157 protein-coding genes, 3 pseudogenes and 1 riboswitch (1 of these 161 running past the window's edge) are annotated in these 164,874 nt (G+C 71.1%); of the genes and pseudogenes, 95 read left to right on the plus strand and 65 right to left on the minus strand.

The window, feature by feature from the left end; all coding sequences use genetic code 11:
- Together ALI22I_RS16490 and ALI22I_RS16495 are read right to left on the minus strand one after the other, a co-directional pair.
- Nucleotides 1–88 carry the 5' portion of a carboxylesterase/lipase family protein gene (locus ALI22I_RS16490; protein WP_077006383.1) on the minus strand. 1,082 nt of this gene lie to the left of the window's left edge, so the window shows 88 of its 1,170 coding nt (coding positions 1–88); the start codon lies at nucleotides 86–88; its stop codon lies off the left edge, out of view.
- Nucleotides 85–294: a hypothetical protein gene (locus ALI22I_RS16495; protein WP_077006384.1), complete on the minus strand. Its 210-nt coding sequence runs from the start codon at nucleotides 292–294 to the stop codon at nucleotides 85–87. Before ALI22I_RS16495 ends, ALI22I_RS16490 begins: the two co-directional genes overlap by 4 nt.
- A gap of 90 nt (nucleotides 295–384) precedes the next feature.
- Between ALI22I_RS16495 and ALI22I_RS16500 the strand changes: the two genes are divergently transcribed.
- Nucleotides 385–996: a TetR/AcrR family transcriptional regulator gene (locus ALI22I_RS16500; protein WP_077006385.1), complete on the plus strand. Its 612-nt coding sequence runs from the start codon at nucleotides 385–387 to the stop codon at nucleotides 994–996.
- 74 nt (nucleotides 997–1,070) lie between these two features.
- Nucleotides 1,071–2,279 (plus strand): hypothetical protein, encoded by a 1,209-nt coding sequence (locus ALI22I_RS16505; protein WP_077006386.1) that lies wholly within the window; start codon nucleotides 1,071–1,073, stop codon nucleotides 2,277–2,279.
- 109 nt (nucleotides 2,280–2,388) lie between these two features.
- Here the strand turns inward: ALI22I_RS16505 and ALI22I_RS16510 are convergent, their stop codons facing one another.
- Nucleotides 2,389–2,745, minus strand: a complete 357-nt coding sequence (locus ALI22I_RS16510; RefSeq protein ID WP_077006387.1) for a hypothetical protein — start codon at nucleotides 2,743–2,745, stop codon at nucleotides 2,389–2,391.
- Nucleotides 2,712–3,161 (minus strand): hypothetical protein, encoded by a 450-nt coding sequence (locus tag ALI22I_RS16515; protein WP_077006388.1) that lies wholly within the window; start codon nucleotides 3,159–3,161, stop codon nucleotides 2,712–2,714. The genes ALI22I_RS16510 and ALI22I_RS16515 overlap by 34 nt, the downstream gene beginning before the upstream one ends.
- 155 nt (nucleotides 3,162–3,316) lie before the next feature.
- Here ALI22I_RS16515 and ALI22I_RS16520 point away from each other — a divergent pair, with 155 nt between their 5' ends.
- The 3 genes from ALI22I_RS16520 (at nucleotide 3,317) to ALI22I_RS16530 (ending at nucleotide 6,759) form a co-directional block, all read left to right on the plus strand.
- On the plus strand, nucleotides 3,317–3,925 hold the full coding sequence (locus tag ALI22I_RS16520; protein ID WP_077006389.1) for a DUF4255 domain-containing protein: 609 nt from the start codon (nucleotides 3,317–3,319) through the stop codon (nucleotides 3,923–3,925).
- The gene (locus ALI22I_RS16525) at nucleotides 3,922–5,922 is read left to right on the plus strand and encodes an ATP-binding protein (protein WP_077006390.1); all 2,001 of its coding nucleotides are present in this window, start codon (nucleotides 3,922–3,924) and stop codon (nucleotides 5,920–5,922) included. Before ALI22I_RS16520 ends, ALI22I_RS16525 begins: the two co-directional genes overlap by 4 nt.
- Before the next feature lie 114 nt (nucleotides 5,923–6,036).
- Entirely contained in the window at nucleotides 6,037–6,759 is a 723-nt protein-coding gene (locus ALI22I_RS16530) for an eCIS core domain-containing protein (protein ID WP_077006391.1), read from the plus strand.
- 14 nt (nucleotides 6,760–6,773) lie between these two features.
- Here ALI22I_RS16530 and ALI22I_RS16535 read toward each other — a convergent pair whose 3' ends face one another.
- Complete coding sequence (locus ALI22I_RS16535) at nucleotides 6,774–7,466, minus strand: hypothetical protein (protein WP_077006392.1); 693 nt, start codon at nucleotides 7,464–7,466, stop codon at nucleotides 6,774–6,776.
- Nucleotides 7,463–10,726 carry a phage tail protein gene (locus tag ALI22I_RS16540; protein WP_238598402.1) on the minus strand — a complete coding sequence of 1,088 codons (3,264 nt, stop codon included), beginning with the start codon at nucleotides 10,724–10,726 and terminating at the stop codon, nucleotides 7,463–7,465. The genes ALI22I_RS16535 and ALI22I_RS16540 overlap by 4 nt, the downstream gene beginning before the upstream one ends.
- A 206-nt stretch (nucleotides 10,727–10,932) precedes the next feature.
- Here ALI22I_RS16540 and ALI22I_RS16545 point away from each other — a divergent pair, with 206 nt between their 5' ends.
- The 14 genes from ALI22I_RS16545 to ALI22I_RS16610 all read left to right on the plus strand — a co-directional run bounded on the left by ALI22I_RS16545 (nucleotide 10,933) and on the right by ALI22I_RS16610 (nucleotide 28,482).
- Nucleotides 10,933–12,459 (plus strand): phage tail sheath family protein, encoded by a 1,527-nt coding sequence (locus tag ALI22I_RS16545; RefSeq protein WP_077006393.1) that lies wholly within the window; start codon nucleotides 10,933–10,935, stop codon nucleotides 12,457–12,459.
- A gap of 51 nt (nucleotides 12,460–12,510) precedes the next feature.
- Nucleotides 12,511–12,954, plus strand: a complete 444-nt coding sequence (locus ALI22I_RS16550; RefSeq protein WP_077006394.1) for a phage tail protein — start codon at nucleotides 12,511–12,513, stop codon at nucleotides 12,952–12,954.
- Between the two features lie 4 nt (nucleotides 12,955–12,958).
- Complete coding sequence (locus tag ALI22I_RS16555; RefSeq protein WP_077006395.1) at nucleotides 12,959–13,405, plus strand: hypothetical protein; 447 nt, start codon at nucleotides 12,959–12,961, stop codon at nucleotides 13,403–13,405.
- Nucleotides 13,402–13,560, plus strand: a complete 159-nt coding sequence (locus tag ALI22I_RS49245) for a DUF6760 family protein (protein WP_106618461.1) — start codon at nucleotides 13,402–13,404, stop codon at nucleotides 13,558–13,560. The genes ALI22I_RS16555 and ALI22I_RS49245 overlap by 4 nt, the downstream gene beginning before the upstream one ends.
- 2,699 nt (nucleotides 13,561–16,259) lie before the next feature.
- Nucleotides 16,260–16,691, plus strand: coding sequence for a phage tail protein (locus tag ALI22I_RS16565; protein WP_077006397.1), 432 nt, complete (start codon nucleotides 16,260–16,262; stop codon nucleotides 16,689–16,691).
- Between the two features lie 7 nt (nucleotides 16,692–16,698).
- Nucleotides 16,699–17,460, plus strand: a complete 762-nt coding sequence (locus ALI22I_RS16570; protein WP_077006398.1) for a CIS tube protein — start codon at nucleotides 16,699–16,701, stop codon at nucleotides 17,458–17,460.
- Nucleotides 17,450–19,264 carry a VgrG-related protein gene (locus ALI22I_RS16575; RefSeq protein WP_077006399.1) on the plus strand — a complete coding sequence of 605 codons (1,815 nt, stop codon included), beginning with the start codon at nucleotides 17,450–17,452 and terminating at the stop codon, nucleotides 19,262–19,264. Before ALI22I_RS16570 ends, ALI22I_RS16575 begins: the two co-directional genes overlap by 11 nt.
- A gap of 22 nt (nucleotides 19,265–19,286) precedes the next feature.
- Complete coding sequence (locus tag ALI22I_RS16580; protein ID WP_077006400.1) at nucleotides 19,287–19,568, plus strand: PAAR domain-containing protein; 282 nt, start codon at nucleotides 19,287–19,289, stop codon at nucleotides 19,566–19,568.
- 1 nt (nucleotide 19,569) lies between these two features.
- The gene (locus ALI22I_RS16585) at nucleotides 19,570–19,980 is read left to right on the plus strand and encodes a GPW/gp25 family protein (protein WP_077006401.1); all 411 of its coding nucleotides are present in this window, start codon (nucleotides 19,570–19,572) and stop codon (nucleotides 19,978–19,980) included.
- Nucleotides 19,980–21,926, plus strand: coding sequence for a putative baseplate assembly protein (locus ALI22I_RS16590; protein WP_077006402.1), 1,947 nt, complete (start codon nucleotides 19,980–19,982; stop codon nucleotides 21,924–21,926). Before ALI22I_RS16585 ends, ALI22I_RS16590 begins: the two co-directional genes overlap by 1 nt.
- Complete coding sequence (locus tag ALI22I_RS16595) at nucleotides 21,923–22,438, plus strand: phage tail protein (RefSeq protein WP_077006403.1); 516 nt, start codon at nucleotides 21,923–21,925, stop codon at nucleotides 22,436–22,438. Before ALI22I_RS16590 ends, ALI22I_RS16595 begins: the two co-directional genes overlap by 4 nt.
- A gap of 623 nt (nucleotides 22,439–23,061) precedes the next feature.
- A complete protein-coding gene (locus ALI22I_RS49255; RefSeq protein ID WP_077006404.1) occupies nucleotides 23,062–23,880 on the plus strand; it encodes an NADase-type glycan-binding domain-containing protein in 819 nt (272 codons plus the stop codon).
- 2 nt (nucleotides 23,881–23,882) lie between these two features.
- Nucleotides 23,883–27,083 carry a DUF11 domain-containing protein gene (locus ALI22I_RS16605; RefSeq protein ID WP_143532242.1) on the plus strand — a complete coding sequence of 1,067 codons (3,201 nt, stop codon included), beginning with the start codon at nucleotides 23,883–23,885 and terminating at the stop codon, nucleotides 27,081–27,083.
- Between the two features lie 94 nt (nucleotides 27,084–27,177).
- On the plus strand, nucleotides 27,178–28,482 hold the full coding sequence (locus ALI22I_RS16610) for a COG1470 family protein (protein WP_077006406.1): 1,305 nt from the start codon (nucleotides 27,178–27,180) through the stop codon (nucleotides 28,480–28,482).
- A gap of 23 nt (nucleotides 28,483–28,505) precedes the next feature.
- Here ALI22I_RS16610 and ALI22I_RS16615 read toward each other — a convergent pair whose 3' ends face one another.
- The 3 genes from ALI22I_RS16615 to ALI22I_RS16625 form a co-directional block, all read right to left on the minus strand.
- The gene (locus tag ALI22I_RS16615; protein ID WP_077006531.1) at nucleotides 28,506–29,129 is read right to left on the minus strand and encodes a helix-turn-helix transcriptional regulator; all 624 of its coding nucleotides are present in this window, start codon (nucleotides 29,127–29,129) and stop codon (nucleotides 28,506–28,508) included.
- An 81-nt stretch (nucleotides 29,130–29,210) separates the two neighbouring features.
- The gene (locus tag ALI22I_RS16620; RefSeq protein WP_077006407.1) at nucleotides 29,211–29,900 is read right to left on the minus strand and encodes a response regulator; all 690 of its coding nucleotides are present in this window, start codon (nucleotides 29,898–29,900) and stop codon (nucleotides 29,211–29,213) included.
- A complete protein-coding gene (locus ALI22I_RS16625) occupies nucleotides 29,897–30,541 on the minus strand; it encodes a sensor histidine kinase (RefSeq protein ID WP_077006408.1) in 645 nt (214 codons plus the stop codon). Before ALI22I_RS16625 ends, ALI22I_RS16620 begins: the two co-directional genes overlap by 4 nt.
- 217 nt (nucleotides 30,542–30,758) lie before the next feature.
- Here ALI22I_RS16625 and ALI22I_RS54695 point away from each other — a divergent pair, with 217 nt between their 5' ends.
- Complete coding sequence (locus ALI22I_RS54695; RefSeq protein WP_077006409.1) at nucleotides 30,759–31,763, plus strand: radical SAM protein; 1,005 nt, start codon at nucleotides 30,759–30,761, stop codon at nucleotides 31,761–31,763.
- 98 nt (nucleotides 31,764–31,861) lie between these two features.
- Here ALI22I_RS54695 and ALI22I_RS16635 read toward each other — a convergent pair whose 3' ends face one another.
- Both ALI22I_RS16635 and ALI22I_RS16640 read right to left on the minus strand, forming a co-directional pair.
- The gene (locus ALI22I_RS16635) at nucleotides 31,862–32,845 is read right to left on the minus strand and encodes a PHP domain-containing protein (RefSeq protein ID WP_077006410.1); all 984 of its coding nucleotides are present in this window, start codon (nucleotides 32,843–32,845) and stop codon (nucleotides 31,862–31,864) included.
- 10 nt (nucleotides 32,846–32,855) lie between these two features.
- The gene (locus ALI22I_RS16640) at nucleotides 32,856–33,305 is read right to left on the minus strand and encodes an allophanate hydrolase-related protein (RefSeq protein ID WP_238598403.1); all 450 of its coding nucleotides are present in this window, start codon (nucleotides 33,303–33,305) and stop codon (nucleotides 32,856–32,858) included.
- 77 nt (nucleotides 33,306–33,382) lie between these two features.
- Here ALI22I_RS16640 and ALI22I_RS16645 point away from each other — a divergent pair, with 77 nt between their 5' ends.
- Together ALI22I_RS16645 and ALI22I_RS16650 are read left to right on the plus strand one after the other, a co-directional pair.
- Nucleotides 33,383–33,574 carry a hypothetical protein gene (locus tag ALI22I_RS16645; RefSeq protein ID WP_077006412.1) on the plus strand — a complete coding sequence of 64 codons (192 nt, stop codon included), beginning with the start codon at nucleotides 33,383–33,385 and terminating at the stop codon, nucleotides 33,572–33,574.
- Between the two features lie 16 nt (nucleotides 33,575–33,590).
- Entirely contained in the window at nucleotides 33,591–34,223 is a 633-nt protein-coding gene (locus ALI22I_RS16650; RefSeq protein WP_077006413.1) for a TetR/AcrR family transcriptional regulator, read from the plus strand.
- A gap of 1 nt (nucleotide 34,224) precedes the next feature.
- On the opposite strand, the gene ALI22I_RS16655 is transcribed toward ALI22I_RS16650, so the two are convergent.
- Complete coding sequence (locus tag ALI22I_RS16655) at nucleotides 34,225–34,911, minus strand: serine hydrolase domain-containing protein (protein WP_077006414.1); 687 nt, start codon at nucleotides 34,909–34,911, stop codon at nucleotides 34,225–34,227.
- A 115-nt stretch (nucleotides 34,912–35,026) separates the two neighbouring features.
- On the opposite strand from ALI22I_RS16655, the gene ALI22I_RS16660 reads away from it, so the two are divergent.
- Genes ALI22I_RS16660 through ALI22I_RS16675 form a run of 4 tightly spaced genes read left to right on the plus strand, consistent with a single transcriptional unit; the run spans nucleotide 35,027 to nucleotide 42,044 of the window.
- Nucleotides 35,027–37,783 (plus strand): helix-turn-helix transcriptional regulator, encoded by a 2,757-nt coding sequence (locus ALI22I_RS16660; RefSeq protein ID WP_077006415.1) that lies wholly within the window; start codon nucleotides 35,027–35,029, stop codon nucleotides 37,781–37,783.
- A 55-nt stretch (nucleotides 37,784–37,838) separates the two neighbouring features.
- A complete protein-coding gene (locus ALI22I_RS16665) occupies nucleotides 37,839–38,102 on the plus strand; it encodes a hypothetical protein (protein WP_077006416.1) in 264 nt (87 codons plus the stop codon).
- Between the two features lie 11 nt (nucleotides 38,103–38,113).
- On the plus strand, nucleotides 38,114–40,267 hold the full coding sequence (locus ALI22I_RS16670) for a molybdopterin oxidoreductase family protein (RefSeq protein WP_077006417.1): 2,154 nt from the start codon (nucleotides 38,114–38,116) through the stop codon (nucleotides 40,265–40,267).
- A 31-nt stretch (nucleotides 40,268–40,298) separates the two neighbouring features.
- A complete protein-coding gene (locus ALI22I_RS16675) occupies nucleotides 40,299–42,044 on the plus strand; it encodes an AMP-dependent synthetase/ligase (protein WP_077006418.1) in 1,746 nt (581 codons plus the stop codon).
- Here ALI22I_RS16675 and ALI22I_RS16680 read toward each other — a convergent pair.
- Together ALI22I_RS16680 and ALI22I_RS16685 are read right to left on the minus strand one after the other, a co-directional pair.
- The gene (locus ALI22I_RS16680) at nucleotides 42,035–42,343 is read right to left on the minus strand and encodes a hypothetical protein (RefSeq protein WP_202970994.1); all 309 of its coding nucleotides are present in this window, start codon (nucleotides 42,341–42,343) and stop codon (nucleotides 42,035–42,037) included. The genes ALI22I_RS16675 and ALI22I_RS16680 overlap by 10 nt on opposite strands.
- 158 nt (nucleotides 42,344–42,501) lie before the next feature.
- Nucleotides 42,502–43,338, minus strand: a complete 837-nt coding sequence (locus ALI22I_RS16685) for an NAD(P)H-binding protein (protein WP_077006532.1) — start codon at nucleotides 43,336–43,338, stop codon at nucleotides 42,502–42,504.
- 94 nt (nucleotides 43,339–43,432) lie between these two features.
- Between ALI22I_RS16685 and ALI22I_RS16690 the strand changes: the two genes are divergently transcribed.
- The 6 genes from ALI22I_RS16690 to ALI22I_RS16715 all read left to right on the plus strand — a co-directional run bounded on the left by ALI22I_RS16690 (nucleotide 43,433) and on the right by ALI22I_RS16715 (nucleotide 48,581).
- A complete protein-coding gene (locus ALI22I_RS16690) occupies nucleotides 43,433–43,834 on the plus strand; it encodes a winged helix-turn-helix transcriptional regulator (protein WP_077006419.1) in 402 nt (133 codons plus the stop codon).
- Between the two features lie 498 nt (nucleotides 43,835–44,332).
- Nucleotides 44,333–45,448 (plus strand): PQQ-dependent sugar dehydrogenase, encoded by a 1,116-nt coding sequence (locus ALI22I_RS16695; RefSeq protein ID WP_238598404.1) that lies wholly within the window; start codon nucleotides 44,333–44,335, stop codon nucleotides 45,446–45,448.
- Nucleotides 45,449–45,691: 243 nt separating this feature from the next.
- Nucleotides 45,692–46,168 (plus strand): hypothetical protein, encoded by a 477-nt coding sequence (locus ALI22I_RS16700; RefSeq protein WP_077006421.1) that lies wholly within the window; start codon nucleotides 45,692–45,694, stop codon nucleotides 46,166–46,168.
- A gap of 102 nt (nucleotides 46,169–46,270) precedes the next feature.
- Nucleotides 46,271–47,179 (plus strand): DUF1996 domain-containing protein, encoded by a 909-nt coding sequence (locus tag ALI22I_RS16705; protein WP_077006422.1) that lies wholly within the window; start codon nucleotides 46,271–46,273, stop codon nucleotides 47,177–47,179.
- Nucleotides 47,180–47,259: 80 nt separating this feature from the next.
- Nucleotides 47,260–47,811: a sigma-70 family RNA polymerase sigma factor gene (locus ALI22I_RS16710; protein WP_077006423.1), complete on the plus strand. Its 552-nt coding sequence runs from the start codon at nucleotides 47,260–47,262 to the stop codon at nucleotides 47,809–47,811.
- Between the two features lie 95 nt (nucleotides 47,812–47,906).
- Complete coding sequence (locus ALI22I_RS16715; protein WP_077006424.1) at nucleotides 47,907–48,581, plus strand: anti-sigma factor family protein; 675 nt, start codon at nucleotides 47,907–47,909, stop codon at nucleotides 48,579–48,581.
- Between the two features lie 102 nt (nucleotides 48,582–48,683).
- On the opposite strand, the gene ALI22I_RS16720 is transcribed toward ALI22I_RS16715, so the two are convergent.
- Nucleotides 48,684–49,640 carry a zinc-binding dehydrogenase gene (locus ALI22I_RS16720; protein ID WP_077006533.1) on the minus strand — a complete coding sequence of 319 codons (957 nt, stop codon included), beginning with the start codon at nucleotides 49,638–49,640 and terminating at the stop codon, nucleotides 48,684–48,686.
- A gap of 821 nt (nucleotides 49,641–50,461) precedes the next feature.
- Between ALI22I_RS16720 and ALI22I_RS16725 the strand changes: the two genes are divergently transcribed.
- On the plus strand, nucleotides 50,462–51,232 hold the full coding sequence (locus ALI22I_RS16725) for a DUF4383 domain-containing protein (protein WP_238598405.1): 771 nt from the start codon (nucleotides 50,462–50,464) through the stop codon (nucleotides 51,230–51,232).
- A 67-nt stretch (nucleotides 51,233–51,299) separates the two neighbouring features.
- Here ALI22I_RS16725 and ALI22I_RS16730 read toward each other — a convergent pair whose 3' ends face one another.
- Entirely contained in the window at nucleotides 51,300–52,244 is a 945-nt protein-coding gene (locus ALI22I_RS16730; protein ID WP_077006425.1) for an aldo/keto reductase, read from the minus strand.
- A gap of 72 nt (nucleotides 52,245–52,316) precedes the next feature.
- Between ALI22I_RS16730 and ALI22I_RS16735 the strand changes: the two genes are divergently transcribed.
- The 5 genes and pseudogenes from ALI22I_RS16735 (at nucleotide 52,317) to ALI22I_RS16755 (ending at nucleotide 56,419) form a co-directional block, all read left to right on the plus strand.
- Nucleotides 52,317–52,973, plus strand: coding sequence for a M50 family metallopeptidase (locus tag ALI22I_RS16735; protein ID WP_077006426.1), 657 nt, complete (start codon nucleotides 52,317–52,319; stop codon nucleotides 52,971–52,973).
- A 45-nt stretch (nucleotides 52,974–53,018) separates the two neighbouring features.
- Nucleotides 53,019–54,803, plus strand: coding sequence for a thiamine pyrophosphate-requiring protein (locus ALI22I_RS16740; protein WP_077006427.1), 1,785 nt, complete (start codon nucleotides 53,019–53,021; stop codon nucleotides 54,801–54,803).
- A 9-nt stretch (nucleotides 54,804–54,812) separates the two neighbouring features.
- Complete coding sequence (locus ALI22I_RS16745; protein WP_077006428.1) at nucleotides 54,813–55,802, plus strand: TIGR03557 family F420-dependent LLM class oxidoreductase; 990 nt, start codon at nucleotides 54,813–54,815, stop codon at nucleotides 55,800–55,802.
- Nucleotides 55,799–55,990 (plus strand): annotated as a pseudogene (locus ALI22I_RS16750) (hypothetical protein); the annotation flags it as partial. The gene ALI22I_RS16745 and the pseudogene ALI22I_RS16750, both read left to right, overlap by 4 nt.
- 138 nt (nucleotides 55,991–56,128) lie before the next feature.
- Nucleotides 56,129–56,419, plus strand: a complete 291-nt coding sequence (locus tag ALI22I_RS16755) for a WhiB family transcriptional regulator (protein WP_077006430.1) — start codon at nucleotides 56,129–56,131, stop codon at nucleotides 56,417–56,419.
- Between the two features lie 163 nt (nucleotides 56,420–56,582).
- Here ALI22I_RS16755 and ALI22I_RS16760 read toward each other — a convergent pair whose 3' ends face one another.
- Together ALI22I_RS16760 and ALI22I_RS16765 are read right to left on the minus strand one after the other, a co-directional pair.
- Nucleotides 56,583–57,374, minus strand: coding sequence for a SigB/SigF/SigG family RNA polymerase sigma factor (locus ALI22I_RS16760; RefSeq protein ID WP_077006431.1), 792 nt, complete (start codon nucleotides 57,372–57,374; stop codon nucleotides 56,583–56,585).
- Complete coding sequence (locus ALI22I_RS16765; protein WP_077006432.1) at nucleotides 57,371–57,802, minus strand: ATP-binding protein; 432 nt, start codon at nucleotides 57,800–57,802, stop codon at nucleotides 57,371–57,373. The genes ALI22I_RS16760 and ALI22I_RS16765 overlap by 4 nt, the downstream gene beginning before the upstream one ends.
- A 125-nt stretch (nucleotides 57,803–57,927) precedes the next feature.
- On the opposite strand from ALI22I_RS16765, the gene ALI22I_RS16770 reads away from it, so the two are divergent.
- Nucleotides 57,928–58,683 (plus strand): ATP-binding protein, encoded by a 756-nt coding sequence (locus ALI22I_RS16770; RefSeq protein WP_077006433.1) that lies wholly within the window; start codon nucleotides 57,928–57,930, stop codon nucleotides 58,681–58,683.
- A gap of 20 nt (nucleotides 58,684–58,703) precedes the next feature.
- On the opposite strand, the gene ALI22I_RS16775 is transcribed toward ALI22I_RS16770, so the two are convergent.
- The gene (locus tag ALI22I_RS16775; protein ID WP_077006434.1) at nucleotides 58,704–59,123 is read right to left on the minus strand and encodes an STAS domain-containing protein; all 420 of its coding nucleotides are present in this window, start codon (nucleotides 59,121–59,123) and stop codon (nucleotides 58,704–58,706) included.
- Nucleotides 59,124–59,564: 441 nt separating this feature from the next.
- Here ALI22I_RS16775 and ALI22I_RS16780 point away from each other — a divergent pair, with 441 nt between their 5' ends.
- The 8 genes from ALI22I_RS16780 to gcvP all read left to right on the plus strand — a co-directional run bounded on the left by ALI22I_RS16780 (nucleotide 59,565) and on the right by gcvP (nucleotide 67,469).
- Complete coding sequence (locus ALI22I_RS16780) at nucleotides 59,565–59,804, plus strand: hypothetical protein (RefSeq protein WP_077006435.1); 240 nt, start codon at nucleotides 59,565–59,567, stop codon at nucleotides 59,802–59,804.
- A gap of 207 nt (nucleotides 59,805–60,011) precedes the next feature.
- Entirely contained in the window at nucleotides 60,012–60,599 is a 588-nt protein-coding gene (locus tag ALI22I_RS16785) for a CDP-alcohol phosphatidyltransferase family protein (RefSeq protein WP_077006436.1), read from the plus strand.
- A gap of 59 nt (nucleotides 60,600–60,658) precedes the next feature.
- Nucleotides 60,659–61,042, plus strand: a complete 384-nt coding sequence (gene gcvH / locus ALI22I_RS16790) for a glycine cleavage system protein GcvH (RefSeq protein ID WP_077006535.1) — start codon at nucleotides 60,659–60,661, stop codon at nucleotides 61,040–61,042.
- A gap of 113 nt (nucleotides 61,043–61,155) precedes the next feature.
- On the plus strand, nucleotides 61,156–61,617 hold the full coding sequence (gene garA / locus ALI22I_RS16795; RefSeq protein WP_033427969.1) for a glycogen accumulation regulator GarA: 462 nt from the start codon (nucleotides 61,156–61,158) through the stop codon (nucleotides 61,615–61,617).
- 14 nt (nucleotides 61,618–61,631) lie between these two features.
- Nucleotides 61,632–62,315 carry a transcriptional regulator FtsR gene (ftsR, locus tag ALI22I_RS16800; RefSeq protein WP_077006437.1) on the plus strand — a complete coding sequence of 228 codons (684 nt, stop codon included), beginning with the start codon at nucleotides 61,632–61,634 and terminating at the stop codon, nucleotides 62,313–62,315.
- Nucleotides 62,316–62,458: 143 nt separating this feature from the next.
- Nucleotides 62,459–62,932 (plus strand): bifunctional nuclease family protein, encoded by a 474-nt coding sequence (locus ALI22I_RS16805; RefSeq protein WP_077006438.1) that lies wholly within the window; start codon nucleotides 62,459–62,461, stop codon nucleotides 62,930–62,932.
- 685 nt (nucleotides 62,933–63,617) lie between these two features.
- Nucleotides 63,618–64,184, plus strand: coding sequence for a MerR family transcriptional regulator (locus ALI22I_RS16810; protein ID WP_077006439.1), 567 nt, complete (start codon nucleotides 63,618–63,620; stop codon nucleotides 64,182–64,184).
- A gap of 143 nt (nucleotides 64,185–64,327) precedes the next feature.
- A riboswitch (glycine riboswitch) is annotated at nucleotides 64,328–64,422 on the plus strand.
- A gap of 158 nt (nucleotides 64,423–64,580) precedes the next feature.
- On the plus strand, nucleotides 64,581–67,469 hold the full coding sequence (gene gcvP / locus ALI22I_RS16815) for an aminomethyl-transferring glycine dehydrogenase (RefSeq protein WP_077006440.1): 2,889 nt from the start codon (nucleotides 64,581–64,583) through the stop codon (nucleotides 67,467–67,469).
- A 73-nt stretch (nucleotides 67,470–67,542) separates the two neighbouring features.
- On the opposite strand, the gene ALI22I_RS16820 is transcribed toward gcvP, so the two are convergent.
- A complete protein-coding gene (locus ALI22I_RS16820; protein WP_077006441.1) occupies nucleotides 67,543–67,950 on the minus strand; it encodes a DUF3224 domain-containing protein in 408 nt (135 codons plus the stop codon).
- Nucleotides 67,951–67,999: 49 nt separating this feature from the next.
- Between ALI22I_RS16820 and ALI22I_RS16825 the strand changes: the two genes are divergently transcribed.
- The 4 genes from ALI22I_RS16825 to ALI22I_RS16840 are packed head-to-tail and all read left to right on the plus strand — an operon-like array spanning nucleotide 68,000 to nucleotide 70,606.
- Entirely contained in the window at nucleotides 68,000–68,959 is a 960-nt protein-coding gene (locus ALI22I_RS16825; protein WP_077006442.1) for a helix-turn-helix transcriptional regulator, read from the plus strand.
- A 50-nt stretch (nucleotides 68,960–69,009) separates the two neighbouring features.
- On the plus strand, nucleotides 69,010–69,360 hold the full coding sequence (locus tag ALI22I_RS16830) for an ArsR/SmtB family transcription factor (protein WP_077006443.1): 351 nt from the start codon (nucleotides 69,010–69,012) through the stop codon (nucleotides 69,358–69,360).
- Nucleotides 69,360–69,635 carry a hypothetical protein gene (locus ALI22I_RS16835; RefSeq protein ID WP_077006444.1) on the plus strand — a complete coding sequence of 92 codons (276 nt, stop codon included), beginning with the start codon at nucleotides 69,360–69,362 and terminating at the stop codon, nucleotides 69,633–69,635. The genes ALI22I_RS16830 and ALI22I_RS16835 overlap by 1 nt, the downstream gene beginning before the upstream one ends.
- A gap of 2 nt (nucleotides 69,636–69,637) precedes the next feature.
- Nucleotides 69,638–70,606 (plus strand): NAD(P)-dependent alcohol dehydrogenase, encoded by a 969-nt coding sequence (locus ALI22I_RS16840; RefSeq protein WP_077006445.1) that lies wholly within the window; start codon nucleotides 69,638–69,640, stop codon nucleotides 70,604–70,606.
- 38 nt (nucleotides 70,607–70,644) lie between these two features.
- Here ALI22I_RS16840 and ALI22I_RS16845 read toward each other — a convergent pair whose 3' ends face one another.
- Nucleotides 70,645–72,426 carry a substrate-binding domain-containing protein gene (locus tag ALI22I_RS16845; RefSeq protein WP_077006446.1) on the minus strand — a complete coding sequence of 594 codons (1,782 nt, stop codon included), beginning with the start codon at nucleotides 72,424–72,426 and terminating at the stop codon, nucleotides 70,645–70,647.
- Nucleotides 72,427–72,523: 97 nt separating this feature from the next.
- On the minus strand, nucleotides 72,524–73,411 hold the full coding sequence (locus tag ALI22I_RS16850; protein ID WP_077006447.1) for a 3-methyladenine DNA glycosylase: 888 nt from the start codon (nucleotides 73,409–73,411) through the stop codon (nucleotides 72,524–72,526).
- A gap of 164 nt (nucleotides 73,412–73,575) precedes the next feature.
- Here ALI22I_RS16850 and ALI22I_RS16855 point away from each other — a divergent pair, with 164 nt between their 5' ends.
- The gene (locus ALI22I_RS16855; protein WP_077006536.1) at nucleotides 73,576–74,781 is read left to right on the plus strand and encodes an MFS transporter; all 1,206 of its coding nucleotides are present in this window, start codon (nucleotides 73,576–73,578) and stop codon (nucleotides 74,779–74,781) included.
- A 23-nt stretch (nucleotides 74,782–74,804) separates the two neighbouring features.
- On the opposite strand, the gene ALI22I_RS50895 is transcribed toward ALI22I_RS16855, so the two are convergent.
- The 3 genes from ALI22I_RS50895 to ALI22I_RS16870 all read right to left on the minus strand — a co-directional run bounded on the left by ALI22I_RS50895 (nucleotide 74,805) and on the right by ALI22I_RS16870 (nucleotide 76,657).
- On the minus strand, nucleotides 74,805–75,077 hold the full coding sequence (locus ALI22I_RS50895) for a hypothetical protein (protein ID WP_077006448.1): 273 nt from the start codon (nucleotides 75,075–75,077) through the stop codon (nucleotides 74,805–74,807).
- A 61-nt stretch (nucleotides 75,078–75,138) separates the two neighbouring features.
- Nucleotides 75,139–76,083, minus strand: coding sequence for a CU044_5270 family protein (locus ALI22I_RS16865; RefSeq protein ID WP_077006449.1), 945 nt, complete (start codon nucleotides 76,081–76,083; stop codon nucleotides 75,139–75,141).
- On the minus strand, nucleotides 76,076–76,657 hold the full coding sequence (locus ALI22I_RS16870; protein WP_077006537.1) for an RNA polymerase sigma factor: 582 nt from the start codon (nucleotides 76,655–76,657) through the stop codon (nucleotides 76,076–76,078). The genes ALI22I_RS16865 and ALI22I_RS16870 overlap by 8 nt, the downstream gene beginning before the upstream one ends.
- 149 nt (nucleotides 76,658–76,806) lie before the next feature.
- On the opposite strand from ALI22I_RS16870, the gene ALI22I_RS16875 reads away from it, so the two are divergent.
- Nucleotides 76,807–77,502: an LmbU family transcriptional regulator gene (locus ALI22I_RS16875; protein WP_077006450.1), complete on the plus strand. Its 696-nt coding sequence runs from the start codon at nucleotides 76,807–76,809 to the stop codon at nucleotides 77,500–77,502.
- Nucleotides 77,503–77,559: 57 nt separating this feature from the next.
- Here the strand turns inward: ALI22I_RS16875 and ALI22I_RS16880 are convergent, their stop codons facing one another.
- The 3 genes from ALI22I_RS16880 to ALI22I_RS16890 all read right to left on the minus strand — a co-directional run bounded on the left by ALI22I_RS16880 (nucleotide 77,560) and on the right by ALI22I_RS16890 (nucleotide 81,120).
- Nucleotides 77,560–78,594 carry a hemolysin family protein gene (locus ALI22I_RS16880; RefSeq protein WP_077006451.1) on the minus strand — a complete coding sequence of 345 codons (1,035 nt, stop codon included), beginning with the start codon at nucleotides 78,592–78,594 and terminating at the stop codon, nucleotides 77,560–77,562.
- Complete coding sequence (locus tag ALI22I_RS16885) at nucleotides 78,591–79,928, minus strand: hemolysin family protein (protein WP_077006452.1); 1,338 nt, start codon at nucleotides 79,926–79,928, stop codon at nucleotides 78,591–78,593. Before ALI22I_RS16885 ends, ALI22I_RS16880 begins: the two co-directional genes overlap by 4 nt.
- 151 nt (nucleotides 79,929–80,079) lie before the next feature.
- Nucleotides 80,080–81,120: a LacI family DNA-binding transcriptional regulator gene (locus ALI22I_RS16890; RefSeq protein WP_077006453.1), complete on the minus strand. Its 1,041-nt coding sequence runs from the start codon at nucleotides 81,118–81,120 to the stop codon at nucleotides 80,080–80,082.
- Between the two features lie 135 nt (nucleotides 81,121–81,255).
- Here ALI22I_RS16890 and ALI22I_RS16895 point away from each other — a divergent pair, with 135 nt between their 5' ends.
- From ALI22I_RS16895 to ALI22I_RS16905, 3 genes are read left to right on the plus strand one after another with little or no spacing between them, the layout of a single operon-like run.
- On the plus strand, nucleotides 81,256–82,395 hold the full coding sequence (locus tag ALI22I_RS16895; protein ID WP_077006454.1) for a Gfo/Idh/MocA family protein: 1,140 nt from the start codon (nucleotides 81,256–81,258) through the stop codon (nucleotides 82,393–82,395).
- The gene (locus ALI22I_RS16900) at nucleotides 82,392–83,510 is read left to right on the plus strand and encodes a dihydrodipicolinate synthase family protein (protein ID WP_077006455.1); all 1,119 of its coding nucleotides are present in this window, start codon (nucleotides 82,392–82,394) and stop codon (nucleotides 83,508–83,510) included. Before ALI22I_RS16895 ends, ALI22I_RS16900 begins: the two co-directional genes overlap by 4 nt.
- Nucleotides 83,507–84,340: a sugar phosphate isomerase/epimerase family protein gene (locus ALI22I_RS16905; protein ID WP_077006456.1), complete on the plus strand. Its 834-nt coding sequence runs from the start codon at nucleotides 83,507–83,509 to the stop codon at nucleotides 84,338–84,340. Before ALI22I_RS16900 ends, ALI22I_RS16905 begins: the two co-directional genes overlap by 4 nt.
- Here ALI22I_RS16905 and ALI22I_RS16910 read toward each other — a convergent pair.
- Together ALI22I_RS16910 and ALI22I_RS16915 are read right to left on the minus strand one after the other, a co-directional pair.
- The gene (locus ALI22I_RS16910) at nucleotides 84,337–85,719 is read right to left on the minus strand and encodes a Dyp-type peroxidase (RefSeq protein WP_077006457.1); all 1,383 of its coding nucleotides are present in this window, start codon (nucleotides 85,717–85,719) and stop codon (nucleotides 84,337–84,339) included. The genes ALI22I_RS16905 and ALI22I_RS16910 overlap by 4 nt on opposite strands.
- A gap of 260 nt (nucleotides 85,720–85,979) precedes the next feature.
- Entirely contained in the window at nucleotides 85,980–87,020 is a 1,041-nt protein-coding gene (locus ALI22I_RS16915; RefSeq protein ID WP_143532243.1) for a serine hydrolase, read from the minus strand.
- A 98-nt stretch (nucleotides 87,021–87,118) separates the two neighbouring features.
- Here ALI22I_RS16915 and ALI22I_RS16920 point away from each other — a divergent pair, with 98 nt between their 5' ends.
- Nucleotides 87,119–87,826: an SDR family oxidoreductase gene (locus ALI22I_RS16920; RefSeq protein ID WP_077006458.1), complete on the plus strand. Its 708-nt coding sequence runs from the start codon at nucleotides 87,119–87,121 to the stop codon at nucleotides 87,824–87,826.
- Between the two features lie 126 nt (nucleotides 87,827–87,952).
- On the opposite strand, the gene ALI22I_RS16925 is transcribed toward ALI22I_RS16920, so the two are convergent.
- Both ALI22I_RS16925 and ALI22I_RS16930 read right to left on the minus strand, forming a co-directional pair.
- Nucleotides 87,953–88,561 carry a GNAT family N-acetyltransferase gene (locus ALI22I_RS16925; RefSeq protein WP_077006459.1) on the minus strand — a complete coding sequence of 203 codons (609 nt, stop codon included), beginning with the start codon at nucleotides 88,559–88,561 and terminating at the stop codon, nucleotides 87,953–87,955.
- A gap of 101 nt (nucleotides 88,562–88,662) precedes the next feature.
- Nucleotides 88,663–91,245 carry a glycoside hydrolase family 9 protein gene (locus ALI22I_RS16930; protein ID WP_077006460.1) on the minus strand — a complete coding sequence of 861 codons (2,583 nt, stop codon included), beginning with the start codon at nucleotides 91,243–91,245 and terminating at the stop codon, nucleotides 88,663–88,665.
- Between the two features lie 176 nt (nucleotides 91,246–91,421).
- Here ALI22I_RS16930 and ALI22I_RS16935 point away from each other — a divergent pair, with 176 nt between their 5' ends.
- The 3 genes from ALI22I_RS16935 (at nucleotide 91,422) to ALI22I_RS53725 (ending at nucleotide 94,480) form a co-directional block, all read left to right on the plus strand.
- On the plus strand, nucleotides 91,422–91,748 hold the full coding sequence (locus ALI22I_RS16935) for a zinc-binding dehydrogenase (RefSeq protein WP_077006461.1): 327 nt from the start codon (nucleotides 91,422–91,424) through the stop codon (nucleotides 91,746–91,748).
- Complete coding sequence (locus ALI22I_RS16940) at nucleotides 91,748–92,614, plus strand: LLM class flavin-dependent oxidoreductase (protein WP_077006462.1); 867 nt, start codon at nucleotides 91,748–91,750, stop codon at nucleotides 92,612–92,614. Before ALI22I_RS16935 ends, ALI22I_RS16940 begins: the two co-directional genes overlap by 1 nt.
- 375 nt (nucleotides 92,615–92,989) lie before the next feature.
- Nucleotides 92,990–94,480: an alpha/beta fold hydrolase gene (locus ALI22I_RS53725; RefSeq protein ID WP_077006463.1), complete on the plus strand. Its 1,491-nt coding sequence runs from the start codon at nucleotides 92,990–92,992 to the stop codon at nucleotides 94,478–94,480.
- A 39-nt stretch (nucleotides 94,481–94,519) separates the two neighbouring features.
- On the opposite strand, the gene ALI22I_RS16950 is transcribed toward ALI22I_RS53725, so the two are convergent.
- Nucleotides 94,520–95,020, minus strand: coding sequence for a carboxymuconolactone decarboxylase family protein (locus ALI22I_RS16950; protein ID WP_077006464.1), 501 nt, complete (start codon nucleotides 95,018–95,020; stop codon nucleotides 94,520–94,522).
- Between the two features lie 117 nt (nucleotides 95,021–95,137).
- On the opposite strand from ALI22I_RS16950, the gene ALI22I_RS16955 reads away from it, so the two are divergent.
- A complete protein-coding gene (locus ALI22I_RS16955) occupies nucleotides 95,138–95,794 on the plus strand; it encodes a maleylpyruvate isomerase N-terminal domain-containing protein (protein WP_077006465.1) in 657 nt (218 codons plus the stop codon).
- Between the two features lie 142 nt (nucleotides 95,795–95,936).
- Complete coding sequence (locus ALI22I_RS16960; protein ID WP_077006466.1) at nucleotides 95,937–97,004, plus strand: glycoside hydrolase family 19 protein; 1,068 nt, start codon at nucleotides 95,937–95,939, stop codon at nucleotides 97,002–97,004.
- 51 nt (nucleotides 97,005–97,055) lie between these two features.
- On the opposite strand, the gene ALI22I_RS50900 is transcribed toward ALI22I_RS16960, so the two are convergent.
- Entirely contained in the window at nucleotides 97,056–97,217 is a 162-nt protein-coding gene (locus ALI22I_RS50900; protein WP_179118256.1) for a hypothetical protein, read from the minus strand.
- 10 nt (nucleotides 97,218–97,227) lie between these two features.
- Nucleotides 97,228–98,244: a C40 family peptidase gene (locus ALI22I_RS16965; protein ID WP_143532244.1), complete on the minus strand. Its 1,017-nt coding sequence runs from the start codon at nucleotides 98,242–98,244 to the stop codon at nucleotides 97,228–97,230.
- 197 nt (nucleotides 98,245–98,441) lie between these two features.
- On the opposite strand from ALI22I_RS16965, the gene ALI22I_RS16970 reads away from it, so the two are divergent.
- Together ALI22I_RS16970 and ALI22I_RS16975 are read left to right on the plus strand one after the other, a co-directional pair.
- Complete coding sequence (locus ALI22I_RS16970; RefSeq protein WP_077006468.1) at nucleotides 98,442–99,185, plus strand: lytic polysaccharide monooxygenase; 744 nt, start codon at nucleotides 98,442–98,444, stop codon at nucleotides 99,183–99,185.
- 94 nt (nucleotides 99,186–99,279) lie between these two features.
- Nucleotides 99,280–99,855, plus strand: a complete 576-nt coding sequence (locus ALI22I_RS16975) for a DUF305 domain-containing protein (RefSeq protein WP_238598406.1) — start codon at nucleotides 99,280–99,282, stop codon at nucleotides 99,853–99,855.
- Here the strand turns inward: ALI22I_RS16975 and ALI22I_RS16980 are convergent.
- Both ALI22I_RS16980 and ALI22I_RS16985 read right to left on the minus strand, forming a co-directional pair.
- A complete protein-coding gene (locus ALI22I_RS16980) occupies nucleotides 99,852–100,754 on the minus strand; it encodes an RluA family pseudouridine synthase (protein WP_077006470.1) in 903 nt (300 codons plus the stop codon). The two genes, ALI22I_RS16975 and ALI22I_RS16980, sit on opposite strands and share 4 nt — an antisense overlap.
- A gap of 112 nt (nucleotides 100,755–100,866) precedes the next feature.
- Nucleotides 100,867–101,445, minus strand: a complete 579-nt coding sequence (locus tag ALI22I_RS16985; RefSeq protein ID WP_077006471.1) for a DUF4386 domain-containing protein — start codon at nucleotides 101,443–101,445, stop codon at nucleotides 100,867–100,869.
- 96 nt (nucleotides 101,446–101,541) lie between these two features.
- Between ALI22I_RS16985 and ALI22I_RS16990 the strand changes: the two genes are divergently transcribed.
- Nucleotides 101,542–102,246, plus strand: a complete 705-nt coding sequence (locus tag ALI22I_RS16990; RefSeq protein ID WP_077006472.1) for a TetR/AcrR family transcriptional regulator — start codon at nucleotides 101,542–101,544, stop codon at nucleotides 102,244–102,246.
- Here ALI22I_RS16990 and ALI22I_RS16995 read toward each other — a convergent pair.
- The 3 genes and pseudogenes from ALI22I_RS16995 to ALI22I_RS49265 form a co-directional block, all read right to left on the minus strand.
- Complete coding sequence (locus tag ALI22I_RS16995) at nucleotides 102,230–102,856, minus strand: DUF4230 domain-containing protein (RefSeq protein WP_077006473.1); 627 nt, start codon at nucleotides 102,854–102,856, stop codon at nucleotides 102,230–102,232. The genes ALI22I_RS16990 and ALI22I_RS16995 overlap by 17 nt on opposite strands.
- A gap of 22 nt (nucleotides 102,857–102,878) precedes the next feature.
- Nucleotides 102,879–103,559, minus strand: a complete 681-nt coding sequence (locus ALI22I_RS17000; RefSeq protein ID WP_077006474.1) for an SDR family oxidoreductase — start codon at nucleotides 103,557–103,559, stop codon at nucleotides 102,879–102,881.
- A gap of 114 nt (nucleotides 103,560–103,673) precedes the next feature.
- A pseudogene (locus ALI22I_RS49265) lies at nucleotides 103,674–103,829 on the minus strand (1-deoxy-D-xylulose-5-phosphate synthase N-terminal domain-containing protein); the annotation flags it as partial.
- A gap of 486 nt (nucleotides 103,830–104,315) precedes the next feature.
- Here ALI22I_RS49265 and ALI22I_RS17010 point away from each other — a divergent pair.
- Nucleotides 104,316–105,398: a polyprenyl synthetase family protein gene (locus tag ALI22I_RS17010; RefSeq protein WP_077006475.1), complete on the plus strand. Its 1,083-nt coding sequence runs from the start codon at nucleotides 104,316–104,318 to the stop codon at nucleotides 105,396–105,398.
- Nucleotides 105,399–105,687: 289 nt separating this feature from the next.
- On the opposite strand, the gene ALI22I_RS17015 is transcribed toward ALI22I_RS17010, so the two are convergent.
- Complete coding sequence (locus tag ALI22I_RS17015) at nucleotides 105,688–106,428, minus strand: GntR family transcriptional regulator (RefSeq protein ID WP_077006476.1); 741 nt, start codon at nucleotides 106,426–106,428, stop codon at nucleotides 105,688–105,690.
- A gap of 31 nt (nucleotides 106,429–106,459) precedes the next feature.
- On the opposite strand from ALI22I_RS17015, the gene ALI22I_RS50905 reads away from it, so the two are divergent.
- From ALI22I_RS50905 to ALI22I_RS17025, 3 genes are all read left to right on the plus strand, one after another.
- Nucleotides 106,460–106,597 (plus strand): hypothetical protein, encoded by a 138-nt coding sequence (locus ALI22I_RS50905; protein ID WP_179118257.1) that lies wholly within the window; start codon nucleotides 106,460–106,462, stop codon nucleotides 106,595–106,597.
- A 159-nt stretch (nucleotides 106,598–106,756) separates the two neighbouring features.
- Entirely contained in the window at nucleotides 106,757–107,491 is a 735-nt protein-coding gene (locus ALI22I_RS17020; RefSeq protein WP_077006477.1) for a sugar phosphate isomerase/epimerase family protein, read from the plus strand.
- Nucleotides 107,488–108,591: a Gfo/Idh/MocA family protein gene (locus ALI22I_RS17025; RefSeq protein ID WP_077006478.1), complete on the plus strand. Its 1,104-nt coding sequence runs from the start codon at nucleotides 107,488–107,490 to the stop codon at nucleotides 108,589–108,591. Before ALI22I_RS17020 ends, ALI22I_RS17025 begins: the two co-directional genes overlap by 4 nt.
- Here ALI22I_RS17025 and ALI22I_RS17030 read toward each other — a convergent pair.
- The 3 genes from ALI22I_RS17030 to ALI22I_RS17040 form a co-directional block, all read right to left on the minus strand.
- Nucleotides 108,572–109,183 (minus strand): TetR/AcrR family transcriptional regulator, encoded by a 612-nt coding sequence (locus ALI22I_RS17030; RefSeq protein ID WP_238598407.1) that lies wholly within the window; start codon nucleotides 109,181–109,183, stop codon nucleotides 108,572–108,574. The genes ALI22I_RS17025 and ALI22I_RS17030 overlap by 20 nt on opposite strands.
- Before the next feature lie 42 nt (nucleotides 109,184–109,225).
- Nucleotides 109,226–110,227 carry a hypothetical protein gene (locus ALI22I_RS17035; RefSeq protein WP_238598408.1) on the minus strand — a complete coding sequence of 334 codons (1,002 nt, stop codon included), beginning with the start codon at nucleotides 110,225–110,227 and terminating at the stop codon, nucleotides 109,226–109,228.
- Between the two features lie 69 nt (nucleotides 110,228–110,296).
- Complete coding sequence (locus tag ALI22I_RS17040; RefSeq protein WP_143532245.1) at nucleotides 110,297–111,553, minus strand: YncE family protein; 1,257 nt, start codon at nucleotides 111,551–111,553, stop codon at nucleotides 110,297–110,299.
- Between the two features lie 233 nt (nucleotides 111,554–111,786).
- Between ALI22I_RS17040 and ALI22I_RS17045 the strand changes: the two genes are divergently transcribed.
- The gene (locus ALI22I_RS17045; protein ID WP_077006481.1) at nucleotides 111,787–112,605 is read left to right on the plus strand and encodes a sugar phosphate isomerase/epimerase family protein; all 819 of its coding nucleotides are present in this window, start codon (nucleotides 111,787–111,789) and stop codon (nucleotides 112,603–112,605) included.
- Nucleotides 112,606–112,682: 77 nt separating this feature from the next.
- Here ALI22I_RS17045 and ALI22I_RS17050 read toward each other — a convergent pair whose 3' ends face one another.
- Entirely contained in the window at nucleotides 112,683–113,225 is a 543-nt protein-coding gene (locus ALI22I_RS17050; RefSeq protein ID WP_077006540.1) for a hypothetical protein, read from the minus strand.
- 147 nt (nucleotides 113,226–113,372) lie between these two features.
- Here ALI22I_RS17050 and ALI22I_RS17055 point away from each other — a divergent pair, with 147 nt between their 5' ends.
- Nucleotides 113,373–113,585: a hypothetical protein gene (locus tag ALI22I_RS17055; protein ID WP_077006482.1), complete on the plus strand. Its 213-nt coding sequence runs from the start codon at nucleotides 113,373–113,375 to the stop codon at nucleotides 113,583–113,585.
- Complete coding sequence (locus tag ALI22I_RS17060; protein WP_077006483.1) at nucleotides 113,582–113,905, plus strand: fibronectin type III domain-containing protein; 324 nt, start codon at nucleotides 113,582–113,584, stop codon at nucleotides 113,903–113,905. Before ALI22I_RS17055 ends, ALI22I_RS17060 begins: the two co-directional genes overlap by 4 nt.
- Here the strand turns inward: ALI22I_RS17060 and ALI22I_RS17065 are convergent.
- Genes ALI22I_RS17065 through ALI22I_RS17075 form a run of 3 tightly spaced genes read right to left on the minus strand, consistent with a single transcriptional unit; the run spans nucleotide 113,902 to nucleotide 116,835 of the window.
- The gene (locus tag ALI22I_RS17065) at nucleotides 113,902–114,585 is read right to left on the minus strand and encodes an aspartate/glutamate racemase family protein (protein WP_077006541.1); all 684 of its coding nucleotides are present in this window, start codon (nucleotides 114,583–114,585) and stop codon (nucleotides 113,902–113,904) included. The two genes, ALI22I_RS17060 and ALI22I_RS17065, sit on opposite strands and share 4 nt — an antisense overlap.
- 32 nt (nucleotides 114,586–114,617) lie before the next feature.
- Nucleotides 114,618–116,492, minus strand: a complete 1,875-nt coding sequence (locus ALI22I_RS17070; RefSeq protein ID WP_077006484.1) for an ABC transporter ATP-binding protein — start codon at nucleotides 116,490–116,492, stop codon at nucleotides 114,618–114,620.
- 49 nt (nucleotides 116,493–116,541) lie between these two features.
- Nucleotides 116,542–116,835, minus strand: a complete 294-nt coding sequence (locus tag ALI22I_RS17075; RefSeq protein ID WP_143532246.1) for a hypothetical protein — start codon at nucleotides 116,833–116,835, stop codon at nucleotides 116,542–116,544.
- 26 nt (nucleotides 116,836–116,861) lie between these two features.
- Between ALI22I_RS17075 and ALI22I_RS17080 the strand changes: the two genes are divergently transcribed.
- The 3 genes from ALI22I_RS17080 to ALI22I_RS17090 are packed head-to-tail and all read left to right on the plus strand — an operon-like array spanning nucleotide 116,862 to nucleotide 118,587.
- On the plus strand, nucleotides 116,862–117,272 hold the full coding sequence (locus tag ALI22I_RS17080; RefSeq protein WP_274522975.1) for a TetR/AcrR family transcriptional regulator C-terminal domain-containing protein: 411 nt from the start codon (nucleotides 116,862–116,864) through the stop codon (nucleotides 117,270–117,272).
- 19 nt (nucleotides 117,273–117,291) lie between these two features.
- Nucleotides 117,292–118,191 (plus strand): proteasome assembly chaperone family protein, encoded by a 900-nt coding sequence (locus ALI22I_RS17085; RefSeq protein WP_077006487.1) that lies wholly within the window; start codon nucleotides 117,292–117,294, stop codon nucleotides 118,189–118,191.
- A gap of 33 nt (nucleotides 118,192–118,224) precedes the next feature.
- Nucleotides 118,225–118,587, plus strand: coding sequence for a chorismate mutase (locus ALI22I_RS17090; RefSeq protein WP_077006488.1), 363 nt, complete (start codon nucleotides 118,225–118,227; stop codon nucleotides 118,585–118,587).
- Here ALI22I_RS17090 and ALI22I_RS17095 read toward each other — a convergent pair.
- Nucleotides 118,564–119,532: an LLM class flavin-dependent oxidoreductase gene (locus tag ALI22I_RS17095; RefSeq protein ID WP_077006489.1), complete on the minus strand. Its 969-nt coding sequence runs from the start codon at nucleotides 119,530–119,532 to the stop codon at nucleotides 118,564–118,566. The two genes, ALI22I_RS17090 and ALI22I_RS17095, sit on opposite strands and share 24 nt — an antisense overlap.
- Before the next feature lie 238 nt (nucleotides 119,533–119,770).
- Here ALI22I_RS17095 and paaZ point away from each other — a divergent pair, with 238 nt between their 5' ends.
- Both paaZ and ALI22I_RS17105 read left to right on the plus strand, forming a co-directional pair.
- Entirely contained in the window at nucleotides 119,771–121,795 is a 2,025-nt protein-coding gene (gene paaZ, locus ALI22I_RS17100) for a phenylacetic acid degradation bifunctional protein PaaZ (protein ID WP_077006490.1), read from the plus strand.
- A 138-nt stretch (nucleotides 121,796–121,933) separates the two neighbouring features.
- Complete coding sequence (locus ALI22I_RS17105; protein WP_077006491.1) at nucleotides 121,934–122,773, plus strand: aldo/keto reductase; 840 nt, start codon at nucleotides 121,934–121,936, stop codon at nucleotides 122,771–122,773.
- Nucleotides 122,774–122,780: 7 nt separating this feature from the next.
- Here ALI22I_RS17105 and ALI22I_RS17110 read toward each other — a convergent pair whose 3' ends face one another.
- A complete protein-coding gene (locus ALI22I_RS17110) occupies nucleotides 122,781–123,440 on the minus strand; it encodes an MOSC domain-containing protein (protein WP_077006492.1) in 660 nt (219 codons plus the stop codon).
- Nucleotides 123,441–123,534: 94 nt separating this feature from the next.
- Here ALI22I_RS17110 and ALI22I_RS17115 point away from each other — a divergent pair, with 94 nt between their 5' ends.
- Nucleotides 123,535–124,260, plus strand: coding sequence for a hypothetical protein (locus ALI22I_RS17115; protein WP_077006493.1), 726 nt, complete (start codon nucleotides 123,535–123,537; stop codon nucleotides 124,258–124,260).
- A gap of 22 nt (nucleotides 124,261–124,282) precedes the next feature.
- Here ALI22I_RS17115 and ALI22I_RS17120 read toward each other — a convergent pair whose 3' ends face one another.
- The 5 genes from ALI22I_RS17120 to ALI22I_RS17140 form a co-directional block, all read right to left on the minus strand.
- Nucleotides 124,283–124,948, minus strand: coding sequence for a peptidylprolyl isomerase (locus ALI22I_RS17120; RefSeq protein ID WP_077006542.1), 666 nt, complete (start codon nucleotides 124,946–124,948; stop codon nucleotides 124,283–124,285).
- A 60-nt stretch (nucleotides 124,949–125,008) separates the two neighbouring features.
- A complete protein-coding gene (locus ALI22I_RS17125) occupies nucleotides 125,009–127,942 on the minus strand; it encodes a helix-turn-helix transcriptional regulator (RefSeq protein ID WP_077006494.1) in 2,934 nt (977 codons plus the stop codon).
- Between the two features lie 88 nt (nucleotides 127,943–128,030).
- Nucleotides 128,031–128,240, minus strand: a complete 210-nt coding sequence (locus ALI22I_RS17130) for a hypothetical protein (protein ID WP_077006495.1) — start codon at nucleotides 128,238–128,240, stop codon at nucleotides 128,031–128,033.
- Nucleotides 128,237–131,140: a type 2 lanthipeptide synthetase LanM family protein gene (locus ALI22I_RS17135; protein WP_077006496.1), complete on the minus strand. Its 2,904-nt coding sequence runs from the start codon at nucleotides 131,138–131,140 to the stop codon at nucleotides 128,237–128,239. The genes ALI22I_RS17130 and ALI22I_RS17135 overlap by 4 nt, the downstream gene beginning before the upstream one ends.
- 199 nt (nucleotides 131,141–131,339) lie before the next feature.
- Nucleotides 131,340–133,178 carry a S8 family peptidase gene (locus tag ALI22I_RS17140; RefSeq protein ID WP_202970995.1) on the minus strand — a complete coding sequence of 613 codons (1,839 nt, stop codon included), beginning with the start codon at nucleotides 133,176–133,178 and terminating at the stop codon, nucleotides 131,340–131,342.
- Between the two features lie 219 nt (nucleotides 133,179–133,397).
- On the opposite strand from ALI22I_RS17140, the gene ALI22I_RS17145 reads away from it, so the two are divergent.
- On the plus strand, nucleotides 133,398–134,345 hold the full coding sequence (locus ALI22I_RS17145) for a helix-turn-helix domain-containing protein (RefSeq protein WP_077006497.1): 948 nt from the start codon (nucleotides 133,398–133,400) through the stop codon (nucleotides 134,343–134,345).
- A 46-nt stretch (nucleotides 134,346–134,391) separates the two neighbouring features.
- Here ALI22I_RS17145 and ALI22I_RS17150 read toward each other — a convergent pair whose 3' ends face one another.
- On the minus strand, nucleotides 134,392–134,943 hold the full coding sequence (locus tag ALI22I_RS17150; protein ID WP_077006498.1) for a hypothetical protein: 552 nt from the start codon (nucleotides 134,941–134,943) through the stop codon (nucleotides 134,392–134,394).
- Between the two features lie 81 nt (nucleotides 134,944–135,024).
- Here ALI22I_RS17150 and ALI22I_RS17155 point away from each other — a divergent pair, with 81 nt between their 5' ends.
- Nucleotides 135,025–135,552 carry an enoyl-CoA hydratase/isomerase family protein gene (locus ALI22I_RS17155; protein WP_077006499.1) on the plus strand — a complete coding sequence of 176 codons (528 nt, stop codon included), beginning with the start codon at nucleotides 135,025–135,027 and terminating at the stop codon, nucleotides 135,550–135,552.
- Between the two features lie 24 nt (nucleotides 135,553–135,576).
- Here ALI22I_RS17155 and ALI22I_RS17160 read toward each other — a convergent pair whose 3' ends face one another.
- Nucleotides 135,577–136,062 (minus strand): MarR family winged helix-turn-helix transcriptional regulator, encoded by a 486-nt coding sequence (locus tag ALI22I_RS17160; protein WP_077006500.1) that lies wholly within the window; start codon nucleotides 136,060–136,062, stop codon nucleotides 135,577–135,579.
- A gap of 115 nt (nucleotides 136,063–136,177) precedes the next feature.
- Here ALI22I_RS17160 and ALI22I_RS17165 point away from each other — a divergent pair, with 115 nt between their 5' ends.
- The 8 genes from ALI22I_RS17165 (at nucleotide 136,178) to ALI22I_RS17200 (ending at nucleotide 143,980) form a co-directional block, all read left to right on the plus strand.
- Nucleotides 136,178–137,251: an alkene reductase gene (locus ALI22I_RS17165; RefSeq protein WP_077006501.1), complete on the plus strand. Its 1,074-nt coding sequence runs from the start codon at nucleotides 136,178–136,180 to the stop codon at nucleotides 137,249–137,251.
- Nucleotides 137,252–137,332: 81 nt separating this feature from the next.
- A complete protein-coding gene (locus ALI22I_RS17170) occupies nucleotides 137,333–138,046 on the plus strand; it encodes a hypothetical protein (RefSeq protein ID WP_077006502.1) in 714 nt (237 codons plus the stop codon).
- A 70-nt stretch (nucleotides 138,047–138,116) separates the two neighbouring features.
- Nucleotides 138,117–138,656, plus strand: a complete 540-nt coding sequence (locus ALI22I_RS17175) for a hypothetical protein (RefSeq protein WP_077006503.1) — start codon at nucleotides 138,117–138,119, stop codon at nucleotides 138,654–138,656.
- A gap of 226 nt (nucleotides 138,657–138,882) precedes the next feature.
- Nucleotides 138,883–139,644, plus strand: coding sequence for a DeoR/GlpR family DNA-binding transcription regulator (locus ALI22I_RS17180; protein ID WP_077006504.1), 762 nt, complete (start codon nucleotides 138,883–138,885; stop codon nucleotides 139,642–139,644).
- Nucleotides 139,645–139,720: 76 nt separating this feature from the next.
- A complete protein-coding gene (locus ALI22I_RS17185; RefSeq protein ID WP_077006505.1) occupies nucleotides 139,721–141,064 on the plus strand; it encodes an ABC transporter substrate-binding protein in 1,344 nt (447 codons plus the stop codon).
- A gap of 40 nt (nucleotides 141,065–141,104) precedes the next feature.
- Entirely contained in the window at nucleotides 141,105–142,043 is a 939-nt protein-coding gene (locus ALI22I_RS17190; RefSeq protein ID WP_443216945.1) for a carbohydrate ABC transporter permease, read from the plus strand.
- Nucleotides 142,044–142,193: 150 nt separating this feature from the next.
- Nucleotides 142,194–142,994, plus strand: a complete 801-nt coding sequence (locus tag ALI22I_RS17195) for a carbohydrate ABC transporter permease (protein ID WP_077006506.1) — start codon at nucleotides 142,194–142,196, stop codon at nucleotides 142,992–142,994.
- Nucleotides 142,991–143,980, plus strand: a complete 990-nt coding sequence (locus ALI22I_RS17200) for a zinc-dependent alcohol dehydrogenase family protein (protein WP_077006507.1) — start codon at nucleotides 142,991–142,993, stop codon at nucleotides 143,978–143,980. Before ALI22I_RS17195 ends, ALI22I_RS17200 begins: the two co-directional genes overlap by 4 nt.
- Nucleotides 143,981–144,058: 78 nt before the next feature.
- Here the strand turns inward: ALI22I_RS17200 and ALI22I_RS50910 are convergent, their stop codons facing one another.
- Both ALI22I_RS50910 and ALI22I_RS17210 read right to left on the minus strand, forming a co-directional pair.
- The gene (locus ALI22I_RS50910) at nucleotides 144,059–144,718 is read right to left on the minus strand and encodes a hypothetical protein (RefSeq protein ID WP_077006508.1); all 660 of its coding nucleotides are present in this window, start codon (nucleotides 144,716–144,718) and stop codon (nucleotides 144,059–144,061) included.
- A 120-nt stretch (nucleotides 144,719–144,838) separates the two neighbouring features.
- Nucleotides 144,839–145,663 (minus strand): LPXTG cell wall anchor domain-containing protein, encoded by an 825-nt coding sequence (locus ALI22I_RS17210; RefSeq protein ID WP_077006509.1) that lies wholly within the window; start codon nucleotides 145,661–145,663, stop codon nucleotides 144,839–144,841.
- A gap of 225 nt (nucleotides 145,664–145,888) precedes the next feature.
- Here ALI22I_RS17210 and ALI22I_RS17215 point away from each other — a divergent pair, with 225 nt between their 5' ends.
- Both ALI22I_RS17215 and ALI22I_RS17220 read left to right on the plus strand, forming a co-directional pair.
- Nucleotides 145,889–146,194 (plus strand): hypothetical protein, encoded by a 306-nt coding sequence (locus ALI22I_RS17215; protein ID WP_202970996.1) that lies wholly within the window; start codon nucleotides 145,889–145,891, stop codon nucleotides 146,192–146,194.
- Between the two features lie 44 nt (nucleotides 146,195–146,238).
- Entirely contained in the window at nucleotides 146,239–146,676 is a 438-nt protein-coding gene (locus tag ALI22I_RS17220) for a VOC family protein (protein WP_077006510.1), read from the plus strand.
- On the opposite strand, the gene ALI22I_RS17225 is transcribed toward ALI22I_RS17220, so the two are convergent.
- From ALI22I_RS17225 to ALI22I_RS17235, 3 genes are all read right to left on the minus strand, one after another.
- Nucleotides 146,673–150,098 (minus strand): TM0106 family RecB-like putative nuclease, encoded by a 3,426-nt coding sequence (locus tag ALI22I_RS17225; RefSeq protein WP_143532248.1) that lies wholly within the window; start codon nucleotides 150,096–150,098, stop codon nucleotides 146,673–146,675. The two genes, ALI22I_RS17220 and ALI22I_RS17225, sit on opposite strands and share 4 nt — an antisense overlap.
- Nucleotides 150,099–150,358: 260 nt before the next feature.
- Nucleotides 150,359–151,495 carry an aKG-HExxH-type peptide beta-hydroxylase gene (locus tag ALI22I_RS17230; RefSeq protein WP_077006511.1) on the minus strand — a complete coding sequence of 379 codons (1,137 nt, stop codon included), beginning with the start codon at nucleotides 151,493–151,495 and terminating at the stop codon, nucleotides 150,359–150,361.
- Nucleotides 151,492–152,613, minus strand: coding sequence for an FxsB family cyclophane-forming radical SAM/SPASM peptide maturase (locus tag ALI22I_RS17235; protein ID WP_077006512.1), 1,122 nt, complete (start codon nucleotides 152,611–152,613; stop codon nucleotides 151,492–151,494). The genes ALI22I_RS17230 and ALI22I_RS17235 overlap by 4 nt, the downstream gene beginning before the upstream one ends.
- Nucleotides 152,614–152,818: 205 nt before the next feature.
- On the opposite strand from ALI22I_RS17235, the gene fxsA reads away from it, so the two are divergent.
- From fxsA to ALI22I_RS17255, 4 genes are all read left to right on the plus strand, one after another.
- A complete protein-coding gene (gene fxsA, locus ALI22I_RS17240) occupies nucleotides 152,819–152,986 on the plus strand; it encodes an FxSxx-COOH cyclophane-containing RiPP peptide (protein ID WP_077006513.1) in 168 nt (55 codons plus the stop codon).
- Nucleotides 152,987–153,111: 125 nt separating this feature from the next.
- Complete coding sequence (gene fxsT, locus ALI22I_RS17245) at nucleotides 153,112–156,840, plus strand: FxSxx-COOH system tetratricopeptide repeat protein (RefSeq protein WP_077006514.1); 3,729 nt, start codon at nucleotides 153,112–153,114, stop codon at nucleotides 156,838–156,840.
- Between the two features lie 19 nt (nucleotides 156,841–156,859).
- Nucleotides 156,860–157,834 (plus strand): hypothetical protein, encoded by a 975-nt coding sequence (locus ALI22I_RS17250; protein WP_077006515.1) that lies wholly within the window; start codon nucleotides 156,860–156,862, stop codon nucleotides 157,832–157,834.
- Nucleotides 157,835–157,874: 40 nt separating this feature from the next.
- Complete coding sequence (locus tag ALI22I_RS17255; protein ID WP_143532249.1) at nucleotides 157,875–159,029, plus strand: hypothetical protein; 1,155 nt, start codon at nucleotides 157,875–157,877, stop codon at nucleotides 159,027–159,029.
- A 21-nt stretch (nucleotides 159,030–159,050) separates the two neighbouring features.
- Here ALI22I_RS17255 and ALI22I_RS17260 read toward each other — a convergent pair whose 3' ends face one another.
- The 3 genes from ALI22I_RS17260 to ALI22I_RS17270 all read right to left on the minus strand — a co-directional run bounded on the left by ALI22I_RS17260 (nucleotide 159,051) and on the right by ALI22I_RS17270 (nucleotide 163,843).
- Entirely contained in the window at nucleotides 159,051–161,327 is a 2,277-nt protein-coding gene (locus ALI22I_RS17260; RefSeq protein ID WP_077006517.1) for a hypothetical protein, read from the minus strand.
- Nucleotides 161,324–162,277, minus strand: a complete 954-nt coding sequence (locus ALI22I_RS17265) for an ATP-binding protein (protein WP_143532250.1) — start codon at nucleotides 162,275–162,277, stop codon at nucleotides 161,324–161,326. Before ALI22I_RS17265 ends, ALI22I_RS17260 begins: the two co-directional genes overlap by 4 nt.
- Before the next feature lie 180 nt (nucleotides 162,278–162,457).
- Complete coding sequence (locus ALI22I_RS17270) at nucleotides 162,458–163,843, minus strand: SDR family NAD(P)-dependent oxidoreductase (RefSeq protein ID WP_077006519.1); 1,386 nt, start codon at nucleotides 163,841–163,843, stop codon at nucleotides 162,458–162,460.
- Between the two features lie 75 nt (nucleotides 163,844–163,918).
- Between ALI22I_RS17270 and ALI22I_RS53730 the strand changes: the two are divergent.
- A pseudogene (locus ALI22I_RS53730) lies at nucleotides 163,919–164,874 on the plus strand (hypothetical protein); the annotation flags it as partial.

Below are 164,874 nucleotides of genomic sequence, written 5' to 3' on the forward strand. Positions count from 1 at the left end.
CGGAGCGGTCAGTGCCGGCGTCGACTGCGCCGCACGCCGTCAGTGCCGAGACACCGAGCAGCAGGGCGAGAACCCGTCGACCGATCATGCGCCCTTGGTCTTCCTGCTGCCCCAGCTCGCCAGGAGTGCCCCGGCGAGGGCGATCACCGCGTAGCAGGACAGCCGCGCCGCGAATCCGCCCGGCAACCACCCCAGCAGGCCCGCGTTGTCGTGGTCGACCAGCAGTCGGATACCGCCCTGCGCGCCCAGCGCGAGCAGGACCATGCCCGCGATCAGTCCGGCGGTGTTCTTCATCGGTAACCCCCATCGTTTGTGGTTCGATCGAACCATAACAGGTCTTGGTACGATCGCACCACAACGCTGACGGCGGGGAGGACGTACGGGATGCCCCGACAGGTGGACCACGACCTGCGTCGCCGGCAGATCGCGGAGGCCGTGTGGCGGCTGGCGACCAGGGGTGGGCTCGAAGACGTGACGCTGCGGCAGGTCGCGGCCGAGGCCGGGGTGTCCGCGCGGCTGCTCCAGTACTACTTCGGCACCCGTGATCAGCTCCTGCTCGGCGCGCTGGAGATCCTGAACGCCGACGCCGAGCAACGTGCCCGGGAACGCCTGGCGGCGTTCGGGGAGACGCCCGGCATGCACGCGATCGTCCGCGGCGTGCTGCTGGAAATGCTCCCGTTGGACGAGGAGCGGCGGAACCGGCATCTCGTGTACGTGGCGTACTTCGTCCGCTTCCTCGTCGAACCCGCCCTCGCCGAGGTGGCGCTCGCCGCGCCGCTCGCGATCGAGAACCTGATCGCCGACCTGCTCACCCAAGGGCGGGAACTCGGCGAGGTGTCACCGGACATCGACATCGCGGCCGAGGCGGCGTTCCTGGTGGCGGGTGCGGAGGGTTTCCAGTCGAGCGTGCTGCTCGGGCAGCGGACCCCCGAGGACGCCGTGGCGCTGATGGACCACCAGCTCGCCCGCGTCTTCACCGGCACGACTCCCGGCTGACCCGGCTGTTGTCACATTCCTCGCTCCAGGGGCGAAGAAGGGGTGGGGGCACCCGGACAGAAAGGTCGGCGTCCATGAGTCAGTCCGAGGGGGACGTGTACCAGCTCGGCGGTGGCGTCGAGCCGGCCGTTGCCGATGTCGACCGGATCGCCGCGCACGCTGAGCCGGTCGTCCGCAACCTGCAGATCACCCACTGCTACCACGAACTGTCGCGGGCACTGGCCGCCCTCACCGGCGGCGGGTCCGCGAACTGGTGCACGTTCGCGGTGTGGGCGTCCAAGCAGATCGGGCAGACCATCCGGCAGGAGGATCTGGCGGTCACGTTGGAGCGGCTGCTGCGGTCGTCGCCAGAGGTGGGTGCCGGGATCGAGTTGGTTGTACGTGCTTTGCGGCGGGTTGTTCCGCGTGATGCCGTCGAGGGTGCCGAGCGGTTGGTGCGGCAGGCGGTGGTGGTGACGGCTCGGCTGGACGCGGCCAGTGATGCGGGGGCGCGGGGGAATCTGAAGGTCTTCGAGGAGATCGCTCGGGAATTCGCGCGTTTTGTGGCGGCGTTCGGCGACGAGACGGTGGCGGACGAGCGGCGGATCGCGGAGTTCTGTGACGGGCTGCGGTCGGGTGAGCCGCCCGAGGGGCAGCGGTACCTGCGGCAGGCGTTCACGCGGTACTACCGGGCGATGTTCGCCGACGATCCGAAACGGCGGGCCGAGCTCCTGCTCGCGGCCAACATCGAGATCGGCCTGCACGAGCAGACGCGGCTGCAACCGGAGATCGCCGCCGCGATGGAGGCGCCGGTCGTCGATCCCCGTGAGCTCGAACGCCGTCTGTTCGACCTGCTCCTGCCGGGTAATCGCGTGGTCAAGTGGCTGCGGCTGGCGTTCTGGACCGTGGTCGGCCGGCGCAAGCCGGTGCGCCTGGCCACCGAGCAGTTGGCCGACCACGCCCGCGGGTTGGCCCGTCGAGCGGTCACCGAGCACCTGATGACGCTGGCGTTGCCCGGTGGTGAGCTGCTCGATCTGGGCGATGACCTCCCGGGCAGGTTCCCGCCGCTGCTCGTGGAGCTGTCCGACCCCGAACTGCTGGCGCTGCTCCAACTCGTCGACCCGACGCCCGACAGCATGGCCGACACCGCCTCGCGGGACTGGGCGGACCTCGCCGACCGCCTGCACTACATCGCCGACATGTTCCGCTGTCACGCCCAACGCGGCAACCTGCTCGAACCGCCGTTCACCACCGAGCAGGTCGAAGTCATCAAGGCCGGGGGCCGCCCGCCCGGCCGACTCTGATCCGGCACCGCCGAGCTGACGACCGGACCGGTGCCGGACGTCGGCTCGGCGCGGATGGCAGCCGGGAGGCGGCAGCCGGGGAGGCCGGGATTCAGCGGGAGGCGGGGATTCAGCGGGAGTTGTTGCGGGACTTGCGGCGACGATCGATGGGGGCGGCCTCCTGGTGCGGGCCGACGTGCCGGTTCATGGCCGAGGCCCGGAGGTGCTGCGGCGCGAAACCGGGCCAGGACTTGTCGCGCTTGAGGATCAGGCGGTCCAGCTTGTCGCCCATGTGCTCCACCGGGCAGCCGCCCATGTACTTGAGGAACTCGGAGTAGGGCAGCGGCACGGGTTTCAGGGACAGCCGGCCGTTCTTGGTCAGCACCGGTTGCCACTGGGACAGCGGGAGCGGCAGGTAGCGGTTGTCGCCGTTCTTGGGCTGGGTGGTGATCGTCAGGACCTCGACGTGCGTCGGCGTGGCGTCCACGACCAGGACGCGCCGTTCCTTGTGGGTTTCCGCTCGTCGTCGTGGGTGACGATCGCCAGCCACACCTCGCCCTCCTCCGGCGGCCACTGGGTGACCCCGGGCGGTGCGGGGTCGGCGGGCGGGCCGGAGCGCAACCACCGACTCCGCCGCCGGTAACCGACCACGATGGCGGTGCAGCCGACCACGAGCACCGCCAGTTCCAACAGCGCCACGAACCGGGTGAGGCCACCTGAGGCGGTCGGGTCGGGGATCGCCTGGCCCCCGGTCAGGACGGTCAACGCGATGATCACGCCCACGGTCAGCACGAACTCCCGCCCCGGCTTGACCAGCAGGCGCGGGCGGTCCTGGTAGAGCAGCGCGAACACCAGGCAGAGCCCCAGCATGGGCACCGCCAACAGGTTGATCAGCGTGCTCATGCCGCTCCCAGGTCCTCGCCGCCACGTGATCCGCCCGTCGTCGGTCCGCCGTCCGGCGTTACACACCAGCGTTGCCCATGTGGGCAACCGCCGCTGCCCCAAGGATCGTCGGGTCGCCGCTGTTCGCGGAGAAACCGCCGGCTCATCGTGGGAACGTGATCCACGAGGTTGACGAGGCGCTGAGGCGGTTGGTCCGGGACGACGCGTTGCGCGGCACGGACGTCGAGGTCGCGTTCGAAGCACCCACGAAGGACTGGGCCGCGCGCCGCAACGCGCCGACCGTCAACGTCTACCTCTACGACATCCGCGAGGACCTCCGCCGCCGGCAGCGGGGCCTGCTCAACGAGTACGAGAACGGCCAGGTCACCGCCCGCCGCCTGCCGCCGCGCCACATCAAGCTGTCCTACCTGATGACGGCCTGGACCCAGCGGTCGGAGGACGAGCACCGGTTGCTGTCCGAGCTGCTGATCGGCTTCCTGCGGCACGAGTCCGTGCCGGTCGAACTGCTGACCGGGTCGCTGGTCGAGCTGGGCCTCCCGGTGCCGATGACCGTCGCCCTGCCGCCACCGGAGGACCGCGCGTTCGCGGACGTGTGGACGGCGCTCGGCGGCGAGCTGAAACCGTCGCTGGACGTGGTGGTGTCCGCGCCGATCGACTCCGGCCGGGTGTTCCCGGCCGGGCCACCGGTGGAGGACGGCATGCGGCTGGCCATGGGCGACGACTCGGTCGCGCACCGCGTGGCGATGAGCCGCAGGCACCCGTGAACACCGGCAGCCTGCCCCACGTGTTCGCCCGGCTGGCCGCGCTGGAGCGGCGGATCCGGGCGGCGGTGGCGGCACGGCGCAGCGCCGACCCCAACCCGGATGACCCGTTCCGCGGCCTCTACCTGTCCGACGAGGCGATCGACGCCCTGCTGACGTCCCGGCGGGAGCCGTTCGTGCCGTTCCAGGCCTCGGCGGCGTCCGGCCGGCTGGGGCGGCTGGCGGAGACCGCCGGGCTGTCCGGGCTGGACGTCGAGCTGCTGCTGGTGGCCCTCGCGCCGGACGTGGACAGCCGGTTCGAGCAGTTCTACGGCTACCTGAACGACGACGTCACGAGGAGACGCGCGACCGCGGGCCTGGCGCTGCGGCTGTGCGGGCTGCCGGAGGCGTCGGCGGCGGGCCGGGCGCGGATCGACCCGTCGGCACCGCTGCGGTCGGCCGGGCTGCTCGTGGTGGACGACCGGGAGCGGCCGTTCCTGTCCCGCTCGCTGCGCGTGCCGGACCGGGTGGTCAACCACCTGCTGGGCGACGACCTGCCGGACGCGGCGCTGGCCGGTGTCGCCCGCGTGGTGGACGAGGTCACCGCGGCCGACGTCGGCAAGCTCGTGCGCGCGCTGCTGGCCCAAGTGCGCCTCGGTTACCTGCGCGAACGACCGGGCGGCGGTGCCCGGGAGGTGGCCGCCGCCGCGCTGCGGGAGGCCGGTTTCGCGGTGCTGGAGGTGGACGCGGCGCGCCTGCGCGCGGAACCGGACCAGCACGCGTTGACCGCCGCTTTGCTGCGCGAGGCCGTGTTGCGCGGCGCCGGGGTGGTGCTCGGCCCGGTCGAGGAGGAACCGCCGCTGGCCGCGCTGACCCATCCCGCGGTCCCGCTGGTGGTGTTCGGCCCGAACGTGTGGGACCCGAGGTGGAGCGCCGACCCGCCGTTGCTGCACGACGCGGCGCCGCTGCCCGTCGCCGACCGCGCCGCCCTGTGGCGGACCCGGCTGGACGGCAGCCTCGCGCCCGGCGTCGACCCGGCCGCCGCCACCGCCCACTTCGTGCTGGGCCCCGGCCAGATCACCCGCGCGGCACGAGCCGCGTCGGTGTCCGCGCTGGTGGACGGCGGCGTCGTGACCACGGAACACCTGCGTGCGGGCGCACGCAGCCAGAACGCGGCCGGCCTGCAACGCCTGGCCCGCCGCATCGAACCCGCCGTCGACTGGGACGACCTGGTGCTGCCGAACCCGGTGGTCGGCTTGCTGCACGAGCTGGCCGCCCGCGCCCGGCACCGCGACCAGGTGATCGACGAGTGGCGGATGCGGCCGGGCGGCGGCCGGGGGCGCGGCGTCACCGGGTTGTTCGCGGGCGACTCCGGCACCGGCAAGACGATGTCCGCCGAGGTCATCGCCGCGTCGCTGGGCCTGGACCTGTACACGGTGAACCTGGCGACCGTGGTGGACAAGTACGTCGGCGAGACCGAGAAGAACCTGGAGCGGATCTTCACCGAGGCGTCCGGCGTGAACGGCGTGCTGCTGTTCGACGAGGCCGACGCGATCTTCGGCAAGCGGTCCGAGGTGCGCGACGCGCACGACCGGTACGCCAACATCGAGAGCGCGTACCTGTTGCAGCGCATGGAGACCTTCGACGGCATCGCGGTGCTGGCCACGAACCTGCGCGCGAACCTGGACGAGGCGTTCACCCGCAGGTTGGACGTGGTGGTCGACTTCCCGATGCCGGACGAGCCGCTGCGCCGCCTGCTGTGGGACCGGTGCCTGGGCGTGACGGCGCCGCGCACCGAGGTGGACCTGGACTTCCTCGCGGGGGCGTTCGAGCTGGCGGGCGGGCACATCCGGTCGGCCGCGGTGACCGCCGCGTACCTGGCGGCCGAGTCCGGCGGGCCGGTGGGGATGGCGGAGGTGGTCGGCGCGGTGGCGCGCGAGTACCGGAAGTTGGGGCGGCTGGTGGGGGAGCGGGAGTTCGGGCGCTACCTCGGTCTGGCGGCGGCGGAAGTGGCCCGGTGAGCGTCGTTGTCGTGGCTGCCCTTTCGGGCAGCGACCGCCGCCCTCATGGTCCTGGTTCGGCGGTGGGCGAGGTTGGAGGATGGACGCAGACTCCGCCAGTTCTAGGGGGCGACCATGCGTGGGCACGAGCACGATCACGACGGTGACGTCGGTTTCCGGCCGAAAGGCGATCGCGCCGAGCGCGAGGACCACGACCTGATGGGACGCGCGGCGGCGGCCGGGCGCCCGGACGTCCTGGGTGCTGCCGGGATGCTCGACCTGCAACGCGCGGTCGGCAACGCGGGCGCGAGCACGTTGGTCGAGGACCAGGCCGCGGAGTCGCCCGTGCACGACGTGGTGCGCTCCGGCGGTTCGCCGCTGGACACCGGCGTGCGCGAGGACATGGAGACCCGCTTCGGGCAGGACTTCGGCGACGTGCGCGTGCACACCGACGGCGCGGCGCACGAGTCGGCGAAGTCGGTCAACGCGCAGGCCTACACCGTCGGCTCGAACATCGTGTTCCAGCGCGACAAGTACGACCCGTCGTCCGACTCCGGCAGGCACATGCTGGCGCACGAGCTGACCCACGTCGTGCAGCAGCGCAACGGCCCCGTGGAAGGCACGGACACCGGCGGCGGCGTCAAGGTCAGCGACCCGTCCGACCGCTTCGAGCGTGAGGCCAGCACCAACGCCGACCACATCATGTCCACGCCTGCGGCCCCGGCCGTCCAGCGCGTCACCGACCCCGTGGTCCAACGCGAAGAAGCCCCGCCCGCCGAAGAGGGCGAGGAGGAGAAGATGGCGCAGACCTACGTCGAGCCGTCCGTGCAGCGGGAAGAGGACGAAGAGACGGAGTAGCCGCGCCGGGGTGGCTACTCGACGACCCCGGCCTTGCGCAGTGCCTTGATCCCCTCCACGAATGCCGACGCACGTCGATGGCGCAGCGGCGTCACCAGTACCGCGTGTTCGTGCCTCTGAGTGATCATCGTTTCGAGCACCGTCGGCCACCAGGTGTCCGCCAGGTCGAGGTCGCGCCAACGAGCCTCGTCGGCCACCACGTCCAGCCTGGCGATCGCCTGCGTCTCCGGGTCGTGCCGGACCAACTCGCCGGGTACGCCGTACACCTCCAGGTTCTGGGCCTCGACGCGGCGGATGTCCAGCGCCCACTCCACCTCGCCGTAGAACGACCGGCCGGCCGCGTCGAAGGCTGCCGCGTCCGCGTCGGGGAACGTCGGTGGATCGGCGCGCGGCGACAGCACGATGTTGTCCACCGCGCCGGCCAACGTCACCCGGTCGAACAGAGCGCCCCAGGTGAACAGCGGCGACGCGCCCGACTTCAGGCCGTCGACCTCGACCTCCCGGAGCACGGGGTTCATCACGAAGCACCCGGTCGCGACGCACCGCCGCAGCCTCACCCGGCGCAGCGTGCTCCGGGTTTCCGGCGTCCGGGCCATCGACAGCGAACTGCCGCGGAAGGTGCAGCGGACGAACTCCGCGTCCTCGATCGTCACACCGGAGTCGCGGTCGTGCAGATCGGTGAAGGTCTCCTTGGTGACCGTCTTCATTTCTTCTCCGGCGGTGCTTTGTAGGAAATCAGGATGTCGACCTTCTTGTCCCACCACCACCGGCCTTCGTGCTTCTTGATGGTGGCCTCGTTGTCCGTGGTCACGTCGTATTTTGCGCCCTCGATCACGTCCTTGCCGACCCAGTCGGGCGTGCCCGACGTGCCGATGTGCGAAAGGTACTGGCTGAGCTTGGGCGAGGCCGCGATGCGCGCCGCCATCACCCGCTCCATCGCCTTGCCGAAGTTGGCCCGCCAGAGGAACGGCTTGGTCTTCAGGATGTCCTTCTCCGGCGCGGACAGCACGGCGTCGACGTCGACGGGGTTGGCCACCAGCCCGTCGCGCACCGTGCCGGCGAGTGCCTGGAGGTCGACCCGGACCTCCTCGGCGAGCTTCTTCTGATCGGGTTTGAGCGCGTCGGCGGTGATGTCCTTCGCCTTGTACTTCGCCGAGTACGCCACCACGAGCGCTTTGAGCGCGCGGAACGCGTCGGTGAATCCGGGGTACTCCAGCAACGACTGGGCCTTGCCGTCCTTGGCGGCCTTGGCGACGACCCGCTCGACGCCTTCCGCGCTGTCGGCGATCTCGTTGAGCGCGGCGACCTGGCCCGGCTGGGGTGTGATGTTCTTCTCCGCGAAGGCCTTGGCGGCGTTCCTCGCCTTGGTGGACACCTTGCCGCGCCTGCTGGCCATCTCCACGACACCGCCGCCGTCGGGTGTCGGTGTCGCGGTGAGGGTGTGGCCCTCGCCGGCCATGGTGAGGGTGTCCTGCTCGGGCCTGAGCAGTTTGACGATCTTGTCCTTGACGTTCTTGCCGACCTTGAGCAGCTTCTTGCCCGCCTTGACCACCGTGCCGACGACGGTGTCCACGACTCGGCCGACCGGGGCTTGGATCTTCTCCAGGATGGACTTGATCTTCTCCGAGATGCCGCCCAGGCCGAGCAGGCTGGCCAGGAAGCCCAGGACCATCGGCAGGGCCTTGGCCAGGGTGTTCTCGATCAGGCCGGCCACCGCGCCGACGCCGCCGCGGGCGATCGACTCGATCGAGTCGAGCACCGAGTCGACGAACTCCTTGATCTGCGCGGCCTTGTCGACGAAGAACATGACCACGTCGTAGATCGCCTTGCACGCCTTGATGAACGCCGCCGCCGGGTTGAGCATCGAGATGATCCAGGTGATGCCGGCCTTGACGATCTTCTCGATGACGAACTCCTTGATCTGGCCCATGACCAGCTCTTTGAGGTCGCCGAGCTTCTCCACCACCCACTTCCACAGCCCCGGCAGGCCCTCGGACACCAGGATCTTCACCACGTCCAGCGTCTGCTCCAGCTTGGCCATCACCGGCTCGGGGATGAACCGGGTGATCCGCGCCCGCACGCTCGCCCACGTCAGGCCGAGGATGGACATCACCATCCGGAGGATGCCCTTGACGTCGAACGTCTCCGGGATCTCGATGCCGGCACTCGCCAGGTTGCCCAGCAGCCACGCCTTGAGGCCCTGCTTGAGGTGCTCGGCGATGCGCGAGCCGAAGTTCATCACGCCGGTCTTCACCGCGTTGACCAGGTTGCCGAGGAACCCGATCGGGTCCTTGATGATCAGCTCGACCGCGTTCGCCGCCCGCGCCAGCACGCCGAGCAGCATGTCCTTCAGCTTGGAGATCGTCTCGATGGCGCCGCCGACGGCCTCCTTCGCCTTGTCCCACCAGCCCTTGTTCTCCTCCTGGAGCTTCTTGATCTCCTCGTCGACGGCGTTGCGCGCCTCGACGTACTTCTGCGCCAGGTCGTCCACCAGGGACTGCTGCTTGTCGTCGACCGACTTCTCCAGGTCGTCGAACTGCCCCTCGAAGTCCTTCGCCGCCTCGGCGGCCAGCTTGCGCAACGCGGGCGACTGGGACTCGACCTTCGCCTTCACCCGGTCGCGGCCCTCGGCGATCAGCCGCTTGGCCTCGGCCAGGCGCGCGCCGATGTGGTCGGCGACCTCGCCGATCACCACCTGCATCTGCGTCTCGTAGACCTTCTTCGCCTGCACGAACAGGTCGTTGGCCTCGGCGGGCAGACCGGCGAACAGGTCGTACGCCCACGCGGCGGCACCGCTGATCCCGCTGTACCGCTCGTCCTTGTACTTGCGCATCCGCGCCTGGTGGTCGGCGGTGAACGCGGCCTTCGCCCTGGCCTCACCGGCCTCGAACCGCTTGGCCACCTCGTCGTCCAGGCCGTCGAGCACGCCCTCGACCTTGGTCTTCGTCTCGTCGAAGATCGCCTTGATCTCGCCGGTGATCCGAATCCGGTCCTGCTCGTCCTTCGACTTGGTCGCGTTCTTCGCCGCGCCGGCCTTCTGCGCCTGGGCGCCCTTCGCGCCGGTCAAGCCCGCCACGGCCGCCTGCCCGGTGGCCTGCGCGTCGCCGGTGGCGGCGGCGAGGGTCTGCGCCTCCGAGGCGCGCACGGCCGCCGGCGCGGTGTCGCTGTGCTGCTCGCCCTGCTTCTTCGCGGCCAGGGCGTCGGTGAACTCCGGCTCGTTCGACTGGGCCAGCTGCTCCTCGGTGACGCCCGCCGACGCCATCTTGTCGTTCGTCTCGTGCTTGTCCGCGCTCAGATCGGTCTGCGCGGCGGGCGCCTTGTCCGGCACGGCCTTGCGCGCGTCCGGCGGCGCGATGGCCGGCGGAGGCGGGGCGTCCGGCAGCGGCGTGACCGGCTTCTCCACGGTCCGGCTCGGGTCCGGCGCCTCCTTGGTGCGCTCGGAGACGTCCTTGGCCGACTGCTCCTTGCCTGCGGTGACCTGGCCCATCACATCGGACTTGATCTGGTCGGCCTTGCCGGACGTGGCGAACTTGTCGGCCTCGTCGAGGTTCTTCGGCGCCTGCTTGGCGATCGCCGCGTTGACCGCCGCGACGAACGCGGCCTTGTCGAACCCGCCCGGCTTCGCCCCGGCCATCTTGTCCGCCTGCGCGGCCTTGGCCTGGGCCTCCTTGTCGTCGGCGGGCGCGACGGCGGCGTCCTGCGCCTTCTTCACCTCCGCCGACGCGGGCGGGTGCGCCTTGGCGGTCTTCGACTTGGCCGCGATGTCCTTGGTGAGCTCGCGGAACTTCGGGTCCTGAGCCGGTGCGAGCCCGGCCGGTGCGGGCACGCGTTGCGCGACCAGTCCCGCGACCGCCGCGTTGCCCGCCTGCGCCTGCAACGCCAGCAGCGGCGGCACGGGAGGCCGGCGCGCGCGGGCGGCCGGCCGCTTCGCGCGCGGAACCGGGGCCTCGTCCCGCGACTGCGCCATCCGCCCACTGTCCGGTGCGGCCGACCGTGCGGCAATGACCGGAAGGGCAGTCAACCGCGCCCGATCGGGAAGCTGCACCTTTGGGCAGCCAACGGCGTACCCCGGCACAGCCTCGCGGGCGTTTCGCACGTTGTCGAAGCGCAGCAGCATCGACGGCACAACCGAGCACAACAGTCAGCACAGCCGCACGACTTGGGAGGCAACCGATGCCCACCTATCTCTCGCCGGGGGTGTACGTCGAGGAGGTGGAGGCTGGTGCGCGGCCCATCGAGGGCGTGGGCACCGCCGTCGCCGCCTTCGTCGGCTTCGCGGCCCGAGGACCGTTCAACACGCCGACGCTGGTGTCCAACTGGGCGCAGTACACGCAGGTCTTCGGGGACTTCGTGGCCGACTGCTACCTGGCCCAGTCGGTGTACGGGTACTTCCTCAACGGCGGCACGAACTGCTACGTCGTGCGCATCGGCGGCGAGCGGGCCAAGACCAACGGCCAACTCCCGGCGGGCGCCGGCGCGCACGCCGCGCTGGGCGGCTACAAGATCACCGCACGTGAGCTGGGCGCGGCCGAGATCACCGTGGAGGTCGCCGACGCGACCGGGGAGAACCCGCCGGACGACCGGTTCACGTTGCTGGTCAAGCAGAACGGCAAGGTGGTCGAGACGCACAACGTGACCACCAAGCGCACCAAGGAGAACGTCGTCACGGTCGTGCAGGAGAAGTCCAGCCTGATCACGATCGAGGAGACGACGAACGCGGGCGTGGCCAAGCTGGAGAAGGGCAGCGTCACGCTGAAGGAGGCCGTCGACCCGTCGCCGGTGCCGCGCAAGATCGCGGCCGACGACTACGTCGGCGACGTCTCCGACCGCACCGGGTTCGGCGGCCTGGAGGCGGTCGAGGAGATCACCATGGTCTCGGTGCCCGACCTGATGAGCAGCTACCAGCGCGGCGCGATCTCGCTGGAGTCGGTCAAGGCCGTGCAGCTGGCGATGATCGCCCACTGCGAGCTGATGGGCAATCGGATCGCCGTGCTCGACCCGCCACCCGACCTGAACCCGCAGCAGGTCAAGGACTGGCGGATGAACGGCGCGGGCTACGACTCGAAGTACGCCGCGCTCTACTACCCGTGGATCAAGATCTTCGACCCGGCGAGCAACGACCACACGTTCATCCCGCCCAGCGGTCACATGGCCGGGGTGTGGGCGCGCACCGACGCCACGCGCGGCGTGCACAAGGCGCCCGCGAACGAGGTCGTGCGCGGCGCGGTCGCGCTGGAGACCCAGCTGACCAAGGCCGAGCAGGAACTGCTCAACCCGATCGGCGTCAACTGCGTCCGGTCGTTCCCCGGTCGCGGCATCCGGGTGTGGGGCGCGCGCACGCTGTCGTCCGACCCGGCGTGGCGGTACCTGAACGTGCGGCGGCTGTTCAACTACCTGGAGGAGTCGATCCTCAACGGCACCCAGTGGGTCGTGTTCGAGCCGAACGACGACGCGCTGTGGGCCAGGATTCGGCGCACCATCAGCGCTTTCCTGGTCACGGAGTGGCGCAAGGGCGCGCTGTTCGGGCTCACGCCCGACGAGGCGTTCTACGTCAAGTGCGACCGGGAGACCAACGCGGCCGAGACCATCGACCTCGGCCAGGTCATCTGCGAGGTCGGCATCGCGCCGGTCAAGCCCGCCGAGTTCGTGGTGTTCCGGCTGGCGCAGATCTCCGGCGGCACCAGTCTCGTCAACGAGTAGTCCGTCATCAGCGTCAGCGTCGTCAGCGAGTCCTAGTTAAGGCGGTTGGTCATGGCTCTTCCCGACCTCGACACCTCGGTCGGCCACTCGTTCGGCCTCGAAGTCGACGGCGTCGCGATCAAGCAGATCTCCGAGGTCTCCGGGCTGAAGATGGAGCAGGACGTCATCGAGCTCAAGCAGAACACCCCGGACGGCAAGTACGTGATCAAGAAGCTGCCCGGCAGGCCGAAGGCGGGCGAGGTCACCCTCACCCGCGGCCTGACCGGCGACAACAGCTTCGAGAAGTGGGTCAAGGACGCGCACTTCGGCAAGATGGCCACCGCGCGCAAGGGCGGCGCGATCATCGTCTACGACTACGAGGGCCAGCCGATCAAGCGGTACAAGCTGACCAACGCGTGGCCGAAGTCGCTGGAGATCGGGTCTTTGAAGGCCGGTGACACCAGCGTGCTCACCGAGAAGCTGGTCGTCACCTACGAGATGATGGAAATCGAGTGACGCCATGCGCAGGGTGATGACGACGATCGCCCCCGACGTCCCGGTCGCGTCCGCTCCTCCGGCCTCCACGCCGGTCGAGCAGATGCGCACCGAGTTCGCCTTCGAGCTGCCACGCGGGTACGTCGACGACAGCGGTGTGGTGCACCGCTCCGGCGTGATGCGCCTGGCCACCGCGCGGGACGAACTGGTGCCGTTGCGGGACGACCGGGTGCGGGAGAACGCGGCGTACCTGACCGTGGTGCTGCTGGCCAGGGTGATCGTGCGGATCGGGTCGGTGACCGACGTGCACGCGGGCGTCGTGGAGAACCTGTTCGCGTCGGACCTGGCTTTCCTCCAGGACATGTACCGGCGGATCAACAGCGAGGGGCACACCCGCGCGGCGGTGGCCTGTCCCGAGTGCGGGCACGGGTTCAGCGTGGACGTCGCGGGTGGGCGCCTGGGGGAATCGTGACGTACGCGGCCGACCGGCTGCACGAGGAGGTCGCGTACGTGGCGTACCACTTCCACTGGTCGTGGGACTCCATCCTCGACCTGGAGCACCCGGACCGGCTGCGGTACGTGGCCGAGATCGCCCGGATCAACACGCGGATCAGCCAGGGACGGTGAGGGGCGATGTGGCCGTGGCGACGTGACGCGGCTCGGCCCGAGCCACCGGTGTCGCCGGCGCTGCCCGTGCGGCGCGGCGAGTGGCGTGGGCTGCCGCCGATCCAACGGGTGGTGGCGGCGCACCCGCTGGTGAACCCGGTGGAGCGGTTCTCGGGGTCTTTGGCGTCGTGGCAGTCACCTGCCTACCTGGCGCCGTTGGCACACCGGGTCGGGGTGGACGAGCCGTCGGGCGTGATCGACGGTGTCGCGCAACGGGTGGTGGAACAGCCGGTGGAGCAGCCGGCCGTGGACATGCCCGTCGCCCAGCCGCCTGCCGCAAAGCCCCGGAACTTGTGGTCACGACTCTGGGGTTCGCCCTCGGCAGCCGAGTCCGGGAGCCAGGCCCAGAGCGGCGCCCAGAGCGAGGCCGGGGGCGGTGCCCGGAGCGAGACCCGGAGTGACGCCCAAAGTGCGGCCCCGAGCGCGACTCCGAGCGGGGCCCGGAACGCTGTGGCGCAACGCGAAGTGGCCCAACCGGTGCAGCGGTTGGACACGGACCGCGAGCCTGAACCCAAGATCGAAGCTGAGCCGGGAGTCGAAGCTGTGGCCGCAGTCGAGCCTGTCGCCAGGGTTGAGCCTGCGGCTCAGATTGACCACGAGGTCCGGGTTCAGCGTGCGACCGAGCCTGAGTTCGGGATTGAGCCTGCGGCCGAGGAGCCTGAGGTCGGGGTAGTGCACGGGATTGAGGCCGGGGTCGGTGGCGACGCGGATGTGCAGGTCTTCGTCCCCGAACCTGAAGCCGCGCCATTGTCCGAACCTTCGCCAAGCCTTGAAAACAGGCCAAACCTCGAAGTTGTGCCGGAGCCGGCAACCCGACCGAAGCCTGACGTCGGACCGGTGCTGGCGATCCCCTCCAAGCCGACCGTGGGGGTCGGGCCCAAGCCGGGGCGAGAGGTCGTGTCCAGGCTGGAGGTCGGTGAGACCCTGGCGGTCGAGCCGAAGCGGGAGATCGCACCGACCCCACAGGTCTGGCCAAAGCTTGAGGTCAGCCCCACGCCGGAGATCGCACCCACCCCGCAGGTCTGGCCGCAGCCGGAGATCGGACACACGCCGGAGATCGGACACACGCCTGAGGTCGGACACACATCGGAGGTCGGCCCCATATCGGAGGTCGCACTGACGCCGCAGGTCCGGCCAAGCGATGCGCCGGTGGTGAGCCGAAGTGTCGACGTTGCCGGTGGCGGCACACCGGTGCGGCGTGAGTTTCCGGTCGTGCAGCGGACGGCGGCGGAGGTTGGGCCGTCGGTTCAAGCACGGCCTTCTCTTGGTGCATGGGCGGATTCGGCTGTCCCCACACCAGAGTCGCTGCACGCACCGCAGACACTGCACATGCCGCTGGAGCCGGCCCCGATATCGCCCGAGCCATCGCGTCCGTCACCGGAGCCTCCGCAGGCAGACCCGGAATCGTCGCACTCAGCGCCTGAACCGGCCCTCCCGGCGCTGGAGGCGTCGCATGATGCCCCCGAGCCATCGCGCCCAACGCTGGAGGTGTCTCGCCTAGCAGGCGAGCCATCGCCTACGACGGCTGGGATTTCGCACACGGCATCTGAGTCGTCCGACAAAGCGCCGGTTCTTTCCTACGCGTCAACGGAGACAGTGTCGCGGGGCAGGACTGAGGTGAGTGCTCCTGTTGGGGTGCAGCGAACGGCTGTGCCGGAAGTCGCGACTGAGCCGGTGGTGCTGCCTGGTCAGACTCCGGTGCGGTGGAGTGAAGGTGGTCTGGTCGGCGAGTCGCCGGCGGTGCGCGTGGAGAATTCTCCGCCGCTGCTCGGTGTGCCCAGTGCGAGTGCTGGTGCTGGTGCGGGGACATTGGGTCAGCCGGTGCAGCGGACCCGTCTACCGGAATCCGGTGGGCTCGGCGCGCCGGTTGTCGGGCGTCCGGTCGGGATTCAGCGGCTCGTCACGTCCGAGACCGCCCGGACGGTGAAGACGGTGAGTGAGCCGAGGGTGGAGGTTCCGGCGTCCGGTGTCGGGTTGGGGATGCCGATCGGTGTGCAGCGGACCGTGGAGCCGGAGCCGGATGGTTACCTCGCAGCGCCTGATTTCGCGGGGTCCGAGGTGACGGGGCCGCTTCTCGGTGCTCAGTCCCAGTTGGCGTTGCCGACGTTCGAACCTCACAGCCCCACACCTCACAGCCCCACACCTCACAGCCCAACACCGCATGGTTCGACACCGGTGGCGCAGGCGGGGGTGGGGCAAGCGGCGCCGGTGGTGCAGCGGACCGTGGCTGGGCCGACTGGCGCACGTGCGGGTCGGCCGGTGTTGGGGCTGGGGCGGCCCGTGGTGGGGGAGGGCTTTGCCCCTGCGGTCAGGCGGCCAGTGGCGTCCGAGTTCGAGTTCGTGCAGCGGGAGGTCGAGGTATCGCCTCCTCCGCCGTCCGCATCGTCTGGGCCGGGCGAGTCCGCGATCACGACGGCGGCTCCTGAGCCGATCCCGGCAGTCACGGCAGTCACGGCGATGCCGGAGGCCGGTGCGGCAGCGGGTCAGGCCGGCGTGGCGGCGGGGCAAGCAGGTGTGGCTGGTCAAGCGGCGGCAGGTGCGCAGGAGCCTGAGGAGCTGCTCAAGAAGCTTTACGACCCCCTGGTTCGCCGGCTCAAGGCCGAGCTGTGGCTCGACCGTGAACGGCGCGGAGCGTTGACCGATCGGTGGAGGTGAGCGGAATGGCCGAGGTGGAAGAAGCGGTGGCCGTGTGCTTCGTCGTGCGCATCGACGACGAGAGCCTCGGCTCCTTCAACAGCTGTGACGGGCTCGGCATCGAGTTCACCATGGAGCAGCGCGAGGAGGGTGGCAACAACGGGATGGTCTGGCAGTTGCCCACCCGCATCAAGTACTCCAACGTCAAGCTGTCCCGTCCGGTCACCAAGGACAGCGCGAAGATCATCAAGTGGATCGCGGGCATGGCCGCCGGCGTCACCCGCAAGACGGCGATCATCGAGGCGCGAACGCTTGCGGGCACGGTGATCGCCAGTTGGGCGCTCTCCGGCGTGGTCCCGGTGCGGTGGAGCGGACCCCAGCTGTCCGCCGACTCGCCCAAGGTCGCTACCGAAACCCTCGAACTCGCCCACCACGGCTTCCTCAGCACGGCGAAGTGAGCCCGACATGGCCTCCCCGATCACCTTCACCTCGGCCGGCACGAGCGCCAAGGCCAACAGCTACGCCGCGCCGACGAACCTGCAGAAAGCCCTGATCAGCGTGCACCGCCCACCGAAGGCCGGCGGCGCGGCCAAGCCGGGCGACCTCATGCACGAGATCACCTTCCAGTTCAACCCCAAGGAACTCTCGCTGTCCAAGAACGCCAAGTGGGAGCGCAGCCGCCAGCCGAACGTGCCCAAGAGCGGCACCCCGGAGTTCAAGGGCTCCGACCCGGTCAAGCTGGCCCTGGAAGTCTTCCTCGACGCCACCGACCACATGGACGACAGCGTGGTGAAGATGGTCGAGCAGCTGTTCGCCTGCTGCGTGCCCACGGAGGACAGCCGCCAGCACGGCAAGGGCTCACCGCCGTGGGTGATCTTCAAGTGGGGTGGCATGACCGGCTTCCCGGCGTTCGTCGCCAGCGTCAGCGCCAAGTACACGCTGTTCACGCCCGCCGGCGTCCCGGTCCGGGCGACGTGCACGGTCAACCTGGAGGAGATCGCGGGCGAGCAGGGCGGCCAGAACCCCACCTCCGGCGCTCTCGCGGCCCGCGACTCGCACGTCCTGGTCGCGGGCGACACGCTGCAATCCCTCGCCTACAAGGCCTACGGCAACGCCGAGCTGTGGCGGGAGATCGCGGAGGCCAACGACATCGACGACCCGATGCGGCTGCGGCCGGGCTCGCGGCTGCTGGTGCCCGCGTTGGAGGAGATCCGCGATGCCCAATGAGACCTTCGCGAACTCCCTGGTGGTCGAGGTGGAGGGCGGCCCGCTGCCCGCCGACGTCAAGTCCCTGCTCACGCACGCGTTCGTGGACGACAGCCGCAACCTGCCGGACGTGTTCGTGCTCCGCTTCCGCGATCCCGGCCACGTGGTGCTCGGCAAGGGCGGGTTCAAGATCGGCGCGAAGATCGCGTTGAAGGTGCAGACGTCCGATCCGGGTGGCCCGCAGCCGTTGATGAGCGGCGAGGTCACCGCGGTCGGCATCGACCTGGACACCAGCGGCACGTTCACCGAGGTCCGCGGCTACGACCTGGGACACCGGCTGTTCCGGGGCAGCCGGGTCGTCTCCTACCCGAACATGACCGTCGCCGACGTGGTGCGCAAGGTGGCGCAGCGGGCGAAGATCCCGGTCGGGCAGATCGACGACGTGAAGGGCTTCGGCCGCCCGCATACCCAGCTCAGCCAGGACGGCGTCAGCGACTGGGAGTTCCTGTCCCGGATCGCCGCGCTGGTCGGCGCGCAGATCTCGGTGGTGGAGGGCAAGCTGGACTTCCAGCTCCCCGAGGAACCCAAGTCCGCGCCCGCCACCAACGCCAAGGCCAAGGCGAACCCGCTGGTGCTGGAGATGCACCGGACCCTGTTGTCGCTGCGCGCCGCGATCACCGCCGCCGAGCAGGTGCCCGAGGTCCAGGTCCGGGGCTGGGACCACGAGAACAAGCAGGAAGTCGTGGCCACCAAGCCGCCGAGCGCGCTGGGCACCGAGGCCACCGGCGTCGACCCGGTCGCGTTGGGCGGCAAGTTCGGCAGCCCGCCGTTCCTGGCCGGCGGCCCGCACCGCAGCCAGGCCGAGGCGGACGCGGTCGCCGCCGCTCTGGGCACCCAGTTGGGCGGCGCGTGCGCGGAGCTGGCTGGTGTGGCGCGCGGCAACCCCAAGCTGCGCGCGGGCACGGCGGTGGCGCTGACCAACATCGGCGAGCCGTTCGCGGGCAAGTACACGCTCACCAGCACCCGCCACCTGTTCACCGAACAGGTCGGATACACGACCGAGTTCACCGTCTCCGGCCGGCAGGAACGCTCCCTCTACGGGCTGGCCAACGGCGGCCCCGCCGGTCAGAACGGACGCGGTCTGGTCCCGGCCGTGGTCAGCGATGTCAAAGACCCGGCGAAAACGGGCCGGGTCAAGGTCACCTACCCGTGGCTGTCACCGGACTTCTCCAGCGGCTGGGCGCGCACCGTGCACAGCAGCGCGGGCAACACCTACGGCGAACTCGTGCTGCCCGAGGTCGGTGACGAGGTGCTGGTCGGCTTCGAGCACGGCGACTTCGACGCGCCGTACGTGCTCGGCGGCCTCTACAACGGCAAGGACAAGCCGCCGACGCTCAGCAAAGACCCGGTGGACGGCAACAGCGGCGAGATCGCGGCCCGCGGGTTCGTCTCCCGCAAGCACCACAAGGTCGAGTTCGTCGAGGACGAGGGCATCGTCATCTCCAGCGGCGACGGCAAGTTCGTGGTCAAGCTCGACCAGAAGAACCAGGCCATCGAGGTGACCAGCGGCAAGGCCGTGACGATCAAGGCGCAGAACGGCGTCACCATCGACTCCGGCACCGGCCCGCTGGAGCTCAAGGGCCAGAAGATCACCGCCAAGGCGCAGACCGACGTGACCATCGAGGCGGGCGCCCAGCTCAAGGCGTCCGGCACGGCCGGGGTCAAGGTCGAGGGCGCCACGGTGGCGGTCACCGGTCAGGGCCAGGCCGAACTCACCGCGAGTGGGCCGGTGACCGTGCGCGGCGCGCTCGTCCGGATCAACTGACGTTGTCGAAGGGGAGGGGCAGATGCCACCAGCGGCGAGGGTCGGCGACCCCACCGGGCACCCCGGCGTGCTGGCGCCACCGGGCGTGCCGACCGTGCTCATCGGCGGCATGCCCGCCGCCACCGTCAGCGGCCTGCACACGTGCGCCTTCCCCGGCCTGCCACCGCACCCGCCGACACCTGTCCTGCCGCCCGGCTGCCCGACCGTGCTGATCGGCGGTCTGCCGGCGGCCCGGATGGGTGACATGGCGGCTTGTGGAGCGCCGATCATCGTCGGCTGCCCGACCGTCCTGATCGGAGGGTGACGTGGACTTCATCGGCCGCGGCCTGGCTTTTCCCGTGCACACCGACGCCACCGGCTCCGTCGCGCTGGTCGGCGGCGAACGCGAGATCGTGGAGAGCATCCGGCTGATCCTGGCCACCGCGCCGGGCGAGCGGCCGATGCGGCCCGAGTTCGGCTGCGCGATCCACGACCTGGTGTTCGCGCCCGCCGACGCGGCCACCGCCGGCCGCATCGCCTACGAGGTGCGGCTGTCGCTGGAACGCTGGGAACCGCGCATCACGCTCGACGACGTGTCCGTCGGCTTCGACGAGGTCGACCGCGGCACCCTGCTCATCGACATCCGGTACTCGCTGCGCGGCACGAACGACCCGCGCAACCTGGTGTTCCCCTTCTACGTCATCCCGCCGCACGAGGCCGACGAGGAGGGCGCCTGATGTCGTCGTCCCTGCCCACACCCAACCTGGACGACCGGCGCTTCCAGGACCTGGTCGACGAGGCCAAGCGCCGCGTGCAGCAGCACTGTCCCGAGTGGACGGACCACAACGTGTCCGACCCCGGCGTGACGCTGATCGAGGCGTTCGCGCACATGGTCGACGAGCTGCTGTACCGGCTCAACCGGGTGCCCGACCTGCACTACCTGCGGTTCCTCGACCTGATCGGGGTGAAGCTGTTCCCGCCGACCGCGGCGCGCGGCGAGGTCACGTTCTGGCTGGCCGCGCCGCGCGAGGTGCCGGTGGTGGTGCCCTCGGGCGCGCAGGTGGCCACCGAGCGCAGCGAGGTCGAGGACCCGGTGGTGTTCACCGTGGACCAGGAGCTGAGCATCGTGCCGTGCTCGTTGACGCACCTCGTGACCACGGTGGCGGACGTCGGCATCCCGCCCACCGACCGGACCGACGAGCTGCGCGACGGCAAGGAACCCGAGGTCTTCGCCGAACCGCCCGCGCCCGGCGACGCGGTCCTGTTCGGGCTGTCGGACGCCGTGCCCGGCTGCGCGGTGCTGCTGCGGATCGAGGCGCGTGCGGAAGGCCGCGGGGTGGACCCGCGTGACCCGCCGTGGGCGTGGGACGCGTGGAACGGCACCGGCTGGAGCCCGTGCGAGGTGGACCGCGACACCACCGGCGGCTTCAACCAGCCCGGTGACGTGGTGCTGCACGTGCCGCGTACGCACGCCGTGTCCGTCATCGCCCGGCAGCGCGCTGGGTGGCTGCGGTGCCGGGCCGTCGCGGCGGCGCCGGACCGGCCGTTCTACCAGAAGCCGCCTCGGTTGGCGTCCGTCACCGCCGCCACCATCGGCGGCACGACCAGCGCCACGCACGCGGACATCGTGCGCGGCGAGACCATCGGCGTGTCCGAGGGCGTGCCGGGGCAACGGTTCCCGCTCGCCCGCACCCCGGTCGTGGTGGACGACGGGGCTTTGACGGTCGAGGTCGCCACGCCGGACGGCTGGGAGCAGTGGCAGGAGGTGCGGTCCTTCGCCGAGTCCGGGCCTCAGGACCGGCACGTGGTGCTGGACCGGGTCGGCGGTGAGGTGATCTTCGGGCCGGCCGTGCGGCAACCCGGCGGCGGTGTGCGCCTGTACGGGGCGGTGCCCGCGAAGTCGGCCGCGATCCGGGTGCCCGAGTACCGGACCGGTGGCGGGCTGCGCGGCAACGTGGCGCGCGGGTTGTTGCAGGTGCAACGCGACCCGGTGCCCTTCGTCAGCACGGTGACCAACCGCCAGCCCGCGTCCGGGGGCGTGGCGGGGGAGTCGGTGCGCGACGCGGCGCTGCGCGGCCCGTTGCTGCTCAGGACACGCGACCGTGCCGTGACGGCCGAGGACTACGAGGTGCTGACGCGGGAGGCCGCACCGGAGATCGCGCGGGTGCGGTGTGTGCCGGCAGGGGAGGGGTCGGCGGCGGTGCGAGTGCTGGTCGTGCCGTCGGTCGGCACGCACGAGGAGTCGGACTTCACCGCGTTGCAGCCGAGCGCGGACGTGCGCGGGCGGATCGAGCGGTTCCTGGAGGAACGCCGGTGCGTCGGCGCACGGGTGTCCGTGGAACCGCCTTACTACCAGGGGGTCACGGTCGTGGCGCAGCTCAAGGCGAAGGCCGGCACACCCGAGGACGTGCTGCGGACCAGGTCGGTGCAGGCGTTGTACGACTACTTCAACCCGGTCAGCGGCGGCCCGGACGGCGAGGGCTGGCCGTTCGGACGGCCCGTGCAGTCCGGTGAGGTGTTCGCCGTGCTGCAACGGCTCGCCGGGGTCGAGTTGGTCGAGGAGATCAAGCTGTTCGGCGCGAACCCGGTCACCGGCGAGCGCGGCAACGCCGTGGCCCGGCTGGACCTGCCGCCCAACGGCCTCGCCTTCTCCTACGGCCACCAGGTGCGGGTGGCGCGATGACGACCCCGCACCCGTTGGCCGACCGGCTGCCGGCCGTGTACCTGGAGGACCTGTTCACGCAGCGGTTCCTGGCCGCGTTGGACGAGGTGCTGGCGCCGGTGTTCACCACGCTGGACGGGTTCGCGGGGTACCTCGACCCGCGGATCGCGCCGGAGGACTTCCTGGAGTGGCTGGCGCACTGGGTGGCGCTGGACGTCGGCGAGGGCTGGTCGGTGCCGCAACGGCGGGCGCTGGTGGCCCGCGCGGTCGAGTTGCACCGGTGGCGTGGCACGCGGCGCGGGTTGGCCGAGCACGTGGCGCTGCTGACCGGTGGGCAAGTGGAGGTGCGGGACAGCGGTGGCTGCACGTCCACCGACCGGCCCGGCCTGCCGGTGGCCGAGAACCCGCCGCGCGTGCACGTCCGGGTGCGGGTGCGGCGGCCGGGTGACGTGGATCGGACCCGGCTGGTCGCGGCGATCGCCGGTGCTGTGCCCGCGCACGTCGCGGTGGAGCTGGAGGTGGTGGGGGCATGATCGTGTGCGCGCAGTGCGGTGAGAGCAACGCGGCGGGCTCGGAGTTCTGCGGCGCCTGCGGTACGTACCTGGAGTGGGAACCCAAACCCGCACCCCAGCCCGTACCCGGACAGGCCGGCCCAGGACAGACCGGGCAAGCGAACAACCAACCGATGCCGTGGCCGCTGCCGACCCGAAGGGGACCGCAGCCGGGTCCCCCGTACCAGCCCGGACCGCCGCCAGGCGGTGGCACCTTGCCGCCTCAGCCCGGACCGCCCACCCCGGGACAAGGCGGACTGGGTTATCCACCACCGGGACAGTCCGGGGCGGGTTATCCACCACCTGGTCAATCAGGCGCGGGTTATCCATCGCCAGGGCAGTCAGGGGCCGGATATCCGGCCGCAGGGCAGTCGGGCGCGGTCTATCCGGCAGGTGCCGCTTATCCAGGCTCGACGCAGTCGGGGGCCGGTTATCCCTCGGTCGGGCAGCCCGGAGCGGGGTTCCCGGCCGCTGGGCCGTTCGCGCCGGGGCAGTCGGCAGGGCCGCCCGGCGCTCAACAGCCCGGCATTCAACAGCCCGGCACCCAACAGCCCGGCGTGATGCAGCCAGGCCCTCAGCAGCCGGGCCCCCAACAACCCGGCGCGATGCAGCCCACCGACCAGAAGCCCGCCACCGGCGCGCACCGCCCCCGCCTCACCGAACGCCGCGCACCCCAACCGGGCGACCTGATCTGCGGCCAATGCGGTGAAGCGAACCCGTCCACCCGCAAGTTCTGCGCCCGCTGCGGCTCCGCGCTCGTCGAGGCGGCGGTGGTCGCGGAGAAGTGGTGGCGACGTCTGCTGCCCAAGCGCAAGCCACCGGAGGCGGGCACCCGTCGTCACCGTCGCAGCGGCGCTGCCCGTCGTGGCATCGGCAAGGCGGTCCGCTGGTCCTTCCTGATCGCCCTGCTCGGCGCGGTCGGTGCGTACGGGCTCATCCCGTCGTTCCGCAGCGTCGTCAACACGCAGGCCACCTCGGTCGTCAAAGACGTGAAGGGCATCTTCGTCACCGAGCTGGTCCCGGTGCGCCCCACCGGCATCACCGCCACCGCCGAGTCGCCCGACCACCCGCCGCTGATGGCCGCCGACAACGCGAAGAACACCTTCTGGCTCGCGCCGGTCGAACCCAAGCCGCCCGCACTCGTGCTCGACTTCGGCCGCGAGGTCGATCTGCGCGAGGCCATCATCCGGGTCGGCAACCCGGACGACCTCCAGACCGCGCACCGGCCCAAGAAGCTGCACCTCGTCTACTCGACCGGCAAGACGTTCGACCTGGACATCGCCGACACACCCGACGAGCAGAAGGTCAAGATCGAGAACAGCGCGGGCGCGACCAAGGTCGAGGTGCACGTGGTCGAGGTGCACAGGTCGTTGCAGGGCAACGAGGTCGCCCTCGCCGAGATCGAATTCTTCGCGGTGAGGTGAACGTGAAACACCTGGCGCTCGTGGTGATCCTGCTGGCCGGCCTGCTGCTCGCCGGTCCGCTGCTCGCCGACCGGCCGACCACGGCCACCGCGCAGCCGGAAGTCCTGGCGCCCTACCGGATCGCGGTCAGCAGGGGCAGTCCCGGAGACATCTGGAGCACGGACGCCAACGGCGGCGATCCGCGGCAGATCACCAACACCCCGGACGAGTCCGAAACCGACCCCGCCTACTCGCCGGACGGCACGCGGATCGCCTTCAACCGGTCCTTCGGGGACGGGTCCGACGTGATCGTGGCCAACGCCGACGGCAGCGACGAGCGGTTCCTCCGCTTCGGCCGGCACCCGTCCTGGTCGCCGGACGGCTCCATGATCGCGTTGATCGCCGGTGGCGTGATCCGCGTGATCCGGGTCTCCGACGGCGTCGAGCTGACCACCATCCCCAGGCCCCGGCACCTCATCGGCCAGGACGAACAGCCCACCTGGTCACCGACCGGCGACGTCATCGCGTTCGGCCGCCGCACGGGCATCCTCAGCCCGCCCCACGTCCAGCCGTACGTCGTGGGCGCGTCCACCTCCGGCACCGGCACGTTCACCACCACCGCGACCGTCCGCACCCCGTTCGTGCCCGCCCGTCCGGAGATCATGTTCCTGCTGGACACCACGTTTTCCATGGACGGCCCGGTGGGCAGCGTCCGGACCAACATCGGCAAGGTGATGGAGCGGATCGCCACCGCCGAGCCGGAGGCGCTCTTCGGCATCGCCACCTACCAGGACGCCAGTGACGGCGAGGACCCCGTCGACGGCGCGCCCCGCTACAAGCTGGTGCAGAACCTGACCACCCGCGACGTGCTCCAGACCGTGCTCGACAATCCCGAGAACCTCCCGATCGGCGACGGCGGCGACCTGCCCGAGGACTGGTTCAACGCGCTGCACCGACTCGCCCGCGACCGCGACCCCCTGACCGGCGGCTACGTCACGTTCAGCGAGGACGAGGGCGTCACCCGGATCATCGTGCTCGCCGGCGACGCGGCCAGCCACAACAGCCCGGACACCTGCAACACCACGTGGTACCCGAAATGTCCCAGCGCCACGCCCTACTGGACCGAGAAGGAGATCACCTCGGACCTGACCGATCGCGGCATCCACCTCGTCGGTGTGCCCGTCGCGCGGGATCCCTCGTACGAGGAGAAGCTGGACAGCCGGCTCCAGGTCACCCGCCTCGCCGCCGCCACCGACGGGGTGCTGGTCGACGGCTACGAGCCCGACCAGATCGTCGCCGGCATCGAGCAGGGCATCACCAGGCTGCCGGTGACGGTGACGCCGGAGGCCACTTGCCCGCCAGGGGTGTCCGTCCAGTTCACCCCGCCCACGGCCCGCGCCGCGGGCGACACGGACGTCACCTTCACCGAGACCGTGACGCTGGGCGAAGCGCCCACGTCACGGGCGGCGGTGGACCTGGAGTGCCAGGTTCGGTTCAGGTTCGACGGCAAGGAGCCCGCCGAGCGGTACGAGCAGTTCATCGACATCAGCCTGGCCGGCGCCGCCCTGCCGACCGTGGTGGTGAACGCGAACGCCGCGCCCAGCCCCGACCGGGCGCCCGTTCCGGTCACCTTCACGGCCACCGCCACCGACGCCACCGACGCCACCGGCGCCCCGCTCACCCCGAGCTGCGACGCCACGTCCGGCGCGCTGTTCCCGGTCGGCCTGACCACCGTCACCTGCACCGTCACCGACAGCGCCGGCCGAACCGGCCGGGCGAGCAGCGTGATCACGGTCTACGTGCCGGAGCGGGGGGAGACCGACGACATCTGGCTGGCCCGGCTCGACGGCACCGACGTCGCGCAGCAGATCAACCTGTCGTACTCGTTCGCCACGCCGTGCGCCCGTCGGGACACCTCGCCCGCGTGGTCACCGGACGGCAACCGGCTCGTGTACCGGCACGGCGACGTCCTGTGCGTGGCCGACGCCACGGGCGCGAACGCCACCCCGATCACCCCGGGCGGTGAGCCGCCCGACGAACCCGCGTGGTCCCCGGACGGTGCGCTGATCGCGTTCTCCATGAGCGATGCCGACGAGTTCCGCCGCGTGTGGACGGTCCCACCGGGAGGCGGCACGCCCGCCAGGCTGATCTCCTTCACGGAGGAGGACGTCGACCGGCCCGCGTTCCAACGCCTGCCCGACCTGGTGCTGACCGGTTCCGTCTCGCCCGCCGCGGTGCCCTTCGGCGGCACCACGTCCGTGCGGCTGCGGGTGACCAACCGCGGCCTGGCCCCGGCGCAGACCACCGACCTGGCGCTGACCGTGCCCGCCGGGCTCCGGGTGGACGCGGTCACCACCACCGCCGGCACCTGCACCACGACGGGCTGCGCGCTGGGCCGGCTCGCCCCGAACCAGACCGCCGAAATCCGCGTGGCCGTCACGGGCATCGCGGCGGGGCAACAGGTCTTCCGGGCGGCACTGCCACCGGACGTCAACCCGGCCGACAACCGGGTCGACGTGCCGGTGACCGTCGCCGAGGAGATCAGGCCGCCGGCCAACCCCGGCTCGCTGTCGATGGCCGTGGCCCTGCTGCCGCAGGAGGGTTACGTCGGCGGTGACGACCTGGTGCTGTCCTTCCGGGTCCGCAACGGCGCGCCGGTGCCGATGACCGACGTCCGCGTGGTCACCTCCCTGCCGCCGCAACTGCTGCCGGTGACGTCCGTCGCGGGCTGCGCGGTCGACGGCGCGACCTGCCCGATCGGCACTCTCGCGCCCGGCCAGGAAGCCGAAGTGCGGGTGACGTTGCCCGCCAAGGCCGCCGTGGACAGCACGGCCGGCGGCTCGGTGCTCGGCACCGGACCGGACAGCAACGCGGCCGACAACACCGCCGCGACCCCCGTCCTGGTGCGGCAGCCGGAGATCACCGTGGACCCCGGCATCGGCCCGACCGGGTTCGTGCCGCGCGCCACCGGCAAGTCGTTCCCGCCCGGCGCGACGGTGAAGCTGGCCTGGACGCTCGGCATCTCCTCGACACCCGGCGAGGTCGTCGTGCGCGCCGACGGCACGTTCGACACCCAGTTCCTGGTGTTCCACAACGACCGCATCGGGCCCAGGCAGCTCGAAGCCACACCGGTCGCCGGACCGCTGTTCGGCGCGGTGCGGTCCGAGGACTTCCTGGTCGTGCCCAGAACCCTGCAACCGCCCGACTTCGCCACCCGCGAATGACACCGAAGGCTGCCCGTTGGGGCAGCGCCGGACGCACCACGTCCCACCCTTCCGCCAGTCCCACGACCGACCCGACCACCGGAGGATTCACGCCATGGGCGCAACCGCGACGCTGTCCGCCACCGGCTTGGCCGTGGCGCCGGGCGAAGACGTCACGTGCACGGTCGTCGTGCGCAACACCGGAGACCTGGTGGACGAGTTCACCGTGGACGTGGTCGGCGACGCGGCCGGCTGGGCCACCGCCGAACCGGCCTCGGTGAACCTCGTGCCCCAGGCGTCCGCCGAGGTGGTCGTCCGGTTCGCGCCGCCGCGCGCCGCCGGGGTGGCCGCCGGCTCCGTGCCGTTCGGCGTCCGCGTCTCCTCGCGCGAGGACCCGTACGGGTCGGTGGTTGAGGAGGGCGTGGTCGAGGTCGGCGGGTTCACCGACATGTCCGCGGAACTCGTGCCCACCAAGGTGGAGGCCGGGTCGAAGGGCAAGTTCGAGGTGGCCATCGACAACGTCGGCAACCACCCGGTCGCGGTGCGGCTGCACCCGGCGGACCCGGACGGCGAGCTGGAGTTCAAGCTCGACCGGTCCGACGTCGTGCTCGCGCCGGGCACGGCCGCGTTCGTGAAGCTGGTCGCCAAGCCGCGCAACACGTTCCTGCGCGGACCGTCGCAGCCGCGGCCGTTCCGGGTGGACATCGTGCCCAGCGTCGGTTCGCCGCTGTCCGCGACCGGCACGCTCGTGCAGCGGCAGCTGCTGCCCAGGTGGCTGCTGCCCGCGTTGATCGCGCTGCTGGCGTTGGCGGCGGTGCTGGCCGCGCTGTGGTTCACCGTGCTGCAACCGGCGGTGAAGTCCGCCGCGAGGGAAGCCGCCACCCAGCAGGTCGACGACGTCAAGACGGCCGTCGACCAGGCCCAGGCGGGCGCCGGGCAGGCGCAGGAGCAGGCCAAGGAGGCCGAGGCCAAGTCCGAGGAGGCGATGAAGGCCGCCGGCCTCGACCCGGACGCGGCCCCCGGCTCACCGCCCACCACGAAGCCGAACGAACCGGCCCAGCCGGCGGGCGAGCCGACCGACTTCCGGGTGGCCGCCGACGCGGCGATCGTGACGAACCAGGACCTGTTCACCGACTTCACCTTCACCCCGCCGCCGGACAAGGCGCTGCTGATCACCGACATCGTGCTGCAGAACCCGCGCGGTGACACCGGGACGGTGCGGGTCCTGCGCGATGTCGACGGCACCCGCAGCGTGCTGCTGGAGTTCGGCCTGGCCAACTTCCGCGACCTGGACCGGCACTACGTGGAACCGTTGCGGTTCAAGAAGGGCGAGAAGATCGTGGTGCAGGTGAGCTGCCAGAACCCGACCGAGAAGGGCAACTGCAAGCCGTCGGTGTCCTTCTCCGGCCGAGCCGTGTGAACCGGTGTACCGGTGTACCGCTGTCAGATCAGGCCTTCACGCAGGGCGAAGGCCACCGCGTGCGCCCGGTTGCGCAGCTGGAACCGGTTGGTGATGTCGTGCAGGATGCTCTTGACCGTGCGCTGCGAGTAGCACAGCTTCTCGGCGATCTCGCGGGTCTCGAAACCGTCCGCGATCAGCCGCAGCACCTCGGTCTCCCGGTCCGACATGCCGGCCATGGTCCAGCCGTTGGGGTTGAGCACGTTGCGCTGCAACCGGGACACCCGGTCCAGCAGCCGGCCCAGCAGGTCCGGCGGGAGCGCGCCCTGGCCCGCCGCGGTCGCCTTGACCAGGCGCACCAACGTGTCGGGCGTCGCGTCGGAGCGGCGGATCACCGCGGACACGCCGCTGCTGACCACGTTGAGCAGCTCGGGGTCGGCGATGTCGCCCGCCACCAGCACGATGCCCGCGCTGCCCGGCGCCTGGAGTCTGCGCAGCAGTTGTTGCGCCTCACCGTCCAGCCGCTCCAGCACCACCAGCGCCACCGGGGCCGGCTCGTCCGGCTCGACCAGCCGGATCTCCGGCCGCGACCGCAGCGCCGCGGTGACCCCGGCCCTGGTGATGGAGTCCGTCGCGTGCAGGACCACCGCGATCTGCTCTGCGTTCATCTCGTGCTCCCCGCCCTCGTGGCCCGCTGTGGCCCACCCATTGGCCACAGCGCAATCGTCACGTCCCGGCGCGTCCCGGCACTATGGGTCGGGCGTCCCGATGTGTCCCGATCCGATGTGTCCCGGCGGCTCGCCCAGACCGGCCTGCTTGGCCCGGGACACGGCCTGCGCGCGGTCGGCCACGTGCAGCTTGCGCAGGATGTTCGACACGTGGTTGCGCACCGTCTTCGGGCTGAGCACCAGGGACCGGGCGATCGCGGTGTTGCCCCGACCGTCGGCCATCAGCCGCAGCACGTCCCGTTCCCGCGAGGTCAGCTCCGGGAACGCCTCCACCCGTTCCCGCGGCGCGTTGCCGAAGAACGCCAGCAGCCGCACCGCGATCGCCGGGCTGAAGATCGCCTCACCCTCGCCGACGGACCGCACCGCGCGCACGATCTGCTGCGGCCGGGCCGCCTTGAGCAGGTAGCCCAGCGCGCCCGCGCGCATCGCGGCGAACACCGAGTCGTCGTCGTCGAACATGGTCAGCACCAGCACCCGGACGGCCGGGTTGTGCGCCACGATCCGCCGCGTCGCCTCCACCCCGCCCAGATCCGGCATGTTGAGGTCCATCACCACCACGTCCGGGCGCAGTGAGGCGGCCATCGACACCGCCATCCCGCCGCCCGAGGCCTCGCCGACCACCTCCAGGTCGGGTGCGGCGGCCAACGCGGCGGCCAGGCCGTACCGGAAGAGCGGGTGGTCGTCCACGACCAGCGCCCGTAATGCGGTCACCCGGTTCCCACCCCGCCCGCGAGTGGCAGGTCCGCTTCGATCCGGGTGCCGCCCGTGTCGGCGTGCTCCATCCGCCAGGTGCCGCCGACCTCCAGCGCCCGTTCACGCATCGAGTTGAGCCCCACCCCGTCGCCCCCGTTCGGCACCGCGCCGCAGCCGTCGTCCACGACCTCGACGTGCAGGCACCCGTCGAACCGCAACCGCACCGTGCAGTGCCGCGCGCCCGCGTGCCGCACCACGTTCGTCAACGCCTCGCAGATGATCCGGTAGGCGGCCACCTGCACCGAGACCGGCAGATCGGGCACGTCCGCGCACTGCACGTCCACCCGCACCGGGTGCCGGTCGGCCAACGCGGCCACGTGCGCCCGCACCGCGTCGGCCAGACCCAGCCGGGCCAGCGCCGCCGGGTAGGCGCCGGAGGCGAGGCGGCGGATCTCGGTGACCGCCGTGTGCACCTCTTCCTCTAACCGTGCCAGCAGCAGACCCGCCGAGCCGGGATCGTGGACGGCCAGGTGGCGGGCCGCGCGCAGGCCCAGCGCGATCGCCGCGAGCGACGGCCCCAGACCGTCGTGCAGGTCCCGCAGCAACCGGCGTCTCGCCTCGTCGGCGGCGTCGGTGGGAACGATGAACTCGCGGCGCATGTCCCCTCCCCCCAAATGGGTGAGCACGCGGGCTGCCTCACGGTGACGCTGGGGGCTGCCTCGCCTGTAGAGAGAGTCGTCGGTTTGTCACATCGCGTTTCAGCGAGGTGCAAGGTTCCCACGTTGGGAGGAATACGGCCGAAGTGTTGTCACGGAATGACGTATCACGGTGGGTCCACGGTGCTCCATACGGGAGAGAGGACCACGGGAGGGTGGAATGGGGCAGACGAGTGGCCGGGCCGTGCTTCAGGTTCACCCGACCAGGTTGTGCAACCTGCGCTGCCTGCACTGCTACTCCAGCTCCGGCCCGGACGTGGCCGAGTCGATCCCCATCGCCGTGCTGTCCACCGTCGTCCGGGACGCCGCCGCCCTCGGGTACGACGTCCTCAACGTCTCCGGCGGCGAACCGTTCCTCTACCCCGAACTACCCGCCCTGCTACGTGCCGCCCGCCAGGCAGGGATGCGAACCACCGTCACGACGAACGCCGTGGCCCTGACCCAGCGCCGCATCGGCCTCGTGCGGGGCTTGGTCGACCTGGTAGCGGTATCGCTGGACGGCGACCGCCCCACGCACGACCGGATCCGGAACCAGGAAGGGTGCTTCGAGAAGGCCCTGGCCGGCATCCGCAGACTCACCGAGGCAGGAATCCCGGTCGGCGTCATCACCACCCTGACCCAAGGCAACGCCACCCAACTGGGTGACGTAGCTCTAGCCGCCACCCAATCCGGCGCCCTGCTGCTCCAAGTGCATCCCCTCGAACCGGAGGGCGCCGCGAACCGCCTCATGGCCGGCGAACGCCCGGACGCCGTAGAACTGGCCTACGCCGCAGTGGAACTGGGCCGAATCGCCGAGGAACACGGCCTATCCGTCCAACTGGACGCCGTACCCCGCACCATGCTGGCCCGCAAACCAGAAGCCTTCATGGCCGCGCCCATCGACGACAACCAACCACTAGGCCGCTGGCTGACCCCATTGGTGATCGAGGCTAACGGCGCAGCAGTCCCAGTGTCCTACGGCTTCGACCGCCGCTACGCCCTTGGCAACATCCAAGACCGCCCACTAGCGGAACTAGCCGACTACTGGAACGCCGCCCCCTTCCTGGCCCTGTGCCGGGCAACCTGGCAACGCCTCGTAGAAGGCCGAACCGGCCCCTTGGTCCCCTGGTACGGCCACCTACTCCGAGCCTCCCGCACCCCCCGCCCCGCCACCGCCGGCCGCTGACCCCAACCCACAAACCCCCCAACCCCACGCCTCCACGCCGCCGAGGCCACCAACCCCACCAGCCCCCGACGGACCCAACCACTCACCGACCAACGGCCTCACCTGGCCAGCAGCTCCGCCGCCTCCAGCGTGTTGATCACCCGATCCGGTGTCACGCCGCACTCCTCGGCGCGCTCACACCCGTACGACAGCCAGTCCAGCTGCCCCGGCGCGTGGGCGTCGCTGTCGATCGCGAACGAACACCCCAGCTCCACCGCCAGCCGCAGCAACCGCCCAGGCGGGTCGCGTCGCTCCGGCCGGGAGTTGATCTCCACCGCCGTCCCGTGCTCGACGCACGCCGAGAACACCGCCTCGGCGTCGAACGTCGACTCCGGCCGCCCCTTCCCGATGACCAGCCGACCGGTGCAATGCCCGAGCACGTCCACATGTGGGTTGGACACCGCAGCCACCATCCGGGCGGTCATCTCGGCGGCCGGCATCCGGAGCTTCGAGTGGGCGCTGGCGACCACCAGGTCCAGCCGCTCCAACAGCTCGGGCCGCTGGTCCAGCGTCCCGTCCTCCAGGATGTCCACCTCGATCCCGGTCAGGATCAGGAACGGCGCCAACTCGACGTTCAGCTCCGCCACCACGTCCAGCTGCTTCAGCAGCCGGTCGGCGGACAGGCCGTTGGCGACGGTCAGCCGGGGCGAGTGGTCGGTCAGCACCATCCACGAGTGCCCCAGGTCGCGCGCCGCCTCGGCCATCTCGTGGATCGGGCTGCCGCCGTCGGACCAGTCGGAGTGGGTGTGGCAGTCGCCCTTCAGCAACGCCCGCAGCGCCTGCCCGCCCACCACCGGCTCGCGGAAACGACTCAGGTACACAGGTTCACGCCCGGCCACCGCGTCCGCGATCACCCCGGCGGTGGCCTTGCCGATACCGGGCAGGTCGGTCAACGTGCCCGCCGCGACCCGCCGCGCCAGCTCACCGTCCGGCAACGCGGCCACCACCTCGGCGGCTCTCCGGAACGCCCGGACCCGGTACGTGGGTTCACCAGCGCGTTCCAGCTGGAAGGCAACCTGCCGCAATGCCCAGAGCGGATCCACGACCTCCTGTCTACTCCGCCCGGCCCAGGAACGCGCGCCAACCCCCGAACGCCGTGATGTCCTCGGCCCCCTCCAACGCGTGCCGCTCGCAGGTGAACCCGGACACCCACGTCCCGTCCGCCAGCTCCACCGACCCGATCGCCATCGGCGCCGGCAACGACGCCACGAAGTCGCCGAACCCCGCCACCGGCAACTCCCACACCTCCGCCTCGACCTCCTTGCCGCCGACGTCCCGCACCAACCCCGGCTTGGCCGGCACCGTGTCCAGCGCGAACAACCGATACGCACCAGCAGTGGCCGTCTCCGACACCAACACCCCACCCCGCGACACCAGCTCGACGTTCAACGGCTGCCCGCTCAGGTGCGCCCCGACCACCGCCACCCGCACCACGTCCGGCACGGTCCGCGCGATCGCCGCCGGCAACGAGTCGGAGTGCCCCGGGCCGACCAGCGTGTTCACCGAACGCGGGTACACCGCGACCTCGACCCCGGGCCGTCGCCGAACGGGCCGAGCTGAAAGCGGCATACCGGGCACTGGTGGACGACGACCTGGCGGCCGATCTCGTGTTCGGACTCGTCGAGGGCGTGATCCTCACCAGGCGGTCGAAGTCCATTCCGGACGTCGAGGCGTACGCGTGCGCGGGGGCCGACGCGGGGGTGCGGATCGCCGGCGGAGCTTTCGACTTGGCGGCGGTGCGTGCGGAAGGCTTGCGGCTGCTGGGTCGCTGAACCCAGGATGTCCGCCATGTCCCCACGTGCCGGCACGGTCGGGTCGCGGCGCAGACCCAGCAAGGGTGACCTCACCTCGCAGGCGATACTCGACACCGCCGAGCGTCTGTTGCAGACGCGGTCCCTGGACGACATCGCCGTCGACGAGCTCGCCTCGGGCGCGGGTATCTCGCGGTCGACGTTCTACTTCCACTTCGCATCGCGGGAAGCGGTGCTGCACGCCCTGTCCGGCGGCATCCTCGAAGCGCTCTACGAGGCGGCGTCGTCGTGGCTGCGGCGCGGCAACGAGCCACCCGAGGACTCCATCCGTCGTGCCCTGGGTGCCAGCCTGGTGTTATGGCGCAAACACGGTCCAGTGCTCCGTGCCGCCGTCCGCGCCCGCGACACCGACCCCATGATGGGCGAGTTCTGGACCGGCGTCGCCCGCCGCTTCATCGAGGCCACCGCCTCGCAGATCGACATCGAACGCGCCGCCGGCACCGCCCCACCGGGCCCGGACGCCAAGTCCCTGGCCGCGGTCCTGGTCTCGATGAACGAACAAGCCTTCCTCAACCGCTCCCGAGCCCGCCGATCGACTGCCCGGGACCGCGACCTGGTGGACACCTTGACCTGCGTCTGGCTGCGTTCGGTCTACGGCATTCAGGCGTAAGTCAGCGGAACCAGATGCCGCCAGGGGCCTGTAGGTAGCCGAGGGTGCGGTACGCGGCGTCCACAAGGGACTGTCCACGCTCGTTTGGCTCCAAGTCCTCCGGCAACGTCAGCCAGAAGTCCAGCCCCAGCGGACCGGACACCTCCTTCTCGAAGAACTCGGCCAACGACACCCCGGCGACCCGCCGGATCACCTCGCCGATCAGGTGCCCGAACGTCAACGCGTGGTAGCCGTGCCGCGTCCCCGGCGCCCAGAACGGCTCCTGCCGCGCCAGCAGCTCCGTCATCACCCCCCAGTCGAACATCCCACCTGTCGGCACCGGCTCCCGCAGTGCGGCCGACCCCGCCTGGTGCGCCAGCAGATGCCGCACCAACGTCCCCGCCTTGCCGTTCTGCCCGAACTCCGGCCAGTACCGCACCACCGGCGCGTCCAGATCCAACTCACCCCGCGACGCCAGCAGGTGCGCGCACGACGCGGTAGCGCCCTTCGTGCACGACCACACGTGCGTGATCGTGTCCTCCGTCCACGCCCGCCCGCCCGCGTCACCACCCCACAGGTCCACCACGGTCTCGCCGTCCACCGTCACGTGCACGCCCGCGCCCACCTCCCCCCCCCGTTCGGCGAAGTTCCGCTCGAACTCGGACCGGACCTCGGCGAACTCATCGGCACAGGTGCCCTCGACCGTCATCGACCATCCAGGTGCGGTGTTGTCGGGAGACCATGCGACCACCGTGAGCCACGACACGTGAGTAGGGATTCCTCAGTCGGTAGTGTGGGTCCGCCCCAACGACGGGAGGCCGCCGTTGTCGTCTTTCAGGCGCTTCTTCGGCCGGGAGAACGAGCTGGCGACTGTCTTCGCCGCCGTCGACCGCGTGCCTGCCGCCGGGCTGGTGGCTGTCGCGGTGTCGGGGGAGCCGGGTATCGGGAAGTCGAGTCTGCTGGCCGAGGCGTGCCGCCGGTTGCGTGACCGGGGTTGTGCGGTGGCCGCTGCCGAGTCGGACGACGTGAGCAGGCGCATCCCGTACGCGGCGGTGGCGGCGGCGTTGCGTTCGGTCCCTGTGACCGGCGATGTGCGGGCCGTGTTGGAGGCGTTGGACCTGACCTCGACGCCGGACGCGACCTGGTTCGGCCGTTCCTGCGAGTTGGTCGCCCGCGTGCTCACCGGTCTCGCCGCCGAACGGCCCGCCGCACTCGTGCTGGACGAGTTGGACCAGGTGGACGACGACTCGCTGGCCATGCTCGCCGTGGTGCTGCGCCGGGTCACGGCCGCGCCGTTGGTGCTGATCACCGCCGCGCGCACGCACCACCACAACCCCGGTGTCGAGGAACTGCTGGACCGGCTCGAACGGCACGCCGAGGTGGTGCGCGTGCGGCTGGACCCGTTGAGCGGCGGTGACGTGGCGCGGATCGTGGAGACCGTGCTGGGCACGCCGGTGGACGACGGCCTGGCGCACGAGGTGCACCAGCGGGCGGACGGCAATCCGTTCTTCGCGGTGGAGATCGCCCGCTCACTGCGCGAGTTGGACCTGGTGGCCGTGGACGGCAACCGGGCCCGGCTGACCGTGTCACCGTCGGCGATCCGGTTGACCAGGCGGGAAGCCGTGCTGCGCCGGGTCGCGCCGCTGGACCGGGACACCCGGGCGGTGGCGCGTGCGGTGTCGATCTTCCGGCGGGTGCGGCTGGACCAGATCGGGCTGCTGGCCCGGGTTTCGTCGCTGCCCGAGCACACCGTGGTGGACGCGTTCGACGAACTGCTGCGCGCGCACATCGTGGTCCGCGACGAAGACCGCGGCTACCGGTTCTCGCACGCCCTGGTCGGCGAGGCGCTCTACCAGGAGATCGGCCCCGCCCAACGCCGCCACCTGCACAGCCTGATCAGCACCCGGCTGCTGGACGACCGCGCGCGCGGCCTGGCGGTGGACGAGATGGAGCTGGCCTGGCACCTGGCCGAGTCCGCGCCACCCGGCGACCTGCGTGCGATCCGGGTGATGGCCCAGGCCGCCGCGGCCAACCGCACCACCGCGCCGGAGACGGCGGCGGCGTTGTGCGCGCGGGCGCTGGAACTGCTGCCGGTGGCCGCGCCGGAACGGGCCGGGCTGCTGGCCTCGCAGTGCCGGGCGCTGGCCCACGCGTCCCGCCCGGCCGCCGCGATCGCACCCGGCCTGGCCGCCCTCGACGCCCTGCCGCCCGGCCCGGAACGGTCGCGGTGCGCGGTCGTCGTGCTGACCAGCCTGTTCCTCGTCGGCCGGATGGCCGAGGCGTTGCGCCTGGCCGACGCGGAACTCACGACCGGCAACGCACCGGCCGCGTTGCACGCGCAGCGCGCGCTGCTGCTCGTGTTCACCGGACGTCACGCCGACGCCTTGGCCGCCGCGGACCGGATCGAGGCCATGCCGTTCACCTCCGCCGCCGAGGGTGTGGTGGTGTTCGACCGACTGGCCGTGATCACGTCGATGCTGTTCCGGCACGACAAGACGGTGGACTACGCCAACCGCGCCCTGCGTTCGGCCGCCGGCCAGCCGGTGCTGGAGTTGCAGGCGCTGGCCGTCGGCGCGTCCACCGGTGCCCTGGCTGGTCTGGTGCACGACGCGTCGTGGCGGCTGCGGCGTGCGGAGGAGCTGCGGGAACGGGCCGGTGGCCACGCGTTCCGCGGCGAGTTGGAGATGGCGCGGGTCGCGCTGGACTGGTTCGGCGGCGCGTGGGACGTGTGCCTGGAACGCGTGGGCCGGGCGGCGGCCGAGCTGGAGACGCGGCAGGAGCTGATGATGCTGGACGGCCTGCGCGCGATCGAGCTGGAGGTGCGGACGTGGCGCGGTGAGCTGGACGTGGCCGCCCGGTTGGCCGCGCTCGACCCGCCGACCAGCCCGAACATGTCCCGCCTGCACGCCCTCGCGATGGCCGGCTACCTGGCCGCACGCGGTGACGCGGAGGGCGCCCGGACAACCCTGGTCGAGGCCGTGGACGACGACGGCATGACCGCGTACAGCTGTGTGTTGCTGGGGCGGCTGGTCGAACTGGACCTGTCGCACGGTCGGGTGGAAGAGGCGCGGCAGACCGTGAAGCGCCTGCACGTCGTGTCGGCGAACCGGGTGGCGCCGTGGACCCGCACGACCGTCCAACGGGTGACCGGCCTGACCGAACGCGACGCCGTCGTGCTGCGCGAGGCCGTGCGCGAAGCCGAGGCGGGCGGTCTGGTGTTCGAGAAGGCACGGGCGCAGTTGGCGCTGGGCCTGGTGGACCGTGCGGCCGTGCCGGACCTCCTCGACGCGTACGCGGTGTTCCACCGCCTCGGTGCACACGGCCTGCGCCGCCAGACCGGAGGCCGGTTGCGCGAACTGGGCGCGAAGGTCCCCCGTGCCCGCGCCAAAGCCCCCGGCGTCCTCACCGAGGCGGAGGAAAACGTCGCCCGCCTGGTGCAACAAGGCATGCGCAACCGCGACATCGCCGCCGCCCTGCACTACAGCCCACGCACGATCGAGGTCTACCTCTCCCGCATCTACGCCAAGCTCCACGTCTCCTCACGCCTGGAACTCGCCCGCGTCCTGGACGCCCGCGCTTAGTTGTCGTGGACTCCGCACTAACCGGCCGGTAACCGGGCCGTGTTGCCTTGGTGACGTGGAGGTCATCGTGGACGCCCGCCGGCGGTCCGGCTCGGCGCGGACGTCGCGGTGGACTCATCCGCGCCCGGCCTCACCGAACGGCTGCTCACCGGTGGTCCGGTCGATGTCGTGGTCGGCCGTCTGGCGCACAGCGGCGGGCCGGTGGATCGTGGACTGCCTGGCCCGGCCGGAGATGGTCGTCGCCGCGTTGAGCGAGTTGATCGGGTTGACCTCCGCCGGCCGTCTGCAACCACTCGCGTTGGCCCGGACCGTCCGTTGAAGAGGAGTCGCATGCACACCGCCTACACGACCTGCCCGCTGTGCGAGGCCACCTGTGGCCTGGAGTTGACCGTGGAGAACGACCGCATCACGGCGGTCCGCGGTGACCGGCAGGACACGTTCAGCGGCGGTTTCCTGTGCCCGAAGGGTGCCTCACTCGGCGCGCTCGACGCCGACCCGGACCGCCTGCGCACACCCCTCGCGCGTCGGGGCGGCGAGTTCGAGCCGGTGTCGTGGGACGAGGCGTTCGCCCTGGTCGACCAGCGGTTGAACGAGATCATCGCCGAGCACGGCAGGGACGCGGTCGGCATGTACCTGGGCAACCCGACCGTGCACTCGCTGGCCGGCGGTCTGTACGCGGGCGGCCTGCGCAAAGCTCTGGGTTCGCGCAACGTCTTCACCGCCTCCACCGTCGACCAGATGCCCAAGCACGTCTCCTCCGGCCTGCTCTACGGCGGCATCTTCACCATCCCGGTGCCCGATATCGACCGCACGGACTTCCTCCTGCTGCTCGGCGCGGACCCGTTCTCCTCCAACGGCAGCCTGTGGACCGTGCCGGACGCGCCGGGCCGGCTCAAGGCGCTCCAGAAGCGCGGCGGGGCGTTCGTCGTGGTCGATCCGAGGCGCAGCCGCACCGCCGCGGCCGCCGACCGGCACCTGCCGATCGTGCCGGGCACCGATGTGTTCCTGCTGCTGGCCATGGTGAACGAGCTGTTCGCCGCATCGCTGGTGGACCTCAAAGCCCTCGCACCCCACGTCGAAGGCGTGGACGGGGTGCGGGCGTTGAGCGAGCCGTTCACCCCGGAGGCGGTGGCCTCGCGGTGCGGCATCGACGCGGCCGAGATCCGAGCCTTGACCCACCGGCTCGCCCGAGCACCCCGCGCGGCCGTGTACGGGCGGATCGGCACCACGACGGTCGAGTTCGGCACGGTCGCCAGCTGGCTGGTCGACGTGCTGAACATCCTCACCGGCAACCTGGACCGGCCCGGCGGCGCGATGTTCCCGCTGCCCGCGCACGTCCGACGCGGCACCGGCACCGGCAAGGGCTTCACCACCGGCCGCTGGCACAGCCGGGTGCGCGGCCTGCCCGAGGTGGCCGGCGAGTTCCCGGCCGTCACCCTGGCCGACGAGATCGAGACGCCCGGACCGGGCAGGATCAGGGCACTGGTGACCGTGGCGGGCAACCCCGCGCTGTCCCTGCCCAACTCGGCCCGCCTGGACGCCGCACTGTCCACTGTGGACTTCATGGTCTCGGTGGACCCGTACCTCAACGAGACCACCCGGCACGCCGACGTGATCCTGCCGCCACCGCCGCCCAGCAGGCGTGCCCACTACGACATCGCGTTCCTGTCGTTCGCGGTGCGCAACGTGGCCAAGTACTCGCGCCCCGCCGTGCCGATGCGGCCGGGCGAACCGGGCGAGGGCGACATCCTGCTGCGGCTGACCGGCATCTTCGCCGGCCTCGGCCCCGACACCGACCTCGACGCACTGGTCGGCCTGTCCGGTGAAAGCGAATACAGCCGCGAGGAACGCCTGCTGGACGCACGCCTCCGGTCCGGCCCCTACGGCCTGTCCGTGGCCGACCTGCTCGACCAGCCGCACGGCGTCGACCTAGGGCCGTTGACCAGCCGCGTTCCGGAGATCCTGCGCACCCCGTCCGGCCGGATCGAGCTGTGCCCCGAGCCCATCGCCGCCGACGTGCCCCGCGTGCTCGAAGCGTTGCGCACGCCGACCGACGGCCTGGTCCTGGTCGGCCGCCGGCACCTGCGGTCGAACAACTCCTGGATGCACAACGTGCCGGCGCTGGTGAAGGGCAAGCCGCTGTGCACCCTGCTGGTCAACCCGGCCGACGCCGAACGCCTGGGCCTGCAGGACGGCCGTGCCGCCCGCGTCACGTCCCGCGTCGGCGAGATCGAGGCGACCGTCGAGGTGAGCGCCGATATGGCCGCTGGCGTGGTCAGCCTGCCGCACGGCTGGGGCCACGACCGGCCGGGCACCCGGCTCACCACCGCCGAGGCGCACCCCGGCGTCAACGTCAACCTGCTCACCGACGACCTCGCGTTGGACCCGCTCTCCGGCACCGCCGTGCTCAACGGCGTCCACGTGCAGGTCACCCCCGCTCAACTCACCCCCTCCGCCCAACGAGCCGCAGCCGCCGCCCAGTAACCCGACCCGCAGCCCAGTGAGGAGCACCGCCATGCCCGTGACCACGGCGCGCGTCATCGCCGACCTGCCCTTCGTGGCCGCCCAGGTGCACGACGACCGGGTGGCGTGGCGCCACCCCCGCGACGGGCAGTGGCACGACCTGACCTTCACCGACGTCGCCGAGTGGGTCATGGAACTCGCGTCCGGCCTGGTCCACCTGGGCGTCGAGCCGGGCGACCGGGTGTGCGTGCTGTCGGAGACCAGGCCCGAGTGGTCGGCGGTGGAGTTGGCGGTGCTGGCGGCGGGCGGCATCGTGGTGCCGATCTACCCGTCCAGCGCGCCGGAGGAGTGCGCGTGGATCATCGGCGACTCGGGCGCGGTGCTCCTGATCGCGGAGACCGACGAGCAACGCGCCAAGATCGCCGAGATCCGCGACCAGGTGCCCGCACTACGGGACGTCATCGTCATCGAGGGTGGCGGCCTGGCCGAACTCCGGTCGCACGGCCGCACGTCGCCGGTCCCGGTCGAGTTGGACGACCGCCGCGCCGCGATCGATCCCGACGACCCGACCGTCATCATCTACACCTCGGGCACCACCGGCCCGCCCAAGGGCTGCGTGCTGACCAACCGGAACTGGCTCACCATGTGTCAGCTCACCGTGGAGCTGAACTACGTCCTGCCGGACGACGTGGTGTACCTGTTCCTGCCGCTGGCGCACGTGTTCGCGCAGATCGTGCAGCTGTCCGCGATCTACACTGGCACCACGGTCGCGTTCTACGGCGGCGACACGGCGAAGATCGTCCCCGAGCTGTCCCAGGTGCGGCCGACGTTCCTCCCGTCCGTGCCCAGGATCTTCGAGAAGATCTACACCGTCGCCACCACGGGCGTGCCCGAAGACCAGTTGCGCCAAGCGGTGCAGGTAGGCCTGGCCGTCCGCAAGTTCCAGGCCGCCGACCAACCCCTTCCCGCCGACCTGGCCGCCGCGTTCGACAAGGTCGACCCGGTCTTCGCCAGAGTCCGGGCGATCTTCGGCGGCAGGCTGCGCCAGGCGTTGTCCGGCGCGGCCCCCATCTCGGTCGAGGTGCTGGAGTTCTTCACCGCAGCCGGGGTGCCGGTGCTGGAGGGCTACGGCATGAGCGAGTCCACCGGCGTCGGCACCGTGAACACGTTGGCGCGGCACAAGCTGGGCTCGGTCGGCACCTACGGCATGGCCAACCTCCAGCTGAAAGTCGCCGAGGACGGCGAGATCCTGATGAACGGCCCGCACGTGTTCGCCGGCTACTGGAACAACCCCGCCGCCACCGCCGAGGTGCTGACCGACGGCTGGCTGCACACCGGTGACCTCGGCGAGATCGACGACGACGGCTTCGTCACCATCACCGGCCGCAAGAAGGACATCATCATCACCGCCGGCGGCAAGAACATCGCCCCCGCCAACGTGGAGAACCAGCTCCGCCAGTCCCGCTGGATCTCGCACGCCGTCGTGTACGGCGACTTGAAGCCGTACCTCGTCGCCCTCATCACCCTGGACGAGGACGAGATCGTCCCGTGGGCCCAGGCACAAGGCCTGCCGACCGACCTGCCCACCCTCGCCCGGACGCCGGAGGCCCGAGCCCTGATCCAGGACGTGGTGGACGAAGCGAACTCCCACTTCGCCCACGTCTCACAGGTCAAGCGCTTCACCGTCCTGGACCGCGACCTGAGCCAGGAGAACGGCGAGCTGACCCCGACGTTGAAGGTGAAGCGCAAGATCGTGCACTCCACCCACGCCAAGCTGTACGACGAGCTCTACAGCTGAACCACCCGCAGGCCGTGCTTGTCCATCCACGCGGCGATGGTCGCGGCGATCGCGGCGGGCTGGTCCTCCGGAGTGTGGTGACCCGCGACGCCGTGCCGCACGATCTCCAGGCCGGCGATGTTCGCGGCACACCAGTCCACCATCTCCGGCGTCATCATCAACCCCGGACCGGGTTCGAAGGCGAGCAGCAGCTTGGGCACGTCGACGCTGCCCGCCAGCCACTCGTCGTAGAACTCGACCCGCGCCACGACGTCGGCCGGCTCACCACCCAGCGGCATCGACCGCGCCCACCGCAGCATCGGCAAGCGACTTGTGCGGGTGGGGTACGGCTTGCGGTAGGTGGCGAGGTCTTCCGCGCTCAGTGGGGTTGCCGTGCAGGAAGACCATCGGCGCGCCGGTGCCGGTCTCCCGGTAGGACATCGTCGAGTCGAGGACCTGCGGACAGACGCCGGCCGGGTCACTTGAACACCGCCACGTTGCGCGCCGCCCACTCGGCGAAGGTGCGCGGCGGGCGGCCGAGGACCCGCTCGACGTCGGGGCTGACCCGCTGCTCGGCGGCCGACGGCGTGCCCAGGATGTCGAGGGTGGCCTCCACGACCCGTTCGGGCATGAACCGCACCATCTGCGCGTGGGCTTCGTCGCGGGTCTGCTCGACGAACCGGACCGGCTCGCCCAGCGCGTCCGCGATCGCCGCGACCTGCCGCCGGGGCGAGATGGGCGCCGGTCCGGTGAGCACGTACGTGCTGCCGCCGTGACCTGCCTCCCGCAACGTCACGGCGGCGACCTCGGCGATGTCGTCCGGGTCGATGGTGGGCAGCTCGACGTCGGCGAACGGTGCGGCGGCCACCCGCTGAGCGCGGATCATCCCGGCCCACGCGAACGTGTTCGAGTCGAAGCCGCCGGGCTGCAGGACCGTCCACTCCAGACCCGACTGCTTGACCGCGTCCTCCAACTCCGGCGTGTGGGTCCCCGTCCCGACGCCCTGGGAGGAGAGCAGGACGACCCGCCCGACACCACCGGCCCGAGCGATGTCGAGGACGTTCCCCAGGACGGTTTCGTCGCCGCCGGCCGAGACCCAGTCGCCGGAAGTCAGCAGGAACAGCGTCGTCGCCCCGTCGAGCGCGGGCTTCAGGCTGTCCGGCTCGACCAGGTCGGCCGCCAGGTGCCGCACGCCCGCCGGTGTGTCCGCCGCCGAGATCTTGCGCGACACGGCGGTCACCTGCTCGCCGGCCGCGTCCAGCAGCCGCACGAGCGTCCGGCCGACGTTCCCCGTCGCCCCAGTCACCACGATCATGATCACTCCCTTGCCGAGTTTCGCGTACTCGGGGAAGCTACTGTCCGGGGAATAGTAGGTACCTAGAGGAAAGTAATGGCGGAAGGGGTTCGTTGTGACCGGTAACACGGCTCGCGCGGAGGTCGACCCGGAGCAGGCCTGCCCGATCGCGCCGGTGGTCGACATCGTCTTCAGCCGGTGGACGACCCCGATCCTGTGGGCGCTCAACGAGTACGGCCGGATGCGGTTCGTGGAGTTGGCCCGCCGCATCACCACGATCACGCCCAAGGTGCTGACCCAGCGGCTGCGGCAACTGGAACGCGACGGGCTCGTCACCCGCACCTACCACGCCGAAGTCCCGCCACGGGTGGAGTACGAGATCAGCGAACTGGGTCGCAGCCTGTCGCCGCTGTTCGCGTCGCTGTCCGAGTGGTCGGTCAACCTGGACAAGGTCGAACAGGCCCGGCTCGCCTACGACGCCAGGGAAACGCTCCCTGTCCGCCGGTCGAGCGTCTAGAGCGCCCGGTCCGACCTAGTTGCAAAGGTGTCTTTGCAGCGGTAGCTGGTGTTGCAGTTCCTCGCGCTGGGGTCGTGGCTGCCACCCGTGACGATGATCGTGGTGTCGTGGCGAGCCAGGTCCGAGCTTTCCGGGGTGCACCGGGTGCGTCCGGGCCTGCTGGTCTGCGGTGGCGTGGTGTTCGTGCCCTGGGCCCGCACTGGGGCTACTGCTGCCGTCGCCACGCGGGCAGGAGCACGGTGTTCGAGCGCCGGACCAATTGAGGCGCCACTGGACGTTGCCGGGGAAAGCCCTTACCGTTTGTGTGCCAGGACGATGACTGCACGTGACCGGCTCGGGGGTCGACAGTTGCGCAAGCGCAGACCCTGATCCCGCCCGTGCGGGCAACCGTCCCGTCCGACCTGTCTCCGTGACAGGTCACCCATTCCGCCGCACACCACACCGCCGCACCCTTCCCCCTTCCGTTCGGGGGAGTCGCCAACGACTGTGGAGGCTTCTGTGGCACCCCGTACTCGGCGCGTGTCGACCATGCTCGGCACACTCGCCACCGCCCTCGTGGTGGCCGCGCCCGCGAGCGCGGCCCCCGTTGTGTCGTCCCAAGAAGAACCCGCGTTCGGTGCTCGGATCGGCACGGTGACGCAGCTGGCCACCGACACCGACGTGCCGTGGGGCTTGGACTTCCTGCCCGACGGCTCCGGCGTCTACGCCCGGCGCGACGCGTTCGACATCGTCAAGCTGTCCCCGTCCGGGGTGAAGACCACCCTGGGCAGGGTGCCGAACGTCGTGGGCACCAACGGCGAAGGCGGCCTGCTCGGCCTTGAGGTGTCGCCGAACTTCGCCTCCGACAACTACCTGTACCTCTACCACACGGCCGCGAACGACAACCGGATCGTGCGGATCAAGGTGCAGAACAACGCCCTGGTGCAGAGTTCGCTCCAGGTCGTGCTCTCCGGCATCCCGCGCAACCGCTTCCACAACGGTGGCAGGCTGCGGTTCGGCCCGGACGGCAAGCTGTACGCGGGCACCGGTGACGCCCAGAACGCCAACTGGGCCCAGGACCGGAACAACCTCGGCGGCAAGGTGCTGCGGCTCAACCCCGACGGCTCCCCGCCCACCGACAACCCGTTCTACGGCACCGGCGGCAACGCCCGTTACGTGTGGACCTACGGCCACCGCAACGTGCAGGGCCTCGCGTTCGACAGCCAGGGCAGGCTGTGGCAGGCCGAACTGGGCAACACCGTGATGGACGAACTCAACCTGTCCCAGAAGGGCGGCAACTACGGCTGGCCGTCGTGCGAGGGCACGTCCGGCACCTGCTCCGGCTACATCGCCCCGAAGCGCACGTGGAGCACCGCCAACGCCTCACCCAGCGGCATCGCCATCGTCGGCAACGCCCTGTTCGTAGCCGCCCTGCGCGGCACCAGGCTCTACGAACTGGCCATCAACGGCACGTCCGTCGGCTCCGAGCAAACCCACCTCCAGTCCACCTACGGCCGCCTCCGCACAGCAGAACCCGCCCCCGACGGCACCCTCTGGCTGACCACCAGCAACGGCGACAACGACAGCACCCCCAACAACTCCACCAGCCGCATCCTCAGGGTGCGGCTGAACTGACCGCTACCAACTGAACGCGCGCGAGGCGGTCCCGGTAGGGGCCGCCTCGGTGCGTTTCGACCCCTGTCACGTCATAAACCTGGCCGGAGGTTGAACCGAACGTCCCACGGGTCCGTGTCAGGGGGGTCAGTCGTCAGGAGGAAGGCCCGCCGATGCAGCCCACCCGCACCACCGTCAGCGGCCACTGTCGCCGCAATCCGTCGCCGCTCGGGGTACGTCCGAGCGCTAGCTGAACGAGAAGAGATGCACGATCCGATCCTCGAACGCACGCTGCGCCAGGTCCGCACCGAGAAGGCGCGTGACCGGAAACGGCGTGGTGGCGTCGTCACGGCGGTGAGCACCGCGCTCGCCGCCGCGGTGTTGGCCGGGGGTGTGTACCTCGGCCAGCACAGCGTGTCCGGGGAACGGGTCCTGGTCGCCACCGCCGCGACCGGCGTCCGGATGACCGCCACCCTCACCCCCGCCGACGGCTGGGTGCGGCTGCGCGCGGTCGTGGACGGGATCGATGCCGGGGAGAAGTGCCAGCTCGTCGTCACGGACCTGCGCGGCAGGCGTTACGTGGCGGGCGGGTGGGTCGCCTCACGGCTCGGTGACGGCGACACCGCGCTCGCCGGCGCGGCCATGGTCGACCTGGACGAACTCGCCGCACTCAGCGTGGTGACGGTCGACGGCCGCGTTCTCGTCACCGCAACCCCTCATGACTCCACTCGCACACCCTGAATCACCCGATCGGGCAGGTCAAATGGCGCGTTCGCGTGTCGGCCGTTCCACTCGGGCGGTTGGCCGACGTCCGGGAGAGGGTGCCTGAATAAGCTGTCGTGCGTGAGGTGGGCGTCCCTGTTGCTGTTACTCGTGCTGGTCGCCGGCTGTGCGGACAGCCGCACGGTGGCCATCGACGAGGTGCCGGTGGCGATGGAGGCGGTGACCACCACCCAGGACGCGTCGACCGGCACGTTCAGCGTCGACTGCGGGCGCAACGAATCGCGCCACCTCAACGCCGACAACATGGTCATCGCGCCAGGTCAGCCGTTCGGTGCGCACCACACCCACGAGTACGTCGGCAACAAGAGCACGCACGCCGGCTCCACCGACGAGTCGCTGGCCGCCGCCGCGACCACGTGCGCGAAAGGCGACCCGTCCACCTACTACTGGCCCGTGCTGCGGCTGACCGACCGGACCGGGCATGACGAGCACGAGCGCGGTGGCGGCGTGCACGGCAACACCGGTGAGGTGCTGCCGCCGTCGAGCGTGGAGATCACGTTCACCGGCAGCCCGGTAAGCGAGGTCGTGTCGATGCCGCGGTTCCTGCGCATGATCGTCGGCGACCCGGCGGCGCTGAACACCGGCCGCGGCCGGGCGCGGTGGAGCTGCACCGGGTTCGAGGACCGGCACACCGACCGCTATCCCGAGTGCGCGCCCGGTAGCAAGGTGCTGCGCACGTTCGACTTCCCCAGCTGCTGGGACGGCCGCAACACCGACAGTCCGAGCCACCGGGCGCACGTCGAGTTCCCGGCGTCCAATGGGGTGTGCAAGGCCGGGACGTTCCCGGTGCCGAAGCTGCGGGTCCGGGTCACCTACGACGTGCCGGCCGGGCGGCCGTTCGCGATCGACAGCTTCCCCGAGCAGCTGCGCGACCCGCGCACCGACCACGGGATGTTCGTCAACGTCATGCCCGACGCCCTGATGCAACGGATCACGACCTGCCTGAACACCGGCCGGACCTGCGCCTAGAAAACTTTCTCGCGCCCACGCTGAACCGAACCCGTCCGGCGTCCGTGTCCGTGGCGAGAGTTGACGAGAGGAGTGGGTGGATGGCGGCTCTGTGGTCCCGGAAACGGGAGGCCGCGGCCGACGAGGCACTGATCCGATCGCTCTACGAGGAGCACGGTCGGGCGCTGCTCGCCTATGCGACGCGGTTGACCGGCGATCGGGCGGCGGCCGAGGACGTCGTCCAGGAAACCCTCGTGCGCGCTTGGCGGCACCCGGACGCCCTGGTGAACGGCAAGGGCTCGGTTCGCGGATGGCTGCTCACGGTGGCGCGCAACATCGTCACGGACCGGATCAGGGCGAAGGCGGCCCGGCCCCAGGAGGTGGCCGAGACACCGACGACCCCGCCGGTGCAACGCGACCACGCCGATTCGGTGGTGGACTCGATGGTGGTGCTCGAAGCCATGGACCGGCTGTCGTCGGATCACCGCGACGTGCTGATGGAGATCTACTTCCGCGGCCGAAGCGTGACCGAGGCGGCCGAGGCGTTGGGGGTGCCACCGGGAACGGTGAAGTCGAGATCGCATTACGCGCTGCGGGCGTTGAGAGAGACGTTCGTCGGACAACAGGTCGCGCTGAAGGGGGTGGCCGGATGACCACGAATCACGGACCCACGAATCACGGACCCACGAACCACGGACCCACGAACCACGGACCCACGAACCACGGACCCACGAACCACGATCCACAGTTGCTCGGCGCCTATGTGTTGGGCGTGCTCGACGAGCGGGAGGTGCGTGCCGTGGAGGACCACTTGGCGTCCTGCGCGCGGTGCCGCGCCGAGTTGGCCGAGCTGCGGGTGATGGAAGACGCCATGGGTGACGTGCCGGCCGAGGCGCTGCTCGACGGGCCACCCGAGGGCGGTGACCTGCTGTTGCAGCGGACTCTGCGGCAGGTGCGGTCCGAACGCGCGGGTCAGGTGCGTCGTCGTCAGGTCGGTATCGGATTGGTCGCGGCGGCCGTGGTCGCGGTCGTGCTGGGCGGGGGTTTCGCGGTCGGCAGGGGGACCGCGCCGGACGTGAGTGCTGTGCAGACGTCCACGCCGCCCGCGCCGCCGGCCGGGACGATGCTCGGTTCGGCCACTGACCCGGAGACCGGCGCGCGGATGACCGTGCAGGTCAAGCCCGCTGCCGGGTGGGTACGGGTGAACGCGTCCGTCGCGGGTATCGCGCAGAACGAGAAGTGCAAGCTGTTCGTCGTCGCCAAGGACGGCAGCAGGCAGGAGGCGGGCAGCTGGCTGGTGTCGGCGACCGGTGAGCAGGACGGCACCAACCTCGACGGCTCGGCGCTCATCGCGCCCGGTGACGTCGCGGCGATCGAGGTGCGCAACTTCGAGGGCGAGCAGATCGTCACCGTGCCCGTGTAGGCGGCGTGTCAGTCTGATTCGGGCTTGTCCCGGGGGAGGGCAGTCCTCGTGCGCGTTCATCGCGCACGGGGACTCCCGTTCTTCACGGCTTGAGCACGGTCTTTACGGCTTGAGCACGACCTTGCCCACGGTGGCGCGGCTCTCCAGCGCGGTGTGCGCCTTGGCGGCTTCGCTGAGCTGGAACGTCGTGGTCAGCGGGGTGAGGCGCTGGTCGGCGAGGGCGCGCAGCGACAGGTCTTCGAGTCCCCGCAGGTTCGTGCCCTTCATCATCCGAGGTCCGACCGCGACCGTCGCGGTGATGCCCAGGCGGTAGAGGTCGGCGGTCTCGATGCGGGTGGGTTCGCCCGCGGACCAGCCGTACATGATGATCCGGCCGCCGATGCCCAGCAGTTCCAGGGCTTTGCGGCCGGGTTCGCCGCCGACGCCGTCGAGCACCACGGTCACCTCGCCGATCCCGTCGGACCAGTCCGGCCGGGTGTAGTCGGCCACGACGTCCGCGCCCAGCTCCCGGACCAGGTCCAGCTTGGCGGTGCTCGCCACGCCGACCACCTTGGCCCCGATCGCCTTGGCCTCCTGCACGAACAACGCGCCCAACCCGCCGGCGGCCGACGTCACCAGCACCACGTCGTCCGCGGTGATCTCGGCGATGCGCAGCACGCCGATGCCGGTGCGGCCGGTGCCGATCATGGCCACCGCGGCGTCGTCGGACACGTGGTCGGGCAGTTCGTGCAGCGACGCGGCGTTCGCCACGGCGAGTTCCGCGTACCCGCCGCTGGCTTGGCCGAGGTGGGCGGTGACCCGCTTGCCCAGCCAGCGCGCTTCGACCCCGTCACCGAGCTTGGTGACGACGCCGGCGACCTCCCGACCGGGCGTCATGGGCAGCGCGGGCAGTGGGAACGGCCCACCGTGCTCGCCTCGGCGGATCGCCGTGTCGAGCAGGTGTACCCCCGCCGCCGACACCGTGATCCGCACCTGGCCGGGGCCTGGCTCCGGGTCGGGCGTCTCCTCGTACCGCAGTGTCTCGGCCGGGCCGAACTCGTGCTGGCGGATGGCGTGCATCTCGTAGTCCCCTCTGTTGTGTGTGTCCGCCACGCTAGGAGTTCGAGTTAAGTCGAGGTCAAGCGATCTTGGTGTGACGGGCGGCCAGTCGGGTGGCCAGTCGGGTGGGTGTCTGCGCGTCGGTGAGGGGCGAAGCACTTCGAGGGGTGGACTTCGCGGGTTGGGTCCGGCTCGATTTGACATGGGGCCCTTACGACCAGCCTATGGCACCCGAACCCATGTCAAATCGAGCCTCGTCGGCCACCTGCGGGTCCGTTGTGGACGCGGGGGATGACTGGCCTCGTCGGCCACCTGCGGGTCCGTCGGGGTCCGGTGGGGGCCGTCGAGGGGTGAGTCTGGCGGCCGGGCCGGTGAACCTCGTCATGTGGCTGATGGTAATTCGCGTACGTCGTAATTCCTTTGACCTCAAGGGGTCTGCGGAGCGATAGTAATCCCGATACCGCAGGGTGTTCGGCTACCTCGAAGGGGATCTTCGTGAACAGCAGGGAGAGTGAGTGGAACGGCTCGGCCACGTGGGTGTCCCGTGGCCTGGGTCAGCGTTCCTGACCTGCCCGTACGTCGGTTCCGGCGAGACGGCGCGGAATTATTCGAAAACCGTATCGGCTGATTTGCCGCGGTGATCGGCAGGTATTTCCGCGCGGCATGGCGGCCCGGCCTTCATGGGGTGGGTCGGGGCGGATAAACCCCGGCACGACGGGGAGTGGTGACTCCTGTCGGGAACGGGGGGCGGGTTCGTGCGCCCGTCCCCTTACTCCATTTGGCCTATCGGTGCGGGGTCAATCGTCTGAACCTGTTTGCCTTTCCGGGTGGATGGGTAGTCGGTGGTCGTCCGGAGCCCGGTAGACGGGCTCGTAGTCCTGGAGTTGGAGGGCGAGATGTCCCACCACTCGACCGTCGGTCGCGTCAAGGTCGCGGGTGTCCAACCCGCCCAGGTGCTGGCAGGCCTGGTCGGCCTGGTCTTCCTCGCGTTGGGTGTGCTGGGCTTCGTGCGCACCGGTTTCGGTGACTTCGCGGGCGACCAGCACGCGATGTTGCTCGGGTTCACGCTGAACCCGCTGCACAACGTGGTCCACTTGGCGTTCGGTGTGCTCGGCCTGCTCATGGCGAGCAGTTCCGGTCTGGCCCGGCTCTACGGGTGGATCCTGTTCATCGGTTACGGCGCGGTACTGCTCTGGGGTCTGGCCCTGGCCGGGGTCTTCTCCACCAACCCGGTCGAACGCCTGGGCAACCCGCTGGCGCTCAACGTCAACGACAACTGGCTGCACCTCGGCCTCGCCGCCGTGGGTCTGCTGATCGCGGTGCTGCCCGCGCGGCGCAAGATCGTCCTGCCGGAGACGGTGGAAGATGAGCGTGCCGGGGAACCGGCCGGGGCACCGGTTTCGGACCGGCGTTCCGACCAGGGCCGGTACGAGCGGGACGCGAGCATTCGCGACCCGCGGGCCGATCCGGCGACGCAGGAGATGCCGACTCAGCGCGTCGACTCGCGGCACGACGAGCGGGTCGAGTCGATGGACCCGACCGTGAGTCCGCGGCCGGTCCAGCCGGTTGACCCGGCCATCGCCGAACAGCACAAGGCGCGTTTCACGCGCTGACGACGTAACCGACACAGCGGTGCACGGTCCGAAGTGGACCGTGCACCGCTGCTGTGTCGAGGCGGGGTCAGGCTGCGGAGTTCATTCGCTGGACCTGGTCGTCATCCAGTTCGATCTCCAGTGCGCCCAGCGACTCCTCCAACTGTTCCATCCGGGTGGCCCCCACCAGCGGGATGATGTTCTTGCGCATCAGCCATGCCAGTACGACCTGGTTGACCGTCGCGCCGAGTTCCCCGGCGACCTCGTGCAGCACCGCGAGTCGTTGCGTGGTGCCCGGGTGGTTGTAGTGCTCGGCCAGTGGCTTGTCGCGGTACTGACCGAACAGCAGTGACGTGTAGGCCACCAGGGTCACGTCACCCTCGGCCGTCGCGTAGTCGAACAGTTCGTCGGTCATGTGGACGTGACCGGCCTCCGGCAGGGTCACGCCCGGTCGCGGCTGGAGGTAGCTGTAGCGCTGCTGCATCGCCGTGTAGAGGGGCCACCCGTTGGCTCGGGACACCGCCCGTGCCCGTTCCAGTCGCCACGTTGAGTGGTTGCTGGCCCCGATCTCCCGCACGGTGCCCGCCTCCACCAGGGACGCGAACCCGCCGAGTGTGTCCTCCAGCGTGACGCTGCGGTCCTCGATGTGGCTGTAGTAGAGGTCGATGCGGTCGGTGCCCAAGCGCTTCAGGCTGGCCTCGGCGGCGGCACGGATCGTGTCGCCGGACAGGCCCTCGGCGGTTTCCAGGCCGGTGCCGGGGATCGACGGTCGGGCGCCGACTTTGGTGGCGACCACGACGTCGTCGCGGTTGGCCCGGGCGGCCAGCCAGCGGCCGACCATCTCCTCGCTCTCGTCGCCGGTTCCGCCGTCCCAGAACATGTAGTTGTTCGACGTGTCCAGGAGCGTGCCGCCCGCCTCGACGAAGCGGTCCATGATCGCGAACGAGGTCTGTTCGTCCACGACCTTGCCGAACGGCATGGCGCCCAGTGCCAGGGCGCTGACCTCGAGTGAACCGATGTGCTGTCGCTGCATGTGGGCAAGCCTGGATGCTGGACCGCGCTCCAGGTCAAGCCCTCACAGGTGGACCTGGCATCCTTGACAGCGATGTCGACGATCACGAAGTGGGCTCCCGCCGTGTTGGCGCTGGTCCTGGTGGCCAGTCCCGGCGTGTGGCGCTACAGCAGGCACGTCATCACCATCGCGCACGAGGCCGGGCACGCCCTCGTCGCGCTGCTCACCGGCCGCAGGCTGGAGGGCATCAAGCTGAACTCGGACACGTCCGGGGTCACGGTGTCGCGCGGACGGCCCACCGGGGTCGCCGTGGTGCTCATGTACTTCGCCGGGTACGTCACGCCGTCCCTGCTCGGGCTGGGTGCGGCGGCGCTGGTGACGGCCGAGCAGGTCCGGCCGTTGCTGTGGGCGACGGTGGGGTTGCTGACCGCGATGCTGATCATGATCCGGAACGCGTTCGGCGTGTTGTCGGTCGTGCTGACCGGCGCGGTGATGTTCGCGGTGTCCTGGTACGCCACGGCCGAGTGGCAGGCGTCGTTCGCGCTGTTCGTGACGTGGTTCCTGCTGTTGGGCGGCGTGCGACCGGTGGGCGAGTTGCAGAGCAGGCGGGCGCGTGGGCGTGCTCCGCAGTCCGACGCCGACCAGCTGGCCCGGATCACCCGGGTGCCCGGCCTGGTGTGGGTGCTGCTGTTCGCCGTCGTGACCATCGGGACGCTCCTGCTGGGCGGACGGATGCTCCTGCCGCTTTAGCCGTGGGTGGGTCGGGTAACCCCTGCCTTTCGAGGGAGGACACCCATGACCACCACCGTCGCCGATTACGTGCTGCGCCGCCTCCGTGACTGGGGCGTCGACCACGTCTTCGCCTATCCGGGTGACGGCATCAACGGGCTGGTCGCGGCCTTCGGGCGCAGCGACGACCAGCCGAGGTTCATCCAGTCGCGGCACGAGGAGATGTCCGCGCTCGAAGCCGTCGGCTACGCGAAGTTCAGCGGCAGGGTCGGCGTGTGCCTGGCCACGTCCGGGCCCGGTGCGATCCACCTGCTCAACGGCCTGTACGACGCCAAGCTCGACCACGTGCCGGTGGTCGCGATCGTCGGGCAGACCGCCCGCACCGCCATCGGCGGCAGCTACCAGCAGGAAGTGGACCTGCACGCGCTGTTCAAGGACGTCGCGTCGGAGTACCTGGTCGACGTGACCGTGCCCGAGCAGCTGCCGAACGCGCTGGACCGGGCCATCCGGACCGCCGAGGCGCAGCGCGCGCCGACCGCGTTGATCATCCCGGCGGACGTGCAGGAGCTGGAGTACTCGCCGCCCGAGCACGCGTTCAAGCACGTGCCGTCCAGCCCGCCGAGCCATTCGTGGGCGACCGCCGTGCCGTCCGAGGAGGACGTGCGGCGGGCGGTGGAGGTGCTCAACGCGGGGGAGCGGGTGGCGGTCCTGGTCGGACAGGGTGCCAGGGGTGCCGCCGACGAGGTGCGCGAGATCGCCGACGTGCTCGGCGCGGGCGTGGCGAAGGCGTTGCTGGGCAAGGACGTGCTGTCCGACGACGAGCCGTGGGTGACCGGTTCGATCGGGCTGCTGGGCACCCGGCCGAGCTACGAGCTGATGCGCGACTGCGACACGCTGCTGATCGTCGGCTCCAGCTTCCCGTACTCGCAGTTCCTGCCCGAGTTCGGGTCCGCGCGGGCGGTGCAGGTCGACGTGGACGGCCGGATGATCGGCATGCGCTACCCGACCGAGGTCAACCTGGTCGGTGACGCCGGGGCGACGTTGCGGGCGATGCTGCCGGGGTTGCGGCGCAAGCAGGACCGGTCGTGGCGGGAGGCGGTGGAGCGCAACGTCGGCGAGTGGTGGGAGACCCTGCGCGCGCAGTCCTTTGTGGACGCCTCGCCGGTGAACCCGATGCGGATCGTGTGGGAGCTGTCGCCCCGGCTGCCCCAGGACGCGATCGTCACCGCCGACTCCGGCTCGGCGGCCAACTGGTACGCGCGGCTGGTGAAGATGCGTGGAGGGATGCGCGGGTCGCTGTCGGGCACGCTGGCCACCATGGGCGCGGGCGTGCCGTACGCGATCGGCGCGAAGTTCGCCCACCCGGACCGGCCGGTGGTGGCGCTCGTCGGCGACGGCGCGATGCAGATGAACGGGCTCGCCGAGTTGATCACCATCGCCCGCTACCACGGCGAGTGGGCCGACCCGCGGTGCGTGGTGTGCGTGCTGCACAACAACGATCTCAACCAGGTGACCTGGGAACTGCGGGCCATGGGCGGCGCGCCGAAGTTCGAGCAGTCCCAGGTGCTGCCCGATGTCGGGTACGCGGCGTTCGCCCGGTCGATCGGGCTGGAGGGCATCGACGTGGACGACCCGGCGGACCTCGGCCCGGCGTGGGACCGGGCGTTGTCCGCGTCCGGGCCCGTGGTGCTGGACGTGCGGTGCGACCCGAGCATGCCGCCGATCCCGCCGCACACCACGTTCGAGCAGACCAAGGCCACCGCCGAGGCGATGCTGAAGGGCGACCCGGACGCGTGGGACGTGGTCAAGCGCGGCGTGCGGAGCAAGGTTCAGGAAATCCTGCACGGGTAACCGTCCGCCATGGTGAGTATCGGTTACTTCCTCTCCAGCGAGGAGTTCGGGCCGCGTGAGCTGGTGAAGCAGGCGCGGTGGGCGGAACAGGCCGGGTTCGAGCGGCTGTGGATCTCCGACCACTACCACCCGTGGAACGGCGAGCAGGGCAACAGCCCGTTCGTGTGGTCGGTGATCGGGGCGCTGTCCGAGGTCACCTCGTTGCCCATCACCACCGCCGTCACCTGCCCGACGGTCCGGATTCACCCGGCCGTGGTGGCGCAGGCCGCCGCGACGGCCGCCGTCCAGTGCCGCGGCGGGTTCACCCTCGGGGTGGGCACCGGCGAGGCGTTGAACGAGCACATCCTCGGCGGCCGGTGGCCGTCCGCGCCGGAACGGCTGGAAATGCTGGAAGAGGCCGTCGAGGTGATGCGGGCACTGTGGACCGGCCACGAGGTCACCCACCGCGGTCGGCACTACACGGTCGAGAACGCCCGGCTCTACACGCTGCCACCGTCACCCGTCCCGGTGTACGTGTCGGCGTTCGGGCCGAAGGCGGCGGACGTGGCCGGCCGGATCGGCGACGGCCTGTGCTCCACGATGCCCGACCCGTCGTTGATCGCGAAGTTCCGCGCCGCCGGTGGCGCGGGCAAGCCGACGCAGGCCGGGTTCAAGGTGTGCCACGCGCCGTCCGCCGAGGCCGGCGTGAAAACCGCGCACCGGGTGTGGCCCAACGAGCACCTGCCCGGCGAACTGGCCCAGGTGCTGCCCACACCCCGGCACTTCGAGCAGGCGTCCACGCTGGTCACCGAGGAGATGGTGGCGTCGGCGCTGCCCGTGGGCCCGGACCCGCAGCGGTACGTGGACGCGGTCCGCGAGTACGCCGACGCCGGCTACGACGAGGTGTACGTCCAGCAGATCGGGCCCGACCAGGAGCGGTTCTTCTCGTTCTGGGCCGACTCGGTGGCGCCCGCGCTGGGGCGTTCGCCGGTGGGCTCGCCGCGGGGAGGCGCGCGATGACCGATCCGAACGAACGCCCGCTGGACGAGATCGAACAGCTGGACGAGGACGAACTCGACGTCGACCCGCTGGAGGAGGGCGTCGAGCCGCCCGAGCACTGGAGCGGCGCCGACCGCCACGGCACGACCCCACGTGAGTTGCGCGAGGGGGAGAGCCTGGACGAGCGCTTGGCGCAGGAGGAACCGGAGTAATCAGACAGCGGCGGCCGAACCGGGCACTCCACCCGACCCACGAATCCATCCGATGGGGCGTACCACGTTTGCACCCCGGCAACCAGCGGGTAAGCCGTGATCAAGCACCTGTGACACCGCAAGGGGGTTCATCCGATGACCAGCACCGCGCGCCTGCCCAAGCCCGTGACCGACGTCTGGGACTGGCAGAAGGAGGGGTTGTGCCGAGGCCGCGACAGCGCCGTCTTCTTCCACCCGGACAACGAGCGGGGCTCCGCCCGAGCCGCGCGCGAGGACAAGGCGAAGCAACTGTGCGCCCGCTGTCCCGTCGTGGCCCGGTGCCGTGAGCACGCGCTCGCGGTCCAGGAGCCGTACGGCGTCTGGGGCGGCATGGGCGAGGACGAGCGTCGTCGAATCATCGCCAACCGCCGCCGTTCCGCCGCCTGACCGGCCCTCGCCGGAACCCGACCAGGCCCGACCGATGACGGTCGCCCCTAGCCCCAGGGCCGCCGCACCACCCCCACGAGCCGGAACACCCCGCACCATGCCAAGGCCGCCTGACCGGGAAGTCAGGCGGCCTCCAGCGTCGTCACAGCCGGTCCGGGCAGTCCTATTCGGTCAGACCCTCGCGCAACTGCCGCAGCGTCTTGGCCAACAGCCGCGACACGTGCATCTGCGAGATGCCGACCTTCTGCGCGATCTGGGTCTGCGTCATGTTCCCGAAGAACCGCATCACCACGATCTTGCGCTCCCGCTCCGGCAGCTTCTCCAGCAGCGGGTGCAGCGCCTCCCGCTGCTCGATCGCCTCCAGCTCCGGGTCCTCCCCGCCCAGCGTGCTGCCCAGCGAGATGGAGCTGTCGTCGGCCACGAGCAGGTCGTCCAACGACGCGCTGTGGTAGGCGTTGCCCGCCGCCAGACCCTCGTGGATCTCCTCCCGGCTCAACCCCAGGTGCTGCGCCAGCTCGCTCGGCGTCGGCGCCCGACCCAGCTCCTGCGACAGCCGCGCCGACCCCGCGTTGATCGCCAGGTGCAGCTCCTTGAGCCGCCGCGGCATCCGCACCGACCAGCTGGAGTCCCGGAAGTACTTCCGGACCTCGCCCATGATCGTCGGCACCGCGAACGACAGGAAGTCGCTGCCCCGCTCCGGGTCGAACCGGTCCACCGCGTTGATCAGGCCGACCGTCGCGACCTGCACCAGGTCGTCGTACGGCTCACCGCGGTGCCCGAACCGGCGCGCGATGTGCTTGGCCACGGGCAGGTGTTCGGTCACCAACTCGTCGCGCAGTCGCTCCCACCGGGGGTCTTCTTTGGCGGTCGCGGCGAGCTGGACGAACAGCGGCGCCAGGTGGTCGTAGTCCCCCTGCGTGCCGGACCGTGTCGTGCCCCCGTCCGACCCCGTCACGCATCCACCGTCCCCAGCGACCGCTTGACCAGGTCGATGTGCACCTCGTACGTCTCCGCCTGCGGCGCGACCCACGTCGTGACCGAATCGACCAGCGCGCTCAGCACGCGCCAGCCGAAGCTGTCCCGGTCAGGGGGCGCCGACCGCTGCGAACCCACCTTGGTGAACACCTGCACCGAGCCGTCCACGACGATGAACTGGGCGCTGAGCACAGCCCCCTGTGTGGCCAGCGAGATCAGCGTCGAGCACGCCTCGTCCACCGCCAGCTTCAAGTCCTCGATGGAGTCCAGGTCGAAGTCCTGGCGCATGGCGATGTCGGCGGCCACCGCCCGGACGATCGACAGCTGCGTGGGGTCGGCCGCCATCCGCAACTCGACCCCGGCCAGGGCGTTCTCCGACTCACCGCTTCGCGGCTCAGTGTGCGACACGCTCACCTCGTCGTCCGTTCTGTCTAGTTGTGCTGCTGAAGCTATCGGTACCCGAACTGATCGTCGCTCACACGTGTAGCCGACGCGCGGGCCGGGAAGACTGACTGGTGCGACGGGGAGGCCTTGTGACCGATCAACTCGCGGACCACCACTGGGGAGTGGAGTTCCCGGCACATGTCGGGCAGCTCGCAAAGGTCCGCGCCAGACTCGACTCGTGGCTGGCCGCTGAAGGTCTCAGTGAGGACGAGCGGTACGACCTGCTCATAGCGGTGAACGAGGCCGCCAGCAACGCCGTGGAGCACGCGTACGACCCCGGCGAGCGCGGCACCGTCCACATCGACGCCGAGGCCCGGCCCGACGGCAGCGTGCGGGTCGTCGTCGCCGACTACGGCACCTGGCGCGTGCCGCCGCCCACCCTGTCCACCCGCGGTCGCGGGCTGCTGCTGATGCGCGAGAACGTCGACGAAGTGCTGGTCGACCGGCAGCCGAGCGGCACCACCGTCACCCTCGTCATGACCCATGGGCACAGGCTGCGCGGCACGTACCTCGCCCCTTCGCCACCGTCCGAGCCGGTGCACGTCACCGCGCACGACGGCTGGGTGGAGGTGCTCGTGCTCGGCGACGTGCCCGCGCCCGCCGCGCCCTCCGTCCGCCGCCGCATCCTCACCGCGGCGCGCGGCGGGTCTGTGCCGGTGGTGGTCGACCTGCGCGCCGTCGGCGAGCGCAACGAAGGCCTCGTCCGCAGCCTGCGGGCCGTCGCCGAGGCGGCAGCCGCGGCGGGCAACCGGGTCGTCGTGCGCGCGCCCGAAAACGGCCACGCCCGCCGCGCACTCGTCGCGGCGGGCGTGGATCAAGTCATCGACATGGTGCCGCACGTCTAGACCCGCTCGGCCATCGTCGTTCAGCGCGCCTCGTCCGCCTCCAGCGCCCGCTCGACCGATTCGAAGACGCTGAACACCTCGCCCAGTCCGGTGGCGGCCAACGGGCGCGTCACCGCGCGTTCCACCGCCACGACGCGGAACGCCGCGCCCCGGCGCTTGGCGTGCTGCGACGCCTCCACCAGCACCGCCAGACCGGCCGAGCCCAGGAAGCTGACCCCGGACATGTCCAGCACCAGCGTGCCGCCGGCGTCGAGGTGCTGCAGGACGTCGGCGCGCAGTTGGGGAGCGGTGAGCATGTCGATCTCACCGCTCACCGCGACCACGGTGGCGCCTTCGGCCACGGTGCGGACGGCGAGCCCGAGCTGCCCGGCCCGCGGGCTGTTGGCCGCGGCGGACTCGGCTCCGCTCGTCGCCACGACGTCCGGATCCTGAACCGTCACGAGGCTCTCCTCTTCAGCTGAAACCGCTTGATGGGAAGCCCGGGTGCGCGAGGAGTGCGCAGCGCTGAACAGCAGCGTGGCGGAACGTGCCCGCTAGCCGGACTTCCCGGCGCGGCTGTTGGCTCAACCGCTGCGCTACCCACCGTACGTAGCCCGTGGCAACACCACAAGCGCGTGGGCAGCGGCCTGATCGGTACCAGTGTAGTGCGCGTTTCGGTGTGCGGCGGGTGACGTACGGTGAACGGTTTGATCCCCTCCGTGTCGGTTACACCTCGGGAGAAGCGTTTCGAGGGGTTCGGCACAACTCGGCGACGACAACGACCCGGCGGGCGCGGACTCGGCCCGAACAAGAGGTGGGCTCCACCACAGTCGCGCAGAATCCGGTGTCGGGGATAACGCCGCGAGAGTCGTGAGCGACACCCCTGGTGGAGGGATTGACTGATGAGCACCAGAACGGAAACCGAGTCCGAGCCCGCGAAGCCCAGGGCAGCGCGTGCCGGCACAACCGGCGCTGGTTCGCTGCCCACAGCCCCGTGCAGCGTGGTCTGGAGCAAGGGCCACGCCTACGTGCTCGAAGGTTTCCGCGCCCGCTGGGTCGGCGTCGACGACCGCGGTCGTCCGCAAGCACTCAGCGGCGACGAACTGCAACGCCGCGGCTGGAGCCGCACCCGCGCCCACTAACCCCCGCGCGTGTCCAACCCCCAGAACGCGCGTGTCCAACGCTCAGAACACCCGAGTTGAACGCTCAGAACGCGTGAGTCGAACGCTCGGGTCGCGTGAGTCGAACGTTCAGGACACCCGAGTTCAACGCTCAGGACACGCGAGTCCTCAGGCCGGCCACAGCGAGTCGGCCATCGGGGCACGTCGGGCGGCCTCTAGAGTTCGTGCGTGCCGCGCGATCCAGCCGACCGGCTGCTGACCATCCCGAACGCGCTCAGCGTGTTGCGGCTGCTCGGCGTGCCCCTGTTCCTGTACCTGCTGCTCGGCCCGGAGGCCGACGGCTGGGCGCTGGTCATCCTGGTCGCCGCGGGCCTGTCCGACTGGCTGGACGGCAAGATCGCCCGCTGGCTGGACCAGGCCAGCAAACTCGGCGCCCTGCTCGACCCGGCCGCCGACCGGCTCTACATCCTCGCCACCCTGCTCGCCTTCGTCGTGCGCGGCATCGTGCCCTGGTGGGTGGCGGTGGTGCTGGTCGTCCGCGAGGTCGTGGTCGGCGCCTGCCTGCCAGTGCTCCGGGCCCGCGGCTACGGCCCGTTCGAGGTCAACTACCTCGGCAAGGCCGCCACGTTCAACCTGCTCTACGCGTTCCCCATGCTCCTGCTCGCCCAGGGCACCTCCACGGCCGCGCAGATCGCCCGTCCGGTGGCCTACGCGTTCATGATCTGGGGCGGCGCCCTCTACCTGTGGTCGGGCGTGCTGTACGTCTACCAGTTCACCCTCGCGTTGCGTCGACGGCCGGGGGTCGCGCCCGCTTGAACGACGACGTGGGAAGATCCGGCAGCGAAGATCCACCGTCATTGAAGGAGCACACCGCGGTGATTCCCGAGGAGCTCAAGTACACCGAGGAACATGAGTGGGTGCTGCGCACTGGTGAGGACACCGTGCGCGTGGGCATCACCGACTACGCCCAGGAGCAGCTCGGCGACGTCGTGTTCGTCCAGCTCCCCGAGCTCGGCGAACAGGTCGCGGCCGGCCAGACGCTGGGTGAGGTGGAGTCCACCAAAAGCGTGTCGGACATTTACGCTCCGCTCGCCGGTGAGGTCATCACGCGCAACGACTCGTTGGACCAACAGCCCGACCTGGTGAACTCGGACCCGTACGGCGAGGGGTGGATGGTGGAATTGAGGCTGGACGACCCGACTGCGGTCGACGACCTGCTCGACGCCGCCGCGTACCAGGAGCTGGCGGCGGCGGAGTGACGTCGATCTTCCGGCGGCTCTTCGGTCGGTGGGGGAGCCGCTCCTCAGACAAGGGTTCGGGCACGGTAGGTTCTAACGAACTCGACGCTTCCAGCAGCAGGAGGAGAGCTCAGGTGAGCACGAACGACGGGCCAGGCGTTCCGCCCGAGCAGTCCCCGGAGCGGACCTCCGTTTTCCGGGCCGACTTCCTCGCCGAGGTCGAGGGCGCCGAGGCGCCCGCCCAGGAGCCGGCCGTCGCCGGTGTCGACGCGCTGCCGGCCGGATCGGCCCTGCTCGTGGTCAAGCGTGGCCCCAACGCGGGGTCGAGGTTCCTGCTGGACCGCGACACGACCAGCGCCGGGCGGCACCCCGACAGCGACATCTTCCTCGACGACGTGACGGTCTCCCGCCGGCACGCCGAGTTCCGCCGCGAGGGCGGCGAGTTCGTGGTCATCGACGTGGGCAGCCTCAACGGCACCTACGTCAACCGCGAGCCCGTCGACCAGGCGGTGCTGGCCAACGGCGACGAGGTGCAGATCGGCAAGTTCCGCCTGGTGTTCCTGACCGGTCCGGGCGCCGGGGGCCAGGGGGCCTGAGCGATGGGGCTCCGGTGACGGCGGCCGGGCGGCCACGCGGGGGGTTGAGCATCGGGGCGGTGCTGGCGCAGCTCCGATCCGATTTCCCCGACGTCACAATCTCGAAAATCCGGTTCCTGGAGTCGGAGGGGTTGGTCCGCCCGGCGCGCACGGCCTCGGGGTACCGCCAGTTCACCTCGGCGGACGTCGAGCGCCTGCGGTACATCCTGGCCGCGCAGCGGGACAGGTACCTGCCGCTGAAGGTCATCAAGGAGCAGTTGGACGCGGCCGACCAGAGCGCGGCCAAGGCGTTGCGCGCGGTCGACCTCACCCCGGCCGGCGGGCACCGGGTCACCCGCGCGGACCTGCTGGCGCGGGCGGGCATCGAGCCCGGTGTGCTGGCCGACCTGGAGCAACACGGCCTGATCAGGGCCGGTGCGGGCGGGTTGTACGACCACGAGGCGGTGCAGATCGCCTCGACCGTGCGGGCGATGGTCGAGCACGGGTTGGAGGCGCGTCACCTGCGCCCGTTCCGTGCCGCCGCGGACCGCGAGGTCGGGCTGGTGGAGCAGGTCGTCGGCGCGCTGCACCGGCAGCGCGACCGGGCCCGAGCCGACGAAGTCGTGCGGGAGTTGGCGGCGCTGTCGGTAACCCTGCACACACTGCTGGTGAAGGTCGGACTGCGAGATATCGCAGGTGGCCGCGTTTCGCCGAGGTGAACACGTGTCCGCATCGTGATGCGGAGGTGGCCGGCGGTTGCGCAGACAGCCCGCTTGGCGGGTAGCGTCGAAGGGGTACGTGGGGGATCCTCGTAGGTAGCGGGGACGCCAGAATTTCAGCGCGCTGAGGGAGGCGAGACCCGATGAGCGAAATGCGCGTCGTCGGCGTGCGGGTGGAACTGCCCGCCAACCAGCCGATCCTGCTGCTGCGTGAAACCGAGGGCGACCGGTACCTGCCGATCTGGATCGGATCGGTCGAGGCCACGGCGATCGCGTTGGAGCAGCAAGGTGTCCGTCCTGCCCGGCCGTTGACCCACGACCTGCTCAAGGACGTGATCGGCGCCCTCGGCCGGCAGCTGGAGCAGGTGCGGATCACCGACCTGCAAGAAGGCACGTACTTCGCGGAACTCGTGTTCGACGGTGACATCCGGGTATCCGCGCGGCCCAGCGATTCCGTGGCGTTGGCGCTGCGGATCGGTGTGCCGATCCACGCCGAGGAGTCGGTGCTGGCGGAGGCGGGCCTCATCATCCCGGACGAGCAGGAGGACGAGGTCGAGAAGTTCCGCGAGTTCCTCGACTCCGTCTCGCCGGAAGACTTCCGCGGCGCCGACACGTAGGTAGCGACTGCCCGCCGTCGAGGTCGGGCGGCCGTGTGCCCTCGTGGGCACGTGCGGTCGGGTCGTGCTGGAAAAAGGGTCCCGTGAGGGGGCCCTGCTTCGTCCTGTGGGCGATGTGGTCCGGACGCCCGCGAGTTCCCATCTCCGGCCCGGCCTGCCGGCCGTGAATCCGGTCCGCCGAGCCTGGAGCCGGCTTTGCAGGGGTCCCCTCCAAGGGGACCCCTGATTTGATTCTGCCGCAGGGGTCCGACAGTCCGGGGTCGCCGGAGGCGGGCCTGTGGACAACTGCCGACGCCGGGTGCTGGATAACTGCCGCGAACCGGTCGGGCGACACCTGCGAGGGGCCGGAACGTCGGCCGCGCGCCATGGACGGCCCCTCGCAAGCGTGTGCGCTGCGTTGTGGATCAACGCGGCGTGCCACCCCCCCGGTGTCACACGTATGGGTTGCACAACGTCAACGATGATCCGCTAAACGATTACTAAACGTCACCCGAATGGCTTACGTCGGGCGACTCTCTCAACGTCAACCTGAGGTTTAGGTGAGATGCGTCCCGCGCGTCGCGTTGACCTGCCCCCTAGGCGGTCTTACCGTCGAACTCAGGTGAATTGCCAAGGTGTGATTCGGACACCGAGGCGGCTTCACGTTGGTCGCCGGTCGTCGTGACCGGACCGAGGGGAGGCAGGCGTGGTCGAGGAAGCGCCCATCCGGGCCGGATTCGGCGAACAGGGTGAACTGTTCCCGGACTCCTCGCTGCCGGACGAACTCGTCGGGTACCGCGGCCCCGCCGCGTGCCAGATCGCGGGGATCACCTACCGCCAGCTGGACTACTGGGCACGCACGGGGCTGGTCAACCCGACCATAAGGAGTGCCCACGGCTCAGGCAGCCAACGGCTCTACTCGTTCAAGGACATCCTGGTCCTCAAGGTCGTCAAGAGGCTCCTGGACACCGGTGTCTCGTTGCAGAACATCCGAGTCGCGGTCGACCACCTGCGCCGCCGCGGCGTGCAGGACCTGGCCCGGATCACGCTGTTCAGCGATGGCACCACGGTCTACGAGTGCACCTCGCCGGAGGAGGTCGTCGACCTGCTCCAAGGCGGCCAGGGTGTGTTCGGCATCGCGGTGAGCGGCGCGATGCGGGAGATCAGCGGCACCATCCACGAGTTCCCCGCCGAACGCGCGGACGGCGCCGAGATCGTGGAGTCGGCCGACGACGAGCTGTCCCGTCGCCGCCGCACCCGGGCGATCGGCTGACCCACGGCCGGACCCCACGGCCGGCCCACGGCTGACCCCACGGCCGGCACCGGACGTGAACACCCGGCCGGCGCACTGAGATCCACGTCGCGCCGGCGATACCGCCGGTGCGTCGGCCGGGTACGATTTCGCACGTAGTCGCTTTATCCCGCGCGGGAGAGTCCGAGTCGTGCAGTCTCGGCGCCGAAGGAGCAAATCCTCCCCGGAACCTCTCAGGCGCAAGGACCGCGCGGGTGAGACGCCTCTGGAAAGCGGGTCGGCCACACCCGGTCGACCCCGCCGACGGTGCAAGCCCGGACAGCCGGGTGAAGCTCTCAGGCGCCCGACGACGGGCAGAAGACAGAGGGGGAGGGCAACGGCAGAAGTGTGCCCGTAGCCCGCCCTGGAGGCGCATCAATGACGCAGGACCGCATCCCCCTCGCCGCACTCGAGCACGGCACCCCCTTCGCCGACCGGCACGTGGGCCCGCGGCCCGCCGAGCTGGCGCGCATCCTCGACGTCATCGGCGTCGGCTCCCTGGAGGAGTTGGCGCAACGCGCCGTGCCCGAGTCGATCCGCGAGCGCGACCTGGTGCTGGACCTGCCGTCGCCCGCCACCGAGACCGAGGCTCTGGCCGAACTGCGCGTCCTCGCCGGCCGCAACCGCCCGATGACCCAGATGATCGGCCTCGGCTACTACGGCACCACCACCCCGCCGGTGATCCGCCGCAACGTGCTGGAGAGCCCGGCCTGGTACACCGCGTACACGCCGTACCAGCCGGAGATCTCCCAGGGCCGTCTCGAAGCCCTGCTCAACTTCCAGACCATGGTCGGCGACCTGACCGGCCTGCCGCTGGCGAACGCGTCGATGCTGGACGAGTCCACCGCCGCCGCCGAGGCGATGACCCTGGTCCGCCGCGCGAGCCGGTCGAAGTCGACGAAGTTCGTGGTGGACGTGGACACGCTGCCGCAGACCCTGGCCGTCATCGAGACCCGCGCCGAGCCGCTGGGCATCGAGATCGTCACCGCCGACCTGTCCCAGGGCCTGGAAGGGCTCGGCCTGGGCGGCGACTACTTCGGCGTGCTGCTGTCGTACCCCGGCGCGTCCGGCGTGGTCCGCGACCACGCGGGGGTGATCGAGGAGATCCACAAGGCCGGCGCGCAGGCCGTGGTCGCGGCCGACCTGCTGTCGTTGACGCTGCTGCGCCCGCCCGGCGAGATCGGCGCGGACGTCGTCGTCGGCACCACCCAGCGGTTCGGTGTGCCGATCGGGTTCGGCGGTCCGCACGCGGGGTACATGGCCGTGCGGCAGGGCCTGGAGCGGCAGTTGCCCGGACGGCTGGTCGGCGTGTCCGTGGACGCGGACGGCTCACTGGCCTACCGCCTCGCACTGCAGACGCGTGAGCAGCACATCCGCCGGGAGAAGGCGACCAGCAACATCTGCACCGCGCAGGTCCTGCTCGCGGTGATCGCCTCCATGTACGCGGTCTACCACGGCCCGGAGGGGCTGAAGGCGATCGCGACCCGCGCCCACCGGATGGCGACCGTGCTGGCCGCGGGCCTGCTGGAGGCGGGTGTCGAGGTCGTGCACGGCGAGTTCTTCGACACCGTGCAGGCGCGCGTCGAGGGCCGTGCCGCCGACGTCGTCTCCGCCGCGCGCGACCTGGGCGTGAACCTGTGGCAGGTGGACGCCGACGTGGTCTCCATCGCGTGCGACGAGACCACCGCCCGCGACCACCTGGAACTGGTGTGGAAGGCGTTCGGCGTGACCGTCGCCGACGTGGACGGCCTGGACGCCGACACCGCCGACGGCATCCCCGGCGACCTGCGCCGCACCAGCGACTACCTGACCCACCCGGTGTTCCACTCGCACCGCTCCGAGACCGCGCTGCTGCGCTACCTGCGCGCGTTGTCGGACAAGGACGTGGCGCTGGACCGCAGCATGATCCCGCTGGGCTCGTGCACGATGAAGCTCAACGCCACGGCCGAGATGGAGCCCATCACCTGGCCGGAGTTCGCCGACCTGCACCCGTTCTCGCCGCCGTCGGACGCCGAGGGGCTGCTGACCATCGTCGGCGACCTGGAGCGGTGGCTGGCTGACCTGACCGGGTACGACGCGGTGTCGTTGCAGCCCAACGCGGGCAGCCAGGGCGAGTTCGCCGGTCTGCTGGCGATCCGCGCGTACCACCGCGCCAACGGCGACGCGGACCGCGACGTGTGCCTGATCCCGTCCAGCGCGCACGGCACCAACGCCGCGTCCGCGGTGATGGCCGGGATGCGGGTCGTGGTCGTCAAGTGCGACGAGCACGGCAACGTGGACCTCTCGCACTTGCGCGCGACGATCGAGGCGCACCGCGACGACCTGGCCGCGATCATGATCACCTACCCGTCGACGCACGGCGTGTACGAGGACACCGTGCGCGAGGTGTGCGGGCTGGTGCACGACGCCGGTGGCCAGGTGTACGTGGACGGCGCGAACCTCAACGCGCTGATCGGGCTGGCCCAGTACGGCAAGTTCGGGTCGGACGTGTCGCACCTGAACCTGCACAAGACGTTCTGCATCCCGCACGGCGGCGGCGGCCCCGGTGTGGGGCCGATCGGCGTGCGGTCGCACCTGGCGCCGTTCCTGCCCAACCACCCGCTCCAGCCGCTGGCCGGTCCGGCTTCCGGTGTCGGCCCGATCAGCGCCGCGCCGTGGGGTTCGGCGTCGATCCTGCCGATCTCGTGGGCGTACGTGCGGATGATGGGCGCGGACGGCCTGCGCCGGGCGACGCTGACCGCGGTGGCGGCGGCGAACTACGTGGCGCGCCGGTTGGACGAGCACTTCCCGGTGCTCTACACCGGCGAGGGCGGGTTCGTGGCCCACGAGTGCATCCTGGACCTGCGGCCGATCACCAAGGCGACCGGTGTGACGGTGGACGACGTGGCGAAGCGGTTGGCGGACTACGGTCTGCACGCGCCGACCATGTCGTTCCCGGTGGCGGGGACGCTCATGGTGGAGCCGACGGAGAGCGAGGACCTGGCCGAGATCGACCGGTTCATCGACGCGATGATCGCGATCCGGCACGAGATCGACCGTGTCGGGTCGGGTGAGTGGCCGGTGGACGACAACCCGCTGCGCAACGCACCGCACACGGCGGCGTCGATCGCGACCGAGTGGAACCACCCGTACAGCCGCGAGGTGGCGGTCTTCCCGGCGGGCACCTCGGCGCCGAAGATCTGGCCCCCGGTGCGCCGCATCGACGGTGCCAAGGGCGACCGCAACCTGGTCTGCTCCTGCCCGCCGGTCTCCGCCTACGGCGGCTGATCGGCACAGCTCGCCCCGGAACCCTGGCCGTGACGCTCGCGGCCAGGGTTCCGTGCTGTCCGCTCATTCGTGATCAGGTGATCTCGTAGTCCAGCTCGAACCGCCCCGGTTCGCCCTGGGCCCAGGTGATGCGGCCGGTGCCGGTGAGGCCGGTCAGGTCGTCGGTGGCGGAGACGACGGTGAAGGTGGCGTCGGCTACGCCGTCCCGGTAGCCGCCGGTGTGGTGGAGGACGAAGGTGCCCTTGCGGCCGTCGAGGGTGCCGGTGACGAGCTCGTAGGCGATCGAGGTGCACGAATCGTCGTCCGGGTACGACATGACGAAACGCATGTCGCCCACGGCTTCCAGAGCTCCGCTGTACGCGACGGTCATGGCGCCGGTCGTCTGCTTCGGGCCGGTGACCTCGTCGTAGCGCTTGCCGTCCCAGGTGTGTTCGTCCCAGCTCTTCATTTCCGCGCCGGCGGTGGCGTGCGTGGTGGTCATGGGCGGAATCGTGCCGGGCATACCTGACAGGTGCTGTCAGGATGGCCGGATGCGTGCCAGTCGGTTGTTGTCCCTGCTGCTCCTGCTCCAGTCCCGCGGACGGATGACGGCGCAGGAGTTGGCGGACGAGCTGGAAGTGTCCGTCCGCACGGTCTACCGGGACGTCGAAGCGCTCGGCGCGTCCGGTGTCCCGGTGTACGCCGACCGCGGGCCGGCGGGCGGTTACCGGCTGGTCGACGGCTACCGCACCAGGCTCACCGGGCTGACCACCGAGGAGGCCGACTCGCTGTTCCTCGCCGGTATGCCGGGTCCGGCCGCCGAGCTGGGGTTGGGCGCGGTGGTGGCTGCGGCGCAGCTCAAGGTGCTCGCCGCCCTGCCGCCGGAGCTGCGGTCGCGGGCCGCGAGGGTGCGGGAGAGGTTCCACCTGGACGCGCCGGGGTGGTTCCGCGGCAACGAGGGAACGCCGCACGTGGCCGAGATCGCGGAAGCCGTGTGGCAGCAGCGCCGCCTGCGCATCCGGTACCTGCGGTGGGCGCAGGTCGAGGTGGAGCGGACGGTCGAGCCGCTCGGTCTCGTGCTCAAGGCCGGCACCTGGTACCTGGTCGCGCGCACCGACGACCTGCGCACGTACCGGGTCTCGCGGGTGTTGGAGCTGACCGCGCTGGACGAGCCGTTCGACCGGCCGGACGGGTTCGACCTGGCCGAGTACTGGGCGGGCTGGTCGGAGCGGTTCGAGGAGCGCATGTACCCGATGCGGGTGACGGTCCGGATGACGCCGAGCGGGCTCAGGAGCGCCAAGGTGCTGCTCAGCCTCGTCGCGGCCCGCGAGCTCAAGGACGTCGAGCCCGACGGCGACTGGACGACCGTGCGCGTGCCGGTCGAGTCGTTGGACCACGCCTTGGTCGACCTGCTCCGCCTCGGCCCGGAGGTCGAAGTGCTGGAACCACCGGAGCTGCGGGAGCGGGTCATCGCCAGGATCGCCGCAATGGGCGCCGTCTACCAGCGGTGAACGTGCTACGGTTACACGTGTAAGAGAATTCTTACACGTGAAGGAGCGTCATGACGGCCACCGGACCGACCGGCGACGAGCTGGTCGAGGTGCTGGCCGCGCTGGCCAACCCGCTGCGGCTGCGCATCGTGGCCACCCTGGCGGGCGGGCGCGACTACGTCAGCCACCTCGCCCGCGTGATCGGGGTGAGCCGGCCGCTGCTCCACATGCACCTGCAACGGCTGGAGGCGGCCGGTCTGGTCGTCGGCAGCCTGGAGCTGTCCGAGGACGGCAAAGCCATGAAGTACTTCGAGATCGCGGACTTCGACTTCACCCTGACCCCGTCGGCGCTGGCCGAGGCCGTCCTGACCCTGACCACACCGGACCCGCAGCGAGGTCCGGCGCGCGAGGAGCGTTCGTAATGGATTTCAGCGAGATCACCTGGCCCGGCGCGATCCTCGCCGTCGGTGTCCTGTTCCTGGCTCTGGTCTTCGTGATGTTCCTGATCAGCAGCTTCCTGGACACGCGCAAGTCGAAGACCAACGCCGAGCAGGCCGAGGGGCTGCGACAGCTCGTGCGCCGCTACGAACAACTGGCCGAGAACACCCTCGACGTGCAGCAGCGCACCGCCGCGGACCTGGCGGACCTGCGCACCCGCACCGCGTCCGTCGAGCACATCCTCAGAACGGTGGAGTGACCATGAAGGCGATCGTGCAGGACATGTACGGCGATCCGGACGTGCTGGAGTTCCGGGAGGTCGACCGGCCCGAGCCGGGCGAGCGGCAGGTGCTGGTGCGCGTGCACGCGGCGGGGGTGAACATCGCCGACTGGTTCATCATGACCGGCACCCCGTACTTCCTGCGCCTGGCGGGCTTCGGGCTGCGCACGCCGAAGCGGACCACCCCCGGCACGGACGTGGCCGGTGTCGTGGAGGCCGTCGGCGGTGGGGTCACCCGGTTCAAGCCCGGTGACGAGGTGTTCGGCGAGGGCAAGGCGACGTTCGCCGAGTACGCGTGCGCGGACGAGGACGACCTGGTCGCCAAGCCGGCGGGCGTGACGTTCGAGGAGGCCGCGGGCCTGCCGCTGGCCGGGATCACCGCGTTGCAGGGCGTGCGCGACGCGGCAAAGCTGACCGCGGGGCAACGGCTGCTGGTCAACGGCTCGTCCGGGGGCGTCGGCCACTTCGCCGTGCAGATCGCGAAGTCGATGGGCGCGGAGGTGACCGCGGTGTGCGGCCCGAACAACGTCGAGCTGGTGCGGGAACTGGGCGCGGACCACGTCGTGGACTACTCGCGCGAGGACTTCACCCGCACCTCGGAGCGGTACGACGCGATCCTCGACCACATCATGAACCACCCGTTCTCGGTGTTGTTGCGGCTGCTCACGCCCACCGGTGCGCTCATGCCGAATAGCGGCAACGGCGGCAAGTGGCTGGGTGGGGGCCGGCACCGGCTCAAGGCCGAAGTGATCCGGCCGTTCACGCGCCGCCGGATGGCGCCGTTCCTCGGCAAGACCACCCGCGCCGACCTGGAAGAACTGGCCCGCCTGGCGGAGTCCGGGCAACTCAGGACCGTCGTCGGCCACACGTACCCGTTGAGCGACACCGCGCGGGCGATCCAGCACGTCGCCGGCGGTCACGCACGCGGCAAGGTCGTCGTGACGAGCTAGGCGTGGCGGGCCAGGCGTGGCGGGCCAGGCGTGGCGGGCTAGGTGGCCGAGAGCAGTTGGGCGAGCGCGGCGTCGATGCCGCGACCGTCCTCGACCACCGACAACGTGCCACCGGTGGAGCGGGCCAGTTCGGTCAACGGTTCGCGTTCCGGGTCGGGGCCGATCGCGATGACGCTGATCACGATGTCCTTGCCGGGCTGCTTGGCCGACGCCAGCCGCGAGGTCAGCTCCTCGAACGTCAGCCCGCCGTCGTTCACGCCGTCGGTGAGCACCACGATCCGGTTGCGCTTGCCGTCCTGGTAGTTGGCCAACGTCTGCTGGTACAGCGCCAGCACGCTGGTGTAGAGCTGGGTCGCGCTCCGCGGTTGCAGCCCGGCCACGCCGTCCAGCAGCGCCTGCCGCTGCGCGGCGACCGGCCCGGTGGCCACGAGCTGCCGGTACGGCTTGTCGCCGTCGAGCTGCCGGGAGAACTCCCACAGCCCGAGCGATCCGGATACCGACCGGGTGACCTGCCCGGACAGCGCCTGCTTCAGCCAGTCCATCCGGCTGCGTCCGTCGCCGCCGGGTTCCTCCATCGACTTCGACGTGTCCACCAGCACGGTGACGACCTGCCCGTTGTCCGCCGTCGCCCACGCGGCCGAGATCTGCTGGGTCGTGTTGGCGTCGGCGGGCGCGAGTGTGTCGGTGACCGCGGCCCAGCGGATGCCGGGTGACGGCTTGGGCCGGTCGGTGGTGGCCTCGACCCGCAGGCCCGCGCCGGCCAGGATCTTCTGCTGGTCGTCCTCGTGCAGGAACTCCCGGAACGCCTGGGCCGCGCGCACCTGGGCCTCACCGACCCAGTCGCCCGCCAGCGGCACGAACGGGAAGTCCGCGATCGGCGTCGGCCCGCCCGCCGCCACCCCGTACAGGGGCTGCGCCGGCGGCGTGCCGCTGTCCTTGCCGGTGTTGTGCCGGTACAGGTCCACCTCGAACACCGGGACCGCGCTGAACCCGGCCGCGTTCACCGCGGTGTTCGTGCCGAGCTGGTTCAACGCCTCCCACGTGCCCACGGGCGTCTGCTCCGGCTTGGACGCGGTGAGCTTGCTCATCGTGGTCTTCACCGGGTCCAGCGCCAGCATCTCGGTGGTGACGGGTCCCTTGCCGTCGGGGCTCGCGCCGGCCAGCGCCGACTGCACGGCCATCGCGGTGGCCGCGCTCGTCGCCGGATCGGGCATGGCGACCCTGAACTGACCCCACTCGGGGTGGCCGAACCGGCCCCAGCCGTCCGCCGCGCCGGCCAGGTCGGGCAGGTCGGTCCACCGGAACCCGGAACCGGACTGCACCGCCTGCGCGGGCTCCTGGTGCAGGGCGAGCAGCACGGGACTGGTCGCGATGGACTCGGGGGCCGCGCCGAGCAGTGCGGCGTTCTGCGCGCCGAGCCGGTCGGCCCACAGCATCGAGTCGGTGACCCACGCGTGCGGGCGTTCGCCGATCTTGGCGGTGTCCCAGCCCTGGGTGAGGCCTTCGAGCACGACCCCGGAGTCGATCGACTGCACCTCGACCTGGATGCAGTGGTCGTAGACGACGGGTCGCTGCTTGCTCCACGCCTCGGCGACCTGCTTGACCGCTTCGGCGACGCTGGGCGTCGCGGCGACCCGGAGCAGCGCCTGGCCCTCGTTGCAGTCACCGGCCTGTGCGGCGGCACGGCGTTCCACGATGCCGCCGACCCAGCTCCAGCCGAGCCAACCGAGCACCACCAGGACAACAAGGCCGACAATGGCCACGGGCCACGTCGCGATGCCGCGCCGCACCTTCGTCCGCAGCGCGCGGTGTCGAGACATCGTCTTCCTCTCAGCGTCCGACCGACTACGGCTGGCGAATCCCGACCGGCGTCACGCTAACAGGTGACATCTTCAGAATGGGTGAAGTCACTCGGAGTCATCCGGCGGTGACGAGACCGGCTGACAGCACCCGGGTCAGGTCGATCAGCCGTGCCCTCAGCGGCGCGGCGGCCTCGGCGAACGCGCTCTGCTGCCGCACGTACTCGGCGCGGCCCTCGGCCGTCTCGATCGGCACCGGCCGGTAGCCCAGCGCCGCCAGGTCGTACGGGCTGGCCCGCATGTCCAGCTCGCGAATCCGCAACGCCAGCTCGAAGCAGTCCGCGACCAGCTCGGACGGGGTGGCCGGGTCGAGCTTGTAGGACCACTTGAACAGGTCCATGTTGGCGTGCAGGCAGCCCGGCTGCTCCAGCTCCGCCTGCGTCTCGCGGGTCGGCTGGAGCGCGTTGTGCGGCCTCGCTTGAGGCGTGAAGAAGCGGAACGCGTCGAAGTGCCCGCACTGCACCCGCTGCGACTCCACCACCTGGTCGGTGCCGGTGCTGCCCAGGCGCAGCGGCCACGCGTTGTGCCGCACCTGCTCGGGCTGCTGCCGGTAGACCATCGCCCACTCGTGCAAGCCGAAGCAGCCCAGCCGGGGCGCGCGGCCGGCGGTGGCGGTGAGCAGCCTGCCCGCGAACCCGATCGTGTTGGCCCGTTCCCGCGCGAACGCCTCGACGTCCAGCGTCACGCCCTCGTCGGTGCGCTTGTAGACGGGCCACTTGAGGTAGGCGCGCGCCGCGTCGCCTTCGAGGACCACGCCGGGGCCGGGGTGCCAGCGTTCCAGCCGGGACGGGCGGTGCGAGTAGTAGCTGAACAAGAAGTCCAGCACGGGGTGCTTGAGGCCGGCGGCCTTGCGCTCGTGGTGCGGGCCGGTCCACTGCTTCACGCGGTCCGCGTGCGCGTCACGGCGCGCGGACCACTCGGCTTCGGACAAAACGACGACCCCCACGGTTGACCAGGGTACTTCGCCCCTGGCCAGGGCCGGCCCGAGCCCGGTGCGCGACGACACCTCTTCACGGCCCTCACGTCGGCTGACCGCGAGACCTGCAGCGGAGAGTCCACCCCACGCTAAAACGTTCGGCGGCGTCACGTCCTGCCGGCAGGGTGTTGACCATGTCCAGGGGGTGGGTGCGGCTACAGGCCGTCGCGGTGTCCGGTTCGGTGGCCGAAGGCCTGATGTTGTCGGTGGTGCCGTGGATCGCGGCGACGATCACCTCCGATCCGCGGCAGCTGTCGCTGGTCAACGTCGTGGGTCAGTCGCCGTGGCTGTTGTTCTCGCTGTTCGCGGGTGTGCTGATCGACCGGGTGCGGCGCAGCACGGTGCTCGCGTCGGCGTACGCGGTGCAGGGGTGCGCGGCGTTGGCGCTCGCGGTGGCGGGGGTGACGGACGCGCTGAGCCTGCCGTTGTTGGTGGTCGTGGCGTTCGTGGTGACGTCGGCGCAGGTGCTCGGTGACGGCGCGTCCGGCGCGTTGGTGCCGGAGGTGGTCGAGCCGGGGCGGCTGGCCATGGCGAACACGCGGCTGATCCTGATCGACCGGGGCGCGGTGCAGTTCGTGGTGCCGCCGGTGGCCGGGTTCCTGGTCGCGTTCGGCCTGGGCACGCCCGCGTGGGTGGCTTGCGTGGCCGCGATGGTCGCGTTCGCGCTGGTACGGGGGCTGCGGTCGGCGGCGGCGACGCCGTCGGCCAAGCACCCGTTGCGGGATATCGCCGACGGGCTGAAGTTCCTGGTCGGCACGCGGCTGTTGCTGTCGATCACGATCGCGGTGGGGCTCGGGTCGTTCGCGGCGAGCGCGGCGATCGCGATGTTCGTGCTGTACGCGAAGGAGGTGCTGGGGCTCGGAGCCGTCGGCTACGGCGTGATGCTGGCGTGCTCGGCGGCCGGGTGGGTGCTGTCGTCGTTCGTGGTGAGCCGGATCGTGGGCCGGCTCGGGTACGCGTGGTCGATGCGGCTGGGGCAGGTCGGCATGGTGGTGACGGTGGCGTTGATCGCCGTGCTGCCGCCGTGGGCGTGGGCGATCGGGGTGGTGAACCTGCTCCAGTCCGCGATCGTGATGGTGTGGAACGTGTGCTCGCAGTCCAGCCGGCAGCGCTTCACCCCACCCGCGCTGCTCGGCCGGGTGCTGACCAGTCATCGGGCGCTGGCCTGGGGACTGACCCCGCTGGGTGCCCTCACCGGCGGTTTCGTGGCCGCCGGGTTCGGCCTGCGGGCGGTGTGGGTGATGGCGGCGCTGATCCAGATCGGGGCCCTGGTCACCGCGTGGCTCGGGCTGTCGCCGAAGGCGTTCCGGGAGGCGGAACTGGTCGCGGCGAACCGCTGACGCCGAGGGGCGGCGCGGGTGGTTCAGAGTGGGGGGACCAGGCCGGGGAACTTGCGGGCTCCGACGCAGTGGGGGCATTCCCGGCCGTTGTCCACGGTGCGCGGCGCGCCGCCGATCACCGCTGACGTGGGGTTGGCGATGAACCCCGCCCCGCCGCACAGGTGGCAGATGGTGCGGGGCTCGGAGGTCACGCCGAACAGGTCGTCCTCGTCCTCGACGTCGTCCTCGTCGAACCCGTCCTCCTCCTCTTGGGAGTCGAACTCGTCCTCGTCGTCGTCATCCTCATGCGGATCCACGTGACCAACCGTAGTCGGGTGGGACCGGCCACGCCCCGTCGGACCGGTCCCACCCCTGCGGTCAGGGCCGCTGCCCCGCCTGGTCCACCACGGCCTGCTCGACGGTCGCGTCGAAGTTCGTGCCGAGCAGCTCGAAGGTGGTCGCGTCGAACACGATCACCACCGGCTTGGCGTCGGGCGACGAACCCGCCGGCGTCGGCCACGTGATGCCGATCCCCGGACGTCCCGCGCCGTCCTTCGCGTCCTGCACCACGCTCAGCCCCGGCACGCGCGCCGCCGCCTCGTACAGCGCGGCCCTGGTCTGCTGCGGCAGGTAGGCCTCCTGGACCAGCGCCAGCACGTCCTTGCCGCGCGCGTTGACGCTGCCCGGCGCACCGCTGGCGTTCGCGTCGAGGTAGGCCAGCATCCCGTCCACGTCGGTCGGCAGGTCCGACCGGTACGCGGGCCGCGGCTCGCACAGCTCGGTACCCAGCACCTGCCCGGGCACCTTGAACACGTCCCGCTGCCCGTTCTCGCACCCCGGCAGCGGAATGTCGCCGCCGGGGTCGCGCAGCAGGCCGTCCCGGGTGCCGTCGACCGACAGCCAGATCTCCCGCTCCGCGCCGTCACCGAGCTTGCTGCGGGTGTAGACGAACTGGTCCGGCCGCGGCGGGGCGGACGGGTCGGTACGGGCCGTCTCGGCGGCATAACCGAGCAGCCGCACCGCGTCCAGGACCGGCGTGACCTCGGCCGGCGACGAAGCCTGCGAGGAAGTCGACGTGGCCACCGCCTGACCACCGGAGGGCGGCCGGCCCGACGGCAGCAACGTGATCGTCGCCGCGACGGCCGCCGCGAGGCCGACCACGGACGCGCCGACCAGCGTGTACCGGGACCGCCGCTTGCGCAGCCGCACCGGCCCCCGCTCGGCGATCCCGGCCAGGAACACGGCCCGTGCGGGCGCCAACGCCGCCTGGTCCGGCAAGGGCGTCTCGTCGCCCAGTTCGCGCACCAACTGCAGGTCATCCATTGTTCAGCAACTCCTCGACGTCGGTGGGGTTCTGCTCGCCCAGCGCATGCCTGACCTTGCGGCGGGCCCGGTTCAACCGGGACCGCACGGTGCCGACCGGGATCGCCAGCGCCGACGCGACTTCCTCGTAGCTCAGCTGCTCCCAGGCGATCAGCAGCAGCACGTCCCGGTCCTCGGCGGACAGCCCGCCCAGCGCGCCGGCCAGCATCGACCGCATGGCCTGGGCGGTCACCTCGGCGGCGACGCGGTCGGCGTGGTCGGCGTGGTCCTGCTCGGCGACGACCGCCGCCTCGCCGGACCCGTACCGGCGGGCCTCCTGCCTGCGGTGCTGTGCGACGAGGTTCGTGGCGATGCCGTACAGCCACGGCCGGGCGTCCGGGCGGGCCCGGTCGTAGCGGTGCCGCTTGTCGAACGCGGTGAGGAACGTCTCGGCCACGAGGTCGTCCGCGACCTGCGGGCCGAGCCTGCGCGCCAGGTACCGCTGGATGTGCGGCGCGTGCCGGTCGAAGATCGCCGCGAACACGTCGGGCTGCTGCCCGGACCGTTCGATGATCTCGGCGTCGGTCGGTGTCATGGTGGCCTTTCCGGATGCCTCCGGTCGGAGGGCGGTCACCTGTTGTCCACCGATGGGCGCGATCGGGTTCACGGGTGTGAGCGGAAGTTGACCGGTGTGTGAGGACCCCTGCGGTAGCAATGACACCCGTAGCGGATCAGGGGGAGCAAGTGACCAAGGTGAACGCAGTGCAACGCGGGCGTCCCGTCGGCGCGGCCGAGGGCCGGATCCTCACCACGCCGGTGGGGCTGGCGTTCCCGCGTGACGTCACGTTCGAGTCGTGGGAGCAGGCGGGGCAGCGGATCTCCCGCATCGTCAGCTCGTCGGCGTGGTACTTGGGGGACTGGCTCGTCTTCGGCCAGGACAAGTACACCGACCGGTACCGTCGGGCGGTCGAAGCGGTGGGGCTCGACTACCAGACGCTGCGCAACTACGCGTGGATCTCGCGCAAGTTCGAGCCGTCCCGGCGCCGCTCGGGGCTGCCGTTCCAGCACCACGCGGAGGTCGCGGCGCTGCCGCCGGCCCAGCAGGACGAGTGGTTGGACCGGGCGGAGCGGGAGGGCTGGTCGCGGACGGTGCTGCGGCAGGCGTTGCGGGAGAGCCGGGACCCCGGCTCGAAGGTGTTCCGCGCGGTGATGCCGCGGGTGAGCGCGGCCAGTGAGGTGGTGGACCGGTGGCGGCGGGCCGCGATGGCCGCCGACGCCGACTTCGAGGCGTGGATCGTGGCGGCCCTCGACCGCGCCGCCGACCGGGACCTGGAGCTGGTCAGCGTGCCGCCGCCGGCGGTGTCGGCCGCGCCCGCCGACCGGGAACGGGAGCGGGGGCGGGGGCTGGTTGGCCTGCCCGCCGTGCGGCCGGCGTCGTGATGCGCTGACCGCGGTCGTCGTGAGGCGGGTGTCGCGATGACACCCGCCTCACGACGTTCACAGCTCGCGCCGCACGTGGGTGCCGTCACGGACGGTGCCGACGTACTCCTCGACCAGGTCCTCCAGCGCCACCAGGCCGTGCACCGCGCCGTCGGCGGACACGGCCTGCGCCAGGTGGCTCTGCGAACGCCGCAACGCCGCCACCGCGTCGTCCAGGCTCGCGTCCACCGGCACCCGCGGCAGGCCGCGCACCCGGCTCGGCGGCACGCGCGTGGACGGGGCGGCGTCGGCCAGGTCCAGCACGTCCTTGACGTGCAGGTACCCGATCAGCCGGTCGTCCTCGCGGACCGGGAAGCGGGAGAAGCCGGTGGCCGACACGGCGGCCTCCACCTCACCCATGGTGGGCAGCACGGACACCGACGTGATCCGGTCCAACGGCACCAGCACGTCGGCCACGGTCCGCTCGGCCGACGACAGCGTCTGCGCCAGCCGCCGGTGCTCGGAGTCCTCCAGCAGGCCCTCCTGCCGCGACTGCCCGATCAGCAGGGCCAGCTCGTCGCGCGTGTACGCGGACTCCAGCTCGTCCCTCGGCGTCACGCCCATGAGCCGCAGCACCGCCGTCGACGCCACGGTGAACCCGCGCAGCAGCGGCGCGACCAGGCGGCAGAACCACAGGTGCGCGGGCACCAGCAGCAGCGCGGTGCGCTCCGGCCCGGCGATGGCCAGGTTCTTCGGCACCATCTCGCCCAGCACGGTGTGCAGCGCCACCACGATGATCAGCGCCAACGCGAACGCCACACCGTGCAGCACCGCGTCCGGCACGCCGATGCCGTGGAACGGCGCCTCCAGCACCGCCGCCACCGCGGGCTCGCCCAACGCGCCCAGACCCAGTGAGCACAGCGTGATGCCGAGCTGCGCGCCGGCGATCATCAGCGGCAGCTCGCGGCCCGCCTTGATCACCGTGCGGGCCCGGCTGCTGCCCCGCTCGGCCAGCGCCTCCAGCCGGTCGCGGCGGGCGGTGATGATGGCGAACTCGGCGCCGACGAAGAACGCGTTGCCCGCCAACAGCAACAGGATCACCAGGACGCTCACCGCGCCACCCCCGTCGGGTCGACCGCGGGATCGACCCGGGCCACCCGCAGCTCGGCCACCCGGTGCCGGTCCATCTGCACCACGGTGATCCGCCAGTCGTCCACCCGGATCTCGTCACCCGCGTCGGGGATGCGGCCCAGCCGGGCCAGCACCAGCCCGGCCACGGTCTCGTAGTCGCCCTCGGGCATCCGGAACCCGGTCGCCTCGGCGATCTCGTCGTCCCTCAGCAGCCCGGACACCAGCCACGCCTCGCCGCCCAGCCGCCGCACCGGCGAGGTCTCCCGCCGGTCGTGCTCGTCGCGCACGTCGCCGACGATCTCCTCGACCAGGTCCTCCAACGTGACCAGGCCCGCTGTGCCGCCGTACTCGTCCACGACCAGGGCGGTCTGCAGGCCGGAGGCGCGCAGCCGGTCCAGCAGCGCGTCGCCCTCCAACGTCGCGGGCACCGTCTGCACCGGCCTGGTCAGCGCCGACACCGGCGTGGTCGCCCGCTGCGACCGGGGCACCCCGAACGCCTGCTTGACGTGCACGATGCCGCGCACCTCGTCCAGGTCGCCGTGGTAGACCGGGAACCGGGAGAACCCCGTCTCCCGCGCCTTGGCCACCAGGTCCAGCACGGTCGCGTCCGCGCGCAGCGACTCGACCCGCACGCGCGGGGTCATCAGCTCCTCGGCGGTGCGGTCGCCGAACCGCAGCGAGCGGTCCAGCAGGGTCGCGGTGCCGGGGTCGAGGGTGCCCTGCTCGGCGCTGGAGCGGATCAACGCGCCCAGCTCCTGCGGCGACCGGGCCGACGCCAGCTCCTCGGCCGGCTCCACGCCGAGCCTGCGCACCAGCCAGTTCGCGGTGCCGTTCAGGCCGGTGATCAGCCACCGGAACACGGCGGAGAACCCGGCCTGCACGCCCGCGACGGCCCGTGCCGTCTCCAGCGGCCTGGCGATGGCCAGGTTCTTCGGCACCAGCTCGCCGAACACCATCGACAGCGCCGTGGCCAGCGCCAACGCGATGGTCAGCGCGATCGGACCGGCCGCCGACTCCGGCACGCCCAGACCCGTCAACGCGGGCGAGACCAGCCGGGCGATGGTGGGTTCGGCGATGTAGCCGGTGATCAGCGTGGTGATGGTGATCGCCAGCTGCGCGCCGGAGAGCTGGAACGACAGGGACCGGTGGGCCTTGTCCACCCGCCGTGCCTTGGCGTCACCCACTTGGGCGACGTGCGACTCGACGGTGCTGCGTTCGAGGGCGGTCAGGGAGAACTCGGCTGCGACCGCGACGAACGTGCCGATGGTGAGGACCACCACGGCGACGATGCCGAGAACACTGAGAAGGACGGTCATCGGACCCACCTGTGTGGGGCCGGGAGGGGCTGGCAGCCGGGTATCGGACCCGGCTCGGTACTGCAGCCCGGGGATTGCGCGTCGCGCACGGAAGGGATCACTCCTCGGGAGGGGTGGTCGAACGGTGTCCAGAATAGAGCGTAACGGCCGGTCAGCGCAGTCCGGTACCGCTTGGTGACGAAGTGCTGGCCCGCAGCACGACCTCGCCCGCCACCCGGACCGTGCGCGGACCGGCGACCACGTCGTCCAGCACCAGCCCTGCCGCCCGCTCGCCCATGTCCTCCAGCGGCAGCCGCACCGTGCTCAGCGCGGGCACCAGGTCGCGCAGGGTGGGGATGTCGTCGAACCCGGCCACCGAGACGTCTTCGGGCACCCGCAGCCCGTGCTCCCGCAGTGCCGCCATCGCGCCCATCGCCATCACGTCGTTCACGACGAACACGCAGGTCGCGCCGGTTTTCGCGGCCACCAGGTCGGACACCGCCGCGTAGCCGCCGTCACGGGTGAAGCCGCTGCGGACGATGTTGGCCTCCGGCAGGTCCAGGCCCGCGTCGGCCAGGCCCGCCTTGAACCCGGCCACCCGGTCGCGCGCCACCAGCAGGTCCGGCGGACCGCCCAGCACGGCGAACTTCCGGTGGCCGAGCGCGGCCAGCTGACGGGCCAGCGCCCGCGCGCCGGACCGGTTCGCGGGCACCACGGTGTCCACGCCGAGCTTGGCCTGGGAGACGCACGCCACCCGGCCGCCCTGCGCGGTGAACGCGGTGATCTCCTCGGCCAGCCGCTGCGAGGAGTACCGGTCGGTGGTGCGGCTGCCCGCGATCACCACGGCCCTGGCCCGGTGCGCGCGCAGCGTGTTGACTAGCTCCACCTCGCGGCGCGGGTCGCGGCCGGTGGTGCCGAGCACCACGACCAGGCCCGCGTCCTCCGCGATCCTCGTCACACCGGCGGCGATGCTGGAGAAGTAGGGGTCGGCGATGTCGTGCACCACCAGGCCCACCAGCACGCTGGAGTTGCGGGCCAGCGCCTGCGCCGACGCGTTGGGCAGGTAGCCGAGCTCGCGCGCGGTGCCGACCACGCGTTCGCGCAGCTCTTCGCTGACCTGCCGGGTGCTGCCGTTGAGCACGCGCGACGCGGTCGCGAGCGATACGCCCGCGTGCTTCGCCACTTCGGCCAGCGTGACCTGCCGCGACGCCAACGCCGCCTCCTTGGAGTCCTGGTCGGGCTGAGTCCTGGTCGGGCGAGAGTAGCCGCCCGGGAGGTTGACGTCCGTGAGGAGCCGACCGTAGCGTGTTGGAAAGCGCTTTCCACATCACTTGAGCGGGGTGTACGCATGGCGGTGCGCACGATCGGCGTCGCGTTGAACGGGGTCACGGGACGGATGGGGTATCGGCAACACCTGGTCCGGTCGATCCTGGCCATCCGCGAGCGCGGCGGGGTCAGGATCGGTGACGACGTGCTCGTCCCCGAGCCGCTGCTGGTCGGCCGCAACGCCGCCAAGCTGAAGGAGATCGCCGAGCGGCACGACCTGCCGCGCTGGACCACCGACCTGGACGCGGCGCTGGGCGACCCGGATGTCTCCGTCTACTTCGACGGGCAGGTCACCTCGGCGCACGTGGCCGCGTTGACCAAGGCGATCGACGCGGGCAAGCACGTCTACAGCGAGAAGCCGGTCGCGGCCACCCCGGAGGAGGTGCTGGGCCTGGCCCGGCACGCCGACGCGGCGGGCGTCCGGCACGGCGTGGTCGCCGACAAGCTGTACCTGCCGGGTATGCGCAAGCTGCGGCGGCTGCTGGACGGCGGGTTCTTCGGCCGGGTGCTGTCGGTGCGCGGCGAGTTCGGCTACTGGGTGTTCGAGGGCGATTGGCAGAGCGCGCAGCGGCCGTCGTGGAACTACCGCGCCGAGGACGGCGGCGGGATCGTCGTGGACATGTTCTGCCACTGGAGCTACCTGCTGGAAGGGCTGCTCGGGCCGATCGAGGCGGTGACCGCGCGTGCGGTCACGCACATCCCGGAGCGGGTGGACGAGAACGGCACGCCGTACGCGGCGACGGCGGACGACGCGGCGTACGCGATCTTCGAGATGGCCGGCGGCGTGGTGGCGCAGGTGAACTCGTCGTGGACGACGCGGGTGAACCGCGACGAGCTGGTCGAGTTCCACGTGGACGGCACGCTGGGCAGCGCGGTGGCCGGGCTGCGCAACTGCAAGGTGCAGTCCCGGGCGATCACGCCCAAGCCGGTGTGGGACCCGGACGTGCCGTCGTCCATCGACTTCCGCTCGCAGTGGCAGGAAGTGCCGGACAACGAGGTGTTCGACAACGGGTTCATGGTGCAGTGGGAGGAGTTCCTCAAGCACGTCGCCGTCGGGGCGCCGTACTCGCACGACTTCCACTCCGGGGTGCGCACCGTGCGGCTGGCGGCCCTGGGCCTGGAGTCCTCGCGCACCGGCCGGCGGATCGAGGTGCCGGCGTGACCTCAGTGTTGTTGCCGGGCCGGGACGGTGCGTTCCGGAAGCACCGGCTGAGTGCGCCGCGGGCGTGGGAGACGGGCGCGTTCGAGTCGCGGGTCGCGTTCGCGGCGGCGCACGTGGTGGCCGACCCGTTCGGCGGCAACGGCACCGGCGCGCCCGCCGTGCTGGACTGGGACGCCACGCTCGCCTACCGGGTCCGGTTGTGGGAGCACGGTTTCGGCGTCGCCGAGGCCATGGACACCGCGCAGCGCGGCATGGGCCTGGACTGGGACACGGCGTTGGAGCTGATCCGGCGCAGCGCCGCGATCGGCGGCGGCCGGTTGTCGGCGGGCGTCGGCACCGACCACGACACCGCGGACCCGTTGACGGCGTACCGGGAGCAGTTGGCGGCCGTCGTGGAGGCGGGCGCGCAGCCGATCCTGATGTGCAGCCGGAAGTTGGCCGCCGCGGCACGCGGACCCGAGGACTACCAGAAGGTGTACGGGGCGCTGCTGGAGGAGGTCGACCAGCCGGTGATCCTGCACTGGCTGGGCACGGCGTTCGACCCGGCGTTGGAGGGCTACTGGGGTTCCTCGGACGTCGCTGTCGCCACCGGGCACTTCCTCGACCTGATCAAGGCGTACCCGGACAAGGTGGACGGGGTGAAGGTGTCGCTGCTGGACGCCGCGCACGAGGTGGAGCTGCGGCGCGCGCTGCCTCCCGGTGTGCGCTGCTACACCGGCGACGACTTCAACTACCCGGAGCTGATCGCCGGGGACTCCGTCGGGTACAGCGACGCGTTGCTGGGCATCTTCGACGCCATCGCGCCGGCCGCGTCCACCGCGTTGCGGGCGTTGGACGCCGGTGATCCGGCCCGGTACGACGAGGTGCTGGCGCCGACGGTGACGTTGTCGCGGCACCTCTTCGGGGCGCCGACGTACTACTACAAGACCGGTGTGGTGTTCCTGGCCTGGCTGGGCGGGTTCCAGGACACGTTCGGCATGGTCGGCGGGTTGCAGTCGGCCCGGGACGTGGTGCACCTCGGTGAGGCGCTGCGGTTGGCGGACCTGGCCGGGCTGCTGCCCGACCCGGACCTGGCGGCGGCGCGGTGGGGACGACTGTTGGACGTGCTGACGTGAGGCTGTCGCTGAACCAGGCCACCGTGAAGCGGGCGTCCGTGCCCGAAGTGGTCGAGGTGTGCGTGCGGAACGGGATCGCGGCGGTCGGGCTGTGGCGCGAACCGGTGGCGGAGTACGGGCTGGAGCGGACGGCGTCGTTGGTGGCGTCGGCCGGGCTGGAGGTGTCGTCGCTGTGCCGGGGCGGCTTCTTCACCGGGCTGGACCAGCGGCTGGACGACAACCGGCGGGCGATCGACGAGACCGCCGCGTTGGGCGCGCAGTGCCTGGTGCTGGTGCCCGGCGGGGTGCCGGACCGGGACCTCGTGGCCGCACGGGGGCGCGTCGCGTCGGCGTTGGAGGTGTTGGCGCCGTACGCGGCTTCGGCGGGGGTTCGGCTGGCGTTGGAGCCGATGCACCCGATGTTCTGCGCCGACCGGGGCGTGGTGTCGACGTTGGGGCAGGCGCTGGAGTTGGCCGCGCCGTACCCCTCGTCGGTTGTCGGCGTGGTGGTCGACGCCCTGCACGTGTGGTGGGACCCGGCGCTGGCGGTCGACGTGAAACGGGCCGGCGCGCGCATCCACTCCTACCAGGTGTGCGACTGGGTGACCCCGCTGCCGGCCGACGTGCTGCTGGGCCGCGGGCTGCCCGGTGACGGGCACATCGACCTGGTCGGGCTGACCGCGCTCGTCGCGGACGCCGGGTACGCCGGGTTCGTCGAGGTCGAGGTGTTCAACGAGGAGGTGTGGGCGCGGCCGGCCGACTCGGTCGCGGCGGACCTGGTGCGGCGGCACGCCACGGGCTGGGAGCCGGTCGTGGACGGCGGCCACGACCGGCTCCCAGCCCTGCCCTAGCGGGGCAGCTCCCGGCCCGCGGCGAGCAGGCGCAGCGTGCTCACGGACGGCACCAGCGCGTACAGCGCGCCGGTGGTCTTCGTGAATCGGGCGAAGGTCAGGCGGACGCCGTCCACGGTTGCTCTGCCGTGGCCGCCGATGACCGGATCGGTGCCCGTGGGCGCGCCACGCTCGCCCGCCGCGAAGTCCGGGTTGCCCGCCCACGCCTGTTGGACGAACTCGAACTGCTCCGCCAGCGACGTGCAGTGGGCCACGAACACCAGGCCCCGCTCACCGTCGTGGGTGGGGCCGAACGGGATGCCCCGGCGCAGGAGGCGGTGCTGCCGGGGCGTCCGGTGGGCGAACGACCTCGGGTTGGTCTTGCGGATGTGCGCCGGGCACGGTGTCGTCACGCCGGCCGGGTCGTCGGAGTAGTCGAAGTCGTTGCGGTCCGGGCCCAGGTTGCGCGCGTTGGCCAGCGGTCGGCCGTCCTTGTGGCGGCCGATCAGCTTCGCGCCCATCTCCACCGGGGTGGTGTCGGCGTGTTTCGCGTGCTCCTCGACGGCCCGGTTCCAGCCTTCGACGTCCTGGGTGAGGCGGCGGATCACCTGGATCGAGCCGTCGGTCAGCCACGCGGCGGTCTTCGGCCGGTCGGACTCGGTCGGGTAGCCGAACACGAACTCGCCCGGGTTGACCAGCAGCGCGCCCGCGTGGCCCAGGCGGTGGCCGGGCTTGTCCCGGTCCTCCCGGTGGAAGTACCGGACGCCGGGCTGCGAGATGCCGTCCTTGTAGCCGAAGTGCTCGTGGCCGCGTTGGCCGCCGGGGAGCGTGTCGGCCTGCTGCTCGTGGACCACCGTGACGCCGAGGAGGGTGTCGAGGAGGTCGAGTGTCTGCCCGGTGCTCGCGAGGCGGGCCGTCGAGTCGGACGCGACCGTCACCACGGCGTGGATGTGCTGGTCTTCCCGGCCGAACAGCCAGTGGTGAGGTGCGGAGTCTCCGGTGTCGCCGTTGGCCCGCGCCGCTTGTTCGGCGGTGTGCGGGAAGTGGTCTTCGAGGTCCTGCCTCGTCGCGTCCGGGTTGACGCTCAGCGCGACGATGCCCTCGGGGGTGAGGGACACGTTCGTCCAGGTGGCCTTCAGGCTGGTCGGGTCGTTGCCGAACATCGCCCGGCCGAGGGAGAAGGCCTCGTTGAAGTCCTCGACGTCGGCGGTGACACCGATGTGGCCCAGCATCGCCGCCAACCACGTCCGCCCCAACCTGACGTCGGTGAACCGGACGAACCGGAACTGCTGGTGGTCCTTGTTGAACGCGGCCAGCACGTTGCCCTGGATCTCACGCGACCCCCGCAACGGCGGCCGCACACTCTGCCGTTCGGCGTGCAAGTGCAGCAACTCGGTCACACCTTCACCCCCCTGCCCTAAAAGAGCATCACCGTCCGCTCCGGATACGTCGCCGTGCGTCGGAACCGACCCGGCGTCGGGAACCCCGGCCGAGCCGGGAACCGCGCCGGATTCACCGCTCCGGGTCGACCGTCGTGATCGTCGGCGGTGCGGAATTGTCGGTGCCCGCCGGCAAAATGAAAGCAGGGGTCCCCTGGCGGGGACCCCTGCGTAGCGCGGCCGTCGGCCGGGCGGGTGGTGCGGTGGTGCGGGTTGAGCGGTCAGCCGCCGTTGTTCGCGCGGTACGGCTGGGCGCGGTACGTGCGGGGGGTGTTGGAGGTGATGCGCAGCACCGAGTCGTACAGCGTGCGGCCGAGGGCGGCGCGGGCGCGGAGGGCGGGGTGGGTGGCGCTGTAGTTGTCCGCGTTGGCCGCCTGGTCGCCGCTGAACTGACCCGACGCGAACAGCGCGTACGTGATCATCGGCTTGCCGGCGGCGTCGAACACGATGCCCGCCTCGTTGCGGCCGTCCTCGAACCAGCCCGCCTTCGTCGCCACGTTCAGCCGTTCCGCGGACGACAGGTTGAGCCTGATCCCGTCCGTGAACGACGTCAGCGACCGCAGCACGTTCAACAGGTGCCGGGTCGACGCCGCCGACAGCAGTTCACCCGCCGCCAGCTTGCGCAGCAGCGTGAACGTCTCCCGGGGCGTGGTGGTGCCGAGGAAGAACCGGTTCGGGTTGGCGACCGGCACGACCTGCGTGTTCACGAAACCCTTGGCACGCAGGATCTCGTTCAGCTCCAGCGCGGGCACGACGAGCCCGCACAGCCGCACCGCGGTGTTGTCCGACACCGTGAGCAGCGCGGCCAGGGCGTGCCCGACGGTGATCGAACTCGGGTACGCGCCGTCGAGCGCGAAGATCCCGTCGGTGTCCTGGATCACGATCGCCTGGGTGACGTCCACGCGCTGGTCGAGCGTGATCAGGCCCCGGTCGACCTTGTCCAGCACGGCCACCGCGACCGCGATCTTGTTCACGCTGTACGCCTCGACGACGCGGTCCGCCTCGGCCTCGACGGCGGGCTTGATCACGCCGTCCGGGTCGGCCACGCCGATGTACGACGACCACGTGCCGCCGGCGCGCGACACCAGCGCCGAGTACTTCCACGCGATCTTGCGACGGGCCAGGTCGGCCGTCGTCGGGATCAGCGCGTCCCACTCCGCCTCGGTGGTCTGCGCCTGGGCCGTTCCAGCCGTGGCGCCCAGCACGGCGGTCGCCGCCGCTGCCGAGCCCAGTCCCAGCGCGAACCTGCGGTTGATGTTCATGTGCCCCCAATCAGTGGATACACCCATACGACGCCTCGAATGCCTCTGGCGTTGCGCCGATCCGGTGAATTCGATCTAACCAGCGGTAACCTGCCGGGGTGGGACTAGGGGTATTCCTCATCACGGGGGCTAGCCGGGGCATCGGCGCCGCGACCGCCCGGCTGGCCGCCGAGGCCGGATATCGGCTGGTCCTGGCGTCCCGGGACGTCTCGTCGACGGCCGAGCTCGCGGCCCGGCTCGGCGGCCCCGACCGGGTGTGGGTGGCCTCGTGCGACGTGCGGGAGTTCGACCGGCTCGCGGCCCTGATGGGGCGGGTCGAGGAGGAGTGGGGCAGCCTCGACGTGGTGTTCGCCAACGCGGGCACCAGCGTGACCACCTCGTTCACCTCGACCGACGGCGCGCCGCCCGCCGAGTGGAGCGACATGGTGCTGACCAACGTGTGCGGGCCCGCGTTCACCGCGCGTGCGGCGATGCCCGCGTTGATGCGCCACGGCGGGCACCTGGTGCTGACCGGGTCGGCGGCCGAGCGGGGCGTGCGGCCGGGGAACCTCTACTCGGCCACGAAGTGGGCGGTGACGGGGTTGGCGCAGGCCATCCGCGCCGAGTGCGTCGGCACGGGCGTCCGCGTCACGCTCGTGCGGCCCGGCCTGACCGACACGGGCGGCATCCCGCCGTCACGCATGGCCGACCCGAAGCTCGCCCCCGAGGACGTGGCGCGCGCCGTGCTGTACGCGGTGAGCCAGCCGCCGACGGTGGACGTCAACGAGATCCTGGTGCGCCCGGTGGGTCAGGACACCTACCGGTGAGCCTCGACCCCACCTCCCGCAACGCCGCCAACAGTCCCGGTGACGCGTCGAGGGTGTAGTCGGGCGCAACGTCGTGGTGGAAGCGCCGGAGGAGCTGCCGGCCACGCTGAAGGTCACCGGACAGTCCTAATCAGACGGTCGGTCGACCCGTGATCGGTCGACCCGTGATCGGCTGTCGACGAACCACCCGTCGGCGAGCATCCCCACCAGCACCATGTCGTGGTGCGCGCCGGCGGAGAACTCGTGGTCGCGCAACCGCCCCTCGACCTGGAAGCCGAGTTTGCGGTGCAGGGCAAGGGAAGGCTCGTTGAACGCGTACACGCCCGCCTCGCACTTGTGGTAGCGGCGTTCGCCGAACATGAAGTCCAGCAACAGACCCACCGCCTCCGCCGCGTACCCCCGCCGCTGGTACTCGTGGCCGATGCCGATGCCGATGCCGATGCCGATGCCGATCCCGTAGCCGAACCGGCCGGCCCGCTGGTCGACGCCGTGCGTGGTCAGACTGCCGACCACGGCGCCGTCGGCCTCGATCGCGAGGAACAGCACGTCGCCCTCCGGCACGGCGGTGGCCTGCTTGGCCGTCCACTCGCGGTGCCCGGCGGCGGAACGGGGTGGCTCGATCCGGTCGACCGAGCGCATGTCCTCGGAGTGCTCGCCGAACCGCATGAACGCCTGCCAGTCGTCCGGCTCGACACCCCGCAACCGCACCGCGGACCCCACCCAGACCGATGTCATGGAAGGCAGCGAAGCAGACGCGACGGGTCCGGCGCAGGTGGTTTCCGCGAGGTGGTCGACCGGTGGCGGACTTTCGTGGGAGCCCGCCACCGGTCGGCCGGTCAGCCCTTGGTGCAGGACTGCCCGTTCAGCCGGAAGTCGGTCGGCTCACCCGAACCCGACCCCGAGGAGTTGAAACCGATGTCGACCGAACCGCCCGACGGCACCTTGCCGTTCCACGACGCGTTGGTCGCGCTGGTCGCCTGGCCCGACTGGGCCCACGTCGCCGACCAACCCTGCGTGATCCTGTGCGTGCCCGGCATGGTGAACTCCAGCTTCCACGCCGACCACGCCTGACGGCTCGTGTTCGTCACAGTGATGTTCGCCGACATGCCGGTGGGCCAGGACGCGGCCCGCCACGCCACCTTGCACGAGCCGGCCACCGGCGCGGCGACCTTCTCCGCCGCCCAGTTGGAGATCCACGCGAACGCGGAGTTCCAGTTGACCGCGACCTCGTTCAGCGAGTACGCGTCGATGTGGTCCACGAAGCACTTCTGCGGTTTGCAGCCCTGGAGCAGACGCGCGGCGACCGGGTCCTGCAGCGCGCTGTTCGGACCACCCGACAGCACACCCGGAGGCGCGGTCGGCAGGGTCGGCTCCAGCTGGTTCGCCCAGTGCCGGTGGTGCACGTTCTTCACCGGCTGCTCGCCGTAACCCGTGACGTACGAGTACGACGTCGGGTTGCGGCCCAACAGGTAGTGCAGACCCTGGAACACGCCCTCGCGGTACTTGGCCGCGCCGGTGAAGTCGTGCGCCAGCGCCAACACCGCGATGTTGTTCGCGACCTGGCCGTTCGAGCCCCAGGCGTAGCCCTCCAGCGGCCGGTGCGGCGCGGGGTAGCCCTGCGTCGCCATCTGCGACAGGTGCGAGTCCGCGACCGACGTGAACACCGACTTGATCGCCGAGACGTCCGCGGCCGGCAGGCCGTTGGGCACCAACGCCAGCGTGATGTCGCCCAGCGGACCCGTGGAACCCCAGTCGAAGCCGCGCGTGTTCAGGCTCGCGCCCTTGAAGTGCGGCGACGACGTCACGTCGGCGCGGTAGGCCGCCTCACCGGTCGTGGCGAACAGCTCCGCCGCAGCCCAGTAGAACTCATCGGTCAGCGTCGCGTCGCTGTACGCGCCGCCGCCGGTGCCGTCGTTCGGGTCGGCGATCTTGTCCGGGTTCGCCTTCGCCGCCGCGTACGCCCTGGTGGCCGCCGTGAGCGCCTTCGCCGAGAACGCCGGGTCGATCGTCTTCCAGATGCGCGCCGACTGCGCCGCCACCGCCGCCGTGTTCAGCGTCGCGGCCGTGCTCGTCGCGGACAACCGGCGGGGCTGGCTGTCCTCGTGCGGCAGGGTCGGCAGACCGGTCCAGTTCGCGTCGTGGATCTTGTGGTGCACCATGCCGCCGGGCGCCTGCATCTTCAGCAGGAACTCGACCTCCCAGCGCGCCTCGTCCAGGATGTCCGGCACGCCGTTCGCCTTCTCCGGGATGGCCAGCTTGCCGTCGCCCAACGCGGCCGCGTCGCCGATCAGCTTCGCGCGCTCGTAGGTGTTGAGCACCTGCCACGCCGAGATGCCGCCGTTGACGACGTACTTGCCGTGGTCGCCCGCGTCGTACCAGCCGCCGCGCACGTCCAGCGTGTAACCGCACTGCACGCCGGTGAGGCAGGGGACGTTGTCGTCACCCTGGTTCGGCGCGACGTTGAGGTGCCCGGCCGGACGCGCGTACGTCTCGCCCACGTACTGCGCCTCGATCTCGATGCCGCTGCGCTGGTGGTAGAAGAACGCCAGCGAGTCGTACCGCAGCTTCTTGATCGCGTCGGTGGCGATGTCGAACGGGTAGCTCGTCTCCGTGCCGACGGTCAGCGTGTAGCCGGTGCCCGCGGTGTCGAACGACGAGAAGTCGATCAGGTGCGTGGAGTCGCCCGACTCGGCGTCCGCGCCCTTCGGCGTGGTCTGACCGGTGGCCACCGTGGTGCCCGCCGAGTTCTTCAACGTCCACGTCTGCGGCGTGGTCGCGTCGGAGGTCAGGGTCGCGTTCTTGGGCAGGCCCGGCACGTAGCCGACCTGGTCGACGTTCACCTTCTTCGCCGGCACGCTCGGGTCGCCGCCTGGCGGCTTCACCCCGCCGATCAGCGACACGTTGTCCACGCACACCGTGGTGTCGGCAGCCTGCGCGCCCAGGTGGAAGGTCACCTGACCGACGCCCGCGTCCGGGAAGTCCAGCGCCGAGGTGAACGTGAAGCTGAAGCGCTGCTTGGTCGTGGTCAGCTCGACGTCGTGCTTCGCGATCTGCCGGTACGGGTCCACGCCCTCACCGGCGACGGCCGCCACCGGGCGGGCCACCGAGGCGTAGGCGTCGAAGGACATCGTGTACGACTGGCCCGCCTCGAACGGCACGCCGTTCTGACCGATGAGGGCGTCCCACGGGTTGGCCGTGCCGCCGGTGACCGTCGCGCACAGCTCGCCGTTCACGACCCGGTTCGACACGCCCGCGCTCGCCCACCACGGGTCCGCCGAGCCGCTGGCGAAAGTGCCGTTGATCAGGCGCTCGTAGTCGGCCGCGTGGGCCGTTCCGGATGCCAACGCGCCGCCGACCGCGACTAATGCGAGGGCTGCGGTGGCCCGGCGGCGCCACCGGGGAGAAGGAAGCGATCTCATGGACTTGTGTCTCCTCCGTCTGCTCTGACGGTTGACAACGTCTCTGGGAACGCTCCCTGGGAGCGCTCCCAGAGACTCTAGGGTGACTCGCCGCACATTCACAAGACCACATTTGACCTCCAGTTAAGTCGAGGTCACAGGCTGTCACGTGTTGGCGGCGACCTCGGGGGGATGCGATGCGCGCGGTGTGGTTGACGGCGTTCGGCGGGCCGGAAGTGCTGGTCAGCGGGGATGCGCAGGAGCCGGTTGCCGGACCCGGGCAGGTCGTGGTGGACGTCGCCTACGCGGGCGGCACGTTCGTCGAGACGCAGTTCCGGCGTGCCGGCGTCGGTTCGTTCAAGCTTCGGCCGCCCGCCATTCCGGGCAACGGCGTCGTCGTGTCGGTCGGGGCCGACGTGGACCCCGCGATCGGCCAACGGTTCCCGCTGGAACGGGCCGCCGACGCGCACGCCGCCATCGAGGCCCGTGCGACGGTCGGCAAGACGTTGCTGGAGGTGCGGTGATGGACGTCGGGATCACGTTGCCGGGCTTCGGGCTCGACCCGATCGAGTACGCGCAGCACGCCGAGGGGCTGGGACTGGAGTCGGTGTGGCACGGCGACCACCTGATTCCCGTGAACCCTTTCCTGGACGCGACCCTGGTGCTGGCGACAGCGGCGGCTGCCACGACGCGGATCAAACTCGGGTTCGGCGTGATGGTGCTCCCGTTGCGGCCGGTGGCGTGGGCGGCGAAGCAGATCGCCACGTTGCAGCACCTGTCGGGGGAGCGGGTGTTGCTAGGCGTCGGCAGTGGGGGTGACGCGCACGGCGAGGCGGCTTGGCGTGCGGTGGACGTGCCGTTCGCGGAGCGGGGGCAGCGGACCGACACGTCCTTGTCCGTGCTGCCGGATCTGGTGCGGGGCAAGGCGGTGCCTCTGCACGGCGCCGACGTGGTCCTGTCACCGGGCGCCGCGATGCCGCCGGTGTTGATCGGTGGCGGTGGCGCGGTCGCGCTACGGCGGGCCGCACGCTTCGGCGACCACTGGTACCCCGCTTTCGTGCCGCTGCGGGCGGTGGCTTCGGGCGTGGCGCGTTTGGCGGAACTCGCGGAGGAGTACGGCCGCCCGCCGTGCGGCGTGACCGTCGGCGTGAGCGTGGCGTTGGGCGACGTGCCCGATTCCGTGGTGGAACACCGAATCCGTTCGATGACCGATTACGGGATGAGCGAGGAACAGGCCCGCGAGGTGGTCGTCACCGGATCGGTCTCCCAGGCCCGAGAGCACTTCGCAAGGCTGGCCGAGGCAGGCGCGAACCGCGTCGTCGCAATGCCCTTCACCGATGACCGCTTCCGCCAGGCAGAGCTCGTGGCGCAGTCCGCCACCCTCGGATAACCTGACATTCCCGCTGGTGACCGGCCCGCCGACCGACCTCGAAGATCACTCGAACGAGCGATGAATGCGTCAACGAGAAACTTCCAGCACACCATTGACGTTGCCGGGTTAGAAGGAGGCGGCATGGGCGGCGAGGGCACCGCAGACAAGGCAGGGAAGGCACAGTAGGCAAGGCAGGCGGCGCTGGCAGAGCAGGCTTGGCAGGGCAGACAGGCGGCAAGGCAGGGCAGGCGGCGCGGGTGGAGCAGACCGCGCGGGCAGACTGGCAGGGCAGGCGGCGCCGGCAGCAAGGCAAGACAGGGCTGGCCGGGCAGGCAGGGCAGGGTCGGTGCGATGCGCCGGGTGGCCGTGGGGTGGTGCGGCTACCGTGGCGGGGTGACCGAGCGGATTCTGCGGGCCAATGGGGTCGACCTGTGTGTGGAGACCTTCGGGTCGCCGGCCGATCCGGCGGTGCTGCTGATCGCGGGGGCGTCCGGGTCGATGCTGTCGTGGGGCGACGAGTTCTGCGTGCGGCTGGCGGCGGCGGCGCGGTACGTGATCCGGTATGACCATCGGGACACCGGGCGGTCGGTGACGTATCCGCCGGGGGAGCCGGGGTACGAGTTCCTGGACCTGGTGGCGGACGCGGTCGGGGTGTTGGACGCCTTGGCGGTGTCGCAGGCGCATGTGGTCGGGATTTCCATGGGTGGTGGGATCGCGCAGCTGGTGGCGCTCGACTTCGCGGATCGGGTGGTGTCGCTGACATTGATCTCGACCAGTCCTGCCGGGCCGGGCGAGCCGGATCTGCCGCCCATGTCGCCTGCGCTGGTGGAGTACTTCGCGGGCGGTGGGATGTCTGCGCCGGATTGGGGCGATCGGGACGCGGTGGTCGAGTACCTGGTGGCGGCGGAGCGGCCGTTCGCTGGGGCGCGGCCGGTGGATGTGGGGGCGGCTCGTGAAGTTGCGGGGCGGGTTTTTGATCGGGCTGTGAACATCGCGTCCAGTGGCAACCACTTCCGGGTGGGGGGCGGGGAGTCTTGGCGGGGGCGGCTGGCTTCGACCAAGGTGCCGACGTTGGTCGTGCACGGGGACGTTGATCCGCTTGTTCCGTTGGGTCACGCGGAAGCCATGGTGCGTGAGGTGCCTGGTGCGCGGTTGGTCGTGCTTGAGGACACCGGTCATGAGTTGCCGTCCGGGGTTTGGGATGTGGTGATCTCGGCCCTCGTGGAGCACACCGGCGGCGAGGGGCGTGTTGGGGCGCCGGGGCGGGCGGAGGTGTTGGATCGGATTCGGCGGTTGGGGGAGTTCGACATGTCCGCGGCGTTCGAACGGCTCTACGCCGCCGCGTCACGTGGTGAGGTCGAAGTGCCGTGGGCGCGGGACGAGCCGCATCAGTTGATCCTTGAGCGCTTTAAGGACGTTGACGGTGCGGGGAAGCGTGCGCTTGTTGTCGGTGCGGGATACGGGCAGGACGCGGGATTCCTGGCGGGCCTGGGGTTTGACACGATCGGGTTCGATATTTCACCTACGGCGGTGGCGGTCGCGCGGGAGCGGTTTCCGGCTGCTCGGTTCCTGGTCGCTGATCTGCTGGACCCGCCCAGTGAGTGGTGGGGTGCGTTCGACCTCGTGGTGGAGGTGCTGATCGCTCAGTCCCTGCCCGCTGCCGTCCGGGCGACCGGGATCGCGCACACGCGTCGGTTCGTGGCGCCAGGCGGCACGTTGGTCGTGCTCGCCTCGGCCCGTGACGACGACGAGACCGTGGAAGGCCCGCCGTGGCCGTTGGTGCGCGCGGAGGTCGAGTCGTACGCCGACGACGACCTCCGCGCGGTGCTCGTGGACCGCACCGGCAATCGGTGGTGGGCCGAGTTCCGCCGTGATCAGCGGTAAGGCAGCCGGATTTCGCTGCGATCAGCGGTGAGGCAGGGGTCAGCGGGGGGCGGTGTAGCCCTCGTTCACCACGCGGACGGCCATGGCGGTGTACACCTCGGGGTCGTCGGGCGCCCACGTGGCCAGGCCGTCCACGTAGCGGTTGAGCATGCAGAACATCGCGGCGATCAGCACGGTGTCGTGCACCTCCACGTCGTCGGCGCCGGCCTCCTTCGCCTTCGCCACCTGCTCGGACGTCACCGCCCGCCCGCTCTCCGCGACCGCCGTCGCGATGTCGAGCAGCGCCATCAGCTTCGGCGTGTGCACGTGGTCCTCGGGCAGCTGCGCGGCGGCGAACGCGGCGTGCGACGACGCGCAGAACTTGCAGCTGTTCAACTCGGACACGTGCGCGGCGATCAGCTCCCGCTCACCACGGGACAGCCCGCTCGGCCCGCGCAGCAGGACCTCGGCCAGCTCGCTCAGGGGTTTCCCGGTCTCGGGGCGGTAAGCCAGGAGTCCGGCGATACCGGGTAGCGGGTTGTCCAACTCGATGTGCGGCATGGCGATCAGTGTCCGTGACCGGTGAACACCCTGGCTGCTGGTGAATGGACCAAGCGGTTGACCCGTGCGGCGGTATCAACTCCTGTCAACTCCACCGCACGGCACTACCGTGTGGATGTGGATCTGTTCTCACGCTCTTGGACGGCGTTGCGCACGGCGGTCGCCGAACTCCCGGACGAGGACTTCGCGCGGCCGTCCGGCTGCACCGGCTGGCACGTGCGGGACCTGGTGTGCCACCTGATCATCGACGCCCAGGACGTCCTGATCACCCTCGTGACCCCCGCCGAGACCGAACCGACCCGGGACGCGATCACCTACTGGAACGTCGCCGAAACACCCCCGACCGGCGACGACCCGCTCGACGCGCTGACCGTCCGGCTGGCCGCCGCCTACGAGGAGCCGCGGCTGCTGAAGTTCCACCTCGACGACGTCGGCTCCGCAGCCGGTCGTGCCGCCGCACTCGCCGACCCCGCGATCCGCGTCAGCACACGCGACGAGGTCCTCACCGCGGGCGACTACCTCGACGCGTACGTCCTGGAATGGACGTTGCACCACCTCGACCTGATCGCGCACCTCCCCGACGCGCCGGAACCGCCCGCCGCAGGCCTCACCCGGTCACGCGGGATGCTGGAGAAGATCGCCGGGGCCGCGTTCCCCGAGTCGTTCTCCGACAAGGACGCCCTGCTGGTCGGCACCGGGCGACGTGCGCCGACCGACGCGGAGCAGGCCGAACTGGGTGAACTGAGAGCGAAACTCCCGCTCGTCCTCCGCTGATCCGCTGACTCGCTGACCCGCTGGTCCGCTGATCAGCCAAGGACGCGAAGGAGCTTCGAGTTCACCCTTGACTGGTGTAGACCATTTCCGGTTGAGTGGCCCACATCACGTCCGAGGGCGCTCGAACGGAAAGAGTGATCTTGTGTCGAGATTCCGCGTAGTGGCGGCGATCGCCGCTTTCGTGGTCGGGGCGGCACTGACAGCCGTCGTGGCCAACACCGCCTCCGCCGCCGCCTGCGCGTCCGCGTGGACCTCGTCGGCCGTCTACACCAACGGCATGACGGCGTCCCACGCCGGCCGCAACTGGCAGGCCAAGTGGTGGACCCAGAACGAGACACCGGGTTCGGCCGAGGTCTGGGCCGATCAGGGTGTCTGCGGCGGCGGCACCACGCCTCCGCCGGCCTGCGACCACCCCGCGTGGGTGCAGGGCCAGTGGTACACCGCCGGCAGCATCGTGCGCTACACCGACGGCAAGTACTACATCGCCGAGCACGACAACCCGGGCTACGACCCGACCGTCAGCACCTGGTACTGGGAGCCCTACAACTGCGGCTCCACCCCGACCACCACGACCAGTCCTCCGGCGACGGGCGGTTTCGTGGTGAGCCAGGCGCAGTTCCAGCAGATGTTCCCGAACAGGAACCCGTTCTACACCTACGCCGGGCTCACGGCCGCGCTGAGCGCGTACCCGGGATTCGCCAAGACCGGCACGGACACCGTCCGCAAGCAGGAGGCGGCGGCTTTCCTGGCCAACGCCAACCACGAGACCGGCGGCCTGGTGCACATCGTCGAGCAGAACCAGGCGAACTACCCGCACTACTGCGACGCGGGCCAACCGTACGGCTGTCCCGCCGGTCAGGCGGCCTACTACGGCCGCGGTCCCATCCAGCTCAGCTGGAACTTCAACTACAAGGCGGCGGGCGACGCGCTGGGTTTGCCACTGCTGACCAACCCGTGGCTGGTGCAGAACGACGCCTCGGTGGCCTGGAAGACCGCTCTCTGGTACTGGAACACCCAGTCCGGCCCCGGCGCGATGACCCCGCACAACGCGATGGTCAACGGGCACGGCTTCGGCCAGACGATCCGCAGCATCAACGGGTCGCTGGAGTGCGACGGGCGCAACCCGGCGCAGGTGCAGAGCCGCGTCGACGCCTACCAGCGGTTCGTGGGCATCCTCGGCGTGCCCGCGGGCACGAACCTGCACTGCTGACAGGGAAAAGACGGGGAGGGGCCGTGCGCCGCCACGGTCCCTCCCCGCCGCTCATCGGGCCAAGTGCGCGAGAACGGTCCACCCGAACGAATCCGGGCGACTCGACCCACGGCACGTGGCCAGGTTGCGCCGGTACTCCTCGCGCCAGTCCTGCCCCAGTTCGGCTGCCCACAACACGCGGCCGTCGTCCACGATGGCCTTGTGCTCTTCCATTCCGCCAGTGTCAGCCGACCACGCGGCGGATCACGCTGATGGGACCGATCGAGTCGATGTCGGCGATCTTCACCGGAACGCCCTCGGTCGACGCGTGCACCGCGCGCACGTTGTCCACGGCCATCGCGACGTGCGACTGGCCGGAGTAGTAGATGATCAGGTCGCCGGGCTGGACCTGTGCTCTCGTCACGGCCCGGCCCACGGTGGCCTGCACGTAGGTGGTGCGCCCGATGGTCACGCCGGCCGCGCGGTAGGCGGCCTGGGTGAGGCTGGAGCAGTCCCACGAGTTCGGGCCGTTGGAGCCGAACACGTAAGGCTTCCCGCGTTGTCCGAGGGCGAACTGGAGTGCCGCGCCGGCTGCGCCCGCGGGTACGGCGACGGCCGACGTGTCGCCGGGCGCGGCGAGCACCGCCTTGTCGGTCGAGCTGAGCGAGCGGTACTGCGCCCGCGCGTCCGAGACCTGCCGGTCCATCGCCGTCTTGCGGTCGGCGAGGTCGGTGACCAGCTGTTGCGCCTCGCCGGCGGCGGTGACCGCGCGCTGCTGGGCGTCCTGTGCGTCGGCGGTGGCCTGCTCGGCGGTGTCCACGGCGACGGACAGGCGGTTCAACGCCTCCTCGTTGTCCGCGGCGAGCACGCCCAGCGCGCTCATCCGGTTCAGGAAGTCCTGTTGCGAGTCGCTGACCAGCAGCGCGGACAGCTGGGTGAACCGGGCGCCCTCGAACGACGCCTCGGTGAGCACGTCGACCTGGCCGCGGAACGCTTCCTGGTCGGCTCTGGCCTGGTCGCCGACCGCGGTGGCGCCGGCCAGGTCGGCGTTCGCGCGGTCCAGTTCGCCTTGCTTGGCCTTGAGGTCGTCCTGGGCCTTCAGGTGCTCCTCGTGCAGCCGTTCGGCCTCGCGCGCCAGCCCTTCGTACGTCGCCAGCGCGTCCGACGCGTTGGGCTGCGCGACCGCCGGCGTGGGCACGGTCAGCAGCGCCACGACGGCCGCGGCCAGTGCGGTGGAACGCCTACCGGGATGTCCGTTCACAGTGAGGGCTACGTGCGCCTGGACCGGTCGGTTCAGCTCCTTGACCCGGATGACGTTCCCGATTATGGTCTAGACCACGTCGCGTTGGGTGACACCCTGTTCGCGATACGTCACGAAAACGCGTGATCCGGCCGCCGCTGAAATCGACCCTGCCAGGGGGACCCACCGTCGGGTCCCCTGTCGAAGGAGCTGGACACATGAGCCTGAAACGCAAGCTCGCGGCGGTTCTCGCCGGCGTGGGCATCGCACCGTTCATCGTCGTGGTGTCAGCGGGAACGGCGAGCGCGCACGGCTACATCTCGTCGCCGCCCAGCCGGCAGGCGATGTGCGCGCAGGGCCGCGTCTCGAACTGCGGACCGATCATCTACGAGCCCCAGAGCGTGGAAGGCCCGAAGGGCCAACGCAACTGCCACGCCGGGTTGAGCCAGTTCGCCCAGCTCGACGACGACAGTCGGGCGTGGCCCGCCACCTCGGCGGGCAACAGCGTGACGTTCAACTGGACGCTCACCGCCCGGCACGCCACCAGCACGTGGGAGTACTACGTCGGCGGCACCAGGATCGCCGTGGTCGACGACGGCGGCCGGCAGCCCGGGGCCACCGTGTCGCACAACGTGAGCCTGGGCGGTCGCACCGGCCGGATCAAGCTGCTGGCCATCTGGAACATCGTCGACACGCCCATGGCGTTCTACTCGTGCGTCGACCTCCAGGTCGGCTCCGGTGGCGGGAACCCGACGACCACGACCACCCCGCCGACCACCACCACGCGGCCCACGACGACCACGACCGCGCCCCCGGTGGGCGGCACGTGGGCGGCCAACACCGCCTACCCGGTCGGCTCGCAGGTCACCTACGGTGGCGCGAGCTACCGCTGCACCCAGGCCCACACGTCCCTCGTGGGCTGGGAGCCGCCGAACACGCCGGCCCTGTGGCAGCGGCTCTGATCACAGTGCTCCTGGCCGAGGCCGGATGACACACCGCCCGTCCGCGCCCGCCCTGTCACGGCGCGGGCGGGCCTTCCGGCGAAGGAGGAATCCCTTGCGACGCCTCACGGCCCTGGTGGCCGGACTGCTCGTGTTGGCAGGCTGCGGCTCCGGTGGTCCGGCTCCCGCGGCCGCACCACCGCCCGCGTCGACCGTCGTGGAGAGCGACGAGTTCAACGCGACCGACGTGATGTTCCTGCAGATGTCCGTGCCGCACCACAAGGCAGGCCTGGAGATCGTGCGCCTGGCCGAGGATCGCGCGGTGCGCGCGGACGTGAAGACCCTCGCGGCGGCCATCGAGGTCACCCAGCTGTCCGAAGTGGACTTGATGACGAGGTGGCTGGCCGACTGGGAGCAGCCCGAGACCGCGGGCGACAACCCGCAGCTGCACGCCGGTCACGGAGGCGACCACTCGACCAGCCCGGAGGCCATCGCGGAACTCGCCGCGACCGGCTCCGGCGAGTTCGAGAAGGCGTTCCTGAACCTGCTCATCGCCCACCAGCACAACGCGGTGGCGATCGCGAAGCTGGAGAAGGAGGGCGGCGTCAACCCGCAGGCAAAGGACCTGGCGGAGCGGATTTTCCAGTCCCGCACCGCCCAGATCGCGCAGCTGCTCGGCTACCTGGACTAGAAGTCGAGCCGCAGCCCGCTGGTGAAGCGGCGGTGCTCGCCGGTCACCGGGTCGGTGAACGCGAGCACCTTCGCCAGCAGCTGGAGCGGGTCGGTGAAATCGTCCAGCGGCTTCTCGTGCAGGACCGGGTAGAAGTCGTCGTGCCGGATCGGCACGCCCAGCGAGGCCATGTGCAGGCGGAGCTGGTGCGTGCGGCCGGTGGCGGGCACCAGCCGGTACCGGCCCCACCCGTCGCGGTGCTCGACCAGTTCGACCAGCGTCTCGGCGTTGGGCGGCCCCGGCACCTCCTGCGCGGTGATGACGCCTTTGACCTTGACGATCCGGCTGCTCACTCGCGTGGGCAGGGTCAACGCCGGGGCGTAGGGCGCGATCGCCTCGTACTCCTTGTGCACCAAGCGGTCCTTGAACAACGTCTGGTACTTGCCGCGCAGACCCGGGTCCGCCACGAACATGACCAGCCCGGCGGTGACCCGGTCCAACCGGTGCGCCGGGATCAGGTGCGGCAGCCCGAGATCACGGCGGAGCCGGACGAGCGCCGTCTCCACGATGTGCCTGCCGCGCGGGATGGTGGCCAGGAAGTGCGGTTTGTCGACCACCACGATGGCGTCGTCGCGGTGCACGACCCCGATCTCGAACGGCACCGCGACCTCGTCGGGCAGGTCCCGGTGGAACCACACCGACGTGCCGGGCGCGAACGCCGCGTCCGGCGCGATCGGCCCGGCGAGGTCGAAGACGCGGCCTTCGGCGAGCATGAGGTCGATCCGCTCGGGCGCGACCCTCGGCAACCGCTCGACCAGGTGATCGCGAACAGTCGCCCACGGCCCGTCGTCGGGCAGCCGCAGACGTGCCGGGTCGAGGCCGTGGCGCTGGTCGAGCGGCGGCCGGAGCTTGCGCCTCATCGCCCGGCAGCATACGCGGCGCCCACCCGGCCGACGGCCACGCTTCGCAGCCGTCCCCTCCAGGGGACCCCTGTCTTCATTCTGCCGGCAGGGCACGACAATTTCGGGGCGCTCAGGTGCGGCTTGTGGACAACTGCGCCGCCGGGTGGGTGAGGGGCGCCGCGTGCGCGGGGAAGCCTTTCACGATGAGCAGGACTCCCAGAGCGATCTCGAAGAGGCCGCCGGGAACGGAGAGCGCCACGCCCACGCCGTAGCCGAGCACTTCGAGCGCGGCCCCCACCAGGAACACGGCGTAACCGGCCATGCCCCACACCGCCAGGAAGCGGGGGACCAGTCGCGCCCGGAACAGGACCCGGCAGAACAGCACGCCGACGGTGCCCACCGACATCATTGCGATCTGGTAGCTGTAGTGGTTGCCGAGCGGCATCAGGAGGAGCAGGAAAACGACGCCGACGGCCAGCATCACCGCTTCGACCGCTCGGCCGATCAGGTAAGCGTGGGCGGTGACCTCGTCGTGCGGCTTCAGGACGGGGAACACCAGCACTCCGATGGCGGCGACGACGGCTGAGTCGACCAACATCAGCAGCGCCCCCACCTCCGACACGCCGATCAGCGCCTCGCCCGCGATGTACACGACGAACGCCAGCAGGAACAACGCGCCCACGGCCCGTCCGATGGCTCTCGACGACATGGCTCTATCCCTCCGTCACAGGTGGCGGGCCTGTTCCCGTACTAAGTAAGGCGCACGGTAGCGTACTAAGTACGGACGTGTCACCAGGGAGGTCGGATGTCGAAGCAGGTCGACCGATCGGCGGGCCGCGCCCCGCTCAGCCGGGACCGGGTCCTGCGCGCCGCCGTCGCGATCGCCGACGCCGGGGGAGTCGGTGCGCTGACCATGCGCTCGCTCGCCGACGAACTCGACGTCAAGCCGATGTCGCTCTACCACCACGTCGCCAACAAGGACGAGATCCTGGACGGCATCGTCGATCTCGTCTTCAGCCGGATCGAACTGCCGTCACCCGGCCGCGAGTGGCGCCACGAGATGCACCGGCGCGCGACCTCCGCCCGTGACGTGCTCAGGCGTCACCCGTGGGCGATCGGGCTGCTGGAGTCCCGGACGGCCCCCGGCCCCGCGACCCTGCGGCACCACGACGCGACCATCGGCACCCTGCGCCGCGCGGGCTTCTCCGTCGAGATGACCGCCCACGCCTACGCCCTGCTCGACAGCTACGTGTACGGGTTCGCCGTCCAGGAGGCCGCGCTTCCCTTCCACAGCCCCGACACCGCCGCCGAGGTGACCGAGGAGATCATGCGCCACCTCTCCCCGGACGACTACCCCCACCTCGCCGAGATGGCCACCGCGCACGTGCTCCAACCCGGCACCGACTTCGCCGACGAGTTCGAGTTCGGGCTCGGCGTGATCCTCGACGCCCTCGCCGGGTGGCTTCCCGACGACGACGGCGGCGGCGGACGCGTCAGGCCTGGTTCTTGAACTCCACCCGGTACCCCAGCGCGCCGAACATGCCGGTCAGCATCTTGCGGGTGTTGTCCTCGGCGCGTTGCACCAGCCCGGACTCCCGGGCCGCGTCCGCGATCTTCTGCTCGGCCGCCACGTAGAACGGCTGCTGGTCCTGCGTCTCCACCAGCGACGCCAACCGGTCGAACAGCCCGCGTTCCTGCTCGAACACGTAGCACCGCTCCTGGTCCAGGTTCGGCTTGTCCAACTTGGCCCCCGGCAACGCCAACTCCACCAGCCGGGCCTCACCGGACGCGGCCGTCGGCGACACCTTGATCGCGTCCTCGGCCAACCCGCCGAAGTCGACGTAGGCGTTCACCGTCCCCGCCGCCACGAACAACGTCCGCTGCCCGGCCAACACCGCCGGCACGTACCGGACGTCGCGCTCGATGTCGAGCACCACCTGGAAGTCGCCGGCCGAAGCGTGGTACTGGCTCAGATCCCGCAACGACTTCAACAACGCCGGCTGGCTCCGATCGACGGTGTCGCTGCCGGGCAACCCGAATCGCGGTACCACCAACACCGCCGCCACCACCCCGGCGACCACGACCAGCACCGCCACCGCCACACCGATGCGCCACCTCATGGCACCAACGTACCCAAACCCCCTACCAGGGAATCCGTTTCCCATCGCGGAAGAATCCGCCGGTCGGACCGTCGTCGGGCAATGTCGCCGCCCACACCACGCCGGCCGCGCCCTGCTTCACCGGCCTCCCGCCCGCGCCGCCCATGTCCGTGGCGACCCACCCGGGGCACACCGCGTTCACCAGGATGCCCGGCAGTTCGGCGGCCAACATCAACGTCAACGCGTTCAACGCCGCCTTCGACGTCCCGTAAGCCGGTGTCCCACCGCCCATCGACGCCAACGACCCGGCCTCGCTCGACACGTTCACCACCCGAGAGTGCCGCCCGGCCCGCAGCAGCGGCAGCAACGCCGACACCATCCGCCACGGCCCGTAGAAGTTGGTGTCCATCGCCTCCCGCACCACCCGAAGGTCGGCCGACGACGCGCGTTGCCACGAGTCGTAGTGGATGGCCGCGTTGTTCACCAGCACGTCCAGCCGCCCGTACCGCTCGGACAGGTACTCGGCCAGCACCGCCACCGACGCGTCATCGGTCACGTCCAGCTGGTGGTGATCGACGCCCAACCGCTCGGCCGCCGACTTGGCCTTCGCCGCGTCACGCGCGGTCAGCACGACGACGTGCCCCCGCGCGGCCAGCTGACGGCACACCTCCCGCCCGATGCCCCGGTTCCCACCCGTCACGACCGCCACCGGCGCGTCCGCCATACCGCCCCTCCCGAAGCCGAATGACGCCATTGTCCGCCGCCGGGCGGACGAGTGCAGCAACCGGTTCCCACTAGGTCAAGTGCGACCCTCGTCCAGCAGCGCGCGCAGCCGGGTGCCGTCCCCGACCACCGCCACCACGTGCCGGTCGTGCTCGCCGCGCAACCGCGCCGCCCGCGCCAGACCGTCCGCATAGGACAGTGCGGTGGACGCGTGCGAGTTCTCCACCAGGTCGTGCACGGACTCCGATCGGCTGGGGTAGCCGGACAGGCCGCCGGGTCCCGTGATCACGGGACCCGGTGCGCGGACAGCCCTGGGGAGGATGGTGGTGTCGGTCATAGGGCCATTCCTGGCGCTCGAATGCCCTTGCGGCAACCGGGATGAGGCGAACGTGCCCGACGCTCCGCAGCCGGTTCAAGAGAGTTGACACGTTTCACGCGAACGAGATCCCGGCTGCCACACGGACGTGTGTGTGTCGTTCCGGAAAATCGGGGAACCAGCGCACCTCAGCGTCGCGTGATGGCGTTGTTCCACGTCAAAGGGCGGTTGTGCGGGCGAGAAGCGCAGGTGAGCCGCCCCTGGGCGGCCCCCGAACGGGTCGGCGGGCGTCGCGCACCACCGGTCGCGCCCCACGGGTGTTAGCTTCGGATCGCCGGGACGTGACCGCGTCCGTTCGCCGGAAACGCCGTGTCGATCACCCTCGCTCCCCGCGTCGTCCTCACCGGAACCCGGTCGGAGTTTCGCACCTGTGGAGGAACCATGACTGTCATCGACGCCGTGCGCGGCGATCTTGCCGAGGTCCGTGCGGAGGTGGACGCGACGCTCGACCGCTTCCTGACCGAGAAGGCGCGCACCGCGCCGGACCCGTGCTTGCTGCCGCTGGTGGACGTGCTGCGCGCGTTCATCGCCGGCGGCAAGCGCTTGCGGCCGCAGTTCTGCCACTGCGGTTTCCTCGCCGCGGGCGGTTCACCCGACGATCGCGCGGTGGTGTGGACCGGCGCCGCACTGGAGATGCTGCACACCTTCGCGCTGGTGCACGACGACATCATGGACCGCTCCGCGCTGCGCCGTGGCCGACCGACGGTGCACCGGTTGCTGGCCGACCGGTTCGAGGGCCGAGGTGACGACGACGGGCGGGCGGCCGAGCGGTTCGGCGTGAACCTGGCGATCCTCGTGGGCGATCTGTGCTTCGCGTGGTCGGACGAACTGCTGGACCGGGCGGGCGTGGACGAGGCGCGGTGGCACGAGGTGCGAGCGCTGGTGCACACCATGCACACCGAGCTGATCGCCGGGCAGTACCTCGACCTGGGCGGCGACTCGCGGTCCAAGGCCGACCCGCTGCGGTCGGCGTGGCGGGTGATCCGGCTCAAGACCGCCCGGTACTCGGTGGAACTGCCGTTGCGCATCGGCGCCGTGCTGGCCGGCGGGGACGCGGCGCTGATGCGGGCGTGCAGCTCCTACGGCCGGCCGGTCGGCGAGGCGTTCCAGCTCCGCGACGACCTGCTGGGCGTGTTCGGCGACCCGCGGGTGACCGGCAAACCCGACCTGGACGACCTGCGCGGCGGCAAGGCGACCGTGCTGATGGCGTTGGCGTGGCAGCAGGCCACGCCCGGCCAGCGGGACGTGATCTCGGCCCTGCACGGCGAACCGGACCTGGACGAGGACCAGGCCGCGCTGCTGCGGGAGGTGGTGCGCGCGACCGGCGCGGCCGAACGGGTGGAGCGGCTGATCGCGATCCGCGCCGACCGGGCGTTGAACGCGTTGCGCGCGGCGTCGATGAACCCCGCCGCGAAGCCGCCGCTGGCGGAGCTGGTCACCTGCGCGACCCGCCGCGCCAGGTGACCGGCATGTCCACACCCGACTTCACGTTGCGCGCGGTCGACCTGCACAAGGCGTTCGGCGCGCGCCAGGTGCTCTCACCACCCGGGCGGACGGTTCGCTGTACGGGCCGGCGTGCCTGTTCACCGCCGGTTTCACGGGCGCCACGCCGTTCGCGCCGATGGTGGGCGCCGTCTGCTCACCTCAGGTCGACTCCGGCGGTGGAGCGCCCACCGAAGCCACCCCTACTGAGTCGGCCATGCGTGTCCAGTAGGTCGTGGGGCCCGCCCCGGTAGTACCGGCAGGGGCGGCGCTAGTTCCCCTGTCCGGACACGGAAACCTGCATCATCACCTGGGTGTCGTGGCCGGACAGCTTGGTCTCCTCCAACGCGAGTGTGCGGCCGTCCGTGCCCCGGACCGCGCGCCGGATCACGAGCATCAGGCCTTCGGTCATGTCGAGGGTGGCGGCGTCGGCGGGGGAGGGGACGCGGGCGCGCAGGAAGTCGTGACAGCGCAGTTCCTGGCCGCCGTCGCGCAGCACCTTGTACAGCTGCTCGGGCGTGACGAACGGCTCGTCCTCCAGCGCCGGGAACGCCATCACGGTGGCGATCGGCAGGTAGAGGCGGTGGGCCTGGCGGCGTCCTTCGGCGTCGGCCAACAGCCGGTCGTGCACGAACAGCGGCGAGTGCTCCTCGACGCCCAGCGCCAGCGCCAACTCGGCCGACGCGGTGCCGCGGTAGGTGGTCGGCCGCTCGATCGGGTCCCAACCGCGGGTGGCGACGTCCACCCAGTTGCCGTCGGGGTCGGCGGCGAGGAACCGCGTGTGCGTGTGCCGGGGTCGTTCGTCCACCGCCCGCACGAACGACCCCTTGCCCTGGTAGGAGACCACGAGACCTTCCTGCCGCAACTGGCCGATCGCCTCCCGCGCGGTGCCGCGTGAGACGTCGAACCGCTGCGCGATGCGGGCCTCGCTGGGCAACGGCCCGGCCGCCCGCAACCCGCCGCTCACGATCTCCGCCCGCAACGCCTCCGCCACCCGTGCCGCCTTGCTCATGCCGCCCCCGGTCGACTAGTTGTTCGACAACATGTTCAGACAAGTCGTCGGACATGTCAAGGCATTCCTGCACCGCCGCCGCGACCTGGCGGAGTTGATCGCGGTCGACCCGGCCACCGGCATCACCGCCGACCACCTGGCCGCCGTGGAGACCGCGTTCTCCCGGTAGCCGGTGAGGTCCGTTCCCGGTTTCGGCCGGTCCGGTGACGACCCCTGGTGAACATTTCTACCACGTGGTAGAAATCTTGGGAGCGCTTCCAAGTGGTGTCCCGGCCGGTGTTCCCGCCGCGGGCATCGCACGCACTGCCGCCGACGTCAGGAGCTGGGGATGGGCAAGACTTCCGTGCAGCTGTACTCGGTCCGCGACGTGTTCGCCGCCGATCCCACCGACACCCTGCGGCGGCTGGCCGCGATCGGTTTCACCCGCGTCGAGCCCTACGGGGTCGTCGAGAACGCGGACGTCCTGCGCACCGCGCTGCCCGAACACGGTCTCACCGCGCCGACCGCGCACGCGCAGCTCATCGGGGCCGACCAGCACGCCGTGTTCGCCGCCGCGGCCGACTGCGGCGTCGAAGTCGTCATCGATCCCTTTGTGGCACCCGAGAAGTGGCGTGATCCGGCGGACATCGCCGCCACCGCGTCCGCGCTGAACGCCGCCGCCGCAGTCGCCGCCGAACACGGGGTCCGCGTCGGCTACCACAACCACTGGTGGGAGTTGGCGTCCCGGATCGACGGCCGCAGCGCGTTCGAGGTGCTGGCCGACCAGCTCGACCCCGGCGTCGTGTTGGAGGTTGACACCTACTGGGCGACGGTCGGCGGCGAGGACGCGCCCGCGTTGCTGCGCCGCCTCGGCGATCGGGTGCACGCGATCCACGTCAAGGACGGCGGTCTCGCGCAGGACGGGTCGGGCCAGGTGCCGGCCGGGCAGGGCCGGGTGCCGGTGGCCGAGGTGCTGGCCGCCGCGCCGGACGCGTTGCACGTGGTCGAGTTCGACGCCTACGACGGTGACGTGTTCGACGGGATCGCGGCCAGCCACGCGTTCCTGGCCGGGGTCGGGGCATGAGCGCTCCGGTCGGCGTCGGCGTCATCGGCGCGGGCGTCATCAGCGACACGTACCTGAGCAACCTGACCGGTTTCCCGGACGTGCGGGTGCTGGCCGTGGCCGATCTCGACCCGGCGCGGGCGGCGGCACAGGCCGCCCGGCACGGCGTGCCGCGCGCGTGCGGCGTCGCGGAACTGCTGGCCGATCCGGACATCGAGGTGGTGGTCAACCTGACCATCCCGGCCGCGCACGTCGAGGTCGGCCTCGCGGCGATCGAGGCGGGCAAGCACGTGTGGCTGGAGAAACCGCTCGGGCTGGACCGGCAGTCCGCCCGCGCCCTGCTCGACCGCGCCGCCGAACGGGGACTGCGGGTGGCGTGCGCGCCCGACACCGTGCTGGGCGCCGGGTGGCAGACCGCGCGCCGCGCCGTCGACGCGGGCCGGATCGGGGAACCGCGCACCGCGCTCGCCCTGTTCCAGACACCGGGCCCGGAGAGCTGGCACCCCGCGCCGGAGTTCCTCTTCCAGGCCGGTGGCGGGCCGCTGCTGGACATGGGGCCGTACTACCTGACCGGGCTGGTGCACCTGCTCGGCCCGATCCGCCGCGTCACCGCCACCGGGAGCCGGGCGCGGGACATGAGGGTGATCGGGTCCGGTCCGCGCGCGGGCGTCGAGTTCGCGGTGACCGTGCCGACCACGGTGACGGCGCTGGTCGAATTCGCGCGCGGCGGGTCGGCGCAGGTGGTGTTGAGCTTCGACTCGGCGTTGCCGCGCACGGGTTTCGTGGAGGTGGCGGGCACGCTCGGCACCGCCGTGCTGCCCGACCCGAACGGGTTCGACGGCGACACCGCGCTGCACCTGTTCGACGGCGCGGAAACGCTTGCGGCGGAAGGGCATTCGGCGTCACGGGGGACCGGCGTGCTGGAGCTGGCCCGGTCGATCCGGGCCGGTGATCCGGAACGGGCGTCCGGCGCACTCGCCTACCACGTGCTCGACGCGATGCTGGCCATGGAGGACTCCATCGCCCTCGGGCACTCGGTGGACGTCACCAGCACGGTCGAGCCGCCGCCCGCACTGCCGGTCGACTGGAACCCGCACGCGTCTAGTCGAGCGGGACGGTGAGCAGGTTCCGGAGGTAGAACCGCAGCGAGCCGACGAGATCCACCTCGTCCGGTGTGGTCAGCCACTGGACCTGCAAGCCGTCCATCAGTGCGATGAACGTCAGCGCCGCGGTCGCCGGGTCGACGTCCGGGCGCAGCTCGCCGCTGTCCGCGAGAGCCCGGAACGAGTCCACCACGCCTTCGCGCGCTCCCCGGTAGTGGCGGACGAAGTAGTCGTGCGCGGGGTGGTCGACGGCGACGGCCTCGGCGGCCAGGCGCGAGTAGAGCTCGACGATGCCGGGGTGGCGGACGTTGTGCTCGGCCAGCGCGAGGAAGTGGCGCAGGACGTCGAGACCGGGCGGGGCTTCCAGCTGCTCGCGCTCGGCGTCCTCCGCGTCCCGGCGTTCCAGCACTGCGGCGAGCAGCGCTTCCTTGGTCGGGAAGTAGTACAGCAGCCCGGCGTGCGTGATCCCGGCGCGCTTGGCGATCTCGCGCAGCGACGAGCCGTGGTACCCGGCCTCACCGTAGACCGCGACCGCCGCCGTGATGATGTCCTCGCGGCGGATTCGGCCTTTCAGGTAACCGCCCGTCACGGGCCGGCCGTCGTCTCGCACACGCCGACATCATGCCGCACCTCGCCGTCCACATCCCGGCAGCTACCCGATCGCGGCCCGCAACTGCTCGGCGGGGTAAGGCGCGGTGCGCCGTTCGGTGTGCAGTCGGGCGTAGAACTCGTTGACCACGCGCGCGATCGGCGCGTGCCGCCACACGAAAGTGTTCGCCTCGGCGGGCAAGCCGCTCATCCCGCCACGGCGCAGGAATTCCGCCAACGCCAGGTGTTCCCTCACTCCGAGTGCCGAGCCGGCCAACCAGTTCACCACCTTGGTGACGGCGTAACACGCGTCGTGCCCGGCGGTGAGCGCCAGGAATTCGACCTCCTCACCGGACAACTCGAACGCGGACGACGTGGCGAGCCCGAAGTCCGTGCAGTAGAGCCGCCGCCCGTCGGTGAGGACGTTGCCGAAGTGCCCGTCGAAGTGCGCCCACCCGTTGTCCCACAAGAACTCCACGCTGTCCGCGTAGTCCGCCATCACGCCCCAGGCGTCCGAGACCTCCCGCCCCGTCACCCACTGCCGTGCCGTGCCCGGGAAGTGCTCGCAGAACAACACCACCGCCGCCGACGCGTCGGCCAGCGCCTCCAACCGCCGCCGCACGGCCGTCGACCCGTGCCAGAACTCGACCGACGACGCGATCTCCGCCCGGTCGAGCGGCACCGGCGACACCCCGTCCACCACCCGCCAGTGGTACAGCAGCGGGAAACCCTCGTGCCGCCGGTCGAGCACCCACTCGGTGGTGGCCAGGTGCGCGGCCAGTTCACGCCACACCCCGAACCCGGCCGAACCGACACCGAACTGGTAGTGCGCGGGCAGGGCGAACAGATTCGCGGTGGAACCCTCGTTGCGCCGCTCGATCGCGGTCAACGGCACGCGCTTGGCGAACACCGGCCGTCCGGCGATCTCCAATCGCACGGCCGTGCCACCGAACCCGGTGTGCACCACCGGCGCCGCGTCGAGCAGCTGCCGGAGTCGCCGGTCGTCCAGCGCCGCCAACGCGGCCGACACGTCGCGATACCCGGCGACCCGCGCCTCGAAGTCCACGCCACCGACGCTACCCGGCGACCGGCCACCGATCGCTGTGATGATGTTCGCCGACCGCGATCCCGCCCGTCACGACGCCGGGGTCCACGTCCTGAGCCGACCGCCCGTCAGTTCGGCGAACCTCCCGGTGCGCGGGTTGTGCGCGATCGGCGTGAAACCCGCGACCACTCCGGTCCGCGCGCCGTCCTCCGGGTCCCAGATCTCCAGGCCTGTCACCGTGACGACGTAGAGCAGCCCGTCGTGTCCCCACATCCGCCCGGCCGGGCCGGCGAACGCCCCGACCCGCCGTCCGTCGACGACGTCGTACACCTCGACCCCCGCCACCGCGGGCTGGTCGTACCGCCCGATCGGCTGGATCGCCGCGATGTGCTCGTCCACCCACGCCATCGGATGGTCCCACGAATCCCGGACGGACAGACCCCGGCCGTGCTCGGTCGCGTACACGTCACCGCCCAGCCAGGCCGCCACGTCGTGCACGACCGGCATACCGGACGGGCTCCAGACCCACCCGTCGTCCAGCAGCCAACGCCCCGACGGCCCGGTGAGCAGCGCGCCGTGGAAGTAGTCCAGGTAGTGCTCGGGCTTGGGACCGTCACCGGACCACGACGTCTCCCGTTCGGTGAGCAGCCGACCGGAGGCGAGGTCGAACGCGTCGAGGCGGTTCCAGTCCGTCGCCGTGACGACGACCGTGCCGGCGCCGGATTCGAGGAACGCCACCGGGTAGGACGCGTGGCGGTAGCGGTAGTCACCCCGGTCCAGTGACCGCACCGGCGCGCCCGTGACGAGGTCCAGCACGACGCCGTACCGGCCGAAGTCGGTCACCACCGCCGCGTACCGCCCGTCCGGTGAGGTGTGCAGCGCGGGGCGCGGCGGATCGGCGGGCAGGCGGTCCGGAGGTTCCACGGCGAGCGACACGGGCGCGACGAACCGCGACCCCGCCTGATCGATTTCGACCAGACCAGCCTCGGTGAGCACCAGCCAACCGCCGGGCAACGCCGCCACGCACCGGCCGTTCACCGGCTCGACCGCGCAGTCCGCCGTCGTCCACATGCCGTGCGGCTCGGTGTCGCGGTGCCGGATCTCGGGCTGGCCGAACCAGCCCAACAGGTCGCTGTAGTCGTCCACCCGGTCCGCGCACCCCACGCACACGACGATCAGGTGCGACCGCGGGTCGTCGTCCTTGGAACACTCACCGCACAGCAGGTCGTACGCCAAGCCGACCCCGGTGAACCACCCGTAGTGGTCCGGGGGCCTCTCGACCACGAGGTGCGCACAGCCCCGGGCCTCGGCGGCGTTCGCGGCATGCCCGCACGGCAGCACATCCACCCGCCCATTGTGGACCACTGGCGGTCAGGCGGTCGGCCGCACCACTTTCGTCCGTTCGTGCAAGGCTTTTGTCGATTCTCAGCGAAAGTATTGCCAACTTAGGTCGAATCTGAACAGAATGCGTCCGCTCGACCATGTGAGCTGGACCACAGACGCCTACCACCCGCGAAGCCCCCGACCGCACCACCTTCCGCCGTCCAGGCAAGGACTGTCCCGATGATCGAGGAGTCGCCATGCCGTCCCGCCGCACGTTCCTGAGCACCACTCTCGCCGCCGGCGCGGCCGTCGCCCTGCCCGCCACCGCGTCGGCGGCCGACCGCCTGTGCCGTCGGGTGCCGAAGGAGTCGATCAGCATCCAGCTGTACACGTTGCGGAGCATCATGGGCGACGACCCGGAGCCCGTGCTGTCGGCGTTGGCCGACATCGGTTACCGCAAGGTCGAACTGGCCGGCACGTACGGCCGCGGTGCCGCCGAATTCGCCGCCGTGCTGCGGCGTTGCGGGTTGCGGGCGACCTCCGGCCACGTCGGCATCGACGGTGATCTCGACCGGGTGATCGCCGACGCACGCACACTCGGCCACAAATACGTCGTGGTGCCGTGGGTGAACTACGCGACGTTGGCCGAGTGGCGGGCTTTCACCATGCGGCTGGAGGCGGCGGGGGAGGAACTGCGCCGCGCGGGCCTGAGCCTCGGCTACCACAACCACGCGCACGAGTTCGTTCCGGTGGAAGGCATTCGGCCGTTCGACGTGATCACGGCGGGGACGACGCGACGCAACGTGCACTTGGAGGTGGACCTGTACTGGGCCGTGACGGGTGGTGTCGACCCGGTGGAGGTGTACCGAGCCCACTTCCCGCGTGTGCGGCAGTTCCACGTGAAGGACCGTGCGGCCGACGGGTCGTTCGCCGATCCGGGGACCGGGACGATCGACTTCGCCCGCATCTTCCGTGCGGCGAACGTGGCCGAGTACATCGTCGAGAACGACCAACCGCGTGACGCTCTCGCAACGGCCCGGATCGGCTACGACTACTTGGTAGACCTCCGTTTCTGACCAGGACCGCGAGGTCACCCCCGGGGCGGATACGGGCTGTCCGGCGCGCTCTCCGTGCGCCCGGAGCAGCACGCGCTCTAGTCGTCTTCTTTGTTCTCGCCACGGCGGCGCATGAACGCGAATCCGGGGATGCCCAGGATCGCCTGTCGGACGTCGTTGGTGACCTCCAGCAGCTGGTGGATGTCCGGCCCCACGCGGTCCAGCGTGGCCAGGATCGGCAGCACGTCGTCGATCAGGTGCTTGGTCAGCACCGGGAGCTGGTCCACCAGCTGCACGGCGGCGTCCACCTCGTGCGGCGACAGGTCGTCCACGAACCGTTCCGCCAACGGGTGGGCCTTCCGCGCGATCGGCGCGTAGCTGTCCAGCAGCTCGCGTGACGTGCGGGCGGTGTGGCCGACGTCGATCGTCACGCCCTCGGCCACCGCGGTGACCGCCTTGGCCCGGCCGACCAGCGCCTCGGTCTCGTCCAGCACCCGGCCGGTGCGGGTGACGAGCTCGTCGGCGCGGCGGACGACGGCCTCGGCCGCGCCCAGCAGGTCGAGCACCCGGCCGGGCACGGACACGGCGGTCTCGACGGTGGTCCTGGCCAGACCGAACAGGGCGCGCGGGGTCAGCTCCATGCCGTCCACTCTGCCGCATGGAGACGTCCCCGGCCTCAGGGAGATCCCTGACGGAGTGGTCCTTGTCCGAGTCGTCCAGACCAATTGCAGTGGCCTGCGCCACCGCCTTGACCTTCCCGCCGACCGCGGGAGTCGGAGGAGGCACGCATGTCCAGAGCGCTCCGAGCCCTGGTCGGAGCGGTGCTCGCCGGTGGGCTGCTGATGGCTTCGCCGGTCGCGCACGCCCAGGTCGAATCCGGACCGTGGACCTACGCCAGCCCCGGCGTCAGCTTCTACGACAAGTTCGGCGCCTACCGCACGAACAGCGGTCAAGGCCCGGCCACGGTCGTGTGGAGCGGCATCCGGTTCTGGCGCAAGTGAGGCGTCTCGTCCCGCTGTCGGTGCTGCTCCTGGTTGCCTGCGGCCAGGAGCAGCACCAACGGCTCACCGCCACGTTGACCTCGCCGACCGACGTCTCCCTGGTGTGGCAGGCGGAGCCGGGGGCGGCGGGGCAGGTCGTCGAGTACGCCAACGAACCCGACGGCGCCTACACGGTCCTGGAGTTCGCGCCGCCCGACCGGACCACCTACGAGCACCCGGACCTGATCCCGCAGACGCCGTTCTACTACCGGGTGCGGTCGTTCCACGGGCCCGCTTCGGCGACCGCGGACGTCACGTTGTCGCCCGGCGACGAGGCTTAGGACAGCGCCAGGTCGACGGCCGTCTCCACGTGGAGGCGGGTGGAGTCGATCAGCGGCACGGTGCTGTCGGACTCGTCGACCAGCAACGTGATCTCCGTGCAGCCCAGGATCACCGCCTCCGCGCCGCGCTCCACCAGGCGTGCCATCACGTCCCGGTACGCGGCGCGGGAGGCGGGCTGCACCCGGTTCTTCGTCAGCTCCTGGTAGATCACGTCGTGCACGAGCGTGCGGTCCGGCTCGTCCGGGACGACCAGCTCGATGCCGTGTTCGCGCATCCGGTCCCGGTAGAAGTCCTGCTCCATGGTGAACCGGGTGCCCAACAAGCCGACCTTGCGGTAGTCGGTCGACTTCTGCGCGGTGGCGTCCACGATGTGCACGAACGGCACCTTGATGGCGTCCGTGATCGCGTCGGCCACCTTGTGCATGGTGTTGGTGCACAAGAGCACCAGCTCGGCGCCCGCGCCCTCCAGCTTGCGCGCGGCCTCGGCCAGCAGCTCGCCCGACCGTTCCCACTGCCCGGTCCGCTGCAACTGTTCGATCTCGGCGAAGTCCACCGTCAGCAGCAGGCTGGGCGCGCAGTGGTGACCGCCGAGCCGGCGCCGCGTCTCCTCGTTGAGCAGCCGGTAGTACTCGGCGGACGATTCCCAGCTCATCCCGCCGAGCAACCCGATGGTTCGCATGACCACGATTGTGTCGTGCGCCGATCCGCGCGTCACGACGTTTGTACCGCCTCCGCGAACTGGGTGCGGTACAGCTCTTCGTAACGCCCGCCGGCGGCGAGCAGGTCGGTGTGGGTGCCGCGTTCCACCACCCGACCGTCCTCGACCACCAGGATCAGGTCGGCCGCCCGGATCGTCGACAGCCGGTGCGCGATGACCACGGCCGTCCGCCCGGCCAGCGCCTCACCCAGCGCGGCCTGCACCGCGGCCTCCGACGTGGAGTCGAGGTGCGCGGTGGCCTCGTCCAGGATCACCACGCGCGGCTTGGCCAGCAGCAGCCGGGCGATCGTCAACCGCTGCCGCTCACCACCGGACAGCCGGTAGCCGCGCTCACCGACCACGGTGTCCAGCCCGTCCGGCAGCGACTCGACCAGATCGGCCAGCCGTGCCCGGCCCAGCACCTCCCACAGGTCCTCCTCGGTCGCCGACGGCTGCGCGAGCAGCAGGTTCGACCGGATCGACTCGTGGAACAGGTGGCCGTCCTGCGTCACCATGCCCAACACGCCGCGGATCGAGTCCGCCGACACCTCCCGAACATCGACACCGGACAGACGCACGGCGCCCGAGTCCACGTCGTACAGCCGGGGCACCAGCGAGGCGATGGTGGACTTGCCCGCGCCCGACGATCCGACCAACGCCACCACCTGGCCCGGTTCGGCCCGGAACGAGATGTCGTGCAGCACCTCCACCCCACCGCGGCTGTCCAGCACCGCGACCTCTTCCAACGACGCCAGGGACACCTTGTCCGCGGACGGGTAGGCGAACCGGACGTTCTCGAACTCCACCGACACCGGCCCGTCCGGCACCGACACCGCACCGGGCTTCTCGGTGATCAACGGCTTCAGGTCGAGCACCTCGAAGACCCGCTCGAAGCTCACCAGCGCGCTCATCACCTCGACCCGAGCGCTGGCCAGCGCCGTGAGCGGGGCGTACAGCCTGGTCAGCAGCAACGCCAGCGCCACCACCGAACCCGGGTCCAGCTCGCCGCGCAGCGCGTAGAACCCGCCCAGCCCGTACACCAACGCCAACGCCAGCGCCGAGACCAGCGTCAGCGCGGTGAGGAACACGGTCTGCACCATCGCTCCACGCACCCCGATGTCCCGCACCCGCCGCGCCCGCTTCGCGAACTCCGACGACTCGTGCGCGGGCCGGCCGAACAGCTTCACCAGCGTCGCGCCCGGCGCCGAGAACCGCTCGGTCATCTGCGTGCTCATCGTCGCGTTGTGGTTCGCCATTTCGCGTTCCAGCCGCGCCAGCCGGGACCCCATCCGCCGCGCCGGCACCACGAACACCGGCAGCAACACCAGCGCCAGCAGCGTGATCTGCCAGGACAGGCCGATCATCACCACCAGCGTCAGCACCAGCGTGACCAGGTTGCCCACCACGCTGGACAGCGTGTCGCTGAACGCCCGCTGCGCGCCGATCACGTCGTTGTTGAGCCGGCTCACCAGCGCCCCGGTGCGGGTGCGGGTGAAGAACGCGATGGGCATCCGCTGCACGTGGTCGAAGACCGTGGTCCGCAGGTCCAGGATCAGGTCCTCGCCGATCCTCGCCGACAACCACCGCGTCATCAGGCCCAACGCCGCCTCCACGATCGCGATGCCCGCGATCACGCCCGCGAGCCCGAGCACCACGTCGGACGTCGAGCCGTTGACGATCGCGTCCACGATCCGGCCCGCGAGGACCGGCGTCGCCACCGCCAGCACCGCCACGACCACGCTCAACGCGAGGTACTGGGCGAGCCGCACCCGGTGCGGGCGGGCGAACACCCAGATGCGGCGGAGGACGGCGACGGAGAACGGCCGCTTGTCGTCCTGTGCGTTCGACGCGTGGTACAGCGCCATCCAGGCGGTGGTTTCCATGTCCATGCCTGGAACGTACGACCTGTAGTCAGCTGGAGGTCAAGCTTCGGGGCAGCTAGTCCTTCAGCGACACCGTGTTCGAGATCTTCTGCAGATCGCCGAACAACCTCATCGCGCCCGGGATGCGCGGCACGACGCGCAGGGTGAAATCGCGCATGCGGATGAACATCCGCGACTTCGGCATCATGCTGTCGACTCCGCCCAGCGCGAACTTCTGGCACCGCGCCACGTACTCGCGCATCTGCTCCTCATAACGTCTGAACGCGGTGTGGTGGTCGGGCGCGGTGGCCAACTCGTCCGCGAGGACGTACGCGCCGACCAACGCCATGCTCGTGCCGTTGCCCGCCATCGGCGACACGCAGAACGCCGCGCTGGCTGGCTCCGGCGATGTCGATGACCAGGCCGCAACTGCTGCCCAGCGCGGTTGCGCACACCGAGTGGGTGCTGAGCGCACTCGACGGGAAGGGGCTGAGTCTGGAGGAGAGGATGCACGCCGCGGTGACGGTGTTCGGCTTCGTGCGAGGTGTCGCGGTCAACATCGAGCCCGAAGTCGAGCAGCGGCGGCACACCGGGATCACCGGTGACGAGTGGGTGGACCAGCAGGCGCCGGCCCTGCTGGACATCGCCGCCAGCCGCAGGTTCCCGATCTTCAGCCAGGCGGCGGGCACCGAACTGGACATGGGGCTGGACACGCTCTTCGAATTCGGCCTGGCCCGGATGCTCGACGGGATCGGGGAATGGATCAGTGGTCGTTCGACGTTGACGGAAAGGAGAACCGGCATGTGAGCACTTGGGGAGGCACGAGGTGGCGCTGGACCCGGAGGATCTGTTCGAGGTCGACTCCGACGTCCCGGACCTGACCGGAGCGGTGCTGTTGCACCACTTCGACGGCTTCATGGACGCCGGCGCGGCGGGATCGCTGCTGGTCGCGCACCTGCTGGAGGTGCACGAGCACCGCGTGATCGCCCGGTTCGACATCGACGACCTGATCGACTACCGCGCCCGGCGGCCGACGATGACCTACGCCACCGACCGGTGGGAGGACTACGACGCGCCCGAGCTGGTGGTCCACCTGCTGCACGACGCGGTGGGCGCCCCGTTCCTGCTGATGACCGGCCCGGAGCCGGATCGCCGGTGGGAGGCGGTGGCCGCGGCGGTGCAGTCGCTGGTCGAGCGGTGGGAGCTGCGGCTCGCCATCAGTTTCCACGGCATCCCGATGGGCGTGCCGCACACCCGGAAGCTGTCGGTGATCTCGCACGCGACCAGGCCCGAGCTGATCATGGAGGGCTCGCCGTTCAGTCGGGTGCAGGTGCCGGGCAACCTGTCGGCGCTGCTGGAGCTGCGGCTCGGGCAGGCCGGTCACGACGCCATGGGTCTGGCCGCGTACGTGCCGCACTACCTCGCGCAGGGCAGCTATCCGGCGGCCGCGATGGGTCTGCTCCAGGCGTTGACGAAGTCGACGGGCCTGGTCGTCCAGGCCGCCGCGCTGAGCGAGGCCGCCCGTCAGACGGACGCGGAGATCGCCCGTCAGGTGGCGGAGTCGTCGGAGGTCGCGCAGGTGGTCGAGGCGCTGGAGCGGCAGTACGACGCGTTCGCCGAGTCCTCGGAGAACCTGCTGGTGGCCGAGGACCAGCCGTTGCCCAGCGCGGACGAGATCGGCGCGGAGTTCGAGCGCTTCCTGGCCGAGCAGCAACGCGACCACTGAACCACGGGTGCGCGGGGCGTGGATGATGGGGATGTGTCCGATTCCGCATCATCCGCACCGGCATCGCCGGCCGAGGTCCGCGCGCGTATCGACGTGATCGACTCGGAGCTGGTGCGCCTGCGGGCGCAACGGCAGGGTCTGGTGCGGGCCGCCGCGTCGTTCAAGTCGGACGACCGGGCGGTCCGGGCGTCGGACCGGGTCGAGCAGGTGATCGCCTCGGTGCGGGAGCGGGCGCGGGACGCCGGGTTGGAGCCCTCGGTCGCGGAGGCGGTCTGGCGGGCGATGATCGGCGCGTTCATCGAGGTCGAGTTGGCCGAGCACGCGCAGGTCGGGCACGCGCAGGTCGGGCACGCGCAGGTCGGGCGCGCCGGGCTACAGGTACAGCCCGGCCAGTAGGCGGTAGGAGTCGAGCATCGCGCCCCGGTCGTGGGTGCTGGTCGTGACCAGGACCTCGTCGGCGCCGGTGCGGTCGACCAGGGCGTCGAGGGCCTTGGCGACTTCCGGCGGTGTGCCGTGGACGTGGCCCTGCAACGACTGCTCGAACAGCGTGCGTTCACGGTCGGTCATGGGGTGGGCGAGGATGTCGTCCGGCGCGCTGAGCGGCGGGAACTCGCCTCTCGTGCGCGAGTACGCCATCGCCCACGCCTCCGGCAGCAGGAGTCGCCAGGCGTCCTCGGTGGTGTCCGCGACGGCGACGGTCGAGGAGATCACCACGTACGGGTCCGCCGCCCACGTCGAGGGGCGGAACGCGGTCCGGTAGGCGGTGATGGCGTCGATCATGGCGTCCTCGCCGCGGAACGCGCCGATGACCAGCGGGACGCCGTGGGCCGCGGCAACGCGGGCTCCGGCGCCGGTGGCCAGCACGAACGGGGCCACCCGCAGGCCGTCGGCCGGGTAGCCGCGCACCGCCTGGGTGCCGGTGAAGTAGCCCAGCAGTTCGGCGAGCCTCGGGCCGAACTCGGCCGCGTCCTCCTTGTCGTGGCCCAGTGCCTTGCGGACCGCCTCGATGAAGCCGACCGAACGTCCCAGGCCCATGTCGATCCGGCCCGGGAACAGCGATTCCAGTACGCCGAACTGCTCGGCCACGACCAGTGGCTGGTGGTTGGGCAGCATCACGCCACCGGTGCCGACCCTGATCGTGGACGTCGCGGCGGCCACGGCTGCGGCCAGCACGGTCGGGGCGGAGCCGGCCACGCCCGGCACGCCGTGGTGCTCGGACACCCAGAAGCGGTGGTAGCCGAGTTGTTCGGCCTGGCGGGCGAACGCCACCGTGTCGCGCAGTGCCTCGGGGTGGCCGTGGCCGGCGCGCACCCGCGACCGGTCCAGCACGGAAAGCCTCACGACAAGGTCAACGGCGGTCCGGGACGCGACATTCCGGTCCGCGGGTGTCGTAGGTCTCGAACAGGAGGCGGGCGTGAGCATGCGCGTCACGCCTGCCTCGGCGTGTCACGCCGCGATGGTCCACTTCTGGTTGGCTGAAGGTATTGCACGGCTTAATCAAGTCACGACGAAAGCGCGGAGGCTTTACTGTCGGTCGTGCCGGCGAGACCCACCGGCCCGACAAGGAGGTCGACACCCGATGGCCATGCTGCGCAGCTACGTGTCCGGTCGTTGGCACGCCTCATCCGCCGAGGGCGCGCCGCTGCACGACGCGGTGACCGGCGAGGAGATCGCCCGGATCTCGTCGCAGGGGATCGACATGGCGGCGGCCCTGGACCACGGCCGGCGCGTCGGCGGACCGGCGCTGCGGGAGCTGACGTTCCACCAGCGCGCGGGCCTGCTCAAGGCACTGGCCTCGTACCTGCGGGAACACCGCGACGAGCTGTACGCCCTGTCCGCCCGATCGGGTGCGACCAGGACGGACTCGCTGATCGACGTGGACGGCGGCATCGGCGTGCTGTTCGGCTACGCGAGCAAGGCCAAGCGCGAGCTGCCCAACGACACCTTCTACGTGGACGGCGCGGTCGAGCCGCTGAGCCGCGGCGGCACGTTCGTCGGCCAGCACGTCGCCACCCCGCTGCGCGGCGTCGCGGTGCAGATCAACGCCTTCAACTTCCCCATGTGGGGCCCGCTGGAGAAGTTCGCCCCCGCGTTCATCGCGGGCGTGCCGTCGCTGATCAAGCCCGCCTCGCAGACCGCCTACATCACCGAGAAGCTGGTCGAGCTGATGCTCGAAGCCGACCTGCTGCCGGAAGGCTCGCTGCAACTGGTCACCGGCAGCGCGGGCGACCTGCTCGACCACCTGACCGAGCAGGACCTGGTCGGCTTCACCGGCTCGGCGTCCACCGCCCAGGTGCTGCGCACCCACCCGACCGTGATCCGCAACAGCGTGCGCTTCAACGCCGAGGCGGACTCGCTGAACTGCTCGATCCTCGGCCCGGACGCGGTCGAGGGCACGCCCGAGTTCGACCTGTTCGTCAAGCAGCTCGTCGGTGAGATGACCGCCAAGGCGGGCCAGAAGTGCACCGCGATCCGGCGCGCCCTGGTCCCCGCGTCCCTTGTGGACGCCGTCGCGGACGCCGCGAACGCGCGGCTGGCGAAGGTCGTGATCGGCAACCCGGCCAACGAGAGCGTGCGGATGGGCGCGCTGGCCGGGCTGGAGCAGCGCGAGGAGGTCCGGCGGTCGCTGAAGGCGCTGCTGGAGGTCGGCGAGATCGTCTACGGCTCGCCCGACCACGTCGACGTGGTGGACGCCGACGCCGAGCGCGGCGCGTTCCTGTCGCCGGTGCTGCTCAAGGCCGACCCGGACCACGCCCAGCCGCACCAGGTGGAGGCGTTCGGGCCGGTGTCCACGTTGATGGCCTACCGCGACGCCGAGCACGCGATCGAACTGGCCGCACGGGGTGCGGGCAGCCTGGTCGGCTCGGTCGTCACCTACGACGCGGACTTCGCGCGTGACGTCGTGCTGGGCGTGTCCCCGTGGCACGGCCGGATCCTGGTGCTGGACCGCGACGACGCCAAGGAGTCCACCGGCCACGGCTCGCCGCTCCCGGCGCTGGTCCACGGCGGACCGGGTCGCGCGGGCGGCGGCGAGGAGATGGGCGGTATCCGCGGCGTGCTGCACCACATGCAGCGCACGGCCGTCCAGGCCAGTCCGAGGGTGCTCGGCGCGGTCACCGGACGGTGGGTCGCGGGCGCGCCGCGCACCGAGTCCGACGTGCACCCGTTCCGCAAGTCGTTGCGGGAGCTGAGGATCGGCGACACGGTCGTCGCCGGGCCGCGGACGGTGACGCTGGAGGACATCGAGCACTTCGCGGAGTTCACCGGCGACACGTTCTACGCGCACATGGACGAGGAGGCCGCGGCGGCGAACCCGTTCTTCGGCGGCCGGGTCGCGCACGGCTACCTGGTCGTGTCGTTCGCGGCGGGCCTGTTCGTCTCGCCCGAGCCGGGGCCGGTGCTGGCCAACTACGGCCTGGACAACCTGCGGTTCCTCACGCCCACGTTCCCCGGTGACGAGCTGACCGTGACGTTGACCGCGAAGCAGATCACGCCGCGCGAGGACCAGGAGTACGGCGAGGTCCGGTGGGACGCGGACCTGGTCAACCAGAAGGGTGAGTCGGTGGCCAAGTACGACGTGCTGACGCTGGTGGCCAAGCGGTAGAAACGCGAAAGGTATTCACGAAGTCCGCGATGTGGACGTCGGTCGATCTTGTTCCGCCGAATGGGAACAACCGACGCACTCCGTCGGGTTGCCCGAAGGGAAGGACCGTTCCCTATCGAGTTTCGAGGAGCACCAGAGTTGTCTGAGACCTTTTCGCTGGGTGGAGACCTGACCGTCAACCGCCTCGGCTACGGCGCGATGCAGCTCGCCGGTGAGGGCGTCTGGGGCTACCCGGCGGATCGCGACAACGCGATCGCCGTGTTGCGCCGCGTGGTGGAGTTGGGCGTCAACCTCATCGACACCGCGGACTCCTACGGCCCGCACATCAACGAGGAGCTGATCCGGCAGGCGCTGCACCCGTACGCGGACGACCTGGTCATCGCGACCAAGGGCGGGCTGCTGCGCCCCGGCCCGGGCGCGTGGGTTCCCCTCGGCAAGCCCGCCTACCTGCGGCAGGCCGTGGAGACCAGCCTGGTCCGGCTCGGCGTCGAGCGCATCGACCTCTACCAGTTGCACCGCATCGACCCGGAGGTGGCGCTGGAGGACCAGATCGGTGAGCTGAAGAAGCTCCAGGACGAGGGCAAGATCCGGCACATCGGGCTGTCCGAGGTGGACGTCGACCAGCTCAAGGCCGCCCAGGCGGTCGCACCGATCGCCAGCGTGCAGAACCTGTACAACCTGGCCACCCGCCAGCACGAGGCCGTGCTGGAGCACACCACCGAGCAGGGCATCGCGTTCATCCCGTGGTACCCGGTGGCGACCGGCGACCTGGCCCGTCCGGGCGGCGTGCTCGACGCGGCGGCCCAGGAGCACGGCGCCACGCCCGCACAGCTCGCGCTGGCGTGGCTGCTCCGCAAGTCGCCGGTCGTGCTGCCCATCCCCGGCACGTCGTCGATCGCGCACCTGGAGGAGAACGTCGCCGCCGCGCAGATCGAGCTGACCGACGAGGAGTTCGAGAAGCTGTCCGCACTGGGCTGAGCGCCCGCTACGCCGGGTCGAACGCCCGCCGTTCGACCCGGCGTCGCAGCTCCTCGGTCAGGTCGTCACCGGCCGCGAGCAAGCCCGGTAGCAACTCGGGCTCCAGCGTCAGGGCGCGGAACGCGCGCGCCATCGTCACACCGTGGTCCGGCCGGTGCTCGATCGTGATCTCGTCACCCGCCGTGATCGTCCCCGGCTCCAGGACCCGGAAGTACGCGCCCGGCAGCGCCCGTCGGGTGAACGTTTTCACCCACCCGCGTTCCTCCATCACGCCGGCGAACGTCCGGCACGGGACGCGCGGGACCGTCGCCTGAAGCAGCAGCCCGCCGATCCGCCAGCGTTCGCCGACGAGCGCGCCCGACACGTCGATGCCCACCGTGGTCAGGTTCTCCCCGAACAGTCCGGGCCGCAGATCGCGGCCCAGGTCCACCGACCACTCGTCCAGCTCTTCCCGCGCGTAGGCGTAAACGGCCTGGTCGTCACCGCCGTGATTGCGCAGGTCGGAGACGTGGTCGCCGACGACCCCGCTGCCACCGGTGCCGGCCGGACCGGGAGCGCGGACGTCCACGGGCCCGTCCACGGGGCGCTTGCCGATGCCGGTGTGGCCGACGGCGGCCTGGTCGAACTCGACGCGCGAGCCGATGTTGATCGAGAGCACGTAGGGCATGGCCTGACGGTAGCCCAGGCACTTTGGGGGTTCGTACTCCTTGTCGACCGGGGGTGCGGGAGGATGGCGGTGTTCACCGTCCGTAGGGGGAGTCATGCGCAGGTCCGTCGTCGCGTTGGTGCTGGCCGCGGTGGGGCTGGCCGGCTGCGCGGAGCGGACAGCCCTGCCGACAGCGACCCTCGGCCCGGTCTTCGACGACAGCGCGACGCTGATCACCACCGTGGCCGCCCGTGCCGACGAGCAGAGATCCGTCCGGTTCGACACCGAGACCACCATGTCCGGGCTGCGCGTGACGCTCGACGGCGGCCTGCTGCGCGCCCGTGAGGGCCGGCTGGTGTCGTTGCGGCAGGACTCGTCCACCGACGTGGTGGTGCTGCCGGACGCCGGCTACTCCCGGACCGACGGCGGCTCGTGGACCAGGCTCGACACGGCCGACCGCGCGCCCGTTCGGGCGGACACCACGGTGGCCGGCCTGCCGGACGAGGTGGACCCGGCGGCGGTGGTGAAGTCCCTCGCCGGGAGCCTGGTCGTGGAGAAGGGCGACGAGGAGCTCGACGGCGTGCCGACGCGTCGGTACACCATGCTCGTCGACCTGCGGCTGCAAGCCGAACGGACCCCGGACACCACCCGGCGCAACCAACTGCTCGCCGCGTACCAGTCCGGCTTCACCGCGTCCGCCACCGTGTGGGTGGGTCCGGGTGATCTGCCGGTGCGGGTGGAGCAGGTGCTGAAGACGTTGGAGGACAACGTCTTCCAGCGCACCCTGCACCGCTTCACCGACTGGAACGCCGACATCCGCGTGACGGCGCCGGTGTCCTGATCCCCGTCAACAGACCAGCAGGTCAGCAGGTGCGCTTGGCGCGCTGGATGTCCGTGGTCAGGGCGGGGCGGCCGTCCACCTCGCTGTCCGGGTTCGGCACGATCCCACCGGCCGCGACCTTGTCCAGGGTGGCGAGGCCGGCGGCGGAGATGCGGCCGAAGACGGTGTAGTTGGGGCGCAGCACCGAGTCCGAGGTGACCAGGAAGAACTGGCTGCCGTTGGTGTCGGGGCCCGCGTTGGCCATGGCCAGGGTGCCGCGCGGGTAGATGCGGCGCAGGCCGGTCGGGTCGTTCGGGGCCGGGGCCAGGTCGGTCGGCAGCTCGTCCTTGTACCGGTAGCCCGGTCCGCCCTCGCCGGTGTTCGACGGGTCGCCGCACTGGAGGACCTTCAACGTCGGGTACGCCGTCAGCCGGTGGCACGTCGTGTCGTCGTAGAACTTCTTCCGCACCAGGTGCAGGAAGCTCTGGACGGTGCACGGCGCCTGCGCGCGGTCCAGCACGAGCGGGACGGGTCCCTGGTTGGTCTTCAGCAGCACCTCGGGGTGGCCGCGGTCCGGCGTGTGCCGGGGGTCGGGAGGGAGCGGGACCGGGCGGGCCGCCGGTTCGTCCGGCGTAACCTGGTAGCCGCACGGGCCGGGGGTCGCGTCCGGAGGCGCGGCCTGCGCCACCCCGCCGCCCAGGACCATCATCAGCGCCACTGCCAACAGAATCCTCACCGCACCAGGTGTAGCGGACCTGGCACCACGTCACTAGGGCCGGTCGGCGGGTCCCAGTCGCGCGGCGAACGAGCTCAGCGACTCCCGGTCCGGCTGCGCGGTCTTGGTGATCAGGCTGGCCACGTGCTTCTCCACCGTCCGCGGCGAGATGTGCAGCCGGGTGGCGATCGCCTTGTTCCCCAGCCGCCCCGCCAACAGCTGGAACACCTCGAACTCGCGCACGGTCACGCCCAGCGCCCGCAGCTCGTGGGGCACCTGCTCGGACCCGGTCCGCCGCTGCGGCACCGACGCGCCCACCTGCCGCAGCAGGCCCCGGCACGCGCTGGCCACGGCCGGCTGCCCGGCCTGGTGGAAGTACTCCTCGGCGCCGCGCAGCCACATCACCGGCTCGCCCCACCCGTCGGCCACCGCAGCCTCGGCCACCAGCCGCAACCCCAGGTACCGGGCCAACGGGTAGATGGCCGCCGCCTCACGGGCCATGCGCACCGCGTGCGCCGCCTCGGCCTCCCGGCCCTCCCGACCCAGCAGCACGGCGTGCGCGAACTGGCCGAACACCCGGTTCCACCGCATCCCGGCCGCCGCGTACCGCGTCACGGACCGGTACACGTCCAGGTCGACGTCACCGGACAACGCGCCGAGCAGCAACCGCAGCCCGTGCATCCCGGACAGGTGGAACACCGTCGGCGTCTCCGCCTCGTACGCGCTCGCCCGCGCCACGTCCTGCGCGGCCAGCGCGCGGTCCTCCTCCAGCAGCGCGCAGAACGCCCGCGCCAACCCGAAGCACAGCGGCCGTTCCTGCGAACCGACGCCGCCCAACGCGTCGAACTCGGCCAGCGCACTGTCCAGTTCGGACCGACGTCCCTGGTGCGCCGCCGCGGTCGCCTGCGCCATCAGCACGTACAGCGACATGTTCTTGAGCTGCAACCGCCGCGTGCCCTCGCCGCACCGCGCCAGCTTCTCCGACGCGACGGCGTACTGCCCGCGCAGCACCGCGTCCAGCCCGAGGATCGCGTCGACGTTGTACGCCACGGTGATCGCGCCGACCCGCAACGCCTCCTCCCGCGCCTCGGCCAGTTCCGTCGACGACCCGTCGGCCAGCCAGTCCAGCCCGGCCAGCCGCACCACCGCGTACACGCGCTGGATGGGCAAACCGTGCTCCTCGGCCAACTCGCGGGCCCGGTTGAAGCAGTCCGTCGCCTCACCGAGGTCGCGGTCGCGCGCCAGCACGCCCAGCAGTTGCCACGTCTCGCAGCCGACCTCGGGCAGCGGCACGCGCCGCGCCGCGTCGGCGGCCCGCCGGGCCAACATCTCGGCCGACGCGATCCGGTCCGGCCCCGGCACGTTCAGCGTCAGGTTCGCGGCCACGGCGTCGAGCCACGCGTTGTGCTCGTCCGTGGCCTCGGACCCGAGCAGCGCGCGCGCCGTGTCCACGTGCACCATGCCCGCGTCCCACTGGCCCGTGGTGTTGGCCACCTGCGCGAGCTTGGTGTGCAGCTCGGCCCGCCGCACCCGGCTCAACCCGGCGGCGCTCAGCTCGTTCACCGCGTCCACCAGCGCGAACGCCCGCTCCGGCCGGCCCGCCTCGGCCAGCGCGGGCAGCAGCGAGTCCAGCACGTCGGCCCGGATCGACACGTCCACCTGGCTGGCCAGCAACCGGTGCGCGTGGTCCAGCAGCCGCACCGCGGACCCGGCCGCGCCGTCGGCCAACGCCCGCCGCCCCGCCTCCGCCAGCAACGTGCCCGCCTCGGCGGTCTGCCCGGCGTCCAACCGCAGTGACGCCACCAGCGGGCACCACTCGCCGGGCAGCCCGGGGTGCAGCGCCTGCACCGCGTCCGCGGTCCGCCGGCACAGCTCGGCCCGGTGCGGTGGCGGCAGTTGCGCCAGCAGCGCCTCGGCGGTCAACGGGTGCCGGAACGCGTACCAGTCCGGCACCGGCTCGTCCGGCGTCACGAGCTGCGCGGCCACGCCCGCGTGCAGGTGCGACAGCAGGCCCCGGTCGTCCAGCCCGGTCACCTCGCGCAGCACCGACAACGGGAACCGGTGACCCAGCACCGCGGCCACGGACAGCAGTTCGCGCCCCTGCGGGCCGAGCCGGTCGGTGCGGTGCGCGATCGCGCGCACCAGCGCGGTCGGCACGTCGATGCGCAGCTGGCCCAGCACCTGCCAGCCGTTCGGGCCGCGCACCAGCAGACCGCCGTTGACCAGGCCGTGCAGCATCTCCTCGACCACGAACGGGTTGCCCGCGCTGTCCGCCCACAGCCGTTCGGTGACCGCGTCGGGCACGTCGGGCTCGTCGACCTCCAGGCACGCGGCGACCATCCGGCGTACCTGGGCCTCGTCCAGTCGGCGCAGTTCGAGCAGCGCGCCCGCATCCCGTTGCGCGGCAAGGCGGACCACGTCCAGCGTCGGTCCGGGATCGGCGCGGGCGGTGACCAGCAGCGCGGCGGGCACCTGGTCCAGGTTGTCCACCAGGTAGTCGATCACGGCCAGCGTCTCGACGTCCGCGTCGTGCAGGTCCTCCAGCACCACCAGGCACGGCTGCGCGCGGCCGACCACGGCCAGCAGCCGCAGCACCGCCTCGGCCAGCACCACCACGGAGTGCGCGTTGCGCGCGTCGCCGCCGACCGCCGGTCCCCACTCGGGCACCAGCCTGCCCAGCGCCGGCTGGTACGGGCCCAGTTCGCGCAGGTCCGGCCCGTCGCCGCCGCGCAGCAACGACATCAGCGCCTCGGCCAGCGGCCGGAACGGCACCATCGGCCCGATCGTGCTGCCACGCCCGCGCAGCACCCGCATACCGCGGTCGAACGCGGCGGCGGCGGTCACCCGCGCCAGCCGGGTCTTGCCGATGCCCGGCTCGCCGACGAGGAACACCGCGCGGCCACGCCTGGCGGCGGCGTCGGCCAGCGCCCGGTCGAGAACGCGGAGTTCGTCGTCGCGGCCGACCACGACCGGCGCGCGGGTGTGCATGAGCCGACCTTAGTCAACCCTTACCAGCACATGCCAAACTGCCCGCACCCCCAGTGGTGGGCGGGCAGTCCGGCCGCGTGGTGACCGACTAGCTGATGACCGGCGCGCTGACCGAGGTGCTGTCGGCGAGACCCGCGGCGACGACCGCGTACGCGCCGACGGCCAGGGTCAGACCGGCCAGCGCACGCGCGCGGGCGCCGGTCTTCGTCTTGCGGGACAGCGCCATCTCCCCGGCGGGGTGGTCGCCGTCCTGGTCCTCGCTCCAGGTGGTGACCTCGTCGTGGTTGGCGTCGCTCATCGGGGGTTCTCCTCGCGGGTGTAGGGATCGTGCAGGGATTCGAGCAGGAGTGCGGAGGGGACCTGCTCGGCGAAACCGAGGCGGAGCAAGCCGTATCCGATTCCCGAGAGCCCGGTGAGCAGACCGGCCGAGGGCACGCCCCCGGGGGTTCCGCATCGCGCTCCGTACTGGTCCAGCGCGCCGAGGACGAGTCCGGCGCGCCGGGTCAGCATGGCCGGTGCCAGACCGTGCCCGCGTTCCGCGAGGACGGTCAGGGCTTCGACCACGCCCAGCTCACCGTGGCACAGGCTCAGGTCTCGCAGTGGCTCGTGCACCGCCAAGGCGTTCAGACACCGGTCGAGGTGCAGGGTGTACGCGTCGACCGGTTGGTCAGGGTGGGCCGAGTGCGCGAGTACCGCGCCGGACAACCCGGAACACCAACTGTGATCCGCTTCGGCCACGTCGAGCAGACGTTGCCGCAGCGCGTGGTCGGCGCGCAGGTTCGCGCGACCGGCCACGCCGTGACGCCGGTCGCCGCCGGTGCGCGCGTAGCGCAGCAGCGCCCAGCCGACGCCCGCACGACCGCGGGCGAAACCGTCGCCGCCGGGGGAGGCGGTCAACAGCCGGTCGGCGTAGGCGCGGGCCAGCGTCCGGGCGGCGGGCAGGCCGCTCTCCGCCCGCACCGCCAGCATCGCGGCCAGTCCGCCCGCCCAACCCTCCACCAGGTTGGCCGGGTCCTCGCCGATCGTCTCCACGGCGGCGGCGATGTCCACCGCGGTCCGCAGCCAGCCGCGGATCTCCGCGTCGTCCAGCAGGTTCGCCAGCCGGGCCAACGCGTAGCAGATGCCGCCCATGCCGTGGAACGCGCCGCTGCCCACGGCGACGGCCAACTCGGCGTCCTCGGCGAACGCCGCCAGCAGGCCGGGTATCGGGGCGAGCGCTTCGCGGGCGTAGTCGGTGTAGCGGGCCGCGCCGGTGAGCTTGCCCAACTGCGCCAGGAACAACGCCACGCCGGTGTAGCCGTTGGACAGTCCCGCGCCCATCGCGGCGACCGCCCAGTGTCGGTCGTCCACCAGCTCCAGGCCGACCCAGTTGACCCGGCCGTCGGCGGCGGTGGCGTGCGCGAGCACCTCGTCGGCGATACCGCACGCGGCCACCAGCAGGCGTTGCGGGTCCGGGACGCCCGCCTCCAGCGGCGCGGTCACGCCCCGGCCGGTGCGGTGGTCCACCGGGCGCGGCCGGCTCGCCAGGCCGGCGCTGATCAGCCACTGCTGGTCGTGCTTGTCCACCTCGTCCAGCGCCGCGATCTTGGCCGCGACCGCGTCCAGACCGGATACCGGCAGCAGGTCGGGCAGGCGTTCGCCGGTGGACGTCCAGACATCGCGGCTGCCGGGCCGGGTGGTGAACAGCGGCACGTCACCCGCCCACAGGTCGCTCATCTCGTGCGGCACCAGCGCGCGCAGCACGTCCTCGTCCGGCGACTCGTCCCACAGCAGGTCCAGCGCGTCCTGGCGGGCCGCCGCGCCGCGCAGCGCGTCCGGGTGCGTCGACTCGTCCAGCAACGTCGCGTACAGCTGGGTCATCCGCGGCACGAACCGCACCGGCAGGTCGGCGAACCCGGCCAGAATCCCGTCCGACCGCGGTCCGTCCGGGCCGAGCAGTTCGGCGCGGTGGTCGTACAGCGCGTCGTAGCCGACCCGGAACCCGGCCAGCAGCGCGCCCTGGTAGTCGGCGGGCTCGGCTTCCCGGCCGTCCACCACGGGGCGGTTGTGCGCTGGCGGCATCGGCGCGGGCTTGCGCACCAGCCGCATCCGGTCGGTGCCGGGGTGCAGCCACGCCACGCCGTCGGCCGGCAACCGGTCGCCGTGGTCGCCGCCCATGCCGCCGATGTCCAGCGCGCCGTGCTCGCCCAGCAGCACGCGCGGCAGCACGGCGGTGCGGTGCACGGACCGGGCCAGTGCCTTGACCGCCGGGTCCTCCGGGATGCCGACCGTCGGGTGGAACAACGTCTCCACGTCGATCAGCACCGGCTGGTCGCCCGCCGCGATCAGGTTCTCGTAGTGCATGTCCGTGCCGTCCACCGCGTACAGCAGCGCGATCAGCGCGCCCAACCGGTGGTAGAACCGGCCGACCTCGGTGACGTCCGCGCACGGTGCGTGCTCCACGAACTCCAGCCACCCGTGGCCGGGCCGGGTGATCGCGCGCGGTAACCGCAGGCCGAGACCGGTGTGCCCGTCGAACCACGTCAGCAGGTCGTCGAACGCCCGGTGCAGCGCCACCGGCCGCGGCTTGTAGACGACCCGGCGGCCGTCGGCGAACGTCAGCACGGCCACCGAACGGCCGCGCGCGTGCAGGTCGCCCCGAGCGGACTCCACGTGCGCCAACGGGCCGGGGTCGCGGCCGTCGAGCAGGACCCGCACGATCTCCGGCCGGTCGAGCGCGAACCGGTCCAGCAGTTCGCGCTGCGCCTCGACCGCGTGCAGGCACGCCTGGCCGAGCAGCCGGGCCAGCACCGGGTAGCGGCCGAACAGCGTGGGCAGGTCGACGTGCCGGACGAAGTCGGCGAACCGCTCCTGCGGTGTGTCGCCGGCGAGCCGCCCGCCGACCCGTTCCAGGTTCAGCTCCAGCACGAGGGTGCGGGCCGCGATCCGGGCCAGCCGCTTGCCCAGCGCGCGGGCGAAATCGGCGTCCAGCCGGGGGTCGCGGTCCACCGCCGCGCACACCAGCGGCCGCAGGACGGACGCGAACGCCTCGTCCCAGCTGCCGTCGGTGAAGTCAGCATGGGCCGCGGTCGCGGTGGCGCGTTCCACGAACGCGGCCCATGAGGGCCGTCCACGGGGGACGACCAGCTCCCGGGGTTTCCCGCGCACACCGCTGAGCCACCAGGTGGCTGGTTGCCGGTCTACGGCGGACGGGAACACGCCGCACAACGTGTCACGGGCGCGCCGTGCCGCACATGGGGGTCGTGCCCCCAGATTTGCGGACCGGACGGGCGCGGGACCGCACATGTGCGGTGTTGAATTGCGCCGCCTCCGGCGTCGCGGGCGAGGTGGGCACCATGGCAGTGACACCGAAGTGCCCGGCCCCGTGCAGGCGGGACCGGGCACACCCCTCGGTCGGTCAGAAGGTCAGGTTCCAGACGTCGATGTAGCCGGTGTCGCCCGAGTACGCGTCCTGGACCCTCAGCGTCCACGTGCCGTTCGCGACCTCGGTGGAGGCGTTCACGGTGTAGGTGGCGACCACGTTGTCCGCGGAGTCGCCCGACGACGAGTTCTTCAGCCGGTACGCCGACCCGTCCGGGGCGACCAGGTCGATGACCAGGTCACCGCGGTAGGTGTGCTTGATGTCGACGCCGACCTTCAGCGTGGACGGCGCGTTGCCGGTCCGGCCCGTCACGGCGATCGGGGACGTCACCGTGCCCAGGTCCGTGATCCGCACGTCCGTCGCGTTCTGGAACGTGCCGGTGGGCGGCGGGGTGGTGCCGCCGCCGGCCGCGGTGACGGTCTTCGCCGCGTCCGCCAGCCCCGCGCCGCAGCCGCCGGTGCAGGTGCCGGCGAGCGGTCGGGCGTTGTTCTTGATCAGCGTCTCGATCTGCGCCGGGGTCAGGCTCGCGTTGGCCTGCGCCAGCAGCGCGGCCAGGCCGGCGATGTGCGGCGCGGCCATGCTGGTGCCCTGGTACGGCGCGTAGCTCTCGGCGCCCGGCGTGGTGGCGCCCGCGTTCACCGTGGAGAGGATGCCGTTCTGCGGCGTGGTGATCGTGCCCGGCGTGTCGGTGCCGCGCCGGGTCTCGCCGCCCGGTGCGGTGATGTCGACCTTGGTGCCGTAGTTCGAGTAGTACGCTCGGTTGCCCTCACGGCTGCTCGCCGCGACCGCGATCACGTTGTTGCAGCTCGCCGGGGTGAAGCCGGAGATGTCGGCGTTGGAGTTGCCCGCCGCCACGACGACTGCCGTGCCGCGGCCGACGGCCGAGTTGATCGCGTTCTGGTAGGTCGAGGAGCAGGCGGACTGGCCGCCCAGGCTCATGTTGATGACCTTGGCCGGGGTGGCGTTGGCCGGTACACCGGACACCGTGCCGCCCGAGGCCCACACGATGGCGTCGGCGATGTCCGAGGTGCTGCCGCCGCACTGGGCGAGCACCCGGATCGGCTGGATCTTCGCGTCGGCGGCGATGCCCGCGATGCCCTTGCCGTTGTTGGTGGACGCGCCGATGGTGCCCGCCACGTGCGTGCCGTGCCAGCTGGAGTTGCGGTCCTGCGGCGGCACCGGGTTGCCCGCCGAGTCCGTGCCGCAGTCGCCGGTCTTCATCCAGTCGCCGTTGTCGGCAGGGTTCGAGTCACGGCCGTTGCCGTCACGCGCCCGTGCCGCGTCGGTGACGAAGTCGTAGCCCGCCACGACCTTGCTCGCCAGGTCGGAGTGCGCGACGTAGCCGGTGTCGATGACCGCGACGGTGACGCCCTGGCCGGTGGCCCTGTCCCACGCGGCGGGCACGTTCATGCCCGCGGTGGCCTCGAACAGGTCCCACTGCTTGGCGTAGTCGGTGTCGTTCGGGTCCGCCAGCGGCTGCATCATCAGGTCCGGCTCGACGTAGGCCACGTCGGGGTCGGCCTTGAACTCCTCGATGGTCCGGGCCGCGGCCGTGCCGTCGACCGTGCCGCCGAGGTCGACCACGGCGGCGCCGGTACCGAGGCGGCGCTGGAGGTTGAGGTCCCGGCCCACCTTGTCGCCCTTGGCCTTCGCGTCCCGCGCGGCGGCGGTGTCGGACTGCGCCTCGGTGGCGGTGGACTTGTAGCCGACGATCAGCCGCTCGTACGGGCGGGCATCACCAGATTGGGCGGCCAGCGCCGAGGGGTCGGCGCCGGGAGACGCCGCGGGCGCGGCGGACGCCGTCGTCGTCACGCCGGACAGCAGCGTGACCGAGACGGCAGCCGCGCACAGCGCGGAGCGTCGCAATCCGTTCACGGGGGTTGGTTCCTTCCGAATACAGGGACTTCGCCTGCCGTCGAGGGAGTCAGGGATCTGAAAACGGCTGCGAAGTGCGTGCAAGATAGGCACGAGGTCGGGCGTCGGCCCAGATGCGGAACGTGGCAGTTTCGCGTCACTGACGTGTTCTCGTCACCGCGTTGGACCGAACGGCCCAGGGGTGGGTGGGTTGTCCGGCGCATCGGGGAGAATGCGGCCGTGTTCGAACACCTGGGTGTCTCCGCCGAACAGGCGCGTGTGTACGAGCGTCTGGTCCGCACGGGCTCGTGCACGGCGGAGGAGGCCGGGACCCGACCGGAGCTGCTGGAGGACCTGGTCCGCCTGGGTGTGGTGCGGCGCCTCGCCGACGACGTGTGGCAGGCCGTGCAGCCGGATCTGGCGGTGGAGATGCTGATCGCCGCGCGCGAGGACGGGCACCTGCGGGCGCGGGCGGACGCGGCCGCGCTGATGGAGGTCTACCTGCGCAACCGCGCCGAGCAGCACCACGACACGTCGATGGTCGAGGTGGTCAACGGCGCCGGTCAGGTGCGGGACGTGTGGCAGGCGCTGCTGGCCGGCGCGCGGACCGAGGTGTGCGTGCTCGACCAGCCGCCGTACATCACGCCGGTGGAGGAGCACACCGCGATGGAGCTCGACACCCGGCGGCGGCACGTGCGGTGGCGCGTCATCTACGACCGGTCGAGCGTGGAGCTGCCCGGTCGGGCGGCCGAGATCGCGGAACTGGTCGCGTCGGGGGAGCGGGCCAGGGTGACGCCGACGCTGCCGTTCAAGCTGGCCGTGGTGGACGCGCGGGTGGCCGTGCTGCCGGTGGCCGTGCGCGGGGTGGTCTTGCCCGGGGTGGTCTTGCCCAGGGTGGTGGACCAGGTGCTGCTGATCCGGCCGTCACCGCTGCTGGACGTGCTGGTGTCGATGTTCGACCTGTACTGGGACAACGCGATCCCGTTCAGCCCGGGTGCCTCCGGTGGCGAGGTCGACACGCAGTTGGTGGCGCTGCTCGCAGCGGGGCTGACGGACGAGAGCATCGCCCGGCAACTGGGACTGGGGCCGCGCACCGTGCAGCGGCGGGTGCGACAGCTGATGGACCGGTCCGGCGCCCAGACCCGGTTCCAGGCAGGCGTGCAAGCCGTGCGCCGGGGCTGGCTGTGACATGGCCGCTGCTCCGCAGACGGCGTCTAGGTCGCCCGGACGCGACCTAGACGTCGCAATTCTCGGCTTGCGCGGCGGCGTCGCGGAACTCTTCGGGTAGCGACACCACCGTCATCTTCTCCACGGCCTCTTGCATCACCGTGACGGCCTCGGTCATGTCCTGGATGACGGTGGAGAACACGTCGGTGGTCAGCTCCGGCGCGTCGTCCACGGTCGACTTGGCCGAGACGAACTTGTCCCGTGCCCTGGTCAGCGGTTCGGTGATGATCTCGACCGCGGTGTCGGCGGCGGGGGTCGGCGCGGGCGTCAGCTCGTCCAGGTCGTGCAGGACGACGTTGAGCACGTCCACCACGCGGCCGAGGTTGTCGCTCACGGACTTCTTCGCCGCCGCCGGGTCGGTCTGGTTCTGGTCGAACGTCACCCCGCCCGAGGCGATCATGTAGTCCGCCACGGCGCAGAAGTTGTTCATCCAGCGCACGACCTCGGGCTTCGCCGACGCGGCCGACGACGTCGGCCCCGGCATCGGCCTGCCCGCGACCGGCGCCGCGCAGCCGGTCAGCCCGACCAGCGCCACCGCCGCCACCACCCACCGCTTCACAGGGGATTTGTACCTCGTGGTCACTCGATAGTGGGGCCGAACATGACAACCAGCGGAATCCTCCGCCACGATTGCCGCCTCATGGCCGTCTCACTCGATGTCTCAGGCGGGATACCGGTCATCCGGATCGACGCGCCCTCGGACACCCTCCTGCACGACGTGCGCGCGCTGCTGCCCGAGGTGGTCGACGCCCGTGCCGTCGTACTCCACGTCGGACGCGGTCTGTGCGCGACCGACATCAAGGGGCTCGTGCGGAAGTCGGCGGCGCAGTGCGAGGCGCTGGCGGCGTCGTTGCGGGACGTGCGCGACGAGTTGGCGAACCTGCCGGTGCCGGTGGTCGCGGCGATCGGCGGCAGCGCGTCCGGTGCGGCGGCGGAGCTGGCGATGGCGTGCGACCTGCGGGTACTGGCCGCCGACGGCGGTCTCGGCCGGGTGGTGACCGGTGGCCGGGTGCTGGTGGCGCGCCGGGTGACCGCCGACGAGGCGTTGCGCACGGGGCTCGTGGACCGGGTCGTGCCGTCGTCCGCCGTGTTGTGCGCCGCGGTCGAACTCGCAAACGAGTGCAGGTCAACACGAGCGGAACGCAAGTCCTGCCGTTCGATGTCGTGAAGTCGCACAGTTTCGTTGCCTGGATCAGGCCGGCCCGTACGCCCGGGTCGCCAGGTTGCACTCCAGCCGGCTGAGCACCCTCAGGGTCTCGGCCTGCTGGTCGTCGTCCATGTCGCCGACCGTGTCCACTTCCAGTTCCTGCCACATGCGTTCGACCTCGTGGCGCAGGGCCTGGCTGGCGGGGGTCGGCTCGACGATCGTCGCGCGGCCGTCGGTCGGGTCGGGGGAGCGGCGCACGAAGCCCGCGCGTTCCAGCCGCTGCACGGTCCTGGTCATGGTCGGGGAGTCCGCGCCCAGCACGGTGCACAGGTCGGTCTGCCGCTGCGGGCCGCAGTCCCAGAGGTGCATCATCACCAGCTCCTGGCCGGGATGCAGACCTGCCTGCCTGAGCAGCTGACCGGCGACGAGGCGGTGCAATCGGGCGATGCGGAAGATGGCATGGCTGATCCGGCCGTTCTCGGCGACCTGGGGAACCGGGATTGACGTGCGCCTTTGTCCGGTCTGTGGCATAGGTCCAGGTTACCCGCGGTGGATCGTGAGCGCTGTCACGTCTGACGAAGTCGGAAATAAATCCACCACACTTAGCTGTTCGAGCAGGTAACCGCATACCTGGAGGACTACAGCGATGAGCACCGCGTTCCAGCCGTTCACCCTGGCCGGCACCGAGCTGCCCAACCGGATCGTCATGGCGCCGATGACCCGCAGCCGGGCCTACGACACCGTGCCCACGCAGACGATGGCGGAGTACTACGCGCAGCGGGCGAGTGCCGGGCTGATCATCACCGAGGGCATCCAGCCGTCCGTGGTCGGCCAGGGCTACACGTTCACCCCGGGCCTGCACAGCGACGAGCAGGTCGAGGGCTGGCGCGGCGTGACGGACGCGGTGCACGCGGCGGGCGGGCGGATCTTCGCGCAGATCATGCACAGCGGCCGGATCGGCCACCCGAGCCTGCTGCCCGACGACCTGCACCCGGTGAGCGCGTCCCCGGTGCGTGCGGAGGGCAAGGTGTTCACCGGCACCGAGATGCTCGACCTGGTCACGCCGGTCGAGCTGTCCCCGGCGGACATCGAGGCCACCATCGCCGACTTCGCCACCGCCGCGCGCAACGCGGTCGAGGCCGGGTTCGACGGGGTCGAGCTGCACGGGGCCAACGGCTACCTGCTGCACCAGTTCCTGGCCGACAACACCAACCTGCGCACCGACGAGTGGGGCGGCTCGGTGGACAACCGCATCCGGTTCGTGGTCGAGGTCGTCCGCGCGGTGTCCGAGGCGATCGGCGCGCACCGCGTCGGCCTGCGGATCTCCCCGGCCAACCAGTACAACGACATCGCCGAGGAATCCCACCACGAGCTGTACCCGACGCTGGTCGACGCGATCAACCCGATCGGCTTGGCCTACCTGCACATCGCCGAGGCCGACGAACGGGCGTTGACGCTGAAGCTGCGCGAGCGCTTCTCCGGCCCCCTGATCCTCAACCCGTTCACCCCCGACGGCACCACCGGCCCGGAGCACCTGGAGCTGATCGACAACGGCACCGCCGACGCGCTGAGCTTCGGCGCCCTGTTCCTGGCCAACCCGGACCTGCCCGTCCGGCTGGCCCAGGGCGGCCCGTTCAACGCCCCGGACCAGTCGTCCTTCTTCGGCGGCACCGAGAAGGGGTACACCGACTACCCGGCCCTGGCCACCGCCTCCGCCTGATCTCACCCGCGGCCCGCACCCGACCACCCGGTCGGGTGCGGGCCGCCGTGCGTTCCGCACGCCACGTGACCGCGTGGTCGAATGCGTTTCGCGGGGTCACTCGGCACTGTCGTGATCAGCGACGGCGTCGACCCGGTGACGGTCCTGCTCGGATCACCACCGCTGCTCGGCACGGTGTTCGGTCTCGTGGTGGCCTCGCTGTGGCTCGCGGGCGCCCGGCGGGCGCCCGGTCGCGTGGCGCCGACCTCGGACGGGGGTGAGAGCGGCTTCGGTCGCGGCTTCGCCACTGGTGTGCTCCTCGTGTGCACCCCTGGCGTCCCGCTGCTGCTGGCGACCTCGGTCAACGGCATCGACGACCACCGCGACCTGGCCCGCGCCTGGGCGTCGGGAGGCGTCCTGCTCGCCCTGTCGGTGGTCGCGGGCGTGGCGGTGGGACTGCACGAACTGCTGGTGAAGCGCTCGGACCGGACCGGGCGAGCGAGCCCGGAGGAGTTCCTGAGGCGAGATCGGCGGTCCGCGCTGGCGGCCGCCGTGGTCACCTCGCTCGTGGTCGCCATGTGCAGTGTCCTGGCGGCCACGCTCGCTGCCACCCTGGGGGGTCACGTCGGTGAGCGCATCGCGATCTCCCAGGGGTTCCCGACGGTCGCGCACCCTTTGCTGCCGCCGTTGTCCACGCACATGCCCTGGACCCTCACCGCCGAAACCTGCCGTTGCTGGTCGCGGTCAGCCTGGTGCTCGCGGTGCTGTTCGGCGTGGCGGTGCTCAGCACCCGGGCGTGGACCCGCTTCGGGGTAGCCCGCCTGGTCCTCGCCCTGGCGGGACGGCTGCCGCTGCGGACCGTCGCCTTCCTGGCCGGAGCCAACGCGTGTCGATCAGCCTCGACCGTGAGGACTCCTGGATCAGACCTGTCTCCAATGGGGCCTACCTGAACATCGGAGCCCGTCGCGTCGATCTCGCCGAGTTGGCTGCGGAGTACGGGAAGAAGGCATCCGAAGCGTGGCTCCGCCGCGATCGCTCGCTGCCGGTGGACGCCCTGATCGACGGCGTCAGCGCGGAGGAGTGCGCCACGATCGCCGAGGATGGCGACCGGCCGTCCATAAGGGCGGTCTACGACATCCGGGGAACCCGTCCCACGGTCGAGGAGATCAACCGCATCGCCGACTGCGGCGGTGCGCTCGGTGTGCTCGTCGACGAGACAGCGGCGGCGGAGCTCGGCCCTCGGAAGGACGAATTGCCGGTCTCGGTCGACGTGGCGTTCCTGCGGGACCTCTCCGCGAGCATCGAACCCGACTGCGCGACGGCGATCGGTGCGGACAGCGACCGAGAAACCCTGGCGACCTGCGTGTCGGCCCTGGCCGCGGCGGAGAATTTCCGGATGGGCATCGTGAGCGTGCGCAACCCTTGAGCCCACCGGCGCAGGTGCGCGGTAATGGGTGATCGGCGTGACAACGGGCGTCCGAGCGGGTCGATTCGGGCAGGACTCCGCCCGTTCCTGTGTGTTCGGTCAGGCAAAGCGGGCAGAACTCGGGCATTGTTCACCTGGGTGTGGCGGTGGCCACACTGTTTCCCCGGTGTTACACCTTATGCGCGGCCCGAACGGGCAGTGACGGTCCGAGCGGGCAGGAGGCGATATGCGGGCGGACGAACGCAAGCGCCGCATCCTGGCCCGCGCCCGGGCCGACGGCCGGGTCGACGTCGCCGAGATCGCGGCCGAACTGGAGGTCGCGCAGGAGACCGTGCGCCGCGACCTGCGCCTGCTGGACGAGCACGGCCTGGTCCGCCGCACGCACGGTGGCGCGTTCCCGGTGGAGAGCGCCGGGTACGAGACCGGGCTGAAGTTCCGGTCCGCGTCGATGGTGCCGGAGAAGCGGCGGATCGCCCGCGTCGCCGCGGACCGGCTCGGCGACGCGGAGACGGTGTTCATCGACGAGGGCTACACACCCCAGCTCGTCGCCGAGTCCCTGCCCACCGGCAGGCCGTTGACGGTGATCACCGCATCGCTGCCGACCGCCGCGGTGCTGTCCGAAGTCCCTTCCGCGACCGTGCTGCTGCTCGGTGGGCGGGTCCGCGGCCGCACACTCGCGACCGTGGACCACTGGGCCACCCGCATGCTGTCGGACATGGTGATCGACCTCGCCTACATCGGGGCGAACGGTATCTCCCGCGAGCACGGCCTCACCACGCCCGACCCGGCGGTGGGCGCGGTCAAGGCGCAGGCCTTGGCCTCGGCCCGGCGGCGGATCTTCGTCGGCGTGCACACCAAGTTCGGCGTGGCGAGCTTCCACCGGTTCGGTGACATCGCCGACCTGGAGGCGGTCGTCACCGACTCCGCGTTACCCGCCGGCGAGGCACACCGCTACTCGCTGCTCGGGCCGAAAGTCGTCCGGACCTAAACCAACCCCCGATCCCCAGCCCTAGACCCCAGCGCACCAGGGGTCTGGTTCCGCTCGCCCTAAGGAAGGCAAGACGATGAAGTCATTCCGGTATGGCGGCCTGGCGGCCGCGGTGCTCCTGGCGACGACCGCGTGCGCCGGCGCGGGCGGCGGGGGCGGCGGATCGGCCGACTCGATCAACGTCCTCATGGTGAACAACCCGCAGATGCAGGACCTGCAGAAGCTCACCGCGGACAACTTCACCAAGGACACCGGCATCACGGTCAACTTCACCGTCCTGCCCGAGAACGACGTCCGCGACAAGATCAGCCAGGACTTCTCCAGCCAGGCCGGCCAGTACGACGTGGCCACGATCAGCAACTACGAGACGCCGATCTACGCCAAGAACGGCTGGCTCACCCCGATGGACGACTTCTTCGCCAAGGACACCGGCTTCGACCAGGACGACATCCTGGAGCCGATCCGCGCGTCGCTGACCGCCGCCGACGGCAAGGTGTACGCCGAGCCGTTCTACGGCGAGTCGTCGTTCCTCATGTACCGCAAGGACGTGCTGGACGCCAAGGGCCTCACCATGCCGGACAAGCCGACGTGGCAGCAGGTCGCCGACATCGCCGCCCAGGTCGACGGCGCGCAGCCCGGTATGAAGGGCATCTGCCTGCGCGGCCAGCCCGGCTGGGGCCAGCTCATGGCGCCGCTGACGACCGTGGTCAACACCTTCGGCGGCACGTGGTTCACCAAGGACTGGCAGGCGCAGGTCAACGCGCCGGAGTTCAAGGAGGCCACGAAGTTCTACGTCGACCTGGTCCGCGCGCACGGTGAGGCGGGCGCGCCGCAGGCCGGGTTCGCCGAGTGCCTGAACAACATGACCCAGGGCAAGGTCGCCATGTGGTACGACGCCACGGTCGCCGCGGGTCTGCTGGAGGCCGACGACTCTCCGGTGAAGGGCAAGCTGGGCTTCGCCCAGGCGCCGACGGTGAAGACCGAGAGCTCGGCGTGGCTCTACACCTGGGCGTTCGGCATCCAGAAGGCCAGCAAGAAGGCCGACAACGCGTGGAAGTTCGTGTCCTGGGCGTCCGGCAAGGGCTACGAGGAACTGGTCGGCAAGAACCTGGGCTGGTCCAACGTGCCGGACGGCAAGCGTTCGTCGACCTACCAGCGGCCCGAGTACCTGGCGGCGGGCAGCTCGTTCGCCAAGCAGGCGGAGGCGGCCATCGCGGGCGCCAAGCCGACCGACCCCGGCGTGCAGGAACGGCCGGTGAGCGGCATCCAGTTCGTCGGCATACCCGAGTTCACCGACCTGGGCACACAGGTGTCGCAGAAGATCAGCGCTGCCATCGCCGGAGCGACCACGGTGGACGCCGCGCTGGACGAGAGCCAGGCGTTGGCCGAGGCGGTCGCGAAGAAGTACCGGGGGAACTGATGAGCAACCCCACCCCCATCGGGAGGACCCGGTGACCGCCGTGCGGGAGGCCGTGGCGCGGGCCGAGCCCAAGCCCCCGGCGCGGACGGGGCAGGTGAAGGCGGCGGCGCGCTGGGTACGGCGGGCCCCGCTCCTGCCCGCCCTGATCTTCACGATCGTGGTCACCCAGCTGCCGTTCGTGGCCACGCTGGTGATCTCGCTGATGCGGTGGAATTCCCTCGATCCGACGAACCGCGGTTTCGCCGGTGTGGACAACTACACCGCCGTGTTCACCGATCCGGACCTGCGTTCGGCCATCGGCACGACCGTGCTGCTCACCGTGACCGTCGTGTTCGTCAGCCTGGTCCTCGGACTCGTGCTGGCGCTGTTGCTGGACCGCAAGTTCGCCGGACGCGGCCTGGTGCGCACGATGCTCATCGCGCCGTTCCTGGTGGTGCCGGTCGCCGCCGCGCTGCTGTGGAAGCACGCGCTCTACAACCCGGAATACGGCCTGCTCAACGGTGTGCTGACGTGGCTGTTCGGCGCCGACGCGCCGCAGCCGGAGTGGATCAGCGGGATGCCGCTGATCGCGGTCGAGGCGTCGCTGGTGTGGCAGTGGACGCCGTTCATGATGCTGATCCTGTTGGCGGGCCTGCAAAGCCGCCCGCAGGACGCGGTCGAGGCCGCGCGCATCGACGGCGCCACGGCGTGGCAGGTGTTCCGCTACCTGACGCTGCCGCACCTGCGGCAGTACCTGGAGCTGGGCGCGCTGCTCGGGTCGATCTACATCGTGCAGAACTTCGACGCCGTCTTCACCATCACGTCCGGCGGCCTGGGCACGGCGAACCTGCCTTACACGATCTACCAGACGTTCTACCAGGCGCACGACTACGGCCAGGCGTCGGCGGCGGGCGTGGTCGTGGTGGTCGGGTCGATCGTCATCGCCACGTTCGCGTTGCGCGTGGTGTCGTCGCTGCTGCGCGAGGAGGTGCGGGGATGAGCGAGCTTGCGAGCGAATCGTTCAACACAGTGCCCTGTGCTCTTGCCACGCCGAGCGCTAGCGAGGTGTGCGCATGAGCGAGCTTGCGAGCGAATCGTTCAACACAGTGCCCTGTGCTCTTGCCACGCCGAGCGCTAGCGAGGTGTGCGCATGAGCAGGATTCTGGGTGTGGCCGCGTGGTTCGCCGGCCTGCTGTTCTTCGCGCCGGTGGCGTGGATGGTGCTCACCTCGCTGCACAGCGAGCCGGACGCGGCGACGAACCCGCCGTCGTTGGCCGCGCCCGTCACGTTCGACAGCTACGCCGAGTTCTTCGACTCCGAACCGTGGCCGCCGCTGATCAACTCGCTGAGCGCGTCCGTCGGCTCGACGGTGCTGGTGCTGCTGCTGGCGATCCCGGCGGCGTACGCGCTCTCGATCAAGAAGGTCGAGAAGTGGTCGGACGTGCTGTTCTTCTTCCTGTCCACCAAGATGCTGCCGGTCGTCGCCGGTCTGCTGCCGATCTACCTGGTCGCGCAGTACACCGGGATGCTGGACAACATCTCGTTCCTGGTCGTGCTCTACACGTCGATGAACCTGCCGATCGCGGTGTGGCTGATGCGGTCGTTCCTGGCCGAGGTGCCGGGGGAGATCCTGGAGGCCGCCGCGCTGGACGGCGCGGGCCTGGTCACCACGCTGCGCCGGGTGGTCGCGCCGGTCGCCATGCCCGGTATCGCGGCGACGTCGTTGATCTGCTTCATCTTCAGCTGGAACGAGCTGCTGTTCGCCCGCGTGCTGACCGGTGTGGTGGCGGGCACCGCGCCGGTCTACCTCACCGGGTTCGTCACCAGCCAGGGGTTGTTCCTGGCCAAGGTGTGCGCCGCCGCCGTGGTGGTGTCGCTGCCGGTGCTCGTCGCCGGGTTCGCCGCCCAGGACAAGCTGGTCCAGGGCCTCTCGCTGGGAGCCGTGAAGTGAAAGCAGCCGTGATCACCGGGGTCGGCGCGGTGGAGGTGGCCGAGGTGCCGGACCCGACGCCCGGCCCGCGCCAGGTCGTCGTGGACGTCGCGGCGTGCGGGCTGTGCGGCACCGACCTGCACATCCTGCAAGGCGAGTTCGCGCCCACCCTGCCGGTGGTGCCCGGCCACGAGTTCGCGGGCGTGATCGTCGAGATCGGGTCGGACGTCACCGAGGTCGTGGTGGGCGACCGGGTCGCGGTGGACCCGTCGCTGTACTGCCACGAGTGCCGGATGTGCCGGTCGGGGCGCAACAACCTGTGCGAGCGGTGGGCGGCGATCGGCGTCACGACCGGGGGCGGTGCGGCCGAGTACGCGCTGGCCCCGGTGGCGAACTGCGTGAAGCTGCCCGACCACGTGCGCACCGAGGACGCCGCGCTGATCGAGCCGCTGTCGTGCGCGGTGCGCGGTTACGACGTGCTGCGCTCGCAGATGGCCAGCCGGGTGCTGATCTACGGCTCGGGCACGATGGGCCTGATGATGCTGCAGCTCGGCAAGCTCACCGGCGCGTCGTCCATCGAGGTGGTCGACCTCAACCCGGAGCGCCTGGCCACGGCCGAACTGCTGGGCGTCACGGGCACCGCGACATCGGCCGACGAGCTGGACCGGCCGGGGGGTTGGGACGTCGTCATCGACGCCACCGGCAACGAGAAGGCCATCCAGGACGGGCTCGGTCGGGTCGCGAAGGGCGGCACGTTCCTCCAGTTCGGCGTCTCCGACTACGCGGCGCGGGTCACCATCGACCCGTACCGCATCTACAACCAGGAGATCACCATCACCGGTTCGATGGCGGTGCTGCACTCGTTCGAACGGGCGGCGGACCTGTTCGCCACCGGTGTGCTCGACCCCGAGGTGTTCATCAGCGACCGCCTGCCGCTGGTGGACTACGCCTCCGCCCTGGCCCGGTTCCAGGCGGGACAGGGGCGCAAGATCCAGGTGCTGCCCTAGCCGGTACAGGGCTCGGCCCCGGTCACTCCACTGTGGAGGAGTGCCGGGGCCGAGTCGTGTGCCGTACTGGTCGCCGTACTAGTTGTTGGCCGCCCGCCGACGCAGGACGATCAGCAGGGCCGCGCCACCGCCGAGCAGGACGACGCCGATCACCAACGGGATCGCGATGCTCGCGCCCGTGTCGGCCAGGCCACCCGTGTCGGCCACCGGCACGATCGCGGGCGCCGTCGTGGTGGTCGTCGTCGTGCTGGTGGGCGACTCCGACGTGGTCGTCTCCGAGGTCGGAGTGGTCGACTCGGTCGTGGTGGTCGTCGTCGCGTCCGTGGTGGTGGTCGTGGTGGTGGTGGTCGTCGTCGTGCTGGAGGTCGTGGGGGCCACCACGCACGCCTCGACGGTCTTCGTCTCCTTGAAGGAGAACTGGTTGCCGTCGTGCGCGGTCACCTCGACGACGAATTCACGCTTGACGTCGCCGGTGGCGGAGTAGCTGCCCTCGAAGCTCGCGCCGAAGTCCTTGTTCTCCACCTCCTTGTCGTCGACCGTGACCTTGATGTGGTTCGCCTTGCCGTTGTAGCTCTGGGCGTAGGCCACGAGCTTGACGGTGAGGCTGGCCGTGCCATCCGCGCACTTCGCGGTCAGCGTGGGGGTGTGCGCCGAGGCCGGAAATGCCATGACCAACGTGGTCGTCGCGATGGCCGCGGCAACTCCGATGGTCGCGCCGACGACGCGTGCGAGCTGCATGAGGTACTCCTGAGGGAAGGGCAGAGGAGAAACGCGCTCACCTTAACCGGGGGCAATTAAACACCCGAATGGGGTAGTGATGATCACTTTATGTGAGGAAAGACGGTCATTTTCCGCGCCCTAGCCCTGGATCCGGCGTCGCAGCACGATGAGCACGACGATGCCGCCGGCAAGGAGCAGCACGCCGAGTACCAAGGGGACGATCACGTCCGCGCCGGTGTCCGGCAGATCGCTGTCGCTGGCGGCGGGCACCACGACCGCCTTCGGCCGCGTGGTGGGCCAGTCGAACGTCAACGGCGTCGTGGTCGTGGTCGTGGTCTCCGCGGTGGTCGTGGTCGTCGCTTCGGGCGTGGTGGTTACGACAACCGGCGCCACGGTGGTGGTTTCCACCGGCTTCACGGGTTTCGTCGCCACCGGCTTCGTCTCGGGCGGAACGGGCGGGGCGGGGGGTGCGGGCGGGGCGGGCGGTGCCACGCACGGCTGGACGGTGAACGTCTTGGTGAACGACCAGCCCCGCGGGGGGTAACCGCCCGGCGGGTAACCGCCCGGCGACGGGTAACCGCCCGGGTAGGAGTACGCGTACGGGTACGGGTACCGGTAGGCGTACGGGTACGCGTGCTGGTAGGAGGAGGCAGAGGGGTCGTCCCACGCGTAGACGGTCACCGTGAACACGTGCTGCGTGGTTCCCGCGCTGCGGTAGGTCTTCGTGTACGAGTCGCGGAATTCCTTGCTCGCGATCGGCTGACCGTTGTCGTGGACCTTGAGCCAGTTGGACTGCCTGCCGTCGTAGCGGGTCAGGGCGACGGTGAGTCTGGCCTCGTCGCCGACGCACTCGGCCTTGATCGCCGCGGTGTGCGCGGAGGCCGGGACGGCGGCCATCAGGCTCAGTGACGCGACGGCCGCCGCGACGCAAAGGGGAGCCCGTACGGCCCGTGCGAACTGCATGGTTACTCCTGTGAACGGCGGTGGCGCGGCGGGGTAGCGCACCCCCCTATACGGAAACCGCCGTTGACCTGTTCACACCGAACCTTGGTCAATTCGGGTGACATCACCGCTTGTCAACCACCTACTCACAGTGGTTTCAGCACGTGGATACCCCTGTTCGCACCACGGCGAAGTAGCTACGTTTCGCCCGTCCGATGGCTCCGCACCATCCCTGAAGGACTCCACATGAGCGTGTCCGCACACCCACGCCTGCGTGCCCCCGACCAACCCGTGCCGAAGATCGTGCCCGCCCGCCACCCGTGGCGGTGGGTCGGCATCGTCGTCGTGCTCGTCCTGGTGGCCCAGTTCGTCAACGGCCTGGTCACCAACCCCGGCTGGGACTGGGCCACGTTCGCCCGGTTCTTCACCGCGAAGTCGGTGCTCGACGCGGTCGTGGTGACACTGGAGCTGACGCTCTACGGCACCGTCATCGGTTTCGCGCTCGGCATGCCGAAGTCCGGGATCAACCCACCGGGCCTGCCGAAGTCCTGACGTCCACCAGGCGCTCTGTCGGTGGTGCGGGCTACCGTCCGGGCGTGGCGACGACATGGGGACTGACGATCGATTGCGCGCACCCCGGTGCGTTGGCGAAGTTCTGGGCGCCGGCGCTCGGCTACGCCGAACAGGCCGTACCGACCGGGTTCGACAGCTGGGAGGACTGGCTGCGCCACCACGGCGTGCCCGAGGACGAGTGGGACGACGGCGCCTACCTGTCCGACCCGGCCGGCCAGGGTCCGACCCTGTCGTTCCTGAAGGTCCCCGAGGGCAAGGTCGGCAAGAACCGGCTGCACATCGACATCAAGGTCGGCGGCGGTCGGCAGAACTCGTGGGAGATCCGCTGGCCGCGGATCACCGAGGCGATGGACCGGCTCACGGCGGCCGGCGCGACCTTGATCCGGATCGACCACCACGACGGCCATCCCGACCACGCGGTCATGGCCGATCCGGAGGGCAACGAGTTCTGCCTGGTCTAGGCGTCCCACCGGTCGGCGTCGGCCATCAGGCCGATCATGCCCGAGACCAACCGCAGCTGGTCGACGTCGCGGATGTCGGCTTCCACCAACCGTGGAGAGCACACGACGACGGCTACGGCCTGCGCGCGTGACAACGCGACGTTGAGCCGGTTGCGGGACAGGAGGAAGTCCAGGCCGCGGGGGAGGTCGACAGCGGCCGACGACGTCATCGTGGTGATCACGACGGGTGCTTCCTGGCCCTGGAAACGGTCGACGGTGCCGACTCGCACGTGTTCGTAGCCGTGCTTCTCCAGTTCGCGCCGGACCAGGCGTACCTGGAGGTTGTACGGCGCCACCACCAGGATGTCCGAGTCGTCCAACGCCCGCGCGTCCGGCCCGTCCGTCCACATGCGACCCATCAGCGAGCGCACCACGCCCACCACCGCCAACGCCTCCTCGATCGACGAGGTGGTGTTGTGCGAGTGGGCCACCGAGTGCACGTACACGCCCGACGGCACGCCGGCGATCCCTCGAAGAGCCGCACTGGGGTGGGCGTGCAGCAGTCCCGCGTACGACAGGTTCGACACCGGCTCGCACACCGCCGGGTGCATGCGCCGGGTCTGGTCCAGGAAGTAGCCGAGGGAAGCGGGGATGACGTCGGCGTCACCGATCAGGTGACCCAACGCCGACGCCTCCGCGCCCGCCGGGTGCGTGCCCTGCACGACCTGCGGCAACTGCTGGGGGTCGCCGAGCAGTACCAGGTTCCGCGCGCACGTCGACACGGCCAGCGCGTCGGCCAAAGCGAACTGCCCGGCCTCGTCCACGATCAGCACGTCGAACGGCTGCTCCCGCAACGCCGTGTTGGCGAACGTCCACGCCGTGCCGCCGACCAGGTGCCCGCCGCCCTGGTCGTTGCGCCAGCGCACCAGCGCCGGGTTGTCGCGCGGCTGCTCCCACGCGCAGTCCTTCGCGGGCGCGCCCTTCGCGCGCTTCGCCGTCGGGATCGGCACGCCCAGCTCACGACCGGCCGCCAACGCCGCGCTCAGCACGTTCTCCACCGCCTTGTGGCTGGTGGACGTCACGCCGACGCTGCGCCCGCCGCGGATCAGGTGCGCGATCAGCCGGCCCGCCAGGTACGTCTTGCCCGCGCCCGGCGGCCCCTGCACAGCCAGCGTGGAGCCGTCCAACGCGTCCACCGCCGCGATCACGTCCGTGATCGTGTCGTCGCTGTGCGGCAGCGAACCGGTCTTCAGACGCGGCGGCGTGCGGCGGATCAGGTCGATGCCGGGGTGCGGGGGCAACTGCGGCAACTCGTCCACGACCGACCGCGCCAGGTCGTACACCGCCTCGTCCTTGGGCGTGGGCCGGACCGGGCTGCCCGGCAGCACCGCGACGGGCTGCTCACCGTGCACCTCGTCCGGCGCGACGCTCTCCAGCAGCACCATGTCCTCGGCCGACTCGCCGAGTACCACCGCGTCCCGGGTCACGTTCGGCGTACCGGGGTAGAGCAGCCGGATCTGGTCGCCCTTCGCGAACGGGTGCGGCCGGTCCGGGTCGCACCACACCCGCACCTCGCGTTTGGCCTTGCGGACCCGCCCGGACGGCATCGCCCAGTCCTGCGCCCGCACCGACACCGGCACCGCGCACTTGCTGTCCGACTCCAGTTCCGACAACGGCGCCGCCATCTGCCGGAAGAAGTCCCACCACGCCGGGTTCGTCTCACGCCGGTGGTAGCCGACGGCGGCGGCCAGCAGCGCCCGCGCCCGCTCGTCGTCGGTCGCCTCCGCCGGGTTGTCCGGCAGGCCCTCCAACAGCGGGTCCACCACGGCGGCCAGGCGTTCGGCCCTTTCGGCACGGCGCTGGGCGGCGAGTTCGTCCTCGATCTCCTCGGTGAACGACGGCTCGGCCACGTGCGGCTCGATGCCCGCCTCCGTGCGGATCTCCAGCAGGAACCGGTACAGCCCCAGCGTGGACACGCAGTCGTAGGTGTTGTAGTCGGCGATGCCGGTGAGCACGTCCTCGGCGCGCGCCGGGTCGACGTTGCGCAGCGCCAGGAACTCCTCGTACGCCTCGATGCTGGAGACGGCGTTCGTCACCTCGCCCGCGCGGGCGGCGGGCATGTAGAGCGGTTCCAGGTACTTGATCGAGTACGACCGCTGGGACACGCGCAGCGCCTTGCGCACGACGGCGTAGAGGTCGACCAACGCGCCGGAGCGCAGCAGGTGGTCGACGGCGTCCTCACGCGTGCCGTGCAGGGCGGCGAGCCTCTTGAGCGCGTTCACCTCGTACGGGGCGTAGTGGTAGACGTGCGCTTCCGGGTGTTCTTCCAGGTTCTGCGTGGCGAAGTCGACGAACCGTTCGAACGCGGCCTTCTCCTGCGGGCGGGTGTGCGCCCAGAACGGGGTGAACTTCTCGGTGGCGTCGACCACGCCGAACAGGTACTCCAGGCCCTCGCCGTTGAGGGCGAACGGATCGCCCTCCATGTCGAAGAACAGGTCACCGGGGCTGGGGACGGGGAGTGTGGCCAGCGTTTCCGGTGCGACGACCTCGTAGGCGACCTTGCCGATCGGGTCGTCGTCGGTGCGCGAATCGTCCTGGATGACCTGGAGCGCGGCCTGGGCGCGCAGGCCGGTGAACGTGGCCGCGGACATCGTGGCGGGACGGTCGGTGCGGGTGGCGTTGGCGAGGGCGTCGATGGTGCCGAGGCCGGCGGCGGCGAGCTTGCGCCGCTGGTCGGTGCGGATGCCGGCGACCAGGGACAGGTCGCGGTCGCGTTCCCGGCCGGTGGCGCAGTGCCGGCTGAACCGGCAGGTGGCGCAGGCGGGGCGTTCGTCGTCCCAGAGCCGTTCGGGGAGGGAGGCCGGTGTGGTGAGGCGGTCGCGGAGGCGGGTCTGGAGGTCGCGGACCAGCGGGAGGAAGTCGGCGACCTGGAACGTCTTGGTGGTGCCGTCGCCGAGCAGGAGGTGCATGGCGGGGCCGGCGTGGTGTGCCAGCGCGTTGGCGTAGGCGGTGAGCTGGACGACGGCGGCCGGGGTGGCGTGCCGGGCGAGTTTGGCGTCGTGCGGCTCGTAGCCGCGGTCGGTGGCGACCAGGAAGTCGGCGCGGCCCTGGAAGCCGTCGGCGTAGAAGACGGCCTGGTAGATGACCGGCGCGCGGGCCGCGATGGCCGCTGCGGTCTGGGCGGCGGCTTCGGTGAGCGCTTCGTGCGTCGGGGCGGGCTGCGGGATCTCGACCACGTCGTGCTCGGCGCGGAACCGGGCCAGGACGGCTTGCTCGTGCGCGAGGCCGTGCCGGGCGGCCAGGAGGTTCTGCTGGGGGTCGGGCGTCGGTGCGTCGGGCAGCCCCACGGCCAGCGCCAGCGTCAGCCGGCTGCGGTGCTCGCACTCCAACAGGTCGACCAGATCCGCCGGGGAGTGCACCAGATGGCCGTCGGCGGTGAGCATGGCGGGCAGTATCGCGGCCCGACCCGCCAACCCCTCGGATCACCCCCGGCGAGTCGCCGGACTGCGTCCCCCGCCACTCCCACCAGACCTGAGCGTTCAACTCGCCCATTCCGAACGTTGGACACGCCCATTCCGAACGTTGGACACGCGCGTTCTGGACGTTGGACACGCGTGTTCTGGGTGTTGGACACGCGGGTGTGTCCTGGGTTTGCGTTCGGTGTGCCGTACGTTCGCGTATCCGAATTCGACGTTCGGGGTGGTCAGGGGGTGTGGGTGGCTTGCCAGCGGGTGCGGTGGGCGGCGGCTTCGGCTTCGGCTGTGGCGAGGGCGGCTGCGGGGAGGGGTTCGGCGGACCAGGTGCGGAGGACATCCGCCATGCGGGTGACGAAGCGGGTGCCGGTCGGGGTGAGTTTGCCGCTGGTCAGGAGGGTGTCGGCGGTGATCAGGGCGGCTGAGCGCCAGCGGGCGTACTCGGCCTGGGCGGCGGGGCCGGGGCGGGAGCGCCAGAAGCCGGCGACGCCCATGTGGGCGTAGGTGCCGTGGAGGAGGCCGGCGGCGGGGCGGGGGTCCTCTCGCCACGGCGCGTAGAACAGCGCGTCCTGGTCCGGCTCGACCAGCGCGAACAGGTCCATCAACGCCACCAGCTTGCTGTGCTGCGCCTCGTGCACGAGCGTCACGGCCAACGTCTCCGCGTCCGGCATCGGGGACAGGAACACGCAGCCGAACGCGTCGGCCAACGTCGCGCTGCTGGTGCCCGAAGGCGAGGACGGCATCGGCGTGATGACCGAGACGACCTCGGCGAACTCCGACGCCAACGCCGGGTGGTCACGGGCCAGCAGGTCCCACGCCGACCGGAGCGCATCGCGCCACCAAAGCAGGTCGACGGACGGCGCGACCGGCAGTTCGGGCGGCACCCCGCCACCGGCCCACAGGTCCACCTGGAGCGACGACCCGCCCAGATCGATCTCCGGCAACGCCTCGTAAGCCAACCCCGGCCCCACCACCACACCCAACGACGGCAGCGAGAACACCTCCACCGGCGGGAGCGCCAGGTCCACCGCCATCCCCGCCCGCACCGCCGCCGCGGCCGCCGTGAACGCCAACTCCCCAGGTCGAGCGGCCGCACCCCGTCGCATCGCCAACGCCGTCCGCGTCGCCCACGCACCGACCGACGGGTGGTCCAGCACCCGATCGACCGCCGCCGGCGCCACCCGCGCCACCTCGCACAACAGCGAGAACGCCGGCCGCGCCGCCGGATCGACCGCGATGGACCTGATCATCAGCAACGTCCGGCTGCGCCGGGCCAGCCGCAACGTCCGCACCGCCGACACCCCGCCCCCACCGCGCGCGAGGGCGTCGAAGTCGGAAGCGGAGACCCGGAACGGCGCGACGGTCACGCCAACACCGCCAAGTCCGCCGCCACCCGCGACCGCACGTGCCCGATCAGCCGCGCCAGGTCCCGGCAGTACACCGACGGCCGGTCGAACCCGGCGCCCTCCCGGAACCGGTGCGCCCGCAACCCGCCACCGCACACCCGCACCACCGGGCACCGCCGGCACTCACCCGACAACCCGGCCAACCCCGAACGCCCGGCCCGCACCTCCGGCAGCTCCAACGCCGCGTCGAACGCATCGCGCGCCACGTGCAGCCCGGTCGCCGAGGCGGCGGGGGAGGAGGAAGCCAGGATGTCCGACGCCTCGATCGAGCCGTCGGTCTCCACCACCACCTGACCGGACGGACTCAGCCCGATCCCCTCCACCCCGGAACGCCCGCCCAGCAACACCGCCAGCAACTCGTCGAACAACCGAACCCGCGTCCGCGGCTTCCCGTACCAGTCGTCGAACACCGCGATCAGCCAATCCGCATAGGGCGTCGAGAGCGCGTCGGCGGCACGTCCGGGCGGCGGTGCGGACCAGTTACCGTGCGGCAGCAGGAAATCCACCGCGGGCGGTGAGAATTCCAGCAACGACTCGTAGGTGCGCACCGGATCGTGGCGCACATCCACCACGCACAGCAGACCGCCGTACACCGCCGGGAACGAGCGCAACGACTCCAACGCCGCGCGCACCGCCGCCCAACTCCCGGTGCCGTCCGGCCGCACGCGGTGCCGGTCGTGCGCTTCCGGCGTGCCATCCACGCTCACCCCGACCCGAACACCGAGCGAGGAGAACAACTCCAGGAATTCACGGTCCAGCAAAGTCGCGTTCGTCTGCACGGTGAACCGCACTTCAGCGGGCACGACCGAGCGAAACCGCGAGACCAGGGACTCGATCGCGGCACGTCCCGCGAGCAACGGTTCCCCGCCGTGCAACACCACTTCCACCTCGGACAACCCGTGTCCGCGCACGTGTTCGGCCACCCGTTCGGCGGTGTGCGCGACGATCTCCGGCGACATCACCCGAGGCCGGGAACGCCACCGCTGGTCGGCCAGTTCGTAGACGTAGCAGTAGTCGCACGCCAGGTTGCACCGGCTGTGCACCTTCAGCACGAACTGCCGGAACGGCAGTCCAGCCATTGAACCCACCGTCGTCGATCCCCGGATTTTCCCCACCCCCACGTGCAATCAAACACAGCACGCCGTCGGCTACCTCCGCCAATCGGAGGATTCCCGACAGTGACCGTTGTCGTTCACTACGATGGGAAGTGCGCCGTCGGCGGAGCCGGCAATGAGGCGTGGAGCCGAGAAACCCGCAGCATTGCGGTGAGGGGGTACACCGGACATGGCTGATGAACCCGTCCTGGAGTCCGAACTCCTGGACGTGACGGGCGTGGACCTGGCCCGATTGGCCGATCTGCCGGACACCGCGCTGCGCGCCGCGCTGCACCGGATCCTCGCGGAGAACGCCGAACTGCCCAACCGGTTCGCCGCGTTCGAGAGTTCCCTGTGAGCCGGGAGTTCCCGGTGAGCGCAGTTGCGATGAGCGGGGCCATTCGGGTGAAACGCGGCTGAGTCGCGGACACGCGGCCCGCGATCCCGGTATTCCCAAGTCCCCCCGCCGCTCTGGAGCAGCAGATGAGCACTACCGCCCCGACCCACACCGGGGTCACCGCCTTCCTGTCGGCGACCGGAGGCACCGGTCGCACCAGCGCGGTGGCGAACCTGGCGTGGGCGCTGGCCGCGGCCGGGCAGCGGGTCCTGGTGGTGGACTGGGGTTCCGAGGTGCCGCAGGTCCGCGAGTACCTGGAGCCGTTCCTGGTGGGCCGCCTCGGCCTGCCGGACGCGCTGGGCCGCGGTCTGCTGGCCGCCTACCGGGCGGACCCGTTGCGCGACGAAGACCCGGCGCCGGCCATCGAGCGGTTCGCACCACCCGCCGGCGACGTCACCCGGCCCGGTCACATCGACGTGGTCTCGCCGATGCCGACCGACGCGGCGGGCCGTCCCCAGCCTGAGACCCGGCACGGTGACGCGGGCGCGATGGCCGAACTGCGCGCCCGGTTGACCGAGTCCGACTACGACCAGGTGCTGATCGACGCGCCGACCGGTGCGGGCGACGAGTCGCTGACGTTGATCGCGACGCTGTGCGAGCTGGCGGTGGTGTGCTTCCGGCCGCGTCCCCGGGCCATCGCGGACGCGGCGGACCTGGCCGCACGGCTGCGCAAGCGGGCGCCGATCCGGATCGACGTGGTGCCGGTGGCCACGCTGTTCGACGACGCGGACGAGCTGTCCCGCGCCCAGCGCATCCGCTCCGCCATCCACGCGGCGTTCGCCGAACTGCTGGCCGGGCAGGCGAAGCGGGTGCCGGACGGCGGCACGATCGAGATCCCGTACCGCCCGTTCGACGCGTTCGACCCGCTGCTGGCGATACTGGTCGAGGAGCCGACGAGCGGCGGCGTGCTGGAGGCCCAGTACGGCAGGCTGGCCGCAGCGGTGACCGATGGCGCGGTGACCGAGGTGACCCCGGTGTCGCCGGTGCTGCGGGCCCGCTACCGGCGGGTGTTCGGGCTGACGTCGGCCGCCGAGCCGGACCGGGTGGTCCTCGTGCACGCCCCGCGTGACCGGCCGTGGGCCGACTGGGTGCGCGGCCAGTTGGAACGCGCGGGCGCCCAGGTCCGCCGCCTGTCCGATGCGGAAGAGTGGTTCGAGTCCGACGTCCCGCTCGGCGTGGTGGTGCTGTCCTCGCCGCACCTGGGCCCGGTGGAGCTGCCCGACCGGCCGCTGACGGTGCTGCGACTGGTCTTGTCGGAGGACGAGTCGGTAGACGGCGCGCTGTCCGTGCACGAGCACACCCCGGAGACGTTGAGCGCCCGGCTGCTGGGCCACTTCGGCCTGATCGACCGGCCCGGCACGGTGCACGAGCCGGGCATGCGGATGCCCGGCAGCGACCCGCAGGTGTTCGACCTGCCGCCGCGCCACCCCGGTTTCGTGGGGCGTGACGAGGACCTGGAGGCGTTGCGCGACCAGTTCGCCGAGGCGGGTGACGCGCGGGCGGTGGTGACGGTCAACGGCGTGCCCGGCGTCGGCAAGAGCGAGTTGGCGCTGGAGTACGCCTACCGGTTCTCGTCGGACTACGCGGCGGTGTGGTGGCTGTCCGCGCACGACCGGCAGTCCGTGCTGACCGGTCTGGCGGAGATGGCCGTCCGGCTGCGCCAGCCGGGTTCGACCGACTACGGCACGCTGTCCGCGCTGGAACGGCTGGCGAACGACCCGGCGTACGGGCGGTTCCTGCTGGTCTACGACAACGCCGACGACCCGGAGCTGATCGCCGACCTGCTGCCGGCGGGCACCACCGGGCACGTGCTGATCACGTCCGGTCCTGCGGCCGGGCAAGCCGTCGAGCTGGTGCCGATGCGCGCGGACGACAGCGTGCGCCTGCTGCTCGACCGCGTGCCGGGGCTGACCGCGGACGACGCGGAGCGGGTCGCGGACGCCGTCGACCACCTGCCGTTGGCGCTGGACCTGGCGTCGTCCTGGCTCGGCGAGACGGCGCGGGTCGAGGTGGGCGCGGGCTCCCGGGACGCCGACGCCGCGACCTGGGCCACCCGCACCCTGTTCGAACGCCTCGGCCGGTCCGAAATGGACGGTGTGGCGCGGGTCGTGGACGTCGCGGTGGACGCGTTGCGGGACAACGCCACCGGGCGGCTCGCGGTGCTGGTCGCGCAGCTGTGCGCGTTCCTGTCTCCGGAAGGCGCGGACCTGGGTCTGGTGCGCTCGCCCGCGTTCGTCGGCCGGGTGATCCAGGCGGGCGGGGTGGACGCCGAGCCGTTGGAGCTGGACGCCGCCGAGATCGACCGGGTGCTCTGGTACGGCGCGCGGTACGGGCTGTTCCGCGTCGACTGGGGCGACCAGTACTCGCTGCGCCTGCACCGCGTCGTGCAGAGCGCGCTGCGCGACCGGATGAACCCGACCGAACGGGAGGCACGGCAGGCGGACGTGCTGAGCGCGCTGGCCGCGTTGGCGCCGACCGAGGTCGAGGACAACTCGCCGACCCGGCACGCCCGGTTCGCCGAGTTGCAGAAGCACGTCATCCCGTCCGGCGCGATGGGCAGCACGGACCCGAAGGTGCGCCGCTGGCTGGTCAACCAGGTGCGGTTCCTGTTCACCGACGGCGGCGCGGGCGTGCGCCGGGCCGCGCTCGGACCCGGCCGCGCCCTGCTGGACGCGTGGACCCGGCTGTTCGGCCCGGCCGACCCGCTGCGCAACCGGCTGGCCGCGGAACTGGCCAACGTGCACCGTGTGCTGGGCGACCCGGCCGAGGCGCTCCGGCTGGACGACCTGGCGTTGGCCCAGCAGCGCCGCGCCCTGGACCTCACCCACCCGCGTCCGCTGATCACCGCCCGCGGCCGGGGCGGCGACCTGCGCGGGCTCGGCCTGTTCGCCGAGGCGCTGGCCGAGGACCAGGCGACCTGGGAGGGCCTGCGCTCGGTGCTCGGCGACGACCACCCGGACACCCGGCGTGCGGCGAACAACCTGGCGTCCTCGATGTTCCTGTCCGGTGACGCGGCCGGAGCGCTCGTCCTGGAGGAGGACAACCACCGCCGCCGACGCCGGCTGTTCGGCACCGGTGACACGCGGACGTGGGCCTCGCTCGCGCAGATCGGGCTCTACCAGCGGGAGTTGGGCCGCTACCCGGAGGCGCTGGCCTCGCTGCTGCTCGCCTCGCAGCAGTTGCAGGCGCTGCGGCAGGAGCTGAACCAGACCCAGATCGGCGTGCACTGGAACTACGCGATCGCGTTGCGCCTGGCCGGCCGGCCCAAGGCGGCCAAGGAACGCACCGGCAAGGCGTTGCGCGACTACCGCGAGGTCATCGGCCCGCACCACCCCTACACGCTGGGCTGCGCGCTGAGCTTCGCGGCCGACCACCGCCGCGTCGGCGGCGACCCGGAGCTGGCGGTGGAACTGGCCCGCACCGCGTTGACCGGCTTCCAGCAGCACGTCGGCCTGCGCGACCACCACCCGTTCGTCGCGCTGTGCAAGCTCGGGCTCGGCCTGGCGCTGCGCGCGGCGGGCGACCAGGCGGGCGCGGTGAGCCACGTGGAGGTCGCGACCGAGACCCTGCGCTCCCACCTGGGCGACACGCACCCGTGGACGCTGGCGGCGGCCGTGGACCAGGCACGGGTGCTCGCCGCGGCGGGTGAGGCGGACCGGGCCGCCGAACTGATCGCCGAAACCTACACCGACTGCGTGGAGTTCCTGGGGCACGATCATCCGCACACCGCCGCGGCGGCCCACAACCTGCGACTCGCGGCGCACCCGACCGACCAGGACTGGCGGGAGTGCGATGTCGACATCCCGCACACCTGAGCGCGCAGGAGGGACCGGCGTGGAGCTGCACGAGGAGCAGGCCGAGCACGTCGGCCCCGAGTTCGACCTGGCCAGGCTGTCGTGCCGCGCGGCGATCGAGCAGACCCCCGCGTTGCACTACCTCGCGCACTACAGCAGCGGCGTGTTCGACTTCGGCATCGACGCGCTCGGCGACCCCGTGCCCGCGCCCGACGCGCTGCCCGACGCGTTGCCCGGCGGCACCCGGCGCGAGGAGCTCAAGCGGCTGGGCAGGCACCTGACGTTCCAAGTCGCCGCGCTGGACCGGTCCCTGCAGGAGGTGCGCACCGGTCGGCTGATCCGCACCGTCCTGCACACCGAGGAGGGCGCGCTGTTCTGCGACTCCGTCGTGCCGACCGAGCACGTCGTCGGCCTGGTGCTGGACCACGCGGGCGCCGGGCCGCTGTTCGGGCACCCGGCGGTGGACGAGGCGGACCGGGCGGTGGCCGGCCTCGCCACCCGGCTGCGCGCCCAGCTCAGCCTCGGCTCGCTCAACCCCGGCGGGTGGGAGAGCGCGCAGGACGTCACCCCGCTGCCGGTCGACGTGGAGGCCGAACCGCACGTGACGGCGGGGGAGGGGCCGCTGACCGCGTGCCTGGCGGCGGTGCGGGCGCAGGACCTGCACCTGGTCGCGCACGTCGTGGGCGGCGAGGTGCGGGCGATGGTCGACTGCCTGGGCGATCCGTCGCTGGCCCCGTTCTTCAAGCAGATCACCGTGGACGCGCGCCGGCGGTTCTACCACGGCTTCGTGCAGGAGCTGGGCGCGTTGACCACCAAGCTGAACCGGGCGGTGAGCCCCGTGGTCGGCGGGCTGATGGAACGGCTGGTGCTGGACGTCGAGATGGGCTCGATCTACTACTACCGGCTGAGCGCCGGGGAATACCTGGCCGGGGTGACGATCGACCAGTCGCGGGTGCGTGCGGCGGATGACCGGATGTCGGCGCTGGCCGTCGAACTCACTCCGATCGGTCCTTGAACGCTCACCCATCGCTGCCTACCGTGTAATGGTGACGCCCGTGATCCGTTCCGCCGCGCTCTTGGCGGCCCTCGGCGCGGGCTGGATCGCCGCGTGGCAGCTCGGACTTCGTGAAGTCGACCAGTCGCCGGCCTACGGGTTGTTCATCACCGCGTTGCTGGGTTTCGGTTTGTACGCGAGCACCAGCGGGATCGTGATCGCGGAATTCCGGAAACAGTTGCGTGTTGTCGTTCTCGCGGTAACGCTCGGTGTGCTCGCCAAAGTCGCACTGATCTTCGGCGTGATGTTCTTCGTGTTCCGCGACCCGAACCACCTGATCCTCGCGGTGGCGGTGGCGCAGATCGACCCGCTGTCGGTGGCCGCGATGCGGGCCAAGTCGAAGATGTCGGACTCGGCGAAGGCGCTGCTGTCGGCGTGGGCGTCGTTCGACGACCCGATCACCGTGCTGCTCACCGTGTACATCACCACGTTCGCGCTCCAGGGCGGCACGGTCGGCGGCGCGGGGTCGTTCGCGGTCAACCTGGTGCTGAACCTGGCGTTGGCCGGGGTGGCGTTCATGCTGTGGACGCTGGTGCGCGGCCGGGTGCGGCGGGCCGAGTCGGGCGGGCGGCTGGTCCGGTACTCCGTGCGCGCGGCCATGGTCGTGGTCGTGCTGGCCATCGGGTTCGTCGCCGTGCAGTACGCGTTGCTGCTGGCGTTGGCGCTGCTGGGCCTGTTCTTCCGGCCGAACCTGGGCCGGTGGGTGGACGGGCTGGCCGAAGCCGGCATGTTCGCCGCGATCGCCGCCGTGGGCCTGGTGCTGGCCGCCGAGTTCAGCTGGGCGTTGGCCGCCGTCGGCGTGGTGCTCGGCGTGGCGGCGTTCGGCGCACAGGCCGTGGTGGCGGTCGTGCTGACGGTGCCGAAGCGTTGGCGCGGCGACCGGATGCGGCTCGCGCTGGGCCAGCAGAACGGCCTGACCGCGATCATCCTGGCGTTGCTGCTGGAACCGACGTTCCCCGGCTCCATCGCCGTAGTCGCTCCCGCCGTCGTCGTGGTGAACCTGCTCAACGCCACGACAAACGGCGCCTACGACCGTCTCCGCCCGCCCAAGCCCGCGCGCGAACCGGTGCGCAAGGCAAAGCCCCAGCTGCACGTCCGTCAGCCCGCCACCGCACCACCCGTCGCCGCCTTCCCCCAGGTGAAGCCCATGCCCTGACGGGTGAGGCCAATGCTCAGGTCAGGCGGGGGAGGAGCGGAAGACGGCGCGGCGGACGCGGGGGCTGAGGTCGGTCAGGGCGTCTTCGACGCGGGTGCGGCGGGAGCTCTGGTTGACCTCGGCCACGAGGCCGCCGGTGCGGGCCGACCAGGGCGGCAGCTTGAACAGCGGCTCCAGGCGGAACACCGGCAGGAACTCCACGATGCCGTCGTAGATGCCGCACAGCTCGTCGAGTTGTTCCTCGGCGTCCGGGTCGCCGGACGACCGGTACCACTGCGCCACGGCGGCGCGGAAGGCCTGCACGGCCTTCTGCATGAACACCGCCTGGGTCGCGGCCTGGGTGAACTCCGGTGTGCGCAGGCGTCGGTGCACCGCCTCCTGGGTGGCGGTCGGTGCGTGGTCGAACGACTCCTGGAACATCACGTCGATCTGCGTCAGCTCCTCCAACGCGTCCACCGCGTCCCGGAACAGCCGCTCGACCTCGCCGGGCAGCCTGGCGGTCTCCGTCCGGGTCGGCGTGCCGCCCGCCAACGCGCCCAGCTGCCGCTGGATCGCCCCGAGCTGCCGGTCCGATGACGCCCGGACCCCGTCCATGTGCTCCGCCAGCTGCTCGATGACCCCGTAGATGCTCGACTGCTGCCGGGTCAGCCGGTCCATTCGCGACCGCAGCGCGGACAACGGGTCCGGGTCGCCGCCCAGCCGCTGGCTCGTCGCGCCGATCAGCGCCTTGAAGTCGTCCGCGAACGTCCGCTCGACGTAGACCAGCGGCTCCCGGCCCAGCAGCTCCCGCAGCTGGATCACCACACCGTCCGCGACCACCCCGTTGACCAGCAGGATGAGTTCGGCGTCCGGTTCGGCCTCGCGGACCGCCGAGATCCGCCGCATCACCGCGTCGAGGTCGGCGTTGTCCAGCAGCGACCGGGTGATCAGCACGGCGCACCCGCCGGTGCGGTCGGGGAAGGTGACCCAGAAGTCCACCAGCGAGTCATCGGTCACCAGGAGCAGGTGCCGGCGCAGGTAGTCCAGGCCGTTGGCGTCGAGCAGCCGGCGCACCACGCCGTCGATGTCGTCGGAGCTGAGCGACCCGAACAGGTCACGCGCCGCCTGCCGCACCATGTCGTCGGTGACCACGAAGTCCTTGCCGGGCGTGGGGGCCCGGTCGTCGGCCATCCGGAACACCCGGTGGCACAACCGGATCACGTTGCGCGGGTTGCCGCCCGCGATGTCCCGCAGGTACCGGGTGGTGTCCACGGTGAACGGCGCCAGCTGCCGCGTGCCGAACACCTGCGCCTGCGCCAGCATGATGAACTCGCGCACCTCGCCCTGGCTGAGCCCGGACATCACCACCGTGTAAGGGATGCGCTGCCGCACGGCGGGCGGCAGCACGGACTTGAAGTCCGGCAGCCCGCACAGCACCAGGCACGCGCCGGCCTTGGCGAACACCTGGAGCAGGCTCTGGAACGCGGCCATGGTGCGGGCCTGCGGGCGGCTGTCCGCGGAGAAGATCTTGTCCAGCTCGTCCACCGCCAGCACGAACCGCCGCTGCCGCCCGCCGAACAGCAGGGCGAACACGCCCATCGCCTCCAGCGCGGCCACCTCGGTGTCGATCGGCGTGGTGATGCCCCGCTCCACCAGCACCTGGTCCGGCGCGCCGCCGAGCAGCCACGACCACACCGAGTGCTCGAAACCGGGCCGCAGCAGGAGGGTGAGCGCGGTGCCGAAGTCCTTGTTGTTGGTGACCTCGCGCAGCGTGTCCTGGACCTTGCGCAGCAGCGCGCTCTCCATCAGGCCCAGCCGTTCGACGACCTCCTGCGGCTCCAACTGCCTGCTGCCAAGCCACTCCAGCATGTCGCTGGTCAGGCCGCTGCTCTGGAGCGAGTCCGCGACGATGTCCGCGTAGTACTCGCTGACCTGGGCGCGCACGCCCTCACGGCCCAGCTTCTGCATGAACCGGCGGTACAGCTCGATGAAGCTCTCCGCGGTCGCGTCGAGGTACAGCGCGTGCGACGGGTCCGCCAGCACCTGCCGGGCGTGCCGGACCAGCCGCACCGCCAGGTGCGTCTTGCCGGTGCCGTAGTCGCCGAGCACGGCCACCACGGTGCCGGTGCGGTCACGGCCGCCGCGCGCGGGCGGCGCGTCGAGGTAGGTGGTGAGGTGCGCGAGCGCCTGCCGCGTCGCGTCCGTGGTGATCGCCACCTCGACCGCGTCCGGGTCGGCGTCGAAGTCCGTGATCCGGGCGACCGCCATCGGCGAGAAGGGGTTCTTCCGCGGGGGCGGGAGATCGCTGCTACCGCTCATGGCCCATTCCCCAGTCCATTCCGGGACTTCTTGTTCAAGAACGCTCGGATGTCCTCGACGGACACCAGATCGATTTCGGTGTAGCCCAGCCCCGAATCGAGTCGGTGCTCGTAGGTGCCGTGTAGATATCTTTGCAGCATCGCGACCGTCTGGCAGAGTTTCGCGACCAATTCCATCGCGTCGTCACTGATCCGCGGATAACTTCCCACTTCCGTGTGACGCGACAGCCGGTCTTTGGTGAATCGTTCCGCGTCACCGGGATCGAGCGGACCCACGTACAAGGTGATCGGCGGGACCCAGGTTTCCATCCGCCGCACCACGTCGGCCACCTCGTCCGGGCCGAGATAGGCGGACTCCGTCAGGAACAGCACTTTCGCGCTGCTGTACATCCGCGCGTAGTTGACCACTTCGTCCACCAGCTCGTTCGGACTGGGCAGCAGCACGACGACCGCGATGTCCTCGCGCAACGCCCGGCCGAGGCCCGGGAAGACGCGCCGCGGCACGTCCCGGTTGCGCTCCAGCCGGTCCGCGGCCTCGGGCCGCAGCGCGTCGTGGTCCACCAGCAGGTCGAACATCTGGTCGCAGACCCGGACGGCGCGCTGCTCGATGGACAGCTGCTGGTCGGTCGGCAGGCACCCGGTCAGGTCCAGCACGACGCCGCGCATCCCGAGCACCGCCAGCTCGCCCGCGACCCAGTCCGCGCACCGGTTGACCAGCGCCGTCTTGCCGCAACCGGACTCGCCGCTGACCAGCACCAGCCGGCCGTCCTCCAGCAGCCCGGTCAGGTCGCCCATCTCCTGCTGGAACTCCTGGAAGGCGCTCTCGGTGCCGTCCACGGGCACGTAGTAAGTCCGGTGCGCCTGCCGGTCCCACGGCCGCAGCGGCCGCATCGGCGTGCTCTCCCACCCCGGCAGCGGGAACGGGTTGACCGGCCTTCGGGGCGCGGTCACCACGCCGCTCCCGCCCGCCCGCGGTCCATGCCCACCCCCGTCGCCTCGCGGCGGCCTACCGAAAGCTTCAGCCTACCGACGGAGAGTCGCACACGGATGCGAATCCGTTGAGCGGCCTACCCGATCGGCCCATTCCCGTTACTACTATCGGGAGTGGAATCAATGAGCGTGGTGAACCCCTCACCACGCAGCCGGCGCGTAGTCCTTCAGGAAGCAGCCATACAGGTCTTCGCCGAGTTCACCGCGCACGATCGGGTCATACACCCGGGCCGCGCCGTCGACCAGGTCCAGCGGCGCGTGGAAACCCTCGGCGGCCAGCCGCATCTTGGTCGGGTGCGGCCGTTCGTCGGTGATCCAGCCGGTGTCGACCGCGGTCATCAGGATGCCGTCGGTCAGCATCTCCTCGGCGCTGGTGCGGGTCAGCATGTTCAACGCGGCCTTGGCCATGTTCGTGTGCGGGTGGCCCGGTCCCTTGTAGGCGCGGCTGAACTGGCCTTCCATCGCCGAAACGTTCACCACGTACTTGCGGCGCGCGGGTGCGGCGGCCATCGCCGGGCGCAGCCGGGAGATCAGGATGAACGGCGCGGTGCTGTTGCACAGCTGCACTTCCAGCAGCTCCACCGGGTCCACCTCGTTGACCCGCTGCACCCAGCTGTTGACCGCTGCCTCGTCCGGCACCAGTCCGCCCGCGTCGATCTCCTTGGAGCCGGCGGTGAGCGCCAGCGCCGTCACGGCCGGGATCGTGTCGGCCAACGTGCCCGCCAACGCCACCGGGTGCGCGGACATGGTGTGACCGAACGTCACCAGTTCGGGCAGCGGGCCGGACGGCAGCGCGGCCGATTCCGCCGCGACCAGCGGCGCGTAGGCGTTGGAGGACCGGCGCACGGTCTGCGCGGCGTTGTTGATCAGGATGTCCAGCGGCCCGGCGGCGGCCACCGAGTCGGCCAGCTGCACGACCTGCGCCGGGTCGCGCAGGTCGATGCCGACCACGCGGAGCCGGTGCAGCCAGTCGGCGCTGTCGGGCATGGACGCGAACCGGCGCACCGCGTCGCGCGGGAACCGGGTGGTGATGGTGGTGTGCGCGCCGTCGCGGAGCAGCCGCAGCGCGATGTACATGCCGATCTTGGCCCGGCCGCCGGTGAGCAGCGCGCGCTTGCCGGTCAGGTCCGCGCCCTGGTCGCGCTTGGCCCGGTTCAGCGCCGCGCAGTCCGGGCACAGCTGGTGGTAGAACGCGTCCACCTCGGTGTACCGGCGCTTGCACGTGTAGCAGGACCGGGCGCGCAGCAGCGTGCCCGCTTTCGCGCCGGGGTCCGGCTCGCGCAGCAGCAGGCCGCGGGTCTCGTCGTCGATGCGGGACGGCGAGCCGGTCGCGGTCGCCTCGATGACGGCGCGGTCGTTGGCCGTGATGGTGGCGCGGCGGTCGGCCTTGCGGCGCTTGCGGAGGTTCTTCCAGATACCGGAGGTGGCCCGGCGGACGGCTACCGCGTCGGGGTGCTCGGTGTCCAGTTCGTCCACTTGGGCGAGCACCCGTAGGGCGATTTCCAGTTCGGCGGGGTCAATCGACACGCTCAGTACTCTACCTCCGGCGAAATTTGCCCCCGCCCGGTGAAATTCGCGTGAGGCACCGCTAGGGTGCCCGGCATGCCTACAGCGGGTACCGGCCCACGGGTGCGCCGGCTGGCCCATCCCGACGCCGACATCCGGGCGCGCGCCCTCGGCCTGCCCCGCGGTCGCCCCGTTCTCGCGGTGTTCGGCTCGGCCGATGCCTTGGACACCGAACTCGCCGCCAGAGTGCTGCCGGTGCTGCGTGCGGTACTCGCCGCCGCCGCGAAGGCGGACGCCGTCGTGATCACGACGGGTGCCGATGTCGGTGTCACGCACCTGATCGGGTTGGCCGCCGAATCGTTGGAGGGCCGGTGGCCGCGGTTGGTCGGTGTCGCGCCGTCGGGCCGGGTGGCCACGGAGGACGCCGAGCCCGCCGCGGGTGAGGTACGGCTCAACGTGAACCACGACACGGCGGTGCTCGTGCCGGGGTCGCAGTGGGGCGAGGAGGTGCCCGCGCTGTTCCGCGCGGTGGACGCCGTCGCCGGGTCCAAGCGCCCGGCGCTCGCGCTGCTGATCGGTGGCGACGCCGTGGCACGGGCCGCGCTCGTCGACCACCTCGGCCGCGACCGGCCGCTGCTCGTGCTCGCGGGCACCGGGGCGCTGGCCGACGAGATCGCCGGCGGCAAGCTCGATGACCCCGACGCGGACCCCATCGCCCCCACCGCTGCCATTACGCCAGCCACCAGTGCTCCCGCCGCCTCTCCCGACCCTGGCGCTGACGCTTTCGTCGGTGCCGGTGCTGTTGGTGGCGATGCTGTGGGCGAGTCGGCGGTTGCCGGCGGTGTCGGATACCCGGCGGGCGTTGGCGGCGCGGGCGACACCGCGACCGTGAGCGTTGCCGGCGATCTGGCCGGTGCGGGTGCGCGGAACGAGACGATGAGCAGGCTGCTGTTCGGCGCGCTGTCGGCGGGCGCGAGCACGATCGCGGGCGCGTCCGATCCGCGCAAGGCCAGCGCCGAGGTGGAACGGACGATTGTCCGGGTGGTCGAAGG

It is taken from the genome of Saccharothrix sp. ALI-22-I (assembly GCF_001984175.1).
GTDB lineage: Bacteria > Actinomycetota > Actinomycetes > Mycobacteriales > Pseudonocardiaceae > Actinosynnema.

Excerpts from the sequence above, each read along its gene's own strand:
- ALI22I_RS16495 (WP_077006384.1), bottom strand. The coding sequence starts at position 294 with ATGAAGAACACCGCCGGACTGATCGCGGGCATGGTCCTGCTCGCGCTG.
- ALI22I_RS16500 (WP_077006385.1), top strand. The coding sequence starts at position 385 with ATGCCCCGACAGGTGGACCACGACCTGCGTCGCCGGCAGATCGCGGAG.
- ALI22I_RS16505 (WP_077006386.1), top strand. The coding sequence starts at position 1,071 with ATGAGTCAGTCCGAGGGGGACGTGTACCAGCTCGGCGGTGGCGTCGAG.
- ALI22I_RS16515 (WP_077006388.1), bottom strand. The coding sequence starts at position 3,161 with ATGAGCACGCTGATCAACCTGTTGGCGGTGCCCATGCTGGGGCTCTGC.
- ALI22I_RS16530 (WP_077006391.1), top strand. The coding sequence starts at position 6,037 with ATGCGTGGGCACGAGCACGATCACGACGGTGACGTCGGTTTCCGGCCG.
- ALI22I_RS16535 (WP_077006392.1), bottom strand. The coding sequence starts at position 7,466 with ATGAAGACGGTCACCAAGGAGACCTTCACCGATCTGCACGACCGCGAC.
- ALI22I_RS16540 (WP_238598402.1), bottom strand. The coding sequence starts at position 10,726 with ATGGCGCAGTCGCGGGACGAGGCCCCGGTTCCGCGCGCGAAGCGGCCG.
- ALI22I_RS16545 (WP_077006393.1), top strand. The coding sequence starts at position 10,933 with ATGCCCACCTATCTCTCGCCGGGGGTGTACGTCGAGGAGGTGGAGGCT.
- ALI22I_RS16550 (WP_077006394.1), top strand. The coding sequence starts at position 12,511 with ATGGCTCTTCCCGACCTCGACACCTCGGTCGGCCACTCGTTCGGCCTC.
- ALI22I_RS16555 (WP_077006395.1), top strand. The coding sequence starts at position 12,959 with ATGCGCAGGGTGATGACGACGATCGCCCCCGACGTCCCGGTCGCGTCC.
- ALI22I_RS16565 (WP_077006397.1), top strand. The coding sequence starts at position 16,260 with ATGGCCGAGGTGGAAGAAGCGGTGGCCGTGTGCTTCGTCGTGCGCATC.
- ALI22I_RS16570 (WP_077006398.1), top strand. The coding sequence starts at position 16,699 with ATGGCCTCCCCGATCACCTTCACCTCGGCCGGCACGAGCGCCAAGGCC.
- ALI22I_RS16575 (WP_077006399.1), top strand. The coding sequence starts at position 17,450 with ATGCCCAATGAGACCTTCGCGAACTCCCTGGTGGTCGAGGTGGAGGGC.
- ALI22I_RS16580 (WP_077006400.1), top strand. The coding sequence starts at position 19,287 with ATGCCACCAGCGGCGAGGGTCGGCGACCCCACCGGGCACCCCGGCGTG.
- ALI22I_RS16590 (WP_077006402.1), top strand. The coding sequence starts at position 19,980 with ATGTCGTCGTCCCTGCCCACACCCAACCTGGACGACCGGCGCTTCCAG.
- ALI22I_RS16595 (WP_077006403.1), top strand. The coding sequence starts at position 21,923 with ATGACGACCCCGCACCCGTTGGCCGACCGGCTGCCGGCCGTGTACCTG.
- ALI22I_RS49255 (WP_077006404.1), top strand. The coding sequence starts at position 23,062 with ATGCAGCCCACCGACCAGAAGCCCGCCACCGGCGCGCACCGCCCCCGC.
- ALI22I_RS16610 (WP_077006406.1), top strand. The coding sequence starts at position 27,178 with ATGGGCGCAACCGCGACGCTGTCCGCCACCGGCTTGGCCGTGGCGCCG.
- ALI22I_RS16615 (WP_077006531.1), bottom strand. The coding sequence starts at position 29,129 with ATGAACGCAGAGCAGATCGCGGTGGTCCTGCACGCGACGGACTCCATC.
- ALI22I_RS16625 (WP_077006408.1), bottom strand. The coding sequence starts at position 30,541 with ATGCGCCGCGAGTTCATCGTTCCCACCGACGCCGCCGACGAGGCGAGA.
- ALI22I_RS54695 (WP_077006409.1), top strand. The coding sequence starts at position 30,759 with ATGGGGCAGACGAGTGGCCGGGCCGTGCTTCAGGTTCACCCGACCAGG.
- ALI22I_RS16650 (WP_077006413.1), top strand. The coding sequence starts at position 33,591 with ATGTCCCCACGTGCCGGCACGGTCGGGTCGCGGCGCAGACCCAGCAAG.
- ALI22I_RS16655 (WP_077006414.1), bottom strand. The coding sequence starts at position 34,911 with ATGACGGTCGAGGGCACCTGTGCCGATGAGTTCGCCGAGGTCCGGTCC.
- ALI22I_RS16670 (WP_077006417.1), top strand. The coding sequence starts at position 38,114 with ATGCACACCGCCTACACGACCTGCCCGCTGTGCGAGGCCACCTGTGGC.
- ALI22I_RS16675 (WP_077006418.1), top strand. The coding sequence starts at position 40,299 with ATGCCCGTGACCACGGCGCGCGTCATCGCCGACCTGCCCTTCGTGGCC.
- ALI22I_RS16680 (WP_202970994.1), bottom strand. The coding sequence starts at position 42,343 with ATGCTGCGGTGGGCGCGGTCGATGCCGCTGGGTGGTGAGCCGGCCGAC.
- ALI22I_RS16685 (WP_077006532.1), bottom strand. The coding sequence starts at position 43,338 with ATGATCGTGGTGACTGGGGCGACGGGGAACGTCGGCCGGACGCTCGTG.
- ALI22I_RS16700 (WP_077006421.1), top strand. The coding sequence starts at position 45,692 with ATGCACGATCCGATCCTCGAACGCACGCTGCGCCAGGTCCGCACCGAG.
- ALI22I_RS16710 (WP_077006423.1), top strand. The coding sequence starts at position 47,260 with ATGGCGGCTCTGTGGTCCCGGAAACGGGAGGCCGCGGCCGACGAGGCA.
- ALI22I_RS16720 (WP_077006533.1), bottom strand. The coding sequence starts at position 49,640 with ATGCACGCCATCCGCCAGCACGAGTTCGGCCCGGCCGAGACACTGCGG.
- ALI22I_RS16730 (WP_077006425.1), bottom strand. The coding sequence starts at position 52,244 with ATGCAGCGACAGCACATCGGTTCACTCGAGGTCAGCGCCCTGGCACTG.
- ALI22I_RS16735 (WP_077006426.1), top strand. The coding sequence starts at position 52,317 with ATGTCGACGATCACGAAGTGGGCTCCCGCCGTGTTGGCGCTGGTCCTG.
- ALI22I_RS16740 (WP_077006427.1), top strand. The coding sequence starts at position 53,019 with ATGACCACCACCGTCGCCGATTACGTGCTGCGCCGCCTCCGTGACTGG.
- ALI22I_RS16745 (WP_077006428.1), top strand. The coding sequence starts at position 54,813 with ATGGTGAGTATCGGTTACTTCCTCTCCAGCGAGGAGTTCGGGCCGCGT.
- ALI22I_RS16755 (WP_077006430.1), top strand. The coding sequence starts at position 56,129 with ATGACCAGCACCGCGCGCCTGCCCAAGCCCGTGACCGACGTCTGGGAC.
- ALI22I_RS16780 (WP_077006435.1), top strand. The coding sequence starts at position 59,565 with ATGAGCACCAGAACGGAAACCGAGTCCGAGCCCGCGAAGCCCAGGGCA.
- ALI22I_RS16805 (WP_077006438.1), top strand. The coding sequence starts at position 62,459 with ATGAGCGAAATGCGCGTCGTCGGCGTGCGGGTGGAACTGCCCGCCAAC.
- gcvP (WP_077006440.1), top strand. The coding sequence starts at position 64,581 with ATGACGCAGGACCGCATCCCCCTCGCCGCACTCGAGCACGGCACCCCC.
- ALI22I_RS16820 (WP_077006441.1), bottom strand. The coding sequence starts at position 67,950 with ATGACCACCACGCACGCCACCGCCGGCGCGGAAATGAAGAGCTGGGAC.
- ALI22I_RS16825 (WP_077006442.1), top strand. The coding sequence starts at position 68,000 with ATGCGTGCCAGTCGGTTGTTGTCCCTGCTGCTCCTGCTCCAGTCCCGC.
- ALI22I_RS16830 (WP_077006443.1), top strand. The coding sequence starts at position 69,010 with ATGACGGCCACCGGACCGACCGGCGACGAGCTGGTCGAGGTGCTGGCC.
- ALI22I_RS16835 (WP_077006444.1), top strand. The coding sequence starts at position 69,360 with ATGGATTTCAGCGAGATCACCTGGCCCGGCGCGATCCTCGCCGTCGGT.
- ALI22I_RS16840 (WP_077006445.1), top strand. The coding sequence starts at position 69,638 with ATGAAGGCGATCGTGCAGGACATGTACGGCGATCCGGACGTGCTGGAG.
- ALI22I_RS16845 (WP_077006446.1), bottom strand. The coding sequence starts at position 72,426 with ATGTCTCGACACCGCGCGCTGCGGACGAAGGTGCGGCGCGGCATCGCG.
- ALI22I_RS16855 (WP_077006536.1), top strand. The coding sequence starts at position 73,576 with ATGTCCAGGGGGTGGGTGCGGCTACAGGCCGTCGCGGTGTCCGGTTCG.
- ALI22I_RS16865 (WP_077006449.1), bottom strand. The coding sequence starts at position 76,083 with ATGGATGACCTGCAGTTGGTGCGCGAACTGGGCGACGAGACGCCCTTG.
- ALI22I_RS16870 (WP_077006537.1), bottom strand. The coding sequence starts at position 76,657 with ATGACACCGACCGACGCCGAGATCATCGAACGGTCCGGGCAGCAGCCC.
- ALI22I_RS16885 (WP_077006452.1), bottom strand. The coding sequence starts at position 79,928 with ATGACCGTCCTTCTCAGTGTTCTCGGCATCGTCGCCGTGGTGGTCCTC.
- ALI22I_RS16895 (WP_077006454.1), top strand. The coding sequence starts at position 81,256 with ATGGCGGTGCGCACGATCGGCGTCGCGTTGAACGGGGTCACGGGACGG.
- ALI22I_RS16915 (WP_143532243.1), bottom strand. The coding sequence starts at position 87,020 with ATGAACATCAACCGCAGGTTCGCGCTGGGACTGGGCTCGGCAGCGGCG.
- ALI22I_RS16925 (WP_077006459.1), bottom strand. The coding sequence starts at position 88,561 with ATGACATCGGTCTGGGTGGGGTCCGCGGTGCGGTTGCGGGGTGTCGAG.
- ALI22I_RS16930 (WP_077006460.1), bottom strand. The coding sequence starts at position 91,245 with ATGAGATCGCTTCCTTCTCCCCGGTGGCGCCGCCGGGCCACCGCAGCC.
- ALI22I_RS16935 (WP_077006461.1), top strand. The coding sequence starts at position 91,422 with ATGCGCGCGGTGTGGTTGACGGCGTTCGGCGGGCCGGAAGTGCTGGTC.
- ALI22I_RS16940 (WP_077006462.1), top strand. The coding sequence starts at position 91,748 with ATGGACGTCGGGATCACGTTGCCGGGCTTCGGGCTCGACCCGATCGAG.
- ALI22I_RS16950 (WP_077006464.1), bottom strand. The coding sequence starts at position 95,020 with ATGCCGCACATCGAGTTGGACAACCCGCTACCCGGTATCGCCGGACTC.
- ALI22I_RS50900 (WP_179118256.1), bottom strand. The coding sequence starts at position 97,217 with ATGGAAGAGCACAAGGCCATCGTGGACGACGGCCGCGTGTTGTGGGCA.
- ALI22I_RS16970 (WP_077006468.1), top strand. The coding sequence starts at position 98,442 with ATGAGCCTGAAACGCAAGCTCGCGGCGGTTCTCGCCGGCGTGGGCATC.
- ALI22I_RS16980 (WP_077006470.1), bottom strand. The coding sequence starts at position 100,754 with ATGAGGCGCAAGCTCCGGCCGCCGCTCGACCAGCGCCACGGCCTCGAC.
- ALI22I_RS16985 (WP_077006471.1), bottom strand. The coding sequence starts at position 101,445 with ATGTCGTCGAGAGCCATCGGACGGGCCGTGGGCGCGTTGTTCCTGCTG.
- ALI22I_RS16990 (WP_077006472.1), top strand. The coding sequence starts at position 101,542 with ATGTCGAAGCAGGTCGACCGATCGGCGGGCCGCGCCCCGCTCAGCCGG.
- ALI22I_RS16995 (WP_077006473.1), bottom strand. The coding sequence starts at position 102,856 with ATGAGGTGGCGCATCGGTGTGGCGGTGGCGGTGCTGGTCGTGGTCGCC.
- ALI22I_RS17000 (WP_077006474.1), bottom strand. The coding sequence starts at position 103,559 with ATGGCGGACGCGCCGGTGGCGGTCGTGACGGGTGGGAACCGGGGCATC.
- ALI22I_RS17010 (WP_077006475.1), top strand. The coding sequence starts at position 104,316 with ATGACTGTCATCGACGCCGTGCGCGGCGATCTTGCCGAGGTCCGTGCG.
- ALI22I_RS17015 (WP_077006476.1), bottom strand. The coding sequence starts at position 106,428 with ATGAGCAAGGCGGCACGGGTGGCGGAGGCGTTGCGGGCGGAGATCGTG.
- ALI22I_RS50905 (WP_179118257.1), top strand. The coding sequence starts at position 106,460 with ATGTTCAGACAAGTCGTCGGACATGTCAAGGCATTCCTGCACCGCCGC.
- ALI22I_RS17020 (WP_077006477.1), top strand. The coding sequence starts at position 106,757 with ATGGGCAAGACTTCCGTGCAGCTGTACTCGGTCCGCGACGTGTTCGCC.
- ALI22I_RS17025 (WP_077006478.1), top strand. The coding sequence starts at position 107,488 with ATGAGCGCTCCGGTCGGCGTCGGCGTCATCGGCGCGGGCGTCATCAGC.
- ALI22I_RS17045 (WP_077006481.1), top strand. The coding sequence starts at position 111,787 with ATGCCGTCCCGCCGCACGTTCCTGAGCACCACTCTCGCCGCCGGCGCG.
- ALI22I_RS17050 (WP_077006540.1), bottom strand. The coding sequence starts at position 113,225 with ATGGAGCTGACCCCGCGCGCCCTGTTCGGTCTGGCCAGGACCACCGTC.
- ALI22I_RS17055 (WP_077006482.1), top strand. The coding sequence starts at position 113,373 with ATGTCCAGAGCGCTCCGAGCCCTGGTCGGAGCGGTGCTCGCCGGTGGG.
- ALI22I_RS17065 (WP_077006541.1), bottom strand. The coding sequence starts at position 114,585 with ATGCGAACCATCGGGTTGCTCGGCGGGATGAGCTGGGAATCGTCCGCC.
- ALI22I_RS17070 (WP_077006484.1), bottom strand. The coding sequence starts at position 116,492 with ATGGACATGGAAACCACCGCCTGGATGGCGCTGTACCACGCGTCGAAC.
- ALI22I_RS17075 (WP_143532246.1), bottom strand. The coding sequence starts at position 116,835 with ATGGCGGGCAACGGCACGAGCATGGCGTTGGTCGGCGCGTACGTCCTC.
- paaZ (WP_077006490.1), top strand. The coding sequence starts at position 119,771 with ATGGCCATGCTGCGCAGCTACGTGTCCGGTCGTTGGCACGCCTCATCC.
- ALI22I_RS17110 (WP_077006492.1), bottom strand. The coding sequence starts at position 123,440 with ATGCCCTACGTGCTCTCGATCAACATCGGCTCGCGCGTCGAGTTCGAC.
- ALI22I_RS17115 (WP_077006493.1), top strand. The coding sequence starts at position 123,535 with ATGCGCAGGTCCGTCGTCGCGTTGGTGCTGGCCGCGGTGGGGCTGGCC.
- ALI22I_RS17120 (WP_077006542.1), bottom strand. The coding sequence starts at position 124,948 with ATGATGGTCCTGGGCGGCGGGGTGGCGCAGGCCGCGCCTCCGGACGCG.
- ALI22I_RS17125 (WP_077006494.1), bottom strand. The coding sequence starts at position 127,942 with ATGCACACCCGCGCGCCGGTCGTGGTCGGCCGCGACGACGAACTCCGC.
- ALI22I_RS17130 (WP_077006495.1), bottom strand. The coding sequence starts at position 128,240 with ATGAGCGACGCCAACCACGACGAGGTCACCACCTGGAGCGAGGACCAG.
- ALI22I_RS17155 (WP_077006499.1), top strand. The coding sequence starts at position 135,025 with ATGGCCGTCTCACTCGATGTCTCAGGCGGGATACCGGTCATCCGGATC.
- ALI22I_RS17160 (WP_077006500.1), bottom strand. The coding sequence starts at position 136,062 with ATGCCACAGACCGGACAAAGGCGCACGTCAATCCCGGTTCCCCAGGTC.
- ALI22I_RS17165 (WP_077006501.1), top strand. The coding sequence starts at position 136,178 with ATGAGCACCGCGTTCCAGCCGTTCACCCTGGCCGGCACCGAGCTGCCC.
- ALI22I_RS17170 (WP_077006502.1), top strand. The coding sequence starts at position 137,333 with ATGCGTTTCGCGGGGTCACTCGGCACTGTCGTGATCAGCGACGGCGTC.
- ALI22I_RS17180 (WP_077006504.1), top strand. The coding sequence starts at position 138,883 with ATGCGGGCGGACGAACGCAAGCGCCGCATCCTGGCCCGCGCCCGGGCC.
- ALI22I_RS17185 (WP_077006505.1), top strand. The coding sequence starts at position 139,721 with ATGAAGTCATTCCGGTATGGCGGCCTGGCGGCCGCGGTGCTCCTGGCG.
- ALI22I_RS17195 (WP_077006506.1), top strand. The coding sequence starts at position 142,194 with ATGAGCAGGATTCTGGGTGTGGCCGCGTGGTTCGCCGGCCTGCTGTTC.
- ALI22I_RS50910 (WP_077006508.1), bottom strand. The coding sequence starts at position 144,718 with ATGCAGCTCGCACGCGTCGTCGGCGCGACCATCGGAGTTGCCGCGGCC.
- ALI22I_RS17210 (WP_077006509.1), bottom strand. The coding sequence starts at position 145,663 with ATGCAGTTCGCACGGGCCGTACGGGCTCCCCTTTGCGTCGCGGCGGCC.
- ALI22I_RS17215 (WP_202970996.1), top strand. The coding sequence starts at position 145,889 with ATGAGCGTGTCCGCACACCCACGCCTGCGTGCCCCCGACCAACCCGTG.
- ALI22I_RS17225 (WP_143532248.1), bottom strand. The coding sequence starts at position 150,098 with ATGCTCACCGCCGACGGCCATCTGGTGCACTCCCCGGCGGATCTGGTC.
- ALI22I_RS17235 (WP_077006512.1), bottom strand. The coding sequence starts at position 152,613 with ATGGCTGGACTGCCGTTCCGGCAGTTCGTGCTGAAGGTGCACAGCCGG.
- fxsA (WP_077006513.1), top strand. The coding sequence starts at position 152,819 with ATGGCTGATGAACCCGTCCTGGAGTCCGAACTCCTGGACGTGACGGGC.
- fxsT (WP_077006514.1), top strand. The coding sequence starts at position 153,112 with ATGAGCACTACCGCCCCGACCCACACCGGGGTCACCGCCTTCCTGTCG.
- ALI22I_RS17260 (WP_077006517.1), bottom strand. The coding sequence starts at position 161,327 with ATGAGCGGTAGCAGCGATCTCCCGCCCCCGCGGAAGAACCCCTTCTCG.